Genomic DNA, 230686 nt, shown 5'->3' with positions numbered 1-230686 from the left:
CCGCGGCTGTACTTCCAGGTACCGGCCGAGGGCGCTCTCCTGCCAGGCGCGCAGCTTGTTGGCGGTGCCCCAGGGGGCGCGGCCGGGGAAGGCGGGAGAGAGGTGGTGGGAGGAGGCGGTAGTAGTCACGGTCTCCGGTTCGGACGCTCGGACGCTCGGACGTGAGGGGTTACGTACGACAACCGGGCCACCCTACCGGGGGCCCGGCGCGATCCTCGTACGAAATGGGCCACGGACGGGCGGGTGCGACAGCTCTCACATCGCGGGGTCGCGCAGTTCCCGCAGGCATTCCGAGATGGCCTTCACTTCGTCCGTCTCCCCCGTCGCGACAGCGATGACCAGCCGCTCCGCGGCGTCGATGTCGGGGCGCAGCTGGACGTCGTTCATGGCCAGGAACGTCATACAGGACAGCCACGCCGTGCGCTTGTTCCCGTCGAACAACGGATGGTTGATGGCCAGGGATTGCAGGAGTGCGGCGGCCTTGTCGAACAGGTCCGGATACGCCTCTTCGCCGAACATGGCGGCGGAGGGACGATGTACGGCCGACTCCAGGAGGCCGACATCCCGGACCACCACCCGCATGTCGCCGCAGGCGTGGTCGGCGACGATCAGACCGTCCTCCGCTGACAGATACACGCAGGTCACTTGAGCCGCTCCATGAGCTCGCTCCACTTGGCCGCCTGCTCCTTCGCGGTCTTCCTGACGATCGCCTGCTGCGCGGTCCTGGTGAGGTAATCGTCCACGGCCCGCAGCAGTATCGCGTGCATGCTGGTGCCCTCCTGCTCCGCGCGCTGCTTGAGGGCTTCGGTCTGGTCGTCACGAAGACGCACGTTCATCGCCATACCAAAACGGTACCTTCGCGTGGGGTCGGACTGGTACTAGGTACTTCGGCGGACCCGCGTCGCCACCCACACCCCCGCCAGCGCCACCAGCGCCATCGGCAGGAACACCGCCACGAAGGCTCCCGGGTGCGAGCCCGCCGAGGCCGCCGCGCCGGCCACCGCGTCCGCCGCCTCGTGGCCGCCCACCGCGCCGCCGCCCAGCAGGGCGAACGCCGCGCCGCCGACCGTCAGCAGCAGGACGTTCGAGAGGCCGTCGGCGATCTGGAGCGCGGCGGTGTTGGTGCCCGCCTCCTTCGGCGGCGACAGCTTCAGCACCAGCACGCCCGTGGACGAGTTCACGACGCCCAGGCCGAAGCAGCCGAAGCCCCACGCGACGGCGACGATCCATACCGGTACGGACGCGAAGAGGACGCTCGGCACCACCGCGATGGCCAGGACGACCAGCACCATGGCGCCCACCATCAGCCGCTCCCGGTACGGTTCCAGGCGGGGCCGGGACTGTACGTACGAGCCGAGCGCGTAGGTCGCTCCCCCGGTCGCCAGCGAGAACCCGGCCATCGTCGGCGACAGGCCGCGCTCGACGACCAGCATCAGGGGGACGAAGGTCTCGGCCGACACGAACGCCCCGGCGGCGACACCGCGCAGCAGCACCACGGACGGCAGCCCGCGCGCCGCCCGCCAGGTGCCGGGGGGCAGCAGGCCCAGTACGGCGGGGACGAGCAGCGCCAGCCCGGCGGCGGCGGGCAGCACGGAGAGCGGCCGGATGTCCTGACCCGCGTACTGGAGGAGCGCGGCTCCCGCCGAGATCCCGAGCGCGAGCCGTGTCCTGCGCCGGTCGAAGGCGGCGGGCGCCGAGGGGTCGGCGGGGCCGGACGCCATCCGCCGGATCGCGGGCAGCGCGACCAGCAGCGGTGGTGCGACGAGGACGGGGAGGCCGAGGAAGACCCAGCGCCAGCCGAACGTCTCGGTGACGGCCCCGGAGGCGAGCGGCCCGATCATGGAGGGGATCACCCAGCACGCGGCGAACGCGGCCATCATCGCGGGCCGCAGCCGTTCCGGGTAGGCGCGGCCGACGAGGACGTACAGCACGACGATGACCAGGCCGCCGCCGAGCCCCTGGACGGCTCTGCCGAGGATGAACAGCCACATCGTGCCGGCCGTGCCGGAGAGGACCAGACCGGCACCGAAGGTGACGATCCCGGCGGCGAGCGGTGCGAGGGGGCCGCTGCGGTCGGCCCACTGCCCGGCGAACACCATGCCGAAGAGGCTGGTGGTGAAGAACGCGGAGAACGCGAACGCGTACAGCGAGATGCCGTCCAGCTCCCGTGCGGCGACCGGCATCGCGGTGCCGACGGCGGTCGCCTCGAAGGCGATGAGCAGGACGACGGCGAGGATGCCGATGGTGAGAGCGCGGTGCACCGGGCCCAGCACACCGGCGCGCTCGGTGGGTTCGCCGGATACCGGCGGGGTGACGGCGGCGGCCGGCTCGGCGGGAGCGACAGCGGTGTCGCTCGGCTCCAGGACGTTCATCAGCACAGAGTAAACAGCGTAAGGGGCATAGCGGCCATTGGGCCCTGTCGGCGGACAGACCGCCCCCGCCCGCACCATGAACGCGGTGTGGCAGTCGCGTTGCGTGATGCCCGCATGTCTTGAGCGTGACGACGCGTACGGCCTACGGTCAGGAGCGAAGCACAGCACGGCCGTGTGCCCGAGTGGTTGAGGGGCTCGCCTGCAAAGCGAGTAACGCCGGTTCGATTCCGGTCACGGCCTCCGGTCCCCGTGCGACGCGGCGGCGAGCGAGGTAGGGACGGGCGGTCCTGGTGGCATCGGCCACCGGGGCCGCCCCTGCGTTCTGCCCGCGCCCCGACCGCCGGGGCCCGGCCCCCGGGGGCCGACCGCCCGGGCCCGACCGCCCGACCACCGGGGCCCGACCGTCACGGCGCGGGCATCAGCGCCCGAACGTCAGCACTCGACCGTCAGGGCCCGACCGTCAGCGCCCGACCGTCAGGGCGCGGCCACCGCCGCCTGGGGGCGGATCGGGAGGCGGCTGACGGGGCGGCCCGTGGCCGCTCGGACCGCTGAGGCCACCGCCGCCGGGGAGGTGACCACCGGGGCCGCGCTGGCGGGCTTCGCGCCGAAGGGGGCCACCACGTCACGCTCTTCGACGAGCTTGACGATGCGGATGTCCGGGGCGTCCAGGGACGTCGGAAGGGCGTAGCCCGTGAGGTCCGGGCGGCGGATCACGCCACGGGTGGTGCGGAGGTTCTCCGTCAGAGCCGTACCGATGCCCTGCGTGACGCCCGCCTCGATACGCGTGGCGAGCTGCGCCGGGTTGAGGACGCGGCCGACGTCCTGCGCCACCGCCATCTCGACGACCCGGATCGAGCCGAGTTCGATGTCGACGTCGACGACGGCGCGGATCGCGCAGAAGGCCAGGCCGACGAAGGCGTCACCCTGCCCGGACTCGTCGAGGGGCTCGGTGGGGTGGGGGCGGCACTGGGCCGTCGCCCACAGTTCCTTGCCGTCCATCGCCTCCATGACCGTCGTGGACAGCACCCCGTCGTAGGAGGTGATCTTGCCGTCCGTGATCTGGAGCAGCTCGGTGGACATCCCGAACTTGTGCGCCAGCGGCTGAAGCAGTTGCGTACGGACCATCTTCGCCGCCCGCTCGACCGCGCCGCCCGAGACCCAGGTGTGCCGGCCGTGGGCGGCCGGGCCCGCCGGGGGCTGGTCCGTGTCGACCGGGGCGACGTGGACCTCTTCGACGCCCAGCGTCTCCTGGACGATCTGGCGGGCGAGGGTGGAGAAGCCCTGGCCGGTCTCGACGGCAGCGCAGATGACCGTGGCGACGCCGTCGTGGACCTTGACGGTGGCCGTGGACACCTCGTCGGCGCCTTCGGCGCCGAGCATGTGGACCATGCCGAGGGCGTAGCCGACGCCGCGCCGGACCGCGCCCGGCTCTCCCGCGCCTTCCAGGCCGCCGGGCAGCAGCCAGGCCGCCTCCGGGGTGTCCTTGGGGAGCGGGGGCAGCGGGAAGTCGCGTACGGCGCGGAGTAGTTCGGCCACCGGCGCCGGGCAGGTCACGGTCTGGCCGGTGGGCAGGATGTCGCCCGTGGCGAGGACGTTGCGGAGCCGGATCTCGGCCTGGTCCAGGCCGAGCTTCGCGGCCAGCTTGTCCATCTGGCCTTCGTACGCCGCGCAGACCTGCATCGCGCCCTCGCCGCGCACATGGCCGGAGGGCGGGTTGTTGGTGCGTACGGCCCAGCCCTCGATGAAGGCGTGCGGAACGATGTACGGGCCGCAGGCGAACGCCACCGCCGCCGCCAGCGACTCGGACGAGGAGTCCGCGTACGCGCCCGCGTCGAGCAGGATCTGCGCTTCGACCTTGACCAGCCGGCCCTCGGCGTCGGCGTGGTGACGGTAGCGCAGCAGGGTCGGGTGGCGGTGGGCGTGTCCGAGGAAGGATTCCTCGCGGGTCGCCACGAGCTTGACCGGGCAGCCGGTGCGCAGGGCGAGCAGGCCGATGGGGATCTGGAAGCCGGGGTCCTCGCGGTCGCCGGTGGCGCCGGGGACGCCCGTGACGACGACTTTCACCCGGTCGGGGTCCAGGCCGAAGCAGGCGGCGGCCAGATCGCGGTCGGTGTGCGGGTCGGTGGAGGCGGTGTAGATCTCGACGCCGCCGTCGGGTCTGGGTACGGCGAGACCGGCCTCGGCGCCGATGGGCGCCGGGTCCTGGCGGCCGATGCGGTAGAGGCCCTCCACGATCACGTCCCCGGTGATCTCGGGGTCGCCGTAGCGCAGTGGGATGTGGCGGATCAGGTTGCCGTCGGGGTGCAGCGTTTCGGCGGCGAACGCCTTCTCCGGGTCCGTGACCGGGTCGAGGACCTCGTACTCGACGGCGATGGCGGCGGCGGCGAGCCGCGCGGTGTCCGGGTGGTCGGCGGCGACCGCGGCGATCGCCTCGCCGTGGTGGCGTACGACGTCCGAGGCGAAGACGGGCCGGTCGGCGACGGTGCGGCCGTACGCCGAGTCGCCCAGGACGTCCTCATGGGTGACGACGGCGCGTACGCCCGGCATGACGGCGGCGGCGGAGGTGTCGATCGAGAGGATCCGGGCATGCGGGTGCGGGGAGCGCAGGATCGCGGCCCACAGCAGCCCCTCGGCCCACAGGTCGGCGGCGTACGGGAACGTGCCCTCGGCCTTGGCGCGCGCGTCGGCCGGGGAGAGGGATGCGCCGAGACCGAGCGCGGGCGGCTCGGGCTGGGGGCCGTCGAGCGCCGGGGCCTCGGTGGCCGCGTCGTTGCTCACGCCATGCCTCCGTCGTGCGAGTGCGGGTGCGAGGGCTGGGTGCTCCCCGTACCGGGCGGTGCCTGGTGCGAGTTGCGGGCTTCCTCGGAAGCCGCCGCCGCGGCCTCCGCGCTCGCCGCCCGTTCGGAGACGACCTCACTCACGGCGTCGAGGACTCCACGGTAGCCCGAACAGCGGCAGAGGTTGCCGCAGAGTGCCTGACGCGTCTCCAGTTCGGTGGGGGCGTGGTTGCCCTCCAGCAGGTCGTGGACGGTCATGGCCATGCCGGGGATGCAGAAACCGCACTGCACCGCACCGCACTTCGCCAGCGCCCGCTGCACGTCGGAGGGTTCGCCGTCCGCCGCGAGACCTTCGACCGTACGGACCTCCGAGCCGGCCGCCGTGGCGGCGGGCACCAGGCAGGAGGCGACCAGGCGGCCGTCCACCTGGACGTTGCAGGCACCGCATTCGCCCTGCGAGCAGCCGTCCTTGGCCCCGGCGAGGCCGAGTCGCTCGCGCAGCACGTACAGCAGGGACTCGCCGATCCAGGCGTCGGTGACCGGGCGGTCGGCGCCGTTGACGCGCAGGACGTAGGAGCCGGAGGGGTGTTCGGCGCTGTCGGTGCTGCTGGTGAGCGGCTGGGGCTCGGGCTCGGGCTCGGATGCAGGCTCCGGCTCCGGCTCCGGCTCCGGTACGAGCTCGACCTCGGTTTCCGCGACGGCTTCGGGCCCGGCGTCGGCCTCGGCGTCGGGTCCAGCATCGGCGTCGGCGTCGGCCGCAGCCTCCGGCTCAGGGGCCGGCTCGGACCCGGCAGCGGACTCGTGCTCGGGCTCGGGCTCGGGCTCGGGCGCCAAGTCGGCTTCCGGCGCCACGGCTTCGGGCTCTTCCTCCTCCGCGACCTCAGCCACGGACTCCACGGAAACCGGCTCGGGCGGCGTCGCCCAGGGCGCCGCCGCGCCGCCCGGCAGGGTCGCCGGCGGAGTGCCACCACCCCACGGGGACGCCGGCACCGAGGTGCTGAACTCACCCGATTCATCGGGGAGATCTCCCTGGGCGACCGGAATCGACCACTCCCCGGTCGGAGCGGCCGGAGCGGCCGGCGGGGTCGCGGCGGTCTGTCCGGCCTCGGCGGTCTGCGCGGCCGGTCCGGCGGAGCCCCCGCCGTCCCCCGTCATGTCGCCGAAGGCCCACTGCCCGGTCAGTTGCGGGTCATAGCCGCCGTGGCCGTACGGAGCCCGTTCCCGCGCGCCGTACTCGGCGTACTCGCCGTACTGTCCGCCGTACTGCCCGTCGTCCTGCCGCGGTTCCGGCCAGCGCACACCACCGGCCGCTTCCTGCTGCTGCGCCACCCAACTGCCCGCCGCCGGGTCCGCCGGCGTCAACGGCACGATCATGGGCGGGACATAGCCGTGTCCCGGCGCGGCCAGCGGCGCGTCCTCGGTGTCCTCGGGGGGCAGTTGTACGAACGCCGTGGACTCGCCGTCGTACTCACCGCCCTGCGGGACCGGCTGCCAGCCGCCCTGCCCGTGCGCGGCCCCGGAGCCGTACCCGTAGCCGGCGCCGTACTCCGCACCGTATTCGGCGGCGTAGTCCGCTCCGGAATCCGGACCCGAACCGAAATCCGGTCCCTGACCGGAATGGTCCTCGGTGGTCACGACAGCGCCCTCCCCAGTGCCCGTCGGGCCAGCGCGGCGACGGTACGACGCAGATGCAGTACGGCGGGCGCCGGCGCGGGCGCCTCGCTCCCGTCGGCCGGCGGTGCCGGGTCCGGGACGCAGGCGGCGGCGACGTACTCACCGAAGGCGGCGAGCGCCTCCACGGTGAGCCCCCGCGCGCCGTCCCAGTCGATCAGTGAGGCGATCCAGCGCTCCGCCTCCAGCGGGCGCAGCGGCATCGGCGCGATGGCGCCGACCGCGCACCGCACTCCGCGCCGGGCCGGGTCGAGCACGACGGCGACGGAGGCGGTGGCCCTGCCGGGGCCGGTCCTTCCGGTCGCCTTGAGGAAGACCTGCGGGGCGTGCAGCAGGGGCACCCGGACGAAGCCGATCAGCTCGGCGGGCGCCAGCATCTCGCGGCCGGCCAGCAGGTGCGAGACGGGAATCTCGCGGCGGGCACCGTCGGGGCCCGCGATCACCAGGTCGGCTTCCAGGGCGGCCAGCACGGGCAGCGCGTCGCCGGTCGGGGCCGCGGTGGCGATATTGCCGCCGAGCGTGCCCGCGTTGCGGATCTGTGGCGGGCCGGCCGCGCGCGCGGACGCGGCGAGCGCGGGGATGAGGGCCGCGAAGTCCGGTCTTCCCATGCGCGCGTGCGTGAGCCCGGCGCCGAGCAGGGCGTGACCGTCCTGGTAGTGCCAGCCGCGCAGCTCGCTGATCCGGCCGAGGCCGACGAGTCCGGCGGGCCGCAACTGCCCCTTGTTGACGGCCGCCATCAGATCGGTGCCGCCCGCGACGGGCACGGCGGCGGGCATCGCGGTGAGCGCCGCCACGGCCTGGTCGAGCGTGGTCGGCAACGTCACGGACTGCGCCGTCTGCGGTGCGTGCGTGGTCAACCCAGCTGCCCCTTTCCGGTGTCCCGGTGTCCCGGCTGTGTGGCCGTACCGTACGTGCTCACAGCCCGGACGTGGCAACTCTGGCACATCTTCCGGGCCGTCCGACGCGAGGGTCCACGAAGGACGGTTCCGTCCGCCGACAGGGAGAAGGTCCGCCTTCCCCCTTCTCCGCCGCCACCTGCGCAATGCCGCTCCTGGGCGGTCCTGGTACGACTTGTCCACGGACCGCGCGGATCGCGCGGTTCACCACGGCCGCGCGGTTCACCACGGATCGCGCGGTTCACCACGGCCGCGCGTCACCGGTGCGGGGCAGGCGCCTTCCACCGGGCTCACACGTTCGGGGGCACTCCCTCGATGGGGCGGCCCAGGACACCCGGCCGCCGTTGCCCCGGCAACGGCCCCCCGGGTGGCCGGTATTCGACGCCGAGGGCGTCCAGGCGCCGGTAGTGCTCCTCCATGCGCCACTCGAAATCGGCGAAGTCGCGTTCGGCGGGGGCCGGCAGGACCGACCAGGCGACCTCGGCGAAGGCGGCCAACCGGGGGAAGACCTGGTAGTCGACGCGGGACCGGTCCTGCATCACCTCGGTCCAGACGTTGGCCTGGGTGCCGAGGACATGGACGGCCTCGTCCTCGGTGAGCTGCGGGGGTACGGGCTCGAACCGGTAGACGTCCTCCAGCGTGCGGACGTATCCGATGGGCATCGGTTCGTCGTCACCCGCGGCCTGGCGGTGGTCGAGATACACCTGCTGCTCGGGGCACATCACGACGTCGTGCCCGGCCCGGGCGGCGGCGATCCCGCCCCCGTACCCGCGCCACGAGGACACGGCCGCACCGGGCGCCAGGCCGAATTCCGTCGTCCCGCTTCCGGGCGCCCGTATCCCCTGCTCGGTGACCCGGCTCCCGCCTTCGAGGATCTCGTCCCAGCCGATGAGGCGGCGGCCGCGCGCGGTCAGCCAGGTGTCGAAGTGCCGGATGAACCAGGACTGGAGCCCGTCCTCGTCGGCCAGCCCCTCTTCGGCGATTCGGGCCTGGGCGGTCGGCGAGGACTTCCACTGGTCCTTGACGCATTCGTCCCCGCCGACGTGGATGAAGGGGGAGGGGAAGAGTTCGAGCACTTCCGCGAAGACGTCTTCGTAGAAACGCAGGGTGTTGTCGGTGGGGGCCAGTACGTTCGCGTTGATTCCCCAGGTGTCCCAGACGGTGAGGGAGGCCGTGTCGATGACATCGGTGTTGCCGAGTTCCGGATACGCGGCGATGGCGGCCTGCGAATGGCCGGGGATATCGATTTCGGGGACGACGGTGATATGCCGCTCGGCGGCGTACGCGACGATCTCGCGAATGTCGTCCTGGGTGTAGTAGCCGCCGTGTGGTTTCTCGTCCCACAGTTCGGAGGCGCGGTGTCCCCATTTGGTACGTGAGCGCCAGGCCCCGATGTCCGTCAGTTTCGGATGGCGTTTGATCTCGACGCGCCAGCCCTGGTCATCGGTGAGGTGGAAGTGGAAGACGTTCAGCTTGTGGGCGGCGAGCAGGTCGAGGCAGCGCAGGACATCGTCCTTGGGCAGGAAATGGCGTGCCACGTCGAGCATCATCCCCCGCCAGGCGAAGCGGGGCGCGTCCTCGATGACGGTCATCGGCACGGTCCACTCGCGCCCCGGGAGGACCGGTGCCCTGCGGAACGCGTCGGGGCCGAGCATCTGGCGGAGCGTCTGCGTACCCCAGAAGACGCCGGCCGCGCTGCCGCCTTCGATGCGGATCTCGTACCCGTCGACGGTGATCCGGTAGCCCTCGGGGCCCAGCTCACGGTCGATGTCCGGGCTGATCTCCAGGACGATCCGGTTGTCGCCGGTCCCTCCGTCGGCGCCGCCCGCACCGGGCCGGTCGCCGGCGAACGGCAGCCCTGTCGCCGCCCCGACGGTCGTACGGAACCACTGGGCGACGCCCTCCGTGCCGGGGCTCGCCTCGATCAGGGTCTCGCTGTCCAGCGGGAACCGGTCCCCGCCGCACGGCGCGGGCCAGGTCTGCCGGGGGTCCGGGATGAGATCCATGGTGCCGGTCCTCGCTTGTGAAGGTCTGCGCTGGTCAGAGCGGGAGTTTGAAGCCGACATGGGATCCGGTGAAGCCGATCCGCTCGTAGAAGCGGTGGGCGTCCTGCCGGGCCATGTCGGAGGTCAGCTGGACCAACTGGCATTCCTGGCGGCGGGATTCCTCGATGGCCCAGTCGATCAGCTGCCGGCCGATCCCCCGGCCGCGCTCCGAACCGCGCACGCGTACGGCCTCGATGACCGACCGGGTGCTGCCGCGACGGGACAGGCCGGGGATGACGGTCAGCTGGAGGGTGCCGACGACCATGTCGTCGCGTACGGCCACCATGAGGAATTGATTCGGGTCGCGCCGCAACCGCTCATGCGCGGCTGTGTACGGGCGCAAGTCGTCGGGGGACTCGCGCGCGGCCCCCAGCTCGTCGTCGGCCAGCAGGTCCACGATGGCGGGGATGTCCTCCGCTACGGCGGGCCGGATACCGATAACTGTCATGCGGCGCATCGTAACCGGATCCCTGGTCGGGGCATCAGGATGCGCGGGAGAATCCCGCCGGAAGGTATCCCGTCCGCGTCAACCGCCCCTCGCGGGACGCGGTCCGATCGCCATGCCGCTCACATCCGCTGAATTCAGCGGGAGTTCGGCACGTCCGCCCCGTGGGGCATTCAACTGCCCTTTGCCGGAAGGGGGTGAAGCGGTTTCCGGGCAGCGGCGGAGTCGTGCCCACGGCGCCGCCGGGCCCCCATGCACGACGGCTCCCCATGCACGACGGCTCCCCATGCACGACGGCTCCCCATGCACGACGGCTCCCCATGCACGACGGTTCCCCATGCACGACGGTTCCCCATGCACGACGGCCCCCGGGACACGCGTGTGCGCGCGCCCCGGGGGCCGTCGGTGACGGAGGACCGGCTACTTCTTGCCGCTCTCCTTGCCGCCCTTGCCCTTGTCCTTGTCGCCACCCGGGCCCATGGACTCGTAGATCTCCTTGCACATCGGGCAGACCGGGTACTTCTTGGGGTCGCGCCCCGGCACCCAGACCTTCCCGCACAGTGCCACCACGGGAGTGCCGTCGAGGGCACTCGCCATGATCTTGTCCTTCTGGACGTAGTGGGCGAAGCGCTCGTGGTCGCCGTCGCCGTGCGACACCTGCGGCGTCGGCTCCACGAGGGTGCCCGTACCTGCCCCGCGTTCGGGCTCAAGAGTGCTCATGACCGCCAAGGGTACCCAGGACCGGCGCCTCCCGGAGCCGCTGGGTCCGGTGGCGCCAGGCACACCACCGGCACCCGCCCAGGACACGCCGGGGAGACACCCGGGACACGCCGGACGGACGCCGGGCCCACGCCGAGCGCACGCCGGACGCACGCCGGGGACACGCCGGGGACACGCCCGGGGCGCGGCGCGGGTTTCGCTCCGGCGGGTCAGTTGAGCGACGGATCGTCCGCATACGTCGCGATCATGGCCAGCTCGCTGCGCTGCCGGCGCAGCACCGCGCGCCACAGGTTCTCCGGCCGGGGTGACGACACATCGCCCGGTTCCGACTCGACGACGTACCAGGCCCCTTCGCCGAGCTCGTCCTCCAGCTGGCCGGGGCCCCAGCCCGCGTATCCGGCGAAGATCCGCAGCGAGCCGAGCGCCCGCGCGAGGAGTTCCGGCGGGGTCTCCAGGTCGACAAGGCCGATCGCGCCGTGCACCCTGCGCCACCCGAGTGGTCCGTCGTCGCCCGGGATGACGGCCAGGCCGAGCGCCGAGTCGAGGGAGACCGGGCCGCCCTGGAAGACCACGCCGGGCTCGCCCGCCAGGTCACCCCAGGACTCCAGGATGTCGCCGACGCCCACCGGGGTGGGCCTGTTGAGGACCACGCCGAGTGTGCCCTCCTCGTCGTGGTCGAGCAGGAGGACCACCGCGCGGTCGAAATTCGGGTCGGCGAGGGCAGGACTCGCGACGAGCAGCCGCCCTGTGAGCGAGGACACCTCGGTCATGCGAGACATGATCCCGCATATTCGCCTTCGGCGGGGCCCACGCGGCAGAGTGTGCGGGAACGCAGCTCAGGCGCACGGCGTCAGCGGGAGCGCACGCCCCGGAAAATACGGAGCGGTAACCCTGCGCGAGCGGCACTCCACCGTACGTGTCACGCCGGGTTCTTTTACCCTCCCGGCGCCCCCTGGGCCTTACGGGACATGGGTCCCCGCCCCTTACGCTTATCCCTTGGCCACCTGCCCGCCCACTCGGGAACGCGAGATCCATGACCGGCACAGACGATGTAATGCTTGTCCACGGCGGCACCCCGCTGGAGGGCGAGATCCGCGTCAGAGGCGCGAAGAACCTGGTGCCGAAGGCCATGGTCGCCGCGCTTCTCGGCAGCGGCCCGAGCCGGCTGCGCAATGTGCCCGACATCCGCGACGTGCGCGTCGTACGGGGACTGCTGCAGCTGCACGGGGTGACCGTACGTCCTGGTGACGAGCCGGGCGAGCTGATCCTCGACCCGACGCACGTCGAGAGTGCCAACGTCGCCGACATCGATGCCCACGCGGGCTCGTCGCGCATCCCGATCCTCTTCTGCGGCCCGCTGCTGCACCGGCTCGGCCACGCGTTCATCCCGGGTCTGGGCGGCTGCGACATCGGCGGCCGGCCGATCGACTTCCACTTCGACGTGCTGCGCCAGTTCGGCGCGACGATCGAGAAGCGGGCGGACGGCCAGTATCTGGAGGCCCCGCAGCGGCTGCGCGGCACCAAGATCCGGCTGCCGTACCCCTCGGTCGGCTCGACGGAGCAGGTACTGCTGACGGCCGTGCTGGCCGAGGGCGTCACCGAGCTGTCGAACGCGGCGGTGGAGCCGGAGATCGAAGACCTGATCAGCGTCCTGCAGAAGATGGGCGCCATCATCTCGATGGACACCGACCGGACGATCCGGATCACGGGTGTCGACCGGCTCGACGGCTACACGCACCGGGCGATCCCGGACCGTCTCGAAGCCGCCTCCTGGGCGTCCGCGGCGCTGGCCACCGAGGGCAACATCTACGTGCGCGGCGCGCAGCAGCGGTCGATGATGACCTTCCTCAACACCTACCGCAAGGTCGGCGGCGCCTTCGAGATCGACGACGACGGCATCCGCTTCTGGCACCCGGGCGGCTCGCTCAACGCGATCGCGCTGGAGACGGACGTACACCCCGGTTTCCAGACGGACTGGCAGCAGCCGCTGGTGGTGGCCCTGACGCAGGCGTCGGGTCTGTCCATCGTCCACGAGACGGTGTACGAGTCGCGGCTCGGCTTCACCTCCGCGCTCAACCAGATGGGTGCGCACATTCAGCTCTACCGGGAGTGCCTGGGCGGGTCCGACTGCCGTTTCGGCCAGCGCAACTTCCTGCACTCGGCGGTCGTGTCGGGCCCGACGAAGCTCCAGGGCGCGGATCTGGTCATCCCCGACCTGCGCGGCGGCTTCTCGTACCTGATCGCGGCGCTGGCGGCGCAGGGTACGTCCCGGGTGCACGGCATCGAGCTGATCAACCGCGGCTACGAGAACTTCATGGCCAAGCTCATCGAGCTGGGCGCCAAGGTCGAGCTGCCGGGTGGCGCGCTCGTCTGACCTTGTCGGCACGGACACCGGCGGCCCCGCTCCGAGGAGGAGCGGGGCCGTCGTCGCGTCCAGGGCCCCCGGAGGGCCCCGCCGGCTTCCCGGGGCTCCCAGGAAGCCCCGGGAAACACCAGGGGCGGCCTCCCGGACCCGGGTGGCCGCCCCTGTGTGTCGCCTGGGGGTGTTACTTGCCCTTGGCGGCTTCCTTGAGCTTGGAGCCCGCGGAGACCTTCACGCTGTAGCCGGCCGGGATCTGGATCGGGTCGCCGGTCTGCGGGTTACGAGCGGTGCGAGCGGCACGGTGGGTGCGCTCGAAGGTCAGGAAGCCGGGGATGGTGACCTTCTCGTCGCCCTTGGCGACGATTTCGCCGACCGTCTCGGCGAGAGCGGCCAGCACGGCGTCGGCGTCCTTGCGGGTCACCTCGGCGCGGTCGGCCAGGGCGGCCACCAGCTCACTGCGGTTCATGTTGTTACTCCCGTGTTCTTCTTGCCTGTAAGGCGTGAGATCGAAGCCGATGCTGCCAGGGCCCTCGGACAGTCCCCGGACCCGGGTCTGCTGCCAGACCCTCGCGCCCGAATACGCATCCTGCCCCCACCAGCGGCGGGAAAGCCAATCCGGCACTCTCCGGAGTCACACGAAAAGCGCCACTGCCTCGTCGCCGTGTACGTTCCGTTGACCCGGTGAGACTCCCCGGAGCCTCTGTGGAGCGGCGGGGCTCATGGTCCGTCACCCTAGAGGGGGCCGTGACGCCCGGCGAATCGCGACGCGCCGGGCGTGGGAGGTGGCCCCGGCCCGCCCGTCGAGCTGTCAGACGGAGGTTTCGGTCGCCGCGGACGCGCCGGCCGCCTTGGCGGCGGTGCGCACCGCGCCCGCCACGGCGCCCGCGACCTTGTCGTTGAAGACCGAGGGAACGATGTAGTTCGGGTTCAGCTCGTCCTCGCCGACGACGTCCGCGAGCGCGGTCGCGGCGGCCAGCATCATCTCGGTGTTGACCGTGCGGGACTGCGCGTCCAGCAGGCCGCGGAAGACGCCGGGGAAGACCAGCACGTTGTTGATCTGGTTGGGGAAGTCGGAACGGCCGGTGGCCACGACCGCCGCCGTCTCGCGGGCGATCGCGGGCTCGACCTCGGGGTCGGGGTTCGCGAGCGCGAAGACGATCGCGTCCTTGGCCATGGCGGCGACGTCGCCGCCGTCCAGCACGTTCGGGGCCGACACGCCGATGAAGACGTCCGCGTCGACCACGGCCTCCTTCAGGGTGCCGGTGACGCCCTCGGGGTTGGTGTTGTCGGCGATCCAGCGCAGCGGCGACTCGGGCGCGGCCTGGACCAGGTCCTCGCGGCCGGCGTGCACCACACCGTGGATGTCGGCGACGACGGCGTGCTTCACGCCCGCCGCGATGAGCAGCTTGAGGATGGCCGTACCGGCCGCGCCGGCGCCGGACATGACGACGCGTACGTCTCCGATGCCCTTGCCCACCACGCGCAGCGCGTTGGTCAGGGCGGCGAGCACCACGATGGCGGTGCCGTGCTGGTCGTCGTGGAAGACCGGGATGTCCAGGGCCTCGCGCAGCCGGGCCTCGATCTCGAAGCAGCGGGGTGCGGAGATGTCTTCCAGGTTGATGCCCGCGAAGCCGGGGGCGATCGCCTTGACGATCTCGACGATGGCGTCGGTGTCCTGGGTGTCCAGGCAGATGGGCCAGGCGTCGATGCCGGCGAAGCGCTTGAAGAGGGCCGCCTTGCCCTCCATCACGGGGAGCGCGGCCATGGGGCCGATGTTGCCGAGGCCGAGGACGGCGGAGCCGTCCGTCACGACCGCGACGGAGTTGCGCTTGATGGTGAGGCGGCGGGCGTCCTCGGGGTTCTGGGCGATCGCCATGCAGACGCGCGCCACACCCGGGGTGTAGATCATCGAGAGGTCGTCACGGTTGCGGATGGGGTGCTTGGACTGCATCTCGATCTTGCCGCCGAGGTGCATGAGGAACGTACGGTCGGAGACCTTGCCGAGGGTCACACCCTCGATCCCCCGCAGCTCCTCGACGATCTCGTCCGCGTGTCCCGTGGAGGACGCCGCGATCGTGACGTCGATCCGCAGCTTCTCGTGGCCGGAGGCGGTCACGTCGAGACCGGTCACCGACCCGCCGGAGGATTCCACGGCCGTTGTCAGCTGGGAGACCGCGGTACCGCTCGCGGGGACCTCCAGTCGGACCGTCATCGAGTACGAGACGCTCGGCGCCGTTGCCATGACCGTGTTCCTCTGCTTTCCCTAGCCTCATTGCCACACGGCCGGAACGCGTCCGGCAGTGCCTGTAGATGGTCGCACCTACCAGCGGGTAGCAGGTAAAGCCCGCTGCTCACGGAAAGTGATTTCCATCATATGAGAGGGCTGGGCCCGGGAACGCCCCGTGAACGGCCCCCAAGGCGGCCCCGAAGCCTTCGGAACGCCTCATGAAAACGGGCCCTCACCCATCTCTGGGTGAGGGCCCGCTGTCGTTCAGGTGGCACCGGCCCGCCATGCTCGCCTCGCGGCAAGTGGTCGCTCGTAGCGACTAAGGTTGGGCCCGGGGGCTTGGATCGAACCGGTGCCACCCCCAGGCTAACAAACCACCCCGGGAAGTGATTCCTCCCCCGCGTGTTGACACGCGAGTTGACAGGGGATCAATCCCGAGGGGATCAATCCCGCAGGAGGTCCGGCACCCCCGCCGCGTCCGGCTCGTCACGCGCCGCCGAGACGACCGTGAGCTGCTGCGTCGCCCGCGTCAGCGCCACGTACAGCACCCGCAGTCCGGCCGGCGACTCGTCCGCGATCTCCGCCGGGGAGACCACCACCGTCGCGTCGTACTCCAGGCCCTTGGCCTCCAGGCTGCCCAGCGCCACCACCCGTTCGCCGAGTCCGGCCAGCCAGCCCGCCGCCTGCTCGCGCCGGTGCATCGCCACGACGACGCCGACCGTGCCGTCCACCCGGTCCAGCAGGCGCTGCGCCTCCGCCCGTACGGTCGCGGGCAGATCCCCGTCCCGCACGACGCTGAAGCGCGGCTCCACCCCGGTCGAGCGGACCGCCCTCGGGGACTCCATCCCGGGCATGGCCAGCGCGAGGACCTTCGCGGCCAGCTCGGCGATCTCCGCCGGGTTGCGATAGTTCACGGTCAGGGTGAAGCGGCGGCGCGGGCGGGTGCCCAGCGCCTCGTCACGGGCCTCCCCGGCCTCGTCCGGGTCCGACCAGGACGACTGCGCCGCGTCACCGACGACCGTCCAGGTGGCCTGCCGGCCACGGCGGCCGACCATCCGCCACTGCATGGGCGTCAGGTCCTGCGCCTCGTCGACGATGACGTGCGCGTACTCGGTGCGCTCGGCCGCGAGCCGTTCGGCCCGCTCCCGCTGCGACTCCTCGCGCTGCGGCATCAGCTCCTCCAGACCGGTGAGCTGGTCCAGCGGGTCGTACTCGCGCCGCTTCCTGGGGCGCGGCGGCGAGCCGAGCAGGGTCTCCAGCTCGTCGAGGAGTGCCACGTCGTGCACGGACAGCGGGCCCTTGCCGTCGGGGCCGAGGCGCTTGAGCGACCGGGCCAGGCGCCGGGTCTCGCCCTGGTTGAGGATGCGGCGGGACCAGCGGCCGAGGCGCCGCTCGTCGGCCATCGCGGCGAGCACCCCGCGCGGGGTCAGCTCGGGCCACCAGGCGTCCAGGAAGTGGATGAAGCTGTCTTCGGTGGTGATGTCGTCGTCGAAGCCGCCGCGCAGCTCGGCGGCGAGCTCGGCGTCGCCCTTGGCGGCGTACTCACCGGCGCGGGCGGCTGCGCCGGACTTCGACCAGAGGGCGTCCAGCAGGAGTCTTCGGGCCCGGGGCCGCAGCAGATTGACGGGGGCGGTACCGCTGAGGACGGACTGCCGGATGCGGTTCAGCTCGTCGGCCTCCAGCTCCAGCCTGCGGCCGAAGGCGACGACGCGGAGCCGGTTGGTGGGTACGGCCCTGCCGGGCGCCCCCTCGTGACCGCCGGGGTTCTCCTCGTGACCGCCGGGGTTCTCCTCGTGACTGCCGGGGAGCTCCTCGTGACTGCCGGGGAGCTCCTCGTGGCCGCCGGTGTTCTCGGCGTGGCCGCCGGTGTTCTCGGCGTCGTCGAGAGGCAGCTGAGCGGCGGCCTGGGCGCCGGCCCTCTCCCCCTGCCGGCGCCGGGAGCGCGTCCTGCCGGGCCCCGTGTCCCCTTCCAGCGCCCCCCTGGCGGCCTTGCGCAGCACGGCGAGCATCCGCGCCGAGCCCTTGACGCGCGCGACGGCCGGTTCGTCGTACGCCGTGGCCTCCGCACCGTCCACCAGCGACCCGACCGCGCGGATCGCGACCTGCCCCTCCTCGCCCAGCGAGGGCAGCACGCCCTCGGTGTACGCGACGAGCAGCGGGGTCGGCGAGACGACCAGGATGCCGCCCGCGTACCGCCGCCGGTCCTGGTAGAGCAGGTAGGCGGCGCGGTGCAGCGCGACGGCGGTCTTGCCGGTGCCGGGGCCGCCCGCCACCTCGGTGACGGAGGCGGCCGGAGCCCGGATGACCAGGTCCTGTTCCGCCTGGATGGAGGAAACGATGTCCCTCATGGTGTGACTGCGGGCCTGGCCGAGCGCGGCCATCAGCGCGCCGTCCCCGATGACGGGCAGCGCCTCGCCGTCCAGCGACGCGGTCAGCTCCGGGCGCATCAGGTCGTCCTCGACGCCGAGGACCTTGCGGCCCTTGGAGCGGATGACCCGGCGGCGTACCACCCGGCCCGGGTCGACCGGGGTGGCGCGGTAGAAGGGCGCGGCGGCGGGCGCGCGCCAGTCGATGACCAGCGGCGAGTAGTCGGAGTCCAGGACCCCGATCCGGCCGATGTGCAGCGTCTCGGCGATGTCGGCGGTGTGGTCGCTCCTGATGGCGTCGGCGGCCGGTTCGACCGACGTGAACGCGCCGTCCGGGCCCTTTTTGCCGTCCTCGCCCGGCAGCAGATCGATCCGTCCGAAGAGGAAGTCCTCGAATTCGTTGTTGAGACGGTTGAGGTGGATCCCCGCCCGGAAGACCTGGGCATCCCGCTCGGCGAGGGCGCCGGGCGTGCCGACCTGTCCCCGTTTGGCGGCGTCGTTCATCAGGAACTCCGCCTCGTCGATCTTCTCCTCAAGGCGGCGGTACACCTGGTCCAGATGGTGCTGCTCGACGCCGATCTCGCGGTCGCGAACGGAGTCGTGCCCCGTGTCGCGTACCGGATCGACAGCGGGTCCAGCGGTTTCAACAGCGGCATCCTGCGCGGCCACCGAGGCCCCCTTCATGACGTGCGTTGGGCAGCCGTCAACCGTACGCGAAGGGGACGGTTATGTCAGGCTCCGACCTCCACCAATCGCTTTCCGTCGAACGTGCGTACCTCAAAGTGATCGATGTCGCCGCTGTCCAGGGCCGTGCCGCCGTGGATGTAGAGCGGGCTCGTGGCGGCCTCGTACGGGCTGCCGGGAATGCCGTATCCCCAGGCCGGTACGGCCCAGGAGGTGACGACGTCCTCCTCGCCGGTCCGGGAGACGGCGATCAGGCGGCACTTGAGCGGGCCCCTGACGTTCGTGAGCCGCAGGACGGTGTCCGTCCCCCAGCCCTTGGGGTCCAGGCCGATGGTCGCCGAGACCTGAGTGGTGGCGTCGGTGGCGTGCACCTTCTCCTTCATCCGGCTGAGGAAGGCTTCGTCACTCACCCTGCCGCCGCCGGTGTCTTCCGAGGAGGCGACGATGGCGATCAGAGGCCCGCCGACGATCAGCGCCACGGCGGCCGCGATCGCGTACACGCGGCGCCGCTTGCGCCGGCCGCGCTGGACAGCGACCTCGCCGACCAGCCGGTCGAGCAGCGCGGCGCCGGGCGGGGCGGGCGGCGCGGGGGGGCCGGGGGTGCGGGGGGCGCCGGGGTGGTCCGCGCCGTCCGGGCCGTCCGGGCCGTCCGCGAGCAGGGCGAGCATCGGCTCCATCCCGGTGAATTCGTCCAGATGCGCGGCGCAGACCGCGCACCCGGCCAGGTGCTCTTCGAAGGCGGTGGCTTCGGGGTCGTCCAGGATGCCGAGCGCGTACGCGCCGACGGCGTCGTGCGCGTCGCTCCGGCGGTTCCCGACACCGAGGTCACCACGATCACCGCCAGCACCGCCAGCACCGCGAGCACCGCCAGCACTACGGGCGCCGCGATCACTGAGGTCACTGCGGTCACTGCGGTCGCCGTCGTCGCTTGCGTCGCCCGTTCCGTACCGCTCGTGCGTAGTCATGCCGAGACCCCCCTCTCCTCCAGCGCGAGCTTCATGGCGCGCAGGGCGTAGAAGACCCGCGACCGCACGGTCCCGCTGGGCACTCCGAGCGTCCTGGCCGCCTCATTGACCGTGCGCCCCTTGAAATACGTTTCCACCAGCACATCCCGGTGGGCCGGGGTCAGGTCGTCGAGCGCGTCGGAGAGCGTCATCAGCCACAGCGCCTTGTCGATCTCGTCCGCCGCGGGCATGACCTCCAGCGGCGCGGGGTCGACCTCCTGCGGCCGGGCCTGCCGACTGCGGTGGCCGTCGATGACGATACGGCGGGCGACGGTCACCAGCCAGGGCCGGACGGATCCGCTCGCCCGGTGGAGCTGACCGGCGTTCTTCCAGGCGCGGATGAGCGTCTCCTGTACGACGTCCTCGGCCCGCTGCCGGTCGCCCGCGACGAGCCGCAGTACGTATCCGAGCAGCGGTTTGGCGTGTTCCCGGTAGAGGGCGCGCATCAGCTCCTCCTCGGGTACGGAGAGGTTGGCGTCGGCCACGGCCGCATCCTCGCGCACCTGAACCTCCCGGTCGAGCCTCGGCTGCTGCTTCTCACCCCTCTACTACGGAGGAACGCGGGAAGGGACTCAACGACCGCGAAAACATTCACGATCCATGACGCACGCCACGGGCACCACGGCCACCACAGCCTCTACGCCTCTACGGCGCGGCGTTCGGCGGTCCGTCGTGCAGGATGCGCTGGAACAGCCGGTGGTCGCGCCACTCGCCGTCGATGTGGAGATAGCGCGGCGCGGTGCCGATCAGCTCGAAGCGGCATGCGCGCAGCACTCCCTGCGAGGCGGTGTTCGCGAGCACCGTACCGGCCTCGACCCGGTGCAGTCCCAGCTCCTCGCGGGCCGCCCGGCAGACCTCCTCGACCGCGCGCGTGGCAAGGCCGCGCCGCGTGTACTCGGCATCGACCCAGTAGCCGAGGTTCGCGCTGCGGAAGGGGCCGAGGGCGATATTGGACAGGGTCGCCGCACCGACGACGCGCGGGCCGTCGGCGGGTGTCGGGTCGACGAGGAGCCAGCGCCGGGCGGATGGATCGGCGAGCAGGTTGGCCTGGGCGCGCGCCGTGAAGAAGTCGGCGGGCCGGTGCGGCGACCAGGGGCGCAGGTGGGCACGGTTACGGACGAGTGCCTCGGCGACGCGCTCGGCGTCGTCCGGAGTGGCGGGCCTGAGACGGATCGAGGAGTCGTTGATCATTTTCGTACGGTACCCAGCGGATCCGGAACGATCCGGTCACGCCCGTGGCTTCGTTCAGCACGCCATGGTCCGTGGGTCCGTGCTCATCCGCGAACCCGCGAACCCGCGACCAGGCGGGGCTTCACCCACGGTGCCCAGGGGGTACGGAAGGCGACGGCTCGGCCCGCCGGTGTTCTGTCCGGCCCGGCAGGCGGCCCACCGGGCCGGTACCGGTCACCGGTACTGGAGGAAATCGAAGGCGATCATCTCGGCGTTGGACCGGGTCGCCACCTCGAATCCGTACGTGCCGCCGTAGGTGGGGCGGAGTCGTGCGGTGGCGGCCTCGCCGACCGCGGCGAGGTAATCCGCGAGCCACGCGGTGTGTGAGCCCCGCTCCGGCCGCGCGAAGTCGGCGCGGGGAATCTTGGCGATCTCCTCCACGCAGGCTTGCTTCAGTTCGGCGATGAACGCGAGCTGGAATTCGATGTCGGCACGGGAGCCGACGTTTCCGTGGCCACCGCAGAAGAAGTCCCAGTCGAATTGGGTCACTTCCCGGAGATTGTCCTCGGTGAACAGGAAGCGTTCGTTCGCCGCGAAGCGCCAGAAGGGCGGCTCGTCCGGATTCACCAGGTCGGGCGAGTGAAGGATGCGCTCCTCCGGCAGCAGCCACGCGGCGTGATCCTCTGTGTGAGCCGCCCATTCGAAGCCGTACAGCTCGACGTGGAGCCCCTCGTAGGTGAAGGAGCCACGCGGCCAGTCGACGACCTGATTCGGGCGGGGAAGGACACTGCGGGCAGCGTCGAGCTTGGCCGCCGTCTTCGCGCTCGCGATGATCCGGATGTCGGCGTCGTGCTCGACGAACCGCGCGGCGTCTCCGATGTGGTCCACGTGGAAGTGGCTGTAGAGAATGGCTTTGATCGGTTTGTCGGTGATCGTCTCCACGGCCGCGACGATCCTGTCGTAGCAGTTGTCGAGCGGATCGAGGACGAAGACCGAGTCCGGCCCCACGTAGATCAACGTGGTGTAGTTCCGGGCGGAGAACCACCACACGCGTTCGGTCAGGCGCTGGAGGACGTAGGGCTGCTCGATGTTTCTGCGGAAGATGTGATCCACCTTCGCTCCGACGCGAAGCGGGTGAGTGGACGATGGCTCGACGTACTCGGCCGTTGTCCCGGTGGGCGCGATCTCGGGGATCCCGTTCATAAACCCTCCGCCGTTCTCTCGGAGCAAGTCGGCAGAAATATCCTCGCACGCTTTAAATCGATGCGCCGGTCGGGCGGATGGAGGCGTACGAGGGGTGCCACCAGTTCTCTGCCCTGAGCTTCACTCCGCGACATGACCGCAGGTCGCACCGGATGCCGGAAAACCGGTCACCGGTGGTCCCGCACCAGGTGCCGGAAAACCGGACGCCGGTGGGCGCGCACGCCCCATAAACAACGAGGGAAAGAACTCCCCCTCCCCCGTCTCTGACCCAACTGGTCACCCCATCGGGTGACTTGGGTGCATATGCCGTCGGACAGGGGTTACGCTCAGCGACAACAACCACAAACGTGAATGGCCCCCGCCGGTGCAGCAACACCGTCGAGGGCCTGACCAACCAGGAAGAAGCACCTTCCCTATGGCTGAGACCAACTTTAACGCGCCCCCGTCCGGCGTCCTCCACGTCCGGACGCGTCACACCGAGAACTTCACGGTGCTTTCGAACCGTCTCGTACAGCGCCCGGGCCGCGCGGCCACCATCGGCATCGCCGCGTACATCCTGTCGCTGCCGGACGGCGCCCCGGTCCGCGTCAGCGTCCTGACCAAGCGCTTCGACGAGGGGCGTGACCGTATCGCCGCCGCGCTCAACGAGCTGGAGGCGGAAGGCTGGTTGGACCGCCGCGTCGAACGCGGCCCCAGCGGCCGGATCATCACCCGCACCCTGGTGTACGACCTCCCGGGCGCCACCCCCGACGCCCGCCCCGAACCGGCGCCGGAACCCCGTCCCGCCCCGGAGCCGAGCCTCGAACCGAGCCCGCAGCCGCACCCCGGATCGAGCCCCGCCCCGGAACAGCCTCTGACAGCGACAGCGACCGCGACGGAGCCCCCGGCATCCACCGCCCCGACGCCCGAATCGGCGCCGGAGCAGACGGCCGCCGCCATCGGCGTACTGGCCTCCCTCCGCGCACACGACGCCCGCCTGGCCCTCACCCGGCGCGACCAGACACGTCTCGCGCCGCTGGTCAGCGGGTGGCTGTCAGAGGGCTCGTCCCCCCAGGACGTGGCCAGGACGCTCGCCGAGGATCTCCCCGCCGGCCGCCTCCGCAGCGTCGCCGGCCTGCTGACCTACCGCCTCACCCATCTCGCCCCACCCACCGCCAACCGGGCCGCCGTCCCGTTCCAGGAATGCCCGAAGTGCGACCGCCCCTTCCGCGCGAAACACCCAGGTGAATGCCGCGAGTGCCGCGAAGCCCCCACACCCGCGCCGGGCGGCTGGTGGGCGCAACGGCTCGGCGAGCGGCGAAGCGCGAAAACGGTGGGATCGTTCGCCGACCAGGTCGGCATCCGCCCCGGCCAGGTCACCAGCCGTAGCTGAGGCGGGAAACCCGTTCGGGAGCAAGCTACGACGGAGTCGGTCTCCCTCGGTCTGCGCCCTCGGCGTCCTACGGTCTCCGTCCTCGGCCCCGCCATGCGTTCGGTTCGTGGGATCTCCACCGGACGGGCCGCTGAGGTGTCCGCACGGCGAGGACGGCGGCCGGTCTCCGGCACCGCCGGATCAGCCCGACTTCGGGGGGTTCTGCGTGTCGAAGGCGAAGAGAGTGTTCTTGTCCGCGGCCACGATCACCGCACGCCCCGCGACGGTCACGCGCGGGCTCGCGCCCTGCTCGCCCGTCAAACCGTCGGCCTGCGGATCTGTCGTCCACAGGGGCTTGCCGTCGGACGGCGACAGCGCGACCACCCGGCCGGTGGCCGAGCTGAAATACAGCGCGCCGGCCCCCGTCACGGGTCCCGACGCGCCCTCCACGCCCGTCTGCCGCGACCACTTCCTCCGGCCGGTCGCGGGGTCGAGCGCCGTGACGAGACCGGCCTGCCCGCTCACGTAGACGATGCCGTCCGCCATGCCGGGCGTCCCCGCGTACGTCCGTGACAGCCGGGAGTACGTGACCTTCCCCGAAGCCGGGTCGAACCGCGCCACCCCGTCGTAGCCGACCAGCGCCGTTCCCTCCATGTGCACCTGAAGGAGTACGAGCCTGCCATCGGCCACGCCCATGGGCACGGCGGGCCCCTTGACCGTGACGGGGCTGCCCAGCGTCCCCGAGTCGCGGCCGAGCGTGTGCAGGGCGGGGTGGCGCACCTCCAAGGCGTTCATCTCCTCGTCCGTCGCGCACATCGCGTAGAGCCGTGCGCCCACCGGAACGGGGGCACACCGCGTGCCCGCCGGGAACGGCGTCTTCCAGGCCACCTTGCCGCTGTGCGCGTCCCGGGCCTCGAAGCGGGAGTTGGAGGCGTCGACCGTCACGACGGTGGAGCCGACCACCACGGCGTCCTGGGTCCGACCCGTGACGGCATGCGACTGCGCGCCGGACGCCACGGACCACAGCTCCCGGCCCTTGTCCGCGTCGATCGCCACCACCTCGGCGGCGGGGCCCTGCGGGGCGTCCTGATCGGCGAAGCGGTAGCCGAGCACCGTGTCGTCGGTCGCGCCCACCAGGTGCATGCCCTGGACGGGGACGCCCGGACTCTTCTCCGTCCACACCCGCGAGCCGTCCGAGGCCCTGATCCGGGTCGCCACGACTCCGCCGCCCCCGCAGAACACCGCGTCGCCGCGCGCGATGCAACGCACTTCGTCGGGGATGTCCTCGCGGCCACCGGGCACGGTCTCGTGCCACGGCGTGAAACCGGCCGGAAGTACGGCACCCGGCGCCGCGACGCTGTTGCCCTTGTCGCCGCCGCTGTTCCCCTCGGAGCCGTCGGCCATCATCACGGCGGCTCCCCCGCCGATCGCCGCCACCGCGACCGCGACCGTGAGCACCGGACGCCATCGGCGACGCCGACGGCGCCCGACGACGGTGTCGGTGTTCCCCGTGGCGGGACCGGCCGGGGCGATGGTCGGGGCAGTGGTCGGGCCAGTGGTCGGGGTGGTCGGCGCCGGGGTGGCCCGCGTCGCGTGGGCGCGCCGGGTGATCACGTCGCGGGTGCGGCCCGCACCGGCCCCGTTCGCCTCGGCCCCGTTCGCCTCGGCCCCGCCGAGGTCGGCCGGCAGATCCCGTAGCCGTACGAGGAGTTCGTCCGCCGAGGGGCGTCCCTCGGCCTCCTTGTCCAGGCACGACTCGACGACCGCGCGCAAAGCCCCCGGCACGGCATCCAGCGACGGCTCCTCGTGCACCACCTGATAAGCCGTCATATAGGGGCTGTCCGCGTCGAAGGGCCCGTGGCCCGTCGCCGCGAACACCAGCAGCGTCCCCAGCGAGAAGACATCGGACCGCGGCCCCACACCGCGCGGCTCCTGAAACTGCTCCGGCGACATGAAGGGCGGCGTACCGATGACCCGCCCGGTCATCGTCAGCGTCTGCTGGTCCACGGCGCGCGAAATGCCGAAGTCGATGACGCGCGGGCCCTCGGGCGAGAGCACGACGTTCGAGGGCTTCAGGTCACGGTGGACGACGCCCACCCGGTGGATGTCACGCAGCGCCTCCGCCAGACCGATGGCGAGCCTCCTCAACTCCGCCCCGTCCAGAGGGCCTTTCGTCGCGATGCGCTGGGCGAGCGTGTCCCCCTCGATATAGGTCGTCGCCATCCACGGCTGCTCGGCCTCAGGGGCGGCGTCGACCACGGCGGCGGTGAACGCGCCGCTCACGCGCCTCGCCGCAGCCACCTCCTGCCGGAAACGGATGCGGAACTCGTCGTCCCCCGCGAACTGCTGGTGGATCAGTTTGATCGCGACAGGCCGCCCCGAACTCGTACGGGCCAGAAAGACCGTGCCCATGCCACCCGAGCCGAGCCGCGCCTCAAGCGGATAACCGCCGATCTCGGCTGGATCACCTCCGCGCAGCGACACTCTTCCCGACCTCCCGTCCCCCGTGCACCTCTGGCACCACGGGCCCACGTACCTGTCCCGCACACAAACTAGTCGCAGGGCATTACGGCAGAGCGAAGCGGGTGACGAACAGGGGGCCCGGTTTCGCGTGAATGGCCATCGTGAATGGGCATATTGACGAGCGCCATCACTCCGCGATTCGGTCGGCGGGGTGAAGGTCACACCGTGTCGCACCAGGGCGAGCAGCAGCATCCCCCCGGCGAGGAGGGCGACTCGGACACAGGCGACGCCGACGTTCGCCACCCTCACATAAGTCGCGGCGAACGGGGCGTACGGAGGCGGGCGCGATCACCGGACCCCGCGAGCCGCCGTCGCCCACGGTCCGTCATCCAGGGTCCCGGACATCGGGTCCAGCGGGTGAGGGTGTCGGGGTGGGCGCGGCAGCGCAAGGCGAGGTCGGCAGGAGGGGAAGCAGGGATTCCCTGGCCACCCGGAAGACGAAGAAGGGGCGTACGGTCCACTCGATCCACCGGCCCCGGTAGCTGAGGGAGAACCCACAGGGCTCGCCTCGGTGCAGCGTGGCGATGGCCCCGACGCACCCAGCGCCGTCGACCCAACTCAGCGCGCGGTGGCGCTCCATGGGTGCGAGGGTGGAGTCGAGCGCACGAACAGCGGTGCGGATGCCGCGAACGGCATCGGCCGGGCTGGCCACGGGGCGCCGCGACACGTTCACGATCCCGTCGGCGTCCATCGAGCGGTACGTGACCTGCTCGCACCAGTAAGCACGCGAGACGTGGGGCATGGGCGTGATTGCCGGGCTGGGCATGGGTGGACCTCCTGGCACGGGGCAAGTTGGCCCCCACCTGCGCCGGCATGAGGAGCGACAGGCGGGGGCCAACCCTTCAGTTCTCACCCAACCGCATCAAAAGTAGGGAGAGTTGCCGCGGCTCAGGACGGATCCCTGCCGAGGAATCCCTCAGGAGCGGCGACGTACAGCGACGGTAGCGTTGCAGTGAGTCGCCTGGCAAGTGTGCACCGGAGCATGAATGCCCGAGAAAGCGAGAGAGCCCCTCGCCCGAGTGGACGAGGGGCTCTTTATCGCAGTTGCGGAGGCCGACTAGCCGACGAAGTGGTCGAATTCGCCCGCCTTCACGCCCGCAATGAAGGCCGCAAACTTAATTCGGGTCGTAGTAGTAACTACGTTCGGGTCATCACTCTCGCGCATCAGGACCGCGCCGTCATGCTCGGCGATCTCGACGCACTGGGGGCCTTCGCCAGAAAACGACGACTTCTGCCAGGTGATTTCCGTGCTCATGCCTGTATCTCTCACAGTTCTCGCGCGATGTGATGGATGAAGCTGCGCGACTCAGCAGGCTCCAGAGAAGCCTGCTCGGCAAAGTCGAGCAACGTTCGATTCCTCTCCAGTTCGGCGGCGGCATCCAAGAAGAGGCCACTGGAGCGGTTGTCAATGTAGACGGTATCGAGCTGCGGGACGACGCCGGCCGCGTACGTCACCGTTTGAGTGAGGTCAATGAAATCCTCGTTGCTGAATGGAATGATCCGAAGCATGATCTCCGGATGTTCCGACATCTCGATGAGGTGTTCAAGTTGACCGCACGCGATCTTACGCCCGCCGATACGCATGCGGAGCGCAGCCTCATGGACAATTACCTCCAACTCCGGAGGCTTCTCACGGTCGAAAATCCCCCGCCGCCTCATGCGATGTTCGACCCGCGCTTCGACCTCATTGGCAGGCAGTTTCGGAAGAACGCTGTCAAACAACGCCCGGGCACTGTCCTCCGTCTGCAAAACGCCAGGAAGGGTGACCGGTTGTAGATATCGCAGGTAAATCGCATGGTGCTCAAGCTCAGCTATGTCCAGGAAGCCGGGATCGAGCACGCCCCGGTACTCGTCCCACCAGTACTGACCGCGATGCTCACGCGCAATCGCACACAGAGATTCGATCAGTTTGGCGTCATCACAAGAATAGAAGACCGCCAGCTTGCGAATCCGCTCCTCACTGATGCCGATGCGACCCGCCTCGATGTGGCTGATCCTGGCTTGATCTGTCGAGATCAGACCAGCGGCTTCACGGGCCATCCGGCCCGCTCGTTCGCGCAGCTTCCGCAGCTCTACGCCAAGGCGTACCTGGCGTGCGGTCGGGTTGTCCCGTGGCGGCATGTCACCTTCCCCTGTCTGCACACAGTGTCGCGCGCGACGGTGTCACGGGTCCACTTGCTATCACTCGATCGTGTTCCACTATTGAACCGGTACATCTATTACCGCTACGTTCCTGGCAGCACCGCGCCGCACGTACTAGACCGAAGTGCAGCCGCTCGGGGGCGCCTTGAGGCGTGCCTGCCAGGGGCGGCCATTGCCACGCATGGCGGGCAGCGCGTACCAGACCACGATGGAAGAGGGACGGCATGACCTCTGTAAGCGCCTTGGCCACCCCCGTACCGCCCGCCGAACCGTCCTCGTCGATACGCGAGAACTACCGGCTCGTCGTGCCCAACTCCCCCTCCGCACACCGGATCGCGCGGGACTTCGTCACCTCGCTCCTGCTGGTCACCGACCACCCCGCCCTCGCCGACGACGCCCGCCTCTGCGTCACCGAGACCGTCACCAACTCCCACCGCCACACACGCAGTCGACTGATCCGGCTCGACGTGACCGTGGCACCCCGGCTCGTGACGGTCCACGTACGCGACGACCAACCCTTCGCCCTCCCCCTCCCCGGCGCCCTCGCGGGCGAACTCACCAGCGGCCGGGGCCTGCTCATGATCGACAGCCTCGCCGCGCACTGGGGCTGGACCATCTACGGCGGGCTCTCCCCCACCTCCAAAGCCGTCTGGTTCACCCTCACGGAGAACGAGGAGACCGGGTGATGGACCCCGTAACCGACCGTGGCCTCTGGGGCTTCGTCGTCATCGCCCTCACCCTCATCGTCCTGGCCGTGGGACTCCTCTACGCGCACATGACCGCCACGGAAGCCGCCGCCGAGGGCTCCGACGACGAACCCCGTATCCCGCCGGACGCCGAGGCGGGCTACTCGTACACCTGCTACTGCTACCGCGACCCGATCCGCGTCACCATCGCCGCCCCGGGCACCCGACGCAGACACGCCCGCGCGGGCCGACACCGCATCCACTGAACGGTGGCTCTGCTCCACCAACCGCGAGCCCCGCCGGGCGGCGAAAGACGTTTGACGCCCGTTGGCGACCGATGGTCGGATGCCGCCCATGAGCACAGGGCAGATGCATCCCGGTATGCATCCCATTGACGAATGCCTTGTACGGCGTTTGATTGCCGGGCAGTTCCCTCGATGGGCGGGGCTGGCGGTGGAGCGGTGGCCGTCCGGTGGCACGGTCAATGCCATGTACCGGCTGGGCGATGACATGGTCGTGAGGCTGCCGCTGGTGCAGGGCGGGACTACGGACCTGTCGATCGAACAGGAGTGGCTGCCCCGTCTCGCGCCTCACCTGCCCACGCGCATTCCCGAGGTGCTCGGGGCCGGAGAGCCGGCTCAGGGGTATCCGTGGCCGTGGTCGGTCTACCGGTGGCTGACCGGGGAACATCCCGAAGCGGGGGCACTGCGGGAGCCTGTGCCGCTGGCCCAGGATCTGGCCGCATTCGTGGCGGCGATGCGCAGCGTCACGCTACCGGCTGCGCCGAAGGCGCACCGGGGCGGACCCGTCGCCTCGCTCGACGCGGAGACCCAGGCCGCGATCAAGGAACTGCGGGGAATTCCGCAGGAGGACGTCGACTGCGATGCCGTGGCCGCCGTGTGGGAGGAGGCGCTGCGGGCCCCGGGCTGGGACGGGCCGCCGGTGTGGCTGCACGCCGATCTGATGCCGGGCAACTTGCTGGTCGACGGCGGCAGACTGGCCTCGGTGATCGACTTCGGGTGCGCGGGGACGGGCGATCCGGCCTGCGATCTGTTCCCGGCGTGGAATCTGCTGCCGGCCGACGCACGAGAGGTCTTCCGTGAGGCGCTGGCCGTGGACGACTCGACCTGGATCCGTGGTCGGGGCCGAACGCTCTCGCAGGCGCTGATCGCGCTGCCGTACTACCGGAGGACGAACCCCGCGATGGCACACAACGCCCGGCATGTGATTCAGGCGGTGCTGGACGAAGGCTGACGGGTGCCACCGCGTGTCGGGGGTCGTACTGGTCACGCACTGGTCACTTTTACACGTTGAGCACCGGTGGGCAGGGACGGCTGGAGCAGTCCGGCCTCGGCTACGTGGCTTTGCCGCACCCGCGCCCCGGACCGCCGTGTCCGCGCCCCGGACCGCCGCGCCCGCGCCCCGGACCGCCTTGGCTCAGCCCAGCGCGTCCATGAGGGCGGTCACGTAGGCATCCAGCCGCTCCTCCACGGCTCGCGTCGTCAGCTCTGTCCTCCCTGCCTCCCGCCATGGCCGCGCCACCAACCGCACTTCCTCTGAAAACGCCAGCCCGTCCCGCACCTGCCAGTACAGCCGCTCGCTCGCCGCCGCTGCCAGCACCCCGCCGGCCTCCTCGTACGCCTCAGCGAACCGCAGACCCCACACCGGGCCGTGCAGCAGCGCGAGATTGGTGGAGCAGTGCGCGACATCGAGGTCCGCCGGGCCCCAGGAGGTCGCTGCCCAGTCGACGACGCCGGTGATCCGGGGACCTGCCGGCCTAGAAGTCAGCACGTCGAACAGCACGTTGCCGGGGTGGAAGTCCCGGTGCAGGAATCGCCCTTCATAGGGCGGCGCGGGCCGGCGGATCACGTCGATCGCCGCGGCCCATGCCGCCGGGTCGGCGCCCTTCGGAGTCACGACGGTGTCGGCGGTCGTCCACGCCACATACTCCCGGGGCCGCTCGGCGGGTCGGAACGCGTGGATCGCCACGAGTTGACGGGCCAGCAGAGGGACGCGCGTCTCCAATCCCTCATCGTCGAGGACCGTCCGGCCCGCCAGATGTGTCATCAGGAGCGATGGATACTCGCAATGCGCGGCGGTCGGATCAACCGCGACCAGTCCAGGAGCCGGCACGGCGGTCCCCGTGAGCAGGGTCAGGGCGCCGGCCTCCCTGTTCAGCCCGTCCTCGGCGTGCACCATGTCGACGAAGGTCCGCAGCACCAGGTCGCGGGTGCCTCCGTCCCGCCTGCCGATGGTCAGCCGCCGCATTTCGGCGGTGGTGCCGCCGTGCAGCGCCTCGGTTCTGACGATCCGTTCGCCGGGCTCCAGGTGCCGGCTCACCCAGGCCAGTGTCAACGGTCGGACAGCCACCGCATCATCGTGGTTGGTCACCGCGCCACCCCATCATCCGGACGACGGCACGCGCAAAAGCTTTCCGCTGGAACAGTTCATGGCTTCGGGCACCGTGGGCCCCTGCCAGGTCGGCAGGGGCCCACGGTGTGGAGAGCGGAGGAGAGCCGGGACCTGTCCTCGACAAGCAGCGTCCCTGGCCGGCACCGCTTACCGTCCGGAGGCGGCCTGACGGCCCGGCCTCACCTCAGGTTCCGGTCGTAGAACCGGCCCCCGTCCTCCAACTCGAACCACGGGGTGCCGACGTGCCCGCCCAGATTGGCGTGCAGCGTCTTCTCCTTGGTGCCGAAGGCGTCGAAGAGGTCCAGGGCCCGCTGCCGGGGGTTCCCTTCGTCGTCCCACTGCAGCAGGAACAGCAGCGGAATGGTGACCTGCCGGGCCTCCTCGCGCTGGGCGCGGGGCACGTAACCCCCGGCGAAGAAACCGGCGGCCGCGATGCGCGGCTCGACCACCGCCAGCCGGATGCCGACAGCGGTCCACCCCGAGTACCCGACCGGGCCGCCGATCTCGGGCAGCGAAAGGAGGGCGTCGAGGGTGGTCCGCCATTCCGGGACCGCCTTGTCGACCAGGGGGCCGATGAAGGACTCGAAGATCTCATCAACCGGCTCGCCTGCCCGCATCGCCCGGCGGAGGTCGGTGCGGGCCTGCTCGTCGGCGGCGGAACGGGGCCGGTCACCGCACCCGGGGGCGTCGATGGCGGCCACCGCGTAGCCGTACGCCGCGTAGTGCCGGGCCCGGGCCACCAGCCGGGCTTCCCCCTTGGGCAGGCCGTTGTTGTGGGCCATCAGGATCAGCGGAGCCGGTGCGGATCCAGGCGTCCACAGGGTGCCGGGGATCTCGCCGAGGGTGAATTCGCGTTCGAGGACGCCGTCGTCGAGGCGCTGTTCGGAAGTGAATCGCATGGTCGTGCCTTTCGGGAGTGCTCTGGAACGGCGCTCCCGGACGACCTATCGCCCGACCATGACCCCGGAGGGGAGCACCCATGTCGATACTGCGTTCACGGGTACCACCTCCTCGTTCTCTCCCACGGCCTCCGGAAACGTAGCAGTGGTCGCCGGGGTCCGCCAAGCGGAATTCTTGCGCGGGCTTCCGCAGCCGAATGCCACGGAGTCGGAACACTTACGGAGAGCTACTTCGGGCCTCCGGCTTCCCGGTTTCAGCTTCAAGTCCCCGGGCTACGGGGTGGGACAGGAACCGGACCTGCTGCTGCCCGCCCTCACAGCGGCCAAGCTGGTCGGACCTCTCGCGGAACACGGTGGAGAGGACTTCGAGGAGCGGATCGTGCGGGCGATCACCGGCTTCCTCTCCCTCCCAGAACTCGAACTGCCATGAGCGGCGGGCCTGTCCGGCGGATCATGGCGGAGACGGCGAGTAAGGGCTGCCCCGCAGGAAGCGGGCCTGTTCCCATTCCAGAGCCATGCGGGCAGCGTAGTGTCGGCCCCGCCCGTGGGTGCCTCGTACGGTCGCAATCAGGTCAAGACCAGCCTTTGAGCCGATCACCGATCACCAGGGAGACGTCACCGCTGCTGTCGGCTTCCGTGTGGGCGGCGGCGACCGTGGGGGCGGCGACCGGCTCTCCCGTACCGGTCCACCGGCCCCGGCCGCCGCCCGCCGCGCACCCCACCCACCGCGCGCCCCCACCGGCGCGGAGCCCCGCGGAGCCGCACGCCGACAGGGGACACGAGCACCGCTGAGGTGCTTCGGGTGCGTCAGGAGACCGCGAGGGCTACGCAGAGCGCGACGAGAGCGACGGTCTGGAGGCCGACGCGGAGGTTGATGACACCGTCCCAAGTGGACTGCAGAGAGCGTGCGTCGGGCGCGGTGCGGCCCTCCTGCGCGGCGGACGTGAGCTGTTTGTTCACCGGCACGCTCACCTTGTTGTACACAGCCAGCCAGGCGATCAGAGCGAGCACGGCGACGGCTGCGGCGACCGCGCCCGCCGTGCGGCCGTCGATGGCGGCGAACACCACGGTGAGCACCGAGGCGACCAGACCGATGATGCCGGGAGTGGACATCCGTCTGTCCCCGAAGCGGTGAACTTGGCCCATCGCGCTGGTGAGTACGGCGTCGTCCACCTGGGCGAGGGCGGACCGCAGAACGACGGCACAGAACACGTCCGTGCCGTAGATGACGGCGTTGGCGAGGATCGCTACCACTGCCAGGGTTTGTATGAGCGCGTGCATCAGAACCTACCCTTCGTCAATTCTCTCGCTCCGCGCGTCCGTGCTGGTGAATCGCGACAGCCGGCGGGCTTCGAGACCTCTGGAGCCTTCTGGAAATGGGCAGTTGGCGACGCTAGCACTCTCGCCTCGGCCGATTCCAGCTTCTTCGGACAGTGCCCTGTGTGATCGTCCGGAGGGCCGGAGGGTGGGACGTCCGGGTGGTCCCGGTTCCTGGCGCGCGGGGCTACGGAAGGACATACGGCCCGATCCGTCGGCCGTGCTCGACACCGTGGGCGTGCGCGCCGACGGCTGGGCCCGCACACGGCGTCGAGCCGCTGTCGTACCGCTGTCGAGCCGCTACCGGCCGATCGAGTCCAACTCGGCGATCGCGTCGACCGGCAGGGTCAGACTCGCGGCGGCGAGGTTCTCGCGGAGGTGGGCGACGGACGAGGTGCCGGGGATGAGGACGGTCGTGGTCGAGCGCTGCAGCAGCCAGGCCAGCGCGACCTGCTGCGCCGAGGCGCCCAGGCGGGCGGCCACGGCGCTCAGCGTCCCGGACTGGAGCGGGCTGAACCCGCCGAGTGGGAAGAACGCGGCGAAGGCGATGTTCTCGGCCTCGCAGCGTTCGACGAGCGCGTCGTCCTGCCGGTTGGCGAGATTGTAGAGATTCTGCACGGTGACGACCGGCGCGATGCCCTGGGCCTCGGTGAGCTGCGTCAACGAGGCCGCACTGAGGCCGAGATGGCGGATCAGGCCCTCCTTCCGCAGCTCGGCCAGGGCGCCGAACTGATCGGCGAGGGACTCGTCGTTGGTGCCGTCCGGTGTGCCGACGCGCAGATTGACGACGTCGAGAGCGTCCAGACCGAGGCGCTGGAGGTTCTCGTGGACCTGGGCCTTGAGGTCGTCAGGATCCAGGGCCGGGCCCCAGCTGCCGTCCGCGCCACGGCGCGCGCCGACCTTGGTGACGATATGCAGATCGGCGGGGTAGGGGTGCAGGGCTTCCCTGATCAGCTCGTTGACGACGGCGGGGCCGTAGAAGTCGGCGGTGTCGATGTGGGTGACGCCCAGCTCGACGGCCTCGCGCAGGACCGCGAGGGCCTGGTCGCGGTCCTTGGGGGGCCCGAGGACGCCGGGCCCGGCCAGCTGCATGGCGCCGTAGCCCATGCGGCTGATGGTGAGGTCGCCCGCGAGCGTGAGGGAGCCGCCGGGAAGAGCGTGAGACATTTCGCGCCTTTCGTTGCCTTCATCCATCGACAGGTCATTTTCTACCTTCGCGGACAAGCTGACACGACTGCGACGCTGCGGCATGTCCGCCGCCCCCGCCACCCCGCTGACGGCACGTATGGTCCCGTCTCCTGTGCTCCGGTGTGCTCCGGTGTGCTCCGGTGTGCTCCGGGTCATCAGGACGTGGGAGCGGCTCGGCGGGCTGGGACCACCGGCGGACCCGCCGTTGTGGCCGGGCCATGACGCCGTTAAGACTGTGCCGAACGCATGATCCTTTCGTCAGCCGTCGCAGGAGGCAGCACATGTCACGTCCGGTCACCGTCGTCACGGGCGGCAGTCGGGGAATCGGCGCGGCGACATGCGTCCGCCTGGCACGGGACGGGCATGACCTCGCCCTGGGGTACGTCAGCAACAGTGCGGCCGCCGAGGAGACCGCGACGGCCGTACGCGCGGCGGGGGCGCGCTGCGTCGTCGTGCGGGTGGACACCACCGACGAGGCCGACGTGGAGCGGCTGTTCGACACCGCCACGGCCGAACTCGGTCCGGTGACCGGGCTGGTCAACAACGCGGGGGTGACCGGGCCGCTCGGCAGGCTCGCCGATGCCCGTACCGAGGATCTGCGACGGGTGCTGGAGGTGAACCTCCTGGGCTACCTGCTGTGCTGCCGCCGCGCCGCCCGGGACATGACGGCTCTCGGCTCGGGTGCCATCGTCAACATCTCCTCCGCCGCCGCGACCCTCGGCAGCCCCGGCGAATACGTCCACTACGCCGCGACCAAGGCCGCCACCGATGCCCTGACCGTCGGCCTGTCCAAGGAACTCGGCCCGGACGGTATCAGGGTCAACGCGGTCGCGCCCGGCATCATCAACACCGACATCCACGCGGCGATGGGCGAGCCCGACCGCCCGGCCACGACGGCTGCGGGGACCCCCCTCGGTCGGCCCGGCGAGCCCTCCGAGATCGCCGGCGCCATCTCCTGGCTCCTCTCCGCCGACGCCTCGTTCACCACCGGCACGGTCGTGAGGATCTCCGGCGGCCGCTGACGTATCCCTTTCTCGGACTGACGCACCTCTGTCTCGCGCGGCGGCTGTCTCGCGCGGCGACCCGCGCCGCCGTCCCGGCCCGGCCGGGGTGCGACCAGCCCCGGCCCGTGCTGCGACCGGACCCGGGCCGGTTGCCCGGCACCGGTCCTGGCCTGTGAGGATGGCTGGGGCGAGAGACGGCCGCCGGCCGGAGAGCCCCCGTACATCGAGGAGCGGTAAGGGTGTCGCAGCAGGGACCGCAGGGCCTGGTCGAGCGCATGGAACATCACCAGGTCGCCGTCTACCTCGCCGCACTGGCCGCCGGCGCGCTGCTCGGCTGGGCCGCCCCCGGGGCGGGGCCTGGCCTGGAACACGCCATCAATCCCGTGCTCGGCGCGCTGCTGTTCGTCACGTTCCTCCAGGTGCCCGCCGCCGAGCTGGTCCGCTCGCTGCGCGGCGGGCGGTTCCTGGCAGCCTCGCTGGTGGTGAACTTCCTGGTGGTGCCGCTGGTGGTCGCCGCGATGTTCACGCTCCTCCCCGCCGACCAGGCCGTGCGCCTCGGGGTGCTGCTGGTGCTGCTGTGCCCATGCGTGGACTATGTGATCGTCTTCAGCGGACTGGCCGGTGGCGACAGCCGCCGCCTGCTCGCCGCCACGCCCGTCCTGCTGGTCATGCAGATGCTCCTGCTTCCGCTGTTCCTCTACCTGTTCATGGGGCCCGAGCTGGCCGACATCGTCCAGGTCGGCCCGTTCCTCAAGGCCTTCGCCTTCCTGATCGTCATCCCGCTCGCGCTGGCCTGGACCGTTCAGGCGTGGGCGGGGCGCCGCCCGGCCGGGCGGAAGGTGTCCGACGGCGCGACGACCACGATGGTGCCGCTGATGGCCGCCACCCTGCTCGTGGTCGTCGCCTCCCAGGTCCCCAAGCTCGGCGACAGCCTCGGCGACGTCGGCGCCGTCATCCCCTTCTACGTCGTCTTCCTGCTCGTGATGGCGTTCGCGGGCCGCGCGGTGGCCCGGCTGTTCCGCCTGGACGTGCCCGCGGGCCGGGCGGTCGTCTTCACCGGCGCGACCCGCAACTCCCTCGTCGTCCTGCCCCTGGCCCTGGCGCTGCCCGACGACCTGGCGGTGGCCGCGGTCGTCGTGGTCACCCAGACCCTGGTCGAGGTCCTCGGCATGGTCACCTACGTACGCCTGGTCCCCCGCCTGCTGCCCGACCGCCCGGCCGCCACCGGCTGACTCCGGGCGGGCACGGCCAGGCCCGGACGTGGCCGGTCTCAGCCCTCCCCGGCGACCTCCACGGGTGTCCGGTCGTCCGTCTCCGGATCGTCAAAGGCCGTCGGATCGTCGGGAAGAACGGGCAGCCCGGGCGGGCGCCGGGGGTCGTAGTGCGCACGGGCGAAACCGTCCCCGGCCCTGTGGACGACGTCCGGTTCCGCAGGGGCGGCCCACACGCTCAGGAAGTGTTCCTCCACGACGGCGTCCTCCGTCCCGGCCTCACCGTGGTCCCGGCCGCGAGCCCGCACCCGGACCCGGTACCAGCCCGGGCCGGCCATCGCGAAGTTCCCCGCCTCGTCCATCACGTCACCGCCCCACGCCGTCAGCCACAGCGCACCGCTGCTGCTGTAGAGGCTCACGTCCACAGCCGTCTCCCACTCCTCGTCCGGCGGAGGGGGCACGTCCGGGAGCTGTTCCGTGGTCAGCCGTATCGCCCCGGTGTGGGTACCCGCGTAGACGGTGAGGTGCTCCGGCCCGCCCGCCGCGAGGCTGTTCCCCTCGAAAATCCTGGAGACGGTGTCGGTGTCGTCGTAGACGTCGAGGAACTCGTCTCCCTGGAGGTAGTACTGGCGGTACGAGACCGGCATGTCGTCCGAGCTCCATCGTGTGTAGCGCATACGGCGATCATCCCCCGGGCGCCACACCACCGACCCACGGGGGAAGGGGAGTTGAGCGCTCCGTCCGTCGGCGCGGGCTGTCCGGCCCGGCCGACCGGGCGGCGGGGTACGGAGCCGGCGGCACCGGCGTTCACAGGGCCGTAACTCCCCCGTCGGACAGCGGCCACCGGGCGGGCGGGAAGGGGTGAATGGATATGCGCGATCCCCTCGCGCCGCACGTCGGGCGCGGGTCGGTCGGCTCGACACCGGGCGGGCCGACACCGGGCGGCCCCACACCCGCCGGCTCACCTCTCACCGGCCCAACACCTGGAGACCCGTATGACCGGCTCAGTCCGCCCGCAGCCTCAGTCGCACACGGAAGACGTCCGGGCCGACAGGGGCCTGGGCGGCGCGGTGCGCGGCCTGGCGGCCGGTCTGGCCGTAGGCGCTCTCACGCTGGGCAGTGTCCTCGCGGGCGGTGGTACCGCCACCGCCACCACGCCGAACTGCTCGGGGACCACCGGCGCGGCGCTCTGCGCGAAGGCCGACGACCTCCTCGATGTGACGCTGGACCAGCTGCGGCCGACCCAGCCCTCCGTCGGCTTCGACCAGATCTACTACAAGCTCGGCCGGTACGGCAGCGACAAGGACGAGCTGGCCGGCGACGTCAACAAGCGCTTCGACGACTGGTGCGAGACGAACGGCCAGAAGGAGGCCGACAAGGTCGAGTCCGGCGCGAAGCTGACCGACCCGTCGAGCTTCACCTGCACGGTCAAGGTCGGCGAGGAGACCGACAAGACGCGCTCCGCCATGAAGACGGTCGTCATCGGCCCCGGTGGGCAGCTGTACCTCACCGACGGGCACCACAGCCTGACGTCCTTCCTGGAGACGCCCGACGGCGGCCCGAAGACGCACATCCGGCTGCGCGTCACCGCCAACCTGAGCAACCTGTCGACGGCCGACTTCTGGAAGACCATGCAGGACCGCAAGTGGGTCTGGCTGCGCGACGAGAACAACAAGCCGATCACCACCGACCAGCTGCCCCAGCGCCTCGGTCTGGCCGGCTTCCACGACGACCGCTACCGCAGCCTCGTCTACTTCACGCGCGACATCGGCTACACCGCCCCGGCCGACGCGGCGGAGTACCTGGAGTTCCTGTGGGGCACCTGGCTGCGCGAGCGCGTGGACCTGGACGCGTACGACCTGAACGACTCCGCGTCGTACCTGTCCGCCGTCCGCGCCGCCTCCGAGGCCATGACCGCCGTGTCCGGCACGACCGTCATCGCCGACGGCCGCACCGCCGACGAGCTGGGCCGGATGGCCGAGTGGAACGGCGGAAAGAAGGCGACCGGCGGCGAGTTCGGCAAGCTGAGCGCTCCGATCACCGACAAGAAGCCCGGCAAGCTCGCCTTCGCGCTGGACTTCCGCGCCAAGGTCGCGGTCGCGCCCGCCTGCACGAAGACCATGACCGGCAAGCACGTCGGCCCGCTGGTCGTCTCCTCCGGCATCACCTGCCTGGACGGCACCCAGGTGACCGGCCCCATCGTGGTCAACGCGGGCGCGAGCCTGGTGGCGAAGAGCGCCGACATCACCGGCCCCGTGCAGGCCGTCGGCGCGCACACCGTGCAGCTGTGCGGCACCACGCTCACGGGTCCGCTCTCGGTGGTGAACACGAAGCAGCGGCTGACCCTGTCGGGCCCCGGCTGCACCCCGAACACCATCAACGGCCCGGTCCAGCTCGTCGGCAACCCGGCGGCCTGAGCGAACCGGCAGAGCAAACGGGCGGAGCGAACCGGCGGCTGCGACCGGCCGCCTGAGCCCGTCGCCTGAACCGGTCACCTGAGCCGGTCGGCTGAGCCCGTCGGCTGAGCCCGTCGTGTGTCCCGCCCGAGCTTCGGGCGGGACACACGTCTCGCCCCGCGCCGCCCGGCCGCCCCGCTCGCCCCGGCCCTGCCCCGCGTAGCTCCGGCCAACAGCCACAGCCCCCGGCGTCAGAGCTTGACCTGGAAGATCCCGGCCGGGCGCTCCCGCCGGTAGCCGAGTCCTTCGTTCACGGCCAGCATCGACGCGTTGTCGTGGGCGACGGTCGTGCTGATCTCCCTCACCCCCGGGTGCGACGCGTGCAGTGCGCCGAGCAGATGGCGCTTGACGGCGTGTCCCAGGCCACGCCCCCGGTAGGCCCTGACGACCAGCGTGTCGTTCTGGAGCGCGCGCGTGTCCGAGGGGTCGCGCAGGACGACCTCCGTATAGGCGGCGACGGAGTCGCCGTCCGTGGTGTCGAGCACCGCCGAGGTGAGGAGGACCCCGCCCCGGTCCTCGATGAGCCGGGCCACGGCACGGACTCTCTCCGCGTCCCAGCGCGGTGCCCGCTCGTCCAGATCGCCCCTCGGCGCTTCGTCCATCGCGTCGTGGGCACGGGCCAGCGTGTCGGCCAGCTCGTCGGGTACGACACCCGACCAGCCGGCGTAACGGAGGCCCTCGGGCAGCGAGGGCAGGGGGATCTCGTCGAGCGCCTGCGGGACCCGCTGGACGTACCAGCCGAGCGGGAGCACCTGGGTGAAGCCGAGGCCGTCGGCGAAGGCCTCGCCCGCGCCGCCTGTTTCGAGCACGGTGGAGACCGACGTACGTCCGTCGGCGATGAGCTCCGCGCGTATCGCGGCCCACAATTCCGCGCCCACCCCGTGCCGCCGGGCGCGCGGATGCACCACCAGGGCGTCGAGGAAGGCCGTGTGCCGGTTGCTCTCGCCGCTGAACAGGAGCACCGAGGCGACGCCCGCGTACGAGCCGTCGGGCGCCGCCACCGCCAGATGAACGTTTCGCCCGGCCACCGAGGGCACCCGCAGCCTGCCCGCCGTCGCCGCCGCGCCGGGCTCGGGCACCGAGGCCGGCAGATCGAGGACATGCGCCGCCGTGACCACCGCGTGCCAGGCGTCTGTCTCGGTGTCCGAGGGCGGGCTTCCCAACGTGATCAGCATGAACCGAACCTACGCGTAAGGAGACGGTACCGCCCCCGAGTTACCGGACTCCTGACGGCCCGACAGGTCAGGCCACGGGCCGCTTGGGCACCCCAGGCGCCACAAGGGCTTCCTGAGGGCACAAGCACCCCGTGGCCGGGCGGATACGCCTCAGGCGGCCGCGTTCTCGGTGACCGTGACCCGCCCCTTGCGGATCGTGGCGACCCGCGGGGCGCGGCGGGCGATCGAGCTGTCGTGGGTCACCATGACGAAGGTCAGGCCGTGCTCCTTCCAGAGCCCCTCCAGCAGTTCCATGATCTCGTCGCGCATCGACTCGTCGAGGTTCCCCGTCGGCTCATCGGCGAGCAGCACCTTCGGCTGCTTGACGAGCGCGCGGGCGATGGCCACGCGCTGCTGCTGACCGCCGGACAGCTCGCCCGGCACATGGCCGAGCCGCTCGCCGAGCCCGACCGAGTCCAGCGCCTGAGCCGCCCGTTCCCGCCGGGCCGCACCACCGAGACCGAGGGGGACGAGCGCCGTCTCGACGTTCTCCTGCGCGGTCAGCGTGGGGATGAGGTTGAAGCTCTGGAAGACGAAGCCGATGGACTCCGCCCGTACCTTGGTGAGCCGGGCCTCGGGCAGCGAGGCGAGGTCGACGCCGTCCAGTTCGATACGGCCCTGGGTCGGCCGGTCGAGGCCGCCGAGCATCTGGAGAAGGGTGGACTTGCCGCCGCCGGTGGGCCCCTGGATGACGAGCCGGCCGCCGTCCTCGATGGTCAGATCGACCCCGTCCAGGGCGTTCACGGTCTTCTTGCCGCGCTGGTAGCGCTTGGTGACGCCGGTGAGCTGATACATGGTGCGACTCCTGCTGTACGGATGAGGGGTTCGGGTTACTCGACACGGCGCAGGGCGTCGGCGGGGCGCAGCCGGGAGGCGCGCCAGCCACCGAAGCCGCCCGCGATCAGTCCGCCCGCCACGGCGAGCCCGACCGCGACACCGATGATGGTGAGGGAGACCGGTGCGGTGAGGGCGATGTCGACCGACTTCGACGCGGCCAGCCGAGCGGGTCCGCCGTTGCCCGCCATGCCGCCGGGGCCGAAGCGGCTCATACCGCCGCCGCCCCCGCCACTGGGGCCGCCCCCGCCGAGCTGCGCCGTGAGGGAGGGGCTGATGGCGGTGACCAGATAGGCGCCTCCGAGTCCGAGGGCGATGCCGAGCGCTCCGCCGAGCAGCCCGTTGACCAGGGCCTCGCCGACGACCTGGCCGGTGACCCGGCGGCTCTTCCAGCCGAGGGCCTTGAGCGTGCCGAATTCGCGCACCCGGCGGCTGACCGCCGAGGAGGTGAGCAGACCGGCCACCAGGAAGGCGGCGATCAGTACGGCGATGGACAGCCACTTGCCGACGTTGGCGGCGAGGCCGGAGGCGGTGGACAGGGAGCCGGAGACGGTGTCCGCGAGGTCGGCGGAGGTGGTGACCGTCGTGCCCGCGATGTTCTTCTGGATGGCGGACTTGACGCTGTCGATCCGCTGCGAGTCGGCGGCCTTGACGTAGACCGTGGTGACCTTGTCCTTGGCGTCGGCCAGGGTCTGAGCCCGCGTCAGCGGGATGTAGAGGTTGGCCGCGGCGTCACCGCTGTCGGCGGTGGCGACGCCGACGATGGTGAACGTGGTACCGGAGATGGTGACGGTCTTGCCGACCGCGAGGCTCTTCTCCTTGGCGTACGCGCTGTCGACGACCGCGACGGCGGCGTTCGTCTCGGTGGTCTTGAACGTACGACCGGCGGTGATCTTCGAGGAGGTCAGCGGGCCGAGCGCGGGTTCGGTGACGTCGGTGCCGTACAGGGAGTAGGTGTCGACGTCGAACGCCGCCCCGCCGCCCCGCACCTGGCCGCCGCCGTCGCCCCCCGTGCCGCCGGGGCCGCCGCGTCCGCCGCCCTGCCCGGGGGTGAACTCGCCCGGCTTGAAGTCGCCGTTCACCTTGAGGACGCTCAGGTTCAGTCCGCCGACGGCGCCGGCGACGCCGTCCTGGCCGCCGACCTTGTCGACGGTGGAGGAGGCGAGGGTCTGGAAGCCCTGGACGAGGACCCGGTCGCTGCTCTGCGCGCCGTCGCCCTTCGCGTCGAACTCGAAGCGCGGGCGCCGGGTGGTGTCGTCGCCGGGCGGCGGGGCGGCCTTGGTGACCGTCATGTCGGTGCCGAGGCCGTAGAGCGATTGCAGGACCTGGTCCTGGGCGCGGCTCATACCGGTGGAGACCGAATTGACGACGATCACCAGGGCGATGCCCAGGGCGAGCCCCGAGGCGACGACGAGCGCCGCCTTTCTGCGGCGGCGCAACTCGCGCCGGAGGTAGGTGAAGAACATGAGCGTGAAGCTAGGCCCGGGTTCTGATGAGGAGTTGAGGCCCGGGTGAGAGCCGCATGAGAACGCGAACGGCCGCGGCACCGGGAGGGTGCCGCCGCCGTGGGGCGTACGCGTACGAAGCTGAATCGGCTCAGCTCCGGGCCGGACGGGTGCCGGATCGGAACCCGGCTCCGGGAATCGGAACCGGGCCGGACCCGGAACCGGCTCCGAATCGGAACCGGTCAGGGGTCAGAACCGGTCCGGGGTCAGAGCCGGGCCGGGGTCAGAACCGGGCCGGGGTCAGAACCGGGGTCAGACGGGTCCGTGCCGTCAGGCCGCGGAACCGGCCTGCCAGTCGGCCCAGCTCAGGTTCCAGCCGTTGAGACCGTTGTCCGGCTTGATGGTCTTGTCGGGGGAGTTCTTGACGATGACCACGTCACCGACGAGCGAGTGGTCGTAGAACCACGCGGCCGGCTGGTTCGCGTCGCCCGCGCCCTTCACGTCCTGCAGACCCACACAGCCGTGGCTGGTGTTGACGGAGCCGAAGACGGACTTGGCGCCCCAGTAGTTGCCGTGGATGAAGGTGCCCGACGTGGACAGCCGCATGGCGTGCGGAACGTCCTTGATGTCGTACTCGCCCTTGCCGTCGTCGTCCGTGAAGCCGACCGTCGCACCGTTCATCCGGGTCTCCTTGAACTTCTCGGAGATCACCATCTGGCCGTTGTACGTCGGGTTGTCGGGCGAACCGGAGGAGATCGGGATCGTCTTGATCGTCTGGCCGTCCCGCGTGACGGTCATGGTGTGCGCCTTCGCGTCCACCGTGCTGACCTGGTTGCGGCCGATGGTGAAGGTGACCGTCTTCTGCTGGACGCCGGTGATGCCGTTCGCGCCCTCGACACCGTCCAGGTTCAGCTTGACGATGACGGTCGAGCCGCCCGTCCAGTACTGCTCGGGACGGAAGTCGAGACGCTGCGAGGAGAACCAGTGGCCGACGACCTGCTGGTTGCTGCTCGACGTCACGCTGATCCCTGCCTGCACGGCCGCCTTGTTGGTGATCGACTTGTCGAAGTTGATCGAGACGGGCATCCCGACACCGACGGTCGAGCCGTCCTCGGGGGTGAAGTTCCCGATGAAGCTGTTGGCGGGCGAGACGGTGGTGAAGGAGGAGTTCTCGTGGGCCACGAGGCCCTTGGCGTCCTTCGCCGTCGCGGCGATCTTGTACACGGTGGACCGCGAGAGCTGTCCGTCCGGCTTCCAGCTCAGGGAGTCGGCGGACAGGGTGCCCTTGACGGGGGTGCCGTCCACGGTGGTCATCGTGACGTCCGTGAGGGTGCCCTTGCTGACCGTGACCTTGGCGTCGTTGTGGATGCTCGCGTTGGTCGCGCCGTTCTTGGGCGAGATGGCTATCTGAGCCTCGGACGTCTCCTTGGCGGCCGCCGCGTCCACCTGGGCCTGCGACGACGACTTGGTCGGGGCGGCCGAGCCGGACCCACCGTTGCCTCCGTCAGTGCTGCAGGCCGTAAGCACCAGAACGCCGCCAAGCAGTGCGGACGCGGCCACGAGACCCTTACGCCGCTTGCTGTCCGTCATCACACGCTTCTCCATCGTCGCCGATTACCCTGCCGATAAGTTTTAAGAACGCTCGTGCCGGTTCGTCCGGTTCCACATCAGCCGCAGATGTGGCGCACACCACTCGCCATCCCGCGACAACGCGCGATAAGTCGGACCCCGGCCCGCCGGGGCGCGGCGGGCCGGGCCGGGACCCACCAGGGTGTCACGATCGGGGAGCGGACCCGGCCTCATTGACGTCGTTGCCCGCACGGGCGCGGTCGTTCAGCCCGTCGTTCAGCCCGTCCTTCAGTTCGGCCGCGCCGTCCAGCTCACCCTCGTCGTCCTCGTCGAGGTCCCATTCCACCGCGTCCGGGTCGTAGTCGATCAGTTCACTGGTCCACGACGCCTGCGCCAGTTCGATCCCGGGGACCTCGCTGACCAGGTCGAACGGCTCGACGAGATACGCGAGAGCCTCCGCCTCGTCTTCCCGCACCGCGGACTCGGCGTGGGCGCGCTCGTCCTCCGGCATGGACTCGTCCGCGACGATGCGGGCGAGGGCGGCGCCACTGAGCTGCCCGGGGTCGTCGACCTCCAGCACCAGCTCCACCCGCAACCGTACATAACGCGATGACTCAGAAGTGCTCATACGACGGAGCTTAGGGCTCCCGACCCGAAGGCCCGGCCGTCTCCGCCCCGGGGCCCGGCCGCTCCCGACCCGAAGGCCCGGCCGGCCCCGGGCCGACGACGGCGCCACGGAACGGCTCGTCTAGCATCAGCGCATCCCAGCCAATTCGACGTTGTCACAAGGGAGATCGATCACTTGTCCGTCGCAAGCCGGCCGCTGCTCACCGCTGCCGCCGCCGGAATCCTTCTCTGCGCACTCTGGTTCGTTCCCTCCGCGCACGCCACCGAAGAACTGGACGCTCCGGAACAGGGGGCTGCGGCGGCAGCGCGGAGCCTCGCCGCCGGAGACCTCGCCGCCGGGGACCTCACCGCCGGGGACCTCACCGCCGGGGACCTCACCGCCGGAGGACCGGGCAGCTCGCGGGAGCCGGCTCTCCTCGCCGAAACAGGCAGCGTGCGGACCACGCCGTACCTGATCGGCGGGAGCGTGCTCCTCGGGGTGGGCGCGGTGTTCGTCGTGTACTCGGCACGCGAGGGCGCACGCGTCTTCTGAGCAGCCGCACGGGAACAGCGGTACGGCGACCACAGCCGTACGTGCGCAGCCGTACGTGTACTCCGTGTACGGGGAGGGGCCGACCGGCAGCACCGGGCGGCCCCTCCTGTCATCGCCGGACCTTCACCACGGCGGGAACGCTCAGGCCAGCGGGCCCGTCACCGGCTCCACCGCCGCGACCAGCCTGCCCTCGCGTACGAAGGCGTCCGCCGCCGCGAGGTCCGGGGCGAGGAAACGGTCCGGCCCCGGGCCCTCGACCCCCGCCGCGCGCAGCGCGTCGATGGCGGCCCGGGAGGCGGGCGCGGGGGTGAGGCCGTGGCGCAGCTCGATCGCGCGGGTCGCCGCGTACAGCTCGACCGCGATGATCCGGCTCAGGTTGTCGACGGCGGTACGGAGCTTGCGCGCGGCCGACCAGCCCATGGAGACGTGGTCCTCCTGCATCGCGGAGGACGGGATGGAGTCCACCGAGGCGGGAACCGCAAGCCGCTTCATCTCGCTGACCAGGGCGGCCTGCGTGTACTGCGCGATCATCAGGCCCGAGTCGACCCCGGCGTCGTCGGCGAGGAAGGCCGGCAGCCCGTGCGAGCGGTTCTTGTCGAGGAGCCGGTCCGTACGGCGTTCCGCGATCGAGCCCAGGTCGGCGGCGGCGATGGCCAGGAAGTCCAGGACGTACGCGACGGGGGCACCGTGGAAGTTGCCGTTCGACTCGACGCGGCCGTCGGGCAGGACCACCGGATTGTCGACCGCCGCCGCCAGCTCGCGGTCCGCGACGATCCGGGCGTACGCGAGCGTGTCCCGGCCCGCGCCCGCGACCTGCGGGGCGCAGCGCACGGAGTACGCGTCCTGCACGCGGGGGGCCGCGTCGGCCTGGAAATGGCCGGTCAGGCCCGACCCGTCGAGGACCCGCAGCATGTTGTCCGCGCTGGCCCCCTGGCCGGGGTGGGGCCGGATGGCGTGCAGCTCGGGCGCGAGGACCTTGGCGGTGCCGAGCAGGGCTTCCAGGGTCAGCGCGGCGGTGATGTCGGCGGAGGTGTAGAGGCGGTGCAGGTCGGCGAGGGCCATGACCAGCATGCCGAGCATGCCGTCGGTGCCGTTGAGCAGCGCCAGCCCCTCCTTCTCGCGCAGCTCGACGGGGGTGATGCCGTGTGCGGCGAGCAGCTCGCCCGCGGGCTTCACGACACCGTCGGGGCCCTCGGCGTCGCCCTCGCCCATGAGGGTCAGCGCGCAGTGGGAGAGCGGCGCGAGGTCGCCGGAGCAGCCGAGCGAGCCGAATTCGTGGACGACGGGGGTGATCCCGGCGTTCAGCACGTCGGCCATGGTCTGCGCGACCTCGGGGCGTACGCCGGTACGGCCGGAGGCGACGGTCTTGAGCCGCAGGAACATCAGCGCCCTGACGACGTCCCGCTCGACGCGCGGGCCCATGCCGGCGGCGTGGCTGCGGACGATGTTGCGCTGCAGCTGGGCGCGGAGGTCCTGGCTGATGTGCCGGGTGGCGAGCGCGCCGAATCCGGTCGAGACCCCGTACACGGGCTCGGGCTTGGCTGCCAGCGCCTCCACGATCCGGCGCGCGTCGGCGAGCGCGGTGACGGCCTCGGCGGAGAGCTCGATCCGGGCGTGCCCGCGGGCCACGGCGATGACGTCCTCGGCGGTGGTCCCGGACGTCCCCACCACGACAGTGTGCATATCCATATTCAGGAGCGTACGGACTGAATCTCAAGGTGTCACTAGCGGTGGGCCACCTGCGGGTTGGCGGAATCGGTCACCCCCCGGAGGGCGGCTCGGACGTCGGCCCGGTCGGCGGCCGTGGCATTGGCCGTGGCGTCGGCCCAGTCGGCGGCTGCGGCGTCGGCCCAGTCGGCGGCCGTGGCGTCGGCCGTGGCGTCGGACCGGTCGGCGCGTCCCGGAAGCTCCGGCGGTCGTGGGCGTTGCCCGGCGGCGCGTCCGCCAGGCGCAGCACCGCCCCGTCCCGCCCCGCCACCACCGGCTCCCCCGAGCGCGCCGCCTTCGCCCGGTACTGCGCAGCGTCGGCCAGGCGGAACAGCCGCCGCGCCGACCGCACCTGCCCGATCGGGTCGCCCGTGGAGGCGATCCCGCACGCGACTCCCTCGCCGAGGTCCAACTCGGCTGCCCGCGCGCACAGTTCCCTCGCCACGGCGATCACCGCGTCGGCCGGGGGGCCGGCCGTGAGCAGGCAGAACTCGTCCCCGCCCAGCCGGGCGGCCAGCGCCCCCGGAAGTCTCGCGCCGCACAGCGACAGGACCGAGCCGAATCGTTCCAGCAGCCGGTCACCGACCGCGTGCCCCTGGGTGTCGTTGACCCTCTTCAGGCCGTTGAGGTCGCAGACGACGAGGCTGACGACGGTGCCGTCCTCCCGGTGCAGCCCGATCGCCTCGTCGAGCCGCATATCGACCGCGCGCCGGTTCGCCAGCCCGGTCAGCGGGTCCGTGAAGGCCAGCCGGCGGACCTCTTCGAGCCGCTCGGTCTGGGCGATCCCCGAGGCCACCACGGACGCGATGACGGTGGCGAAGTCCGCGTCGTCCCCGCCGAAGAGCGGCGCACCGAGCGGCCGGGCCACGTACAGCTCCCCCCACGCCCGCCCGTGCAGCAGGATCGGCGCGACGACACAGCTGCTCCGCCCGCGCCGCCGCAGCGCCGCGACGCGCTCATGGCAGTAACCGGGGTCACGGGCGCCCGGGCCGGAACCGGGCGGGCCGGAAGCGCCCGGTCCGGAAGCACGCGGGCCCGCCGCCGTCTCGACCCAGGCGTTCGGGCCGCCGCCGCCCGCCCACCGTTCGTGCAGGAACTCCGCGATCTCAGGGAACTGGTGCACGGGGTACGACTCGTCCTCGGGGAAGTCCTCCTCCCCGGCGGCCAGATCCCCCACGTTCACGAGCACCTTCAGCCGTCCGAGGTCCCGCTCCCACAGCGACAGCGCCGCGAAGCTCCCGCCGAGCGCCTCGCACGCGCCCTGGGCGGCGGCCCGCCAGGACTCGCGCGGCGTCTGGGCCGACGCCATCGCCTGTGCCAGCGACACCACGGCTCGTAGTCGCCCATCCACTCCCATCACCCCACCCTAGGGCGTTTTGTGATGCTTTGATCACTTGGAGCGATGGGCCGACCACTCCGCGTTCACTCGCCGGGCCACTCCGGGGGCCGCTTCTCGTTGAAGGCCGCTACGCCCTCCGCCCGGTCACCCGAGAAGGCCACGGACCGCCAGGCGGCGTCCTCGACCTCCAGGCCGGCCCGCAGGTCGAGCCCGTGCCCGAGCCGCAGCGCGCGCTTGGCGGCCCGCAGCCCGACGGGCGAGTTCGCGGCGATCCGGGCCGCCAGCGCCAGGGCCTCGTCCCGGTCGGCCCCCTCGTCCACCAGCTGGTCCACGAGGCCCAGCTCCCGCGCCTCCGGCGCCTCCACCCGCCGGGCCGTGAAGATCAGTTCCGCGGCCCGGGCGGCTCCGACCCGGCGCGGCAGCAGCTGCGTACCGCCGCCGCCGGGGATCACACCGACCGACACCTCGGGCAGCCCGACCACCGCCGTACGGTCGGCGACGATCAGATCGCAGGCGAGGGCCAGCTCGAAGCCACCGCCGAGCGCGAAGCCGTGCACGGCGGCGATCGTCGGCATCGGCAGCTCCAGCACCCCCGTGTACGCGACGCGCGCGGTGGGCCGCTGGCGCACCAGCTCGGCGTCGCTGAGGGAGTTCCGCTCCTTGAGGTCCGCGCCGACACAGAAGGCGCGCGGATGGGTGGAGGTCAGCACGGCGACGCGTACGCCCTGGCCCACGCCCTGATCCCCGCCCAGCGCCGCGCACGCGGCACCGATGGACCTGGCCATCTCCGTGGACACGGCGTTCATGGCCTTGGGCCGGTCCAGGACCAGCTCCGCGACGTGACCGTGCCGCCGTACGACGACGAATTCCCCGAACCGCTGCTCAACCACGCCCGCTACCGTCACGTCCGTCATGCGCCGCGCCCTCCCGGTTAACGATGGTTCACCGGGGTCCGATCCTAGGCCCTGTCGGCCGATCTTCGCCGGGCCGGGAACGCCGGGCTGATCCGACAAGACCGCCCGGAGCGGGACCTACGGGGTGCGGCGTGCCAGCAGCCATGGTTCGACCACGCCCAGACCGCGCACCGGCCGCTGCCACATCGGCTGCAGCCCGAAGCGGTACGAGGGCGCCGCCTCACCGGCCGCCTCGGCCCGCGCCGCCGCCTCCGCCGCCTGGGCCTCCGAGGCCGGGGCCTCGCCCGACCGGATCAGCCCCTCCGCGAACGCGCCGTCGACCAGGACCGTGTCCTTGGGGGCTATGGAGGTGAGCCGGCTCGCGAGGTTCACCGTCGTACCGAAGACATCGCCCATCCGCGTGGTGACCGTGCCGAACGCCATCCCGACGCGCAGCGCGGGCATCGTCTCGTCGTGGGTCATCGTCTCGATGAGGCGCAGCGCGATCTCCGCCGCCGTGCCCGCGTCGTCCGCCGCGTACAGGACCTCGTCCCCGAGGGTCTTGATGAGCCGCCCGCCGTGCGCCGCGACGAGGTCGGCGCAGGTCGTCTCGAACGCCTCGACCAGCTCGCCCAGTTCCTCCTCCTCCAGCCGGCGGGTCAGCCGGGTGAAGCCGACGAGGTCGGCGAAGCCCACGGCGAGCCGTCGGTCGACCATCTCCTCGTCGTCGGCGGCCTGGACGACGCGCCCGGTGGCGGCGGCGAGCTGGCGCCGCCACACGTACACAAGGAACTCCTCCAGCTCGGGCAGGAGCAGCTCCACCAGGGGATACGTGACTTCGGTACGGGTCATTCCCGGCTCGGGCGGCTCGGTGAGCCCCTCCAGGAACGAGTCGATCTGCCACTCCGCCAAACGGGCGGTCGTCTGCCCGGTCGAGCGGGCGACCTGGACGGCCATCGGCTCACTGAGCAGCCCCGCCTCCACCAGACCGGCCAGCCGCCGCAGCGCGAGGACGTCCGCCTCCGTGAGGGCCTTGGCCTGGCCGATGTCGGCGAATCCCATGGCCCGCCAGAAGCGGGAGGCGAGGTCCATCGAGACACCGGCCGTACGGGCCGCCTGGAAGGGCGTGTAGCGGCGCTCCGCACCGAGGATCAGCTGTTCGAGGCGGATGGCGAGCGGGTCGTCGGTCGGCTCGACCGTGTGGTCGACGACATGGTGGGGTGTCGGGTAACCCGAGTTGTCCGACGGGGGCTTCACGTCCTCGCCGGAAGTCGAATCGTCGACGGTCACCAGCCGCCTCCTGCCCGTTCCCTGCGCACTGCCCTGCCGATCTGTCGTGGATCGCCTCAACGATACGGCAGGTGTGCCCTGGCTCACGTCTCGCCCATCAGCCTATGCGCGGGTCGGCCCGGGCCGCTCGGTACGGGCGGCGGCGACCCGCCCTTGGCGAGCCCCCCGGCCAGCACCGAGCCCCCCGCCCGTTCGCCTACCCCGCCGCCCGTACGTGCACGATGTCGCCCGCCCCCACCGCATGGCGCTCCCCGCCCGCCGTCGCCAGGACCAGCCGCCCGTCCCCGTCGACGGCCACCGCCTCCCCCGCCAGCTCCCGGTCCCCCGGCAGCTCCGCCCGCACCGCGCGCCCGAGCGTCGCGCAGCCCGCCGTGTACGCCTCCTGGAGCCCTGAGGCGCCCGGGTCGCCGTCTGCCGCCCGCCACTCCCCGTACCAGCGCTCCAGGGACCGCAGCACCCCCCGCAGCAGCGTGTCGCGGTCCAGGGACACCGCGTCCGCCAGTGCCAGCGAGCCGGCGGTGGGGACCGGCAGCTCCGCGGCCCGCAGGGACACGTTGACGCCGATGCCGACGACGACCGCCCCGTCCCCGGCGCGCTCCGCGAGGATCCCGCCCGCCTTGCGTTCCTCGCCGTCCACGTTCACCAGCAGGTCGTTGGGCCATTTGAGGGACGTGTCGACTCCGGCGGCCCGTGCCAGGCCCGTCGCGACGGCCACACCCGTGAGCAGCGGCAGCCAGCCGTAGCGCTCCACCGGCACATCGGGGCCGGGCCGCAGGACCACCGAGAAGAAGAGCCCCGACCGCGCGGGCGCCGACCAGCGCCGGTCCAGCCGCCCCCGCCCCGCCGTCTGCTCCTCGGCGACCAGCACAGCCCCCTCGGTCAGTCCGGCCGCGGCCCGAGCCGCCAGATCGGAATTGGTGGATCCGGTGGAGGGGACCACGTCGAGCGAACTCCACAGACCGCCCGGCCGGATCAGCCCGCGCCGCAGGGCGCGCACGTCCAGCGGGGGGCGTTCGAGGTCGGACCAGCGGCTTGCGGGTGCATCGGGCTCCGTCATACCAGCCACCCTAAGAGCCGTCCCGTGTGGCAAACACCGCACTGCCGAACGGTATCCACGCCGATACGCTACGGATCAGTAGCACGTGGGCAGCAGACACGTGAGCAGCACCTGAGCAGCACCGTGAGTACCTCAGCAGCACCGTGAGTACCTGAGCAGCACCTGAGCCCGTGACCCGCACCCGTGACCCTCCAGGGAGCCGCATCCCGATGTCAGAGCCGGAAATCGCACTCGGAACCGCCCTCGGAACCGCCGATGACCCCGCCGACGCCCGTGCCACCGGAGCCGCGCCCGGTACCGCTCCGGGGACGGCGCACGGCACCGGAGCCGGCCACACCACCGCGGGCAGAATCGCGGACCTCCGGCGCCGTATCGAGGAAGCCACCCACGCCGGCTCCGCGCGCGCCGTGGAGAAGCAGCACGCCAAGGGCAAGCTGACGGCTCGCGAGCGCATCGGCCTGCTGCTGGACGAGGGGTCCTTCGTCGAGCTGGACGAATTCGCCCGGCACCGCTCCACCAATTTCGGCATCGAGAAGAACCGCCCGTACGGGGACGGGGTGGTCACCGGTTACGGCACGGTGGACGGCCGCCCGGTCTGCGTCTACTCGCAGGACTTCACGATCTTCGGCGGCTCCCTCGGCGAGGTCTACGGCGAGAAGATCATCAAGGTCATGGACTTCGCGATGAAGACCGGCTGCCCGGTGATCGGCATCAACGACGGCGGCGGCGCCCGCATCCAGGAAGGCGTGGCGGCCCTCGGCCTCTTCGCCGAGATCTTCCGCCGCAACGTCCACGCGTCGGGCGTCGTGCCGCAGATCAGCCTGATCGTCGGACCGTGCGCGGGCGGGGCCGTCTACTCCCCCGCGATCACCGACTTCACCGTGATGGTCGACCAGACCTCGCACATGTTCATCACGGGCCCGGACGTCATCAAGACGGTGACCGGTGAGGACGTGGGCTTCGAGGAACTGGGCGGCGCCCGTACGCACAACACGACCTCCGGCGTAGCCCACCACATGGCGGGCGACGAGAAGGACGCCATCGAGTACGTCAAGTCCCTGTTGTCGTACCTCCCGTCGAACAACCTCTCCGAGCCGCCCGCCTTCCCCGAGGAGGCCGTACTGGAGACCACGGACGAGGACCGGGCCCTGGACACCCTGATCCCGGACTCCGCGAACCAGCCGTACGACATGCACTCCGTCGTCGAGCATGTGCTGGACGACAGCGAATTCCTGGAGACGCAGGCGCTGTTCGCGCCGAACATCATCACCGGCTTCGGCCGGGTCGAGGGCTTCCCGGTCGGCATCGTGGCGAACCAGCCGATGCAGTTCGCGGGCTGTCTCGACATCAACGCGAGTGAGAAGGCCGCCCGGTTCGTCCGCACCTGCGACGCCTTCAACATCCCGGTGCTGACCTTCGTGGACGTGCCGGGCTTCCTGCCCGGCGTCGACCAGGAGTACGGCGGCATCATCCGGCGCGGCGCCAAACTGATCTACGCGTACGCGGAGGCCACCGTCCCGCTGATCACGGTGATCACCCGCAAGGCGTTCGGCGGCGCGTACGACGTCATGGGCTCCAAGCACCTGGGCGCGGACCTGAATCTGGCCTGGCCGACGGCGCAGATCGCGGTGATGGGCGCGCGGGGCGCGGTGAACATCCTGCACCGCCGCGCGATCGCCGCGGCCGGCGACGAGGCGGCGCAGGACGCGCGGCGCGCGGAGCTGATCGAGGAGTACGAGGACACCCTGCTCAACCCGTACATCGCGGCCGAACGCGGCTACGTGGACGCCGTCATCATGCCGTCGGACACCCGGGCCCACCTGGTGAAGGGCCTGCGCCAGCTGCGGACGAAGCGGGAGAGCCTGCCCCCCAAGAAGCACGGCAACATCCCCCTCTAGTGCCGGGCTCGGCGCTCCAGGGCCGGCGGCACCATCTCCAGCTCCAGCTCCAGCTCCAGCTCCAGCTCCAGCTCCAGCTCCAGGAAAGGGAGTTCACGATGATCAAGGTCATACGAGGCAACCCGACCCGGGAGGAACTGGCCGCCGCCCTGGCGGTCGTCCAGGCCCGCGCCGCCGCGGCGGGGAACCCCCCGGCGGGCACCCCCGAACCCGCCGCCGAGTGGTCGGCCCCGTCCCGCATAGCCCGCGACCGAACCCCCCGCCCCGGCCCGCGCGCCTGGGCGCACACGTACTGGCCCGGCTAGGGCCGCGTCCTCCCGCCTGCCGGTCCTCCCGTCCGGATCACGCCGGGCTCGCGCGCCCTGCTGCCGCGCCCCGCGCCGCCGTCGGTCGCCGACGCTCCGCCTGAGTACCCGTACTCAGGCGGAGCGGGCGCGGCGGTCGCAGGATCGAGTACATGCTGTGGTCCGACCCGGAGAACGAGCCCCCCGAGGATCTGCGCGAAACGCAGTCCATGATGCGCCGCGCTGGAGTGCTGCTGGCCCTGGCGATGGTGGTGGTCGTGATCATCCTCGGCATCCGCTGACGTCAGGGCGGAGACCGATCGCGCCACGCTCCACACCTCCCCCTTCCCCGTGATCCACCTCAGAAGGGTTGATGCCGCGGATTGGTTCGACAACTACGCTCAGAGCTCCGAAGCGGTCTGGGCCGGCGCGCGGCCCTGGACACCGGGCCAGGAGGGGACCACCGCACATGGGTAGGACCGAGTACTACAACGACCCCGACGCCCCCAAGGCGAACACCCTCATCCCCGCCAACAACCTGCTCGTCGTCGACGACAGCGGCGCCGTCCTGCTCCAGCGCCGCCGCGACACGGGCCAGTGGGCACTGCCCGGCGGAGCCCAGGACATCGGCGAGACAGCGGCGCAGTGCGCGGTGCGCGAATGCCTGGAAGAGACCGGCATCATCGCCGAGATCACCGGCTTCCTGGGCGTCTACACCAACCCGAACCACATCGTCGCCTACACCGACGGCGAGATCCGCCAGCAGTACGAGAACACGTACATCGGGCGCCCGGTCGGAGGCGAGCCCACCATCAACGACGAGGCCGACGGCGTCCGCTTCATCCGGCCCACGGACCTCGATCAGTACGACATCCACCCCAGCATGCGCCAGCAGATCGGCGACTATCTCGCCGGCACCTACCCCTACCTGGGCTGAGCCGCCAACGCCGCTTCCACCCGCTCCACGGCGGCGAGGATCTCCGGCGCCGCACGGCGAATGAACCGCCCCACCACGCTGTCAGCGCGGTAACGGCCGACGATCTCGGTCACCCGCGCCTCGGCAACAGCGCCTCCCGCGATCCGCGCTCCTCCGCCTCCAGCAGCGCGAACGTGTGATGCGCGACGAGCCGTGCCGGCCGCGTATCGACACCGTCCGCATCCCGGAGGAACCGAGCACCGTCCAGCGGGTGGAAACCGGTCACCGCCGGCCGAGGCGCGTAGCCCACGTCATGAAGCGCTGCGGGGCGGTCCGGCCGCCTACGCCGTACGAGCGGACCGCGTCGACCGCACGTGGCCGTGACGGCGACAGCTCTCGCGTGCCGAATGGGACGCCGACGCGCGCGTGGAGTCCCACCGGTCAGTGCCGAGTGGCCCAGTAGTCCGCCAGCATCTCGCCGGGCCAGGCCGGCTGACGGACCGTACCGCGCGGCCCCATCTCGGTGAAGAAGGGAGCCAGGTCGTAGACGGCGGTCCCGTCCACCGCGTCCAGGTCGCTGACGTGAAGATCCAGACCCTCGACCTTCCGAAGCCGGGGGAAACTCGTCGCCAGTTGGTTGGGCCTGCGGTGGTTGCGATGTACGAACGTGCCGGTGGTCGGCCAGGCAGGATTGTTCCTGGGGCTCCGCGCGTGCAGCGCCACATCGCCGGGCGACGCCTGATCGAAGTGCCACACCACGACGAGGTGGGAGAACTCCTCCAGACCCTGTACGACCTCGACAGGGAAGTCGGGGTCGAGCCGGATCACCGAGTCGACACCGCCCCAGTAGTCGTCGGCCACCTCGGTCCGGCCTCCCGTGACGGTTCCGATCGGCTTGATCTCAAGTGACCGCGACATGATCGCTTCCCCTCACTCCGCTTCCTGCCGGCCGGTCAATCCATCTTCGCCAACCAAGCCTTAGCGCGTTCGTCCACGACGGTGACGACCGCGAAGGTGCGCCGTCTCTGTACCGGGAGAGCGGTCGGCGCGGAAGGGCCGGACAGGTCCTGCTTGATGTCGGCGCCGGGCCCGCCGCCTACCATGGGCCGCATGACCGATCAGCGCCGCCGGCTCGTTCTCGCCTCCGCCTCGCCCGCCCGTCTCGGACTGCTCCGGCAGGCCGGGCTCGAACCCGAGGTGATCGTCAGCGGGGTCGACGAGGACGCTCTGTCCGCCGCGAACCCCGCCGCGCTGGCGCTCGTCCTCGCCGAGGCCAAGGCCGCCGCCGTGGCCGCCAGGCCCGCGGTCGCCGGGGCCCTGGTGATCGGTTGCGATTCCGTCCTGGAACTGGACGGCGAGGCACTGGGCAAGCCCGCCGACGCCGAGGAGGCGACCGCGCGCTGGAAGTCCATGCGCGGGCGCGCCGGAGTGTTGCAGACGGGTCATTGCGTGATCGACACCACGACCGGGCGCAGCGTCTCGCGGACCGCCTCGACCACCGTCCATTTCGGGAGCCCGACGGACGCCGAGATCGCCGCGTACGTCGCGTCCGGCGAGCCGCTGTACGTCGCCGGGGCCTTCACGCTGGACGGCCGGTCGGCGCCCTTCGTCGACTCGATCGAGGGCGACCACGGCAATGTCATCGGCCTGTCGCTGCCCCTGCTGCGCCGGCTGCTCGCCGAGCACGAGGTCGCGATCACCGATCTCTGGGTCTGAATCGGCCCTGCCGGACGGGTCGTTGGGATCAGGCGGTGGCCGTGTGCTCACGGCCGTACGCCAGCAGGACCAGCACCAGCAGCCCCAGCACCACCATCATGAACGCGAAGGCCGCCCAGCCCACCAGTCCCACCGTCACCGCGCCCAGCACCCCGTGCACCACCGCACAGGAGATCAGCACGATCCCGCCGAAGCGTCCCGGGGCGCGGTCCTGGACGGCCGTACGTATCAGTATCGCCACGCACGTCAGGAGATACAGGCCGAAGAGACCGCCCATCACCCACGCGCCGGTGGACAGCGCGGCCACATCGAGGCCGGCCAGGGACATGTGCTGCTGGTCGACGACCGTGGCCAGCACGCCGTTGACCAGCACGGCACCCACCGCCTCCGCCAGCAGCACGATCGCGGTCACCCAGGCCACCGGTACGCGCGCCACGACCCCCACCCTCTTCCCCAGTTGTCGGCGTACGGACGATATCGCGCACGTTACCAACCGGTAAACCACCGGACGCGGATTCCTCGGGAGCAAAGAATGTTTCAGCCATTCGTAGGGACTCCACAAAGAAACGTGATGCGTCGCGGGGCACTCGGACAGCGATCGGGACCACGTCCGACCGCTACTGTGCGACAAGGGGACCCGGCGTACCGTGGTGCCACTAGGGATTTCGCTACTTGAGCCAGCCTAGAATCACGCTCCGTGTGGGCAAGCTCGCCAATGGGGACGGGTCGAGGTGGCGTGTCGGCAGTCCCTAAACTCAGCTTGTTTCAAGGAGGGAGCCATCGTGCGCAAGGTGCTCATCGCCAACCGTGGCGAAATCGCTGTCCGCGTTGCCCGCGCGTGCCGGGATGCCGGGATCGCGAGCGTAGCCGTCTACGCCGACCCGGACCGGGACGCCCTGCATGTCCGCGCGGCAGACGAGGCGTTCGCCCTGGGCGGTGACACCCCGGCCGCCAGCTATCTGGACATGGCCAAGGTGCTTCAGGCCGCGAAGGATTCGGACGCGGACGCCATCCACCCCGGCTACGGCTTCCTGTCCGAGAACGCGGACTTCGCCCAGGCCGTGCTCGACGCGGGTCTGACCTGGATCGGCCCGCCGCCGCAGGCCATCCGTGACCTCGGCGACAAGGTCGCCGCCCGCCATATCGCGCAGCGCGCCGGGGCCCCGCTGGTCGCCGGCACCCCCGACCCGGTCTCCGGGCCCGACGAGGTCGTGGCGTTCGCGGAGCAGCACGGTCTGCCGATCGCGATCAAGGCGGCCTTCGGCGGTGGCGGGCGCGGCCTCAAGGTCGCCCGCACCCTGGAGGAGATCCCGGAGCTGTACGACTCCGCCGTACGCGAGGCCGTCGCCGCCTTCGGTCGCGGCGAGTGCTTCGTCGAGCGCTACCTGGACAAGCCCCGGCACGTGGAGACGCAGTGCCTGGCGGACTCGCACGGCAACGTCGTCGTCGTATCGACGCGTGACTGCTCGCTCCAGCGCCGGCACCAGAAGCTGGTCGAGGAGGCGCCCGCGCCGTTCCTGAGCGAGGCGCAGAACGCCGAGCTGTACGCGGCGTCCAAGGCCATCCTCAGGGAGGCCGGCTACGTCGGCGCCGGCACCGTCGAGTTCCTCGTCGGCACCGACGGCACGATCTCCTTCCTGGAGGTCAACACCCGTCTGCAGGTGGAGCACCCGGTCACCGAAGAGGTCACCGGCCTCGACCTGGTCCGCGAGATGTTCCGGATCGCCGACGGCGAGGAGCTCGGTTACGGCGACCCGGCCGTGCGCGGGCACTCCTTCGAATTCCGTATCAACGGCGAGGACCCGGGCCGGGGCTTCCTCCCCGCCCCCGGCACGGTCACCGCGTTCGCCCCGCCGAGCGGCCCCGGTGTCCGCCTGGACGCCGGCGTCGAGTCCGGTTCGGTCATCGGCCCGGCGTGGGACTCCCTGCTCGCCAAGCTGATCGTCACGGGCGCCACGCGCGAGCAGGCACTGCAGCGCGCGGCCCGCGCGCTCGACGAGTTCACCGTGGAGGGCATGGCCACCGCGCTGACCTTCCACCGCAAGGTCGTGACCGACCCGGCGTTCACCAGCGACCCGTTCCAGGTGCACACCCGCTGGATCGAGACCGAGTTCGTCAACGACATCCCGGCCTTCAGCAGCACGGGTGACGCGGACGCGGACAACGAGCCGGGCCGCGAGACCGTCGTGGTCGAGGTCGGTGGCAAGCGCCTGGAAGTCTCGCTCCCGATCAGCCTGGGCATGTCCCTGGCCCGTACGGGTCTGGCCGCCGGCGCCAAGCCGAAGCGCCGCGCCGCGAAGAAGTCCGGCCCGGCCGCCTCCGGTGACACCCTCGCTTCCCCGATGCAGGGCACGATCGTCAAGGTCGCGGTCGAGGAGGGCCAGGAGGTCAAGGAAGGCGACCTGGTCGTCGTCCTGGAGGCCATGAAGATGGAACAGCCCCTGAACGCGCACCGTTCGGGCACGGTCAAGGGCCTGTCGGCCACGGTCGGTTCGTCCATCACCTCGGGCGCGATGATCTGCGAGATCAAGGACTGACGTCCTCGTTCGTCCCGCGAGCCGTATGACCGAGGGGCCCGCCTCCATCCAGTGGGAGGCGGGCCCCTCGGTCGTACGCGATGGCATCCTTGCCTCGCAGGAGGGGCCGGCCTCGCAGGACCCGGCCGCACGGGACAGGACAGCCGCACGGGACAAGGGAGGAGTGGCCGATGACGAGCGGTACGGAACCGCAGCCGCCCCGGCCCATGCGTGCCGACGCGCGCCGCAACTACGTGCGGCTGCTCGCGGAGGCGCGCGCCGGCTTCGCCGAGCACGGCACGGACGCCTCGCTGGAGGATGTGGCGCGGCGCGCGGGCGTGGGGATCGGCACGCTCTACCGGCACTTCCCGAACCGGCACGCGCTGATGAACGCGGTCTTCCAGGAAGCGCTCGCGTCCCTGCTGGAACAGTCACGCGAACTCGCCTCTGCGGAGCAGCCCTGCGCCGCGCTGGTGGAGTGGCTGCGCGCGATCATCACTCATGCGGGTGAGTATCGGGGGCTCGCACAGGCGCTCATGTCGGCATCACACGATACGAGTTCGGCGCTGTCGCGGTGCAGCGTGCCGATGCGCGAGGCGGGCGGGAAGCTGCTCGTACGGGCCCGGGAGGCCGGTCACGTACGGCCCGGGGTCTCCATCGACGACCTGCTGCAGCTGACGAACGCGATCGCCCTGGCCGCCGAGCAGACGCCGGACGACCCGGATTTGGCCGACCGGCTCCTGACGCTGACCCTGACGGGCCTGAAGCCCCGCTAGGGCCCCTTGCGAAAGTCCCGCCCGGCTCGCGACGCCTGGCACGCACACGCGTCGCGTTGTCGGAGTCGTCCACGTACATCCGGTACGAGAACGATCCTCCGCCTGGCGATGGCACGCACCGGACGCCGTGAGCATCGCCCTTCGGGCGGACGGCGCTCCTTTCGCGACACCCCCAGGCCCTGCCCGGACCTGGGCCCCGCCCGGGCCGCGGGGCCCCGGGGGCCCCGCGGCCTCGGCCGCCTCAGCGGCGTCGCAGGTCCGACACTCTCGCCCGGTCGACCGGTTCCTGGGCCGCCATCGAGGCGGCCGGGCCGCGCAGTTGCGGCCCCGGGCCACCGGCGCCCGGCCCTGAGGAGTGCGTACGGCGCTGGCCCGGGAGCGGCATGTCGCGGCGGGGCTGGCGCCCCTGCGGGACTCCGTCACCGCCGGACCCGCTCGCGCCACCGGCCACCGCGCCGCCACCGCCCGCCACCGCGATCTGCACGCCCTGGTCGGCGAGGGCCTGGAGCTGGGTCGCGGCGCGGTCGTCATGGGCGGGGGGCTCGTCCGTGACCAGTCGGCTGATCAGCTCGGTCGGCACCGTCTGGAACATGGTGTCCGTACCGAGCTTGGTGTGATCGGCCAGCACCACGACCTCCGCCGCGGCCTGCACCAGCGCCCGGTCCACGCTCGCCGAGAGCATGTTGGACGTGGACAGCCCGCGCTCGGCCGTCAGTCCGCTCCCGGAGAGGAACGCGCGGCTGACCCGCAGCCCCTGGAGGGACTGCTCGGCCCCACTGCCGACCAGCGCGTAGTTCGAGCCACGCAGCGTGCCGCCCGTCATGACGACTTCGACGCGATTGGCGTGGGCCAGGGCCTGCGCGACCAGGAGGGAGTTGGTGACGACGGTCAGCCCGGGGATCCGCGCGAGCCGGCGGGCCAGCTCCTGCGTGGTCGTACCGGCGCCGACGACCACGGCTTCGCCCTCTTCGACGAAGCTCGCGGCGAGATCGGCGATGGCCGTCTTCTCCGCCGTCGCGAGATGGGATTTCTGCGGGAAACCGGACTCCCGGGTGAGGCCACCCGGCAGTACGGCACCGCCGTGCCGGCGGTCGAGGAGTCCTTCTGCCTCCAAGGCCCGCACGTCCCGCCGTACGGTGACTTCGGAGGTCTGGACGACGCGGGCGAGCTCACGGAGCGACACGGCCCCGTTGGCGCGCACCATTTCGAGGATCAATTGGCGACGTTCTGCAGCGAACACGAAACTGACAGTAACCCCAACGACCATCTGCTTTCAGCAGTTTGCGCCGAATAACAGAAGTTGTACACAGACGGGCAACCTCAGTGGTATAAGGCGATCACATCCGTCAGGAGGCGGGCCCGGGCGGTGCACCCGGGCCCCCGGGCTCAGCTCTCCTCGGCCGTCTTCCGCGTGTGCAACTGGCGTGCCACCTCGGCGATCGAGCCCGACAGCGACGGGTACACCGTGAAGGTGTTCGCGATCTGCTCGACCGTCAGGTTGTTGTCCACCGCGAGCGCGATCGGATGGATCAGCTCACTGGCGCGCGGCGCGACGACCACACCACCGACGACGATGCCCGTGCCGGGGCGGGCGAATATCTTGACGAAACCGTCCCTGATGCCCTGCATCTTGGCGCGCGGGTTGCGCAGCAGCGGCAGCTTGACGCCGACGGCGTCGATCCGGCCGGCGTCGACATCCGCCTGCGTGTAACCGACCGTGGCGATCTCCGGGTCGGTGAAGACGTTCGACGAGACCGTCTTGAGGTTGAGCGGGGCCACCGCGTCGCCCAGGAAGTGGTACATCGCGATCCGGCCCTGCATGGCGGCCACCGAGGCGAGCGCGAAGACGCCGGTGACATCGCCGGCGGCGTAGACGCCGGGCGCGGAGGTACGGGACACCCGGTCGGTCTTGATGTGGCCCGAGTCCTTGACCAGGACCCCGGCCTCCTCCAGGCCCATGCCCTCGGTGTTCGCGATCGCGCCGACCGCCATCAGGCAGTGCGTACCGGAGATGACCCGGCCGTCGGAAAGGGTCACCTCGACCCTGTCGCCGACCCGCTTGGCGGCCTCGGCGCGCGAGCGGGACATCACGTTCATACCGCGCCGCCGGAAGACGTCTTCCAGTACGGCGGCGGCGTCCGGGTCCTCACCGGGCAGCACGCGGTCACGCGAGGAGACGAGCGTCACCTGCGAGCCCAGTGCCTGGTAGGCACCGGCGAACTCGGCGCCGGTGACGCCGGAACCGACCACGATCAGCTCCTCGGGGAGCTCGTCGAGGTCGTAGACCTGGGTCCAGTTGAAGATGCGCTCACCGTCCGGCAGCGCGTCCGGGATCTCGCGCGGGTGGGCGCCGGTGGCGATCAGCACGGCGTCGGCGGTGAGGGTCTCCTCGGTGCCGTCCGCCGCGGTGACGACCACCTGGCGCGAGCCGTCCATCGCCTGCCGGCCGTCGAGCCGGCCCCGGCCGCGGACGACACGGGCGCCGGCCCGGGTGACGGAGGCGGTGATGTCGTGGGACTGGGCGAGGGCGAGCCGCTTCACCCGTCGGTTGACCTTGCCGAGGTCGACCCCGACGACGCGCGCCTTCTGTTCGAGCGGCGGGGTGTCGTCGGCGACGATGATGCCCAGCTCCTCGTAAGAGGAGTCGAAGGTGGTCATCACCTCGGCTGTCGCGATGAGGGTCTTCGACGGTACGCAGTCGGTCAGCACCGAAGCACCACCGAGGCCGTCGGTGTCGACGACAGTCACGTCCGCGCCGAGCTGGGCGCCCACGAGGGCTGCCTCGTAGCCGCCGGGGCCGCCACCGATGATCACGATCCGGGTCACGAAAAAAGTCCGCCTCGCGTGTCGACCCGGCCCGTCTGCCACCCCGGCCGGGGTTCCGGGGACGCCCCCCGGGGGATGCAGTACGTACTCCAGTGTCCCGCACGCGCCGCGTTGCTTCGCCCCGGGTCCTCCATCCGTGAACGAATCGTGAACGCCGGGCTCCAACTGGGACGTCCGAGCCGTGCACCGGCGGTCCCGGCCGTACCTCCCGTACCCTCGACGTCATGTCGCTCTACGCCGCGTACGCCGGCAACCTCGACGCGCGGCTCATGACCCGCCGCGCCCCCCACTCCCCGCTGCGCGGCACCGGCTGGCTGAACGGCTGGCGGCTCACCTTCGGCGGGGAGCAGATGGGCTGGGAGGGCGCGCTGGCCACGATCGTGGAGGCCCCGCGCTCTCAGATCTTCGTCGCGCTGTACGACATCGCGCCGATGGACGAGGACTCGATGGACCGCTGGGAGGGTGTCGGCCTCGACATCTACCGCCGGATGCGGGTCAGGGTGGACACCCTGGACGGCGAGGAGCCGACCTGGGTGTACGTACTGAACGGATACGAGGGCGGCCTGCCCTCCGCCCGTTACCTGGGCGAACTGGCCGACGCGGCGGAATCGGCGGGCGCACCGCACGACTACGTGATGGAACTGCGCAAGCGTCCCTGCTGAACGGGAGCCGACCTGGCCCCGAGGCCGAGCCGAGCCCGAGCCGAGCCGAGCGTTGAATCCGGTGCACGTCGTGGCGGTACGCGCCGTGGCGGTACGCGCCGTGCTGGTAGGCGTCGTCTCCCCGCGCGCCCGGACAGATCCCGGGCCTTTCGTCGGAAACGACAACACAACGATCCGAAAACCGTGCCACGCATCATCTACGCGCGTAGGGATCGACCGGCTACCCTCGTCCGCGTGAACGCATCTGTTATCCCCGCCATCGCCGACGAACCCGCCGTCGGATCCGCCGATCCCCTCGCCACCGCCGACGCCGCCGCCGCGCGGCTGCGCGAGCTCACCGGCGTCGAGACCCATGACGTCGCCCTGGTGATGGGCTCCGGCTGGGCCCCGGCCGTCGACGCTCTGGGCGCGCCCGAGGCGGACTTCCCGGTGACCGAGCTGCCCGGCTTCCCGCCGCCGGCCGTGGCGGGGCACGGCGGCCGCGTCCGCTCGTACAAGATCGGCGAGAAGCGCGTGCTGGTCTTCCTGGGCCGTACGCACTACTACGAGGGCCGCGGCGTCGCCGCCGTCGCGCACGGCGTCCGTACGGCCGTCGCCGCCGGCGTCGGGACCGTCGTCCTCACCAACGGCTGCGGCGGACTGCGCGAGGGCATGCGTCCCGGCCAGCCCGTGCTGATCAGCGACCACATCAACCTGACGGCCGTCTCCCCGATCGCCGGCGCGAACTTCGTGGACCTGACGGACCTGTACTCGCCGCGGCTGCGCGCGCTGTGCAAGGAGATCGACCCGGCCCTGGAAGAGGGCGTGTACGTCCAGTTCCCCGGCCCGCACTACGAGACCCCGGCCGAGATCAACATGGTCCGGGTGCTCGGCGGCGACCTGGTCGGCATGTCCACCGTCCTGGAGGCCATCGCGGCCCGCGAGGCCGGCGCCGAGGTGCTCGGCATCTCGCTGGTCACCAACCTGGCGGCGGGCATGTCGGGTGAGCCCCTCAACCACGCGGAGGTCCTCCAGGCGGGGCGCGATTCGGCCACGCAGATGGGTGCCCTGCTCGCCCGGGTGCTTGAGCGCATCTGAGCCGGGAAGTACTTCCCTCTCCGGGCTCCGCCGGAGACCACCCGGCAACACCCCCAGCACCGCCCAGCAGCGGTCCAGCACCACCTGGCCACATCGAGCAATCCCAGCGGAGAGCCAGCGATCTCCGCGAGAACGGCGCCGGCTAAGGCGCATGGAGGTGCCCCCACCGTGCAGCAGCAGGACATCGTCGCGCGGGCCAACGCCTGGCTGGCCGAGGACCCGGACAGCGAGACCCGCGAGGAACTCGCCGCGATCATCGAAGCCGGGGATCTCGACGCCCTCGCCGAGCGGTTCGCCGGCACCCTGCAGTTCGGCACCGCCGGTCTGCGCGGGGAGTTGGGCGCCGGGCCCATGCGGATGAACCGCGCCGTGGTCATCCGGGCCGCGGCCGGCCTCGCCGCGTACCTGAAGGCCGAGGGTCAGGGCGACGGCCTCGTCGTCATCGGGTACGACGCCCGCTACAAGTCGGCGGACTTCGCCCGGGACACGGCCGCCGTGATGACCGGCGCGGGACTGCGCGCGGCGGTGCTCCCGCGTCCGCTCCCCACGCCCGTACTGGCCTTCGCCATACGGCACCTCGGCGCGGTCGCCGGTGTGGAGGTCACCGCCAGCCACAACCCGCCCCGGGACAACGGCTACAAGGTCTACCTCGGGGACGGCTCGCAGATCGTGCCGCCCGCCGACGCCGGGATCGCCGCCGAGATCGACGCCATCGGCGCGCTGGACACGGTCCCCCGCCCCGACAGCGGCTGGGAAACCCTCGGGGACGAGGTCCTGGCGGCCTATCTGGAGCGTACGGACGCCGTCCTGACCGGCGGGTCCCCCCGGACCGCGCGCATCGTCCACACGGCGCTGCACGGCGTCGGTACGGAGACGCTCGTCGCGGCCTTCGCCCGGGCCGGTTTCCCCGCGCCCGTCCTGGTGGCGGAACAGGCCGAACCCGACCCGGCCTTCCCGACGGTCGCGTTCCCCAACCCGGAGGAGCCGGGCGCCATGGACCTGGCCTTCGCGACGGCCCGGCGCGAACAGCCCGATGTGATCATCGCGAACGACCCGGACGCGGACCGCTGCGCGGTGGCCGTCCCCGACGACACGGCCGACGGCGGCTGGCGGATGCTGCGCGGCGACGAGGTCGGCGCGCTGCTCGCCACCCACATCGTCCACAAGGGCGCGACGGGCACCTTCGCCGAGTCGATCGTGTCGTCGTCACTGCTCGGCCGGATCGCCGAGGCGGCGGAGCTGGGTTACGAGGAGACGCTGACCGGCTTCAAGTGGATCGCCCGCGTCGAGGGACTGCGGTACGGGTACGAGGAGGCCCTCGGCTACTGCGTCGACCCGGACGGCGTCCGCGACAAGGACGGCATCACCGCCGCGCTGCTCGTCGCCGAGCTGGCCTCGGAGCTCAAGGGGCGGGGCCGTACGCTCTCCGACCTCCTCGACGACCTCGCCGTCACGCACGGTCTGCACGCGACGGACCAGCTCTCGGTCCGCGTCAAGGACCTCTCGCTGATCGCCGACGCGATGCTCCGGCTGCGTGAGCGGCCGCCCACCGGGCTGGCGGGTCTGCGTGTCACCTCCGCCGAGGACCTGAACCGCGGGACGGCCGCGCTGCCGCCGACGGACGGTCTGCGCTACCACCTGGAGGGTGACTACCGGGCGCGCGTCATCGTCCGGCCCAGCGGCACCGAGCCGAAGCTCAAGTGCTACCTGGAGGTCGTGGTCCCGGTCGCCGACGCGACGGCCCTGACGGCGGCCCGCGCCACGGCCACGGACCTGCTCGCGGCCATCAAGCGGGACCTGTCGGCGGCCGCCGGAATCTGAGACGGAATCCTCGGCGGATCCCCGGCGGAATCCTTGGCGGAATCCCCGGCGGAATCCTTGGCTGACGCCGAGGCACTGCCACCAGCACCCACCGCGTCGGGCCCCCGGCGACTGCTCGCCGGGGGCCCGACGCTTCGGTGTGCGGGGCCTGTCTCAGCCGATGGCGAGCAGCACCACGAGGACGACCAGCCCCGCAGCGGCCGGGGCCAGGATCTCGTAGGCCCAGCGGACCACCGGCACGCCCTGCGCGCCGGGGCGGGAGGCGGAGCGCTCGGCCAGTTCGCGCAGATCGGCGACCGTCTGGTCCGCCGCGGCCAGCCGGGCCTTGGAGTCGGTGACGTCCGCCGTCATCGACGTCCTGCCGTGCGGGTCGTCGTGCGCGAGGTGCACCTGGCGGCGGGCGGCCCGCTTGCGCTGGCGCAGGGAGACGGGCACCGCCCACAGCTGGAACTTACCGCCGCCCTCGGTGAGCACCTCGCACGAGTACCCGGCGCGCACCGCCGTGACGGCTCCCCAGGGGAGGGTGATGGTGCGGAACGGATTCCTGATCCGCAGCCGGTCGTGGCCGGCGAAGACGGCCGGGCGCAGGGTGTACGCGACGACGAGCGGCACCAGGAGGATCAGTCCGGCCAGCGCCAGCCACGGGGTGTGGCCGGTGCCCCGGAAGAGCGCGTCCCCGCCGACCCAGCCGGCGAGCAGGAGCAGCAGCGCACCGCCCACCAGCCCGCCGCTCGACCGGAAGACGCGGTCGGGGAAGGTCTGCTCGGAAGTCTGTTCGGCGCTCGTCATACTCCCGATTCTGCCGTACGTGTCCGGAAAGCCGCCACGCCCATGATCCCCGTCACGCACCGGTACACCTGCCTCCGGTCACATCTCGGGAACAGCACACCTCCGTAACCTCTCAGCCCTGTACACCTTGCTACGCGCGTAGATATGCTCATCTGGTGACCATGCCCACCATTACCCCCGCATTCGCTGACGTGGCCGCGTCCGACAGCACACTGCGCCGCTTCCTCCACGGGCTGCCCGGCGTCGACGCCGTCGGCCTGGAGGCGCGCGCCGCGTCGCTCGGCACACGCTCGATCAAGACCACGGCCAAGGCCTACGCCATCGACCTGGCCATTTCCATGATCGACCTGACGACGCTCGAAGGCGCGGACACCCCGGGCAAGGTCCGGGCGCTCGCCGCCAAGGCCCTTCGTCCCGATCCGACCGACCGCACCACGCCCGCCACCGCCGCCGTCTGCGTCTATCCGGACATGGCGGAGACGGCGGCGCTCGTGCTCGCCGGCTCGGGCGTGAAGGTCGCCTCCGTCGCCACCGCGTTCCCGGCCGGCCGCGCCGCGCTGGGCGTGAAGCTCGCGGACACCCGTGACGCCGTGGCCGCGGGCGCCGACGAGATCGACATGGTCATCGATCGCGGCGCCTTCCTCGCGGGGCACTACCTGAAGGTGTACGAGGAGATCCGCGCCGTGAAGGAGGCGGCGGGGGCCGCCCGCCTCAAGGTCATCTTCGAGACCGGCGAGCTCTCCACGTACGACAACATCCGCCGCGCGTCCTGGCTCGGCATGATCGCCGGCGCCGACTTCATCAAGACGTCGACCGGCAAGGTCGGGGTCAACGCCACCCCGGCCAACACCCTCCTGATGCTGGAGGCCGTGCGCGACTTCCGCGCGCAGACCGGCACGCAGATCGGCGTGAAGCCGGCCGGCGGTATCCGCACCACCAAGGACGCGATCAAGTTCCTGGTGCTGGTCAATGAGACCGTCGGCGAGGACTGGCTGGACAACCACTGGTTCCGCTTCGGCGCTTCCAGCCTGCTGAACGACCTGCTGATGCAGCGTCAGAAGCTCAGCACCGGCCGGTACTCCGGCCCCGATTACGTCACGGTGGACTGAGGCAGAGATGGCATTCGAATACGCACCCGCTCCGGAGTCCCGCTCCGTCGTCGACATCGCGCCGAGCTACGGCCTCTTCATCGACGGTGAGTTCACCGAGGCGGCCGACGGCAAGGTCTTCAAGACCGTCAGCCCGTCCACCGAAGAGGTCCTGTCCGAGGTCGCCCAGGGCGGCACCGCCGACGTGGACCGGGCCGTCAGGGCCGCCCGCAAGGCGTTCGAGAAGTGGTCGGCGCTGCCCGGCGCCGAGCGCGCCAAGTACCTCTTCCGCATCGCCCGGATCATCCAGGAGCGCTCGCGCGAGCTGGCCGTCCTGGAGACCCTGGACAACGGCAAGCCGATCAGGGAGACCCGCGACGCGGACCTCCCGCTGGTCGCCGCGCACTTCTTCTACTACGCGGGCTGGGCCGACAAGCTCGACCACGCCGGCTACGGGAGCGACCCGCGTCCGCTGGGCGTGGCCGGCCAGATCATCCCGTGGAACTTCCCGCTGCTGATGCTCGCGTGGAAGATCGCCCCGGCCCTCGCCGCCGGCAACACCGTGGTGCTGAAGCCCGCCGAGACGACCCCGCTCTCCGCGCTCTTCTTCGCGGACATCTGCCGCCAGGCGGGACTGCCGAACGGCGTCGTGAACATCGTCACCGGCGACGGCACCACCGGCGCCGCGCTCGTCGAGCACCCCGACGTCAACAAGGTCGCCTTCACCGGCTCCACCGCCGTCGGCAAGGCCATCGCCCGCCAGGTCGCCGGCACGGACAAGAAGGTCACGCTGGAGCTGGGCGGCAAGGGCGCCAACATCGTCTTCGACGACGCGCCCATCGACCAGGCCGTCGAGGGCATCGTCACCGGCATCTTCTTCAACCAGGGCCAGGTCTGCTGCGCCGGATCGCGCCTCCTCGTCCAGGAGTCGATCCAGGACGAGCTGCTGGACGCGCTCAAGCGCCGGCTCTCCACGCTGCGCGTCGGCGACCCGCTGGACAAGAACACCGATCTCGGCGCGATCAACTCCGCCGAGCAGCTGGCCCGGATCACGGCCCTGGCCGACGCGGGCGAGGCGGAGGGCGCCGAGCGCTGGTCGCCCGCGTGCGAACTCCCCTCCTCCGGCTACTGGTTCGCCCCGACGCTCTTCACGAACGTCACCCAGGCGCACACCATCGCGCGCGACGAGATCTTCGGCCCGGTGCTGTCCGTGCTGAACTTCCGTACGCCCGACGAGGCCGTCGCCAAGGCCAACAACACGCAGTACGGACTCTCCGCCGGGATCTGGACGGAGAAGGGATCCCGCATCCTCGCGGTCGCGGGCAAGCTCCGGGCGGGTGTCGTCTGGGCCAACACGTTCAACAAGTTCGACCCGACCTCGCCGTTCGGCGGCTACAAGGAATCGGGCTACGGCCGCGAAGGCGGCCGCCACGGCCTGGAGGCGTACCTCGATGTCTAAGGAATCCACCGGCGGCTCGCCCGCGGGCCGGCTGAGCGTCTTCAAGACCTACAAGCTGTACGTCGGGGGCAAGTTCCCCCGCAGCGAGAGCGGCCGGGTGTACGAGGTGACCGACTCCAAGGGCGGCTGGCTGGCCAACGCCCCGCTGTCCTCCCGCAAGGACGCGCGTGACGCGGTCGTCGCGGCCCGCAAGGCGTTCGGCGGCTGGTCGGGCGCCACCGCGTACAACCGGGGCCAGATCCTCTACCGCATCGCCGAGATGCTGGAGGGCCGCCGCGACCAGTTCGTACGCGAAGTCGCCGATGCCGAGGGGCTGTCCAAGGCGAAGGCCGCGGCGGTCGTCGACGCCGCGATCGACCGCTGGGTCTGGTACGCGGGCTGGACCGACAAGATCGGCCAGATCGCCGGCGGGGCGAACCCGGTCGCGGGCCCGTTCTTCAACCTCTCCACCCCGGAGCCGACCGGTGTCGTCACGGTCCTGGCCCCGCAGGAGTCGTCCTTCCTGGGCCTGGTCTCGGTCGTCGCGCCGGTGATCGCCACCGGTAATACGGCGATCGTCGTCGCGAGCGAGAAGGCCCCGCTCCCCGCGCTCTCCCTGGGCGAGGTGCTGGCCACCTCCGACCTGCCCGGCGGCGTGGTCAACGTGCTCTCCGGCAGGACGGCCGAGATCGCGGCGCCGCTCGCCGCGCACCAGGACGTCAACGCCATCGACCTGACCGGTGCCGACGAGGTGCTGGCCAAGGAGCTGGAGGTCGCGGCGGCCGACAACCTGAAGCGCGTGCTGCGCCCGGCGGCCGCGGACTGGTCGGCCGATCCCGGCACGCACCGGCTGACGGCCTTCCTGGAGACGAAGACGGTCTGGCACCCCACGGGCAGCCTGGGCGCTTCCGGCTCGTCCTACTGAGACACCGCCCGCTGCGGGACGTCCCCTCCGGGGCCCGTCCCGCCGGGAGTGGTCATAAGGAAGCCCCCACCGTTCCCCGAACGGTGGGGGCTTCCTCGTCCACGGGCCCGGGCCGGGGCCTTGGCACCCCTCCAGGGGCCTCCAGGAGCCCGTACGGCGGCGATCAGTGCGGCAGCATTCCGACGACCGTACCGACCACCGGCAGGTCCTTGAGCGCGCCGCCCCGCGTCACCGGGTCGGTCACCGTCGCGGTGGACAGCGGCTTGAAGTCGGCGACCTGCGTGCCCACCGCGTTGTCCAGCGGATCCACGCCCGTGCCCGCCAGCGGGTTGAGCTTCAGGTGGGTGACCGGCGCGAGACCGCCGGCCGTCGCGTGCTGGAGCGCGCTCGTGAGGGACTGACCGGCCACCGTGCCCGCCTCGGTGATCTGGTTGCCGGTGTCCGTCGCGGCCGCCGGCGCGGCCGGTCCCGCCGCCTGGGCCGCCGCACCGCCCAGGCCGAGGGCCGCGCCCGCCGCCGTGAGGGTCAGACCGGCGCGCAGCAGTGTGCGGCGCGGGGAGGTGGGAGCTGCGTATCGTGCCATGGGATTTCCTGCCTGGCCGGGTGGTATGGGTAATCGGGTCGACACGCAGCGTAGTTGAGGTGAGGTACCCGATACCAATAAAACCCGGCCGACCGGTCCCCGGAGGTCCCCTGGGCGGGTGCATGCGCCAGACTGGTGTCCCGTGAGTCCCCAATCCAACCCGACCCGGGTCGTGCTCCTCGCGGGCCCCTCCGGCTCCGGAAAATCGTCCCTCGCCGCCCTCACGGGCCTGCCGGTGCTGCGCCTCGACGACTTCTACAAAGAGGGCGACGACCCGACGCTGCCTCTGGTCCCCGGCAGCACGGACATCGACTGGGACTCCGCGCGGTCCTGGGACGAGGACGCCGCGATCGCCTCGATCGTGGAGCTGTGCCGTACGGGCCGTACGACCGTCCCCGTCTACTCCATCGCCACCAGCTCGCGCGTGGACACGGAGGCGTTCGACATCGGGCGCACGCCGCTGTTCCTCGCGGAGGGCATCTTCGCCGCCGACATCGTGGCGCGCTGCCAGGAGCTGGGTGTGCTGGCCGACGCGCTCTGTCTGCGTGGTCGCCCCTCGACGACGTTCCGGCGGCGGCTGCTGCGCGATCTGCGGGAGGGGCGGAAATCGGTGCCGTTCCTGCTGCGGCGCGGCTGGCGGCTGATGCGCGCCGAGCGCGCCATCGTCAGCCGGCAGACGGCGCTGGGCGCGTATCCGTGCGGCAAGGCGGAGGCACTGGGCCGGATCTCGGCGGCGGACACGGCGGTGCCCGCGGTGACAGCGGAACCGCCGGTGTCGGCTGACGCGTCGACCACAAGCCGTCACTGAGCGGCGGCTGTCGAGACGGAGAAGCGGGACCAGGACAGGTCCCCCCGGCCTGTCCCGGTCCCGCTTCCGTTCCCCCGGACTCCCCCGAATCCCGAGTCCCCCGCACTCCCCCGTGGTCCTGCCGTGTCCCCCCGGAAACGGCAGAGCCCTTTTCCCTGTTTCCCCCGTTTCCCCCTGCTTCCCCCTGCTGCCCTCAAGCGACCAGTTCGCCGAAGGACTCTTCCTCGTCACGGCCGAAGCTGAGGACATCGTCCTCGCGCAGCCGGCGGAGCGACCGCCAGATGCTCGACTTCACCGTGCCGACACTGATGTCGAGGATGTCCGCGATCTCGGGATCGGTGCGGCCCTCGTAGTAGCGCAGTACGAGCATCGTGCGCTGGAGTTCGGGCAGGCGGGAGAGCGCCTGCCAGAGCACCGCGCGCAGTTCGGTGCCGCGCATCGCGTCGGTGTCGCCCGCCGTCTCCGGCAGCTCCTCCGTCGGGTACTCGTTGAGCTTGCGCTTGCGCCAGGCGCTGATGTGCAGGTTGGTCATGGTGCGGCGGAGATAGCCGCCGACAGCCGCCTTGTCGCTGATCCTGTCCCACGCCCGGTAGGTCGAGAACAGGGCGCTCTGGAGCAGGTCTTCCGCCTCGAAACGGTCACCGGTCAGGTGGTAGGCGGTCGCGTACAGAGAGGCGCGGCGCTCCTGGACGTAAGCGGTGAACGCCGCTTCGGCGTCCGGCACGTCGGGCGCGTCGGGCGCGTCGGGCGTCCGGTCCGGGTCCGCCGTCCGCGCGGAGACGGGCCCCGGAGCGGCGTCGAGCACCGTCATGTACGGCGGCTTGTGCGGGCGCCCGGTGGCGCGCACGCACACCCGCCCGGTCACGGCGGCGGACTTCTCGCTGCTCCGTGCGACGTCGTGCAGACGCGTGCTCACCGCCGTCGGGATCGATCCGTACGCCGCGGTGCCGTGCGGTGCGTTCATGCCGCGCCCCCCGTCTGTTCGAGTCTGTTTCGGTCCGTGTGCCACCGAGCTTGCCGGGGCGACTTCATGGCGCTGTCCGCCGACTGTCACAGACCTGTCACAGGGGTGGGAGCGCTCCAACTGTCGATCGCCGGTCCCCTCATGGGACAGAATGGCTCTGTGCCTTTCCTGCTGCTGATCGAGGACGACGACGCCATCCGCACGGCCCTGGAACTCTCGTTGTCACGCCAGGGCCACCGAGTGGCCACCGCGGCGACGGGCGAGGACGGCCTGCAGCTCCTGCGCGAGCAGCGGCCGGATCTGATCGTGCTGGATGTGATGCTGCCCGGAATTGACGGTTTCGAGGTGTGCCGGCGCATCAGGCGTACCGACCAGCTGCCGATCATCCTGCTGACCGCGCGCAGTGACGACATCGACGTGGTGGTCGGTCTGGAGTCGGGCGCCGACGACTACGTGGTCAAGCCCGTGCAGGGGCGGGTGCTGGACGCCCGGATCCGCGCGGTGCTGCGGCGCGGCGAGCGCGAGTCCACGGACTCGGCGACGTTCGGCAGCCTGGTGATCGACCGTTCCGCGATGACCGTCACCAAGAACGGCGAGGACCTCCAGCTCACGCCGACCGAGCTGCGGCTGCTGCTGGAGCTCAGCCGCCGTCCCGGGCAGGCGCTGTCGCGGCAGCAGTTGCTGCGGCTGGTGTGGGAGCACGACTACCTGGGCGACTCGCGTCTGGTGGACGCGTGTGTGCAGCGCCTGCGGGCGAAGGTGGAGGACGTACCGTCCTCGCCGACCCTGATCCGTACGGTACGGGGCGTGGGCTACCGGCTGGACGCGCCTTCGTGACCGGCGGACCCACCCGGCACGGGCCGGACGACGGCCCCGGAGACGACGGCTTCGCGACGGGCCGCCCGGTCGGCGGCGGTGCCGGCCAGGACGGCGGCCGGGGCGACCGTCGGCGCCAGGAAGGCGAGGGGCCCGAGGACCACGGGCAGGAAGACCACGCGCAGGACAGCCACACCCAGGACAGCCACGGGCAGGACAGCGACGGGCAGGACGGCGCCGCGAGGAGGACGATCCTCTCCGGGCTCCGCTGGACCAGTCTGCGGTTCCGCCTCGTCGTCGTCTTCGGCGTCGTCGCCCTGACCGCCGCCGTCTCCGCCTCGGGGATCGCGTACTGGCTCAACCGTGAGGCCGTGCTGACCCGGACACAGGACTCGACCCTGTCCGACTTCCGGCAGGAGATGCAGAACCGCGCGGCCGAGCTGCCCCTGCGGCCCCAGCAGGGCGAGCTGCAGAGCACCGCCGAGCTGATGGCCGCCGACGGCCCCGGCTACAGCGTGCTGCTGATCGGCGAGCGGGCCCAGGGCAAGCCGATCGTCGGCGCCTCCGACCCGGACACCTTCACCCTGGACGACGTACCGGCGTCACTCCGGAAGGCCGTGAACGAGGAGCAGAAGGTCACCTCGGGGAACAAGTACCCGTACCACCTGTTCTGGCAGCGCACCGAGCGCGGCGGGACGCCCTACCTGGTCGGCGGGACACGGATCATCAACGGCGGGCCCACCGGGTACCTCTACAAGTCCCTCGAACCGGAGCGCGCGGACCTCAACTCGCTCGCCTGGTCGCTGGGGATCGCCACCGCGCTCGCACTCGTCGGATCCGCGCTGCTCGCCCAGGCCGCCGCCACCACCGTCCTCAAGCCCGTGCAACGGCTGGGCGAGGCGGCACGCCGGCTCGGTGAGGGCAAGCTCGACACCCGGCTGCGCGTGTCGGGGACGGACGAACTGGCCGATCTTTCCCGGACGTTCAACAAGGCCGCGGAATCGCTCCAGAAGAAGGTCGCGGACATGAGCGCGCGGGAGGAGTCCAGCCGCCGCTTCGTCGCCGACATGTCGCACGAACTGCGCACCCCGCTGACCGCGCTCACCGCCGTGACGGAGGTCCTGGAGGAAGAGGCGGACAACCTCGACCCGATGATCGCGCCCGCCGTGACCCTGGTGGTCAGCGAGACCCGCCGGCTCAACGTGCTGGTGGAGAACCTGATGGAGGTCACCCGCTTCGACGCCGGTACGGCACGGCTCGTCCTCGACGACGTCGATGTCGCCGACCAGGTCACGGCGTGCATCGACGCGCGCGCCTGGCTGGACGCGGTGGAACTGGACGCGGAGCGCGGGATCATGGCGCGGCTCGATCCGCGCCGCCTCGACGTGATCCTGGCGAATCTGATCGGCAACGCGCTCAAGCACGGCGGTTCGCCGGTGCGGGTGGTGGTAGGGCTGGAGAGCGACGCTCTCGTCATCGAGGTACGGGACCACGGCCCCGGCATCCCCGAGGATGTCCTGCCGCATGTCTTCGACCGCTTCTACAAGGCGAGCGCGTCCCGGCCACGCTCCGAGGGCAGCGGGCTCGGTCTGTCGATCGCCATGGAGAACGCCCACATCCACGGCGGTGACATCACCGCGGCCAATGTGCCGGAGGGCGGCGCGATGTTCGTGCTGCGGCTGCCTCGGGACGGCTCGGAGCCGGCGGAACAGGACCGTGATCAGGAATCGGGAGAGGAAGGCGACGCACCGTGACCGCTCCCAGGAACCGGACGGACGGGTCCTGGACGGACCGGTCCCGGACAGGCAGGCACGGGGCGGGCAGGTCCCGCACGCGCGGGTCCCGCCCGGGCCGGCCCGGACCCGCCCGCCTGACCGGCATCGCGCGGCTCGGGGGCGTGCTGACCCTCGCCGTCCTCGCCGCCGGGTGCGGGATCAGGACCACCTCGGTGCCGGTGGACGCCGGGCCCGCGCCGTCCCGGATGCCGTGCGAGGTCTCCGAGAAGAACCTCATGTCGCAGCCGCGCCCGGGTTTCCCGGTCCGGATCTATCTGGTCTGCGCCTCCGGTCTCGTGCCGGTGGAGCGCGCGGCGATGATCCCGGAGAAGAAGGCGCTCGACGGCCGGGTGGCGATCGCGCAGGCGCTGCTCGACGAGCTGGAGTCGCAGCCGTCGGTGAGCGAGCGGGACGCCGGTTTCACCACGTACGTCCGGGGGCCGCTGACGCTCTCGCGGCTGCGTGAGGAGGATCCGGAGGGCACGCTGCGGCTCAGCCGTCAGCCGGAGGATCTGCCGGCGACCGCACTCGCGCAGATCGTCTGCACGTTCACGGAGAGCGAGGCCACGGAGGGGGTGGTCGTGCTGGGCGGGCCCGGCGACCATCCGCCGCGCGGCTACCGGTGCGACCAGCAGGCGAAGAGCCGGCCCGACGCCCCGGTGGCGACCGAGGGGCCGCTCCCGTCGGCGTCCGCGTCGGGACCGGGATCAGGATCGGGATCGGGATCAGGATCGGCGTCGGGATCGGGATCGGCGTCGGGATCGGGATCGGGATCCTGACGTCCGGCTAGCCCGTTCGGGTGACGCCGGTCTCATGAGGCCGCTCATCCGGGGCCCGGCGGAACCGATCCCGCCGGCGGCCGCGTCTTGGGCTTCGTGCGTCAAGGTCCGGGCGGCAGTGCCGTCATCCACTTCCGTACGGCGGGGCTCGTACTCCTTCTCCTGCATCTGGTGGTGGTGGGGTGGCTGACGCTTCGCCCACTGGACGTCACCTGGGTGAACGCGGCCAACCTGAAGCCGTTCGCGGGCATCAGAGCGGATCTGGCGCTGGGCCTCCCGCACGCCGCGCGCCGTATCGGCGAGGGGTTGCTGCTGCTCGCCCCCCTCGGTCCGCTGCTGCCGCTGGCGGGTGGCCGTCTCGCCGTCTCCGCCTGGGCCTCCCTGGCCCGTACCGTCGCGGCCGGCGCGCTGATCTCACTGACGATCGAGCTGCTGCAGACCGTCGTACCGGGGCGGGTGATCGACGTGGACTCGCTGCTGCTCAATACGGCCGGTGTGACGCTCGCGCACCTGCTGGTCGTGCCCGCCGGGCGTGCCAGGATGCGCCGCGCGCGCCGCTCCCGTCCGCTCCGCGCACGGCCCCGCGCCCCTGAGAGAACACCGCCCACGGCCGTGCTCCTGTGGGAGGAGCCACCTCAGGGGACGACCCCGACGATTCCCAGGGTCGGCGTCGCCCCGTAGAGCGACGCGTTGTCCGTGCCTCCTGGGGCACCCTTGAGGTGTGGGAACACACGGAGAGGTTCCCCCTCGGTCTCGCGAAGGAGCCCACCATGGCCGCATTGGTACGCCCCCGGGAAGGACGCATGATCGGCGGAGTGTGCGCGGCGCTGGCACGGCGTTTCGGCACCTCCGCGACCACGATGCGCGTGATCTTCGTGGTCTCGTGCCTGCTGCCGGGACCGCAGTTCCTGCTCTACCTGGCGCTGTGGATCCTGCTGCCGGGTGAGAAGGCCTCCACGACCACGACCGCCTGGTAGCCGGCCGCCCCGGTCCCGTACACGCGGCAGGGGGCGCGCACCCGGTATCCGGGTGCGCGCCCCCTGCCGCGTGGAACGGCGGCCCGGTGTGGGGAGCCGGCGGGCGGGCCGGTGTGGGGAGCCGGCGCCGCCGTGGGGAAGCCGGCGGGCTCAGCCGCCGAGCGGGATCCCGTTGAGCGGGAGGCCGCCGTTCGCCAGGCCGTTGACCGGCAGTCCGCCGAGCAGCGACTTCAGGGGGTTCGCGGTCGTGAGGCCCTGGAGCCCCAGGGGCGCGGTCTGCTGGACGGTGCCGAGCGCGGTCGCGGCATCACCGAGGGGCGCGGGCAGCTGCCCGGCCACCTCGTTCATCGGCAGCGTCTTGGTGACGAGGTCCAGTCCGGCGGGGGCCGGCGGGACGACGGGGGCGGGCGCGGCGGCGGAGGCACTGCCGGCGGCGGTGGCGGCGAGGGCGGCACCGACAGCGGCGACACCCAGAGTCTTGACGACGGACTTCTTCATCGGGGATTTCGTCCTTGGGGAATGGGGGTGGTGAGCGGCTCTGCAAGTTAGCCAGCCGCGCGCATGCCCGCAAACACCAGGGAGCGGTCGGAAAGACGTGTTCCCGACCGCTCCACCATCTGTCCGGGAGACCTGCCCGTACCGGGTACTAGCTGGTCACGGCGGTCTGCCTGAACAGCCATTCGGATTTCAGCTCGGCATATCCGGGCTTGATGACGTCATTGATCATGGCCAGGCGTTCGTCGAAAGGAATGAATGCTGATTTCATCGCATTGACTGTGAACCACTGCATGTCATCGAGCGTGTAGTCGAATGCCTCGACCAGCAGCTCGAATTCGTGGGTCATGCTGGTGCCGCTCATCAGGCGGTTGTCGGTATTGACCGTCGCGCGGAAATGCAGCTTGCGCAGCAGACCGATGGGGTGCTCGGCGATGGAGTCGGCCGCGCCGGTCTGGAGGTTGGAGCTGGGCGCCAGCTCCAGGGGGATGCGCATGTCCCGTACGTACGCGGCGAGCCGGCCCAGCTTCACCGAACCGTCCTCGGCCACCTCTATGTCGTCGATGATGCGCACACCGTGGCCGAGCCGGTCGGCGCCGCACCACTGGAGCGCCTGCCAGATCGAGGGAAGCCCGAAGGCCTCGCCGGCGTGGATGGTGAAGTGGTTGTTCTCCCGCTTGAGGTACTCGAACGCGTCGAGGTGACGGGTGGGCGGGAAGCCGGCCTCGGCGCCCGCGATGTCGAAGCCGACGACTCCGGCGTCGCGGTAGCGGTTGGCGAGTTCGGCGATCTCCAGGGCCCGGGCCGCGTGCCGCATGGCGGTGAGCAGGGCGCCGACGCGGATGCGGTGGCCGTTCTCGCGGGCACGCCGCTCCCCCTCCCGGAAGCCTTCGGTGACGGCCTCGACGACCTCTTCGAGGGTGAGTCCGCCCTCCAGGTGCTGCTCGGGGGCGTACCGCACCTCGGCGTAGACGACGCCGTCCTCGGCGAGGTCCTCGGCGCACTCGGCGGCGACACGGAGGAGCGCGTCGCGGGTCTGCATGACGGCGCAGGTGTGCGCGAACGTCTCCAGATAGCGCTCCAGCGAGCCGGAGTCGGCGGCCTCGCGGAACCAGATGCCGAGCTTGTCGGCGTCCCGCTCCGGGAGATCCTCGTACCCGGCCTCGCGGGCGAGGTCGATGATCGTGCCGGGGCGCAGCCCGCCGTCCAGATGGTCGTGGAGCAGGACCTTGGGGGCGCGGCGGATCTGTTCGGCTGTCGGGGGACGGTTTGTCTGGCTCGTCATTTCCGAACTCTAACTCCTACGCGCGTAGATCAGCCGAGTCGATATGTAACAGTGACCGTGCGGAAGGGTGGCGTACATCTGCCCTTCTGAGACTGTTCTGTTATGGGACAGCAGGCGGTTCCCGGGCCGGGGGGACGTACGGCAGGCCGGGCCGGAACAGAACGGGTGCGCCGCGCGGAGCCACGGGCACGGCTGGGGCGGATGATCACCGCACCCGCACCCGGATCGGCGGTGGACGGCGTGGTCCTGGTCCTCCCCGAGGGCGAGCCGGACTCCGTCCGCCGCCCCTCGCCCCTCGCGTACGCCGGCGTGCTGCCGCTCGCCAGGTCGCTGGCCAGGGCCGGGGCGCCCGAAGGGCTGGCCGTCCATGTGGTGCGCTACCGCGGGCGCGGCTGGAACGGCGCGGACGCGCGGCTCGCGGCGGACGCCGCGTGGGCGGCGGACGAGGTGGGCCGCCGCTACGGCGACGTGCCCATATGCCTGGCCGGACTCGGGATGGGCGGCCGTGCCGCACTCCACGCGGCCGGGCATGCCGCGGTCGGCTCCGTTCTGGCGATGGCACCATGGCTGCCGGAGGACGACCGGGCCGTCGAACCGGAGCCGGTGCGCCAGCTGGTGGGCCGTCAGGTGATGATCGTGCACGGCACGAATGACGCGCGGACCGATCCGGAGCTCTCCTTCCGGCTGGCCGAACGCGCCAAGAAGACCAACCGGGACACCTGCCGCTTCGAGGTGCACTCCGACGGCCACGCGCTGCGCCAGCACCACAGTGAAGTCCTGGCACTGGCCGGGGACTTCGTCCTGGGCGCGCTGCTCTCACGCGCGTACTCCCGGCCGGTCACGGACGCGCTGGCGGCGCCGCCGCCGCTGGGCCTGCGCATGCCGCTGGCGGCAGGGTTCGGGCGGTCGCTGCGGCGGTAGCGGCCCGGAAGGGGTTCAGTCCGGGAGGAGTTGGCCCCGCCGGGAGAGCAGGAAGCGCTTGAAGGCCGCCACCGGCGGGGTGTCCGGGTGGCCGTCGAGCCAGGCGACACCGATCTCCCGTACGGCGCGCGGCGCGGTGACCGTCAGCTCGACCACGCCCGGGCGGGCCACGGCGGGCGGCGGCAGCAGCGCGACGCCCAGGCCCGCCGCGACCAGGCCGCGCAGCGTCTCCGCCTCCTCGCCCTCGAAGGCGACGCGCGGCTTGAAGCCCGCCTGGGCGCAGAGGTCGTCGGTGATCCGGCGCAGCCCGTACCCGGGTTCGAGCGTGACGAACGTTTCGTCGGCGGCCTCCGCGAGGCGCACCCGGCGGCGCCCGGCGAGCCGGTGGTCGTCGGGGACGACGAGCCGCAGCCGCTGCTCGTCCAGCCGGCGGGCCACCAGATCGGGGGCGTCCGGGATGGGTGAGGTCAGGCAGAGGTCCAGGTCGCCCGCCCGGAGGCGTTCGATCATCGCCTCGCCGTAGTTCTGGACGAGTTGGAAGCGGACCCGCGGGTGGTCGGCGCGGAAGGCCCGGATCAGTCCGGGGACGGTCTCGGAGCCCATGGTGTGGAGGAAGCCGAAGGCGACCTTGCCGGAGGCCGGGTCGGCGTCGGCCCGTACGGACTCGGCGGCGCGCTCCACCTCGGCGAGGGCCCGTTCGACCGACGCCAGGAACGTCCGGCCCGCGGGGGTGAGGGAGACCGTACGGCCCTTGCGGGCGAACAGGGCGATGCCCAGGTCCTGTTCGAGCCGGACCATCGCCCGGGAGAGCGTGGACTGCGGGACGCCCATGTCCTGCGCGGCACGGGTGACGTGTTCGTGGCGGGCCACGCCGGCGAAGTACGCGAGGCGGGGCGCGAGGACGGCGGACCAGGACTCGGGGTCCAGTTCCGCTGTCACCGGCATGTCGTCTTCGTAACTGTTCCATGACACGCGCGGCCCTGAGCTGGGTTCATGCACCATGGGAACGATTATCGCCATTCCATGCATTGGACGCATGAAAAGAGCGTGCCTACGGTCGTCGTATGCCTTCAGTCAGTACCGGGGCACCCGCCATCCCGGGTGCCTCCGCCGCGCCGTCCCCTCAGCCGTCCGCTCAGCCGTCCGACCGGACGTCCGCCCAGCTGTCCGACCGGACGGCTGAGCGGTCTTCGTCCCTGCTCTCCCCCGGCCGTCCCGGCTACCGCCGCATGAGCCTCGCGCTCTTCGCCGCCGGGATCGCGACCTTCGCACTCCTCTACTCCACGCAGGCCCTGCTCCCGTCCGTCTCCGCCGACTTCGGCGTCACGGCCGGCCAGGCCAGCTGGACGGTCTCCGCCGCGACGGGTGCGCTGGCCCTGTTCGTCCTGCCGCTGAGCGCCCTGTCCGAACGGTTCGGCCGGCGCACCCTGATGACCGCGTCGCTCGTGGTCGCGGTCGTGCTCGGGCTGCTGGTGCCGTTCGCGCCGAATCTGGAGTGGCTGGTGGTGCTGCGCGCCGTCCAGGGCGCGGCACTCGCCGGTGTGCCGGCGTCGGCCATGGCGTTCCTCGCGGAGGAGGTACGGCCGAAGGCGCTGGTCGCCGCCATCGGACTGTTCGTCGCGGGCAACAGCGTCGGCGGCATGAGCGGCCGTATCCTCACCGGCTGGGTCGCCCAGCTGTGGGGCTGGCGCGCGGCGCTCGGCGCCGTCGGACTGCTGGCCGTGGTGTGCGCGCTGGTCTTCCGCGCCCTGCTGCCGAAGGCGCGGAACTTCACGCCCCGCTCGCTGAGCCCGCGCGCGCTGGCGACGACCGTCGGCGGGCACCTGGCCGACCCGCTGCTGCGGCGGCTGTACGCGATCGGCGCGCTCTTCATGACCGTGTTCGGCGCGGTCTACACGGTGATCGGTTACCGGCTGGTGGAAGCGCCGTTCGATCTGCCGCAGGGCATCGTCGGCTCGGTCTTCCTCGTCTACCTGGTCGGTACGGTCTCCTCGGCGGCCGCCGGACGACTGGTCGCGCGCCTCGGCCGGCGCGGCGCGCTGTATCTGGCGGTCGGCACGACGACGGCCGGTCTGCTGCTGTCCCTGTCGGACGCGCTCGCCGCCGTGCTCCTCGGCCTGGTCCTGATCACGGCGGGCTTCTTCGCGGGCCACGCGGTCGCCTCGTCGTCGGTGAGCCGTACGGCGAAGACGGGCCGCGCCCAGGCATCGGCGCTCTACCAGTCGGCGTACTACCTGGGCAGCAGCGTGGGCGGCACGCTCGGCGCGGTCGCCTTCCACGCCGGCGGCTGGGAGGGAACGGTCCTGCTCGGCCTGCTGGCGGTGACCGGCGTCGTCTCGATCACGCTGTACGGGACGCGGTGCGCCCGGGTGGAGCGGCGACAGGCGCTCGCCGCCCGCTGAGCGCCGCACCGCACCGGGCCGCTCCCCGCAGCACCGGGCCGCGCCGCACCGCACCGCACCGCACCGCACCGCGCCAGGTAAATCACATCCCTCGGTGCAACTCCGCACGCCCTTCGCCCGTCTACCAACCAGAACGCGTCATACGCGTGACGCGCAGGGGAGAGGGACGGGGCGGGATGGGACAGATGCGACGCAGAGGAACCGTGGCGGCCGGGATAGCCGCACTGGTGGTGCCGCTGACCGCGGCGCTCGGCGGGGCCACGCCCGCGCAGGCGGCCACCTCCTGCACGGCCGGGGTGGGCCCGTACCAGAAGCAGGCCGAGAAGTTCCTGGGCCGGCCGGTGGACGGGAAGCAGTCCTCCACCGACTGCACCAGCATCCGCGCCTTCCAGTCGAAGCACGGCATCACCCCCGCCGCCGGCTACGCCGGATCGGTCACCTGGGGCGTGATGAATCTGATGAACCAGCAGAAGGCGGCCGGCAAGACCCCCAACAAGGCCGGCACCTGCCCGGTCAACAAGGGCCGCATCGCCTGCGTCGACCTGACCCGCCAGCTGAGCTGGATCCAGGACGGCAAGAAGCTGGTGTACGGCCCGGTCCCGGTGCGCACCGGACGTGACAAGTACGAGACGCGGACCGGACTGAAGAAGATCTACTGGCGGCACAAGGACCACGTCTCCTCGCTCTACGACGTGCCGATGCCGTACAGCCAGTTCTTCGACGGCGGCCAGGCCTTCCACTCGGTGGGCGTGAGCATGTGGAACCCGCCGGGTTCGCACGGCTGCGTGAACATGACCAAGACCGACGCCTCGAAGTACTGGTCCCTGCTGAAGACCGGCGACGACGTCTTCGTATATGGGCGCAAGCCGGGAACCTGACCCCGCTCGTCCACGCGCTGCGGTAGCTTCCGAAGGAGCGGTTCCGAGGGTTCCGACGGGGGTAACGGGAGTGACCGATGAGTGATCTCGCAGCGACGCAGGACCTGGACGCACGGCTGGAGAAGTACCGGACGGAGCTGACCGGCTACTGCTACCGCATGCTCGGCTCCGCCTTCGAGGCCGAGGACGCCGTGCAGGACACCCTGGTGCGCGCGTGGCGGAGCTTCGAGAAGTTCGAAGGCCGGTCCTCCCTGCGGTCCTGGCTGTACCGCATCGCGACGAACGTGTGCCTGGACATGCTCACCGCGGGGAACCGCCGGGCCCGCCCGATGGATCTCTCCGCCCCGACGCCGGTGGCGCGGGCCCAGCTCACCGCGCGTCCCGAGGTCACCTGGCTGGAGCCCGTGCCGGACGGCCGGGTGCTGCCGTCGGTCGCCGACCCGGCCGAGAAGGCGGTGGAGCGGGAGACGATCCGGCTCGCGTTCGTCGCGGCGCTCCAGCATCTGCCGCCGAAGCAGCGGGTGGTACTGATCCTGCGCGAGGTGCTGGCCTGGAAGGCGAGCGAGGTCGCCGAGCTGCTCGACACGACGGTCGCCTCGGTCAACAGCGCGCTCCAGCGGGCCCGCGCGACGATCGCGGAGAGCGCCCCCGCCGCCACCGACGCGGCGGACGCGCTCGACGAGGAGCAGAAGGACCTGCTGGAGCGGTACGTCGCGGCCTTCGAGGGCTACGACATGAAGGCGCTGACCGTCCTGCTCCATGAGGACGCGACGTTCTCCATGCCGCCGTACGACCTCTGGCTCCAGGGCCACGACGACATCGTGGGCTGGATGCTCGGCGTCGGCTCGGTCTGCCGCGGCTCGCGGCTCATCCCGACCGTGGCCAACGGCACCCCGGCCTTCGCCCACTACCACCCGAGCGAGTCCGGCGACGGGTACACCCCGTGGGCGCTCATGGTCATCGAGATCGTGGACGGCCGGATCAGCGGGATCAATTCGTTCCTGGACACGGACCGGTGGTTCCCGCTGTTCGATCTCCCGGCGCGGCTCGACAAGGAGTGAGCGCGCGGGTGGCGGCGCGCGGGTCAGGGACCGCCCGTCCCTGACCCGCGTGCCTCCTCCGGGATCGTCTCAGCCAGTCCCACCCCGTCCAGCAGCAGCCGCAACTCCCGCCCGGTGCCTCTCAGCCGGAGCCGGCAGCCCCGGCGCCGGGCGGCCAGGGTCAGCCTGGCCAGGGCGTCGACGGCCGTCAGGTCCGGGTGCGTGAGGCCGCCGACATCGACGACCACCCCGGCCCCCTCGGTCAACTCCGCGCACAGCGGGGGCACATCGGCCGGTGTGAGCTGACCGGTGACGACCAGAACGATCGGCTTCGTGAGATCCACAGCGAAGAGACCGGCCGAACGGGCGGAACTCATCGCGGCGGCACACAGCGGAACGGGACCGGCGCGCTCCGCCGATCCCGTTCGCCTCAATCGTTCACGTCCCGCACTTCCCGCGCTTCCCGCATGTGCCGCACTTTCCGCGCGAGCGTGGGTCAGGCGATGCGCTCCAGCACCACCGGGGTCGCCTGGTAGGCCGCGCCCGGCGCCGCGATGTCGAACGTGCCGTCCAGCGCGCCCACCGCGTAGTCGAACTTCTCCGGCGTGTCCGTGTGCAGCGTCATCAGCGGCTGCCCGGCCGTGACGGTGTCGCCCGGCTTGGCGTGCAGCTCCACACCGGCGCCCGCCTGGACCGGGTCCTCCTTGCGGGCGCGGCCAGCGCCGAGACGCCAGGCGGCGACGCCGACACCGTACGCGTCGAGACGGGTGAGGACGCCCGACGACGGAGCGGTGATCACCTGCTGCTCGCGGGCGACCGGCAGCGCCGCGTCCGGGTCGCCGCCCTGCGCCGCGATCATGCGCCGCCAGACGTCCATCGCCGAGCCGTCGGCGAGGGCCTTCGCCGGGTCGGCGTCCTTCAGGCCCGCCGCGTCGAGCATCTCGCGCGCCAGGGCCAGGGTCAGCTCGACGACGTCGGCCGGGCCGCCGCCCGCGAGGACCTCGACGGACTCGCGGATCTCCAGCGCGTTGCCGGCGGTGAGGCCGAGCGGCGTGGACATGTCGGTGAGCAGCGCGACCGTCCGTACGCCGTGGTCGGTGCCGAGGCCCACCATGGTGGAGGCGAGTTCGCGGGCGTCCTCGATGGTCTTCATGAAGGCGCCGGTGCCGACCTTGACGTCCAGGACCAGCGAACCCGTACCCTCGGCGATCTTCTTCGACATGATCGAGGAGGCGATCAGCGGGATCGCCTCGACGGTGCCGGTGACATCGCGGAGCGCGTACAGCTTCTTGTCGGCGGGGGCCAGTCCGTCGCCTGCGGCGCAGATGACCGCGCCGGCGGTGTTCAGGACGTCCAGCATCTCGGTGTTGGAGAGCAGGGCCCGCCAGCCGGGGATGGACTCCAGCTTGTCGAGCGTGCCACCGGTGTGGCCGAGGCCGCGGCCGCTGAGCTGCGGTACGGCGGCGCCGCAGGCGGCGACCAGCGGAGCCAGCGGCAGGGTGATCTTGTCACCGACGCCACCGGTGGAGTGCTTGTCGGCGGTGGGGCGCGAGAGCGCGGAGAAGTCCATGCGCTCGCCGGAGGCGATCATGGCGGCGGTCCAGCGGGCGATCTCCGTACGGTTCATGCCGTTGAGGAGGATCGCCATGGCCAGGGCCGACATCTGCTCGTCGGCGACCTCGCCGCGCGTGTAGGCGTCGATCACCCAGTCGATCTGCTCGGGGCTCAGCTCGCCCCGGTCCCGCTTGGTGCGGATGACGGAGATGACGTCCATGACGGTCCTTTCGACGACTGTCGTACGTACGCGAGAGTAGCCGGGACGGTTCTCTACGCGCATAGAGCGAAGGGGTTCGAGCGGCCCCTCCGCCGCCGGATCGCGGCGACGGAGAGGCCCGTTGGGGGGCTCAGCCGGGGTGCGGCTCAGCCGAGATGCCCGGGCCCGAAGGCCTGCGGGAGCATCTCGTCCAGCGTGCGGATACCGTCCGGGGTCTCCAGGACCAGGGCCGGGCCGCCGAATTCGTACAGCAGCTGCCGGCAGCGGCCGCACGGCACCAGCACCTCGCCCGCGCCGTCGACGCAGGTGAAGTGGGTGAGCCGGCCGCCGCCGCTCAGCTGCAGGGCGGAGACCAGACCGCACTCGGCGCACAGTCCGATCCCGTACGAGGCGTTCTCGACGTTGCAGCCGGTGACGGTACGACCGTCGTCGACCAGCGCCGCCGCGCCCACCGGGTAACGGGAGTACGGGGCGTACGCCCGGGACATCGCGTCCCGCGCCGCCGCCCGCAGTCCCTCCCAGTCGACGCCTTCCGTGCCGGTGCCGCCCTGGGGAGCCGGGGTCGGGCCGGTCACTTGCCTTGTCCTCTGCGATAGCGCATACCGTCAGCCTTGGGCATCCGCAGCCGCTGTGCCGAGAGCGACAGCACCAGAAGGGTGACGACGTACGGCGTGGCACCGACGAAGTCCTCGGGGACGGTGTCCGTGACCAGGTACCAGACCAGGATGAGCGCGGCCACGACCGCACTGCCGATCGCCTGGACCGTAGCCCTGCGGTACGCCTTCCACAGGGCGAGCAGGCCGAGCAGCACGACCAGCAGGAGCAGCAGCGCGTGGACGGTGTCGCCGCCGTTGCGCAACTGGAGCGCGTCGGAGAAGCCGAACAGGCCCGCGCCCATGGCGAGGCCGCCGGGACGCCAGTTACCGAAGATCATCGCGGCGAGACCGATGTAACCGCGCCCGCCGGTCTGCCCCTCCAGGTACACGTGCGAGGGGACGGTGGCGAGGAAGGCGCCGCCGAGGCCGGCCAGACCGCCGGAGATCGCGACGGCCGCGTACTTGTACGAGTAGACGTTGACGCCCAGCGACTCGGCCGCGATCGGGTTCTCACCGACGGAGCGCAGCCGCAGACCGAACGGCGTGCGCCACAGCAGCCACCAGGTGGCGAAGAAGAGCAGCGCCGCGAAGACCGTCAGCACCGAGACCTTGGTGACCAGGCCGCCGACGATGCCCGCGAGGTCCGAGATCAGGAACCAGTGGTGACCGGAGAGGGTCGCGAGACCGTCCGAGAGCCCCGGAACGGTGATGTCGGGGATCGAGTCGACCGGTGGCGACTGCTTCGGGTTGCCGCCCATGGTCTGCGCTTCGCCGGAGTTGAAGAAGATCTTGGCGAGGTACTGGGTGACACCGAGGGCGAGCAGGTTGATCGCCACACCGGAGACGATGTGGTCGACACCGAAGGTGACGGTCACGACCGCGTGCAGCAGGCCGCCCAGCACACCGAAGGCGACACCGGCGATGAGGCCGAGCCAGGGGCTGGTCTGCCAGCCGATCCAGCCGGCGCCGAAGGTGCCGAGGATCATCATGCCTTCGAGGCCGATGTTGACCACGCCGGCCCGCTCGGACCACAGACCGGCCAGACCGGCCAGGCCGATCGGGACGGCGAGGCCGAGGGACGCGCCGACCTGGCCCACGGAGGTGAGCTGGTCCGCGCCGGTGATGACGCGTACGACGGAGAGCAGGATCAGCGCTCCCGCGATGATCAGCAGGATCCGCGCGAAGCTCAGCCGGAAGCGGGCGGGCTTGGCCCCCGGCGACTTCGGCGCCGCCGAGGGCGGAGTGTCGGTCATCGTGGCGGTCATCACGCCACCTCCAGCTTCTCGGTCTTGGCGGCCTGGGCGGCGAGTTCGGCGCCGACCCGCTGCTGCTGGCGCTTGAGGCCGTAGCGGCGTACGAGTTCGTAGGCGATCACGACGCTCAGGACGATGACGCCCTGGATCACGCCGAGGATCTCCTTGTCGTAACCGATCACTTCAAGGTGGTTGGTGGTGCGCTCCAGCCAGCCCCACAGCAGGGCCGCGAGGGCGATGCCGATGGGATTGTTCCGGCCGAGGAGCGCGATGGCGATACCGGTGAAGCCGATGCCCAGCGGGAAGTCGTTGCTGTACATGTGGCTCTCGTTGAGCAGCGTCGGCATGCCGATCAGGCCGGCCATGGCGCCCGAGAGGACCATGCTGGTGACGACCATCTTCTTGACGCTGACACCGCTCGCGGCGGCCGCGGACTCGGACTGGCCGACGGCGCGCAGGTCGAAGCCGAAGCGGGTGCGGCCGAGGACGAACCAGTAGCCGAGGCCCGCGACGATCGCGATGACGATGAAGCCCCACAGCTGGCCGGCCGGGCCCAGGTCCAGGGTGAAGAAGAACGAGGAGTCGGAGAGCGGCTTGGTGGAGACCAGGGTGCCGGCCTGGTCGAGCTGGCCCAGCCGTTCCGGTTGGATCAGATAGCCGATGATCGCGGTCGCGATCGAGTTCAGCATGATCGTCGAGATGACCTCGCTGACCCCTCGCGAGGTCTTGAGGACACCCGCGATGCCGGCCCACATGGCACCGACGAGCATGGCGACGATGATGATCACGGGGATCTGGATGATGCCCGGCAGATTCAGCATGCCGCCGACGACCGCGGCGAAGAACGCCGCGATGCGGTACTGACCGTCGACGCCGATGTTGAACAGGTTCATCCGGAAGCCGATGGCCACCGCGACGCCCGCGAGGTAGTACGTGGTCGCCTTGTTGAGGATGTAGACCTGGCTGTCGCTGGCGGAGCCGTACGACAGCATGTCGTTGAACGCTTCGAAGGGGTTCTTGCCGGTGATGGCGATGACCAGCGCGGTGACGACCAGCGCGGCGATCACGGCCAGTACGGGCGCCGCTGCCGCGAGGAGCAGCCGCTCCTTGTCGAACCTGGAGGTGAGCTTCTTCATCGGTCCTCTCCCCCAGCCGCGACCTGGTGGTCCAGGCTGCCGGTGGCGGCCCCCGTCATGGCGGAGCCCAGCTCCTCGGGGGTGATCGTGGCGGGGTCGGCGTCGGCGACCAGGCGGCCCCGGTACATCACCCGCAGGGTGTCGGACAGGCCGATCAGCTCGTCCAGGTCGGCGGAGATCAGCAGGACGGCCAGGCCCTCCCGGCGTGCCTCCCTGATCTGGTCCCAGATCTGCGCCTGCGCGCCGACGTCCACACCGCGGGTCGGGTGCGCGGCGATGAGCAGCTTGGGATGGTGGCTCATCTCGCGTCCGACGATCAGCTTCTGCTGGTTGCCGCCGGACAGGGAGCCCGCGGTGACGTCGATACCGGGGGTGCGTACGTCGTACTCGCGCACGATCCGCTCGGTGTCGAGACGGGCGGCCTTGGCGTCGATCAGGCCGTTCCTGGAGTTGGGGCGCTCGGAGACGTGGCCGAGGATGCGGTTCTCCCAGAGGGGGGCCTCCAGGAGCAGGCCGTGCCGGTGGCGGTCCTCGGGGATGTAACCGATGCCGCCCTCGCGCCGCTTGCGGGTGGGCGCGTGGGATATGTCGGCGGTGTCGAGCGTGATGACGCCGCCGTCGGGGTCGCGCATACCCATGATCGCTTCGACGAGCTCGGCCTGGCCGTTGCCCTCGACGCCCGCGATGCCGAGGACTTCGCCCCGGTGGATCGTGAAGTTGATGTTGGCGAGCACGTCCCGCACGACACCGTCGGTGTCGGTGGCGGTCAGCTTCAGGTCCTGGATCGTCAGCGTGGGTATGTCGGTGACGGTCGACTCGCGCGTCTCCGGGGAAGGCAGCTCGCTGCCGACCATCAGCTCGGCGAGCTGGCGGGAGGTGGTGGTGCGCGGGTCGGCGGTGCCGACGGTGGTGCCGCGGCGGATGACGGTGATCTCGTCGGCGACCGACAGCACTTCGCCCAGCTTGTGGGAGATGAAGATGACGGTCAGGCCCTCGGACTTCAGTTCGCGCAGGTTGTCGAAGAGCGCTTCGACCTCCTGCGGAACGAGGACCGCGGTGGGCTCGTCGAGGATCAGCGTGCGGGCACCGCGGTAGAGGACTTTGAGGATCTCCACGCGCTGCCGGTCGGCGACACCGAGTTCCTCGACGAGGGCGTCGGGGCGCACGTTGAGGCCGTACGCGTCCGAGATCTCCTGGATCTTGGCGCGGGCCTTGTTGCCGATGCCGTAGAGCTTCTCGCCGCCGAGGGCGACGTTCTCCAGGACGGTGAGGTTGTCGGCGAGCATGAAGTGCTGGTGCACCATGCCGATGCCGCGCTCGATGGCATCCGCGGGGCTGCCGAAGGTGACCTGCTCACCGTCGACGGTGATGGTTCCCTCGTCGGGCTTCTGCATGCCGTAGAGGATCTTCATCAGGGTCGACTTGCCGGCACCGTTCTCGCCGCAGAGGGCATGCACGGTGCCTCGGCGGACGGTGATGTCGATATCGCTGTTCGCGACGACGCCGGGAAAGCGTTTGGTGATGCCGCGCAGTTCGACGGCGGGAGGGCTGGACGCGTTGATGGTGCACTCTCCTCGAGGGAAGGAGCGTTGGGGCGGGGGGCGTTCGGTGACGCTAGCGCGTCAACTCGGGTTTACGCGCGTAGAGTTGACACATTGTTATGGGCCCGGCGGGAGAGGGATACCCCCCTCGCCGGGCCCGTAACTCAGCCGGCACGCGGGGCGGACCCGCGTGCCGCGACAGGTCACGGAGTGGTGGCGACCTTGACGGAACCGTCGACGATCTTCTGCTTGGCAGCGTCGATCTTCGGCTGGATGTCCTTGATGAAGTCACCGCTCGTGGCGAGCGAGACGCCGTTCTCGGCCAGCGAGTAGGTGTTGGTGCCCACCAGCGGCTTCTTGTCGTGGATCGACTTGACCAGGTCGTACACGCCGATGTCGACGTTCTTGACGACCGAGGTCAGGATCGAGTTCTTGTACTTGGCCAGGGAGGCCTGGTTGTACTGGTCGGAGTCGACACCGATCGCCCAGGCACCCTTGGTGCCGCTGACAGCCTCGATGGCGCCGGAGCCGGAGCCGCCCGCCGCCGTGTAGATGACGTCGGCACCCTTGTCGATCATGCCCTGCGCGGCGGCCTTGCCCTTGTCGGGGCTGGCGAAGCCGGAGGTGTCGGAACCGTGCGACAGGTACTGGACGTCGACCTTCATCGACTTGTCCGTGTCCTTGACGCCCTGGACGAAGCCCGCCTCGAACTTCTTGATCAGCGGGACGTCGACGCCGCCTATGAAGCCGACGTGCTTCTTCTCCGTCTTCAGCGCCGCGGCGACACCCGCGAGGTAGGAGCCCTGCTCCTCGGTGAAGACGATGTTGTCGACGTTCTTCGCGTCGACGACGGAGTCGACGATGCCGAAGGTCGTGTTCGGGAACTTCTCCGCGGCCTGCTTCATCGAGTTCGCGTAGGCGTAGCCGATGCCGACGACCGGGTTGTACCCGGCCTGGGCGAGCTGGCTGAGGCGCTCCAGGCGGTCGGCCTCGGTGTCGGTGGTCTTGGCGGTCAGTTCCTTGACCTCGCCACCGAACTCCCCCTTGGCCTTGTCGACACCGCGCGCGGCGGAGTCGTTGAAGGAGTGGTCGCCACGGCCGCCCACGTCGTACGCGATACCGACCTTGACGCCGCCCGCGGCCGAGGCCGGCGCGTCATTGGACTGGGCCTTGTCGGCCGACGTGCTGCCACAAGCGGTGGCGGCGAGAGCGAGAGCGGCGGAGGTGAGCCCCGCGGCAGCGATCTTGGTTACCCGGCGCAAGAGGGTGGTCCTTCCAACCTGACCGAAGCGCCTCTTTTGGCGCTGGTTTCGCCGCGATCGTAACGCGCGTAGATGTCAGATAAACGCCTCTACGGAAGCTGTTATCGGATCGTCGCGAACGGAAGGTGTCCGGAGATGTCCTGGCCGATTACAAACGGTTGCCATCGATCAACGCGGCGGCGGTGAAAAGCTCCACCCCGACCGTGATCGCCTGCTCGTCGACGTCGAAATCGCCACGATGCAGGTCGTACGGTGCCTGGTTTCCGGGCGCCCGGACGCCGAGGCGCGCCATCGCGCCCGGCACCTGCTCCAGGTACCAGGAGAAGTCCTCGCCACCGAGGCTCTGCTCGGTGTCCTCGATTGCGTACGATCCGCGCCGTGCGGTCTGGGCGGACCGCAGCAGATCCGTGATGTCCCCGTCGTTGACGACCGGCGGCACCCCCCGCACGTAGTTGATCTGCGATTTAGCACGGTGGAGCGTGGCAACCTCGTCGATCGCGGCGTGCACCAGATCCGGTGCGTCGCGCCAGGCGGCCAGGTCGAGGCAGCGGATGGTCCCGGACAGCTCGGCGTGCTGCGGGATGACGTTGGAGGCGTGACCCGACTCGATACGGCCCCACGTGAGAGCGAGCCCGGAGCGGGTGTCGACCCGGCGGGCGAGCAGCGCGGGAACGTCGACCGCCACCCGCGCCACGGCGGTGACGAGGTCGGTGGTGAGGTGCGGGCGGGCGGTGTGACCGCCGGGGCCGTCGAGGGCGACTTCCAGCCGGTCGCACGCGGAGGTGATGGGGCCCTGCCGGATCCCGATCAGGCCGGCGTCCACCTTGGGGTCGCAGTGCACCGCGATGATCTTGCCGACGCCGTCCAGCGCCCCCGACTCGATGGCCTGCGCCGCCCCGCCGGGCAGCACCTCCTCGGCCGGCTGGAAGATCATCCGCACCGCGTTGGGCAGCAGCCCCTGCCGGTCGAGCCCGGCGAGCACCAGGGCGGCGCCGAGGGCGATGGCGGTATGGACGTCATGTCCACAGGCGTGCGCGCGGTCGGCCACGGTGGAGCGGTACGGCACGCCCGCCTTGGTGTCCGGGATCGGCAGCGCGTCGATGTCGGCGCGGATCGCGAGCATGGGGCGCACCCCGTCCCAGGTCCCGACGTCGCAGATCAGCCCGGTCCCGCTGTTGAGCACCCGAGGCGTCAGCCCGGCCTGCTCCAGCCGGCGCTTGAGCGCGGCGGTGGCCCGGAACTCCTGATTGCCGAGCTCCGGGTGCATGTGCATGTCCCGGCGGAAGGCGATCAGCTCGGCACGCAGCGATTCGGGCAGCGCACCGGGGAGCGCGGCTTCCCCGGACAGGACGGTTTCGGACTCCTGGGACATCAACTGGCTCACCTGTTGAAGGGTAGGCCCCTTCTGTGATCAACGAACCATGGATCCACAAAATTTCAGCCACACAGGGGAAGAAAGCCGGAGGAGCGACGATTGACGTTCGGACGAAGCGGGTATACCGACCGGTTTCCCTGGTCACCCTCCCCCACCCGCCGCCCGCCGCCCGGCGGCCACCCGGCGGCCGATCCCGCGCGGACGGCGCGGATGCCCCGGGTCGGAGCGGTGCGCCGGAAGCCCCCAGGACATCCCGGGCGGCTTCCGGCGCATCGGTCGGGGCGGTGCGGGAGATCGCGGGCGATGACAGGGATCCGCCAAAGTAACGCCGGGTCCGTGTTGGAGCGGGCACTCTCGTGCGGGCGCGATCCGCCCCGAATCCTGAAGTATCCGTTCACTCCGGAGACGTGTACGAGATGGATTCAGCCACCTTCTCGGATATCTGGATTCGAATCAGGCTCTCTTCGCCTCTCCGGAGTATGAGTCTGCGATGGCGGAAACATCCCTGATCTCCGGAATGCGGTATCTGCTGGCGGTCACGGACGCCAAGCATGGGTTTATGAAATCGGTTCTGCTGAACGAGTCCTCGATTCGTCGGTCGTACGGCTGCGTCGGATCAGCGGCTGGTGGTGGCCCGGCGCGGGGTCGGCGAAGGGCCGACCGTAGAGGCGTCGCTCCTCCGCGCCGCTTCCGGGCGGACGGCGTCTGGCAGGCCCGCTCGGGCATCCGGGCGCGGCCAGGCCGTCGGCGCGGAGGCCGCACGCTCCGGTGAGCACTTCGGTCGAGCCGGCGACGGCGGATGGTCGACGCCACCGCTGTCTGGTGCGCCCAGATTTGGCAACATTCACGGTCGGCAAGAAACGACAAGGACGCCCGCACGTGGTGCGCCGCGCATTCGTGCCCGACATCCGGCACAACTGGAGGCCGGCGAATCCGGCCTCGCCCTCGCCAAACTTCTCGCCGTCATCAAGGGCGGTCATGTGCGTAAAGGGCTTGGCAAGATCGTAAAGGAACTGTATTGTCACTCCCCGCAACCACACATATGTAATCGCTTTTTTTGGGGGCCCACATGGCATGGAAGAAGAGAATCGCCAGCACTGCTTCGGTGATGCTTCTCGCGGCAGGAGGCATGATGGCGACGGCGTCACCGGCCGCCGCGGACGGCCCCTGCCCGGCGAGCCGGATCTGTGTCTATGACAAGGACGGCTTCACCGGTAACCGGATTGCGAGCGCGAGCACGAACTCGTGCTTCTTCCCGCAGGACTTCACCTTCGGCACCATCGTGTCCTACGACAACAACCTGTCGGTCGACGCGAAGGTCTGGCACTACTACGCCAACATCGGCGCCTACCAGCTGGCACGCACGCTGGTGGCAGGCGGTTTCAGCAGCAACATCGGCGTCCCCGACCTGGGTGCCGCCTACGGCGACCTGGTGTGCATGGGCAACGCACGCCCGTAACTCATGAGCGCTCGCGTCCACCACGCGCTCTGAGACCGGACCTCTGCACTTTCCTGTGACTGTGCCCTCCACTTTCGTGGGGGGCACAGCCGGTGGGTGGAGGAGATCACACAGGTCGCAGCGCTTCGGCGGACCGGTATCCCCGCTGTGACCGGCGATGTTCACCGCGCCGGGCGGAGCTCGCCGGGAGCGGCACTACGCTCACTCCGGAGCATTGCGGAAGCGAGCGGGTGGGAGCGCGACAGTGGCGGACGGGCGGCAGGAACAGGGGCAGGCGCTGTACCGGAAGCTGGCCTCGGATCTGCGGCTGGCCATTTCGGAGGGGGCCTACGGTTCCGGGGGCCGGCTGCCCCCCGAGAGTGAGCTGGCCCGGGTGTACGGGGTCTCCCGGGGCACCGTCCGGCAGGCCCTGGCGGTTCTGCGGGCCGACGGGCTGGTGACCTCCCGGCGTGGGACCCGCCGGGTCGTGCTCGGTACCGCGCGGGTGCAGAGCTTCACCGAGCTGCTGAGCTTCACCCGCTGGGCGCGGTCGATCGGTGAGGAGCCGGGCGGCCGGCTGATCGCCGTGGAGCGCGGCACCGCCGACGAGGTGGAGTGCGGTCAGTTGCGGCTGGCGGAGGACGCGGCAGTCTGCCGGGTGCTGCGGGTCCGCACCCTGTCCGGCGTGCCGGTGATGGTGGAACGCACGGTCTATCCGGCGCGCATCGGCGAGATCGTGGCCGGTCTCGACCCGGACGCCGTCTCGCACACCGTGCCCCTGGAGGAGCGCGGTGTGCTGTTCTCCGACGCCCACCACACCATCGACCTGGCCTTCGCCGACGCCGACGACGCCCGGCTGCTGGGGTGCCGGGCCGGTGATCCGCTGCTGCGGGAGCGGCGGCGTACCACCGACCCGTCCGGCACCCCGGTGGAGTGGTCCGAGGACCGTTATCTGCCGGGCACGGTGGCCTTCACCGCGCACAACTCGGCGAGCGTCTCCTCACTGTCCCGGCGAGCCGTCGGCTGACCCCTCGGCCCGGCTTACCCCTCGGCCCGGCTTACCCCTCGGCCCGGCTTACCCCTCGGCCCGGCTTACCCCTCGGCCCGGCTTACCCCTCGGCCCCTCGGCCCCCCGGCCCCTCGGCCCCCCGGCCCCCCGGCCCCTCGGCCCCCCGGCCCCTCGGCCCCCCGGCCCGGCGGCCCCCCGGCCCGGCGGCCCGGCGGCCCGGGGACTCTCAGGCGACGTCCGTCCTGAGCAGGCCCGCCAGCATCGCGCGCCAGTGCTCGAAGCCGGGCGCCACCGTGGCCGCGTCCTTGGCCCGGTCGTCCCAGCGGCGCAGCGCCACCGCGTCCCGCGCGTACGGGTTCGCCGCGAAGGCGTCGGCCTCCGCGCCCGTCATCGGGCCGCCCTGCACCTCCAGGGTGTGCACCGAGGCGGCGGAGAGCCTGCCGAAGTACTCCGGCTCCACGGCGCACAGGTAGCGCTTGGCCGCGACGTGCAGCCGCACCGGCTCGGTCACCTCGGGGCCGAACCAGCGGGCGAGCAGGTCGGCGCCGGTGTGGCTGTGCCGGTTGTCCGTGCCCGCCATCAGGTCCTCGCCGCTCACCGTGGAGTGGAAGTGGCCGATGTCGTGCAGCAGGCCGGCCGCGATCAGCGCGGGGGACGCGCCGTCCGCCTCGGCGAGCGCCGCCGCCTGGAGCATGTGCTGGGCCTGGGTGACCTCCTCGCCCAGGTACTGCTCGGCGCCCTGGCCCGCGAAGAGCGCGGCGAGGTCGTCCAGCGGACGCTGCCTGCGCAGGACGGAGAGCGTGCTGAACAGGCCGTCCAGGTCGGCGTACGTGCCCTGGAGGTGGCGGGCGCCGCTCTCGGCGAAGGCCGTACGGGCGTGCAGCAGCCGGGTGTTGTCGAAGATCAGGCAGTCCCCGGGGGTGAGCCGGAAGTCCAGCTGAAGCCCGGGGCGCTGGAGCAGTTCGCCGAAGGCCCGGTAGGCGGCGTAGAAGGCGGTCAGTTCCCCGGCGGGCAGCCGCAGGGTGCCGATCGAGCGGTTGTTGAAGCGGATCTCGCGGATCCGGCCACGGGCGTCGACGTCGATCAGCGGCCGGTCGGCGCGCAGCGCGGTGTGGGCGTCGGCGAAGCGGAACGGCACCGGGGTGCGGGTCAGTACCTCGAAGGCCTCCGGATTCTCGGCGCGCAGCAGCGCCGCCGCCCGGAAGCCGTCCACCAGTCCGGAGTCGCCGCCCGCCGCCGCGTTGGTCAGGCAGTGCAGCAGTTGCAGGGTGGGTACGGGGTCCCGGTAGGGGTTGTCGGTGTGGGGGGTGATGCGGGCGCCGGTGAAGGCGAGGTTGTTGGGGTCCGGCTCGACCCGTACGTCGAACAGCTCGCCGTAGTTGGTCTCCCGTACGAAGCCGAACGACGCGGCGACATCGAGGACCTGTCCCGGCCGGCGGGGTACGTCACGCAGCAGCGCGAAGCCGAGCCGCGCCACGTCCGCCAGGACCCTTTCGCGCTCGGCCCGGTCGGCCAGGTACTCCGCCCAGGTCGCTTCGGGGACGCGGCCGGCCAGATCGGCCGCGACCCAGGTCTCCTTGTCGGCCTCGGTCCGCCCGTCGCCGGTGGCGGCGGTGTCCTGCCCGGGCCGGCCGGGAGCGTATACGGACCGGTGCCCGTCGGGCGCCCAGATCACTTCGGTGCCCGATCCGCCGGGCAGCTCGCGCGTCGAGGCGATCACGGGCTCGGCGGGCAGATCGGTGATCTGGAACAGCTTCTGCCCGTTGCGCGGGTCGCGGCACAGCGCACACGGGCAGTTGTCGCGCAGCCAGACGGCGGGAGCGTCGGTCAGCTCCATGGATCCTCCAAGTTGTACAGCCAACTTTTCCCCCGAGGCGAGAAACTGCCATCCGCGCATGAGAGCCGGGCGAGGGCGGGATGGCCGGAAAGTGAACGATTGCCCTTCTCCCCGCCCCCTCTCCCGGAGCCGCGCCGCCGCGCCGCCGCGCCCCTGCGCCCCTGCACCCTCGCGCCCCCGCGCCCCCGCGCCCCCGCGCCCCCGCGGAACGTACGCGGATACGACACATGCCCCCCGGTTCCGAAGAACCGGGGGGCATGTGCGCGAGCGCGTCGGCCGGTCAGGCCGGTCAGGCCGGTCAGGCCGGCAACGGCGCCCGGGGCAGCCGGTGCACGTCCCGGGCCGTGGCCGTGACACCGGACAGGAAGTCCTGGGCGCGCGAGGACGCCGTCGCCCTGAGCCATTCCGGGGCGATGTCGCAGACCGCGACCCGTACGCCGGTCCCCGCGAGGGCGAGCGGCAGGGTGTGGACCACGGTGGAGGGGAAACTCAGCACCGTACTGCCGATGGGGCCCCGGCGGGCGATCAGCTCCAGCGGCAGGTCCGGGCGGACGATCTCCAGACCGGTCTCGGCGTGCAGCCGGCGCAGTTTGTCCGTGTGCTCCCGGCGGTGCGCGAAGTACCGGGTGGCGCCGTGGGCGCGGGCGAGGGCCATGACCGCCGCGGTGTACCGCTCCGCGTCGACCACCCCGGTCTCGACCAGTGAGGTGCCGACCATGTCCGCGCCCTGGGTGATCCGGGGCGGGCCGAAGGTGGAGCGCGTCCACGCGAAGGTGTTGGCCGTGACGGTGAGGCCGTCCGGCACCTCCTCGACGGGCATCGCGGTGAAGACCTCGACCGTGCGGACGGTCGACGGGGTCAGCCGGCGCCGCGCGAGCGCGGTGACGGGCGCGAGGACGAGTTCGCGGGGGCCGAGGCTGCCGCGCCGGTGCCAGCGCACCAGGCGCTCGCCCCGGGCGAGCTGCCCGATGAACTCCATCGTCGCGGTCCCGTCGTCCACGACCGTCAGCTCCTTGTTGCCCACCAGGGTCAACAGCAGCTGCACGTAGCGGGAGAAGGGGTCTCCGATGACGATCCGGTCGGCCTTGCGCAGCAGCGGTATCAGCTGCCGCACGGTCCGCAGGGGCGCCCCCGCTCCGCCGCGCGCCTCTTGCCAGCGCACGGTGAAGCCCTCGTCCCTGGCCAGCTCCGCCATCCGGCGGAGCTGGCCCCGTGACATGGGATCGGTGGGCGACAGCACGACGACGGTGAGCGCGTCACCGGTCATGCGGGCCCGGGCCCACTCCAGCGTGTTCAGCAGCTGGACCGGGCTCTCCACGAAAGCGATCGCACGAGCGTACGGGGGGCGGCCCCCGGCGGGACCGGTCATGGCAGTCAGACCGCCACGGACTCGGCGGCCTCGGCGATGACGCCCGCGACGCGGCGGAGCTTCTTCATCGGGCCGAGCTCCGACTCGTAGACCTTCTTGACGCCGTCACCGAGGGACGCCTCGATGGTGCGGATGTCACGGACGAGGCGCTGCAGACCCTGCGGCTCGACCGAGGCGGCCTGGTCCGAGCCCCACATGGCGCGGTCGAGGGTGATGTGACGCTCGACGAAGGTGGCGCCAAGGGCGACGGCGGCGAGGGTGGTCTGGAGACCGGTCTCGTGGCCGCTGTAGCCGATCGGCACGTTCGGGTACTCGGCCTGCAGGGTGTTGATCACGCGCAGGTTGAGCTCCTCGGCCTTGGCCGGGTAGGTCGACGTGGCGTGGCAGAGCAGGATGTTCTCGCTGCCGAGGACCTCGACCGCGTGGCGGATCTGCTTCGGCGTCGACATGCCGGTGGAGAGGATGACCGTACGGCCGGTGGCGCGCAGCGAACGCAGCAGTTCGTCGTCGGTCAGGGAGGCGGAGGCGACCTTGTGGGCCGGGACGTCGAACTTCTCCAGGAACGCGACGGCCTCGGTGTCCCACGGGGAGGCGAACCAGTCGATACCGCGCGTGCGGCAGTGCTCGTCGATGGTGCGGTACTCGTCCTCGCCGAACTCGACGCGGTGGCGGTAGTCGATGTACGTCATCCGGCCCCAGGGGGTGTCGCGCTCGATGTCCCACTGGTCGCGCGGGGTGCAGATCTCCGGGGTGCGCTTCTGGAACTTGACCGCGTCGCAGCCCGCGTCGGCGGCCACGTCGATCAGGGCGAGGGCGTTGTCCAGCTCGCCGTTGTGGTTGATGCCGATCTCACCCGTGACATAGACGGGACGGCCGGGGCCCGCGGTCCGCGTGCCGAACGTGCGCAGGCGGGAGGTGGCGTTGGTGCTCATGGAGGGTCAGGTCCTTACTGGTCGAGGGTGTGGTGGTGGGGGGACGAGGTGATGTCGAGGCCCGGTCCGAGAAGCCAGGCGGCGATCTCGCGGATCGCGCCTTCGCCGCCGGGGGTCGTGGTGACGGCCCGTGCGGCGGAGCGCACGGCGTCGTGGGCGCTCGCGACGGCCACCGGCCAGCCGACGAGCCCGAAGCACGGAAGGTCGTTGACGTCGTTGCCGACGTAGAGCACGCGGTCGGGCGTGACGCCCTGCTCGTCGCACCACTGCTTGAGCGCCAGGTCCTTGCGGTCGATGCCGTGGAGGACCGGCACCTGGAGCTTGCGGGCGCGGGCGGCGACGACCGGGTTCCGCTCGGTGGAGAGGATGAGCAGCTTCAGTCCGGAGCGGCGCAGCGCGGCCGTCCCGAGGCCGTCGCCCCGGTGCACGGCGACCATTTCGCGGCCGTCCGAGTCGACGAAGACCTTGTCGTCGGTCTGGGTCCCGTCGAAGTCGAGGACGACGGCGTCGATGTCGGCGGCGGTCGGCAGGAGGGCCGGGTCGAGCAGCGGCGCGAGGGCGCGGGCGCGGGCCAGGTCGTGCGGGTCGTCGATCTCCAGGACCCGCGCGGGGTCGGTCGGGACGAGCGCGGTGCGGCCGAAGAAGCGGTGGTTCGCCTCGCGGAAGCCCTGGGCGCGCATCGCGTACGCGGCGCCGGTCTCCAGGTACTCCTGGGGGCGGTCCTGGCGGCGCGGCCGGTTGGCCTTGTCGTGGTTGACGCCGTGACCGTCCGACCCGGACCCGGCGCCCGGGGAGTCCTGGCGCCAGATGAAGCCGTGGCTCGGCGCGACGGTCAGGGCCGTGTCGGCGCCGTCCTCGGTGACGGCGCTCGTGACGCCGTCGATGTCCCCGGCCGTGATGAAGGGGCTGGTGCACTGCACCAGCAGGACGACATCCGCATCCTTGCCGCGCATCGCGCCGAAGGTGTCCATCGCGTGGATCACCGCCGCCTCGCTGGTCGCGGTGTCCCCGGCTATCGCGGAGGGCCGCAGGACGACCTCGGCGCCGGCCGAGCGGGCCGCGTCGGCGATCGCCGCGTCGTCCGTGGAGACGACGACATCGGTCACGTGCCGGGCGGCGAGGCAGGCGCGGACCGCGCGGACGACCAGCGGGACACCGCCCACCGGGGCGAGGTTCTTGGCGGGGACGCCCTTGGATCCACCGCGTGCGGGGATCACGGCCAGGACGGTCATCTGTACTCCTTGATCGGCGACAGGCACGTTCACGGCTCGCGGGCCTCCGGCTGCCGGGCCCCCGGCCACCGGGTCCGCGGCGTGCCGGCTCACAGCTCGCCCATACGGCGGATGACGGGGGCCACGCGCTGCACGCCGTGGCGGTACGCGCCGCGCGCCGCTCCCCGTACCGCCTCGCGCACCGCCCGCCGGACCGCGCTGCCGCCGTCCGAAGGGGGCCGGGACGACAGCGGTGTGCCGTCGATGGCGAGGTGGTGGCGGGCGAGGAGTCCCGGCAGGTATCCGGGCGCGGTGGTGGCCGTGTAGTACGGGCTGATGGCGGGCAGTTCGGGCTGGTCGAGCAAGGTCGTGACCCGCGCGCGGGCCGTGTCGAAGGCCGACGCGTACGAGCCGTCGGCGACGACGCCCTGCCGGTCCGCCCAGACGGCGTCGGGGCGCGGGCGGTAGCCGCTGTCCAGCTGGTCCCAGGAGGCCAGGCAGCCCGAACCGATGAAGTGGTGGTTGCCGAGCGGCTCGCGTACCCCGAAGTCGGTGAGGATCGCGGTGGGGATGCGCCGGTGCAGCGACTCCAGGGCGGCCGTCGAGGAGACGGTGACCAGCAGGTCGGTGCGGTCCAGGACCTCGCCCATGTTCCCGTACACCAGCCGGAAGTTGGGCGGCAGTCCGCCGGGCAGCTTCTCGGCGAGCCGCTGGTAGGGGAATTCCTCCACGTGCGTGGTGTGCTCGCCGACCTTGCTGCGCAGCTTCAGCAGGACTTCGCGGCGGGGGTGCAGCCGGGCGTGCCCGACGAGGCGGCGCAGCAGGTACGTACGATCGGCGCGGCTCGTCGGGACGGACGGCTGCACGGCGAAGACGACGGTGTCGCGGCCTTCCTCCGGGGCGTACCTGGCCCCGCCGAGGAACGGCAGCGCGGCCTCGGTGACCGAGGAGGCGTCGGCGCCGACTCCCTCGTACACGTCGCGGAAACGCCTCGCGTCGTGGCGGGAGTTGGCGAGGACGACGTCCGCGCCGTGCCGCAGCAGCAGTCCGTCCGAGAGCTTCTCGTAGACGACTCCGACATAGCCGGTGACGACAACGGGCCGGCGCTCCGCTCCGAGGGCGGCCATCCCGTGCAGCATCGCCTGGGCGGCGCCGCCGACGAGGGCCAGCACGACGACGTCGTACGACTCCTCGCGCAGCGCCCGCAGGAACGCGGTCCCGGTCACCTCGCGCAGGGCGTCGGCGTCCGCGCCGACCTCGGCGAGCTGTCGGGCTGTGGGCGTGGCTCGGCCGCGCAGCAGAAACCCGCTGAGCTCGACGGAGCGGTCTTCGGGGGCGATGCGGCGCGCGGTCAGCGCACCCCATTTCCACCGGGTGTCGGAGTCGGCGAGCACGGCGACCCGGACCGCTTGACTGATACGTGATGGCACGACGAAGACGCTAGAAAGGAAACGATCGCAACGGCCCAACTTGACGGCAATAAAGGGTTAACAGCGCCCCTACGGATTGCGAAGGCCACCGGGAAATGCCGCTTCACTATTTCGCCACGCTTCGTTCATCCGGAATCCGCTGGGGCGCCCGCTCGAATGACCGACGCGGGCCTTAGCGTCATGGGCGTGGTCAAGCTCTCTGTCATCGTGCCGTTCTACAACGTGCGGACATACGCCCCAGAAACGCTCAAAAGTCTCCACGCGAACACGCGTGACGACTTCGAGTTCCTGTTTGTCGACGACTGTTCATCCGACGGAACCCTTCATATCCTCGAACAGGCGGAGCGCGAGCTGCCGGGTGCGGTTCTGCTGAGACACGAGAAGAATGGTGGACTGGCCACGGCACGCAATACCGGTCTCGACGCGGCTCGCGGGAAATACATCACTTTCCTCGACGGCGACGACTGGGTGGCGCCCGGCTATTTCAGCCGGCTTCTCGCGTCCATGGAGGCCCTGGGCTGCGATTTCGTCCGCACGGACCATGTCCAGTTCACGGACAAGGCGCGCACGATCCACCGCGTCCCGGTGGGCAAGCGGGGCCGGGTGCTGCGGCCCCGGGACTCGATCCTCCCGGCGGACCGCTCGACCTCCGTCGACTACGCGTACGCCTGGGCCGGCATGTACCACCGCCGCCTCGTCGACCAGGGGCTCCTGCACTTCACGGACGGCCTGCGGACCGCCGAGGACCGGCCGTGGATCTGGAAGCTGCACCGTGAGGCCGAGTCCTTCGCGGTGCTCGGCCTGCTCGGCGTGTTCTACCGCCGTGGAGTGGCCTCCTCGCTCACCCAGATCGGCGACGTACGGCAGCTCGACTTCATCCGGGCCTTCGACCAGGTGCTGGCGGAGACGGCTGAGGACGCGGACGCGGACCAGCTGCTTCCCAAAGCCGTACGGACCTACTGCGCGGTCATGGCCCATCACCTTGATTCCATCGAGAGGTTCGAACCAGCGGTGGCACGGAAACTGCGTTCCTTGAGCGGGGCGGCCCTCAAGCGCATGCCTTCGGACATCCTCGCGGAGACACTCGACGCGCTGGGCGTCCACCGGGCCGGCCTGCTGCGCCGGGTGCGCCGCCGGGCCATCTCCCGCACGACGGAGGTGGCGGCCTGATGCCCGGTACGTCCTCCACCCAGCTGTTCTTCGCGTGCACGCAGTACGCGGCCGCCACCATCACCGCGGCGATCAAGGCGGGCCTGTTCGGACCGCGCGCCGACCACCGGCGCGTCCTCGTGGTCAGCGACACCTCGGCCTCTCCGGAACTGGGCACACCGCTCGACGCGATGCCCGGCTTCGCGCGCCTGCGGCCCGAGTACGACGAGGTCAGGTCCTGGAACGAGTTCATCCGGCCGTTCCACCCCGCGGGCTGGGCCCCGCGCGAGCAGGACGCCTCACTGTGGCAGCGGGCCGTCCGCGATGCCTGGGACCTGGGTGACGGGCCGGTCGAGATCGCCTGCGAGTCCATCCAGGCCAACCCGTCGCAGGCCGTCGCCACGATCTTCGGCGACAGCCCGGTCCACGTCTACGCGGACGGCCTGATGAGTTACGGCCCGACCCGCACCAAGCTCGACCCGCTGATCGGCTCGCGTGTCGAGCGGCTGCTCCACCTGGACCTGGTGCCCGGCCTGAAGCCCCTGCTGCTCACCGAGTTCGGGGTCGAGGCCGAGATCATCCCGAGCGACGTCTTCGTCGAGGTCCTCGCGGAGATCGGCGACGCGGCGGCGGACACCGGGACCTTCGCGGAACGGCCCGCCCTGCTGCTCGGCCAGTACCTCTCCGTGCTCGGCATCCTCACCGTGCGCGAGGAGGAGGAGCTGCACGTACGGATGCTCAGGGGCGCGGTCGAACGCGGCCACCGGCACATCGTGTTCAAGCCGCACCCATCGGCTCCGGCCCAGTGGTCGCTACTGCTGGAGCAGGAGGCCGAGCGGCTCGGCGCCGAACTGACCGTACGCTCCGAGCCGGTCCTCGCCGAGGTGCTGTACCAGCGGCTGAAGCCGGCGCTCGTCGTCGCCTGCTTCTCCACCGCCCTGTTCACCGCGGCCACCTTCTACGGCCTGCCCGTCGCCCGGGCCGGTACGGACCTGCTGCTGGACCGGCTCACCCCGTACCAGAACAGCAACCGGGTACCGGTGACGATCGTGGACGCGCTGCTGCCTCCGCTGGAGGAGAACCGCCCGCATCAGCCGGACGAGCGGCTCGCCGACCTGATCGGCGCCGTCGGCTTCGCCATGCAGCCGCAGATCTACCCGGGCCTGCGGCCCGTCGCGGAGCGCTACCTCGCCCGGCATCTGACGCCCCGCACGCTGAAATACTTCAAGCGCCGGCGCCTCACGACGCTCGCGCTGCCCGGTGGCGTACCGGCACAACTCGCCTTCATTCCGCGCAACGCGACGGTGCGCAGGATGGCGCGGCGCGCGCGCTCGCTGAAGAAGGCCACGCTGGGCTGACTCCGGTCACCCCTGGGTCCGGTGTTCCGGCGGGCTGGGTCCGGTGTTCCGGCGGGGCGCGACGGCGCGTCGCCGGCCACCGGGCCACCCGGGCACGGGGACTCCGGGCCCCGGCCGCCCGAATCCCCCGGCCCCCGGACGGATTCAGAACGCGTCCACCGCCACGTACGTCCCCCACACCTCCCGCAGCGCGTCGCACACCTCCCCCACCGTCGCCCGCGCCCTGAGCGCCGCCTTCATCGGATACAGCACGTTGTCCGTGCCCGCCGCCGCCTCCTTCAGCGCGGTGAGCGCCGCTTCCACCGCCCCCTGCTCGCGCTCCGCCCGCAGCCGGCCCAGCCGCGCCGCCTGCCGCGCCTCGATCTCCGGGTCGACGCGCAGGGGCTCGTACGGCTCCTCCTCGTCCAGCGTGTACCGGTTGACGCCGACGACCACCCGCTCGCCGCTGTCCGTCTCCCGCGCGACGGTGTAAGCGCTGCGCTCGATCTCGCCCTTCTGGAAGCCGCGTTCGATGGCCTCGACCGCACCGCCCAGGTCCTCGATCCGGGTCATCAGCGCGACCGCCGCGTCCTCCACCGCGTCCGTCATCCGCTCGACGGCGTACGAGCCGGCGAACGGGTCGACCGTCGCCGTCACGTCCGTCTCGTACGCCAGGACCTGCTGGGTACGCAGGGCGAGCCGGGCCGCCTTGTCGGTGGGGAGGCCGATGGCCTCGTCGAAGGAATTGGTGTGCAGCGACTGCGTACCGCCGAGGACCGCCGCGAGGCCCTGCACCGCCACCCGTACGAGATTGACCTCGGGCTGCTGGGCGGTCAGCTGCACGCCCGCCGTCTGGGTGTGGAAGCGCAGCATCAGTGACCTGGGGTCCTTCGCGCCGAACTCCTCGCGCATCACCCGCGCCCACATCCTGCGCGCCGCCCGGAACTTGGCGATCTCTTCGAGGATCGTCGTGCGCGCGACGAAGAAGAAGGAGAGCCGGGGCGCGAAGTCGTCGACGTCCATGCCCGCCGCGACAGCCGTCCGTACGTACTCGATGCCGTCCGCGAGCGTGAAGGCGATCTCCTGCGCGGGCGAGGCCCCTGCCTCCGCCATGTGGTACCCGGAGATCGAGATGGTGTTCCACCGGGGGATCTCGGCCCGGCAGTAGCGGAAGATGTCGGCGGTCAGCCGCAGCGAGGGCCGAGGCGGGAAGATGTACGTCCCGCGCGCGATGTACTCCTTCAGCACGTCGTTCTGGATCGTGCCGGTGAGCCGGGACGCGTCGATGCCCCGCTCCTCCGCGACCAGTTGGTAGAGGAGGAGCAGGAGGGCGGCCGGCGCGTTGATCGTCATCGAGGTGGAGACCTGGTCCAGCGCGATCCCGTCGAAGAGGACGCGCATGTCGTCGATCGAGTCGATGGCGACGCCGACCTTGCCGACCTCACCGCTCGCGATCGGCGCGTCGCTGTCGTATCCCATCTGGGTCGGCAGGTCGAAGGCGACGGACAGGCCGGTCGTGCCGTGCGCGATCAGCCGGCGGTAGCGCGCGTTGGACTCGGCGGCCGTGCCGAACCCGGCGTACTGGCGCATCGTCCACGGCCGGCCGGTGTACATCGTCGGGTAGACCCCCCGGGTGTACGGGTACGAGCCCGGCTCGCCGAGCTTCTCCGCCGGGTCCCACCCGGCCGCCGCTCCGGGGCCGTAGACGGGCTCGATGGGCAGTCCGCTCTCGGTGAGTCGTACGCCCTCGGTGGATCGGGCACCGCCGGTGGATCGGGCACCGCCGCTGACACCGCCGGACTCGCGCACCATGTGCCGTGCCTCCCACTGAGCCGACTGCCGCCTGACCGGCGCTGCGACGGACTGTAGTCGAACGGACCCGCCGCGTCACCCTTCCGGATCCGGCCCGGCCTGAACGCCGCATACCGGAGTGGAGCAACCTCCAGGTGCGGGAAGGTGGTTGACATGTCCGACGGTGCGGACGCCAGGGGACCCGGCAGAAACAGAGGGACGAAGATGCTCAGGAAAGCTGTCTTACGCAGAGGACTCGCGGCGGCCGCCGTCGTGGCGGTCGGCGCCGTCGGCGCCGGCTGTACGGTGCGGCCGGTCACCGGGCCGCCGGCCGCCGACGCCAAGCCGGGCGGCGGCCTCGCGGGGGAGGCCGCCACACCCCGCACCGAACCGGCGAGGCCCGTCGCGGACGCCACGAAGGCCGCGCCACCGACCCGTACACCCACCCCACCGCCCGCACCCGCACTCACACGCACGCCGCCCCCGAGCCCGAGCCCCGAGGCCACCCGCCCCGAGGCCACCCGCCCGCCGACGCTGATGGCGAGCGGCGCGCGGAGCGATCAGGTACGGGAACTCCAGTCCAGGCTCCGCCAGATCGGGTATTTCACCCGCACCCCCACCGGCTACTACGGCTCCGTCACGGCCGACGCCGTCTCCTCCTTCCAGGGCAGACGCGGACTGCCCCGCACCGGCGCGACGGACACGGTGACCTGGCAGAAGCTGCTCGGGATGACCAGGAAGCCGACCCGCGACGAGCTGCGCCCGCCCACCACCGAGCCGGTCGCCGCGCCCGATCCGCGGTGCTTGAAGGGCCGGGTGATGTGCATCAGCAAGAACAGCCGCACGCTCTCCTGGATGATCGACGGCACGGTGAAGTCGTCGATGGATGTCCGCTTCGGCTCGGAGTACACGCCGACCCGCGAGGGCACGTTCGAGGTGTTCTGGAAGTCCCGGCACCACGTCTCGACGCTGTACGACTCCCCCATGCCGTACGCGATGTTCTTCAGCGGCGGCCAGGCGGTGCACTACTCGGCGGACTTCGCGGCACGCGGTTACGCGGGCGCCTCGCACGGCTGCGTCAATGTCCGGGACGAGGGAAAGATCGCCTCGCTCTTCGAGCAGGTGCGCACGGGCGACAAGGTCGTCATCTACTGGTAGCCGCGCCGCCGGTGCGGAGGCGGGGGAAAGCGGCGCGGGGAAAGCGGCGCGGGGAAAGCGGCGCGGGGAAAGAGGTGCGGGGAAAGAGGCGCGAGCGGGACCGGGGGAACGTGTCCCGCCCGCGCCGGTTGCGCTGAGCCGAAGGTACGGGGGGAACCCCGGCTCGATGCGCGGCCGATGACCAGTCGGCTCACTCTTTACTGCGCCATAGCACGGAAAAACGTCACACCTCATGGTGCGAGAGGGAAACTCGCAGGTCAGAAAGGTGACGGCCCGGAGACATCGGAGTCCGGGTCCGGGAGCGGGGTCGGCGGGCCGGAGGGGCCGGGAGCCCAGGTCGGCATCGGCTCCGCCGGCTCGTAGGGGTACGGCGTCCAGCTGACGGGCGGCAGGGCGGTGTGCGGTGGCGGCGATCCGCCGCCACCTCCCTTACCGCCCGCGCCCCTGCTGTCACCCACGCCCCAGCTGTCGCCCGCGCCCCCGCCCCGTCCGGCGGCGTCGAGCATGCGCTCGCAGAAGCGTTCGGCGCCCCGGGCGCCTTCGGCCGCCGACTCCAGGGCGTCCTTGCGCTCCGGGTCGATCTCGCCGCTGCGGTAGTCGCGGCAGGCCCTGAGGGTGTCGCGGTACCACGCGTCGGCCTCGGCGCCCTGGGCCACGCCCGACCAGTCGCCGTACTCGCCGACCGGTCCTATCGGTGGGTCCGGCTCGTCCCCGGTGTCCCCGCCGCCCGGTTCCACCGAGGACGAGGGCGCGGGCGAGCCCTGACCGGCGGGGTGCCTGCCCAGGGCGCCCGCCGTGCTCGACGTGCCGGACGTACCGGGGGTGTCGGGGCCGGCTGGCCGGGCCGGGGCACGGCCGCGGTCGGACGGCCCGGAGGCCACCGGCCCCGGAGAAGCGACCGCCGAGACGGAGTTCGCGGGCATCGGGCCCCGTTCGCCGCGGAACAGCGAGGGCAGTGCGCCGGCGCCGGTGGCGACCGCCATCCCGCTCAGGGCGCAGCCGACCACCACAGCGGCGAGTCCCGCCCGTACCAGCCGGCCTGGCCGTACCAGCCGGCTCGGCCGCGTCAGCCTCGGCCGCGTCAGCTGCCTCGCCTGGCGGAAGGCGGCCAGGGCCGCGGCTTCACCCGGCAGTTCGGCATCGTTTGCGTACGTGACGGCGGCCGCGTCCCGCAGGGCGCCGACGAGCCGTTCCGCCTGGGCCGGGACGGGTTCACCGGCAGCCGTGACGGGCTCGCCGCGCAGTAATCTCTCCGCCGCGTCCCGGTCGAGCCACGCGTCACGCTCGTTGGCCATCACATGTTCTTCTGCGTCCGCAGCCGCGAATGCGTCACACCGGTGCGGGCCGCGCTCCCGGGCCGGGAGCGCGGCGACGGCGTTACGACACCGAGTCCCGCGCCGTGACCTGCGGCGCTCGGCTGAACCGTTTCCCTGACCATCGCGGGAAGGGATCCGTCTGCCGCGACGCACGCGTCGGGAGGGCCGTCCGCGTCGAGGAGTTCGGCGAGCCGCTTGAGACCCCGGTGCGCGGCCGTCCGTACCGCGCCGGGACGTTTGCCGAGTGTCATGGCCGCGCTCTTGGCGTCGAGCCCGACCACGACACGCAGCACGACGGCCTCGGCCTGGTCCTGCGGGAGCTGCGCTATCAGGGACATCGTGCGGCCGGTCGCGAGCGCCTCCATGGCCTCGTCCGCCGTGTCGGACTCGGCCGGTTTCCCGGTCAGTTCCGTCTCGTCGGCACCGATCGCGGGGCGCCTGCCCCGCATCCGTATGTGGTCGAGGGCGCGGTTACGGGCTATGCGGGCGGCCCAGCCACGGAAACGGTCGGCGTCCCCGCTGAAGCGGTCGAGGTCGCGGGCGATCTGGAGCCACGCCTCGGAGGCCACGTCCTCGGCGTCCGGTTCGCCGACCAGCGTCCGTAGGTAGCCCAACAGTCGCGGTTGCACGGCGCGGTACACAGTCCGGAAGGCGTACTCGTCCCCGTCCTGCGCCGCGAGCACCGCGGCGGTCAGCTCCGCGTCGTCCCCCAGCACTCCCTCAACCTGTCCTGAAATCGCGGCTGGTCACTGCCGCCCCGCCCCACACGCTTCCGCACGCTACGGCGTTCCTGGGGGCCGCGTCCATAACTTGTACAACCTGCAACAACTTACTGACGTTATGGCATGTGACAGAAAACGCATCCATGGCGCTGTTAGGAGTACGGGGCCGTATCGCGGCTCCGGCGGACGGCGACCGGGGCCTCTCCTGTGGGGGGTGGCGGCCCCGGTCGTCCTCCCCGCTCTCCCCCGGGCCCCGCGCGCCGGCCCGGGTACGAGGCGTCAGCTCCGCGCCCGCGCACGGCGCGAGACCACCGCTCGCAGCACCCGCTGTCCCTCGGTCGACAGGTCCATGACCCGGCGCAGCCCGGGAGCCCCCGGAGTCGCGGCCAGCACCTCCAGGATCCGTATCTGGCGGCGCAGTTCACCGGCGACGAGAGGGCCGACACCGTCGGCACCGTCCGTCCCGACCACCGCGTCCGCCACACCCTCCGCGTCCTCGCGGTACCGGGCCAGCCGCTCCGAGGCGGTGACGCTTCCCCTCGCGCCCTCGCCGACCGCGTCGAGCTGCTGGTGGATCTCCAGGGCGACGGCGGAGCAGGTGTCGGACCAGGCACGCAGCGGCTCGGCGGCCCACTCCGACGGCGCGGCGTCGAGCATGACCCGGACGAGCGCGGCGGCGACGTCCCTGGCTGCTTCGGCGCCGGCGGCGCTGTCGAGCGTGTCTCTGGCCGCCGTCAGCCGTTCCGGCCAGTCCGTGCCCGCGCGCACGATGCCCGCCCACAGGGGACGCAGGGCATCGGTCTCCTCCGCGAGCAGCGGCAGGCACCGGTCGAGGCAGGCGAGCCCACTCGCGGCCAGACCACGCTCATCCGCTTGTGCGATCAGCTTCACCAGGCTCATTCACGTCTCCCGTCGGCGGACGCAGTACTGACCACTACTGCGCCAAACGGCTGGATTTCGTCACTCGTAGATCATCGGGAACGAAACGGACCCGGCGAGGGAAACCGGCCGCGCGCGCCGTCGGAGCCTCGGGCCGCCGGACCGTCACACCCTCAGACGGACCCGTCCGACGCGCCCGGCCGAACCGGCCGAACCGGCGGAACCGGCGGAACCGGCGGAACCGGCATGGCGGGCATGGCGGGCATGGCGGGCATGGCGGGCGGGACGAACGGACCTGGGCCGCGCCCGAACGGTCCCTCCATCGCCATCCGGTGCTGCCTGCGCGTCAGCTCACGCACGAAGAGGATCGCGAGCACCGCGGCCAGCACATCGATCAGGTCCGCGACGAGCAGCACGCCTACGGCCTCCCGGATCTCGTCGGCCTCCTCGGCGCTCTCGTAGAGCCGGGAACCGAACTGCCCGAGCAGCAGAGTGCCGAGCCATGCCGCCCACCAGCCGTTGACGAGGCCGTACGACACCGGTCCGCGCGTCCCGTCCAGCGGGGACCGCGAGCTCGCCTCCCAGATGTCTCCGGCGATCCGGCGGGGCAGCCAGAGACACCCGACGGGCACGAACCACGATCCGATGGCCCACCCCTGGCCCATCCGGTGCGCGTCGGGGCCGAAGACGCTCGCGTTGGCCCGGACCCGATAGAACCAGATGAGGAAGACGACGATGGTCGCCAGCATCGTCAGCACCTGCACGACCCCGGCGCCGGCGTAGAGCACGTCGGCCAGGTCCAGGTCCTGGTCGGTGAAGGCGTCGTCGTTGCCGTCCAGCACGTCGGTCATCAGTCCGTACGAATTGGCCCCGGCCCCCAGCGCGAAGAGGTCGGCCGCGATAACGGTGCAGAGCAGTACGACCACCGCCTTCGACAGCCCGATCGGCGAGGCGAGCACCGGCCCGGAGTGGGCGGGCGGCCCGGGGTGAGCCGGCAGCCCGGGGTGAGCCGACAGCCCGGGGTGAGCCGACAGCCCGGGGTGAGCCGACAGCCCGGGAACGGGCGGGACGAGCGGGCCCGCTGTCCCGTCGGTGTTTCCCGGTGCGACGGCGCACTGGGCGCAGCGGCCTTCCTGGGTGACCGCCGCGCGTATCCGGCAGTTCGTGCAGAGCATGATGTGGAACCCCCCAAGGTCCTGGAACGCGCCCTCCCCCGGGCGCCGCCCTCCCCGGGCGCTCGCGGAACATACGCGCCCGGCGCGCACCCTGTCCACAGAGATCTGCCAGGTCAGGGCGCGGGCGCGTCAGGCCGTGCCGTCGAGCTTCCGCGCGAGCGCCATGAACCCACTCCAGCTCAGCGTCGGCTTCGCCGGGTTCCACAGCTTCTGGGACACCGCCCGCAGCGGCATCCTGATCCCCTGGGCCACCTGGTCCTGGGTCTGCGCGTTCGGGAAGTCGCCCCAGACGGCGAGCCGGCCGCCGAGGATCTGCTTCGAGTAGCGCGCGGGCACCGCCTTCGTGCCGCGCAGGACCAGCGGCGTCCACTGCTGGTAGATGCGCTGCCCGGTCGGGTAGATGAAGTTGTTCGGCTGGCCGAGTACGTAATAGAGGTACTCGTCGTTGAGGTTCACCACCGGGCGCCCCTCGCTCAGGTAGTCCACCGGAGGCCGGGCCCCGGCCTCCCGGCCCGTCCAGTACTCGACCTCCAGATTCTTGGCCGCCTGGACGACTCCGCCTCTGAAGATGCCGTCGTTCCACACCTTGGGCGTCTTCTTCAGCGGGCGCAGCACCGCCGCGCGGTCGTTCGTCCAGCCGGTCGTCAGGTCCTGGACCCGGCCCTTGCTGCCGTACTTCTTGACCGCGAGCTGGGCCAGTTGCGGATACGAGGCCTCCGGGTCCGGTACGACCAGCGCCTGGTACTCGTCCCCGCCGAGATGCCAGTACTTGCCCGGGAACAGCGCGGCGAATTCGCGGATCAGGTCGTCGATGAGCCGCGCGGACGCCGGGTTGGAGATGTCGATCGCGCCCTTCGTGGGCACTCCGCTGACGTTGCGGAGCTGGAGCTGCGGATAGGCCGCCAGCACCGCCCCGAGGTGTCCCGGGGAGTCGATCTCCGGCACGACGGTGATGTGCAGCTTGGCGGCGAGCGCCAGGATCTGCCGTACCTGGGCCTGGGAGAGATGCTGCTTGGAGACGATCCGGGGGTGGGTCCTGGACTCGATGCGGAAGCCCTGGTCGTCGGAGAAGTGCAGCCCCAGCTGGTTGAGCTTGAGGTCGGCCATCTCGCGCAGCCGGTCCTCGATCCACCCCGGCGTGTAGTACTTACGTGCGATGTCCAGGTTCAGCCCCCGCTGCGGGCGGCCCGGACGGTCCTTCACCACGCCTTCCGGCATCACCCCGTCGGCGCGCACCGACTGCTTGAGCGTGCGGGTGCCGTAGAAGACGCCGGCCTGGTCGGGCCCGGTGATCCGCACCTGCCCGCCGCTCACGGTGAGGGTGTACGACTCCGGGGTGCCGCTGCCGCTCTTGAGGGCCAGCACCACATCGCCGGAACGGGCCGCCGCCGTACCCCGGTAGGCGATCTTCAGCTCCTGGGCGAGCAGCTTGCCCTCGTCGGCGAGGCCTCCGCTGCCGCTCGCGATGACGACGCCGCTCTTGGCTCCCGGCCGCCAGCCGGGACCACGGGCCGCCTGGTGGGTCCGTACGGAGGGGATGCCGCGCGGAGCGGCGGAGAGGGGGAACGTCCGCGAGGGGGACGGCGAGGTCGAGGGGCTCGCGGAGGAGCGGGCCGTGGAGGAAGGAGCGGAGGCGGGCGCGGAAGCGGCCGGGGCGGAGGCGGATGCCGACCGCCCGCCGCTCGACGAACCGGAGCCATTTCCTCCGGAACCGCATGCCGCCACCGAGGTGGCTATGGCCGCCGCGAAGACCGCGCCGATGACCTGGGTACCCCGAGATGACCACATCACTCAGAAACCTCCCATGTGCGACAGAAGCACGGCGGACGTGCGGCGCGACGACGAGCGGAGCCGCGCGATGACGCGGGGCGATGGCGTCGTGACGACAGCGCAATGACGGCGCAACTAGGGCGAAGTTCTCATGACGACGTCTATCACGCGCGTCGAAACTCTCCCTTCCGGGTGAAAATCGGGCATCAATCGGGGTGTTCCGGCCGGACGCCGATAACGTAGCGTCACATTCTCAGCTTCACGCTCAACCGCACCGCCCGCTCCCGACGTCTGTCCCGACGCCTGCCCCGCGCCTGTTCCGACGCCGGCGCCGTACGCCTGCCCCACAGCCCGTCCCGCTTCCTGCCCTCTGCTTGTCCCCTTGCCCCCTGCCTTTGCCCGTCCTGTCACCTGCCTGCCCCCACGCCTGTCCCCCCACGCCTGCCGCCGCGCCGCGTTCGAGGAGCCCACGCTGTACAGCGCACCCCCCGCCGGTCCCCCGAACGGCCTCCGCTGCTTCAACGCCGCCCCGCTGAGTACCGCCGAAGCCGCGCTGCTCGCGTGCTGCGGCAGCCGGCGCTGGTCCCAGCGGCTGGCCGATCACCGCCCCTACCCCGATGTCGACGCCCTGCTCGCGGCCGCCGACGAGGCCAGCTACGACCTCTCGTTCCCGGACCTCGCCGAGGCGCTCGCCGCCGAGATCCCCCTCGGCCCGCCCCACGGCGCCCCGTCCGCGGCTCAGATCGCGCTGCGCGCCGCGTACGCCGAGTACGAGAGCCGCTTCGGCCACGCCTTCGTCATCAGCCTGGACCGGCACCACCCGGACGAGTACCTCGGCGAGGTGCTGGCCCGGATCCGTGCCCGGCTCACCCACGAGCCCGACCACGAGCGGGCCCTGGCCGCCGACGAGCTGCGCCGACTCGCCCGGAGCCGTCTCGCACATCTGATCGTCCAAGGTCCCGGATCGGGTGATCCGGACCATCCGCACCCTCCGAATCAGCGGAGATCGAGAATTTCCGACAGCCCTGATAGCCCGTCCGTGGCTGTTTGAATGCCTGTTTGATCACACATCCGGACCCGGCGCGAGCGAACCGACAACTCGTCGCTACGATGGCCGGGGCCGGTGGACCGTACCCGGCCGGGCGCGACCGACACCACTGTGCTTGATTGAGTAGAAGATGGCGGCCGGCCCCGATCACCGCTCCCGGAGGGTTTTCCGTGCCGGCTGGAACGCTGTACCGCGGCCGGGAAGGAATGTGGTCCTGGGTGGCTCATCGAGTCACCGGCGTCCTCATCTTCTTCTTCCTGTTCGTACACGTGCTGGACACCGCTCTTGTCCGTGTCTCTCCCCAGGCGTACGACGACGTCGTATCGACCTACAAGAACCCGGTCACCGCGCTGCTCGAGTACGGCCTTGTGGCCGCCATTCTCTTCCACGCGCTCAATGGCCTGCGTGTGATCGCCGTGGACTTCTGGTCCAAGGGCCCTCGCTACCAGAAGCAGATGCTGTGGACCGCCGTGGGCATCTGGCTCGTCCTGATGCTCGGCGCCCTCTACCCCGTGCTCGGCCACGCCGCGCGCGAAGTCTTCGGGAGCTGAGAGTCCACCCATGTCTTCCAACAACTCGGTAGCCGAGAGCTCCGCGATCGGTCCCGTCGAGGGCGCGAGCCTGTACGACGCGGACTTCCCGGCCCCGCTCATCGAGGCCCCGCGCCAGCGCACCGCCAAGACCCCGAAGACGACCCGTGGCAACTTCGAGATGGCCGCGTGGCTCTTCATGCGGCTGTCCGGCGTCGTCCTCGTCGTCCTGGTCATCGGCCACCTGATCATCCAGCTGGTGCTGGACGGCGGCGTCTCCAAGATCGGCTTCGCCTTCGTGGCCGGCCGCTGGGCGTCCCCGTTCTGGCAGGTCTGGGATCTGCTGATGCTGTGGCTCGCGATGCTGCACGGCGGCAACGGCCTCCGTACGGTCATCAACGACTACGCGGAACGCACGACCACGCGCCTGTGGCTCAAGGGCCTGCTGTACACCGCCACGGTGTTCACCATCCTTCTCGGATCGCTGGTGATCTTCACCTTCGACCCGAACATTTCGTAAAGCCGGGGCTGACGAGACCAATGAAGATCCATAAGTACGACACCGTCATCGTCGGCGCCGGTGGCGCCGGTATGCGCGCGGCCATCGAGTCGACCAAGCGCAGCCGTACCGCCGTGCTGACGAAGCTCTACCCGACCCGCTCCCACACGGGCGCCGCGCAGGGCGGCATGGCCGCCGCGCTCGCCAACGTGGAGGAGGACAACTGGGAGTGGCACACCTTCGACACGATCAAGGGTGGTGACTACCTGGTCGACCAGGACGCCGCCGAGATCCTGGCGAAGGAGGCCATCGACGCGGTCCTCGACCTGGAGAAGATGGGCCTGCCGTTCAACCGCACCCCGGACGGCACCATCGACCAGCGCCGCTTCGGCGGTCACTCCCGCAACCACGGTGAGGCGCCGGTCCGCCGGTCCTGCTACGCCGCGGACCGCACGGGCCACATGATCCTCCAGACGCTCTACCAGAACTGCGTCAAGGAGGGTGTGGAGTTCTTCAACGAGTTCTACGTCCTGGACCAGCTGATCACCGAGGTCGACGGCGTCAAGAAGTCCGCCGGTGTGGTCGCCTACGAGCTGGCCACCGGCGAGATCCACATCTTCCAGGCGAAGTCGGTCATCTACGCGTCCGGCGGCACCGGCAAGTTCTTCAAGGTGACGTCCAACGCGCACACCCTGACCGGTGACGGCCAGGCCGCCGTGTACCGGCGCGGGCTGCCCCTGGAGGACATGGAGTTCTTCCAGTTCCACCCGACGGGCATCTGGCGCATGGGCATCCTGCTCACGGAGGGCGCCCGCGGTGAGGGCGGCATCCTGCGCAACAAGGACGGCGAGCGCTTCATGGAGAAGTACGCGCCCGTCATGAAGGACCTCGCCTCGCGCGACGTCGTCTCGCGCTCCATCTACACGGAGATCCGCGAAGGCCGCGGCTGCGGTCCCGAGGGCGACCACGTCTACCTGGACCTCACGCACCTGCCGCCGGAGCAGCTGGACGCCAAGCTGCCCGACATCACGGAGTTCGCGCGGACGTACCTGGGCATCGAGCCGTACACGGACCCGATCCCGATCCAGCCCACCGCGCACTACGCCATGGGCGGCATCCCGACCAACGTCCAGGGTGAGGTCCTCGCGGACAACACCACGGTCGTCCCGGGCCTGTACGCGGCCGGCGAGGTGGCCTGTGTCTCGGTGCACGGCGCCAACCGCCTCGGCACCAACTCGCTGCTCGACATCAACGTGTTCGGCCGCCGCTCCGGCATCGCCGCCGCGGAGTACGCCGTGAAGAGCGAGTTCGTCGAGCTGCCGGAGAACCCGGCCGAGCTGGTCGAGAACCAGGTCGAGCGGCTGCGCAACTCCACGGGCAGCGAGCGGGTCGCGACGCTGCGCCTGGAGCTGCAGGAGACCATGGACGCCAACGTCATGGTGTTCCGTACCGAGCAGACGATCAAGACGGCGGTCGAGAAGATCGCCGAGCTGCGCGAGCGCTACCTGAACGTGTCCATCCAGGACAAGGGCCGGCGCTTCAACACGGATCTGCTGGAGGCCATCGAGCTGGGCAACCTGCTCGACCTGGCCGAGGTGATGGCGGTATCCGCGCTCGCCCGCAAGGAGTCCCGCGGCGGTCACTACCGCGAGGACTTCCCCACCCGGGACGACGTGAACTTCATGCGCCACACCATGGCGTACCGCGAGGTCGGCGACGACGGCAGCGAGTCGATCCGTCTCGATTACAAGCCGGTCGTCCAGACCCGCTACCAGCCGATGGAGCGTAAGTACTGATGGCTACCCCCACCATGGACCGGGTGGAGGAGGCGTCCGCCGCCTCCCACCTCATCACGGTCACTTTCCGGATCCGCCGCTTCAACCCCGAGGTCTCCGACGAGGCCCAGTGGCAGGATTTCCAGATCGACATCGACCCGAAGGAGCGCGTGCTCGACGGTCTCCACAAGATCAAGTGGGACCTGGACGGCTCGCTCACCTTCCGGCGCTCGTGCGCGCACGGCATCTGCGGCTCCGACGCGATGCGGATCAACGGCCGCAACCGGCTGGCGTGCAAGACGCTGATCAAGGACCTCAACCCCGCCAAGCCGATCACGGTCGAGCCCATCAAGGGCCTCACGGTCCTGAAGGACCTGATCGTGGACATGGACCCGTTCTTCCAGGCGTTCCGCGACGTGATGCCCTTCCTGGTCACCAGCGGCAACGAGCCGACGCGCGAGCGCCTGCAGTCCGCCGAGGACCGCGAGCGCTTCGACGACACCACCAAGTGCATCCTGTGCGCCGCGTGCACGTCGTCCTGCCCGGTCTTCTGGAACGACGGCCAGTACTTCGGTCCGGCCGCGATCGTGAACGCCCACCGCTTCATCTTCGACTCGCGTGACGAGGCCGGGGAGCAGCGCCTGGAGATCCTCAACGACAAGGACGGCGTGTGGCGTTGCCGCACCACGTTCAACTGCACGGATGCCTGCCCGCGCGGCATCGAGGTCACGAAGGCGATCCAGGAAGTCAAGCGCGCGCTGATCACGCGCCGCTTCTGACACCTCCGGCCGTCCGGCCGGTCTGACCGCAGGGGCCCGTCTCCGTACGCACACCGTACGGAAACGGGCCCTTCTTTGTGCTTGGATCGACGGAGTCGACCAAGGCCAGGGAAAGCGGGGAGAGATGACCGAGCCCAATCCGTCCGCGGACGGCGAGTACACGTGGGGACCGGCGCATCCGCAGGGCACGCCGGACGCCTCGGACGCGGCGGGCCACCCGAACACGCCGGGCGCCTCGGGCATGGGGGGCGCGACGGGCGCTCCGGAGTACGACTTCCCCGGGTCGATGTTCGCCGAGGGCAGGTGGGGGCCCCAGCCGACTCCCGCGTACGGCTATCCGCACCCGACGGCCGGGTACGGCTACCCGGGTCCCAGCACCGCCTTCCCCGCCCCGGTGGGCGGCCCCGGTGCGCCGTTGCTGTCGATCGGTGACATCACCGTCGTGAACGACGCGATCATCACGCCCGCCGGCACCCTGCCGCTCAGGGGCGCGGTGTGGAACGCGACGGACATGTCCCGTACGGAGGAGAAGATCCCGACGTACGCGGTCGTGCTGGCGATCGTCTTCGCCCTTCTCTGCCTGGTCGGTCTCTTCTTCCTGCTGATGAAGGAGAAGACAACGACCGGCTTCGTCCAGATCACGGTGACCAGCGGCGGCAAGCACCACGCGACGATGGTCCCGGCCCACCACCCGGGCACCTTCCAGATGGTGATGGGTCAGATCGGCTACGCCCGTTCGCTCAGCAGCATGTGACGTTCCACCAGGGCCCCGGCCGGCGCCCGCGCCCTCGGCCGGGGCTTCTTTCGCACTCTCCTTGAACATGTTCAAAATCAGGTCTACTGTTCAGGACATCAGCTTTTGAACACGTTCAAAGGAGGGTGGGGGATGGACCTCACTGTTGTCGCCTATGTGGTCTACCTGGTCATCAGCGTGGCACTCACGGTCTGGGTCGCCCGCACGCTGAGCCGGAACGGGCGGATCTTTCTCGCCGACGTGCTCCAGGGCGACGAGAAGCTCGCCGAAGCCGTCAACCACCTGCTGGTGGTCGGCTTCTACCTGGTCAACCTCGGCTTCGTCACGCTGTACCTCAAGAACGCCGACGCCATCAGGGACACCGCCGGGCTCTTCGACGCGCTCTCGGTGAAGGTCGGCGTCGTCCTGCTCGTCCTCGGGGCCATGCACCTCGGCAACGTGTACGTCCTCAACAAGATCCGGCGGCGCGGAATCATGGAGCGCGAGCAGCAGCCGCCCGTACCGCCGCAGGGGTGGACCGGCACCGCCCACAAGGGCCCCGGCCCGTGGACCGGTGCTCCGGCCGCCGGGGTGTGAGGGCCGGTGCCCACGCCCGTACGGGCGCTGACCGTGCTGTACGACGCGCGGTGCCCGCTCTGCGTCCATGTGCGGCACTGGCTGCTGCGCCAGCCGCAGCTCGTACCGATCGACCTGGTGCCCGCCGCCTCGCAGGAGGCGCGGCGGCGGTTCCCGGAGCTCGATCACCGCTCCACCCTCAAGGAGATCACCGCCATCGGTGACGGCGGCCAGGTCTACCGGGGTACGGCCGCCTGGATCGTCTGCCTGTGGGCCCTGGCCGAACACCGGCCCAAGGCCCATTGGCTGGCCACACCGGCCGGGGCCCCCTTCGCCCGGGTGAGCGTGCTCGCCGCCTCGAAGTACCGGGAGCTGACGGCCGCGCCCTGCGAGGACGGGTGTGAGGTACCGGTTCCGGCCGATTAGGCTCGGACACCGTGAGGGACATGAAGGACGAGATCGCCCCGCAGGACACGAAGGACGTCAAGGCCGCAGTGAAGGACGCGAAGCCCCCCGGGCCCACCCAGGCTCCCAAGCCCAAGAGCGAGCAGACCCGCACGCTCATCCTCGAAACCGCGCTGTGGCTCTTCCAGCAGCGCGGCTACGACAAGACGACCATGCGGGCCATCGCCCAGGAGGCCGGGGTCTCCGTCGGGAACGCGTACTACTACTTCTCGTCCAAGGAACATCTCGTCCAGGGCTTCTACGACCGGATCGCCGCCGAACACCGGGTGGCCGTGGGGCCCGTTCTGGAGCGGGAGAGCGATCTGGAGGCCCGCCTCGCCGGGGTACTGAAGGCCTGGCTCGACATCGCGGCGCCGTACCACGAGTTCGCCGCCCAGTTCTTCAAGAACGCGGCGGACCCCGAGAGCCCGCTGAGCCCGTTCTCCGCCGAATCGGAACATGCCCGCGAGGCGGCCATCGCCATCCACCGAGAGGTGCTGGCGGGCTCCAAGGCCAAGGTCGCGGAAGAACTGGCGGGCGTACTGCCGGAATTGATGTGGCTGTCCCAGATGGGACTCGTCCTGTACTGGGTGTTCGACCGCTCCGAGGACAGCGAGCGCAGCCGCCGGCTGGCCGAGCGCGGCGCCCGGCTCACCGCCCGGGGCGTCGCCCTCGCCCGGTTCCGGGTGCTCAGGCCGCTCGTACGGGAGGTGCACGAGCTGTTCGTGGACTTCCTGCCGGGCATGGCGGAAGTGGCCGTCTCCCGCAAAAAGAACTGACCCGCCGACGCGTCGGCGGGTCAGTTCGGACGGTCCGGGACTCACATCCGGTCCGGGGCCCGGATCCGGGCGCGGGGCTCGGGGCGCGGGGCGCGGGGCTCGGGGCGCGGGGCTCACATCCGGGCCCGGCTCCCGGATGCGGCCCGGCTCCCGGTCAGATCCGGCCCAGCTCCCAGAAGCGCCACAGTCCCGCGCCGTCCGAGAGGTACTGCGAGCCCGCGATGCTCTCCGCGCTGAGCACGTAGACCTTCTTCTGCCACAGCGGGAGGATCGGCACGTCCTGCGCCACCGCCACCTGCAGCGCCTTGAAGTCGTCGGTCGCGCGGCCACGGTCGCTGAACTGCTGGCTGGCCTCGATCAACTGGTTGACCTGGGAGCTGTCGTAGCCGTTGTGGAAGGCGTTGTCCCGGCCCACGACGGGCGCCACGAAGCTGTCGGGGTCGGGGAAGTCCGGCACCCAGCCCACGGTGTAGGCGTCGTACTTCCCGGTGGAGTAGTCCTTCTGGAAGTCGGTCCACTCCTTCTCGACGATCTTCACCTTGAACAGCCCGGTGGCCTCCAGCTGCCTGCGCAGCTCCTCGCCCTCGGGGCCGGCCGATCCGTTCCGGGCGTGCCCGAGCGTGAACTCCACGGGCGTCGCGATCCCGGCGTCCGCCAGCAGCTCCTCGGCCCGCGCGGCGTCCGGCTTCGGGTAGACGTCGAAGAACGGGGTGCTGTGGGAGGTGATACCCACGGGGATCAGCGAGTAGAGCGGGTCCACCGTCGAGTCGTAGATGTCGGTCACGATCTTGGGGCGGTCCAGGAGGGCGGCGACCGCCTGGCGCACGGCCTTGTCCTCCATGGCCGAGCCCTTTTTCAGGTTGAAGACCATGTGGCGGATCTCGGCGCCCTCGGACTCGTTGACCCGGATGTCGCCCCGGGTCGCGTCGAGCCCGGCGATCAGCGACGGCGGCAGCTGCTCCAGGGTCACCTCGAGCGTGCGGCTCGTCCACGCGGCGGCCATCTCTTCGGACGACTCGTAGAAGTGAAGGTCCACCGGCCCGCCGGAACGGCTCGCGGCCCCCCGGTACTTGGGGTTCGGCGTCAGGCTGAGGTCCGCGCCCTCGGTGTATTGCGTGAGGAGGTACGGACCCGAACCGTCGACCGTGCTGCCCTTGCGCAGCTGCTCACCCGGGTACGTGGTGTGGTCGACGATCGCGCCGGCGCCCGTGGCGATCGTGTACGGGAAGGTCGCGTCCCGGGCGGAGAGATGGAAGGTGACCTTCTGGCCCTCCGCGTCGACCGACTTCAGACTCGGGAAGAGGGACGCCGGTCCCAGGTCCGAATTGATCTTCAGCATCCGGTCGAAGGAGTACTTGACGTCCTCGCCGGTCATCTTGTGGCCGTTGGAGAAGCTGACGTCGTCCCGCACCTCACAGACGTAGGTGCGCAGATCCGCGTCGGTGAACCCGCACTTGCGCGCCGCGTCCGGCTCGGGCGTGACCGAGCTGGGCTTGAAGGTCAGCAAGGACTGGTAGATGTTCCCGAACAACGCCCAGGAACCGGCGTCGTAGGCCCCTGCGGGGTCGAGTGAGGAGACCACGTCGGTGGTACCGACCGAGATCGCCTTCTGCTCGGTTTTGCTGGACGGGAGCAGCTGCCAGCCGCCCACACCCGCGATCACGAGTACCAGACAAGTGATGAGTATCCGAAAACGGATCGAACGCATGTCGCTGTGCCCCTTTGCCACGCCCACCCCGGGCCGTGATGTAAAGCAGCCAATCACAAAATGCGCAATAGGTGGAAGCGGAGCGGGGCTCACAGAGGCAACAATCTTGTCACTACCACGACATAGTGCGACCATGCCGAACCCCCGCACCCTGGGCTGCCGTCCGGCCGGGCGGGAACGCGGCAGGGGCGGGGCGGCTCTCGCGAGCCGCCCCGCCCCTGAGCCTCAGGACTACAAGCCGGCGGGGGTCCGCTGGAGGAACGCGGCGTTCCAACCGGACAGCTCGGCGGGGCGGTTGGTGATGATGCCGTCCACCCCGGCGGCCTCCAGCGCCTTCCAGCGGTCAGCCGTGTCCACGGTCCACACGGTCACGGCGACCCCGGCCGCGTGCAGGGCGCCGATGACGCCCGGCTTCGCGCTGAAGCCCGCGTCGGACGGGTTGTAGGAGGCCAGGTGCAGCTCCTTGGAGATCGCCACCGGGTCGCTGTCCATCTTGTCCCGCAGCAGGGCGAGGGGCAGTTCGGGCGCGAGCTCGTAGGTGTAGCGCAGGGCGTCGACCTCGAAGCTCTGCACGAAGACCCGGCCGGTCATACCGTTCGCGCGGATGGTGTCGACGATGGTCGCCACCTCCGCCTTGGTGTGCGCGCCCTTGATCTCCAGCAGCAGATCGCCGCCACGGGTCTTCAGGTCCCGCAACTGGGCCGCCAGCGTCGGGATCCGCTCGCCGGCGTAGGCCGGGGCGAACCAGGAACCGGCGTCGAGCGCGTTCAGCTGGGCGGACGTCAGGCTCCTCACCGCGCCGGTGCCGTTGGTCGTGCGGTCCACGGTCGAGTCGTGGATGACGTACGGCACGCCGTCCTTGCTCGGCTGGACGTCGTTCTCGATGAACTCGGCGCCACCCCTGCGGGCCACCTCGTCGGAGACCAGCGTGTTCTCGGGCGCGGCGGCGGCAGCGCCCCGGTGTCCGTTCACGGTGAGCGGCGCACCGGCGGGCCGGATGTAGCTCCGCGCGGCCAGCTCGGTCACCTTGAGGTCGTCGAACGACACCGTGGCGCCGTTGACGAGCAGCCCCTGCACCCCGGCGGCGGACCGGACGACCTTGCTGGTCCGCAGCGCCTCCTTGCCGTCGAAGAACCAGACGGCCTGGGCGCCGTGCACCTCGACGGCGATCTTCACGTCCTTGCCGGTACCGGCGGCGGTCGGCGCCGGACCGGTGTCGGTGACGTTCCAGGTCTCGGAGGTGGTGCGCTGGGCGAACTCCAGACCGTTGCTCGCGGTGGTGCCGGTCCGCATGGTCGCGATCGACCACGGCACGGCCCCGCCCGCCGGGACGTCGATCCCCAGGGCAGCCCACCGGCCGCTGTCCAGGGCCGACTCGAAGCGCGCGGTCGCCTCGACACGGAAGTCGTTGAGGTGCTCGCCGAAGGTGATGCGGCTCTGCTGACCGGAACTGGCGGACGTGCCGTACAGACGCCCGTCCTTGACCTGCCAGGTGCCGTCGACGGCCTTGAATCCACTCGGCAGCGCGGTGCCGGAGAAGTCGGAGGAAACGACCACCCGGCCGGCCCCTGAGGCCGTGGGGGTGGCGGTCGCGCCGGCCGCGATGGCGACCGACGGAACGGAGACGGCGATGAGCGCGGACGTGAGCAGCGCGCTCTGTGCACGGATCGGAAGGCGTGACATGGCCACGACCGTAGACATCCCTGGCGAATATCAGCGCGCGACTCACCAAACACGGGAGGACAACCGGGCAACCGAAGATCGTCAAGCGCGCCGCCCGATGGCTGAGCCCGCTCGGCGTGTCCGCACCGGGGGCGGCGACATGGCGTCGCGGTCGTGTCGTTGCTCCGCGCCGAGTGGGAGGCACTGGACCGCCCCCGGTCCTGGGAGCTTTGATCAGGCCTGGCGGGAGGCCAGTTCGACAATCGTGATGTCGGAGGGGGCGCCGACCCGGACCGGCGGGCCCCAGGCGCCCGCGCCGCGCGACACGTAGAGCTGGGTGTCGCCGTACCGCTCCAGGCCGGCCACGGTCGGGTTGGCGAGGCCCGCGATGAGGTTGCCGGGCCAGAGCTGGCCGCCGTGGGTGTGACCGGAGAGCTGGAGGTCGACGCCCTGGCGTACCGCGTCGTCGATGACGATCGGCTGGTGGGCGAGGAGTACGGACGTGCGGGACCGGTCACGGTCGCCGAGCGCCTTCGCGAAGTCGGGGCCCGAGCCCTCACTCTCGCCCGCGACGTCGTTGACCCCGGCGAGGTCGAAGCCCGCGATCTCCACGCGCTCGTTCTCCAGGGGGTGCAGCCCCAGCTCCCGGACGTGGTCCACCCAGGCGGCCGCGCCGGAGAAGTACTCGTGGTTGCCGGTGACGAAGAAGGAGCCGTGCGGGGCGCGCAGCCCGGACAGCGGTTCCGCGGCGGGGCCGAGGTTCTCGACGCTGCCGTCCACCAGGTCACCGACGACGGCGATCAGATCGGGCTGGGTGGAGTTGATCGTGTCGACGATGCGCTGCGTGTGCGCGCGGCCCAGGATCGGGCCGAGGTGGATGTCGCTGACGACCGCGATACGGAAGCCGTGGGCGGCGCGCGGCAACTTCGCGAGCGGGATGGTGAGGCGCTTGACCTGGGGGCCGCGCAGGACGCCGTAGGTGCCGTACCCGACCGTGGCGAGGGCGGCCGTCGCCGCCGCGCCGCCGACCACGCGCGAGACGAAGAGCCGACGGGAGGGAGAGGTCGCGGCGGGGACCGACGGGGTCTCGGCGGTGGTCGCGGACGCCGGCTTCACTGACGTACCGGCGGGTATGACCGCGTCGGCCGGAGTCCGGGTCTGCGTCCCGGCCTGGGGCTGCGTCTGCGTCTGCGTCTGCGATTGACTCTGTGTTTCGGCCGGCTGCCGGTTCTTGAGCGGCCGCAGCAGCAGGGGCCGTACGGCCTCCCCCACCAGCAGCGCCAGCAGCAGGTAGATCAGCACCGCCAGCCACAGGAACCCCGGCCAGGCCATGACCTGTTGCGACCAGAAGGGCGCTCCGGAGCGGCCCGAGCTCACGGCGCCGATCGCCAGCAGCGGCAGCAGTACGGCCGCGGCCGTACCCAGCCTGCGGGCCAGGCCGCGCGGCTTCGTCGTGTCGCGTACCAGGCGGCGCCACACATACCAGTGCGCGGCCACCACCAGCGCGACGGCCACGAGCACCATCAGAACCACCACGACGACCACGAGTGGTCTCCCCCATCCCCTGTTGTTCGGGCTGTCCGCGCGTTGTTTGGGTTGTCTCGCGTTGTTTCGCGTTGTTTCGCGTTACACGCGCTGTTCGCGCCGCAGCGCGCGGGCGCCGCGGAACCCGATCACGCCGACGGCCGTCCCCAGGAGGAAGGACGCGATGGCGAGCAGCAGGTGCACCCAGAAATACCCGGTCGGATCACCGGCGTCGTCGAAGGCGAGACCGCTGCCGTCCTGCCAGAGATTCTTCGCGAACGTGATCCAGATGAACCAACTCCAGACGCCGAACGCGAGCAGGAACCAGGACACGGGACGGCTGAGCTTCATGGCTTCAGTATCGCCGCCGCCCCGCCGGCGCCGTCGGCGGGGCGGCGGTCAGGCCCGCCGACGGGCAGCGGAATGACTTCTTCCGTTTCAACCCCCGGCGGAAACGGGAAAGCATGCGCCGCCGCGCGTGCCGTCGCGCGGCACGGATCAGCGGACGCACAGACCAGCGGACCAGCGGACCAGCGGACCAGCACCGGGAGGCAGGACATGGACTACGAAATGCGTGCCGAGTACGCGGAGGGCTCCTCACCCGGGGAGCAGGATCCTCAGCTGGAGGTGTGGCACATCACACGGGTGGGCGAGGCCATGGGCCTGTGCGGGCGTGACCTGCTGCCTTCCGCCGTCACGCAGTCCTCGGACGCGTGGGGCACCCCCGCCGGACAGCCTCTCTGCCACAGCTGCGGCGCTCTCTACCTCCACCAGGTCCGCTGAAGCAGTCACCGGTTCACCCCGCCGGTGTGGGCAGAGGTGACACCGCCCTGTACGTTTTCGATCGTGTCCGCTTCGAAAAAGACCGCGCTGACGATCGTCGCCGCCGCGCTGCTGCCCCTGCTGACCGCCGTGCCCTCCTGGGCGGACGGCAGGACGACTCCGCCCGCGACGAAGCAGCCTCAGCCCCCCGCCAGAATGTCCACGGTGGGCGGGGTCCAGCTCGGCCAGGCGGGTACGCAGGTGCATTTGGCACCCGGCGTGCCGGTCCTGCCCAAGAAGCTGAGCGGCCGGTCCTGGATCGTCGCGAACGCCGAGACCGGCGAGGTGCTGGCCTCGCACAACGCCCACTGGCGGCTGGCGCCCGCCTCCACCCTCAAGATGCTCTTCGCGGACACGGTGCTGCCCAAGCTGTCCAAGAACGAGGAGCACAAGGTGACGCCCGCCGATCTCCAGGGCATGGGCGACGGCAGCAGTCTGGTCGGGGTGAAGGAGAACCTCACCTATTCGGTCCACGATCTGTGGCTCGGGGTCTTCCTGAAGTCCGGCAACGACGCCGTGCACGTCCTCTCGCACATGAACGGCGGGATCGACAAGACGGTCCAGGACATGCAGCGGCACGCCGTCGAACTGCAGGCGCTCGACACGACGGTCGTCACGCCCGACGGTTACGACGACAAGAAGCAGCTCTCCAGCGCGTACGACCTGACCCTGTTCGCCCGCTCCGGTCTCCAGAAGAAGGACTTCCGGGAGTACTGCGCGACGGCGACGGCCAGCTTCCCCGGCGAGCTGAAGAAGGGGAAGACGAAGCGCGAGTCGTTCGAGATCCAGAACACCAACCGGCTGCTGACCGGTGCCAGCGGGGTCACGACGTACCAGGGCATCGCGGGCGTCAAGAACGGCTACACCACCCACGCCGGCTCCACCTTCACCGGCGTCGCCGAGCGCGACAACAAGGTGCTGCTGGTCACCGTCATGAACCCGTCCTCCAAGGAGAGCCAGGCGGTCTACCAGGAGACCGCACGCCTCCTGGACTGGGGTTTCGCGGCGGACGGCAAGGTCAAACCGGTCGGCGAGCTGGTGCCGCCCAAGTCCGCCGCGACGAACGTCTCGCCGAGTCCGACCCCGGTCGAGGCCGGTGCCACCGGCTCCGCGAAGCCGCTCGCGGCCGCGGGCGGCGGGGCGGGCGGCATCGCGACAGCGCTCGGTGTGACGGGTGGGGCGGTGGTCCTGGTGGCGGGCGCGGTGTATCTGGTCAACCGGCGCTGGCCCCTGACCCGCCGTCCGCGCGCCTAGCGCCGTTCCCGCTGTTCCCGCCGTTCCCGCCGTTCCCGCTGTTCCCGGCGTTCCCGCTGTTCCCAGCTCTGGCTGAAGACTCCGGAGGCCCGGCCGCACCCCGGCCGGACTTCGGGCTCACCCGGGTGAGGTGGCTGGGGCCTTCGCCGCCGTCGCCGGAGCCGCCACCGCCGTCGTCCGAGCCGTCACCGGTGGCCTCCGTCCCCGCCTTGCTCGGGGTCGCGGTCCAGGCGGAGCAGAACAGCAGCAGCTTCGCCTGGAAGTTGATCCACAGGAGCAGCGCCACCGGCACGCCGAAGGCGCCGTACATGCTCTTCCCCGCCACGCCGCTGATGTAGCCGCCGAGCAGCAGCTTGAGCGCTTCGAAGCCGATCGCGCCGAGGAGGGCCGCGACGACGAGCCGGCGGCGGGGCGGGTGCACGCGGGGCAGCAGGGTCAGGACGTAGAGCAGCAGCAGGAAGTCCGCGAGGATCGCGATCGCGAGGGCGGCGGCCTGGAGCAGCACACCGGCCGCGCCGTCCTCGGGGATACCGAGCCGGTCGGCGGTCCAGCCGACCGCCGTGGAGCCGAAGGTGGAGGCACCCAGCGAGGCGAGGCCCACCGCACCGAGGCCGAGGAGCACCACCCCGTCCTTGGCCTTGAGCACGATCGGGTTGTCCTGTCCCGGGTCCTCGCACTCCCACACGGCCCGCAGGCACTCCCGCATCGAGCCGACCCAGCTGATGCCGGTCAGGAGCAGCAGCGCGCCGGCCACCGCCCCGACCGTGCCGGCGTTGGCCACCAGACCGTGCAGGTCCAGCTGGTCGGAGATGCCGGGCACCTGCTTCGCGATGCTGTTCTGCAACCGGTCGAGCTGGCCCTTGCTGAGCAGCGCGGCGCCGATCGCGGCGCCCACGGTGATCAGCGGGAAGACCGCGATGAAGCTGATGAAGGTGATGGCGGCGGCCAGGCGGGTCCAGTGGACCCGGTCGAGCGTCTCGTACGAGCGCCAGGCGTGTGTCCGCATCAGCCGGGCCACGAACGGTCCGATGACGGGGAGTTTTCTCAGCCAGTCCATGCAGGAGACCTGCCCCCGAATCGGACGGACAGCCGAGGCGCGACCGCCGTACCGTCCGGGGTCCGCCACGCCATCTGCCGCCCCTTTCGCCGGATCAGAGGCTGACTTTTCTGTGCATGTGGATGATTTTCACGTCATCCTTCTCCGACACTCCCTCAACCACCCATTCATACGAGTACCGCCATATAGGAGACAAAGAATGCCGTACGGAACGATACGGTCACCTCCATGTCTGCCGACACCTCCATCGCCAACGGCGCCGCGCCGGGCACCTTCACCGGTCCCGCGACCGGCATCGCACCCGGCACCCTCACGGGGTCCCTCACGAGCTCCCCCCACGGCGCCGTCACGGGCGCCGGAACCGGCACCCCTCCGGACCCGGTCCCCGACGCGGACTACGTGCCCGGGACGGACTACCTGCCCGGCTCGGACTACGTGCCCGGCTCGGACTTCGACACCTTCCTCTCCATGACCGGCTGGGACCGCACCGCTCCGACGACCGCCCGGCTGGTCCGCCCGCGTTCGTACGAGGAAGCCGCCACGGCCGGACGGGGCGCCGGCATCCGGGGCTCCATCGCCCGGGGCATGAGCCGGGCGTACGACGACGCGGCGCAGAACGCGGACGGCTCGATCCTCGACCTGACCGCCATGAACCGCATCCGGAGGATCGACGCGGACGCGGGCGTCGTCGTGTGCGACGCGGGCGTGAGCCTGCACCGGCTGATGGAGGTGCTGCTGCCGCTCGGCTGGTTCGTGCCGGTGGCCCCCGGGAGCCGTTACGTGACGGTCGGCGGCGCGATCGGCTCCGACATCCACGGCAAGAACCACCACATGTCCGGATCCTTCGCCCGCCACGTGCGCTCCCTGGAACTGCTGACCGCCGATGGCCAGGTCCGTACGGTCCTCCCCGGCACCCCGCTCTTCGACGCGACCACGGGCGGGATGGGCCTGACGGGCGTGATCCTCTCGGCGACCGTACGGCTGCACCGCGTCGCGACGACCATGATGTCCGTCGACACCGAGCGGGCCAGGGACCTCGACGACCTGCTCGCGCGCCTCGCCACCACCGACCACCGCTACCGCTACTCGGTCGCCTGGATCGATCCGCTGGCACGGGGCGCGGCCCTGGGGCGCTCGGTACTCACGCGCGGGGAGCACGCGCCGCCCGACGCCCTGAAGGCGCACGCCCGGCGCATGCCACTCGCCTTCCGGCCGGGACAGCTCCCACCGCCGCTCTCCTTCGTGCCGTCGGGGGCGCTGGGGCGGGCCGCGGTCGGCCTCTTCAACGAGTTCTGGTACCGCAAGACGCCCCGCCGGCGCACGCGTGAGCTGCGGCGGCTCCCGGCGTTCTTCCACCCGCTGGACGGTGTCCCGCACTGGAACCGGATCTACGGGCGCGACGGCTTCGTCCAGTACCAGTTCGTCGTCGGGTACGGCCAGGAGGACGCCCTGCGGCGGATCGTGCAGCGCATCGCGCGGCACGGCTGCCCTTCCCTCCTCGCCGTACTGAAACGCTTCGGCGCGGGCGGCCCGGGGTGGCTGTCGTTCCCGATGGCCGGCTGGTCGCTCGCCCTGGACATCCCGGCCGGGCTGCCGGGGATCGCCTCGTTCCTCGACGAGCTGGACGCGGAGGTCGCGGCGGCCGGGGGCCGGGTCCGCCTCGCGAAGGATGTCCGGATGCGGCCGGAACTGCTGGCCGCGATGTACCCGCGTCTGAACGAGTTCCGCGCGCTGCGGGCCACGTTGGACCCGCACGCGGTCTTCGCCTCGGACCTCTCCCGCCGCCTGGGCCTCTAGGTCCTGTTGCGCACCCCCACCGCCGTACAGCCCTACAGCCCTACAGCCCCAAGGAGTACTGAGAACGATGAAGGACGCCTCCGGCACCCCACGGTCCCTGCTCATCCTCGGTGGTACGTCGGAGATCGGGCTGGCCACCGCGCGCCGGCTGATCATCCGCCGTACCCGTACGGTCTGGCTGGCCGGCCGCCCCTCCGCCGCCCTGGACTCCGCCGCTCACGGGCTGCGCGCTCTGGGCGCGGACGTCCGTACCGTCGCCTTCGACGCCCTCGAACCCGCCTCGCACGAGGAGACGCTGGGGAAGGCCTTCGCGGAGGGCGACATCGACATGGTGCTGCTCGCCTTCGGCGTACTCGGCGACCAGGCGCGCGACGAGTCCGAGCCGCTGGCGGCGGTGCGCGTGGCGCAGACCAACTACATCGGTGCGATCTCGGCGGGGCTGGTGTGCGCGGCCGCGCTCCAGACGCAAGGGCACGGCTCGCTGGTGGTGCTGTCGTCGGCGGCCGGCGAACGGGCCCGCCGCGCCGACTTCATCTACGGGTCGAGCAAAGCCGGGCTCGACGCGTTCGCGCAGGGGCTGGGGGACGCCATGCACGGCACCGGGGTGCAGGTCATGATCGTGCGGCCGGGCTTCGTACGGTCCCGGATGACGGCGGGCCGGGAGGAGACACCCATGGCCACCACGCCGGAGGCGGTGGCGGTCGCCATCGAGCTGGGGCTGCGGCGGCGCTCGGAGGCGGTGTGGGTGCCGGGGGCGCTGCGCGTGGTGATGACGGCGGTGCGCCACCTGCCGAGGCCGGTGTTCCGCAGGCTGCCGATGTGAGCCCGGCGCGGCGGGCGCCGGCGCCGCGACCGGCAACGCCTGCGCGACGGGGCTGAGCTCGCCGGGAACGGCACTGGGCCCTGTCCGGCGACAGGACCTAGGGACGCAGCGAGGCGGACTGGTCGGTGGAGCTGGACTGCGTGGGCACGGCCGAGGTGTCCCCGCCGCCGCCGAACGCGTACTCGTGCAGCTTGCGGAACACCCCGTCCTCGCCCTGCTCGTACAGCGCGAAGGAGGTGCAGCTCCACTCCGCGGCGTACTCCGACAGCTCCTCGTAGGCCCGGTCCATCGCCTCCTCGGCGATGCCGTGCGCGACGGTCACATGCGGGTGGTACGGGAACTGCAAGGCGCGGACGAGCGGTCCCGACTCGTCCCTGACCCGTTTCTGGAGCCAGGAGCAGGCCGCCGCGCCCTCGACGACCTGGATGTAGACGACCGGGGAGAGCGGACGGAACGTCCCCGTGCCGGAGAGCCGCATCGGGAAGGGCCGGCTCGCCGACGCGACCGAGGCGAGATGCGCCTCGATCGCGGGCAGCGCCGACGAGTCGACCTCCGTGGGCGGCAGGAGCGTGACGTGGGTGGGGATGCCGTGCGCGGCGGAATCGCCGAAGCCCGTACGCCGTTCCTGGATCAGGCTGCCGTACGGCTCCGGGACCGCGATCGAAACGCCGAGCGTTACGGTCCCCACATCGTTCTCCTCAGTCTGTTTTATGAGCGTTGCGACTGTTGTGAGCGTTATCGGCACTATCAGCGGTTGTGGTGGTGCCGGCCGCCAGTGTGACGGTCACACCGCCCGGGTGGCCAGTGACGGCCGCCACCGCCTGGTGCGCCGCCGCCTCGGCATCTCAGCGCCCCGACCTCAGTCCCCCGACCTCAGTACGTCGGCACCTCGGCGCCGTCGTCAGTGCTTGGCGCCGTCGTCAGTGCTTGGCGCCGTCGTCAGTGCTTGGCGGGCAGGAAGCCGACCCGGTCGTAGGTCTGCGCCAGTGTCTCGGCGGCGACCGCGCGGGCCTTCTCGGCGCCCTCCGCCAGGATCGAGTCCAGCGTCTCCGGGTCGTCCAGATATTCCTGGGTGCGCGTCCGGAACGGTGTGACGAAATCGACCATGACGTCCGCCAGATCCGTCTTCAGCGCACCGTAACCCTTACCGGCGTACTTCTGTTCCAGCTCCGCGATGGCGGTGCCCGTGAGGGTGGAGTAGATGGTGAGCAGATTGCTCACGCCCGGCTTGGCGGCCGCGTCGAAGAGGATCTCGCTGCCCGTGTCGGTGACCGCGCTCTTGATCTTCTTCGCGGTCGTCTTCGGCTCGTCGAGCAGATTGATCAGGCCCTTGGGCGTGGACGCCGACTTGCTCATCTTGATCGCCGGGTCCTGGAGGTCGTAGATCTTCGCGACCTCCTTGACGATGTGCGGGGCCGGCACCGTGAACGTCGGACCGAAGCGGGAGTTGAAGCGCTCGGCGAGGTCGCGGGTCAGCTCCACGTGCTGGCGCTGGTCCTCACCGACGGGGACCGCGTTCGCCTGGTACAGGAGGATGTCCGCGACCTGGAGGATCGGGTACGTGAACAGTCCGACCGTGGCGCGGTCCGCGCCCTGCTTGGCGGACTTGTCCTTGAACTGCGTCATCCGGGAGGCCTCACCGAAGCCGGTGATGCAGTTCATGACCCAGGCGAGCTGCGCGTGCTCGGGGACATGACTCTGGACGAAGAGGGTGCAGCGCCGGGGGTCGAGCCCGGCGGCGAGGAGCTGCGCGGCCGCGAGGCGGGTGTTGGAGCGCAACGCCTCGGGGTCCTGCGGAACGGTGATCGCATGCAGGTCCACGACCATGTAGAACGCGTCGTGGGTCTCTTGCAGCGCCACGTACTGACGGACCGCACCGAGATAGTTCCCAAGGTGGAAAGAACCTGCGGTGGGCTGGATACCGGAGAGCGCGCGGGGACGATCAGAGGCCATGTCCACCATTCTCTCAGGTACGGCCGACAGCTCGGGAACGGATCTCCGAAGGACGGAACGGAAGTCCCGCGAGCGGTGTATCAAGGGCGTGAGCACTCGGGAGGGGACCCTGGAGGGGGGCCGCACCCTGACGGTTGCGGATGAGACGGCGGTGATCGCGCGCGTGCGTTCCGGTGAGCCGGAGGCGTACGCGGAGCTGGTGCGCGCGTATACGGGCGTCGCACTGCGGGCCGCCGTGGCCTGTGGCGCGGGTTCGGAAGCGGAGGATGTGGTGCAGGCCGCGTTCTTCAAGGCGTACCGCTCGCTGGGAGAATTCAGGAACGGCGCTCCGTTCCGTCCCTGGCTGCTGCGGATCGTCGTCAACGAGACAAGCAACACAGTGCGCTCGGCTGTCCGGCTGCGGGCCCTCGCGGGCCGTGAGGCCGTCCTGCTGGGTGCCGAGCCGCTGATACCGGAATCGGCGGACCCGGCTGCGGCGGCTGTCGCGGAGGAGCAGCGTGCGGTGCTGATCGCCGCGCTGGAGAAGCTGAGCGAGACGCAGCGGCTGGTCGTGACGTACCGCTATCTGCTGGAGCTGGACGAGGCGGAGACGGCCGAGGCGCTGGGCTGGCCGCCGGGCACGGTCAAATCCAGGCTGCATCGCGCCCTGCGGAAGCTGAGACGGATCATGCCGGTGCGCGGGTCGGGGCTGGAGCACGGGCCGGGGCTGGAGCACGGGCCGGGGTCAGGGCAGGGGTCGTCAGGGCCAGGGGGCGGCACGGGACGGGCGGTGAGCGGGTGAGCGGCATGGGCGACGAGGAGAGCACGGTCTCCGGCGGGCTGCCGGAGGAGTTGCGGACGCTGGGCCGGGGCATGCGGCTTCCTGACGTCGACGGGGCGACGATGGCCGAGCGGGTCCTGGCCCAGCTCCTCACCGAAGCGGTGCCGGTGCCGGTACCGGCACCGCCGGGGTGGTGGGCGCGGATCCGCCGACGGCTGCGCGCGCGATGGCGCGCGCTGGCCGCCACCTTCTCCGGGGTGCTGCTGGTGCTCGTGCTGACGCCTCCGGTGCGGGCGGCGGTCGCGGACTGGTTCGACTTCGGCGGGGTCGAGGTGCGGTACGACCCGTCGGCGAGCCCGCTCCCGGCGGCGCCCGAGCCGGTCCCGGGGTGCGACCCCCCGGTCCCGACGGCGGAGGTGATCCGACAGGCCGGTTTCGTTCCCCGGCTGCCGACCGAGCTCGGCGCTCCGGACGTGATCTCGGTGGCCGAGGCTGCGCCGGGCAGGTCCGTCGTCAGTCTCTGCTGGACGGCGAAGGGACAGACCGTGCGTCTCGACGAGTTCACGGCGTCGCTGGACATCGGCCTCATGAAGCAGGTGCGGATCATGCCGCAGTGGATACCGGTCGGCGGTGGCACGGGACTCTGGTTCGAGGAGCCGCACGAGCTGCGTCTCCGGCTGATCGACGAGCACGGCGCCGACTGGACGCGATCCGTTCGGACGGCGGGTCCCACGCTGCTCTGGGATGACGGTGGCCCGCTCCCGGAGGACGGTGGCGCGGGCCTGGCGAACCGGACGCCTGCGGGCGGGCAGCGGCTCACGCTGCGGCTGGAAGGGGTTCCGTCGGCGGCGCGTGCGCGGGTCATCGCGGAGTCGATCCACTGAAACGCCGCAGGGAAAGGGGGGAACCGGCCGGGGCCGAGCGGTGTAAAGGAGGTGACACGGACACGGTGCGGAGGGTCCGTACAGCACGTCGGCAGGGGGAGACATGCGACAGGGGAAGAAGCGGACGTTCGGCAGGACGGCCGTAGCGGTGGTGGTTCTGGCGCTCGCCTGGGGGTTCGCGCCGAGTGCGGTGGCCGGGGGGCCGACCAGTGTGCTGATCACCTCACCGGAGAGCGGGGAGGCGGCGGCTCTCTACAGCAGCGCCGAGGAGTACGCGGAGCTGGCGGAGCAGCTGGGCACCCCGGAGACACTGCCGGCGCGGGGATCGGGGCAGCGGGAGCGACCGCCGTCGCTGGACTCGGCGATCGGCTCGCGACAGATCACCGTGACGTGGATGTTGCACGACGTGCAGCCATGGCGGCTGGACCGGGTCTATCCGAGCGCGGACACCTCCGTCCTATGGATATTCACGACCCAGCGCTCCTCGCCTCAGGACGACACCTGGCACAAGGCGGAGCAACCGGCTGTGCTGCGGGCGTTGTTGGGGAGGCTCGGCCTGATGGGCGAGAAGACCGGATCTGGGGTCGGCGGCGCCTGGTTGCCGTCCTCCTGGAAGACGGGCGCGAATGCCCCGGCCGCCGCGCCCGAGAGCCGGCCCGAGAGCCGGGCAGTGCCCCGGGCCGAGGCGGAGGCCGGGCCTGGGACGCCCGGCGACGGGGTGACGGGCTGGTGGTGGGTGGCGGCAGCGGGGCTCGCCGCCGGCACCGCGCTCGGTCTGGTGCTGCGACCGATGGCGGGACGCCTGAGGGGCCGGCCGGTCCGGTGGGGCCGCGATCAGGAGGAGACCGGAGGACCGCGTCAGCAGTTGCTGGATGCCCCGCCGGACCGTCTTTCCTCCGACTGAGGGGGCGCGACGGGATCCTGGCCGGCCGCCCACCCGTTATCCAGGCGTACAGCTCAGCCTAGGCGCCGTTCAGACAGGGCATCCCGAAAGCAAGGTTTCCCCGTCCACACTGCGAGCGACGATAGGAAGTGGGGCCCCGCCCCGCTCACGCCGGACAGCTTTTCCTGACCGATCGGAGACCCCGTGTCGACAACGGAGCGCGCCATCGCCTCGGCTGAGGCGCACAGTGCGCACAACTATCACCCGCTGCCCGTCGTCGTCGCCTCGGCGGACGGTTCGTGGATGACCGATGTCGAGGGGCGGCGCTACCTCGACATGCTCGCCGGGTACTCGGCGCTCAACTTCGGCCATGGCAACAGGCGGCTCATCGAGGCTGCCAAGGCGCAGCTGGAGCGGGTGACACTCACGTCCCGGGCCTTCCACCACGACCGGTTCGCCGACTTCTGTACGGGGCTCGCCGAGCTGTGCGGCATGGAGATGGTGCTGCCGATGAACACCGGCGCGGAGGCGGTGGAGACCGCCGTGAAGACCGCCAGGAAGTGGGGGTACCGCGTCAAGGGCGTACCGGACAACATGGCGAAGATCATCGTCGCGGCCGACAACTTCCACGGGCGTACGACCACGATCGTCAGCTTCTCCACGGACCCGGAGGCGCGGGCCGACTACGGGCCGTACACCCCGGGCTTCGAAATCGTTCCGTACGGCGATCTCACCGCACTGGACGCCGCGATGACCGAGAACACCGTGGCCGTGCTGCTGGAGCCGATCCAGGGCGAGGCCGGGGTGCTGGTTCCGCCGGCCGGCTATCTCGCGGGGGTGCGTGAGCTGACCCGGGCGCGGAACGTGCTCTTCATCGCGGACGAGATCCAGTCGGGCCTCGGCCGGACCGGGAAGACCTTCGCCTGCGAACACGAGGGCGTGGTGCCCGACATGTACATCCTCGGCAAGGCGCTGGGCGGCGGGGTCGTGCCGGTGTCCGCCGTGGTGTCCTCGGCCGAGGTGCTCGGTGTGTTCAAGGCCGGGGAGCACGGTTCGACGTTCGGCGGCAACCCGCTGGCCTGCGCGGTGGCCCTGGAGGTCATCGCGATGCTCAGGACCGGTGAGTTCCAGCAGTACGCGGCCGAGTTGGGCGACCACCTCCACCACGAGCTGGGGCTGCTGGTGGGTGGCGGGGCCGTCGAGGCGGTGCGCGGCCGGGGGCTGTGGGCCGGGGTGGACATCACGCCCTCGCGGGGCACCGGCCGGGAGATCTCGGAGCGGCTGATGGACCGGGGCGTGCTGGTGAAGGACACACACGGGTCGACGATCCGGATCGCCCCGCCGCTGGTGATCAGCAAGGAGGACCTGGACTGGGGCCTGGACCAGCTGCGGGCGGTACTCGCCGACTAGTTCGGCTGATGCGGCGGATGCGGCCCGGTACGTGAGATTGGCGGTGTCGCGGCGCCCTGGGGACATGATCCACGGGGCGTCCGTGCAGGCGAGCACGGGACCGGGTCGTTTCCGCGCTCATACCGTCGTCCTGATCTCACCGGAGTTGCCGGAGACGTCGAAGCACGTCATCGCCACGACCGGCGTCAAAGGATCACGTGGGGCAGGAAGCGGGCGTACTCGTCCGTGATCGGACCCGCCGACTCCCGGATGCCCAGCCCGGCCGCCTCGTCCTCGACCACCCACGCGCCGAGCACCACGCGGTTGCCGTCGAAGTCGGGCAGCGGCGCGAGCCCCTGGTAGCAGCACGCCTCGTCCCGGACGACCGGAACGGCGCCGGGCTCATGGATGGTCACGCCGGCGCCCTCGCGGCCGAGGAGCGGCTTGGCGACGTAACCACCTTGGCGGACGAGCTCGCGGGGGCCGTCGAGATAGGCGGGCAGCAGGTTGGGGTGGCCCGGGTGCAGCTCCCAGAGGATCGCGAGGAGTGCCTTGTTGGAGAGGAGCATCTTCCAGGCGGGTTCGATCCAGCACGTGGTGCCGGTGGAGCCGCCGTTGTCGAGGGTGTCCAGGACGTACGGGCCGAACCGGTCGCTGGTCAGCCACTCCCACGGATAGAGCTTGAAGCAGCTGCGGATGAAGCGCAGCCGGTCGTCGACGAAGCGGCCGGACAGCCGGTCCCAGCCGATCTGTTCCACGGACAGCGCCTCGGTGGCGAGCCCGGCCTGCTCGGCGGTCTCGCGCAGATACGCGACCGTCATCAGGTCCTCGCCCAGCTCGTCCGTGTCGGAGTGGGCGAAGTGGACGGGGCCGGGCGGCAGGAGGGCGGACTGGTGCCTCCAGGCGGCGACGAGGCGTTCGTGGAGGGAGTTCCACTGGTCAGCGCCGGGGAACCTCTCCTCCATCCAGAACCACTGCGCGCTCGCGGCCTCCACGAGTGAGGTGGGGGTGTCGGCGTTGTACTCCAGCATCTTGGCCGGCCCCGTGCCGTCGTACCGCAGGTCGAAGCGGCCGTAGACGGAAGGCAGCTCGGCGCGGCGCCGCCAGGACTCGGCGACCAGGGCGGCCAGCCGGGGATCGGTGATGCCGAGGTCGGCGAACCGCTCGTGCTTCACGATGTACGCGGCAGCTTCCAGGCACATGGCGTGCAGCTCTTCGACGACCTCTTCGAGCGCTTCGACCTCGGGCAGGGTGAACGCGTAGTACGCGCTCTCGTCCCAGTACGGCCGCAGCGAGCCGTCCGGGTGGCGGGTGAGCGGGTAGACGACGCCCTGCCCCTCGACGGTCCGCTGCCAGCCGGGGCGCGGCTCGATGGTGTGACGTTGCATCAGTGATTCGCCGATCGCGGTGGGATTCAGCCGCCGTGAGAGCTGGAATGCGAGCCGCCGAAGCCGCCCTTCTCGACCGCCGACTTGTGGGTGCTGCCGCCCGAGACCCTGCCGTGGCGCACGGAGCCGCCGTAGTAGTGCGTGCCGTGGCCGCCGGTGTCGCACTCGTAACTGGGCAGTATCTCGTGCGTCACCGGATCCACACACCGCTTGTCCGGCTCCGAGGCGCACGAGCTGAGCGCGAGCGCGAGCATCCCCATACCGCCGAGCACCACCGCGCCCGACCTGAAATTCCGCTGCCGCGTTGTCATCCGCCGTCTCCCCCGTGTCGTCTTCGCCCCGCCCTGCGGGGCGCCTCCACACTAGATGCCCGAACGGCCCTTCTGTAAGGGTGGTCGCCTCCTGGGTTGCCCACCACGGAGAGCGAAGTCTCGACCTGGGCGTCCGGGCCTCAACTGGGCTTCACCGTAAGGAGCTACGAACACCCCGGCGACCGAAAACACGGCGGGTAGGGTGCTGGAGAGGACGTTCGGCACGGTGCTTTTCGCGGCTGAACGCGTCGAGGGACTCCGGCCGGATTCGCTGGAGGGCATGGCACGGGTGGTGAGCGGTGCCCTCCAGGATCCGCACCGGATTGGTGATGAGCCGGTAAGGAAACGAGGGAGAAGTCCGCTCCATGGGGGATCACTTCAAGACAGATGTGGATCAGTTGGGGACTTTCCTCAGGACGCTTGAGGGCTGCATCCGGGATCTGAACGAAGCGCGTGCCGCTCTGGCTCATGTCCGAGCGGACCAGATCGGGACAAAGCGGCTGGATGAGGCGTGCGACGGCTTCCAGGAGCGCTGGAAGTACGGCTCCGAGGAGACCAGGAAGCTGATCGAGACCATCAGCCAAGGCGTGAAGTCCAACAAGAAGAATTACGAAGAGGTCGAGGACGCACTCGAAAAGGCGTTCCAGCATCTGGCGAAGAGCACGACCGAGGGGCAAGGGGGCGCGCACTGATGGCGGCGAACCCCTACCCCCACCTCGGCTGGAATCCGACACCGGGTATCCCCGGTGAAGTGACCGTCCTGGAGGGGAAGGTGACGTCGGCGGCGGCCGCGCTGCGTACGTGTCACAACCAGTTGCAGAAGCTCCTCGGTGAGAGCAGCTACTGGGAAGGCGAAGCGGCCCAGAAGTTCCGCGAGGCGATCGACGGCGAGCTGCCGACCTACGTCAAGAACGCGGCACGGTCCCTGGAGAAGGCGTCCGCGCAGCTGCGGAACTGGGACGGCCATCTGACCTCCAACCGCGACCTCGCGCGGAAGTACGACGATGACGCCGCCGAGAAGAAGGCGGCGGCCCGGACCGCCAGGGACCAGCACGCACGCGCCGAACAGCACCCGGATCTCAAGCTCGCGGGTCAGCAGTTCGCCAGCCAGGAAGAGGCCGATGCGGCGACGGAGCGGCTGCGGGCGGCCGAGCGCAGTCTCGGCGAGGCGACGACCCAGCTGAACAAGGCCAATGACGCGTATGACGCCGTCATCACCAAAGCGCAGACGCTGGAGACCACGCACTCCGATCAGGCGGACGTGGTCGCCAAGTCCCTCGACGACGCCACCGACAAGCTGGCGCCGAAGGAGCCGGGCTGGCTGAGTGACCTCGGGAACGTCATCAAGGAGTCCCTCAATGCTCTCAAGGAACACGCGGGAACCATCGGCGCCATCGCCGGCCTGCTGGCCCTCTTCCCCACGCCGCTCGCTCCGATCTTCGCCGGGATCGCGATCGTGGCAAGCGCGACGTCCATGGCCAAGAATTTTTCCGACCCGGAGTTCAGGGACGCCTTTCTCCCGACGGGCGACAAGTTCGGGTGGAACATGGACACACTTTCCGCATGGGCATCCGTAGGCGGCGACGCCGTCGGCATGGTTCCAGGAGGAAGAGCATTGGGAACAGCGGGAAGAGAAATGGTCGACGGCCTGAGGGCTGCCGAAGAAATGGGCGTGGCAGTCAAGAACACGGAAAAGGCAGCTGAATTCGTCAGGGAATTTGGCTCCGTGGTGAAAAATACCGCAAAGAACGATGTCGACGAGGCATGGGATGCAGCCCGAGAGAGTACGGGAGGAGCCGCCAAGTTGATGTCCAGCATCAGTGTCAACAGCCTCAATGTCGCCGCCAACTCCGTTTCTTCCCTGGAGAGTCTGGGGACCGTTCCGAAGGAAGGCGTCAGCCACAATGCCTCAGAATTTGTCAAGGCCGGCGCCGGAGTATTTTCTTTTGCAGAGCTGATGAAATGGATATGATCAACACCTCCTCGAATCCCAACAGGAACATCAGCCAGTGAACGAATTTTCCCCGGCAATCACCGAAAAGTCAGATATTTCCTTCTGGTACGGCATTCCACACGGATATCTTCAGATCGACCTCGCCCCTTCATTGGAACAGATCGAGAACCTGGTGGAACAGGTGCTTGACTTGCCGAATGAATTGCGCGAGCAGGCCGAGGAACTTCTGCGCTTCTACAGCGGCGTCATTACTGCACTGAACGCGAACAATGTGCGCGGGTGCGCAATCGGTCTGCACAGGGACGACGTCGGCGGATTCGCCTCCTCCACGCTCACCATCTCGACGGTTCCAACGCCCGGAGTCAACGCAAAGCTGATCCTCTCCAGTATGGCCGGAACGGCTTACGGTGCCCAGGAGGGGGGCGTGCGCCCCATGCGACTGCCCTGCGGCATCGGATTCCTCGCCGAGGAGAAGAGGCATACGGTCGCTCCGGGGAGACCGCCGGAAGGGGGTGTGGCTCCCCTGGAGGGCACGATCTGGCAGGGCGCGGTCGCGGTGACCGGGTCCGGCACACCCGACATCATCGTGATTCAGCTGGTGACCTCCGCCGTCCATCTGGCTGATGACTACCGAAATGTTCTGCTGGGCGTCGCGCACACCCTGACTTTCACTGATCCGTCACTCCCGAGAGCGAGGGACGACACGAAGGACCTCGATCCGACATCAGCGATCGCGACGATCAGAAACGACTTCGGATAAGCCACCGCAATGGCTGAGCGTGAAGGAAACAGGCGTGCTGACCGAGAGCTCTCCAAGAAACCCGCCCAATACCCTTGATGTCGATCAGGTTCTCAAGCAGAACTACATCATCCTGGCCAAGTTCATCGCAGTACGCGTCGCCATCATCGCAGCCTTGTTTGCACTGCCAATAGTGCTGCAAAAATTGGGAGTCCCGGAATCATTCTTCCTGGCCCTGCTCATGGTCCCGCCGATGTACGTCTTCATTTTTACGCTTTACCGAGTCCGGTACGGGGTTCGCATCACACAATGCGCAAGGGTGATGCGCCTCTATCCTCTTGAATTCCACACGCGAGTGGTCTACAAGAGAACCGAATGGACTGAATACGGGAACGTGTTCACTATTCGGGCATCGATTCGCGGTCAGCACGGGGCACCTTCGATGCTGGCCCTCAACGCAGCCGGACGCCGCCGCTGGCCGGAAGGAATTGAGAATGGCGCGTGGATTGCGGGCGATCTCCCGTTCGGAGGCGTACTGGTTGTACCCGGCAGCAATGCGATGATGTTTCTGAATCCCGCAGACTGGGAGAAAATGGCTCCGAGACGTGAGCAGGCCGGCGCCGAACGTATCGCGAGGGCGGAACAGGCAAAGCTTGCGAAAAGGAATTGGAAGAAGCCTGTGTTCGCCCGGGTTGGGTAGCAGCCCCACCACCACGGCGTCGGGCGACCCGGTGAAGGGCCGCCCGACGGAATTCCGGGGTCGGTCCGTCAGCTCTCGCCGTCAGTTCTCGCCGTCAGCGAAGCCGCCGTACGGACGGGTGATGGCTTCCAGGCCGTGTCCGGCCGGGTCCATGAAGTAGACGCCCCGGCCGCCGTCGTGGTGGTTGATCTCGCCGGGCTGCTTGAGGTGCGGGTCGGCGTAGTACGTGATCCCCGCGTCCTGGATGCGCCGGAAGATTCCGTCGAACTCTTCCTCGGTGACCAGGAAGGCGTAGTGCTGCGTGACGACGGACTCGGCCGGGATGGTCGCGAAGTCCAGGGTGACGCCGTTGCTCAAGGCGACCGGGATGAACGGACCCCACTCGGGGCCGACTTCGAGATCCAGGATGTGCGCCAGGAACTCGGCGGATTCCCGGTTGTTCCGGGAGTGGACGATGGTGTGATTCAACTGGACCGACATGGTGGAATGCCTCCGTCAGGCAAACTCACGGACACCTCCATGCCTCACCCGGACGGTGACCGACACGCGATGCCGTACCGGCGATCCTATGACGGAAGAGCCGTGGCGTAAGCGACAGTCACCACAACTGCCAGGCAGACGTGGACCGCCACGGCATCGGAAGCGGCTGACCTTGCTCGTCGCTCAGCTGGGCGGCGCCCCGGATCATCCTCAGGGCGCGTCCGCTCGACGGGCCGTCCGGTCCGCCGGAACGGTGGCGGCGTTGACCGCGCCCCAGAAGTCCTCGACCAGGGCCGTCGGCACGGGGGAGGTGACGTGGCGCTGGGTGAGCAGGATGCCCGTGACGCCACTGCGGGGATGGGACCGCCAGGTGGTGCCGATCCCGCCGTCCCAGCCGAAGCCGGAGGGCAGTGGTGCGGTGCTTCCCATCGCCGGTGCCGCCATCCCGAGGCCCCAGCCGCAGTGTTCGCCGAGGAAGAGCCGCGACGCCTCGCGCTGGGCGGTGGAGAGCCGGTCCGTCGTCATCAGCGTCACCGATTCCGGCGAGAGGATCCGCCGGCCCCGCAGGGTTCCTCCCGCCAGCAGCGTGGACACGAACGACCAGTAGTCGTCGATGGTCGAGACCAGCCAGCCGCTGCTGTCGGGGAAGGACGGCGGGGTGCTCCACCAGCTGTCCGCCGGATCATCGAGGACGGAGAGCTCGCCGTCCTCCGCGTCGGGCATATAGGCGGTGGTCAGCCGGTCGAGCTGATCCGCCGGCACGGTGAAGCCGGTGTCGGGCATGGCGAGCGGCTCGAATACGCGTTCGCGCAGTACGGTCCCGATGTCCTTGCCCGCCGCTCGGGCCAGCAGGATGCCGAGGACCTGGGCCGACGAGTTGTAGAGCCACCGGTCGCCCGGCTGGTACATGAGCGGCAGAGAGCCGAGAGCGGCCAGCCAGCTGTCGCTGTCGTGCGTCACCGGCGGCCACGGCGGGCCCCCGATACTTTGCAGTCCCAGCTCGGCCTCGGCCCGCTGGATGGGATACGTGCCCGGGGGCGCCACGACCGATCCGAACCCGGTACGGAAGCTGAGCAGGTCCTCCAGGGTGATGGGCCGGTCGGCGGGCACGGTGTCGTCGAGTTCGGCGTCGATGGCGCGCAGCACCCGGCGGTGGGCAAGCTCCGGCAGCAGGCCGTCGACGGGCTGGTCCAGGCGCAGCACCCCTTCCTCGACCAGTGACATCGCCGCCACCGCGGTGATCGGCTTGCTGAGGGACGCGATGCGGAAGATGTCCGTCCGGCGCAGCGGCGCTCGGTCGGCGAAGGACCGGGATCCGATGGTGTCGACATGGACGTCGTCGCCCTGGGCGACCAGGGTGACGAGGCCCGGCAGCCGACCCGACGCGACATGGGCGGCCATGACGTCGTGCAGGTGGGAGAGGCCGTCCGTCGACAGCGCGGTGGTGGACATGAGTGGCTCCTTGCTCTCCGCGTACGGTGCGCTCGGCATACGGTGTGGACGCCGCAACCGACCCAAACTCATCGCCCCGGCTCATCACGGCACGACACACCCACCTTCAGACAGCGGACCGGTGAGGGCGCACCTACCCGATGGCGGCGGCGGCCAGAGGCCCGCGTCGCCGACCAGCGGAAAGCCGCCTGGACAGGGACGCTCCAAGCAATTGAAGGATCCTTTGGCCTCGCCCATGAGTGTTCAGTCCGCATCGCCGTAGGGGACCAGGCGGCGCTGTTCGCGACACGGTGCGCACGCGAACCAGGTGATGCCGGGCCCGCTGCCCTGCTCGATCACGTCGATGAGGACAGCGGTCTCGGACGGGCCGACGTGCCAGTCGCACCAGCCGGTCGCCTTGCCGGAAGTGGAGGTCGAACTCTGCGGTGTCACGGTGTCAGCTCCAGGTGGGGTTGGAGTCCGCCGACTTGGCGAGGCCGGCGACGTGCCGGCGGGCGTCCTGCTCCACGCGCTGAAACAGGCGCATGAACTCGGCGCAGAGGGGCGGGCCGACAGAGCAGGCCGCGCAGTTCTTTCCGTGGTTCATCAGCGCTGCGGTGCTTTCGGCCCGGGCCCGGTGTGCCTCACCGATCCGCAGAAGCCTGTCCACGTCGGCGGGCGCGCAGAGCTGCCCCACCGTCCGAGGTGGCACCGACCAATGAATCCCACTCAGTTCGTTGCGGTCTGTACGCGGAACCGTCAGCCAGCAGCCGGTACTGCGGACGACCGCGAGCGGAGACCGCCACGTCTGAGCCGTCGCCCGGGGCACGAGCGCGTAATAGCAGGCGCCCGGGTCACAGATCACCGGACCCAGGAGAGCCAACGTCAAGGCGTCGGCCACCTCGCGCGGTTGGCCACCACCAACAGCGGCATGGACCAGGCCCTCGGGCATCCGGACGGCATCGAAGGCCGTACCGGTCCGGAGGAGCGCGTGTCGGCCGAGGTCCCAGTCCCGGAGCGCCACGGATGGAGCTTCCTGAGCCGAGACCAGCCAGCGCGCCAGCGTCACCGTCTCCGTTGTCGTTGTCGTTGTCGTCGTCGTTGTCATACAGCGAGCCTCGTACTACGCGGCGTTGCCATTCGATACCCAGCCGGTAATCTCACCGTGAGATGAATTCTGATCCCGTTCACGGATACCGGGGACGCCCATGCCGATGACTCCGCCGATCGAACTGCCCGTTTGGGCGTGGGAACGAGCCGAGATCCGCCAGGCGCTCCGCGCCCGTGACATCGGGGCCGCCTTCCGACACGTCCAGCGATACGGCGGCGTCAGCCAGGCACGTATCGCGGCGGCCGTCGATATGACGCAGTCCCGTGTCAGCGAGATCATCAGCGGCCGCCGGGAGGTGTCCCGGTTGGACGTGTACGAGCGCATCGCCGACGGCCTCGGCATGCCCGACGATGCGCGACACCTGCTCGGGCTGGCGGCCGGCAGGGAGAAGCGGACCGGCGGCGCGGCGTTCGATCTCGCCGCGTTCCCGGAGGTGGTCCGGGTTTACTCCGCACAGGCAGCCGCGCGGGAGGAGATCCGGTACCAGGCCCGGTCAGCGGCCCAGCTGGACGTCCTCGCCGTCAGGGGTCTCGGTCTCATCGGTCTCAACGACTCACTGCTACGGGCCTGCCTGCCGCGCGAGCAAGGCGGAAAAGGCCTACGGGTCCGGGTGTTGCTGTTGGACCCGGACTCGGCGGCGCTCGCCCGGCGGGCGGCGGAGATCGGCGAGTCCGCCGAGTCGCTGGCCAGCGGCGTCCGACTCACCGAGGCACGACTGCGTGAACTCGCTGATACAGCCGATGTGCGCGTGTACCGGTACGGGCTGCTGCCGACGTGGCGCGTCATCCGCATGGACAGCACGATGTTCGTCGGGGCGTTCGACGCGGGTTGGGAGGGGCACGAGTCCGCGACGTACAAGGTGACGGAGACGGCCGGTGGCCCTCTGTTCCGGGGCTTCTGCCGCATGTTCGAGGCGATCATTGAGACGGCGGAACGCACTGTCTGAGGAGAGAGGACAACATGATCGAGGCGGAGCTCAAGGCGCGGGTACGGGAACCGGAGGCCGTTATGCGGGCCTTGGAGTCCTTGGCCGGTGCGCGGGTGGAGGTCTACCAGGACACCTACTACGACCGCCCCCATGGTGACTTGCACGCGCGTGATCAGGAACTGCGGGTGCGGACCGTCAACGGGCAGGACGATACGCGGACGGTCCTTACGTTCAAGGACGCGAAAGTTGACGAGGAGTCGGGCTCGAAGCCGGAGTACGAGACCGGCGTCGAGGACGCGGAGACCATGCACGCCATCGCACGCGGCCTGGGGTACGTTTCCGTGATCGTTTTCGAGAAGCGGTGCCGCAACTACAGCTTCACGGCCCATGGACGTCAGATGCTCGCGACGCTCGTACGGGTCCCGGAAATCGACGGAACGTTCATCGAGCTGGAAACGCTGGTGGACGAGACCGACGTCCCTGCGGCGCTGGCGACCGTGCGGGCTGTGCTCGTCGATCTCGGCATCGACGAAAGTGACCTGACGCGGGAGAAGTACACGGATGCCGTCCAGTCCGCGCGACGGACTGATCAACTCAGCCGGTGATGACGAGCGCGCCCCTCCCCGCCCGGGTGAGGGCGCGTTCACCAGGATCATCGGCGGTCATGCGGCGGAGGCTCCGCCGGGCGGCGCGGCAGGCGTGCCGAGTTCGCACCAGACCGTTTTGCCTACCGTACGGGGCTCAATACCCCAGCGGTCCGCGAGCTGATCGATGATCAGCAACCCCCGGCCGAAACACTCGTCCTCGGTGGCGACCCGGGGATTCGGCAGCCGCTCACCTCGTGGGTCGGTGACCTCCACGCGGAGTACGGCGCCGATGAGAGCGACCCGTACCCGGAAGAGGCGGTCCCGCAGACAGCCGTGCAGCAGGGCGTTCGTCGCCAACTCGCTCACCACCAGGGCGACGTCACCGGCCCGCTCCGGATACCCCCACTCCCTGACGAGCCGCGCGGCCCGCCGCCGGGCGAAGCTGACGTTGGCGGCGGTGGGCGTGTAGGTGTGGCAGTCCTCCCGGAGAACCGGCTCGGGCTTGGGCTCGGGAGCGGAGACCTCGTTGGCTGCGGTCATGGAAACGCACCTCCATGTGGGGTCGGAGTGGCGGTGGCGATGCCGCGACCCGCGCCTGTTTCGTCGCAGGGCAGGGCGGTGCACTTCCGCCAGGTGAAGCCGCTGAGTGAGCGACTGAGCACTTAAGGTAGCGGTAAATTTCTTTAGGCAGCAAGGATTGAGGGCAGAGAATTTTCTTCGAACAGAGTTGTGCCCGCCTGACGTGGCGGCGCAGACTGTGACAACTCGTCGTAAGGGGAAGCCAGATGGCCGGCAACAGTCCGGATCGTGGTGTGTCAGTTTCGACCGTGCTCGGCCGAAGGCTGGGCGGGGAACTGCTGCGTATGCGTGAGGAGCGCGGATTGCGGCAAGCCTCAGCGGCAAGCGCCTTGACCGCCTCGGTGGCCAAGGTCGCGAAGATGGAACGCGGCCTGGTCCCGATGCGCGACCCGGACGTGCGAGCGCTCTGCCACCTTTACGAGGAGCGCGACGTCAAGGCCATAGATCGCCTACTGGAGTTGGCGAAAGCCGACCGGGACCGCCGCAAGGCGAAGGGCTGGTGGAACCAGTACCCACAGCTCAAGTCCCAAGCTGAATACTTCGCTCTGGAAGACATCGCTACAGGGGTGCGGACTTGGCAGCTCACCTTCGTACCAGGCCTTCTACAAACATCCGACTACGCCCGCGCGCTGGCAGTCGGCAACGGCGCCTGGGAAGACCTTGATGAGATCGAGCCCTTCGTCGAAGCCAGAATGGCACGTCAGGCACGCTTGACCGGTGACCGGCCGCTACAACTGTGGGCGACGCTGCATGAGGGAGCCGTACGCCAACTGGTCGGCGGTCGAGAAGTCATGCGCGGTCAGCTCGAAAGGTTGCTGGAAGCAGCCGAACTGCCGAACGTGCGCCTGCAGGTTGTCCCGTTCATCGCGGGCGCCCACCCTGGCATGACCAGCGCCTTTAGCGTTGTCTCCTTCGCGGAGCCGGGAGCCTTGGACGTAGTTCAGTCAGATACCGTCTCGACTAAGGTCTGGTTGGAGAGCGAGACTGATGCTGCCCGCCACCTTGCGATTTTTGACCGCATCGCGCGTCAGGGCCTGGCTCAACGCGATTCCACCAGACTGATCGACGACATCCGCAAGGAGTTGTAGGGAGACGTGGCCAAGTTCGACTTCAGGAAGTCCAGCTACAGCAGCGGTGACCAGCACGGGGAGTGCGTCGAAGTCGCTCTCAACGTCCTCGGCGCCATCGCCGTGCGGGACTCCAAGAACCCGACCGGCCACGTCCTCCGACTCACTCCTGCCGCCTGGGACGCCTTCCAGTACCTGATCGCGCAGGACTGACGCCTTTCGTTCGGATACCCCTCGCGTCCCAACCTGACCGGTTGTTCCTACGCCGGGGCTGTGGACACGTGCGAGCGCGCGAGGGGTTGACGACTGGGACACGCAGGCGTGGCGTGGAAGCTCTGTCTGACGTATGAGTCAGCGGCAGACTGACGCCGCACTCATGAACGAAACCAGAGAAGGCGGGGGTGCACGTGCCAGGCCGGGGAGAGCCTCACCGAATTCCGTGCATGCGAAGTACCAAGTGAACACCTAGCCCGCCCCGGTCCCAACGGCCTCCAGCCGCCGGGACGGATTCTCACAAGGCCCGCAGTCCTGTTCGCCTACGGGGCCCGAGATCGACCGGCTCTGGTCTGACGTGTCGCCCGTAGCCCGGGGCGGCCGAGCATCCGGCGCACCCCGCCTCTTCACCCACTTCACCCGCGTTCGCACCCCGGGCCGTGCGGGTCGGGGCTGCCCGCGACCCGCCCCACCCCCGCCGTGCGAGACTCGAAGCGTTCCATCCCGGCACCATCCCCGCCCCACCGCATGCCCCCACCGCATGCCCCCGCCGCATGGGTCGCCTTCCGGGGCGTCCTCGCCCTCACCACCGGAAGATCCGCATGACCATGCACCACCCCGGCCTCCCCGAGGACCTGCCGTCGCCCGAGTTGCTGTGGGCGCGGTGGGCGGCGATCGCCGTCGTCACCGCCAACGAGGAGCGCGACAACGAGCGCGACCCCGACGGGTACTGGCTCGACGACGAGGGGCTGCACTTCAACGACTCCGGCGCCAGCTGGTGGACCCTGATGCGGACCGACGACGGGCGGGCGCTGCTCTTCGGGGAGGACGAGTCGGGCGGGGTGAAGTGGCACGAGCCGCCGATCGACCTGTTCGACGGCGCCCCCGAGTGGCTGCCGCACGACCGGCTGGAGTACCTGCTCGAAGGGTACGAACTCGGCTGCGTCTACTGGTACGAGGACGGTGCCTGGGCCCGCGCCCCCTACCCGCACGGGCTCCGCGACGACGGGCTCGACGGTGGGATCGGGCGGTTCACCAGCCTGGAACGCGCTGCCGAGGAGCTGGACGCCCTCGTCGACTCGGAGATCGAATTCGACCAGCTCACGGACGTGATCAGCCACGCCGAGCAGGGCACGCTGACCGGGGGGCTGCTGGAGACCCTGGTCGCCGAGTCCGACTGGGCCGACTCCGACCCGCACGCCATGGCCGAGGCGCTGCGCCGCTCCCGGCTGGACGAGGGCGGCGGCGGTCAGGACTTCTGACCGGCCGGACGAGGGCGGGGGCGGGGGCGGGGGCGGGGGCGGCCAGAGCGCAGCGCACGGCAGCCGCCCCCGTCACATCGGGCGCCGGTCAGGACCTACGCCCCCCGCAGCCACTTCCGCCACGTCGGCTCGTTCGCCTTGACCCACTTCTCGGCCGCCGCCTCCGGGGAGAGTCCCTGGTCGGCGATCATCAGGGCGACGTCGTTCTGCTGCTCGGTCGTCCAGGAGAAGTTCTTCACCAGCGTCGCCGCGCTGCCGCCCTTCCGCTCGAAGTCCGCGTTGAGGAACTTCTGGAGCGGCGTGTTCGGGTAGGCGCACGCGACCTTCTTCGGGTCGGCGTCGCAGCCCTCCTGGTACGCCGGGAGCTCGACCTCCGTCATCGGCACCTTCTCGAACAGCCACTGGGGCTTGTACCAGTAGCTGAGGAAAGGCTTCTTCTCCTTGGCGAACTGCTTGATCTGGGTGATCTGCGCCGCCTCCGAGCCCGCGAAGACCACCTGGTAGTCCAGGTCCAGGCTGTCCACCAGGGCCGTGTCGTTCGTGACGTACGACGGCGAGCCGTCCATCAGCTGGCCCTTGCCGCCGCTCTCCGACGTACGGAGCTGGTCCGCGTACTTGTTGAGGTTGTGCCAGTCGGTGACGTCCGGATGCTGCTCCGCGAAGTACGTCGGGACGAACCAGCCGATGTGACCCGTCACCCCGAGATCCCCGCCCGGTGTGATCGTCTTCTTGTCGGCGACGTAGCGCCGCTCCTGGTCCGGGTGGCCCCAGTCCTCCAGGATCGCGTCCACGCGGCCCTGGCTGAGGGCGTCCCAGGCCGGGATCTCGTCGACCTGGACGGTGTCGACCCGGTAGTCCAGCTCATGTTCGAGGAGGTACGTCACGACGGCCACGTTGGCCTGCGCGCCGACCCAGGACTGGACGGAGAGGGTGACGGTCTTCGAGCCCCGCGCGTTGGCGTACGGGGACGCCTGCTGGGTCATGTCGGCCGCGCCGCAGCCGGTGAGCGTGAGCAGGGCGAACGCCGCCGCCCCCGCGAGACACGTGCGCGTACGGACCCGGGGACCGGTACGGGTGCGGGGACGGACGGAGGCACGGGTACGGGTACGGGCCATGTCAGGCCACCTTCCTGGTGCTGACGCGGCGTTCCGTGGGCTGGGTGACCCGGTCGAGCATCAGGCCGAGGCAGACGATCGCCGCGCCCGCGACGAGCCCGGTCGCCAGGTCGCCCTGGGCGAGGCCGTAGACCACGTCGTACCCCAGCGCTCCCCCGCCGACCAGACCGCCGATGATGACGACGGCGAGCACCAGGACCACGCCCTGGTTCAGCGCGAGGAGCAGCGCGGCTCCGGCCAGGGGCAGTTGGACGTGGCGCAGTTGCTGGCCGCTGGTCGCGCCGAGCGAGCGGGCCGACTCCAGCGCCGCCGGGTCGACCTGACGCAGTCCCTGGGTGGTGATGCGGATGACGGCGGGCAGCGCGTACACGACGGCGGCGGCCACCGCCGGGGCGCGGCCCACGCCGAAGAGCGCGACCACCGGAATCAGATAGACGAATTGCGGCAGCGTCTGGAAGACGTCCAGGACGGGCCGGAGCAGTGCCTCGACCCGCGCGCCGCGGGCGGCGGCGATCCCGGCGGCGAAGCCGATGACCAGGGTGACCGCGACGGCGGCGAGCACCTGGGAGAGCGTGTCGAGCGACGGCTTCCACACGCCGAGGACCCCGATGGCGGCCATGGCGAGGACGGCGGTCAGGGCCGTCCGCCAGGTGCCGATCAGCAGGGCCAGCGCGGCGACGGTCAGCAGGACACCCCACCAGGGCAGCGTCTGGAGACCGCCGCGCAGCGGGTCGAGGATCCAGGTGGTGAAGTGGCCGGCCCAGTCGGCGGTGCCACCGATGACGGGGACGCCGGAGTACAGGTGGTCGGTCATCCAGCCGACAGATCGGTCGACCGGGCCGGCGATCTCCACGGTCCAGGTGTCCGGCCAGTTCAGCCGATTCGTGAGGCGTCCGGCGGCGATGACCAGGACGGTCGCGGCGGCCGCCACCGCCCAGCCGAGCCGTCCGGTGAGGGAGGGCCCGGAGCCGCTCCCGCCCGGCCCGGAGGCGCCCCGGCCCGTGCGCGGGCCGCTCCGGCCCGTTCCCGAGCCGGCCGCCGCCGTCGTACGGTCCAGCACCACCGCGAGCAGCACGATCGGCAGCCCGGCCGCCAGCGCCGCGCCCACGTCGACCGAGGCCAGCGCCTGGTAGACGCGGTCGCCCAGGCCACCGGCGCCGATCACGGACGCGATGACGGCCATGGACAGCGCCATCATGATCGTCTGGTTGAGGCCGAGGAGCAGCTGCGCGCGGGCGAGCGGCAGCCGTGCGGTCAGCAGCCGTTGCCGGCCCGTCGCGCCGAGCGAGGCGACGGCCTCCATCACGCCGCCATCCGCCTCGCGCAGACCGAGCGCGGTGAGCCGGGCCATCGGCGGAGCCGCGTAGACGACCGTCGCGAGCACCGCCGCCGGGACGCCGATGCCGAAGATCAGCACCACGGGCAGCAGGTAGGCGAAGGCGGGCAGTACCTGCATGGTGTCGAGCAGCGGCCGCAGCGCCCGGTGCAGTCGGTCGGAGAGCCCGGCGGCGAGGCCGAGCAGCGTGCCCAGCACCACGGAGACGGTGACCGCGACGATCATCAGGGCGAGCGTCTGCATGGTCGGCACCCACATGCCGAGCAGCCCGCAGGCGCCGAACGAGACGGCGGCGGTGAGCGCGAGCCGCAGCCCCGCCGCCCGCCAGGCGATCAGCCCGGCCACCGCCGTGACACCGGCCCAGCCGATGGCGAGCAGCGCCAGGTACACGGCGCGCACGGACAGTACGACGGCGTTGCTGACGTGCCCGAAGAAGTACAGGAAGAGCGGGTGGCTGTCGCGGTTGTCGATGATCCAGTCGCTGGCGCCGCCGAGCGGTCCCGACAGGTCGACGGTGAGCGCTTCCGGCCAGGCGGTACCCGGCCAGCGGGTGACGGCGAGCGGGACGAGGACGGCGGCGAGGACGGCGAGCGGCAGCAGCTTGCCGAGCGCCCGGTTCCGCAGCGCGCCGGACAGCCCGCCGATGGCCGGAGAGGCGGTCGCGGTGGTCGCGGCGGCCATCAGATGACCGCCTTCCCGGCCCCCGCCGCCACGGCGGGCGGCTCGTCCGGACCGGCCGTCCCGGCCACCACGCCCAGCAGACACGCCCGGTCGACGACACCGACCAGCCGGCCGTGGTCGACCACCCGCGCCGCCGCGTCACCGGTGCGCGCGACGGCCTCGATGGCCTCGGAGACGGTCGCGGTCGGGGGGAGAGCGGGACCGGAGTCGGCCTCACCCGGCGCCGCGACCCGCATGGTCGCACCGAGGGTGATGACCTGCTCGCGCGGCACGTCACGGACGAAGTCCCGTACGTACGCGTCGGCCGGGCGGCCCACGATCTCCTCCGGCGTGCCCAGCTGCACGATCGCGCCGTCGCGCATCAGCGCGATCCGGTCGCCGAGGCGCAGCGCCTCGGTCAGGTCGTGCGTGATGAAGACCATCGTGCGGCCTTCCTCGCGGTGCAGCCGGATGACCTCCTCCTGCATGTCGCGGCGGATCAGTGGGTCGAGCGCGCTGAACGGCTCGTCGAACAGCAGCACATGCGGGTCGACCGCGAGTGCGCGCGCCAGCCCGACGCGCTGCTGCTGACCGCCGGAGAGCTGCCCCGGTTTGCGGTCCTCCAGTCCGTCGAGGCCGACCTTGTCGACGACCTCGGCGGCCCGGTCGCGGCGCTCGGAGCGGCTCACCCCCTGGATCTCCAGGCCGTACGCGACGTTGTCGAGGACCGAGCGGTGCGGCAGCAGGCCGAAGTGCTGGAAGACCATGGAGGCGCGGTGGCGGCGCAGTTCGCGCAGCCGGGCCTTGTCCATGGACAGGACGTCCTCGCCGTCGATGGCGATCGCGCCGGCCGTGGGCTCGATGAGCCGGGTCAGACAGCGGACGAGCGTGGACTTGCCGGAGCCGGACAGGCCCATGACGACGAAGACCTCGCCCTTGCGGACGTCGAAGGAGACGTCCCGTACGGCGGCGGTGCAGCCGGTACGTTCGCGCAGCTCGGCGGGGGTGAGGGCGGCGAGTTCGGGGTCGGCGGGGACGCGGTGCGCCTTGGGGCCGAAGACCTTCCAGAGGTGGCGTACCGAGAAGACGGGCGGCCGTTCGGCGACGTCGGTCGCGGCGGTCCCGCCGGCTCCGTGCGCCTCTGCTGTTCCTGCGCTCATCGGGTCAGGCCCTTCTCGTCGGTGTGGGTGCCTGCGGCGGGTACGGGGCGTGCGGCGGGTACGGGGCGTGCGGCGGGTACGGTGCGTCCGGGGCGTCCGGGGCGTCCGGGGCGTGCGGTATCCGGGGTGCGTGCGGCGGCTGCCTCGGTGAGCAGCAGTTCGGCGCATTTCTCCCCGACCATCAGGACCCCGATCATCGGATTGACGGCGGGCATCGTCGGGAACACGGACGCGTCGGCGATACGGATGCCGTCGAGTCCCCGGATCCTCAGGTCCGGTGCGACCACGGCCCCTTCGTCGGACGCGGCGCCCATGCGGCAGGTACCGGCCGGGTGGTACACCGTGTGCGCGCAGCTCCGCGCGTACGCGCTCAGCTCCTCGTCCGAGGTGACCTCGGGCCCCGGGCAGACCTCTCGCCTGAGCCAGTTCGCGAGCGGCTCGGCGGCGGCGATCCGCCGGGCGATCCTGATGCCGTCGACCAGGGTGCGCCCGTCGTAGTCGTCCTCGTCCGTGAAGTAACGGAAGTCCAGGGCGGGCTTGACCTCGGGGTCCGCGCTCGTCAGGTAGAGCCGGCCACGGCTGCGCGGCTTCGGGATGTTCGGGGTCATCGACACGCCGTGCTCGGGGCGCTCGTACCCCAGCCGCTCCGGATTGTCGGTGAACGGGATCTGGTAGAAGTGGAACATCAGGTCCGGGCCCTCGACGGCCGGATCGCGCCGGACGAACAGGCCCGCGTCGGAGTCCATCGCCGAGTTCTCCGGGATCGGTCCGTCCGTCTCCCAGACGATCACCGACTCGGGGTGGTCCAGGAGGTTCTCCCCGACGCCCGGCAGATCGTGGACGACAGGGATGCCGAGCTTCTCCAGGTCGGCGCGCGGCCCGATCCCGGAGTGGAGCAGCAGCCGGGGGGTGTCCACCGCGCCCGCGCAGACGAGGACTTCGCGCCGGGCCCCGACGCGCAGTTCCCCGCCGTCCTTGGTCCGTACGTGGACGCCCGTGGCCCGCGTGCCGTCCAGCTCCAGCCGGAACGCCCAGGTCTCCAGCAGCAGGTGGAGATTGGGCCGGTCCAGGAAGGGATGCAGATACGCGACCGACGCCGAGGAGCGCTTGTTGTTCTCCGGGTGGTACGCGAGGTCGAAGAAACCGGCGCCCTCGTGGAAAGGCTTCTTGTTGAAGCTGTCGACGCGCGGGACACCCAGCGCCGACCGCGCCGCGTCGACGAAGTCGCGGGCGATGGCGTTACGGTCCAGCTCGTCCACCGGCACGATGTTGTTGCGCAGCCTGCCGAAGTACGGGTCCATCGCGTCGGCGTCCCAGCCCTCGGCGCCGGCCGCCGCCCACTCGTCCCAGTCCGACGGCAGCGGCTTGAACGCGATGAGGGTGTTGTGGGAGGAGCAGCCGCCGAGCACCCGGGCCCTGCTGTGCCGGATGTGCGAGTTGCCGCGCGGCTGCTCGGTCGTCGGGTAGTCGTAGTCCAGCTCGCCGCCCAGCAGACCCATCCAGCGCCGCAGCGTCAGCACGTCCGGGCGGTCGACGTCGGAGGGGCCGCCCTCGATGACGGCGACGGTGACGCCGGGGTCCTCGGTGAGCCGGGACGCGATCACCGATCCGGCGGTGCCGCCCCCGACGACGACATAGTCGTACTCGGCGTGGTCGTGCCCGGCGTGGTCCTGCTCGGCAGGGTCATGCTCGGCAGGGTCATGCCCCGCGTGATCCTGCCCGGCGTGATCCTGCCCGGCGTGGTCGTGCTCGGCGTGGTCGTGCTCGGCCATGGGTGCTCTGCTCCTCTTCCGGAGGTCGTGCAAGGTTCTGGCGCGTGGAGTCGCCCCGGGGTGCGCGTCGCGCGGCGACTCCGTGGCGGTGCGGTGCGTGGCGTGGCGGTCGCTTCGGGGATGGCCGGGGTCAGCCCGCGAACCAGCGCACCGGGCGCGGCGCGAGGTTCTGGTAGATGTGCTTCGCCTCGCGGTATTCGGCGAGCCCCGCCGGTCCCAGCTCCCGTCCGATACCGGACTTGCCGAAGCCGCCCCACTCCGCCTGCGGGAGGTAGGGGTGGAAGTCGTTGATCCATACGGTGCCGTGCCGCAGCCGCCCGGCCACGCGCCGCGCGCGCCCCGGGTCCGCGCTCCACACGCCGCCGGCCAGCCCGTACTCGGTGTCGTTGGCGAGGGCGACGGCCTCGTCCTCCGTACGGAAGGTCTCCACGGTCAGGACGGGCCCGAAGACCTCCTCCCGTACGACGCGCATCTCGCGGTGGCACTGGTCGAGGACGGTCGGCTCGTAGAAGTAGCCGTCGGCGGGCCGGACTTCGGACGGCTCGGGGCGCTTGCCACCGGAGCGCAGGACAGCGCCCTCGGCGAGCGCGGAGGCGACGTACTCCTCGGTCTTCGCCAACTGCTGGGCGGAGACGAGCGGGCCGCACTCCACGCCGTCCTCGGTGCCACGGCCGAGCCGGATCCGCAGCGCGCGGCGGGCCAGTTCGCCGACGAAGCGCTCGCGTATGGACTCCTCGATGATCAGGCGCGAACCGGCGGAGCAGACCTGGCCGCTGTGGATGAACGCGGCGTTCAGCGCCTGGTCGACAGCGGTGTCGAAGCCCTCTTCGGTGGCGCAGGCGTCGGCGAAGACGACGTTCGGGTTCTTGCCGCCGAGTTCGAGGGCGACCTTCTTCACGCCGGGGGCGGCCGCCTGCATCACCTTCGTACCGCTGCTGAGTCCGCCGGTGAACGAGACGAGGTCAACGTCCGGATGCTCGGCCATGCGGGCGCCCACGGTGGCGCCCGCGCCGGTCACCAGGTTGGCGACACCGGCCGGCAGGCCCGCCTCCGCGAGCAGGTCGACGAGGTCGATCGTGGTGAGCGGGGTGATCTCGCTCGGCTTGATCACGAAGGTGTTGCCGGCGGCGAGCGCCGGGGCGATCTTCCAACTGGCCTGGAGGAGAGGGTAGTTCCAGGGGGTGATCAGCGCGCAGACACCGACCGGCTCATGCACGACCACGCTGTGCACGGTGTCGGAACCGGCGTCGACGACCCGGCCGCCGCTCTCGTTCATCACCAGATCCGCGAAGTAGCGGAAGGCGTCGGCGACACAGTCGACGTCGACGCGCCCTTCCTCCAGGGTCTTCCCGGAGTCCCTGCTCTCCAGCAGCGCGATCTTCTCGCGGTTACGGATCAGCAGGTCGGCGGTCCGGCGCAGCAGCCCGGCCCGCTCGGCGACCGGGGTACGGGGCCAGGGTCCCTCGTCGAAGGCGGTACGCGCGGCGGCGACCGCCGCGTCCACCTCCTCGGTCCCGCCTTCGGAGACGACGGCGAGGAGCGTCGCGTCGGCCGGATCGAGGATGTCGCGGGTGGCACCGGAGACGGCTTTTCGCCACTCGCCGCCCACGTGGATGGTCTGTTGTGCCGACACGTCGCGTATCGCCTTCCCTGTCCGGAACATGCTTCACCAGCAAGAACTGGCGGTTCCGGCGCCTGCCCCGGAGGGCGGAAAACATGCGCGTTCCGTGACCGGAAGTGGGTCGGGTCACGGAGCACGCGCGGTGTGGCACCGCGTCGGTACGGGAGGCGGCGTACGGGCACGGACAGCCGAAAGGCCCCGACCCACCGGAACTTCGGGGGTCGGGGCCTTTCGGTACTGACTGGCTACTGCGCTGACTGCTTACTGCTCACTTGCTTACTGTCCAACGCCTGCCGCTGCCGCTGCCGGCAGGGGGCGTTCAGATCAGGCCGAGCTCACGCACCGCGTCGCGCTCCTCCTGGAGCTCCTTCACCGAGGCGTCGATCCGGGCGCGCGAGAACTCGTTGATGTCGAGACCCTGGACGATCTCGTACGCGCCGTCCTTGGTGGTGACGGGGAAGGAGGAGATCAGGCCCTCCGCCACACCGTACGAGCCGTCCGACGGGATACCCATCGAGGTCCAGTCGCCCTCGGCGGTGCCGTTGACCCACGTGTACACGTGGTCGATGGCCGCGTTGGCGGCGGAGGCGGCCGAGGACGCGCCACGGGCCTCGATGATCGCCGCGCCGCGCTTGGCGACGGTCGGGATGAAGGTGTCGGCCAGCCACGCCTCGTCGTTCACGGCCTCGGCGGCGTTCTTGCCGGCGATCTCCGCGTGGAAGATGTCCGGGTACTGGGTGGCCGAGTGGTTGCCCCAGATGGTCAGGCGCTTGATGTCGGAGACGGCGGCGCCGGTCTTCCGCGCGAGCTGCGAGATCGCGCGGTTGTGGTCCAGGCGGGTCATCGCGGTGAAGCGCTCGGCCGGCACGTCCGGGGCGGCGGCCTGGGCGATCAGCGCGTTGGTGTTGGCCGGGTTGCCGACGACGAGGACCTTGATGTCGTCCGCGGCGTGGTCGTTGATGGCCTTGCCCTGCGGCTTGAAGATGCCACCGTTGGCGGCGAGCAGGTCACCGCGCTCCATCCCCTTCGTACGGGGGCGGGCGCCGACCAGCAGCGCCACGTTCGCGCCGTCGAAGGCGACGTTCGGGTCGTCCGTGATCTCGATGCCGCTGAGCAGCGGGAAGGCGGAGTCGTCGAGCTCCATCGCGGTGCCCTCGGCGGCCTTGAGGCCCTGCGGGATCTCAAGAAGACGCAGCTTGACCGGCACGTCGGCGCCGAGCAGGTGGCCGGAGGCGATGCGGAAGAGCAGCGCGTAACCGATCTGGCCGGCCGCGCCGGTGACGGTGACATTCACGGGAGTGCGGGTCATGGCGATCTCCGTAAGACAGCTGGCGGTGGGGGTCCCTGCCCCTGGTGCGGGGGACATCTCCACCCATCGCCGACCCGGATTCCGGTTCTGCCGGGAATCCGGCTCTGGATCCGCTCTGAATCTTGACGTGAAGAGATATCCAGCGATCAGGCTATCCGACCCGGGGCTCCCCCAATCGCCGCCCCCTTGTGGCGCGGCTCACGGCAGCGCCACTGATACCCGTACGCGGGACGGCTGATGCCCGTACGCGGGACGGCGCCCGCCCTCCCACGAGGGAGGAAGGGCGCCGATTCGTACCCAGATCTCACAGCGGTGCTCCACGGCCTGCGGTTTACGGCAGTGCTTCACGCTTTGCGCCAGTGCTTCACGCTCTACGGCACCGTCGAGTGAACGATGTCCTCCAGGAACGGGATCTCCAGCCACGGCCTGGGCTGCGTCATCAGGGCCAGCAGCACGATGACGGTGCCCAGCAACGTGTACGTGACCATGTCGGTGAAGCGCGAGCGCACGGCCAACATGCCCACGGAGGGCACCGCGCGCCGCAGGCAGGCGCCACCGATCAGGGCCACCCCGATCAGGATCGTGCCGATCCGGAACGCTTCGGCGAAGGGGTGCAGCCCGACGATCAGCAGGCCGAGCCCGATCGTCCCGAGCACGCTGATCAGCGGCCACTGGCGCACCGGGGCCGGGGCGTCGGACGGCGCGGCCCGGCCGCCGCCCTCGGGCCGCGCGGTGTCCAGGGTGACCGCCGCGAAACGCCCGGCACGCTCCTCCGGCTGCTCGTCGGCTCCTTCGGGATCGGCGGCGGCATCCGACGGGCGGTCGGCGACCGGACCATCGGCGACCAGGCCGTCGGCGACCAGGGTGGCCGCTCCCGGGGCATCCGCCGTCGAGGTGCCGGTCGTCGGGGTGCCGGTCGCCGGGGCGTCCGTCGCCGGGGCGTCCGGGCCCACCGGCGCCGCCGGGTCCGGGGAGACCGGGTCCGGGGAGACCAGGTCCGGGGAGACCGGCTCGGGGACGTCCCGTACCGGCGTGGCCTTCGCGGCCGCCGCCGGTGTGCCGCGCCCCGTCCTGCGGGGCGATCGGGCCGCGTCGCCCGCGCTCGTACCAGCACCCATGGGTGCCCCTTTCCGGATTCCGGTTCGGAGATTCAGCCGTCGATCGGCCTGATCGGCCAGGTCAGTGCGCGTCGGCGACGGTGCGTTCGGCCGCCTCGACGACGTTGACCAGCAGCTGCGCGCGGGTCATCGGGCCGACACCGCCCGGGTTCGGGGAGATCCAGCCGGCCACCTCGGCGACGCCCGGGTGGACATCGCCGACGATCTTGCCGTTCTCGTCGCGACTGACGCCGACGTCGAGGACCGCCGCACCCGGCTTCACGTCCTCGGGCTTGATGATGTGCGGCACTCCCGCGGCGGCCACGATGATGTCGGCCTGCCTGAGCTGCGCCGACAGATCGCGGGTGCCGGTGTGGCACTGCGTCACGGTGGCGTTCTCGGACTTACGGGTCAGCAGCAGCGGGATCGAACGGCCGACGGTGATGCCACGGCCCACGACCACGACATGCGCGCCGTTGATCTCGACGCCGTGGTGGCGCAGCAGCTGGATGATGCCGTACGGGGTGCAGGGCAGCGGCCCCGGCTCGTTCAGCACCAGTCGGCCGAGGCTCATCGGGTGCAGCCCGTCGGCGTCCTTGGCCGGGTTCATCAGTTCCAGCACGCGGTTGGTGTCGATGCCCTTGGGCAGCGGAAGTTGGACGATGTAGCCGGTGCACTCGGGGTTCGCGTTGAGCTCCCCGATGACCGACTCGATCTCTTCCTGGGTGGCGGTGTCGGGCAGTTCACGCTGGATCGAGGCGATGCCGACCTCGGCACAGTCGCGGTGCTTGCCGTTCACGTACCAGCGGCTGCCGGGGTCGTCCCCGACGAGCAGGGTCCCCAGGCCGGGCGTGACGCCCTGCTCCTTGAGGGCCGCCACACGGACGGTCAGGTCGGATTTGATCGCGGCTGCGGTGGCCTTGCCATCGAGAATCTGGGCGGTCATACCCCCATCCTCGCGGATGACCCCTCCCCTGTTCCAATTCGGGCCGCTCGCCCCACGGCACAGGAGATTGCGCTTGCACAACGCTACGGATAGTGACTGGACAAAAAGGAGACACTTATACCACGCTTACGGCGCAGCGCGCGGTAAGCATCGGGGGGGCGCACCGCTCAGTTCTGAGAGTTCCTCCATGCGGACCACGCCGTTCCCCGCACGACCAACGGAGGAAACCCGCCATGAGCTTCGGCGACCCCAACAACCCGTACGGCCAGCAGCCGGGCCAGCCCCCGCAGGGCCAGCAGCCCGGCTACGGCTACCCCCAGGGCCAGCCCCAGCAGGGTCAGCAGCCCGGCTACGGCTACCCGCAGGCCCCGCCGGTCCAGCAGGCCGGTTACGGGTACCCCGGTGGCTACCCGGCCGCTCCGACGGAGATGCCGGGCGGGATCAAGGCCGCGCGCGTCATGCTGTGGGTCATGTCGGCCTTCCAGGTGATCGCGGGGATCTTCCTCTTCGCCGCGATGGGGGCCGTCGACGACGCGGTCAACAACGCCGATACCACGGCCGACACCGCCGCCTTGGCGGACTTCGGCAAGGGCATCGTCGCCTTCCTGGCCGTCCTGATGCTGATCTTCGCGGCGCTCTCGATCACCCTGGCGCTGAAGATGAAGTCCGGTGGCAACGCCACGCGCATCTGCGCGATCGTGTACGGGGCGTTCGCCGCGCTCGGCGGTCTGGTCTCCCTGCCGCTGGGCATCGTCACCTTGGCGCTCGGCATCCTGATCATCGTTTTCGTGGCGAAGTCGGACGGCGCGGCCTGGTTCCAGCGCCCGCGCTACTGACACCACGTCATCGGCCCCTCGCACAGGGCGTACGCGGCGCACGGCGCGCACGCGGTACGCGTGGGGCGCACGGGGCGCACGGGGCGCGAGAACGACCGAAGGCCGTGAACCAGTCCCACGGGGGAGGTTCACGGCCTTCGGCCTCTGCGCCTGACGATCCCGGGAGCGGATGCCCGACCGCCCGACGATCCGGAGATCAGTGGAAGAAGTGCCGCGTCCCGGTGAAGTACATCGTCGCGCCGGCCTTCCGCGCCGCCTCGATCGTCAGCTCGTCACGGACCGAGCCGCCCGGCTGGACCACGGCCTTGACCCCCGCGTCCAGCAGGATCTGCAGACCGTCGGGGAACGGGAAGAAGGCGTCCGACGCGGCGTACGAGCCACGCGCACGCTCCTCGCCCGCCCGCTCCACCGCGAGCTTCGCGGAGTCCACCCGGTTGACCTGGCCCATGCCGACGCCCACCGACGCGCCGCCCTTGGCGAGCAGGATCGCGTTGGACTTGACCGCGCGGCTCGCGCGCCAGGCGAAGGCCAGCTCGGCCAGCTCGGTCGCGGTCAGTGCCTCGCCGCTCGCCAGCGTCCAGTTCGCCGGGTCGTCGCCCTCGGCCTGGAAACGGTCGGTGACCTGGAGCAGCGCACCGCCGTCGATCGGCTTGACCTCGACCGGCGCGGCCGGGGCCTCGGTGCAGCGCAGCACCCGGATGTTCTTCTTGCGGGCCAGCACCTCGACCGCGCCGTCCTCGTAGCCGGGGGCGACGATGACCTCGGTGAAGATCTCGGCGACCTGCTCGGCCATCGCGACGGAGACCGGGCGGTTGACGGCGATCACGCCGCCGAACGCGGAGAGCGGGTCGCACGCGTGGGCCTTGCGGTGCGCCTCGGCGACGTCGTCACCGATCGCGATCCCACAGGGGTTGGCGTGCTTGATGATCGCGACGCACGGCTCGGCGTGGTCGTACGCGGCACGGCGCGCGGCGTCCGTGTCCGTGTAGTTGTTGTACGACATCTCCTTGCCGTGCAGCTGCTCGGCCTCGGCGAGACCGCCCTCGGCGCTGGTGTAGAGCGCGGCGGGCTGGTGCGGGTTCTCGCCGTAGCGGAGCACGTTCTTGCGCGCGTACGTGGCGCCCAGGAAGTCCGGGAAACCGGAGTCGTCGGCGGCCGCGTAGTCGTCGGCAAACCAGGAGGCCACGGCCACGTCGTACGCGGCGGTGTGCTGGAAGGCCTCCGCCGCGAGGCGCTTGCGGGTCGTCAGGTCGAAGCCGCCGTCCCGTACGGCTCCGAGGACGTCCGCGTACCGCTCGGGGCTGGTGACGACCGCGACCGAGGGGTGGTTCTTGGCGGCGGCGCGGACCATCGAGGGGCCGCCGATGTCGATCTGCTCGACGCACTCGTCGGGGGTGGCACCGGAGGCGACCGTCTCGCGGAACGGGTAGAGGTTCACCACGACGAGATCGAACGGCTCGATGTCCAGCTCCGCCAGCTGCTCGCGGTGCGAGTCGAGCCGGAGGTCGGCGAGGATGCCGGCGTGGACGCGCGGGTGCAGCGTCTTGACCCGGCCGTCCAGGCACTCGGGGAAACCGGTCAGTTCCTCGACCTTGGTGACCGGCACACCGGCGGCGGCGATCTTCGAGGCGGTGGAACCGGTCGAGACCAGGGTGACGCCCGCCTCGTGCAGTCCACGGGCCAGCTCTTCCAGGCCCGCCTTGTCGTAGACGCTGACCAGCGCGCGGCGGATCGGCCGCTTCGTACCTTCGGCGGTCACTGACCCCTGATTATTCACCGACATATACCTTTCGTCCCTCAATGCGGTAGCCGCGACGGGCCATCGTCCCGACGACATCGACGAGCAGCCGTCGCTCGACTTTCTTGATGCGCTCATGGAGAGCGTCTTCATCGTCCTCGTCCCGCACCTCGACCACGCCCTGCGCGATGATCGGGCCGGTGTCGACACCGTCGTCGACCAGGTGGACGGTGCAGCCGGTGACCTTCGCGCCGTACGCGAGTGCCTCGCGCACGCCGTGGGCACCGGGAAAGCTGGGGAGCAGGGCCGGGTGCGTGTTGACGACCCGCCCGCCGAAGCGCGCGAGGAACTCCCTGCCCACGATCTTCATGAAACCGGCCGAGATCACCAGGTCCGGCTCGTACGCGGCGGTGGCCTCGGTCAGTGCCGCGTCCCACGCGTCGCGCGTCCCGTAGTCCTTCACCCGGCACACGAAGGTGGGCACCCCGGCGCTCTCGGCGCGCTCCAGCCCGGCGATCGCGTCGCGGTCCGCGCCCACGGCGACGATGCGGGCCCCGAACGCCGCCGGGTCGTCACCGATGGCGTCGAGCAGCGCCTGCAAGTTCGTACCCGATCCGGAGACCAGGACCACGAGCCGGGCGGACACGGAGGGGCCGAAGGAAGTGACGGCGGCGTCAGAAGCGGCGGGAACAGCGGAGGGAGACGAGGGAGACGGCGGGGAGGAGGGGGGCGGGGAGGCCACAGCGGGCGCCTTTCTGGGAGCGAGCGGAGCCTCGCGGGATGGTGCGGTTGGTCCGTCAGCGGCTTTGTGTGATCGCACGAACGAATCGTGTTTCCCGATACGGGGAACTCTACGAAGGAGCCGACCGTCAGCAACGATACCGGCACACCGAGCCGCCCCCACGGGACGGGGGCGTGGCTGGGAGGTAGCGTCTGGGGACAGAGTTCCGTCTCCGGGACGGGCCACACGAGACGACACCCCCGCGCGCTGGGTCTCGCGCCGGGTCTGAGGGGAAGACGTTCACCTGATGCCGGACCGACGCCGCCGCACGGCACTCCACCTCCCGCAGCCCGCTGGGCCGGTGCTGCTGCCGCGGGAGCGCCAGTCTCCTTCCACCGGCCCTCCGGGGTCTTCCGGGTCCTCCGGACCCTCGGGATCTTCAGGGTCCACCGAATCTTCTGGACCTCCTGGGTCTTCAGAATCTCCTGGATCCTCGGGGCCCTCCGACGACAATCCGTTCGCCCCGCCCCCCGAGGGCGCCCCCGATCAGCCGTGGCGGCCCCGCCACCAGGGGAACGGCGGCTCGCCGGACGGGCGGTCCTCCGGCTCCGACCAGGACCGCGACGGCGACCGGGGCGCCTGGGGAGGCCAGTGGAGCAGCCGCCAGCCCGGCCGCTCGACGGACGGCTTCGGCAGCCGCCTCGGCGGCCGGAACGGGCCGAACGGGCCGAGCGGCCAGAACGGCCGTAACGGGCAGGGCGGCGATCAGGAAGGCCCCGAGGGAAGCCGCGGCACCGGGCTGCGCTGGGACCCGACGGACCCGGCCCAGCGCCGCGCCCGCTACGCCCTGCTCTCCGGCATGTGGGCGTTCTTCTTCGCGCTCTTCACCTACCCGGAGGTCGCGCTGCTGCTCGGCTCCCTGGCGGTGTACTGGGGTGTCAGCTCTCTGCGCAACAAGCCCCGGAAGTCGCCGTCCGGTCAGGACAAGGCGGCCTCCGGGGGCCCGCAGACGCTCGCGGCCCAGATGGCGCGGACAGCGCAGAGCGCGCAGCGGGACCCGGCTCCCGTCCCGGCCCCCGTCCAGGCCCAGATGTCCGGCCGGCAGAGGACGACGGCGGCGGTGAGCGGCCTGGTGACAGCCGGTCTCGCGCTGACCATGGTGGCGGGGATGTTCACGATGCGGTTGGCCTACCGCGACTACTACACCTGCCTGGACGACGCCCTGACGAAGTCGGGCCAGCTCTCCTGCAACGAGCTGCTGCCGCATTCGCTGGAGCCGTACTTCGGCGTCAAGGAGTAACACCCGGTCCCTCCTCGGAGCCGGTCTCGTGGGTGGAGGCCGGCTCCGACGGCTGTTCGGGGACCGGAGGGGCAGCCTGGGCGGTCGGCACCGCCGACAAGGCCGGCTGGGCCGGGACCGGAGCGGGAGCGGGCTCCAGTGGGGTCGACTCCAGGGGGGCCGGCGGAGTGGGCGTGAAGTCGGCCATCAGGCCGCCGGACGCCTCCTTGATCGCCGCCCACCGCGCTTCCCGGGCCCCGCGCTCGTGCCATGCCTCGACCGGCGGGAACGCGTACGGGCCGGAGTCCTGACCGCCGTCCGGACGGGCCTTCTGACCGCCGTCCCGGCCGGAATCCTGACCGGAACCGTGGCCGGAATCCTGACCGCCGTCCGGACCGGCGTCCTGGCCGGAATCCTGACCGGAACCGTGGCCGGAGCCCTGGCCGGAATCCCGGGTGGCGTCCTGTCCCGCGAGCCGGCCGCTCGCTTCCGACGCGTCCGGATCGCCCTCGGAGGATGCCGCGCCCACCCCCCAGCCCAGCGTCTCCAGGATGTCCAGACCCAGCGCGTCGTCCCCCGTGTCCAACGCCGGCGTGGGCGCGGGCGCCGCCTTCACCCGCCACTTGCGCCGCTCCCGTCGCTCCCGCAGCCGCCAGGCCCGCAGCCCGAGAGCCGCCGGTACGCCGAGGCCCACCGCCCACACCAGCGCCGCCGCCCCCGTCAGCCACCACACCGGCCCGAGGGCCGCCAGGTCCGCATTGCCCACCGGCCCGCCCGCCATCGCCGCCAGGAACGCTGTCAGCAGCGCGCACACCGCGCCCCCGAAGGCCGCCGTCAGCGCGGTCGCGCGGGCGCCCCAGGCCTCTTCCCGTACGGCGTACGGCGGCGCCGCGACTCCTACCGTGAACCACCCGATCGCCAGCCCCGCGACCCCGGGTACGGCCAGCACCGCCCAGTTCAGCGCCGTCCCCGGCCCCTCGGGCACGCCCGCGAGCAGGGGGAAGGGCGGCAGATCGGGGCTGCCGACGACCCCGAGCGGGGTAGCCGTGGCCACCGTACCGAGCGCGAAGCCGGGGCCCAGGCCGTACGCGGCGCCCCAGACGGCGGCGTTCGGCACCAGTGCCAGTGCCAGCAGCGCCACGGCGAAGCGCCCTGACCAGTCTCCCGCGAGCCGCAGGAACGATGCCTGCACTTCCTGGCCGTGCCCCGCCAGCGAGACCCCGACCAGCAGTGCGCCACCGCCCACCAGCAGCAGAGTGGCCGCGGCCCCGGTCCGCAGGGCGACCCCCGTCCTGCGGCGCGCGGTGGTCGACCACACCGTGCCGGCGAGGAAGCTCCCTACGCCCTTCCGCAGCGGGAGCGGCAGCGCGGCGAGCCGGTGCCCGCCGGCCGTCCAGGCCCCGGCGGCCGTGGACAGGAGCGCCACGACGCCCAGCGTGATCGCCGCGCGTTCGGGCCGCGCGGAGAGCTGTCCGCCCGCCGCATAGGCCGCGACGCCCCCGCCGACCAGCACATATCCGCCGGTCACGGTGAAAACGGCGCCGAGCGCGGTGAGCTGCGGCCGCCCCTCGTCGGGTTCCAGGGCGTCCCGGGCTGCCCGGTACGCCAGGTACACCGGAAGGGCCATCAGCAGCAGAGGTACGACTCCGAGTGGCGCGGGATTCCCGGAGAGGGTGTCGAGGCGGACGAGTTCGATGCCATGGGCGAGCAGCCACAGCGCCGCCGCGACCCGTAGCGCCCCACCGGCGCCGCTGTCGGGGTACGGGGAGCTGATCCACAGCGCCATGACGAGCACGGACAGGGCACCGAGCCCGAGGCCCGCAGCGATGACTCCCCGCAGAAAAGACGCGGTCAGCGCGGCGGCCCGGCCTCGTTCCACGGCCGAGGCCGAGGACAACGGCGTGCTGCGATCGGTCAATTGGGTCACGTCGCCATGCTGCCAACGACACGCGCTTTATCCGCGTAACAGGCGAATAGCCGTTGTGTCGCCCAATATACGCTTATGTGCTTTTTCGCCCAGTCCAGTGCTGCGAGGGCTCCCTCATGACGCAGAACGCCACGCGGAACACCCCGCAGGACGCCACAGCCGGCGCATCCGCCGCGCCGCTCCCCGCCCCCAAGGAGCGGCGCAGACTGCGTGAGGCGAAGGCGATGACCGAGAGGCAGGCCGCGGTGACGGTGGGCGTCACCCGGTCGACGATCCGGTCCTGGGAGACCGGCCGTACGGCGCCGAGAGGGCGCAAGGGCGCGGCGTACGCGAAGCTGCTGGCCGGCTTGGCGGCGGAGCTGCTGGAGAGCGAGAAGAAGGCGGCGGCGGAGGTACTGAAGGCCGCGGCGGAACGATCCGCCGCGCGACAGCGGCACAACGCGACCGGCGCCCAGGACCGTACGGGATCCCCCGAGCCGCCGCCCCCGGCCACCGTCACCCGGACCGCCGAACACCCCGCCGCCGAACCCCCCGGAACCGAAGCCGGAACCGCCACCCGGACGGCCGAGCGCGAGACCCGGACGGCCGATGCCGGAGCCGCGTCGTCCACGGAGTTCCGGGAGATCAGGGAGAGCGGGGAGAGCAGCGAGTTCGGCGGGTCTCCGGATCCCGCGGAGGCGCCCACCGCGTCAACCACTCCCGAAGACGGGCCCCCCGCGTCCACGCCCGAGCAGGCCTTCGACGCGCTCTACGCTCACGCCGCCCCCGCCCTCGTACGCCAGGCGTACCTGCTCACCGGCCGCCGCGCCCGCTCCCGGGAATCCGTCGAGCGCGCCTTCCACCTCGCCTGGGAGCGCTGGCCGGAGGTCGCGGTGGACCGGGATCCGGCGGGCTGGGTCCGGGCGGCGGCGTACGAGTACGCGATGTCGCCCTGGCACCGGCTGCGCCGGGCACCCCTGCGGCCCGACCCGGTCACCGGCGAGCCGGACGGACCCGGCGGCGCGGAGCTGCGCGCGGCGCTGCTCGACCTTCCGCCGTCGTACCGCCGCACGCTGCTGCTCTACGACGGACTCGGACTCGACCTGCCCGAGACGGCGGCCGAGACCGAGGCCAGCACCCCGGCCACGGCGAACCGGCTGACGTACGCCCGTGGGAAGGTCGCTGAACGGCTGCCGGAGCTGACCGACCCGGCGTTGCTGCACGAACGCCTCGGCTCCCTCACCCACCCGGTGACGAAGCCGTCGATCGCCCCGGCGCGCGTCGTACGGACCGGATGCGAGCGCCGGGCCAGATTCTGGACGCGGACGGCCATCGCCTTCACCGCGCTGATCGTGGGGGCGACGGGCTTCACCGTGGTCACCGCCCCGACGCGGTACGAGCCGCCGCAGGCGCCGGGCAAGCAGATCGGCAGCGTGCCCGTGCCCAGCGGCCCCGAGCGGCTGAGTGCGGCGGACCAGCGGCTGCGCGACCGGCTCCGGGCCGAGCCGATGAACGGCCCGCCCCGCCTCGTACCGCTGTCGTACTGAACCCCCGGAGCTGAACCCACGGAGCTGAACCCCGGAGCTGGGTCCCCGGAGCTGGATCCCCAGCTGGGTCCCGCCGGGCGACGTCGGCCGGGAGACGCGCGTGGGCCCGCACCCCCGGACAAGGGGCGCGGGCCCACGCGCGTGGTGCCGTAAGGAGAGCGTCAGCCCGCGAGGATCGCGCGCGCCAGCTGGGCCGTCTCGGTCGGCGTCTTGCCGACCTTCACGCCCGCGGCCTCCAGGGCCTCCTTCTTCGCCTGGGCCGTACCGGAGGAGCCGGAGACGATGGCGCCGGCGTGGCCCATGGTCTTGCCCTCGGGCGCGGTGAAGCCCGCGACGTAGCCGACGACCGGCTTGGTGACGTTCTTCGCGATGAAGTCGGCCGCACGCTCCTCGGCGTCGCCGCCGATCTCGCCGATCATCACGATCAGGTCGGTGTCGGGGTCGGCCTCGAACGCGGCGAGCGCGTCGATGTGCGTCGTACCGATGACCGGGTCGCCACCGATGCCGACGGCCGAGGAGAAGCCGAGGTCACGCAGCTCGTACATCATCTGGTAGGTCAGCGTGCCGGACTTCGACACGAGACCGATGCGGCCGGGCTTGGTGATGTCGCCCGGGATGATGCCGGCGTTGGACTGGCCCGGGGTGATCAGGCCGGGGCAGTTCGGACCGATGATCCGGGTCTTGTTGCCCTTGCTGCCCGCGTACGCCCAGAAGGCGGCGGAGTCGTGCACCGCGATGCCCTCGGTGATCACGACGGCCAGGCCGATCTCGGCGTCGATCGCCTCGACCACGGCGGCCTTGGCGAAGGCCGGCGGCACGAAGACGACGGACACGTCGGCACCGGTCTTCTCCATCGCCTCGGCGACGGAACCGAAGACGGGCACGGAGGTGCCGTCGAAGTCGACGGACGTACCGGCCTTGCGCGGGTTCACGCCGCCGACGATGTTGGTGCCGTCCGCGAGCATGAGCTTGGTGTGCTTCATGCCGGTGGCGCCGGTCATCCCCTGGACGATGACCTTGCTTTCCTTGGTCAGGAAAATAGCCATGGTGTGCTGAACCTGTCCCTTACTTCGCTGCGGCGAGCTCGGCGGCCTTGTCGGCCGCGCCGTCCATGGTGTCCACGCGCTGCACGAGCGGGTGGTTGGCGTCGGACAGGATCTTGCGACCCAGCTCCGCGTTGTTGCCGTCGAGGCGCACGACCAGGGGCTTCGTGACGTTCTCGCCCTTGGACTCGAGCAGCTCCAGCGCCTGGACGATGCCGTTGGCGACCTCGTCACACGCGGTGATGCCACCGAAGACGTTGACGAACACGGACTTGACGTCCGGGTCGCCCAGGATGATCTCCAGGCCGTTCGCCATGACCTCGGCGGACGCGCCGCCACCGATGTCGAGGAAGTTGGCGGGCTTCACGCCGCCGTGCGCCTCACCGGCGTACGCGACGACGTCGAGGGTCGACATGACCAGACCCGCGCCGTTGCCGATGATGCCGACCTCGCCGTCGAGCTTCACGTAGTTGAGGTTCTTGGCCTTGGCGGCGGCTTCGAGGGGGTTGGCCGCGGCCTTGTCCTCAAGCGCCTCGTGCCCGGGCTGGCGGAATTCGGCGTTCTCGTCGAGCGAGACCTTGCCGTCCAGCGCGATGATCTTGCCGTCGCCGGACTTGATCAGCGGGTTGACCTCGACGAGGAGCGCGTCCTCCTTGATGAAGACGGTCCACAGCTTCTGCAGGACGTCGGCGACCTGGTCCGCGATCTCGGCCGGGAACTTCGCGGCGGCGACGATCTCGGCGGCCTTCTCGGGGGTGCAGCCCTCGTTGGCGTCGACCGGGATCTTGGCCAGCGCGTCGGGGTTCTCCTCCGCGACGATCTCGATCTCCACGCCGCCCTCGACGGACGCCATGGCGAGGAAGGTGCGGTTGGTGCGGTCCAGCAGGAAGGAGACGTAGTACTCCTCCGCGATGTCCGCGGTCTCGGCAAGCATCACCCGGTGGACCGTGTGGCCCTTGATGTCCATGCCCAGAATCTGGCCGGCCTTCTCGACGGCGTCCGCCGGGTCGGAGGCCAGCTTGACGCCGCCCGCCTTGCCGCGTCCGCCGACCTTGACCTGCGCCTTGACGACGGCCTTGCCGCCGAGACGCTCGGTGACCTCACGGGCCGCCTCGGGCGTTTCGATGACTTCACCGGCCAGCACCGGTACGCCGTGCTTGGCGAAGAGGTCCCTCGCCTGGTACTCGAACAGGTCCACGCGTGTCCGTCCCTAGTCTTTTAAAAAACCGCAGCCTGGTGATCGCGGGTTCGTTGTCTGCGTGGGCGTGCCGCGACGGGCAACGTGACTGCGCTGTCACTGAGGGAGGCATACACGGCTGTCCGGTACGCGGCATGTCCGTCTTGCAGGTTATCCCCGTGGACGGTGGGTCCCGAAATCACAGATCACGCCTGCGCGGTGATGCCCGTCACAGGGCGGTGATATCAGTCACACGCCTATCAGTCACACGTCGTACGAGCGGTCAGCCTGTCCGGCCGGTATGGGGAGGGGGCGCTTCTCGATCGCCGCCGCCATCACCTCGGGGAACAGGTCGGGTGTGCAGGCGAAGGCCGGTGCGCCGAGCGCCGCCAGCGCCGCCGCGTGCTCCCGGTCGTAGACGGGCGTCCCCTCGTCGGAGAGCGCGAGCAGCACGACGAACTGGACGCCCGACGCCTTCATCGCCGCGACCCGCTTCAGCATCCCGTCACGGATACCGCCCTCGTAGAGATCACTGATCAGGACGACCACGGTGTCGGCGGGCCGGGTGATCCGCGACTGGCAGTAGGCGAGCGCGCGGTTGATGTCCGTACCTCCGCCGAGCCGTGTGCCGAAGAGGACGTCCACCGGGTCGTCGAGCTGGTCGGTGAGGTCGACGACCGAGGTGTCGAAGACGACGAGGCGGGTGGCGACGGAGCGCAGGGAGGCCAGCACCGCGCCGAAGACGGAGGCGTAGACGACGGAGGCGGCCATCGAACCGGACTGGTCGACGCAGAGGACGACGTCCTTCTTCACGGACCGCGCGGCCCGGCCGTGTCCGATGAGCCGCTCGGGGACCACCGTGCCGTGCTCGGGGAGGTAGTTCTTGAGGTTGGCCCGGATGGTGCGGTCCCAGTCGATGTCCCGGTGGCGGGGCCGGCTGATCCGCGCGGAGCGGTCGAGCGCGCCGGTCAGGGTGGCCCGGGTACGGGTGGCCAGCCGCTTCTCGATGTCCTCGACCACCTTCCGTACGACGGCGCGGGCCGTCTCCCTGGTCGTCTCCGGCATCACCGTGCTGAGCGACAGCAGCGTGCCGACGAGATGGACGTCGGCCTCCACCGCCTCCAGCATCTCCGGCTCCAGCAGCAGCGCGGAGAGCCCGAGGCGGTCGATGGCGTCGCGCTGCATGACCTGGACGACGGAGCTGGGGAAGTACGTACGGATGTCGCCGAGCCAGCGCGCGACGGACGGTGCCGAGGATCCCAGCCCGGCGGAACGGCCCGTGCCGCCGCTTTTCCCGGCCGCGCCGTAGAGGGCGGCCAGCGCACCGTCCATGGCCGCGTCCCGGCCGGAGAGCGCTCGGCCCGTGCCGTCGGCGTCCTGTCCGCCGAGCACCAAGCGCCAGCGCCGCAGCCTCTCGTCCACGCGACCGCTGCCGGAGCCACCGCCGGAAGAGCCGCTGCCGGAGCCAGTGCCGGAGCCGCTGCCGCTGCCGCTGCCGCCGTGATCCGTACCGTCCGTACTCGTCCTCATCCGGTCGCCTCCGTAGGTGCGTCGTCATCAGTGGCCGATACCGCCGACACCGGGGCGGGGACGGTGGCGGTGGCGGGGGCCGTGCCGCCCAACAGCAGCCGGAGTACGGGGAGTACGGCGTCGGCCCGTGCCTCGTCGAGCCCGGCGCCGAACCCGGGAGTGGCGGCCTCGGTCCGCGCGGGCTCCCCGGATCCGGCCGGGCCGCGCCGGACCAGCTCGCCCAGCGTGCGGCGTACGCCCGGCTCGTACGCGGAGAAGGTGCGGCGCAGCAGCGGCAGCACGAGCGTGAAGGAGTCGGCGGGCACGCCGGTCAGCCAGGCGTCGACCAGGGCCAGCAGGCGCTCGTCGTGGACCAGGAGCACGCCCCCGCCGGACGCGCCGCCGACGAAGCCCTCGATCCAGGCGGCGGCGTCGGCCGGCGGGGTGCCGGGTGAGAGCGCGAGCGCCATGAACCGCGCGGCCTCGTCCTCCGCGAGCCGCCCCTCGTCGAGCAGCAGCCGGGCGGCCCGGCCCCGGATCGTCCCGGGGACGCTGTCCCGTTCGGCGAGCTTGCGCAGCACGGCCGCCCAGCGCCCGCGCGGATCACGGCCGTGGCCCTCCCGCTTCGTGAGGAGGCCGATCGCGGTGTGGACGCTGTCGAGATGGCCGCGCATGTCGGCGGCGCCGTCCGCGTCGAGCCCGGCGCACGCGGGCGGCAGACCCACGCATATCCGCTCGGCGAGCCCGGCCGCCACCTCACCGAGCGCCCCGGTGTCCGTGGACCGGACGTCTCCGTACCGCAGCGAGCGGGCCAGCGCGGGCAGCGCCCGGGCGAGGTGACCGACATCGGTGTCGAGCGCGGCGCGGTCGGCGAGGGCGCGCATCACCGCGGGCAGCGCGTCGGGCAGCCCGGCCAGCAGACAGTGCTCGGCCAGCGCCGTGACCTCGGCGAGCGCGGTCGCGGACGCGGCCTCCGACGCGGCCCTGGCGGTGGCGGCGGAGAGCACGGTGGTGCCCCAGATACCGGCCTCCGCGACCCGGACGGACAACTCGGGCTCCCAGCGCAGCCGCCAGCTCTCCCGGAAGGTGCCGGTGCCGCCCCGCCCCACGACGGGCTCCCCCCAGCCGATGGCGAGCAGCCGCAGCCGGTGCAGGAGCCTGCTGCGCTCCGCATCGGTGTCCTTGCGCAGGTCGAGGTCCAGCTCGCGCGCCGAAGCCTCCGGCTTGAGACGCAGCGAGCGGTGCAGCCGGGTCAGGTCGCGCTGGAGCGGCACGGCGGGCGCCGCGTCCGGCACCTCGCCGAGCACGTCGCCGACGATGAGCCGGTCCTGGATGAGCGCGAGCGGCCCGTCCGCGCCTTCGCACAGGACGGCCCTGATCGCGTCGGTGGTCTCGGTGAGACCGGCGAGCGGGCGGCCGCGCATCACGGCGAGGGACTCGGCGAGCCGTACCGCCTCGATGACATGGGCGGAGGAGACGATCCGGTCCTCCTCGCGCAGCAGGCCGGCGACCTTGGTCAGCCAGCGCTCCACGGGGCGGTCCGGCACGCGGAAGAGGTGCCCGTACCAGCCGGGCGAGTCGATGCCCGCGCCGTAACCGCTGTGCCGGGCGAGCCTGCGGTGGGTCCAGGGCACCCAGGTCATCTCGGCCCTGACCCTGGGCAGTCCCCTGAGCAGCGCGCGGTCGGCGGCGACGGTGGTCCTCGCCGCCAGCGCGGGCACGTGCCAGGCCCCGCAGACCACGGCGACGCCGTCGTCCCCGAACTCCTTGCGCGCGGATCGCAGTTGGAGCCGCATGTGGGCCTCGCGGACGAGGTCCCGTGGCTGTCCGCCGTCGCCGTACTCGGTACGCAGGGCGCTCATGGCCTCGGCGACCGCCTCGAACGGCGCGAAGGGATCCCCCGCGCGGCCGGGCCCCCGGTGCTCGACGACGTCCTCCCACCAGCGCTCGGGGTCGTCGTACCCGGCGGCCCCGGCGAGGACGGCGAGCGGATCGACACGCAACGCGGCGGGCCCGGTCCCCCGCCGGCCGCCCGGTCCCGGCTCCGGCGTCGGTCCCGGGGCCGGTTCCGGTTCGTCGTCCGTGGCGAGCGCCAGCGAGTGCGCGGCCGGCAGATCGATGAACCGTACGGGGACGTCGCGCGCGAGCGCCCACCGGATCGCGACCCACTCCGGGGAGAACTCCGCCAGCGGCCAGAACGCGGCGCGCGCCGGATCGTCCACGACATGCGCGAGCAGGGCCACCGGCGGCCGCATCGCCTCGTCGCCCGCGAGCGCCAGCAACGCGTCCGCCTCGGCCGGCCCCTCGACGAGTACGACCCGTGGCGCGGCCGCGTCGAGCGCCCCCCGCACCCCCCGCGCCGACCCGGGCCCGTGATGCCGTACGCCCAGCAGCAGCGGGCCCCGGCCGGTCGCGGTGTCCCGCGCCCGGCCGGCCGTGGTCACGCGCTCACCTCGCGGCAGGCGCGGTAGAAGTCCTTCCAGCCGTCACGCTCGCGGACCACCGTCTCGACGTACTCCTGCCAGATCAGTCGGTCCGCCGCGGGATCGCGGACGACCGCGCCGAGGATGCCGGCCGCGACGTCGCCCGGTCGCAGCACCCCGTCCCCGAAGTGGGCGGCGAGGGCGAGCCCGTTGGTGACGACCGAGATCGCCTCGGCCGTGGAGAGCGTCCCGGAGGGGGACTTGAGCTTCGTACGGCCGTCGGTCGTGACACCGTCGCGCAGTTCGCGGAAGACCGTCACGACCCGGCGGATCTCGTCGATGCCCTCCGGCCCGGCCGGCAGGTCGAGCGAGCGGCCCATCTGATCCACCCGTCGGGAGACGATGTCGACCTCCGCCTCCGCGGTGGCCGGGAGGGGCAGGACGACGGTGTTGAAGCGACGGCGCAGCGCGCTCGACAGGTCGTTGACCCCCCGGTCGCGGTCGTTGGCCGTGGCGATCAGATTGAAGCCGCGCACGGCCTGCACCTCCTGTCCCAACTCGGGGACGGGCAGTGTCTTCTCGGACAGGATCGTGATGAGCGAGTCCTGCACATCGGCGGGGATACGGGTGAGTTCCTCGACCCGCGCGGTCATGCCCTCGGACATGGCCCGCATCACCGGGCTGGGCACCAGCGCGTCGCGGCTGGGGCCGTGGGCCAGCAGCCGCGCGTAGTTCCAGCCGTAACGGATCGCTTCCTCGGGGGTGCCGGCCGTGCCCTGCACAAGCAGGGTGGAGTCGCCGCTGACGGCCGCCGCGAGATGCTCGGAGACCCAGGTCTTGGCGGTGCCGGGCACGCCGAGCAGCAGCAGCGCCCGGTCGGTGGCGAGGGTGGTGACCGCGACCTCGACGATCCGCCTCGGGCCCACGTACTTGGGCGTGATCACCGTCCCGTCGGGCAGCGTGCCGCCGAGCAGGTAGGTGGCCACGGCCCAGGGCGACAGCCGCCACCTGACCGGCCGCTGCCGGTCGTCCGCCGCGGCCAGAGCCTTCAGCTCGTCGGCGAACGCGTCCTCGGCGTGCGGGCGCAGGACCTCGGCTCCGGTGGCGCGGGCGGCTTCGGTGGCGGCTGCGGGAACGGCGGTGGCGGTGGTGGACACGGTCATGGATCCCCCTCCAGATCGATCGACCGGATGTGAGTTCCACGGTGCCCTACGCCACTGACAATCGGCCGGGGTGTTACTCGAAGATCGGCGCGACCGCGACGCAACCACCCAGGGTGACCAGGGATTTCGCCGACTGTTCGCTAATGACCTTGCCCTTGTAGGTGATCTTGCAGGCCACCTCGGAGCCGGCGTCGAGGGCTATCGGGGTGACGCTGGGCGGCATGGTCCCGCGCAGCGTGACGGTCTTCGTCCAGGGCAGCGCCGGCTTGTTCACCGTCTCGGTCGTGGACTCCGTGGCGTCACCCTCGGCGACGTCATATTCGATCGTGTCGACGCTCTTGCCGGTGACTTCGTACGTCACCTCGTACGCCTTGTCCGTGCCGGTGACCGCGTCGGCGATCTGGGTGCAGGCACCCAGGCCCAGCGCGAGGCCGGTGACGGCGACGGTGGCCATGGCGGCGCGTACGGCGCGGTTGGTGCGGCTGGTGCGGTTCATCAGGGATCCCCCCGGATCTTGGTACAGGAAGGGCGTAGCCAATCGTGAAGGGGAAGCGAAGTCAAGCGGCCGCCACAGACCCCTGAACCCCAGGTCAGACACATTGTCAGTGGCACGCCCTAACGTCGTACGCATGAATCGACCGGGGGCGGGCTGGACGACGGAGCAGGTGCCGGCTCCGGTTCCTGACGACACGTCACGCAATACGGGAAGCAGACTCGGCGGGGCCGATCCGGCGGCCGCCCGGCGCAGGGCGGAGCGCCGGGCCGCGCGGATCACGGCGGGCGCGACGGAGCTGGAGCGGCGGCTGACGGATCTGCTGCGCGGTGGACTCGCCGCGGCCGAACAGCCGGGGTACGGCCTGTGGGAGGAGACAGCGGCCCGCATGGTCGACGCGCAGGCGCCCGGCCTCGCCGCCCGCGTGCGGGAGTTGGGGGCCATCCCGGGCTCGGGCCCCGGGTGGCCGGTGCGACTGCTGGAGGAGTCCGCGCTGCTGCGTCTGCTGACGGCGGCATGGCTGGGCCTGGACCGGCTGCCGGAGCCGCTGGCGGCGACGGTCCGCACCCGGGTCGGCCTCCCCTCGTCAGCGGTCGGCCCGCCGGTCCGCGACCACTGGCGGGTCCTGGCGCAGTACGACACGTCCGACGGCAGGCTCGTCACGCGCCGGATCTGGCTGCACGGAAGGGGCTCCGCGCGTACGGCGCTGATCCTCTCCTTCGGGCCGCCGGGCCGGACTCCTCGGCTGGGACTTCCGGTCGGCGTGATGATCGAGGCCGAGGTCACGCCACACGCGGACGCGGGCGCGGCGCCGGCTGCGGGCGGGGGGTGGCTACGGGCCGACTGGGGCGAGGAGTTCGGGGCCCCGAGGCCCGTCCTGACACCGCCGCCGGGCGGGTCCACGACCGCCGCGCTGGCCGCCTACGGTTCCGCGCTGCGGAACGACCCCTGGCTGGACTCCTGGCCGGTGACCCTGAGCGGTGTCATCCCCGTGCCGGTGCCGGACGGCGGTTGGCAACTGGCCGACGCGGAGGGCGGATGCGCGCTTCCCGTCGTGACCGGCACCCCGGGGCGCTCCGGCCCCTGGAGGCTCGTCGCGCTGTCCGGTGGGCACCCGGTCACGGTCTTCGGTGAATGCGGCCACCGGGGCTTCCGGCCGCTCGCCGCCTGGTCCGAGGACATACCGGGGACGGTTCCGCTCACCTGACCCCGTCCGCGCGGTCACGTCCGCGCGCGCGACCGGCGCGACCCCGTCCGCACACCTTCGGAGGACCGGATGACCAGCACCACCAGCCCGAGCGACAGCCGCCGCGCGGCGACGCCCTGGGAGGACCTCGTCGCCTCGGCGCTGCTCGGCACGGACCGCCGCACCCCACCCGCGCCGATCCTGACGCCCGGCGGCGAGCCGGCCGTCGCGCTGCTGGACGCCGCCGCGCTGCACACCGTACGGCGGCGGGCCGGCCTGCTCCCCGCGCGCGCCGCCCAACGGCCCGAGCCGGCGCCCCATGACGGCCGCCGGCCGTTGCCGGAAGCAGCCCGAAGGCGGCTCGCACAGCTGCTCGCGGACCGGTCGGCACCGCCCGGCGGCGGCCGCCGGGGTACGGCACCCGACCTCACCGAACTGCTCCCGCAGTGGCTCGCCGCCGCCAACCGGCGCGGCTACCGCGCGCCCGCGTCCGTCCTTCCCGCGCTGCTCGACGCGGCCCGGGCGCGCACGGACCTGCGGCCGCAGGCACTGGCGTTCGCCGGACCGCGTGGACTCTGGCTCGCCCGGCTCAACCCGGAGTGGAAGTTCGCCCTGCGGGGTACCTCCGGCGGCTCGGCGCTGCCCGACGCCCGGGATGCGGAGGGCGTCCGGCTGCTCTGGGAGGAGGGCCTGTTCGCCGAGCGGGTCACCCTGCTCTCCGCCGTACGGGCCATGGACGGACAGGCGGCCCTGGAGCTGCTGGCCTCGACCTGGCCCACCGAACGGGCCGAGGAACGGCTGATGTTCCTCGACTCCCTGCGCACCGGGCTGACCGGGACGGACGAGCCCTTCCTGGAGCAGGCCCTGTCCGACCGGAGCCGTAACGTCCGCTCCACGGCGGCCGAACTGCTCTCGGCGCTGCCGCGCTCCGCGTTCGCGGGCCGGATGGCCGCACGGGCCGCCACCTGCGTGAGCCTGGACCGCACCGGCGGTGTCCCGGCCGTCGTGGTCGAAGCACCGCACGAGTGCGACGCGGACATGCGGCGCGACGGCGTGATCCCGGTCCCGCCCGCAGGCCGGGGCGAACGGTCCTGGTGGCTGGGCCAGTTGGTGGAATCCACCCCCCTGGCCACCTGGCCGGTCCGGCTCGGCGGGCGCACCCCGGAGGAGATCGTGGCGCTGCCCGTCCTGGACGACTGGGCGGACGAACTGCACGCCGCGTGGTGCCGGGCCGCCGTCCGCCAAAGGGATCCGGGCTGGTCCCGCGCCCTGCTGGGCCCCCCGGCCACGACCCCGGCCGGTGGCCCCGGCACCCCGTCCCTCGCCGAACGGGCGAAGCTCCTCGCCACTCTCCCGCCCGCCGAACGGGCCGACCGGGTCGCCGGGTTCATCGCCGCCCACGGCCTGTCGGAGGCGTTCCAGCTGCTCGGCGGCTGCGCCGTGCCCTGGGCGGACCCGCTCGGCCGGGCGGTCGTGGACGCGCTCGACATCGCCAGGGACGCGGGCAGCTACCCGTGGAGCTTCAGCGGCGTCATGGGCCTCGCCGAACGCTGCCTGCATCCGGCCGAAGCCGCCCGGCTGGAACTTCTCACGGCGCCCCCGGACGAACCGGAGGACGCCTCACCGGGCGCGGGCGGCTACTGGTCGGAGGCGTTCCAGCGGCTGGTGTCGACGCTGCGCCTGCGCGCGTCCATGCTCACGGAACTGGCGGAACCACCGGAATCACCTGACCAGGCAGAAGCGGCGGAACGGGCAGAAGTGGCGGAAGCGCCGGAACGGAGCGGACGGTGCTGACGGGTCCGCCGGCGCGGCCCGTCAGGCACCCGCCGGCTGGCGGACATGGGCGTGGACCCAGTCGACGATCGACGTCGTCGTCGCACCCGGGGTGAAGATCTCCGCCACGCCCTTCTCCTTCAGCGGGGCGATGTCCGCCTCCGGGATGATCCCACCGCCGAACACCTTGATGTCCGCCGCGTCCCGCTCCTTCAGCAGCTCTATCACCTTCGCGAAGAGCGTGTTGTGGGCGCCGGAAAGGATGGACAGGCCGATCGCGTCGGCGTCCTCCTGGATCGCGGTGTCCACGATCTGCTCGGGCGTCTGGTGGAGCCCCGTGTAGATGACCTCCATACCCGCGTCGCGCAGCGCACGCGCGATCACCTTGGCCCCTCGATCGTGGCCGTCGAGACCCGGCTTGGCCACCACCACGCGGATCGGACCGGTCACACCCATCACTGCCTCCACATACCGACTGCGCCGTCATTGGCACGGGTCCCCGCGCCCGTAAGGCCCGGAGAGGTGAACGAACGTTATCTACAGCATCCCGTACCCCGTCGTTTCGCGGCGGTCGGGGAGGGGGAAATCACATGTGGGACATGTTCACTTTGCGTCGTTCCCGTCCTCCCCGGCCCGCCCGGCCGGGGAGGACGGACGCAAGGGGAGCCGCAGAGGGAGCCGCCTCACGGGCGCCGTTCCACCGTGCCGCCAGCCGCGCGGCACGGTGGAACGCCCCCTGAGCCGGCTCCGGCACGTCGGTAGCGACCCGACTCCGCCACGCGCGGCGCCCCATGAGGGCATACGGGGGACAGAGCAGTCCCCCGGGCGCCGTTCGGAGGTCGGTCGTGAAGGTCTTCTCCGTCTTTCCGCCGTTTCTGGTCGATGCCACCCGCCTGCGCCGCGCAGGCTTGCCCCTCGACCTGATCCGCGCCACCGCGCTCGATCTGGCGATCCTCGCCGCGCACCTGGTGCTCTACCCGACCGGGATCGCCCAGGAGCGCCGCGCCGACCCGTTGCCTCCGGAGACCACCGTCCTCCCGGCCGACGGCCGCTCCCGGCCTCCTGTGGTGCTGCTCCACGGCCTCGTCGACAACCGGTCGGTCTTCGTCCTGCTGCGGCGCTCCCTCGCCCGGCACGGCTGGCACCATCTCGTCTCGCTCAACTACTCGCCGCTGACCTGCGACATCCGCGCCGCCGCCGAGCTGCTCGGCCGGCAGATCGAGGAGATCTGCGCCCGCACCGGCCATAGCCAGGTCGATGTCGTCGGGCACAGCCTGGGTGGCCTGATCGGCCGCTATTACGCGCAGCGGCTGGGCGGTGACGTACGGGTGCGCACGCTGGTCACCCTCGGTACGCCCCATGAGGGCACCAGCGCCTTCCCGCTCGCCGGCGCCCATCCGGTCGTGCGGCAGATGCGGCCGGGCTCGTCCCTGATCCAGGAGCTGCGAATGCCCTCACCCGGCTGTCGCACGCACTTCGTGGGCTTCTGGAGCGATCTCGACCAGCTGATGACGCCGGCCGGGGCGGCCCGTGTCACGCATCCGGACCTGTTCGCGGAGAACGTCCGGGTGAGCGGCGTCGGTCATCTCGCCCTGCCGGTCCACCCGGCGGTGGCCGCCCGTATCCGCCACGTTCTCGAAGCCGACATACGGTCCGGGGAGAGTGGGACCGGCGCCGGCGGATCGGTGTCCGTCGCCTGACCCCGTAACGTCCGTCGCCTGACCCCGTAACCAGCTGCTTAGTTCGAACTACCTTCGAACATAGGGCCAAGGCTGCGCCCACTGTCCGCCGAAACAGGGCCGAATGCCCGTTTACCCCGAGCCCAAAACCTGCCGAAGATTGTGGCCGCCGTATACCGCCGGGTACAGTCGCGGCCACTGCTTTCCCACTGGGTTCCTCCACGAAAGGGCCGGACCCAGACCCTGGTTCTGCTGCCGAGGCGAGAGAGAAGTTGGTGAACGACCAGCACCCCCACGCCGGGTACGCCGCATATGACGGTTACCAGAACGGCAGCTTCGAGACAGATCCTCTCTTCGCCGGAACCGCGGTCGGTTACGAAGGAACGCCCGTTCACGGCGGCCAGTACGACAGCACGCAGTGGGACCCCAGCGCCGCTCAGCCGGCCGGATACGACCTGTACGCCACACCGCGGTACGACACGAGCGGCGCGTACGACACCACCAGCGGCCCGTACGACAACGGTGGCCATCAGTACGACACCAGCGGCCAGTGGGACGCCGACGCCTGGAACCAGGCACCGCAACCGAACGGCGTTGGCCCGACGGCCCAGTTCGAGAACACCCAGTTCGACAACGCCCAGTTCGACAACGCCCAGTTCGGCTACGACGGGGCGGGCCACGCTCCCACCGCGCAGTTCGACGCCGGGCAGCTCCAGACCGCGCCGTTCGCCTACGAGCCGACCGCCCAGTGGGTGGCGCCCACCTTCGACACCGGCGCGTACGACGCCACCGCCTGGAATTCGGGCGGGACGGCGGCGGATCAGCTGCACACGCAGGACACGATGGTGGCGCCGGTCGTCGTACCGGAGCACTACCAGCCCGAAGCCTCCTACGAGACCTACGAAGCGGACGCGCTCCACGCCCCGGACGCTCAGTACGGCGCGCAGGAGCACTACGACCCGCAGGGGCCGTACACCGCGCAGGCCCCGGACGCTCAGGACGGCCGGTACGGCACGCAGGACGGGCCGTACGACGCCGGATACGGTGACGGCGACGCCGGCGAGCCGGAATCCGCGAACTCCGAAGCGGCGGACGCCCGCACGGACCAGGACGCGTACGGCGTCGACGCGGCCCGCGTCTCCGACCCGGTGCACATGGCCCCGACCATGACCACGCCCGCCGTCAACGTCACGCCGCACCCCGTACGCCGCCCCGGTGGCGGCGGGAACGGCAGCCGTGGCCGCCGCCGTACGCCCGCCAAGCGCTCCGCGCTGCTGACCGTGGCCGTTCCCTCCGCCTGTGTCATGGGGGTCGCCGGCATCGCCGCCGCCTCCGTCGGCGGACTCACCGGTGGCGAGGAGTCGCAGGACGACACCGCCACGACGGCGTCCGCCCCCGACCCGGCTTCGGTGAAGCCGATCCCCGCCAACGAGAAGCTGAACACGCAGATCACCGCCATGAGCGCCGGTGCCCGCGACTTCGGCGACCGGGCCAGCCGTACACAGGAACGCATCGACCTCAAGGCCCGGCAGGAAGCGGAGAAGCAGAAGCGCGAGGAGGAGGCGGCGCGCAAGGAGGCCCTGCGCCCCAAGTTCGCCCTTCCCGTGTCGCAGCACGGGCTGAGCGCCTTCTACGGTCAGGCCGGCGTCAACTGGATGTCCGTGCACACCGGGATCGACTTCCCCGTCCAGTACGGCACCCCGGTGATGGCCGCGACCGACGGCACCGTGCGCACCCAGTGGAACAGCGCCTACGGCAACATGGCCATCGTGACCTCCCCCGAGGGCACCGAGACGTGGTACTGCCACCTCAGCAGCACCAAGATCCGCTCCGGCTCCGTGAAGGCCGGTGAGGTGATCGCCTACTCGGGGAATTCGGGCAACTCCACGGGACCGCACCTGCACTTCGAGGTACGGCCCGGCGGCGGCTCGGCGATCGACCCGCTGCCGTGGCTGCGCAGCCACGGGATCAACCCGACGTAACGCCGGTACGCAAGCGCCGAGTACCCAGCGGAAGAGTGAAGCGTGGGCCCCCTCCTCGGAGGGGGCCCACGGCTCTTACAGCTTCTCGACCAACTCTTACAGCTTCTCGACCGGCGCGTACCGCAACAGCAGCCGCTTCGGCTTCTCGTCCCCGAAGTCGACCGTCGCCTGCGCGTCCGCGCCCGTCCCCGTCACCACCATCACCGTGCCGAGACCGAACTGGTCGTGCGTGACCCGGTCCCCCACCGCCAGCGAGATCACCGGCTTGTCGCTCGTGCGCCGCGTGGCGAAGCCCGAAGGGCCGCCCCCGGAGCGCGACCGCGAGGCGGTCGAGGACAGCGAGGACGCGATCCCGGCCGTCGGACCCGCCGGAATCTGCGCCCCGGTCCGCTTCCACTCCAGATGGGCTCCGGGGATCTCCTCCAGGAACCGCGACGGCGGGTTGTACGCGGGCTGCCCCCAGGCACTCCGCATCGCCGACCGCGTCAGATAGAGCCGTTCGCGGGCGCGCGTGATGCCGACGTAGGCCAGCCGCCGCTCCTCCTCCAGCTCCTTCGTCTGGCCGAGGGCGCGCATGTGCGGGAAGACGCCGTCCTCCAGGCCCGTCAGGAACACCACCGGGAACTCAAGTCCCTTCGCGGTGTGCAGCGTCATCAGGGTGATGACACCGGAGCCGTCCTCGTCCTCGTCGGGGATCTGGTCGGAGTCGGCGACGAGTGCCACCTTCTCCAGGAACTCGGCGAGCGTCGGGGTCGTGGTGGCCGCGCCGTCAGCCCCGCCCGTACCGTCAGCCCCGCCCGTACCGTCCAGCGCACCCGTACCGTCCGGCGCGGCGCCGGCCGCCTGACCGCGCTCCTGCTCGAACTCCAGCGCCACCGAAGCCAGTTCCTGGAGGTTCTCGATACGCGTCTCGTCCTGCGGGTCGGTCGACGCCTGGAGCTCGGCGAGATAACCGGTGCGCTCCAGTACGGCCTCCAGGACCGTCGCGGGCCCGGCGCCCGACTCGACGACCGTACGGAGCTCCTCCATCAGCGTGTTGAAGCGCTTGACGGCGTTGGACGAGCGCGCCGCCATGCCGTACGCCTCGTCCACGCGCCGCAGCGCCTGCGGGAACGTGATCCTCTCCCGCTGCGCGAGGGCGTCGATCATCGCCTCGGAGCGGTCCCCGATACCGCGCTTGGGGACATTCAGGATCCGGCGCAGCGGAACACTGTCCTCCGGATTGGCGAGGACACGCAGGTAGGCCAGCACATCGCGGACCTCCTTGCGCTCGTAGAAGCGCACTCCGCCGACGACCTTGTACGGCAGGCCGACCCGGATGAAGATCTCTTCGAAGACACGGGACTGCGCGTTCGTCCGGTAGAAGATGGCGACGTCGCCCGCCTTGGCATCGCCCGCGTCCGTCAGCCGGTCGATCTCGTCGGCGGCGAACTGCGCCTCGTCATGCTCGGTGTCCGCGACGTAGCCGGTGATCTGGGCACCCGCCCCGGCCTTCGTCCACAGGTTCTTCGGCCGGCGGCTCTCGTTCCGCTCGATGACCGCGTTGGCCGCGCTGAGGATCGTCTGCGTGGAGCGGTAGTTCTGCTCCAGCAGGATGGTCGTCGCGCTCGGATAGTCCTCTTCGAACTGGAGGATGTTACGGATCGTGGCGCCCCGGAAGGCGTAGATCGACTGGTCGGCGTCACCGACGACACACAGCTCGGCCGGGTCGTCCCCCTCGCCGCCGGAGGGGCCCACCAGCTCGCGTACGAGCGTGTACTGGGCGTGGTTGGTGTCCTGGTACTCGTCGACCAGGACGTGCCGGAAGCGCCGCCGGTAGTGCTCGGCGACATCGGGGAACGCCTGGAGCAGGTGGACGGTCGTCATGATGATGTCGTCGAAGTCCAGCGCGTTGGCCTCGCGCAGCCGCGACTGGTACATCCGGTAGGCCTCGGCGAGCGTCTTCTCGAAGCCGTCCGTGGCCTGGTCGGCGAAGGTCTCCTCGTCGATCAGCTCGTTCTTCAGATTCGAGATCTTGGCGCTGAAGGACTTGGGCGGGTACCGCTTGGGGTCGAGGTCCAGGTCGCGGCAGACCAGCGCCATCAGACGCTTGGAGTCGGCGGCGTCGTAGATCGAGAACGACGACGTGAAGCCGAGCCTCTTCGATTCGCGCCGCAGGATCCGTACGCAGGCGCTGTGGAACGTCAGCACCCACATGGCGGCGGCGCGCGGGCCGATGAGCTGCTCGACCCGCTCCTTCATCTCGCCCGCGGCCTTGTTCGTGAACGTGATCGCCAGTATCTGGCCGGGGTGCACATGGCGGGTCCCCAGCAGGTGGGCGATCCGGTGCGTCAGGACCCGGGTCTTGCCGGATCCGGCCCCGGCCACGATGAGCAGGGGCGATCCGGTGTGCACGACGGCCGCGCGCTGCTCTTCGTTCAGCCCTTCGAGCAGCGCGGCCGGGTCCACGACCGTGCGGGGGGCGCCGTCACGGTGATACGGGTCCCGGACCGGCGGTGCGTCGAACGCGCCCTGGAACAGGTCGTGCGGGACCGGCTCCGGGGCGTGGTCGGCGTGGTCCTCGGGAGGCGGGGGGTGCTCGTCGCCGGAGGGCTGGAGGTCCGCCAGGAAACTGTCGTCAAAGAGGCTGCTCATCGCTTTCCGAGTCTAGGGGGCCGGAGTGACAGCCGGCGGCCGCGTCCGGGATCCCGGACGCACGGCAGATCCATGACAGGCCCGGACCGGCGCGGCACAGCCACGAGACGGTCACGCGGGGTGACTTCCAGCCCTCCGGAACACGTCATTCCGCATCGCCCGCGCAATGTCACGAAAATGTATCGGGCATATCGGCCATCGGCCTTCCCGCCGCCCCCGCGCGTTGGCTAGCGTGCCCGGTCAGGCAGCCCGTATCCCTGTCGGCGACTCACGCCGAGCGAGCGGCCGGGGATCCGGTAGGGGTCCACGGAAGGAGATGCCTGCCATGGCATCGCATCGCAAGCCTCGCAGCCGCGGCGGCATACTTTCCCACTCCCCGGCCGTCGGCATCACGACAGCCGCCCTCGCCTCCGTCACACTGCTCTCCACGCAGAGCGCGAACGCCGCGCCCGCCGCGCCGAAGCCGTCCATCGAAGAGGTGCGGGAGAAGGTCGACGACCTGTACCGCGAGGCCGGGAGCGCGACGCAGCGGTACAACCAGGCGAAAGAGGCCACGGACCGGCAGCGCCGCACGGTGGACCGGGCGCTCGACGACATCGCCGCACGCGCGGACAAGCTCAATGAAGCCCGCAGGACGCTCGGCACCTACGCGGCGGCGCAGTACCGGGAGGGCGCCGTCTCCCGGACCGCGGCGCTGATGTTCGCGGACAGCCCGCAGTCGTACTTCGACCAGACCCAGCTGATGAACCGCCTGTCGGACCGGCAGGAGGTGGCGGTCGCCGACTTCCAGATCCAGCAGGCCGGGGCCGCGAAGAAGCGCGCGGAGGCGACGAAGAGCCTGGAGTCGCTGACCGCCTCGCAGGCGGAGCTGCGGACCAGCAAGCAGAACGTCCAGGCGAAGCTGGGCGAGGCGCGCACGCTGCTGTCGCGGCTGACCGCCGAGGAGAAGGCGCGGCTGGCGGAGCTGGAGCGCGAGAAGGAAGAGGAAGCGCGCCGCGCGGCGGCGGAGAAGGCCAGGGCGGAGGCGGCCGAGGCCGAGCGCGCCGCGCGGCAGAGCCCGCCCCCGTCGACCGGGACCGGCTCCGGCACGGGCACGGAGGCGGGTTCGGGGAGCTCCGGCGGCGCGTACGCCACCCGGGCCGGGAAGGCCCTGGCCTTCGCCCGCGCCCAGATCGGCAAGCCCTACGTCTGGGGCGCCACAGGGCCCGGTTCGTACGACTGCTCGGGACTGACCCAGGCCGCCTGGAAGGCCGCGGGCGTGGACCTGCCGCGCACCACCTGGGACCAGGTGGAGACCGGCACCCGCGTCGCGACGGCGGACCTGCTCCCCGGCGACCTGGTCTTCTTCTACGACGACATCAGCCACGTCGGCCTCTACATCGGCGACGGCATGATGATCCACGCCCCCAAGCCGGGCGCGTACGTCCGCGAGGAGTCGATCTACTACATGCCCATCTACGGCAGCGTCCGCCCGGCCTGACCGGCGCCCCCGCGGCGCCCGTGCGGCGCCGCCACGGAGGAGGGCGGGCCGAGAAGGACGCGGGGCAGGTGAACGCCCCGCGCCGGCAGGGCGGTTCCCACACGGGGCGGTTCGGGGCAGCGTCCCCGGCGCCCCCGGCGCCCCCGGCGCCCTCCCGGTGCCCCCGGCGCCCTCCCGGTGCCCCCGGCGCCCTCCCGGTGCTCCCCCGGTGCCTGAGCACTCCCATGGATCGGTCGGGTACGGACGCTGATCGGGTGTCGGCGGAGATCATTCGGTCACAAAGCGCTGCGAAAGCTTCAGCTAGCGCCAATACCCGTTGTGCCGACACCACGTTGTGACCTTGAGCCTTAGCGTCCTTCTCCAGGTGGGCCTCTCCCACCGCCAGATTCCTGACCAACCTGAGGAAGAGGACCGCTCCCCGTGGCAGCGCACCGAAAACGTAAGCAGCGATCGTTCACCGGCAACGCCGGACGTACCGCCGCCACTCTCGTGCTCGCCGGGGCCGCGACCGCCACCGTCTTCGACGGGCCCGTACACGCCGAGCCGCGCCTCACCCCCGCGCAGGTGAAGACCAAGGTCGACAAGTTGTACGAGCAGGCGGAGGCCGCCACCGACCGGTACAACGGCGCGAAGGAGAAGGCGAAGGACGCCCGCACCTCGCTGTCGGAACTGCGCGACGAGGCCACCCGCAGGACGGACCGGCTGAACACCTCGCGCAACGCCCTCGGATCGGTCGCCGCCGCGCAGTACCGGTCGGGCGGCCTCGACCCCGCCGTGCAGCTCGCCCTCAGCTCGAAGCCCGACCAGTTCCTCGAAGGGGCCGCGCTCGTCGAGCGGGCCGGTGCGCGGCAGGCCGAGGCGCTCGACGGCATCCGCAGGGAACTCGCCGAGATCGCCCAGCTGCGCTCCCAGGCCGATGACCAGCTCGCGACGCTCAAGGCCCGCGAGGCCGAACTGGCCAAGGACAAGACCGTCATCCAGGGGAAGCTCGACGCGGCGCAGCGGCTCCTGACCCAGCTCACCGCCGCGCAGCGCGCCCGGTACACGCGGGCGGGACAGTACGGAGGCGGTTCGATGACCGGGGTGACCGGCACCACGGCCGGGGCGGTACGGGCCGACCGCTCGATGGTCCGCGGCCCGGTAGAGGCGCCGAATCCCCGCGCCGCGGCGGCCGTCGCGTTCGCCTACGGGGCGCTCGGCAGGCCGTACGTCTGGGGCGCGACCGGGCCGGGTTCCTTCGACTGCTCGGGGCTGACCCAGGCCGCCTGGCGCTCCGCCGGGGTCTCGCTCCCCCGCACCACGTACACCCAGATCAACAGCGGCCGGCGGGTCTCGCGCTCCGAGCTCGCCCCCGGTGACCTGGTGTTCTTCTTCTCGGGGATCAGCCACGTCGGGATCTACGTCGGCGGCGGGCAGATCATCCACGCCCCCCGGCCCGGCTCGGTGGTCAGCATCGCGCCGGTCGACCAGATGCCCTTCGCGGGCGCCACCCGCCCCGCGTAGGTCTGCCCCGCACCGCGCACACCGCGTATGTCCCGTGCGCCTGTGGGCCCGTCGCCGGACTGGCCCACGCCGGGGTGCCGCTTCCGCTCCCCCGGGTCACGATGAGCAGCAGTACGCCGTCGGCCCGCGAAGGGGAAGCCGTGAGACGAGCCACCGCCGTCCGAGCGACGGTTCTCACCCTCGGCGCGGTCTTCATGCTGGCACCCATCGGTGTGACCCCGAAGGGCTGCGGTGATCTGTCCGGCGGCCGGCTCTGCATCGAGGGGCCGGTCGGCGGTGCGGGCAGCTTCACCACCCGGTACGTCCTGCACCCGGACCGGCCCGAGATGGCCGTGCGCCTCGGCTACCAGCGCAAGGACGACCGGATCACGGCCTTCCCCGGCTGGTTCGGCACCCGGCGCACGCAGCGGGGCGTCGCCGAGCTGACGGGGACGCTCGACACCGAGCCGGGCGAGTGCGTCCGCGGCGTGCTGGTCCTGCCGGACGACCCGCGCGAGCGGACGTTCGTCACCCAGTGGCAGTGCTCGTAGCCGCTCGACGGCTCCCCGCGACCGGCGACACGGGAGCGGCGGCACGGGAGCGGCGACACGGGAGCGGATCCACGGGAGCGGATCCGCCGTACGAAGTCAGGCAGTACGCCCTCGTCCTCCGCGTCGCCCAGACCGTCCGGGCATCCCCGCCCTCCCGGGCCCCGCGCCGGCGGTCACACCAGCCGCCGGGCCGTCGCCCAGCGCGTCAGCTCGTGGCGGTTGGAGAGCTGAAGCTTCCGCAGGACCGCCGAGACGTGCGATTCCACCGTCTTCACCGAGATGAAGAGCTGCTTCGCGATCTCCTTGTACGCGTAACCGCGCGCGATCAGCCGCAGCACCTCGCGCTCCCGCTGGGTCAGCCGGTCCAGGTCCTCGTCCACCGGCGGCGCGTCCGTCGACGCGAAGGCGTCCAGGACGAACCCGGCCAGGCGCGGCGAGAACACCGCGTCACCCTCCTGCACCCGGAAGATCGAGTTGACCAGGTCCGAGCCGGTGATCGTCTTGGTGACATAGCCACGGGCACCGCCCCGGATGACCCCTATGACGTCCTCCGCCGCGTCCGAGACCGAGAGCGCCAGAAACCGCACCGGGTTCTCGGGGGCCGTCATCATGGGCGCGCAGCGGCGCAGCACCTCGACACCGCCGCCGCCCGGCAGATGGACGTCGAGCAGGACGACCTCGGGACGGGTCGCCGTGATCACGGCGACCGCCTGGTCCACGTCGGCCGCCTCGCCGACGACCTCGACGCCCGTCCGCTCGGTGACGCCGATCTCGGCCTGTACCCCGGTACGGAACATCCGGTGGTCGTCGACGAGCACGACCCGCGCGTGCCGGCCGTCCCCCACCGGGCCGCCGGTCGCCGCCGGAACGCCGCCCGTCTCCGCCGGAACGCCGCCGGCCTGTACGCCCTCGTTCATGCTCACTGCCCCTCGCCCTTGTCGCCGCGCTGCCCGCGCGGCCTTCGTACCGTACGGTCAGGGATCCTCATTCGGCGGCCCGTTCCATCTCCAGCTCGACCTCGGTGCCGCCGTCCGGCACCCGGCGCAGCCGCGCCGTCCCGCCGTTGCGGCGCATCCGGCCGATGATCGACTCCCGGACGCCCATCCGGTCGGCGGGCACCGCGTCCAGGTCGAATCCCGGCCCCCGGTCCCGCACGGAGACGAAGACCGTACGGTCCTCCACCTCCGCGTAGACCTGCACCGCACCGCCGTCGCCACCGTACTTGGCGGCATTGACCATGGCTTCGCGCGCGGCCTGCGTCTGCGCGGTCAGCCTGTCGTCGAGCGGGCAGTCGCCGACGACCACGACCTCGATGGGCACCCCGTGATAGTCCTCGACCTCCGCCGCCGTCCGCTTCACCGCCTCGGCGAGGGTGGCGGGCTCGTCCTCCTCGTCCTTGCCCGTCCCCTCCGGTCTGTAGATCCAGGCCCGCAACTCCCGCTCCTGGGCGCGGGCGAGGCGGCGCACCTCGCCGCCGTCGTCGGCGGCGCGCTGGATGAGCGTGAGGGTGTGCAGGACGGAGTCGTGGACATGCGCGGCGACCTCGGCGCGCTCCTGCGCGCGGATGCGCATCCGGCGTTCCTCCGAGAGGTCCTGCGTCATCCGTACGAGCCAGGGTCCGGCGAGCAGCGCGACTCCGGCCACGACGGCGATCGCACCGGTCAGGACGTTCCCGAGCTGGGCCGCCGCGCCCCGGACCACCATGAAGACGGCCAGGCCGAGGCAGACCAGCGCGACCCCGGCGAAGGCGCGGGCCAGTCGCAACACCCCCCGGCGCCCGCCGACGTCGGTCCAGCGGGCGCGGCGCGCGTTGTCCGCCTGCCGCCAGACCAGGACGACGCCCGCGCCGATCAGCAGCATCGGCCAGATGTAGCGGTCGGCGTGGCTGCGCCCCAGGTTGACATTGCCGATGAAGACGCCCGCGCCGATCAGCAACGCGATCAGCGCGAAGACCTGGCCCTTGTCCGGCTTGCGGAGCCGGCGCCGGCCATCCGGGCTGGTCTCGAAGACGGAGCGCGGTTCGGCCGCCGTACCGCCGACGCCGAGCGGGACGACGAACCAGAAGACCGCGTAGAGCAGCGCGCCGAGGCCCTGGGCGAAGAACAGCCCGAGGAAGACCAGCCGTACCCAGACGACCGGCAGCCCCAGATGCCCGGCCAGTCCGCGCGCCACACCGCCGAGCATCCTGCCGTCCGCGCTGCGGTACAGCTTGCGCGGCGGCAGCTCCTCCGGCGCGGTGGCACGGGAGGAGGGCGCGGCGGTACGGGACGGGGCTGCGGGCATGCCATCGATGGTCACACGGCGGGACGGGCCGGGACATCAGGGTCGGGCCCCTGATCCGACCCTGACCGGACCCTGAGAACTCCGGACCGGACCCGGGGGTCACTCAGGGTGAATATCAGGGTGCGGCCAGGGTCGGCGAGGCTGGAGCGGAGGCGGCCACGCCGTCACCATGGAGGGATGACCCCGCCGTCGACTCCGCCGCCCACCGCGTCGGCCTCCGCCCGGCCCGGCACCGCGCCGGGCCCGTCCGCGACCTCGCATGTCTCGTCGGCCGCGCAGCTGCGGCGCGGCCCGCGCCAGAAGGTCTTCGCCGGTGTGTGCGGCGGGCTGGGGCGGTACTGCGACGTCGATCCGGTGATATTCCGGATCGTCATCGGTGTGCTCAGTGTGACCGGCGGTATCGGCCTGATCTTCTACGGCTTCGCCTGGCTGCTGATCCCCGTCGAGGGCGAGGAGGAGAACGAGGCGCGCCGGCTGCTGTCGGGCCGGGTCGAGGGCACGTCACTCATCGCCGTGCTGCTCGCGCTCATCGGCTGCGGGCTGTTCCTGTCCATGCTGGGCAACGACGGGACGCTCGGCTTCGCCGCGATGCTCTCGATCGCGGTCGCGGGCGCGGCCGTCTGGTCCCAGCGGCGCCGACTGGCGGCGCTGGGACCGGACGGCCCGTTCGACCCGGCGACAGCGCAGGCCGTCGCGGAGGCGCCCCCGGAGACCACGGCGCCCCCGACGCCCGGGGGCCCTTCCTGGTGGCGGGACCCGATCGTCAAGGACGGCACGACGGGCCTGGTCGCCGGGGTCTACCTGTGGGGTCCCCCGGCCGCCGTCGCCGACGCGCGGCCGCCGTCACCGCAGGACGCGGTGGCCGTTCCGGCGCGGACCGCCCCCTGCTCGGGGGGGCCACGCGGCATCGGCGGCACGGTCTTCATGCTCGCCCTGCTGGCCGCCGGTCTCGGCTCGGGCCTGAGCTGGCACAGCCAGCCCTTCGGCACGAGCCTGCAGATCGGCCTGGCCTGCGCGCTCGCGGTCTTCGGGCTCGGCCTCGCGGCGAGCGCGTTCCTGGGCCGTACCGGCGTCGGCACGATCTTCCTGACGGTGATCACGGCGGGGCTGCTCGCGGCGGCCTCCGCCGTTCCGAAGAACATCACCACGGAGTGGGGCCGCCGGCACTGGATACCGGCGTCGGCCTCCGCCGTGCGGTCCCACTACGAACTGGGATCCGGCGTCGGCACCCTCGATCTGCGGGGCGTCACCGTCCCGCAGGGGCAGAGCGTGCGTACCTCCGCCGAGGTCGGCGCCGGCAAGCTCAGGGTCCTCGTCCCGGACGGGGTGACGGTCAGGGTGCGCGCCACAGCCGGGCTCGGGGACATCCGGCTCCCCGGGGAGCCACCGAACGACGTGGACATATCCCCGGACACGTCGCGGCAGCGCACGCTGTCTCCGCGCGCGGGCGCCGCACCGGCGGGCACGCTGGAGCTGCGGCTCGAAGTCGGCCTCGGCCAGGTGGAGGTCAGCCGTGCTGCGTCATGACATCCGGCCCGGCCGGCTGGTCGCGGGCCTGGCGGTGCTGGGCGCGGCCGTCGCGTACACCGGTGACGCGGCGGGCACCTGGCGCACGCCCTGGTTCACGGTCTTCCCGGTCGTCCTCGGTGGTCTCTGTCTGGCCGCCGTCGTCACCTTCACGCACTACCGCGTACGCCGTCGCCGGGAGGCCCGCATGGCGTCCAGGGAGAACATCGGGGCGCCGGCGAGCACGAGCGGCAGCCAGGCCATCAAGTAGGCGAGGTCGTTGCCGTAGTAGTACGGATTGCTCTGCCAGCTCACCGTCAGCCACAGGCTCAGCGAGATGAGGGCGCCGCCGAACGCGGCGAGCCGGGCGAGCATTCCGACCAGCGTGGCCAGACCCACGGCCAGCTCGCCGAAGGCGATGGCGTAGCCGAACCCGGCCGGGTTCTTGAGCGCCAGGTCGACGAGTGCGGGGATGGCCGAACTGTCCCGGACCGCGCGCATCATCTCGCCGATCGACCCGCTGCCGGCCGCCGCGAAGAAGCCGCTGTCCGTCAGCTTGTCGAGCCCCGCGTAGACGAAGGTGACACCGAGGAAGATCCTGAGCGGGATCAGCGCGTAGCGTGCGGCGTTCTCCCGCAGTCCGCTCACCGCGAGACCGGGCGCGCCCGGCTGCTCGTAGGTGTCTGTCCGGTATTCCTGTGTCATCGCCGGTACGCCCTTCCCTGTCCACGCCGCCGCCACGGGGAGGGCCCCCGCGTGCCTCACGCATGCATACGTACACGACGCGTCCGGCGCTCAGGCACACGGGGGATCCGGCATTCAGGGGATCCGGGGGTCAGGGGGTCGATTCGGGGAGTCAGGGGGTCAGGGCACTCAAGGCACTCAGTCCATGACCTCGACCGTCACGCGGTTGGTCTCCACCCCGGCCGCCGTCACGACCTGCACCTCGACCGTTCCCGGCTCCACATCCACCGGCACCGGCACGGTGAGGGCGGTGTCGGAGGGGTTGGCGAACCCGCCCGGGACGGGCACCAGCGGGACATGGACGTGGACAGGACCGATCCGGACGACCATCCGGGCCAGCCGGTCAGGCGTGCCCGCACCCGGCGGTACGAAACCGGCACCCCGGATCTCGATGTCGTCACCGGTACGGATGGGGGCGTCCAGGTCCCCCGCCTCCCGGGCCCGCACCACCGACAGGACGACGGGCCGGCCGCCCTCCGCGTACTTCCCGGCGAAGTAGGTGGCGGCGGAGACGGCGACCAGCAGCGCGAGCGCCCAGGGCAGATCGGGCAGTTGCTCGGGCCGCCGGGCGAGCCGCACGACGGAGAAGACGAGCGCGACGGAGTTCACCACGGCGTACTGCACATCGGTGAAGCTGCCGCGCCCGCCGTCGTCGCAGAGCAGATCGGCCAGCCGGGGGCGCTCGGCCCGTACCTTCTGCAGCCGCTGGGACAGCACCCGTACGGACACCACACTCCGTACGACCACGGCGATCGCGCACACCACGGCGAGCACCGTCACCATGCCCGCGCCCCGGGCCAGATCGAGCCCCGCGATCAAGGTGTCGCGCCGGCCGTGCCCGGAAGCTCCCGCGAGCTGCAGGGCGAGGACGAGCACGGAGAAGACGACGAGCAGCACCCACGCGGAGGCGACGGTCCGTGAGGTCGACAGCCGGTTGTCCTCACCGATCAGCGGCGCGAGGAGCCCGCCGCGCGCCCGGTGCAGCCGCGCGGCGGCGGTCAGCACCCCGGCGACGACGAACGCGGCGACCAGCCCGGCCGTACGCGCGCCCGTCCAGCCGGCCCCGATCGCGGTCGCGGTCTCCGCCAGCGCGAGCAGTACGACGCCGCCCCACACCACGAACAGCGTGTGCCGCCAGACGGCGTGCAGCCACGCCTCGCCCGCCTCGCGGCTGCGATCGGCGACGGTGCGGGCGGACTGGGTGAGTTCGTCGGACACCCACTGCCGGGAAGCCCCCGCCGAATGCGCGACGGCGGCGGGCAGCCCCTGCCCCGCGGCCAGTTCGTCCCGCTTCACCAGGAACGCGGCCACCGCCCGCCGGTGCCCCTCGCGCGCTCCGTGCGGGCAGTCACCGCACGTGCAGCCCCCGCCGTGCAGTCCCTGTCGTGCCTCTTGCACCGCCACGCCGAACGCCGCCTTCCCCGCCCCGAACCCCGAACCCAGTGAACTTCCCTACACAGAAGGGGAATTCTGCCGTACGAAGCGGGGGCTGAGGGCTGTCTGACGGGCCGGAGCGGGTGACGACATCGTCACGGTGTTGACGCGCGGGCCCCAGCGCCGTCGACGCGCGGGCCCCAGCGCTGTTTGACGCGCGGATCCCAGCGCCGCCCCAGCCGGTGCCCGGGACGATTCTCTCCGGCCGAGCACGCCGGGGAATGACGCGCGAGTTACGCGACGACCGGGTCGAGCAGGATCAGGGGGAACCTGCGGTCCGTCTTGGTTTCGTAGGACGACAGGGGCGGCCAGTAGGCCCCCCACACGTCGTGGAGCCGCTTCCAGTCCTCCTCGGGGGCCGACACCACCGTGGGCGTGGCCCGGAGGGTGCGCTCGCCGATCTCGATCGTCACTTCCGACATGGCGTCGACGTTGGAGACCCACTGCGGGTCCTTCTCCGCGCCGCCGTTGGAGCCGCAGACGACGAGGCTGCCGCTGTCGGTCGCGTACACCAGCGGATTGATCCGCTCGGCGCCGGTACGCCGCCCGACCGTGTGCAACAGAAGCAGATGCTTGCCCTCGAAGGGGCCGCCGACGACCCCGCCGTGGGTGCGGAACTCATCAATGATCTGGTCGTTGTCGCTCATCTGTTCATGGTCGCGCCAGGAACGAACAGTCCGCAAACGGACAGCGTTCCCTCCGCCCGTTCCGGGGCGCTCCGGGGCGCTCCCGTCAGTCACGCCGCTCGGGCCGCCGCCGGTTGATCGCCGTCAGATCGATGTCGACGGGGAACGGTTCCTTCAGCTCCAACCGCTCGCGGTGGATGCCGGTCGAGCCGTACGCGCCCGTGGCGGGGTCGAGCTCGAAGCTGTGGACGACGGGAAGATCGTGTTCCTTCTCGACCCTCCAGTAATGGCGCACACCCGCGGCCGCGTACTTACGGGGCTTGACCTCGCGGTCGCGTTCGACGGAGTCGTCCGAGACCACTTCGATGGCCAGAACGATGTCCTCCGGCTTGTGCCAGGTCTGCCGGGGGCCGGTGTCCCCCTCCGCTCGGAATACCAGAATGTCGGGTTCGGGGCGATTCCTGCGGTCGATCTTGACCGTCATCTCGCGATCGACATCCAGCTCGTCCGGGGCCTGATCGAGCAAGGTGTGCTCCAACAGACGCATGGTTCGCATATGGAATCGAGTCTGCGGACTCATGAAAACGAGACTCCCGTCAATCAACTCCGTGTGAGGCGGGAGGCCCGGGATCCGGTCGAGGTCGTCCGCGGTCCAGCCCCCGGCGGGCGGGATCGGCCACTGGTACCGCGGTTCCAGCCCGTGCTCAGGTGCGGCGCTCATGATTGCTCCCATACGACGGAGTCTCGCGTCCACCAGCAGCGTACCCAGGGGATACGGCGACGCCGCCACCCAAACGAATGAGCGACGGCGTCGGCATTGACCTGAAGGGCCCACTGGGGCGGATCCGGGGAGGGTTACTCCCACTCGATCGTGCCCGGGGGCTTGCTCGTCACGTCGAGGACCACGCGGTTCACGTCCGCCACCTCGTTCGTGATGCGGGTGGAGATCTTCGCGAGGACCTCGTACGGCATCCGCGTCCAGTCCGCCGTCATCGCGTCCTCGGACGAGACGGGCCGCAGCACGATCGGGTGGCCGTAGGTGCGGCCGTCGCCCTGCACGCCCACGGACCGTACGTCGGCGAGGAGGACCACCGGGCACTGCCAGATCTCGCGGTCGAGACCGGCCGCCGTCAGCTCCTCGCGGGCGATCGCGTCGGCCTCGCGGAGGAGGTCGAGGCGCTCCTTGGTGACGTCGCCGACGATACGGATGCCGAGGCCGGGGCCGGGGAACGGCTGGCGCTGGACGATCTCGTCCGGCAGGCCGAGCTCCTGGCCCACCATCCGGACCTCGTCCTTGAACAGCTTGCGCAGCGGCTCGATGAGCTGGAACTCGATGTCGTCCGGGAGCCCGCCGACGTTGTGGTGCGACTTGATGTTGGCGGTGCCGGTGCCGCCGCCGGACTCGACGACGTCCGGGTAGAGCGTGCCCTGGACCAGGAACGCGACGTCCTCGCCCTCCGCGCCCGCCTCGGCGACGATCTCCGCCTGGGCCTGCTCGAAGACCCGGATGAACTCGCGGCCGATGATCTTCCGCTTCTGCTCGGGGTCGGAGACCCCGGCCAGCGCGGTCAGGAAGCGCTCCTCGGCCTCGACGACCTTGAGCTGGACGCCCGTGGCGGCGACGAAGTCCTTCTCGACCTGCTCGGTCTCGCCCTTGCGCATCAGGCCGTGGTCGACGTACACGCAGGTCAGCTGCGATCCGATGGCCTTCTGCACGAGGGCCGCCGCGACCGCCGAGTCCACCCCGCCGGACAGGCCGCAGATGGCGCGCTTGGTGCCGACCTGCTCGCGGATGAGGGCGACCTGCTCGTCCACCACGTTGGTGGTGGTCCAGGTCGGCTCGATGCCCGCGCCCCGGTAGAGGAAGTGCTCCAGGACCTGCTGGCCGTACGTCGAGTGCATCACCTCGGGGTGGTGCTGGACGCCGTACAGCTTCTTCTCGTCGTTCTCGAACGCGGCGACCGGCACGACGTCCGTGGACGCGGTGACGGTGAAGCCGGCCGGAGCGGCGGAGCAGGCGTCGCCGTGCGACATCCAGACGGACTGCTCGGCCGGGGTGCCCTCGAAGAGGGTGGAGCCGGTCTTGGAGACGTGCAGGGGCGTACGGCCGTACTCACGTGCCCCCGTGTTGTCGACGGTGCCACCGAGGGTCTTCGCCATCAGCTGGAAGCCGTAGCACATGCCGAAGACGGGGACACCGGCCTCGAAGAGCGCGCGGTCGACGGTCGGGGCGTTCTCCGCGTACACGGAGGACGGCCCGCCGGAGAGGACGATCGCCTTGGGATTCCTGGCCAGCATCTCGGCCACGGGCATCGTGGACGGAACGATCTCGCTGTAGACCCGGGCCTCGCGGACACGGCGGGCGATGAGCTGGGCGTACTGCGCGCCGAAGTCGACGACGAGAACGACGTCGGGGGCGGCGGCGGGGGGTGCTGCTGGCACTGGGGCGGCCTTCCGGCGGTGAAATGGTGGGGCTGGTTGAGTCGATTCTACGGGGGGCGGCGGACCGCTTTTCGTCTCACCATCCGAACCCGCTCTGGTCCCGGTCAGCGCGGCAGGTCCATACTGAGCCCATGCGCACGCAGCTGACCTAAGTCTTTACCTATGGCACCGGCCCGTCCGGCTGCCATGGTCGTGCTGCTTGAACTGACAAGCGACTTCCCCAGGCGCCCCGGACCGACCAGGCCCGGGGCGTCTGTCGCGTTCGGGGCCGTACGGGTCCGGGGTTCCGCTCCCCGAGAAGGAATCCCACCATGCCCGTCACGACTGTCACCACGGACTCGACCACCACGGCCGCCACGACCGCCACGACCGGCCCGGAGAACACCAACCCGGAGAAGACCGGCGCCCGTACCGAGGATGCCGCCTCCCTCATCGGCGGCGCCCGTGAACGTATCGACTCGCTCGACGACCGCATCATCGCTCTCGTCCAGGAACGGATGGCCGTCTCGGCCGCCATCCAGGAAGCCCGGGTCGCCTCCGGGGGCCGCCGCGTCAATCTCTCGCGCGAGATGGAGATCCTCGGCCACTACCGCGACGCGCTCGGCAAGCCCGGCACGGCACTCGCGATGACGCTGCTGGAGCTGTGCCGGGGCCGTGTCTGAGACCCGCCGGAGCTGAGCCGGGGCCGTGTCTGAGACCCGCCGGAGCTCTGCCGGGGCCCTCTCCGGGACCCGCGCACACGAGGGCGGGGCCGTATCTGAGTTCGGCACCCGCTCTCCCCCGTCCGGCGCGTGACCGCCCCCAGGGCCCTTCGTTGGGCCGTACGGGCGCGCAGAGGGACCAGCACATCACCCGTGCGGCTCCGCCGGGGCGTGCGACGTACCGCAGGTGGTACGCCGTGGGACCTCGCCCCGGCGCCGGTGACCGGTCGGCAGGGGACAGCAGCCCGGTCACACAGGGGGCGGCCGGTACCGGGGACGCCCGGTACCGGCCGGCCTTTCCGCGCTCCACCCCGCAGTGCGCTTCACCGGACATGACGACGGGGCGGACCGGGGCTGAGGAAGCCCCGGTCCGCCCCGGTTCACTCTCCGCCGGCGCGTGCAGGCCGGGCCGGATGTGTCATCCCGAATATGTCATTCGGGATGTGCGCGGCATCAGCGCAGACCGAACGCGCGGTTGATGGTCTGGACGACGCTGTTGCCCTGTGTGTCACGGGCGGTGACCCGCAGTGTCACGTAGCTGACCTTGGCCGGAGCCTTCAGACGGGTCTTCCAGGAGCTTCCCGTGTGCTTGGTCGACGCCTTGCTCCACGTCTTGCCGTCGTTGTACGAGACCTCCACGGTGGCCGTACGGATGGTGTCCGAACGCGGTCCGCCCGACGGGTAGACGGCGGAGACCGTCAGGTCGGCGTTGCGAGCCGCCTTGCCCGCCAGGTCGGTGCTGATGCCGTAGTCGAGCTGGATGAGCGGCAGGAGCTGCTCGGCCTTGGTCGTCGACGAGGTGAATCCCCACTCGGTGCGGGTCTTCGACGAGTACGGGGAGACGGCCGCCGGGCGGGCTGCCTCCATCACGAGGCGGTAGGGCAGCTTGCCCTGCGGCAGCGGCGCGTACAGGTTTCCGTCGGTCGACGAAGCGAGCAGGGTCTTCCCCTGGTACACCGAGGCGAGCTGAGTGGCCCCCTGGTCGAAGGAGAGGCCCCAGTGCTTTCCGGAGTCACCCCAGGCCGGGAGGTTGAAGGTGAACAGCTCGTCCATGGTGCGCACCGGGGGCGAGGTGAAGTCGGTCTTGAACATGCGGGGGCGCTGGACAGGTGCGAACCAGTTCACCTTGGTGGTGGTGCGGGCCGCGTACGTCACCGGTGTACTGGCCTCGGTGATACCGATGGTGAAGCCCATTTCGATCCACCGGACGTCCTTGCCCGCGGTGACCCATTCGGTCATCCGGCCCTGGGCCGGGACCTCGACCGGACGTGCGTCCATCGCCCAGGTACGGCCGGGGGCGATGTCGTAACGCCCCTGCATGGCTTGGCCCTTGCGGTGGTGACGGAAGGACGTGTCGACCTTCGCCAGGTCCTTGACGCCGGGCTTGTAGACCAGGTTCGTCGGAACGGCACCCTGGAAGTGACGCACCAGGTCGTACAGGTAGTCCGGGGTGCGGTGGGACGTGATGTCCAGCCGGGTCGAGCCGCCACGGATCCGGGAGATCAGGAGATTGCCGTGGTCCGCGGGCAGGGAGGCCACCGGAAGCGGCGGAGTCGCGCCCTCGGCGGTCGCCCAGGCGTCCATACGCCCGTAGCCGTTGTTCACGATGAGCAGCAGCTTCGCGCCCGCCTTGACGGCGGCGTCGGCCTGCTTCAGCGGGGTGATCGCCTTGTTCGCCCGTACGACGGCGACCTTGCCGCGCACCTTGGCCTTCGTGAGGTCGGCCGGCTTGCCCTCACCGGCGAAGACGCCGGTCAGCTTCTGCGTGCCGGTGGGCAGCGACTTCGACGCGGTCTGGACGAGCAGGTCGTTCAGGGGGAGGGCCCCGGCGCGGACCGTCAGCGGAGGCTGCACCCGGCGCCAGCGGACCGACATGGTGAAGGAGCCCTTGGTGACCTTCTTGGTGGGCTGTGTCCAGATGCTGTCGTACCGCGAGTCGACGAGCTGGCTCTCGTCGTACGGGTAGCGGTCCGCGTAGGACCGGAAGTAGTCGACCCGGCTGCCGGCGACGCTGGTCGCCTGCGGGGTGACGGCTTCGACCTGACGCAGCTTGGTGCCGTCCAGGGTCAGCGAGGAGCCGGTTCCCACGACGGTCTCGGGGGCCGCGAACACGGCCATGCCGAGCGTGTGCGCACCGTGCGCACCGCGCACCTCGGCGTACAGCCGGATGTCGTACGTGCTGGGCTTGATGCTCAGCTTGAGGCTGCCGGACGAGGTGACCTCGTACGCCTGTGGCGGGCTGTCGCGCAGGATGTCCTTGACGACCAGGGTGCCGGCCAGCGGCTTGCCCGCCCTGTCCTTGGTGCGGACGGAGAAGCTGGCGCGCTCCCCCTCCTTGTTGACGCCGACCAGGGTGTGGGCGCGCAGCCCACCGTCGGGGCCGGTCGCGTTGACGTGACCGGCGAAGGCCCCCTCGTCGGGCACGGCGGCCAGGTCGGTGGTGACCCGCACGGTCGCGGTCGAGCGGGCGGGAACGGTGATCTGCTTCGTGGAAAGCGTGAACACCCCTTCCGGCACGCCGGGCGCGTTGACCGCCAGGTCGAGCGTGACCGGGGTGTCACCGGTGTTGGTGTACGTGACCGGCTTCTCGGCCAGCTGGCCCTTGCTGTAAGGCCACTTGGCGGAGGAGAAGGCCGTGCCGGTCGCGAAGAGGGTGTCCTCGACGGCGGCCAGGGCGTTCACCCGGCCGCTGCCGGCCCAGTAGGGGCTGTACTGCGGGGTGGGCTTGCTGCTGCTGAGCAGGGCGTCCTTCAGCTGCTGCCCCGTCCAGTCCGGGTGCGTGGCGGAGAGCAGCGCGGCCACACCGGCGACGTGCGGGGTGGCCATGGAGGTACCGCTCATCGTCAGGTACGGGCCCGAACCCTCGGCCGAGTACTGCGAGCGGGCCGCCTTGACGTCGACGCCGGGGGCGGTGATCTCCGGCTTGAGGCCGTGGTCGCCCACGCGCGGTCCACGGCTGGAGAACACCGCGATGCGGTCGGAGGTGTCCACGGCGCCGACCGTGAGCGCGGCGTCCGCGGAGCCGGGGGCGCCCACGGACATCATGTCGGGGCCCGCGTTGCCGGCCGCGATCGCGAAGAGCGCGCCGGTCTCGGCGCTGAGGGCGTTGACACCGAGGCTCAGCGGGTCCGTGCCGTCGCTGGGAGCGCCGCCGAGGCTCATGCTGATGACCTTGGCGTGCTGGTCGCGGGCCGCCCACTCCATGCCGGCCAGGATCCAGGAGTCCTGGCCCTCGCCCTCGTCGGAGAGGACCTTGCCGATCCGCAGGGAGGCGCCGGGGGCGACGCCCCGCTCCGCACCGTCGGAGGCGGCGCCGGTACCGGCGATGGTGGAGGCGACGTGCGTGCCGTGGCCATGACGGTCCGTCACGGGCTCGCCGGGCACGAAGCTGGTGGCGGAGGAGATCTGGCCTGCCAGGTCCGGGTGCGCGGCGTCGACGCCGGTGTCCAGGACGGCCACGGCGACGCCGACGCCGGTGTTCCCCTTCTTCCATACGGCCGGGGCGCCGATCTGCGCGGTGGTGTCGGCCATGGCGGCCTTGACCTTGCCGTCCAGCCACACCTTGGCGATACCGCCGCCGAGGGCCGATCCCGCTCCGGCGGTGCGCGACGCTCCTCCGGCGGCGACCGTGCCGTTGCCCGCGATGACGGCGCCCTTGGTGAGTGACGACCAGAAGTCCGCCGCGCGGCCGTGGTCGGCGGTCAGCGCCGCACCCTGGATGCTCGACAGCGCGCGGACCTTGGCGGCGCCGGCCGGGGCGGCCGGCTTCCGCGCGCTGGTCGCGGCGTCGGTGTACGTGACGATCAGCGGCAGCCGGTCGCTGTGCGCGTCGTCATATCCGTACGCCAGCAGCCGGGTGACGTTGAAGAGGTTGTCGTCGAGCAGACCCGCGGCGATGTACGGCATGGCCGCGTCCGGGTAGACGTAGGTGTCCGAGCCAACGGTGGCGATTCGCGCTCCGACGTTCCCCCCGTTGGATCCCCGCACCGAGAACGTGCCCGCGACGACGGTGACCTTGTCGCCGGTGATGAGGGTGACGGTGCGCGGGGTGGACCTGTCGGCACCACGGGTGGCGGCGGGAGTTGAGGCCGGGCCGGCCGGCGCCGGGCCCGCTACGGCCGGAACTGACGGGGTGGCGGTCAGTACGGCCACGGCGGTACCGAGGGCTATCAGCCCCGGTCTGCGCATGGAGAAGAGCGGCAAGGAATGTCCTCAGGAGTTGTTTCGGGGGGTGGTGGAAGATTGCTCAGCAATCACGGCTATTTCAAGCCATGTCCGGTGGCGCGTTTGCGACATGTCCCAGATGCGCCGCGACGAGACCGGCACGATCACGTCACGATGTGACCCAGGTCACGTAAATGTTTTGTGAAATTAAGCGCAACTATTCCCACGGGCCACGGGTCTTGCATGCGAAATCAAAGGCCTCACCCGTGACTCCACTCCGGAGGGCCCCAGAAAACTCCGCGCCGGCGCCCGCCGCCGGTACGCCGTACATCTTTGAGGTCTTCATGAAGCTCCGCCGCGCTATGGCCGTCGCCGCCGCGACCGCCGTCATAGCCCCTGCCGCCTTCTTCGCGGCTCCGGCCGCCTTCGCGACCGGCACCGAGCCGAGTCCCACGACCACGACCGAAGCCCCCGCCCCCGAGGGCTCGACGCCGGCCGCCGAGCCCTCGGACACCGCGTCGCCCACCGACGGGGCCAGCAGCCCTTCGGCCCCGGCCGACCCGTCCTCCCCGGCCGACCCTTCGACCCCGGCCGACCCGTCCACGCCGGCCGAGCCCTCGAATCCGGGTCAGCCGAGCACGAGCCCGAGCCCGAGCACCAGCCCGAGCCCGAGCCCGAGCAACGGTCCCGCGGACTGCCTCGACGAGGACGTGAAGTTCGACGAGAACCTCCGCACCAGCCTCAGCGGCCTGCCGGACCGGATCGTCGCGGGCAGCGGCTTCCACTCGTTCAAGCTCAACGTCTCGAACAAGGGCAAGACGAACTACCAGCGCGTCGACCTCGCGGTCTTCGCCGCCCAGATCGACACGGACACCTGGAACGAGAACACCAAGCACCTGACGCTCCAGTACAAGGACCCCGCGTCCGGCACGTGGACCAACATCTCTCTCGACGAGAGCGACGAGGGCGCCGGTTACATCGGCTACACCGATGTCAGGGCGAAGGAGTCGTTCTCCGTCAACATGCGCCTGAGCATCGCGAAGTCCGCTCCGGCCGGCCTCGGTTACGCCGTCAGCTTCGGCCTCTACGCCGATGACAAGGGCGCCTGCGTCTTCGCCGGCGAACCCCAGTCGTACGAGTTCAAGATCCTCGCCGCCGGCCAGAACCCGGGCAAGCCCAACGAGGCCAAGCCGCAGGAGGGTGGCAAGCCGATCCCGGCCAAGCCCGTCGGCAACACGGAGATCAAGCCGGAGGGCCACCTCGCCGAGACCGGCTCCTCCTCGATGCTGCCCGTCATCGGCTCGGTCGGCGGCATCGCCATCGTCGCCGGTGCCGGCGTGATGTTCGCGATGAAGCGCCGCCGGAGTGACGCCGCCGCGTAACCCGCTTACCGCACACCGCTCTTGCCGGGAACGGCACTGAAGACCGGAAGAGGCGCTGCACTCGGAGGGGGGCGCAGCGCCTCTTTTGCGTTCTCTCGCGTGTCTTCCTGTGCGCGCTCTCGCGTCCTCCGAGAGGCACGGCTGAGAGGGCAGGGCCTGACGCGTACCGAAAGCGGCGCTAGGACCGCTTCGGCGGCACCTTCGGTATGTCCAGCAGCGGCAGCTTGAGCGCCCCGAACGCCCCGGCGGGGACCGCCGGGGACCTCGGCCCGACCGGGGCGAGACGTACGTACTCCGTGGCCGCTTCCCTTTCCGTGGGCTGCTGGGGGCGGGGGTCGGGGTCGCCCTTGTTCGGCCAGAAGGACATCGCCCGCTCGGCCTGGGCCGTGATCGTCAGGGAGGGGTTCACGCCCGGGTTCGCGGAGACCGCCGACCCGTCGACGACCGATATGCCCGGGTAGCCGTACAGCCGGTGGTACGGGTCGATCACCCCCTCCTCCGCCGACGCGCCGATCGGACAGCCGCCCAGGAAGTGCGCGGTCAGGGGGGTGCCCAACAGTTCGCCGACATTGCTGCCCGCGAAGCCGTTGATCTCCTCGGCGATCAGGGTCGCGGCCCGCGTCGCCTCGGGGATCTGCTTCGGGTTGGGGGCGCCATGTCCCTGGCGGGCGGTGAGCAGGCCCTTTCCGACCCCGCCCGGCTTGCGGTAGGTCGTCAGGGAGTTGTCGCGGGACTGCATGACCAGGCCGATGATGGTCCGCTCCGACCAGCGGCGGTTGGAGAGCGAACGGAACAGGAGCGCCGGATGCCTGACGGCGTTCCCGAGCCAGGCCCGTATCCGCCGCTCACTCCGCGGCACTTGGAGGATCGACAGCACGCCCATCGCGTTGGATCCCCTGCCGTAGCGCACCGGCTCGACATGGGTGGTGCTGTCGGGGTGGATCGAGGACGTGATGGCGACGCCCCGGGTGAAGTCGGCCTTCGCGGCGCCGTGCCGCGCGCGGTAGCGGCGGTCGTCGGTCTGCGCGCCCACCAGCGCCTCGGAGTTGGTACGGGTCAGCTCGCCCAGCCGCGCGGAGAGACGCGGCAGCAGCCCCTGGTCCTTCATCGTGTGCAGCAGCGTCTGCGTACCGTACGTCCCCGCCGCGATGACCACATGCCGGGCGCGCATCACCTGGCGCCGGGCCCGCGCGCCCTTGCGGCGTGCGCCGGTCGGCACGGTGGTGACGCGGTAGCCATCCCCGTTGCCCGTGCCGTTGCCGGTGCCGGTGCCGGTGCCGGTGCTCTCGGTTATCGCGATCACCGAGGTCATCGGGTGGATGACGGCGCCCGCCCGCTCGGCGAGGTGGAGGTAGTTCTCGTTCAGGGTGTTCTTCGCGCCGTGCCGACAGCCGGTCATGCACTCGCCGCATTCCGTGCAGGCGTTGCGCGACGGTCCCGCCCCGCCGAAGTACGGGTCGGCCACTTCCGTCCCCGGCCCGCCCTTCGCCCGGCCGTCGGCGTCCTCGCCGTCCCCGAAGAAGACCCCGACGGGCGCGAGATGGAAGCTGTCACCGACACCCATCGCCTCGGCCGCCGCCTTGAGGTGGACGTCCGAGGGGGTCATCGTCGGGTTGAGCCGTACGCCGAGCATGCGCCGCGCCTGGTCGTAGTACGGCTTCAGCTCCTGCTCCCAGTCGGTGATCGACGCCCACTGGGGATCGTCGAAGAACGCGGCGGGCGGTACGTACAGCGTGTTCGCGTAGTTGAGCGAGCCGCCGCCGACCCCGGCACCGGCCAGCACCATGACATGGCCGAGCAGGTGGACACGCTGGATGCCGTAGAGGCCGAGGGCGGGGGCCCAGAGGTAGTTCCTGAGGTCCCAGGAATTCCTGGGGAGGGTCTCGCGGGTGAAACGGCGGCCCGCTTCCAGGACACCGACGCGATACCCCTTCTCGGCCAGCCGCAGAGCGGAGACCGCGCCGCCGAAGCCGGAGCCGACCACGATCACGTCGTAGTCGCGGTCGTGGTCGTGGTCGTGGTCGCGGTGGTAGTCGTCTTCGTGGTCGTCAGCGCTGTCCTCCGACACCGGCCCTCCTCGTCGTGTGCCGCGGCCGTCCGGTGATCTACCGCAGCCGCAGAGCCTTCATGACCCGCAGGCCACGGCTCATGACGGCCGCGTACGTCTCCTCGTCCATCCCGAACACCGGCGCCAGCGGCAGAATCCGCTGCTCCGCCACCGTCTGGGCCTCGGTGTATCTGAGAATGCCCTCGGAGCCGTGCCGCCGGCCGAGACCGGACTGCTTCATGCCGCCCATCGGCGACCGCGCGCTGCCGTACGCCGCCGCGTAGCCCTCGTTGATGTTGACCGTGCCGGTCCGCAGCCGGTCCGCCACCGCGCGGCCGCGCCGGGCGTCCTTCGTCCAGACGCTCGCGTTGAGGCCGTACGGTGTGCCGTTGGCACGGTCGATCACCTCGTCCTCGTCGCTGAACCGGTAGAGCGAGACGACCGGGCCGAAGGTCTCCTCCGTACAGACGGCCATCGGCGCCTCGACGCCGTCGAGGATGGTCGGTTCGTAGAAGTACGGGCCGATGTCGGGGCGCGCGACACCGCCCGCGACGACCGTGGCGCCCTTGGCGACGGCTTCCTCGACATGGCTGACGACGGTCCTCAGCTGCCGCTCGCCGACGAGCGAGCCCATGTCGGCGCCGTACGTGAGGGAGTTGCCGAGCCGCATGGCCTTCGTACGGGCCGTGAACCGCTCGACGAAGGCGTCGGCGACCGACTCGTGGACGTACAGCCGCTCGATGGAGACGCAGAGCTGGCCCGCCGAGGAGAAACAGGCGCGCACGGCGCCCGCCGCGGCCTTCTCCACATCCGCGTCCCGCAGGACGAGCATGGCGTTCTTGCCGCCCAGTTCGAGGGAGACCCCGACGAGCCGGTCCGCCGCGCCCCGGGCCACCTCGCGGCCGGTGCGGGTCGAGCCGGTGAAGGAGACGTAATCGGCGTGTTTGACCAGCTCGGGCCCGACGACCGGACCCTCGCCCAGCACCACCTGGAAGACCTCGGGCGGCAGTCCGGCCTCGATCAGCAGGTCGCGGGCCCAGAGCGCGGTGAGCGCGGTCCCGGTGTCGGGCTTCATCACGACGGCGTTGCCGGAGACGAACGCGGGCAGGGCGTCGCCCGCGGACAGCTCGAAGGGGTAGTTCCAGGGGGCGATCTGGCCGACGACCCCGCGCGGCCGGCGCAGCTCGGTGACCCTGGTGAGGACCGGAAGGGCGCCGGTGTGGCGTTTCGGCTTGAGGTACGACGGTGCCGTGCGCCCGTAGTGACGCGCGGCGACGGCCACGGCCTGGACCTCTTCGTGCGCGTGCAGCCTGGCCTTGCCGGTCTCCAGCTGGATCAGGTCGAGCACCTCGGCCTGGCGTTCGAGTACGAGATCGTGGAAGCGGAGCAGCACGGCGGCCCGCCGCCGCACGGGGACGGCGGCCCAGCCGGGCTGGGCCGCGCGGGCCCGGTCGAAGGCGGTCGCGACCTCCTCGGGCGTGGCCTCGGGCAGGTCCGCCAGCCTCTCCCCGGTGAGGGGCGTGTGGTTCGCGGTCCGGCCGGAGCCGATCACACCACGGGTGAGCTGGGCGATCACCTCGGGGGTGACCACATCGGCCGCGGTGCGGGCGCCGGGCGGCGCGGCGGCCACGGGGTTCGTGCCGGGGATGCCCGGCACGGCTGCCGGTCCCTGCGAGTCCGTCATGAAACCGAGCGTAGGACGCGTCCCGAGCTTTGGGTACCCGTCGGTAACACCTTTTCGCGGGGTGGCGGGCAGGGGTCACGGGCGCGGGGGTCACGGGCGGAGCCGGGGGCAGGACCGGTGGGCGGGGCCGGCAACGGGATCGGCGACGGGATCGGCGGCGGGGGATCAGCGCACGGACGGACGCGCGGGGGTCGGCAGCGGTACGAAGGAGTCGAGCGCGGTGTCGAACTGTCCCCGCGACTCGTCCAGCCGGTCCACCGGGGACGAGACCCAGACGTCGTACATCCGCCCGTTCTCGTCCCAGCAGAGGTCGAAGGTGTGGCGCGCGCCCTCGGCGCGGGTGAAACCGTTCCAGGTGAACTCCCAGAGTGCGGCGGAGAATCCGTTGTGCGTGGTCGGTGTGACGCTGCCGTCGCGGTAACCGGGGTTCGTGTCGGCACCCTCGGCGTCCGAGAGGCGCATGGCGGCGGTCGGGCCGCCGGGGATCGGTTCCTGGATGCGGATCCCGACCCTGAACGCCCGGTCGGCCGACACGTAGTAGACCCGCTCGTCGTCGTGGGAGCGGGTGAAACCCTCGGGGACCGCGAGGGTGAAGCCCATCGGGTCGTTGACGGCGCGGTAGCCCGCGGGGGCCGGCCCGGGAGCTTCCCCGGCGGGCAGGGCCGACACCGGTGTTCCGACCGTCGTCGGCCCTGACGACTGCCCTGGACCGGCCGGAACAGGTGGCGCGGAACTGCCGCCGTGGCCGCCACGGCCCTCACCGCCGTCCGGGAACAGGCTGAGGGAGACGGCTCCGGCCCCGGCCACCACCGCCACCAGCGCGCCCGCGACGAGAGCGGTGCGGCGGCGGGCGGGAACGGGCCCCACTCCACCGCCACCGCCGCTGCCTGCGCCGACGCCGGAGCCGGAGGTGCCCACGCCCACGCCAGTGCCGGAACCACTGACGCGGATACCCGAGCCGATGCGGATGCGCGGCCCGACGCGGATACGCGGCCCGGCGCCGGAGCCCCGGCCTGTCCGCCGCCCGCCCGGGGTCGCCGCCGGGTGCTGTGAGGTGGCGCCCTCGGAGCCGTACGCGCGGAGCAGCCGTTCCGCCTGCCCCGCGTCGAGCCTGCGCGCCGGGTCCCGCTCCAGCAGGCCCCGGACGACCGGAAGCAGTGATTCCGCGATAGCCGGCGGCCTGATCTCGGCCTCCACCACCGCGTGCAGCACCCCGGCCAACGACTCGCGGTGGAAGGGCGATTCACCGGTCAGCATCGCGCAGAGCAGCGCGCCGAGCGACCAGAGGTCCGACGCGGGACCGGCCCGCTCGCTGTCCAGGACCCGCTCGGGCGCCGTGTATTCGGGCGAACCGACGAACGCCCCGGGGTCCGTGATCGTCGTGCTGCCGACGAGGCGCGCGATCCCGAAGTCCGTCAGGACGACCCGTCCGGTGCCCTCCTCCAGGAGGACATTGGCGGGCTTGAGATCGCGGTGCAGGACCCCGAGCCCATGCGCGGCGCGCAGCGCGCCGAGCAGCGCGAGGGCGATCCGTACCGCCTCGGCCGGTTCGAGGGGGCCCCGGGCCGCGATCCGGTCGGCGAGCGAACCCCCCTCGACCAGTTCCATGACGATGTACGGGCGGCCGTCCTCCTCGACCACGTCATGGACGACCACCACGTGCGGGTGCTTCACACGGGCGACCGCCTGGGCCTCCCGCAGTGTCGCGGCGCCGTGGCGCGCGCCGGAATCACCGGTGCCGGTGCGCCCGCCCGCTCCCTCACCGCCCGGCGCGGCGTGCAGTTCCTTGACGGCGACCCGGCGGCCGAGGAGTTCGTCGTGGGCCACCCATACGGTGCCCATGCCGCCGCGCCCCAGCCTGGCTCCCAGGCGGTAGCGTCCGGCGATCAGCCGACTGTCGGAGGAGTGCCTGTCCGGGGAGTGCCTGTCCGGGGAGTGCCTGTCTGCGGGCTGAGGGTCGTCGGGCTGTCGGTCGTCGGGCAATACCGTCCCCTTCCGTTCACCGCCCGGCTTCGCCCGGCGGCGGCTGCCAGCTGCGCAGTACGGCGTCGAACTGCCGACGCGTCGTCGCCCAGTCCTCCTCGGGGCCGGACATGTAGATCGCGTACTCCATACTCTCGTCGTCCGAGTAGTAGATTTGGTCGATGGCGTGCCGGTTTCCGGTGTGGCCCTTCTCCTCCGTCCAAGTGAACTCCCAGAGCGCCGACTGTGTCTGATCGCGGAAGGTGTTCGGCCTCAGCTTCACCCGTTCGTATCGGGGGAGCCGCCGCAGTCCCTCCTCCATGTCCAGCATGTGCGTGTAGGGATTCTCGAAGTCGGGCACGTCGAGGCTGATCCGTATGAGATGACGGCCGTTGTCCGGCGTGTAGTCGATCTGGTCGCCGTCCATCTGGCGAGTCCAGCCGTCAGGCACGTCGAGACGGAAACCCTCCGGCGCCTGAACGTGTTGCCACCCCTCCGATGCGGACGGGTCACCCTGACCGGAGTGACCGGCCTGGCCCGCCTGACCGGCCCCGTCGGACCGGTCCACCGCCGAGTCCCCGTCGCCGGTACCGCCATCCGCGAACTTCAGGGCGGCGAAGCCCGCGCCGCCGCCGAGAACCGCCGCGATGACGACGGCCAGGACCGCCGTACGCCAACGCGCCCGCCGGACGGGCCGTGTCGGGGAACCGTGATCGACGGCCGAGGGATCCGGCGCGGCGACACCGGGGAACGGCGCGGAGGCGGGAAGCGGCGCGGAGGCGGTAGGCGGCACGGAGGCGGGAAGCGGCACGGCGGCGGTGAGCGGCACGGCCACGGGGAGCGGCACGGCCACGGGGAGCGGTGCCGGTATCACCGTCCGGGTAGCCCCGTACCCGTCCACCACCTCACGCAGCATCCGCTCCGTCTCCACCATGCCCGGCCGGCGGTCCGGATCCTTGCGCAGCAGCGCGGCGATCACGGGCGCCAGCGGCCCGGCCCGGTCGGGGTACGGCGGCTCCTCCGTGACCACGGCCTGCATGGTGGACAGCGCCGACGTCCGGCTGAACGGCGAGGTCCCCTGCACCGCCGTGTGGAGCGTCGTCCCCAGCGACCAGAGGTCGGACGCGGGGCCGGGATCGGCCCCGCGTACGCGCTCGGGCGCCAGATAGTCGATGGAACCGACGAGTTCACCCGTCCTGGTGATGGTCGAGTCGCCCTCGATCGCCGCGATGCCGAAATCGGTGAGCAGTACGCCACCGTCGCGCGCGAGGAGGACATTGCCGGGCTTCACGTCACGGTGCAGCACTCCGGCCGCGTGCGCGGCGCGCAGCGCGCCGAGGACCTGAAGGCCGATCCTGGCGGCCTCGCTGAAGTCGATCCGGCCGGACTCCTTGACCGCGTCGGCGAGCGAGCGGCCGTCGACGTACTGCATGACGATCCACGGGCGGCCGTCGTGGTCCAGGACGTCATGGACCGTGACGACTCCCGGGTGGGTGATCCGCGCGGCGGCGCGGGCCTCCTTCTGGGTCCGCTGGTGCAGTACGGCCCGGTCCGCCTCGGAGACGTAACGCCCTGCGGTCAACTCCTTCACGGCGACGGTCCGGTTGAGCACTCCGTCGTGCGCGCGCCATACCTTGCCCATGCCGCCGCTGCCGATGGCCTCGCCCAGCCGGTACCGCCCGGCGAGCGTCAGTCCCGTGCCCGCGTCCCTGCCCGTACGCGTCCCCGTGCCCGTACGCGTCCCCGCGCCTGTCTCCGTGCCCGTGCTGGTTCCCGGTGAATGGTCCACGTCTCCCCCGCCCCGTTCCTTGAAATGCCAGGTTACGGAGGGGCCCCGCGGACACGGAACCTCAACGGGCGGACGGAAACCGCACTGTGACGCTTGTCGGCACGGCCCGTGACAGGCGTCGTCGCACCTCCGTGACGGCCGCGACGGCGCGCGCCCCGTCCGGGTCCGCCGTGCCGCGCCCGTCCGGGTCCGCCGTGCCGCGTGCCTCAGCCGGTGACGCGGTAGGCCTGGGTCGCCTGCTGGTATATCTCGCTGACCTTGTCCCGCTGACTGTCAGGACCGATCACCTGGATGACGTGGTAACGACCATCGATGATCATGGCGAGGTTGCGTACGAAGACCTCCCGCCCGCTGCTGTCCTGCCAGGTGAACTGGCCCTCCGCCATGGCCTGTCGGCCCACGTCGATCCGGCGTACCCCGGAGGCGCTGGACCAGGAGGAATCCCGGAAGGGCTGGAGCTCCCGTTCCTTGTCACGCTGATAGGCGACGGGGTCGTCGCCGTTCTGCGCCACGGCGTCCCGGCCGGGGACGACGATCAGCGTGAAGTCGCCTCCGACATAGCGGACCTGTCCGCTGTCGTTGATGGGCCGCCGCTGCCAGCCCTTGTCGACACCGATCTGGAAGCCCTCGGGGTCCTTGCGCAACGCGTAGCCCGGGGCGAGATCCACGGCGGGACCGGAGGTCCCGGGCGTCGAGGTCCCGGGCACGGACGTCTGGGGCGCGGACGTACCGGACTTCTGCGGGGCGGGCGACTGTGGCGCGGCGGACGTGCTGGGACCCGCCTCGCCGACACTCTGTCCCCGCTCGTCCGTACCGGACTTGGGCATGAACATCACGGCGTACACGACGCCCGCCACGAGCAGCAGCAGAATCAGGATCAGCAGGGTACGACCGAGGGAGCGGCCACGGCGCCCACCACCCTGTCCGGGGCGCTCGTACCGCTCGTACCCCGGCTCCTCGGCCTCGCGCTGGTACGGGTGTTGCGACGGGTACTGGTGCTGCTGGGGCTGCTCGTACTGCCGCTGACCGTACTGCTGCTGGTCGAACCGCTGCTGCTCGTACTGCTGCTCGATGAAGCCGACCCGGCCGTCGTCCCTCTCCGCGCGCTCCTTGCCCTTCTTGTGACGGTGCCGCCCCAGGTCCCGGTTACGGCCGCGGCGCCGGCGTACCAGCTCGCCGCGGCGGCGCTTGATCGGCAGCCGCGTCGCGTCGACGGCCGGCAGCGGTACGACGTCCGTCCCCGCCTCCGGCTCGGGCGCCGACCGTACGAGCGAACGCAGCCAGCCGCGCAGCTCCTCGAAGTCGGGCCGTTCGGTGGGGTCCTGACGCAGCAGCGACTCGACGACGGGACGCAGCGGCCCGCACTCCTCGGCGAAGGCGGGCGGCTCCGCGCAGACGAGCTGCACCAGCTCGGCGGCGCTCTCCTCCGGATACGGGGCATGACCCTGCACCGCGCGGTACAGCAGCGCGCCGAGCGCCCAGAGGTCGGTGGAGGGGCCGATGGGCGGTGCCAGCTGCCAGTTGTCGTGTACGGGGCCGGCCTGCTCGGGTGCCCACCGCTCGGTGACCGCCCCGACGACCGCGATACGCGCCTGCCGGGCGCGCTCGGCGGCGAGAGGGGTGGCGGGACCTCGGTACGCGGGTACGGAACCACTCGCCACGACCTCGTCCCACCGCCCGGCGCCCTGCGCCACCACGGCGGGCAGTCGCGCGGCGTGCCGCTGGGCGTCGGCGCGCAGCGCGTCCCGGCCTCCGGAAGCCTGCCAGCTGCCCGAACCACCACCGCTGCCACTGCCGGGGCCCGCATACGGGGCGTCCCCGCCGCGCGCCATGGCCGCACCGGTCCCGGAGCCGCCGGACGGGCCGGACCCACCGGCTCCGGCGGGCGGCAGCGCCGGCCTGTCGCCACGGGCCGGGCCGGCGCCGAACGGGCCGTCCGAGTCGGGGCCGTACGGACTGCCGCCGCTGCCACCGTCACCGCCGCTGCCACCGCTACCGCCACCCGCCGGGACCGAGCCCGACGCGTCGTTCCAGGGCGCCGGGCCGTCACGCCAGGTGCCGGCCAGCTGGGCGCGGTAGGGCGCGGGCGGGTCGTCGTCCTCGTCCGAGTCCGGGTCGGCCCCCTCGAAGGTGTGCGGCGGCTGGGCCCACCAGTCCGGGTCGGAGCCGCCGCCCTGCGCGGGACCGGCCGCGCCGGGCGCGGTCGGCTGCCCGGTCCCGGCCGCTGTCTCCGGCGGGGCCTCGCCGGTGCCGGGCTCGGGCAGCGGGGGCAGCGCGCTCCCACCGGAGCGCTCGTCCTCGCTGGCGCGCGCTGCGGCGCGCGCTCCCGCGCGGTACGCGGCGATGGCGCCCGCGCGCGCGGCGCGAATGTCACCGGAGGCGCTGGCGCCGGGCAGCCCGGGCCGGCCGCCGTACGGCGCGGGGATCCCGGGCGGACCCTGGTTCGTCCGGGGCATCGCACCGGACGTACCGGACGAGGAGGTGTCGTACGGGCCGAGCGCGGCGCGGCCCGGCGCACCGGGCACCCCGGCAGTCGGCCCCGGGTCGTACGGCAGAGCGGGCCCCGCCTCGGGCGGCGGCAGCTGCTCCGACTGCTGAGGGCGCTCCGGCGGGCCGAGGTACTCCTGCCGCTCCTGTCCTTCCCGCTGTCCGGGACCCCCCACCGGCACACCCGGTGCCGCCGGCAGCTCCGGCGCGTACGGCTCCGGCACCGGCGCGTACCCGCACAGCGCTTCCTCCGCCGCGCCCGCCGCGAGCCCGGTGAGCACGACCCGCCCGTCGTCGCAGACGAGCACCGTGCGGACGGTGATGTTCCGGTGGGTCCAGCCGTGCCCGTGCAGCACCCGCACCGCGGTGAGCACGTCGGAGGCGATCTCGGCGGCCCGGAACGGGTTGAGCGGCTTCTCGGCGAGCAGTGCGGCGAGCGGTCTCGCCGCGACCAGTTCGCTGACTATCCACAGCGAGCCGGCCTCCGCGAACACGTCGAAGACCTGGTCGAGGCGCGGATGGTCGGGGATACGAGCGGCGCTCTGCGCGGCCTCGATGGCCCGTCGCACCGCCGGATCCGTCGCCCTGCGCTGCGTCCGCCCGGGCGCCCGGCGCGGCGCGGCGGTGCCCTCCGCGTCGACGACCTCCGCGTCGACGACCTCCGGCAACGGCACCTGGCGGACGAGAACTTCCTGTCCGCTGTAGGTGTCGAACGCTCTGGTCTCGGCGAGTTCGTACTCATCGGAGGGTGGCAGAGGAAGGCGATAGCGGTCGGCCAGCACCCGTCCCGCGTAGTCGTCCACAACGCCTCCCCACCAACGTGCCATCTCCCGGTACCGGAGACTCGCCAAACCGCCAATTCCGGTCGTTTACCGGCTCATTGTGGCTGCGTACGGTTCGCGACTTCTCACGATACGTGGCCGCGGGCAAACATGCCGCAGGGTCTGGGGAACCCGGCGGGGAACGTTCGCCTCCGGCGCACCGAACCGTCACGCGCGGAACGCGCCGCTCCGCTCAGGCCGTCGGCTTGAACGTCGCGAACGCGGTCTCACGCAGCGTCTTGCACTCCGTCCCGTCCCACTCGCTCGCCTTGCAGCTGATCATGATCGAGTAACCGCGCTTGCTGTCGATCTTGAAGCCCCGGTCCAGGACCCTGTTCCGCCCGCCGCCCTCGTTGCGCTCGAACGTCCAGTCCGCGACCGTCGGATAACCGTTGAACTCGGTCTCCTCGATGCTGATGCGCCGATAGCCGCTGCTGCTGCCCCGGACCGCCGGCTCCAGCGACCGCCACGCGGCGGCGGCGTCGTCGGTCGGGTGGCTGTTGAAGTCCACCTGGATGCGCGGATATCCGCCGGAGAGGCTGAATTTGCCGCCCGAGCTGCTGCCCGCTATGCCGGTCTTGTGGAATCCCTTGGGCATCGCCATCGTGAAGTGGAACTGATCGTCGCTGACCGTGGCGAACCCGGCGGGCAGCGCGTCGCCGCCCTGGCCCACGGAGTCGTCCGAGGTGTCGGACGCGTCGGAACCGCCGGAACCGGAATCGCCGGACGACTGCCCTCCCGTGGCGGCGCCGCCCTCCTCGCCCTGGTCGCCCGTGCTCTTGGCCGGATCCGGGCTCTTCCCCCCGGTGCTCCCCTTCCCACCGCTCGTGGGAGCGGCGCCGGCCGAGGCGGCCGTGCCGCCCTTGCCCGCGCCGTCCTTGGCCGACCCGCCGGACTTCCCGTCCCCGGTCAGGGCGACGACCAGGACCGTGGAGATCAGGGCCAGCGCCGCGATCACCGCGATGATCACCAGCGTGCGCCGGGGCACCACGTCGGTGAGCGAGGCCCGGGGCGGGACCGGCCGGGACGGTTCCACGGAGCCCGGCTCGGTGCCCGTCCCGGATCCGGCGACGGATGCGTTCCGCACGGAGCGCAGCGCGCCCCGCACCCGGTCGGCCTTCGGGTCGCCGGCGGCCTTCGCCGCCGTCTTCGCGGAGATGTCCTCGGGCAGTGGCGGCAGCGGGACGACCCGGGTGGCGTCGGGTGCCGGTTCCGGTTCGGGCTCCGGCTTGCCGGGGGCCTCGATGATCGCTTCGAGCAGCACCCGCGCGCCCGCGTCGTCGAGCCGCTGCGCGGGGTCCTTCACGAGCAGCCCGTAGATGACCTCTTCCAGCGGACCGGCGTTCTTGGGCGGATCGACCGGCTCGGTCATGACGGCGGTCAGCGTGGCGATGGCGGAGCCCTTGTCGTAGGGCGGGCTGCCTTCCACCGAGGCGTACAGCAGGCCGCCGAGCGACCAGAGGTCGGCGGCGGGTCCCGGCTTGTGGCCCCGGGCGCGCTCGGGCGAGATGTACGAGGGGGCGCCGACGAGCATGCCGGTGGAGGTGACCGACGGGTCGCCCTCGACCTGGGCGATGCCGAAGTCGGTGAGGACGACGCGGCCGTCCTCGGCGATCAGGACGTTGGACGGCTTCACATCGCGGTGCAGGATGCCCTCGCGGTGCGCGGAGCGCAGCACATCGAGGATCACCAGTCCGACCTCGGCGGCGCGCTTGGGGGTGAGGGTGCCGTCCTCGCGGATGGCCTCGGCGAGCGACTTCCCCTCGACCAGCTCCATGACGATCCATGGCCGGTCGTCCTCGTCCACGACGTCGAAGACCGTCACCGCGCCGTTGTTACGGATCCGGGCGATCGCCTTGGCCTCCCGCAGGGTGCGCGTGATGAGCCGGCGCTTCTCGTCCTCGTCGATGCTGGAGGGGAAGCGGAGCTCCTTCACCGCGACGGTGCGGCCGAGCGTCTCGTCGAGCGCCCGCCAGACCGTGCCCATGCCGCCGCGCCCGAGCACCCCGCCGAGCCGGTACCTGCCCGCGAGCAAACGCCCTTCGGGGGTGCCGTCGGCGCCCTTCTCCGTCTTCTCCGTGTCCTGCTGGGGCTTCTGCGCCGTGTCCCGCGACTGCTCCGACTCCGACATGCGTCCCCTCTGCGATCCCTGATCCTGGCCCGCGACTGCCGCCCGCGCGGTGCCGTAACGCGCCCTGGCAGAGCCTTCATTGTTCCTCACTCCGGGACCACCGCTGCTCCCGGGTCCGGCGTCCGCCAGGATGGGTCCGGAGGAAGGGACCCCCACCATGCCACTACCCCGGGCGCGGTCGCGCACCCCGCTGGCCATGGCCCTGTTCGGACTTGGGACAAGCGTATTAGCGACAGGTGTTCTGACAGCGGGTCTCCTGACGGCCGGTACGACGCGCCCGGACACGCCGGGGCACCCGCCGCCGGACGTACCGACGAAAGCGGCACCGGCCACCGCGTCGCACACGGCGCCGGACACGGCGCCGAGCGGGTCGCCGGTCGGGGCGCCCGCCGACACCGCGCCGGGCACACCCCCGTGGGCGGCCACCTCCCGCGTCCTCGGCCGGCTGGTCTCCGAGGGCCACGCGCCGGGCGCGGCCCTGCTCTCCCGTACCTCCTCCGCCGCGTCCCGGTTCGAGACCGCCGGCTCCGGAATCCGCCGGGACGACCGCTTCCGTGCGGGCAGCATCACGAAGACCCTGGTGGCGACGGTCGTCCTCCAGCTCGCCGCCGAGGGCGAGTTGACGCTGTCCGACACCGTGGACCGTCATCTGCCCGGGCTGGTACGCGGTCACGGGAACGACGGCCGCCGCCTCACCCTGCGCTCTCTGCTCACCCACACCAGCGGCCTCCACGACTACATGGCCGACGACTCCGTCCCCTCCCCGGCCACCGCCCGGGCCGCCGTCCGCCGGGCGCTGACCCACGCCCCCGGCCCCACCGGCACCTACGCGTACTCCAACACCGACTACATCCTGCTCGGCCTGGTCGTCGAGGCGGTCACCGGAGAGTCGTACGCCTCCGAGGCCCAGCGCCGCATCATCGTCCCCCTCGGTCTCGGCGGCACGTCCTTCCCCGGTGCGCGCACCACGCTGCCCACCCCGCACGGCCACGCCTACAGCCGCACGTCGGTCACCGGCGGCCCCGACGGGAGCGGCCCGCGCCCCGGCGCTCTGTACGACGTCACCGAACTCGACCCGCGCGAGGCGGGCGCGGCCGGCGAGCTGATCACCACTCTCGACGATCTCGACCGCTTCTGCACGGCCCTGCTGCGCGGCGAGCTCCTCCCCCCGGCCCAACTGCGCGAGCTGCTGGACACCACGGCCTCCCACGGTGTCTACGGCATGGGCGTCTACCCCCGGCGGCTCTCCTGCGGCACCACCGTCTGGGGGCACAACGGCCGGATCCCGGGCAGTTACGTCCGGACCGCCGCGACCGCCGACGGCCGCCACACCCTCACCTTCCGCGTCAACACGGACACCCTCGCGGGCGACTCCCTGGACACGCTCGAACCAGCCCTCCTGGATGCCGAGTTCTGCCCTTCGTGACAGATGCCGTCGCCGTGACAGATGCCGCCGCCTTACAGATGCCGCCGCCCCGGGCGAAGCGACGTGCGCGCCCGGGGCGGAGACGGACGGCCCCCGGAGCCGCCCGCCCGCACCGCACCACTCAGAAGGCCACGATGTCCGGCGCGCCCAGCCGCGCCGCGTCCGCCGTCCGGTCGTCCGGCTGCCGCTGCGACTCCCGCTCCGCCTCCACCCGCTTCTCGTAGTGCTCGACCTCGCGGTTGATCTGGTCCAGGTCCCAGCCGAGCACCGGCGCCATCAGCTCCGCGCACTCCCGGGCGCTACGCGTCCCCCGGTCGAAGGTCTCGATCGAGATCCGGGTCCGCCGTGTCAGCACGTCCTCAAGGTGGCGGGCCCCTTCGTGCGAGGCCGCGTAGACGACCTCGGCGCGCAGATAATCCTCCGCGCCGCCCAGTGGCTCGCCCAGTGAGGGATCGGCTTCGATCAGCTCCAGCAGCTCCTCGACGAGCGTGCCGTAGCGGTTGAGCAGATGCTCCACCCGGACCACGTGTATGCCGGTGCGCGCCGCCATCCTGGCCCGCGCGTTCCACAGGGCGTGGTAACCCTCGGCCCCCAGCAGCGGCACATCCTCCGTGACGCAGGCCGCCACCCGCTGGTCGAGACCGTGCACGGCCTCGTCCACCGCGTCCTTGGCCATCACCCGGTACGTCGTGTACTTGCCTCCGGCGACGACCACCATGCCGGGCACCGGGTGGGCGACCGTGTGTTCGCGCGACAGCTTGCTCGTCGCGTCCGACTCCCCGGCGAGCAGCGGGCGCAGCCCCGCGTACACCCCTTGCACGTCGTCCCGCGTCAGCGGCACGGACAGGACGGAATTCACGTGCTGCAGCACGTAGTCGATGTCGGCGCTGGACGCGGCCGGATGGGCCTTGTCGAGGTTCCAGTCCGTGTCGGTGGTGCCGACGATCCAGTGCCGCCCCCAGGGGATCACGAAGAGCACCGACTTCTCGGTGCGCAGGATCAGCCCGGTCGTGGAGTGGATCCGGTCCTTGGGTACGACCAGATGGACGCCCTTGGAGGCCCGGACGTGGAACTGGCCGCGCTCGGCGATCAGGCCCTGCGTGTCGTCCGTCCACACCCCGGTGGCGTTGACGATCTGCTTGGCCCGGATCTCGTACTCCCCGCCGGCCTCCACGTCCTGCACGCGCGCGCCGACGACCCGCTCCCCCTCCCGCAGGAAGCCGATGACCCGCGCGCCACCCGCGACGTGCGCGCCGTAGGTCGCGGCCGTCCGGACGAGGGTCGCGACATAGCGCGCGTCGTCCATCTGCGCGTCGTAGTACTGCAACGCCCCGACCAGCGCGTCCTTCTTCAGGCAGGGCGCCACCCGCAGGGCGTGCCGCCGCGAGAGATGGCGGTGGAGGGGCAGTCCGCGTCCGTGTCCGGACGACACGGACATCGCGTCGTACATCGCCACGCCCGAGCCGGCGTAGAGCCGCTCCCAGCCCTTGTGCTGCAACGGATACAGGAACGCCACCGGCTTCACCAGATGGGGCGCCAGCTTCTCCAGCAGCAGTCCTCGCTCCTTGAGCGCTTCCCGTACGAGCGCGAAGTCGAGCATCTCCAGATAGCGCAGGCCGCCGTGGATCAGCTTGCTCGACCGGCTGGAGGTGCCGGCCGCCCAGTCGCGCGCCTCCACCAGTCCGGTGGACAGACCTCGGGTCACGGCGTCGAGTGCGGTCCCCGCCCCGACCACGCCCGCGCCCACGACCAGCACGTCCAGTTCACGCTCGGCCATCGCCGCCAGCGCCTGTGCGCGCTCCGCGGGTCCCAGTGTCGCTGTCTTCACTGCTGCCTCCCGTCGTCCCCCGTGTGGTCGGGCTACAGATCGATTCTGTCCGCACTCCACGACTTCAGCCACCGCCTGTGGATAACGCTGCGCGACGATCGGCCCGCTCCCCCGATAAACAGGCTCCTCCCGGCCGCGCAATACCGCATAACGGTCATATTTACGCCTAGTCTGACATTGCGCTTCCCCATTCTGTCCACCCGGGTTGCGCTCACTGTCCACTCCGGTTAAGGGAAGGGCGGCCACCGCCACCATGCCCGCAGATCTCGCCGTCATCGGACTCGGCCACCTCGGCCTGCCCCTCGCCCAGGCCGCCGTGGCCGCCGGGATCGACACCATCGGCTTCGACACCGACCCACGGCCCGTCGCCGCGCTGGCGGCGGGCCACACCCCGGTCGACGGCCCGCTCACCGCCTCCGACGTCCGCCGGATGCTCTCCGGGGGTTTCCGGCCCACCACCAACCCGACCGAGCTGGGCCGGGTCCGCACGGCGGTCATCTGCGTGCCCACCCCGCTCGGCGCCGACCGCACCCCGGATCTGACCGCGATCGGCGACGCGGCCCGCGCGCTGGCCGCGCGGCTGCGCCCGCACACCACCGTGCTGCTGGAATCCCCGGTGGCGCCCGGCACCACGGAGGGGTACCTCCGCACCATCCTGGAGGAGGGATCGGGCCTCCAGGCCGGCCGCGACTTCCACCTCGCGTACTCCCCCGGCCGGCACGACCCCGGCAACCGCACGCACGGCATCGCCAACACCCCCAAGGTGATCGGCGGCCTGACCCCGGCCTGCACCGAATCGGCCGCCGCCTTCTACGGCCGCCTCACCGACAAGGTCGTCCGCGCGCGCGGACCGCGCGAGGCGGAGACGGTCAAGCTCCTCGAAACCAACTTCCGGCACGTGAACATCGCCCTGGTCAACGAGATGGCCGTGCTCTGCCACGACCTCGGCGTCGATCTCTGGGACGTGATCCGCTGCGCCGAGACCAAGCCCTTCGGCTTCCAGGCCTTCCGGCCGGGGCCGGGCGTCGGCGGCCACGGCGTGCCGATGGACCCCAGCTACCTCCCGCACGCGGGCCGCACCCCGGGCCATCCGCTGCGGATGGTGGGACTCGCCCAGGAGATCAACACCCGGATGCCGCAGTACGTCATCCAGCGCAGCGCCACCCTCCTCAACGAGCACGGCAAGTCCGCGCGGGGCGCCCGGGTGCTGCTGCTCGGCGTCACCTACAAGCCGGACCTCGCCGACCAGGAGAGTTCACCGGCCACCGAGATCGCCTGCCGGCTGATGGACCTGGGCGCGACCGTCAGCTACCACGACCCGTACGTCCCCGACTGGCGCGTTCGCGACCTGCCCGTACCGCGCGCGGACTCGCTCTACGAGGCGGCCGCCAACGCCGATCTGACGGTTCTGCTCCAGCACCACCGCACCTACGACCTGCAAGGGCTCGCGGTCAAGGCGCAGTTGCTGCTGGACACGAGGGGGGCGAGCCCGGCGGGCACGGCGTACCGGCTGTGAATTGACACATCGGCTGTCGGAGCGGACTGCTAATGTCCAGCATCGTCGTGCACAAGTCATGCGCACGCCACTTTCCCTGGGGGGGATTCCGTATGAGTCAGCCCGTTCCGCCGCCCGGCAACCCGTTCGCCGAGGGCACCGCACCGTCTTCCGGCAACCCGTTCGCCGAAGGCGCCGTTCCGCCCGCCCCGTTCGCCCCGCCCCCGGCGCCCGCAACCGCGAACCTCGGGCTCGGACTGGTCGCGGCCCTGGTCGCCGCCGTGGTCGCCGCGGCGGTCTACGGCGGGATCATCGGCGCCAGCGAGCGCCAGATCGGCTGGGCGGCCGTCGGTGTCGGCTTCCTCACCGGTTTCGCGGCCGGCAAGGTCGGCGGGTCCAACCCGGTCCTGCCCGTGGTCAGCGCGGTCCTCTCGCTGGGCGCCGTCTACGCGGGGCAGCTGTTCGGCATCGCGCTCCTCATCGCGAAGGAGCTGGACGTGTCGACGACCGAGGTCGTCTTCGACCACTTCGACGTGCTCACCGCGGGCTGGAGCGAAGGCGCGAACGCCATGAGCTTCCTCTTCTTCGCGCTCGCCGCCTTCGCGGCCTACTCCGGCGCCAAGAAGGCCGCCCAGTAAGGACGGCCGCACACCGACGCCGCACACACGAAGGTGCCCGGACCGGGAGTCGGTCCGGGCACCTCGCCGTGACGTCACATCCCCGGTCGCGGGGTCAGCGGCGGTGCTGCGAGTCCGCCACCGTCACCTCGACGCGCTGGAACTCCTTGAGTTCGCTGTAGCCCGTCGTCGCCATGGCCCGCTTCAGCGCGCCGAAGAAGTTCATCGATCCGTCCGGGCTGTGCGAGGGGCCGGTGAGGACCTCCTCCGTCGTCCCGACGATGCCGAGGTCCACCAGCTTGCCGCGCGGCACGTCCTCGTGGACCGCCTCCATGCCCCAGTGGTGGCCCTTGCCCGGCGCGTCCGTCGCCCGCGCCAGCGGGGAACCGATCATCACCGAGTCCGCGCCGCACGCGATCGCCTTGGGCAGGTCGCCGGACCAGCCGACCCCGCCGTCCGCGATGACGTGCACGTACCGGCCACCGGACTCGTCCATGTAGTCGCGGCGCGCGGCGGCCACGTCCGCGACGGCGGTCGCCATCGGGACCTGGATGCCCAGCACGTTGCGGGTGGTGTGCGCGGCGCCGCCGCCGAAGCCGACGAGCACGCCCGCCGCACCCGTACGCATCAGGTGCAGGGCGGCGGTGTACGTGGCGCAGCCGCCGACGATGACCGGCACATCCAGCTCGTAGATGAACTGCTTCAGGTTCAGCGGCTCGGCCGCGCCGGAGACGTGCTCGGCGGAGACCGTCGTACCGCGGATGACGAAGATGTCGACCCCGGCGTCCACCACGGCCTTGGAGAACTGCGCCGTGCGCTGCGGCGAGAGCGCGGCCGCCGTGACGACGCCCGAGTCCCGCACCTCCTTGATGCGCCGGCCGATCAGCTCCTCCTTGATCGGCTCGGCGTAGATCTCCTGGAGCCTGCGGTTGGCGGTCGCCTCGTCCAGGCCGGCGATCTCGTCGAGCAGCGGCTGCGGGTCCTCGTACCGGGTCCACAGCCCTTCCAGGTTGAGCACCCCCAGGCCGCCCATCTCACCGATGCGGATCGCGGTCTGCGGGGAGACGATGGAGTCCATGGGAGCGGCCAGGAAGGGCAGCTCGAACCGGTAGGCGTCGATCTGCCAGGCGATCGAGACCTCCTTCGGGTCCCGGGTGCGCCGGCTCGGCACGACGGCGATGTCGTCGAACGCGTACGCCCTGCGGCCGCGCTTGCCGCGCCCGATCTCGATCTCAGTCACGATGTGTGGCCTTTCCCTCTACGTCTGCCGTCCCAGTATCCCCGAGACGTGTACCCGCCGGTGCCCCCCGCGCATCGGTAAGGGGCGGCCGGGTGTCCCGGCCGCCCCTTACCGATGCTTACGCTCAGTGCTTGTTGTAGTTCGGTGCCTCGACGGTCATCTGGATGTCGTGCGGGTGGCTCTCCTTGAGGCCCGCCGCGGTGATCCGGACGAAGCGGCCCTTGGTCTCCATCTCGTCGATGGAGGCCGCGCCCACGTATCCCATGGTCTGGCGCAGTCCGCCGACCAGCTGGTGCAGCACGGCGGCCAGCGGGCCGCGGTAGGGCACCTGGCCCTCGATGCCCTCGGGGACCAGCTTGTCGTCCGCGGACACCTCGCCCTGGAAGTAGCGGTCCTTCGAGTACGAGCGTCCCTGGCCCCGGGACTGCATGGCGCCCAGCGACCCCATGCCTCGGTACGACTTGAACTGCTTGCCGTTGATGAACTGCAGCTCGCCCGGGGACTCCTCGCAGCCCGCGAGCAGGCTGCCGAGCATCACCGTGCTGGCGCCGGCCGCGAGGGCCTTGCCGATGTCGCCCGAGTACTGCAGGCCACCGTCGCCGATGACCGGGATGCCCGCGGCCATGCAGACCACCGCGGCCTCGTAGATCGCCGTGACCTGCGGGACGCCGATACCGGCGACCACGCGGGTGGTACAGATCGAGCCGGGTCCGACGCCGACCTTCACGCCGTCCACGCCCGCGTCGATCAGCGCCTTGGCACCGTCGCGAGTGGCGACGTTACCGCCGATGATGTCGATGCCGACGCTCGACTTGATCTTCGACATCCAGCTGAGCGCGTTGCTGTTGTGGCCGTGCGAGGTGTCCACGACCAGGAAGTCGACACCGGCGGCGACCAGCGCCTGGGCGCGCTCCAGCGCCTCCGGGCTGGCACCCACCGCGGCGCCGACGAGCAGTCGGCCCTCCGCGTCCTTGGCCGCGTTCGGGTACTTCTCGGCCTTGACGAAGTCCTTGACCGTGATGAGGCCCTTGAGGATGCCCCCGTCGTCGACCAGCGGCAGCTTCTCGATCTTGTGGCGGCGCAGCAGCTCCATGGCGTCCACGCCGGAGATGCCGACCTTGCCGGTGACGAGCGGCATCGGGGTCATGACCTCGCGCACCTGGCGCGTACGGTCCGCCTCGAAGGCCATGTCGCGGTTGGTGACGATGCCGAGCAGCTTGCCCGCGCGGTCGGTGACCGGGACGCCGCTGATCCGGAACTTGGCGCAGAGCTGGTCGGCCTCGGCGAGCGTCGCGTCCGGGAGGACCGTGATCGGGTCGGTGACCATGCCGGACTCGGAGCGCTTCACCAGGTCGACCTGGTTGGCCTGGTCGGCGATGGAGAGGTTGCGGTGCAGGACACCGACACCGCCCTGCCGTGCCATGGCGATCGCCATCCGCGACTCGGTGACCTTGTCCATCGCGGCGGAGAGCAGCGGGATGTTCACCTTGACGTTCCGCGAGACCAGGGATGCGGTGTCCACCTGGTTCGGCAGGACTTCCGAGGCGCCCGGCAGCAGCAGCACGTCGTCGTATGTCAGCCCGAGTGTCGCGAACTTCTCAGGCACTCCGTCGACGTTTGCAGTCATGACACCTTCCCCAAATGGCCTTGATCGGTGCGGATGTCCATGCTAACGGGCTCCACGGGCCGCTCATTCCACGCCGGCGGCCCCGCTCGGCGTCGGCAGGATCACACCGGGCGCGATCACCGCCGGCACGATCACTGTTCGGCGAGCGCGCGCAGTCTGCTGAGGGCCCGGTGCTGGGCGACCCGTACCGCGCCCGGGGACATGCCCAGCATCTGGCCCGTCTCCTCCGCGGTCAGCCCGACCGCGACCCGCAGGACCAGCAGCTCGCGCTGGTTCTCCGGGAGATTGGCGAGCAGCTTCTTGGCCCACGCGGCGTCGCTGCTCAGCAGCGCCCGCTCCTCGGGGCCCAGCGAGTCGTCCGGCCGCTCGGGCATCTCGTCGGACGGCACGGCTGTCGATCCCGGGTGCCGCATGGCGGCCCGCTGGAGATCGGCGACCTTGTGGCCGGCGATGGCGAAGACGAACGCCTCGAAGGGACGGCCCGTGTCGCGGTAGCGCGGCAGGGCCATCAGGACAGCGACGCAGACCTCCTGAGCGAGGTCCTCCACGAAGTGTCGCGCATCACCCGGCAGGCGGTTCAGCCGCGTACGGCAGTAGCGCAGCGCGAGCGGGTGAACATGGGCCAGGAGATCGTGCGTGGCCTGTTCGTCACCATCGACGGCACGGTGAACGAGTGCACTGATCGCCGTGCTCTCGTCATCCCGCATCGGTCCATGGTGCCTTGGCGGCTGCTGATTGGCGGCACCGCGTCCGTAGTTGTGCACCGAAGCGTTATGAGCGGGTGCGGCAGAACTCATCCCCTGCGCTCTCCCCTCGCGCTCGTCCGACTCGTCCCCGAGGAACTCCACATGTCAAGGATGCGGCATAGCGCGGGAAACGGTTGCGTACGGGCGTACGTTGGCCCGTGCCCCCCGCGGCCCGAGGGGCGGACGGGGGGCACGGGCCACTGGTGTCAGCGGACCAGGCCCCAGCGGAAACCGAGCGCGACGGCGTGCGCGCGGTCCGAGGCGCCGAGCTTCTTGAAGAGGCGGCGGGCGTGCGTCTTGACCGTGTCCTCGGAGAGGAAGAGCTCCCGGCCGATCTCGGCGTTGGAGCGGCCGTGGCTCATCCCTTCGAGCACCTGGATCTCCCGGGCGGTGAGCGTCGGCGCGGCGCCCATCTCGGCCGAACGGAGCCGGCGCGGGGCGAGCCGCCAGGTCGGATCGGCGAGCGCCTGGGTGACGGTCGCGCGCAGCTCGGCGCGCGAGGCGTCCTTGTGCAGATAGCCGCGGGCTCCGGCGGCGACCGCGAGCGCGACCCCGTCCAGGTCCTCGGCGACCGTGAGCATGATGATCCGGGCGCCGGGGTCGGCGGAGAGCAGCCTGCGCACCGTCTCGACACCGCCCAGGCCCGGCATGCGCACGTCCATCAGAATCAGGTCGGACCGATCGGCTCCCCAGCGGCGGAGGACTTCCTCGCCGTTGGCCGCGGTCGTGACGCGCTCGACACCTGGCACGGTCGCGACCGCGCGGCGGAGCGCCTCTCGGGCAAGCGGGGAGTCGTCGCAGACGAGGACGGATGTCATGACCGTCCTCCGCAGCTGATGCGCGTCACCTTGGGCCTCCAGGCTGGGTACATATCGTCACCTGTGCGATTGACGCTCGCCGGACATCTGCCCGATCGCTCGTTCTCTCAACCGCCTCGCACATTCAACGACGGTCACTCGAAAGAGTTACGGGTCGGACGGTCGGGTTCGACACTCCCTGTGAGGGTCCGCATACAGAGAAGTGCGTCGGGGACCGTGCGGCCTTCACTCAGAGCTATGCCCCATTTAGCGGCTTTTCTTCACTATTGCTGGTGTCTGTGACTAGATTTGCAATGAGTCATATTTACATCTACTTACATAGTAGATGTACCGTCGTGAGCACCGGCGCGGGCAGCGCGTCGGGCTCCCACCCGGCGTCCAAGCGGCCCGTATCCGCCTCAGCACGGTTACAAGGGGACATGAGCAATGGCAGATTTCTCCCGCCTTCCCGGACCGAACGCAGACCTGTGGGACTGGCAGCTCCTCGCGGCTTGCCGTGGTGTCGACAGTTCGCTCTTCTTCCATCCGGAGGGGGAAAGGGGCGCGGCACGGAGCGCGCGTGAGAACTCGGCGAAAGAGGTGTGCATGCGGTGCCCGGTACGCGCGGAGTGCGCCGCGCACGCGCTGGCGGTACGGGAGCCGTACGGCGTATGGGGCGGGCTGACCGAGGATGAACGCGAGGAGCTGATGGGGCGCGCGCGCACCCGCCTGATCACGGCATCGGCGCCGGGCCCGGGTGCCGGCCCGGAAGACAACACGAGCGACTGACGACCGAAGAAACGTTCCTGCACCCTCGCCGCGAGGTCGGAGCGGCATGCCCGCGTGCCCGGCGGTGAGCGTGCGGGCCCTGACGGCGGCTGACGGCCGGCTCGTGACGGCGGGCTCCGGCGCCCCGCTCGGCCGGTTCCGACGGCAGCAGTCACGGGTGGGCCGTGGACGGACCGCACGGAGACCGTGGGCACGTCGTGCGAGGGACCCGCGTCGAGACGCGGCGCCGGACGCGGGGTCAGCGGGCCGCGGCCAGGACCAGTTGGTCGAGCGTCGCCGCCACGGCCGGCACCTGCGCCAGATCCGGCAGGGTCAGCGCGACGATCTCCCGGTGCACCGACGGCTCGACCATGAGCGTCCGCACCCCCTTGGGACGTACCGACTCCAGAGCCAGCTCCGGCAGCACCGCCACCCCGAGCCCCGCCGCCACCAGGCCCATGACGGCCGGATAGTCGTCCGTCGCGAAGTCGATGCGGGGCGTGAAGCCCGACTCCTCACAGACCTCGACCAGTTGCCCGCGGCAGCGCGGACAGCCCGCGATCCACGGCTCGTCGGCCAGATCGCCGATCGCGGCCTTCCCCGCGTCCGCGAGCCGGTGCCCCTCCGGCACCAGGCCGACGAGCCGGTCCACCAGCAGGGGGCGCACGACCAGGTCGTCCCACTCCGAGGCGGAACCGCCGTACCGGAATGCCAGCGCCACATCGCAGTCGCCGTCCCGCAGCATCGCGGCGGAGTGGGGCGGCTCGGCCTCGACGAGCGAGACACGGGTGCCCGGATGGGCGGCGCGCAGGGCGGCCAGCGCGGTGGGGACCAGGGTGGAGCTGCCGCTCGGGAACGACACCAGCCTGACCCGACCGGCCCGGAGCCCCGCGATGGCGGCGATCTCCTCCTCCGCCGCGGTGAGCCCGGCGAGGATGCCCGCCGCGTGCCGCACGAGCACCTCACCGGCCTGGGTCAGCCGCATCTCCCGGCCGGTACGGACGATCAGCGGGGTCCCGGCGGACGCTTCGAGCGCCTTCATCTGCTGGCTGACGGCCGGTTGGGTGCAACCCAGCTCGCGGGCAGCGGCGGAGAAGGAACCGGTGGCGGCCACAGCGCGCAGGACTCGGAGATGACGGGCTTCGATCACCCCGCAACCATAAGTGACTCTTGGGGATGCCGAGGAGTAATGGATAGATGGTTTGAGGACCGTACGGATACGGATAGCGTGCCGTCATGAGACTTCTGACCGTGAATGTGGGGCGGCCGAAGGCCGTGGACTACACCGACGCCCCGGGTGGCGTCACGGCGATCGACAAGCGGCCGGCCGACGGTCCCGTACGGGTGGCGGATCCCGGGGCCAAGGGCGAGGGCGCGAGCGGGGTCGGCGGCGACACGGTCTGCGATCTGCGCCATCACGGCGGGACGGACCAGGCGGTGTACGCGTTCGCCCGCGAGGACCTGGACTTCTGGGAGCGGGAGCTCGGCCGGCCGCTGGCCAACGGCGCCTTCGGCGAGAACCTCACCACGTCCGGCCTGGACATCACCCACGCGAAGATCGGCGAGCGCTGGCGGATCGGCCCCGACGTGGTGCTGGAGACGACGAGCGGGCGGATTCCGTGCCGGACGTTCCAGAGCTGGCTCGGCGAGAACGGCTGGGTCAAGCGCTTCACGCGGCAGGCCGTCACCGGCGCGTATCTGCGGGTCATCACCCCCGGCGAGATCCGTGCGGGCGACGCGATCGAGATCGTCCACCGCCCCGATCACGAGGTGACGGTGGCCATGGCCTTCCGGGCCGTCACCCTGGAACGGGAGCTGCTGCCCCGGATCCTCGCCGCGGGCGAGGCGCTCCATCCCGAGGAGCGGAGAACGGCACGGGAGTACGTCGCCCGGCACGACGAGCACACCGGATCCCCGGCGGTGAAGTAGCCCCGACCTGGGGCTCGTTGGTGGCGGAATACTTCACGCCGGGGACCTCTCGTCCGGATCATGCCGGGCTCGCGTGCCCTGGTACCGCACCTCGCCGCGTTGTCGTCAGTCGCCGACGCTCCGCGTGGACTCCTTCCTCCGCCTCGCGATGCACAGCACCAGACCCCGCTCACCGTTCCGGCCTGATCCAGACGAAAGGTCCTAGGGGACATCCCCGAGAGTGACGGGTGTGGAGTCGGGGGCACCTGAGGGTGGCCCCCGATGACTCAGGGTGCGGCACACCGCCACGCTGAGTACATGTCTGGCTTCAAGCGCGTCCTCATCATTCTCGCGTCTGTCGCGACCGTCCTCGCCCTGGCAGTCGGCGGCGGCGCTCTCTGGCTCTATTCCGGCGCCAAGGTGTCCACGGT

Annotated in this window: 203 protein-coding genes, 1 tRNA gene and 1 pseudogene (2 of these 205 cut by a window edge); 85 read left to right on the top strand and 120 right to left on the bottom strand. The window is 71.2% G+C overall.

Annotation, left to right across the window (positions count from 1 at the left end):
• The 4 genes from ACIBAE_RS04265 to ACIBAE_RS04250 form a co-directional block, all read right to left on the bottom strand.
• On the bottom strand, positions 1–129 hold the 5' portion of the coding sequence (locus ACIBAE_RS04265; protein ID WP_399282261.1) for a DEAD/DEAH box helicase. Its footprint begins 1659 nt before the window's first position; the window shows 129 of its 1788 coding nt (coding positions 1–129); it begins with the start codon at positions 127–129; its stop codon lies off the left edge, out of view.
• Between the two features lie 126 nt (positions 130–255).
• The gene (locus tag ACIBAE_RS04260) at positions 256–645 is read right to left on the bottom strand and encodes a type II toxin-antitoxin system death-on-curing family toxin (protein ID WP_399282260.1); all 390 of its coding nucleotides are present in this window, start codon (positions 643–645) and stop codon (positions 256–258) included.
• A complete protein-coding gene (locus tag ACIBAE_RS04255) occupies positions 642–842 on the bottom strand; it encodes a ribbon-helix-helix protein, CopG family (protein ID WP_399282259.1) in 201 nt (66 codons plus the stop codon). Before ACIBAE_RS04255 ends, ACIBAE_RS04260 begins: the two co-directional genes overlap by 4 nt.
• 36 nt (positions 843–878) lie before the next feature.
• Entirely contained in the window at positions 879–2372 is a 1494-nt protein-coding gene (locus ACIBAE_RS04250) for an MFS transporter (RefSeq protein ID WP_399282258.1), read from the bottom strand.
• 168 nt (positions 2373–2540) lie between these two features.
• On the opposite strand from ACIBAE_RS04250, the gene ACIBAE_RS04245 reads away from it, so the two are divergent.
• Positions 2541–2612 (top strand) — tRNA-Cys (locus tag ACIBAE_RS04245).
• A 234-nt stretch (positions 2613–2846) separates the two neighbouring features.
• Here the strand turns inward: ACIBAE_RS04245 and ACIBAE_RS04240 are convergent.
• The 7 genes from ACIBAE_RS04240 to ACIBAE_RS04210 form a co-directional block, all read right to left on the bottom strand.
• The gene (locus ACIBAE_RS04240) at positions 2847–5150 is read right to left on the bottom strand and encodes a xanthine dehydrogenase family protein molybdopterin-binding subunit (protein WP_399282257.1); all 2304 of its coding nucleotides are present in this window, start codon (positions 5148–5150) and stop codon (positions 2847–2849) included.
• A complete protein-coding gene (locus tag ACIBAE_RS04235) occupies positions 5147–6784 on the bottom strand; it encodes a (2Fe-2S)-binding protein (protein WP_399282256.1) in 1638 nt (545 codons plus the stop codon). The genes ACIBAE_RS04240 and ACIBAE_RS04235 overlap by 4 nt, the downstream gene beginning before the upstream one ends.
• Positions 6781–7677: an FAD binding domain-containing protein gene (locus ACIBAE_RS04230; protein WP_399282255.1), complete on the bottom strand. Its 897-nt coding sequence runs from the start codon at positions 7675–7677 to the stop codon at positions 6781–6783. The genes ACIBAE_RS04235 and ACIBAE_RS04230 overlap by 4 nt, the downstream gene beginning before the upstream one ends.
• A 329-nt stretch (positions 7678–8006) precedes the next feature.
• Positions 8007–9782: a beta-N-acetylhexosaminidase gene (locus ACIBAE_RS04225; protein ID WP_399282254.1), complete on the bottom strand. Its 1776-nt coding sequence runs from the start codon at positions 9780–9782 to the stop codon at positions 8007–8009.
• Positions 9757–10209 (bottom strand): GNAT family N-acetyltransferase, encoded by a 453-nt coding sequence (locus tag ACIBAE_RS04220; RefSeq protein ID WP_399282253.1) that lies wholly within the window; start codon positions 10207–10209, stop codon positions 9757–9759. The genes ACIBAE_RS04225 and ACIBAE_RS04220 overlap by 26 nt, the downstream gene beginning before the upstream one ends.
• Before the next feature lie 417 nt (positions 10210–10626).
• Positions 10627–10926: a DUF3039 domain-containing protein gene (locus ACIBAE_RS04215; RefSeq protein ID WP_399282252.1), complete on the bottom strand. Its 300-nt coding sequence runs from the start codon at positions 10924–10926 to the stop codon at positions 10627–10629.
• Positions 10927–11135: 209 nt separating this feature from the next.
• Entirely contained in the window at positions 11136–11696 is a 561-nt protein-coding gene (locus ACIBAE_RS04210; RefSeq protein WP_399282251.1) for a YqgE/AlgH family protein, read from the bottom strand.
• Positions 11697–11959: 263 nt separating this feature from the next.
• Here ACIBAE_RS04210 and murA point away from each other — a divergent pair, with 263 nt between their 5' ends.
• Positions 11960–13300 carry a UDP-N-acetylglucosamine 1-carboxyvinyltransferase gene (gene murA / locus ACIBAE_RS04205; protein WP_399282250.1) on the top strand — a complete coding sequence of 447 codons (1341 nt, stop codon included), beginning with the start codon at positions 11960–11962 and terminating at the stop codon, positions 13298–13300.
• Between the two features lie 172 nt (positions 13301–13472).
• Here murA and ACIBAE_RS04200 read toward each other — a convergent pair whose 3' ends face one another.
• From ACIBAE_RS04200 to ACIBAE_RS04170, 7 genes are all read right to left on the bottom strand, one after another.
• Positions 13473–13754, bottom strand: coding sequence for an HU family DNA-binding protein (locus ACIBAE_RS04200; RefSeq protein WP_003954777.1), 282 nt, complete (start codon positions 13752–13754; stop codon positions 13473–13475).
• A 342-nt stretch (positions 13755–14096) separates the two neighbouring features.
• Positions 14097–15530 carry an NAD-dependent malic enzyme gene (locus ACIBAE_RS04195; RefSeq protein ID WP_399282249.1) on the bottom strand — a complete coding sequence of 478 codons (1434 nt, stop codon included), beginning with the start codon at positions 15528–15530 and terminating at the stop codon, positions 14097–14099.
• Positions 15531–15958: 428 nt separating this feature from the next.
• On the bottom strand, positions 15959–18550 hold the full coding sequence (locus tag ACIBAE_RS04190; RefSeq protein WP_399282248.1) for a HelD family protein: 2592 nt from the start codon (positions 18548–18550) through the stop codon (positions 15959–15961).
• 62 nt (positions 18551–18612) lie between these two features.
• A complete protein-coding gene (locus ACIBAE_RS04185) occupies positions 18613–19530 on the bottom strand; it encodes a zf-HC2 domain-containing protein (protein ID WP_399282247.1) in 918 nt (305 codons plus the stop codon).
• Positions 19527–20072 carry a sigma-70 family RNA polymerase sigma factor gene (locus tag ACIBAE_RS04180; RefSeq protein WP_399282246.1) on the bottom strand — a complete coding sequence of 182 codons (546 nt, stop codon included), beginning with the start codon at positions 20070–20072 and terminating at the stop codon, positions 19527–19529. Before ACIBAE_RS04180 ends, ACIBAE_RS04185 begins: the two co-directional genes overlap by 4 nt.
• A 142-nt stretch (positions 20073–20214) precedes the next feature.
• A complete protein-coding gene (locus ACIBAE_RS04175; RefSeq protein WP_399282245.1) occupies positions 20215–20760 on the bottom strand; it encodes a GNAT family N-acetyltransferase in 546 nt (181 codons plus the stop codon).
• A 213-nt stretch (positions 20761–20973) separates the two neighbouring features.
• Positions 20974–21852 carry an MBL fold metallo-hydrolase gene (locus tag ACIBAE_RS04170; RefSeq protein ID WP_399282244.1) on the bottom strand — a complete coding sequence of 293 codons (879 nt, stop codon included), beginning with the start codon at positions 21850–21852 and terminating at the stop codon, positions 20974–20976.
• A 505-nt stretch (positions 21853–22357) separates the two neighbouring features.
• On the opposite strand from ACIBAE_RS04170, the gene ACIBAE_RS04165 reads away from it, so the two are divergent.
• Positions 22358–23314 (top strand): hypothetical protein, encoded by a 957-nt coding sequence (locus ACIBAE_RS04165; RefSeq protein WP_399282243.1) that lies wholly within the window; start codon positions 22358–22360, stop codon positions 23312–23314.
• A 180-nt stretch (positions 23315–23494) separates the two neighbouring features.
• Here the strand turns inward: ACIBAE_RS04165 and ACIBAE_RS04160 are convergent, their stop codons facing one another.
• The 4 genes from ACIBAE_RS04160 to ACIBAE_RS04145 form a co-directional block, all read right to left on the bottom strand.
• Positions 23495–25777, bottom strand: a complete 2283-nt coding sequence (locus tag ACIBAE_RS04160) for a serine/threonine-protein kinase (protein WP_399282242.1) — start codon at positions 25775–25777, stop codon at positions 23495–23497.
• Between the two features lie 364 nt (positions 25778–26141).
• On the bottom strand, positions 26142–26582 hold the full coding sequence (locus tag ACIBAE_RS04155; RefSeq protein ID WP_399282241.1) for a hypothetical protein: 441 nt from the start codon (positions 26580–26582) through the stop codon (positions 26142–26144).
• Between the two features lie 291 nt (positions 26583–26873).
• Positions 26874–27071: a DUF397 domain-containing protein gene (locus ACIBAE_RS04150; RefSeq protein WP_399282240.1), complete on the bottom strand. Its 198-nt coding sequence runs from the start codon at positions 27069–27071 to the stop codon at positions 26874–26876.
• Between the two features lie 11 nt (positions 27072–27082).
• Complete coding sequence (locus ACIBAE_RS04145; RefSeq protein WP_399282239.1) at positions 27083–27937, bottom strand: helix-turn-helix domain-containing protein; 855 nt, start codon at positions 27935–27937, stop codon at positions 27083–27085.
• 245 nt (positions 27938–28182) lie between these two features.
• On the opposite strand from ACIBAE_RS04145, the gene ACIBAE_RS04140 reads away from it, so the two are divergent.
• From ACIBAE_RS04140 to ACIBAE_RS04130, 3 genes are all read left to right on the top strand, one after another.
• On the top strand, positions 28183–28644 hold the full coding sequence (locus ACIBAE_RS04140) for an ATP-binding protein (RefSeq protein WP_399282237.1): 462 nt from the start codon (positions 28183–28185) through the stop codon (positions 28642–28644).
• Positions 28644–28910 carry a hypothetical protein gene (locus ACIBAE_RS04135; RefSeq protein WP_399282236.1) on the top strand — a complete coding sequence of 89 codons (267 nt, stop codon included), beginning with the start codon at positions 28644–28646 and terminating at the stop codon, positions 28908–28910. Before ACIBAE_RS04140 ends, ACIBAE_RS04135 begins: the two co-directional genes overlap by 1 nt.
• Before the next feature lie 88 nt (positions 28911–28998).
• Positions 28999–29898 carry an aminoglycoside phosphotransferase family protein gene (locus ACIBAE_RS04130; protein ID WP_399282235.1) on the top strand — a complete coding sequence of 300 codons (900 nt, stop codon included), beginning with the start codon at positions 28999–29001 and terminating at the stop codon, positions 29896–29898.
• Between the two features lie 183 nt (positions 29899–30081).
• Here the strand turns inward: ACIBAE_RS04130 and ACIBAE_RS04125 are convergent, their stop codons facing one another.
• Positions 30082–30984: a phosphotransferase family protein gene (locus ACIBAE_RS04125; RefSeq protein ID WP_399282566.1), complete on the bottom strand. Its 903-nt coding sequence runs from the start codon at positions 30982–30984 to the stop codon at positions 30082–30084.
• Between the two features lie 251 nt (positions 30985–31235).
• The gene (locus ACIBAE_RS04120; protein WP_399282234.1) at positions 31236–31955 is read right to left on the bottom strand and encodes an alpha/beta hydrolase; all 720 of its coding nucleotides are present in this window, start codon (positions 31953–31955) and stop codon (positions 31236–31238) included.
• 280 nt (positions 31956–32235) lie between these two features.
• Between ACIBAE_RS04120 and ACIBAE_RS04115 the strand changes: the two genes are divergently transcribed.
• Positions 32236–32385: a hypothetical protein gene (locus ACIBAE_RS04115; protein ID WP_399282233.1), complete on the top strand. Its 150-nt coding sequence runs from the start codon at positions 32236–32238 to the stop codon at positions 32383–32385.
• Between the two features lie 377 nt (positions 32386–32762).
• On the opposite strand, the gene ACIBAE_RS04110 is transcribed toward ACIBAE_RS04115, so the two are convergent.
• Together ACIBAE_RS04110 and ACIBAE_RS04105 are read right to left on the bottom strand one after the other, a co-directional pair.
• The gene (locus ACIBAE_RS04110) at positions 32763–33236 is read right to left on the bottom strand and encodes a DUF1772 domain-containing protein (protein ID WP_399282232.1); all 474 of its coding nucleotides are present in this window, start codon (positions 33234–33236) and stop codon (positions 32763–32765) included.
• 336 nt (positions 33237–33572) lie between these two features.
• Entirely contained in the window at positions 33573–34439 is an 867-nt protein-coding gene (locus ACIBAE_RS04105) for an oxidoreductase (protein WP_399282231.1), read from the bottom strand.
• 302 nt (positions 34440–34741) lie between these two features.
• Here ACIBAE_RS04105 and ACIBAE_RS04100 point away from each other — a divergent pair, with 302 nt between their 5' ends.
• Both ACIBAE_RS04100 and ACIBAE_RS04095 read left to right on the top strand, forming a co-directional pair.
• Positions 34742–35482, top strand: coding sequence for an SDR family oxidoreductase (locus ACIBAE_RS04100; RefSeq protein WP_399282230.1), 741 nt, complete (start codon positions 34742–34744; stop codon positions 35480–35482).
• 257 nt (positions 35483–35739) lie between these two features.
• Complete coding sequence (locus ACIBAE_RS04095; protein WP_399282565.1) at positions 35740–36696, top strand: bile acid:sodium symporter; 957 nt, start codon at positions 35740–35742, stop codon at positions 36694–36696.
• 38 nt (positions 36697–36734) lie between these two features.
• On the opposite strand, the gene ACIBAE_RS04090 is transcribed toward ACIBAE_RS04095, so the two are convergent.
• Positions 36735–37352 (bottom strand): hypothetical protein, encoded by a 618-nt coding sequence (locus tag ACIBAE_RS04090; RefSeq protein ID WP_399282229.1) that lies wholly within the window; start codon positions 37350–37352, stop codon positions 36735–36737.
• A gap of 318 nt (positions 37353–37670) precedes the next feature.
• Between ACIBAE_RS04090 and ACIBAE_RS04085 the strand changes: the two genes are divergently transcribed.
• Positions 37671–39092 (top strand): ParB/Srx family N-terminal domain-containing protein, encoded by a 1422-nt coding sequence (locus tag ACIBAE_RS04085; protein WP_399282228.1) that lies wholly within the window; start codon positions 37671–37673, stop codon positions 39090–39092.
• A 230-nt stretch (positions 39093–39322) separates the two neighbouring features.
• On the opposite strand, the gene ACIBAE_RS04080 is transcribed toward ACIBAE_RS04085, so the two are convergent.
• From ACIBAE_RS04080 to ACIBAE_RS04060, 5 genes are all read right to left on the bottom strand, one after another.
• On the bottom strand, positions 39323–40306 hold the full coding sequence (locus ACIBAE_RS04080) for a GNAT family N-acetyltransferase (RefSeq protein ID WP_399282227.1): 984 nt from the start codon (positions 40304–40306) through the stop codon (positions 39323–39325).
• Between the two features lie 150 nt (positions 40307–40456).
• Positions 40457–41140 carry an ABC transporter ATP-binding protein gene (locus ACIBAE_RS04075; RefSeq protein WP_399282226.1) on the bottom strand — a complete coding sequence of 228 codons (684 nt, stop codon included), beginning with the start codon at positions 41138–41140 and terminating at the stop codon, positions 40457–40459.
• Between the two features lie 35 nt (positions 41141–41175).
• Positions 41176–42645 carry an ABC transporter permease gene (locus ACIBAE_RS04070; protein ID WP_399282225.1) on the bottom strand — a complete coding sequence of 490 codons (1470 nt, stop codon included), beginning with the start codon at positions 42643–42645 and terminating at the stop codon, positions 41176–41178.
• 309 nt (positions 42646–42954) lie between these two features.
• Positions 42955–44229 carry an Ig-like domain-containing protein gene (locus ACIBAE_RS04065; RefSeq protein WP_399282224.1) on the bottom strand — a complete coding sequence of 425 codons (1275 nt, stop codon included), beginning with the start codon at positions 44227–44229 and terminating at the stop codon, positions 42955–42957.
• Between the two features lie 169 nt (positions 44230–44398).
• Positions 44399–44821 carry a hypothetical protein gene (locus ACIBAE_RS04060; protein WP_399282223.1) on the bottom strand — a complete coding sequence of 141 codons (423 nt, stop codon included), beginning with the start codon at positions 44819–44821 and terminating at the stop codon, positions 44399–44401.
• Positions 44822–44995: 174 nt separating this feature from the next.
• On the opposite strand from ACIBAE_RS04060, the gene ACIBAE_RS04055 reads away from it, so the two are divergent.
• Positions 44996–45352, top strand: coding sequence for a hypothetical protein (locus ACIBAE_RS04055; protein ID WP_399282222.1), 357 nt, complete (start codon positions 44996–44998; stop codon positions 45350–45352).
• A 141-nt stretch (positions 45353–45493) separates the two neighbouring features.
• On the opposite strand, the gene hutH is transcribed toward ACIBAE_RS04055, so the two are convergent.
• The 5 genes from hutH to ACIBAE_RS04030 all read right to left on the bottom strand — a co-directional run bounded on the left by hutH (position 45494) and on the right by ACIBAE_RS04030 (position 51638).
• Positions 45494–47035 carry a histidine ammonia-lyase gene (gene hutH / locus ACIBAE_RS04050; protein WP_399282564.1) on the bottom strand — a complete coding sequence of 514 codons (1542 nt, stop codon included), beginning with the start codon at positions 47033–47035 and terminating at the stop codon, positions 45494–45496.
• A 76-nt stretch (positions 47036–47111) separates the two neighbouring features.
• Positions 47112–48419 carry a diguanylate cyclase domain-containing protein gene (locus ACIBAE_RS04045; protein WP_399282221.1) on the bottom strand — a complete coding sequence of 436 codons (1308 nt, stop codon included), beginning with the start codon at positions 48417–48419 and terminating at the stop codon, positions 47112–47114.
• Between the two features lie 62 nt (positions 48420–48481).
• Positions 48482–49288, bottom strand: a complete 807-nt coding sequence (locus tag ACIBAE_RS04040) for an enoyl-CoA hydratase/isomerase family protein (RefSeq protein WP_399282563.1) — start codon at positions 49286–49288, stop codon at positions 48482–48484.
• 141 nt (positions 49289–49429) lie between these two features.
• A complete protein-coding gene (locus ACIBAE_RS04035) occupies positions 49430–50581 on the bottom strand; it encodes an adenylate/guanylate cyclase domain-containing protein (protein WP_399282220.1) in 1152 nt (383 codons plus the stop codon).
• 196 nt (positions 50582–50777) lie between these two features.
• Complete coding sequence (locus tag ACIBAE_RS04030; protein ID WP_399282219.1) at positions 50778–51638, bottom strand: biotin--[acetyl-CoA-carboxylase] ligase; 861 nt, start codon at positions 51636–51638, stop codon at positions 50778–50780.
• 209 nt (positions 51639–51847) lie between these two features.
• On the opposite strand from ACIBAE_RS04030, the gene ACIBAE_RS04025 reads away from it, so the two are divergent.
• The 4 genes from ACIBAE_RS04025 to ACIBAE_RS04010 all read left to right on the top strand — a co-directional run bounded on the left by ACIBAE_RS04025 (position 51848) and on the right by ACIBAE_RS04010 (position 54757).
• Positions 51848–53536 (top strand): acyl-CoA carboxylase subunit beta, encoded by a 1689-nt coding sequence (locus ACIBAE_RS04025; protein ID WP_399282218.1) that lies wholly within the window; start codon positions 51848–51850, stop codon positions 53534–53536.
• Between the two features lie 98 nt (positions 53537–53634).
• On the top strand, positions 53635–53841 hold the full coding sequence (locus ACIBAE_RS04020) for an acyl-CoA carboxylase epsilon subunit (protein WP_399282562.1): 207 nt from the start codon (positions 53635–53637) through the stop codon (positions 53839–53841).
• Between the two features lie 152 nt (positions 53842–53993).
• On the top strand, positions 53994–54122 hold the full coding sequence (gene mmpB / locus ACIBAE_RS04015) for a morphogenic membrane protein MmpB (RefSeq protein ID WP_399282217.1): 129 nt from the start codon (positions 53994–53996) through the stop codon (positions 54120–54122).
• A 167-nt stretch (positions 54123–54289) separates the two neighbouring features.
• Positions 54290–54757: an NUDIX hydrolase gene (locus tag ACIBAE_RS04010; RefSeq protein ID WP_399282216.1), complete on the top strand. Its 468-nt coding sequence runs from the start codon at positions 54290–54292 to the stop codon at positions 54755–54757.
• Here ACIBAE_RS04010 and ACIBAE_RS04005 read toward each other — a convergent pair.
• Together ACIBAE_RS04005 and ACIBAE_RS04000 are read right to left on the bottom strand one after the other, a co-directional pair.
• Positions 54745–55181: pseudogene (locus ACIBAE_RS04005) on the bottom strand (metal-dependent phosphohydrolase). The gene ACIBAE_RS04010 and the pseudogene ACIBAE_RS04005 sit on opposite strands and share 13 nt — an antisense overlap.
• The gene (locus ACIBAE_RS04000; protein WP_399282215.1) at positions 55178–55654 is read right to left on the bottom strand and encodes an SAM-dependent methyltransferase; all 477 of its coding nucleotides are present in this window, start codon (positions 55652–55654) and stop codon (positions 55178–55180) included. Before ACIBAE_RS04000 ends, ACIBAE_RS04005 begins: the two are co-directional and overlap by 4 nt.
• A gap of 183 nt (positions 55655–55837) precedes the next feature.
• Between ACIBAE_RS04000 and ACIBAE_RS03995 the strand changes: the two genes are divergently transcribed.
• Positions 55838–56452 carry a Maf family protein gene (locus tag ACIBAE_RS03995; protein WP_399282214.1) on the top strand — a complete coding sequence of 205 codons (615 nt, stop codon included), beginning with the start codon at positions 55838–55840 and terminating at the stop codon, positions 56450–56452.
• Positions 56453–56480: 28 nt separating this feature from the next.
• Here ACIBAE_RS03995 and ACIBAE_RS03990 read toward each other — a convergent pair whose 3' ends face one another.
• The gene (locus tag ACIBAE_RS03990) at positions 56481–56888 is read right to left on the bottom strand and encodes a hypothetical protein (RefSeq protein WP_399282213.1); all 408 of its coding nucleotides are present in this window, start codon (positions 56886–56888) and stop codon (positions 56481–56483) included.
• A gap of 346 nt (positions 56889–57234) precedes the next feature.
• On the opposite strand from ACIBAE_RS03990, the gene ACIBAE_RS03985 reads away from it, so the two are divergent.
• The gene (locus ACIBAE_RS03985) at positions 57235–58989 is read left to right on the top strand and encodes an acetyl/propionyl/methylcrotonyl-CoA carboxylase subunit alpha (RefSeq protein WP_399282212.1); all 1755 of its coding nucleotides are present in this window, start codon (positions 57235–57237) and stop codon (positions 58987–58989) included.
• Positions 58990–59159: 170 nt separating this feature from the next.
• The gene (locus tag ACIBAE_RS03980; RefSeq protein ID WP_399282211.1) at positions 59160–59744 is read left to right on the top strand and encodes a TetR/AcrR family transcriptional regulator; all 585 of its coding nucleotides are present in this window, start codon (positions 59160–59162) and stop codon (positions 59742–59744) included.
• 241 nt (positions 59745–59985) lie between these two features.
• Here the strand turns inward: ACIBAE_RS03980 and ACIBAE_RS03975 are convergent, their stop codons facing one another.
• Positions 59986–60984 carry a DeoR/GlpR family DNA-binding transcription regulator gene (locus ACIBAE_RS03975; RefSeq protein ID WP_399282210.1) on the bottom strand — a complete coding sequence of 333 codons (999 nt, stop codon included), beginning with the start codon at positions 60982–60984 and terminating at the stop codon, positions 59986–59988.
• A gap of 146 nt (positions 60985–61130) precedes the next feature.
• Positions 61131–62570, bottom strand: a complete 1440-nt coding sequence (locus ACIBAE_RS03970) for an NAD(P)H-quinone dehydrogenase (RefSeq protein ID WP_399282209.1) — start codon at positions 62568–62570, stop codon at positions 61131–61133.
• A gap of 224 nt (positions 62571–62794) precedes the next feature.
• Here ACIBAE_RS03970 and ACIBAE_RS03965 point away from each other — a divergent pair, with 224 nt between their 5' ends.
• The 3 genes from ACIBAE_RS03965 (at position 62795) to ACIBAE_RS03955 (ending at position 66130) form a co-directional block, all read left to right on the top strand.
• Positions 62795–63232, top strand: a complete 438-nt coding sequence (locus ACIBAE_RS03965; RefSeq protein WP_399282208.1) for a gamma-glutamylcyclotransferase — start codon at positions 62795–62797, stop codon at positions 63230–63232.
• Positions 63233–63466: 234 nt separating this feature from the next.
• The gene (locus ACIBAE_RS03960) at positions 63467–64309 is read left to right on the top strand and encodes a purine-nucleoside phosphorylase (RefSeq protein WP_399282207.1); all 843 of its coding nucleotides are present in this window, start codon (positions 63467–63469) and stop codon (positions 64307–64309) included.
• 168 nt (positions 64310–64477) lie between these two features.
• Positions 64478–66130 carry a phospho-sugar mutase gene (locus ACIBAE_RS03955; RefSeq protein ID WP_399282206.1) on the top strand — a complete coding sequence of 551 codons (1653 nt, stop codon included), beginning with the start codon at positions 64478–64480 and terminating at the stop codon, positions 66128–66130.
• 153 nt (positions 66131–66283) lie between these two features.
• On the opposite strand, the gene ACIBAE_RS03950 is transcribed toward ACIBAE_RS03955, so the two are convergent.
• On the bottom strand, positions 66284–66919 hold the full coding sequence (locus tag ACIBAE_RS03950; RefSeq protein ID WP_399282205.1) for a PH domain-containing protein: 636 nt from the start codon (positions 66917–66919) through the stop codon (positions 66284–66286).
• 161 nt (positions 66920–67080) lie between these two features.
• Between ACIBAE_RS03950 and deoC the strand changes: the two genes are divergently transcribed.
• The 3 genes from deoC to ACIBAE_RS03935 are packed head-to-tail and all read left to right on the top strand — an operon-like array spanning position 67081 to position 70370.
• Positions 67081–68028, top strand: a complete 948-nt coding sequence (gene deoC / locus ACIBAE_RS03945; protein ID WP_399282561.1) for a deoxyribose-phosphate aldolase — start codon at positions 67081–67083, stop codon at positions 68026–68028.
• 7 nt (positions 68029–68035) lie between these two features.
• Positions 68036–69466 carry an aldehyde dehydrogenase family protein gene (locus ACIBAE_RS03940; protein WP_399282204.1) on the top strand — a complete coding sequence of 477 codons (1431 nt, stop codon included), beginning with the start codon at positions 68036–68038 and terminating at the stop codon, positions 69464–69466.
• Positions 69459–70370: an aldehyde dehydrogenase family protein gene (locus ACIBAE_RS03935; protein WP_399282203.1), complete on the top strand. Its 912-nt coding sequence runs from the start codon at positions 69459–69461 to the stop codon at positions 70368–70370. Before ACIBAE_RS03940 ends, ACIBAE_RS03935 begins: the two co-directional genes overlap by 8 nt.
• Before the next feature lie 163 nt (positions 70371–70533).
• Here the strand turns inward: ACIBAE_RS03935 and ACIBAE_RS03930 are convergent, their stop codons facing one another.
• Positions 70534–70953, bottom strand: coding sequence for a hypothetical protein (locus ACIBAE_RS03930; protein ID WP_399282202.1), 420 nt, complete (start codon positions 70951–70953; stop codon positions 70534–70536).
• A gap of 118 nt (positions 70954–71071) precedes the next feature.
• Between ACIBAE_RS03930 and ACIBAE_RS03925 the strand changes: the two genes are divergently transcribed.
• On the top strand, positions 71072–71761 hold the full coding sequence (locus ACIBAE_RS03925; RefSeq protein WP_399282201.1) for a hypothetical protein: 690 nt from the start codon (positions 71072–71074) through the stop codon (positions 71759–71761).
• 193 nt (positions 71762–71954) lie between these two features.
• Here ACIBAE_RS03925 and ACIBAE_RS03920 read toward each other — a convergent pair whose 3' ends face one another.
• Positions 71955–72725 carry a SigE family RNA polymerase sigma factor gene (locus tag ACIBAE_RS03920; protein WP_399282200.1) on the bottom strand — a complete coding sequence of 257 codons (771 nt, stop codon included), beginning with the start codon at positions 72723–72725 and terminating at the stop codon, positions 71955–71957.
• Between the two features lie 159 nt (positions 72726–72884).
• Between ACIBAE_RS03920 and afsQ1 the strand changes: the two genes are divergently transcribed.
• The 5 genes from afsQ1 (at position 72885) to ACIBAE_RS03895 (ending at position 77072) form a co-directional block, all read left to right on the top strand.
• On the top strand, positions 72885–73562 hold the full coding sequence (afsQ1, locus tag ACIBAE_RS03915; RefSeq protein WP_399282199.1) for a two-component system response regulator AfsQ1: 678 nt from the start codon (positions 72885–72887) through the stop codon (positions 73560–73562).
• The gene (locus ACIBAE_RS03910; protein ID WP_399282197.1) at positions 73559–75295 is read left to right on the top strand and encodes an ATP-binding protein; all 1737 of its coding nucleotides are present in this window, start codon (positions 73559–73561) and stop codon (positions 75293–75295) included. Before afsQ1 ends, ACIBAE_RS03910 begins: the two co-directional genes overlap by 4 nt.
• Positions 75292–76095 (top strand): hypothetical protein, encoded by an 804-nt coding sequence (locus ACIBAE_RS03905; RefSeq protein ID WP_399282196.1) that lies wholly within the window; start codon positions 75292–75294, stop codon positions 76093–76095. The genes ACIBAE_RS03910 and ACIBAE_RS03905 overlap by 4 nt, the downstream gene beginning before the upstream one ends.
• 96 nt (positions 76096–76191) lie before the next feature.
• Positions 76192–76776 carry a VanZ family protein gene (locus tag ACIBAE_RS03900; RefSeq protein WP_399282195.1) on the top strand — a complete coding sequence of 195 codons (585 nt, stop codon included), beginning with the start codon at positions 76192–76194 and terminating at the stop codon, positions 76774–76776.
• A gap of 89 nt (positions 76777–76865) precedes the next feature.
• Positions 76866–77072, top strand: a complete 207-nt coding sequence (locus tag ACIBAE_RS03895; RefSeq protein WP_399282194.1) for a PspC domain-containing protein — start codon at positions 76866–76868, stop codon at positions 77070–77072.
• A 150-nt stretch (positions 77073–77222) separates the two neighbouring features.
• On the opposite strand, the gene ACIBAE_RS03890 is transcribed toward ACIBAE_RS03895, so the two are convergent.
• Both ACIBAE_RS03890 and ACIBAE_RS03885 read right to left on the bottom strand, forming a co-directional pair.
• A complete protein-coding gene (locus ACIBAE_RS03890; protein ID WP_399282192.1) occupies positions 77223–77570 on the bottom strand; it encodes an ATP-binding protein in 348 nt (115 codons plus the stop codon).
• Positions 77571–77718: 148 nt separating this feature from the next.
• On the bottom strand, positions 77719–78852 hold the full coding sequence (locus ACIBAE_RS03885) for an adenosine deaminase (protein WP_399282191.1): 1134 nt from the start codon (positions 78850–78852) through the stop codon (positions 77719–77721).
• Positions 78853–79053: 201 nt separating this feature from the next.
• Between ACIBAE_RS03885 and ACIBAE_RS03880 the strand changes: the two genes are divergently transcribed.
• Positions 79054–79773 carry an alpha/beta hydrolase gene (locus ACIBAE_RS03880; RefSeq protein ID WP_399282190.1) on the top strand — a complete coding sequence of 240 codons (720 nt, stop codon included), beginning with the start codon at positions 79054–79056 and terminating at the stop codon, positions 79771–79773.
• A gap of 15 nt (positions 79774–79788) precedes the next feature.
• Here the strand turns inward: ACIBAE_RS03880 and ACIBAE_RS03875 are convergent, their stop codons facing one another.
• Positions 79789–80775, bottom strand: coding sequence for a LysR family transcriptional regulator (locus ACIBAE_RS03875; protein WP_399282188.1), 987 nt, complete (start codon positions 80773–80775; stop codon positions 79789–79791).
• A 62-nt stretch (positions 80776–80837) separates the two neighbouring features.
• On the opposite strand from ACIBAE_RS03875, the gene ACIBAE_RS03870 reads away from it, so the two are divergent.
• The 3 genes from ACIBAE_RS03870 (at position 80838) to ACIBAE_RS03860 (ending at position 84114) form a co-directional block, all read left to right on the top strand.
• Positions 80838–82175, top strand: a complete 1338-nt coding sequence (locus tag ACIBAE_RS03870) for an MFS transporter (RefSeq protein WP_399282187.1) — start codon at positions 80838–80840, stop codon at positions 82173–82175.
• A gap of 176 nt (positions 82176–82351) precedes the next feature.
• Complete coding sequence (locus ACIBAE_RS03865; protein WP_399282186.1) at positions 82352–83053, top strand: L,D-transpeptidase; 702 nt, start codon at positions 82352–82354, stop codon at positions 83051–83053.
• Between the two features lie 77 nt (positions 83054–83130).
• Complete coding sequence (locus tag ACIBAE_RS03860; RefSeq protein ID WP_399282185.1) at positions 83131–84114, top strand: sigma-70 family RNA polymerase sigma factor; 984 nt, start codon at positions 83131–83133, stop codon at positions 84112–84114.
• Positions 84115–84137: 23 nt separating this feature from the next.
• Here the strand turns inward: ACIBAE_RS03860 and ACIBAE_RS03855 are convergent, their stop codons facing one another.
• The 8 genes from ACIBAE_RS03855 to ACIBAE_RS03820 form a co-directional block, all read right to left on the bottom strand.
• Positions 84138–84470 (bottom strand): STAS domain-containing protein, encoded by a 333-nt coding sequence (locus ACIBAE_RS03855; RefSeq protein WP_399282184.1) that lies wholly within the window; start codon positions 84468–84470, stop codon positions 84138–84140.
• A gap of 119 nt (positions 84471–84589) precedes the next feature.
• The gene (locus ACIBAE_RS03850; protein WP_399282183.1) at positions 84590–85867 is read right to left on the bottom strand and encodes a thymidine phosphorylase; all 1278 of its coding nucleotides are present in this window, start codon (positions 85865–85867) and stop codon (positions 84590–84592) included.
• Positions 85868–86013: 146 nt separating this feature from the next.
• On the bottom strand, positions 86014–86442 hold the full coding sequence (locus ACIBAE_RS03845; protein ID WP_399282182.1) for a cytidine deaminase: 429 nt from the start codon (positions 86440–86442) through the stop codon (positions 86014–86016).
• Complete coding sequence (locus tag ACIBAE_RS03840) at positions 86439–87728, bottom strand: ABC transporter permease (protein WP_399282181.1); 1290 nt, start codon at positions 87726–87728, stop codon at positions 86439–86441. Before ACIBAE_RS03840 ends, ACIBAE_RS03845 begins: the two co-directional genes overlap by 4 nt.
• Positions 87728–88852, bottom strand: a complete 1125-nt coding sequence (locus ACIBAE_RS03835) for an ABC transporter permease (protein WP_399282180.1) — start codon at positions 88850–88852, stop codon at positions 87728–87730. Before ACIBAE_RS03835 ends, ACIBAE_RS03840 begins: the two co-directional genes overlap by 1 nt.
• Positions 88849–90384, bottom strand: a complete 1536-nt coding sequence (locus tag ACIBAE_RS03830) for an ABC transporter ATP-binding protein (RefSeq protein WP_399282560.1) — start codon at positions 90382–90384, stop codon at positions 88849–88851. Before ACIBAE_RS03830 ends, ACIBAE_RS03835 begins: the two co-directional genes overlap by 4 nt.
• A gap of 212 nt (positions 90385–90596) precedes the next feature.
• Positions 90597–91655: a BMP family protein gene (locus ACIBAE_RS03825; protein ID WP_399282179.1), complete on the bottom strand. Its 1059-nt coding sequence runs from the start codon at positions 91653–91655 to the stop codon at positions 90597–90599.
• A gap of 148 nt (positions 91656–91803) precedes the next feature.
• Positions 91804–93027 carry an amidohydrolase gene (locus ACIBAE_RS03820; RefSeq protein WP_399282559.1) on the bottom strand — a complete coding sequence of 408 codons (1224 nt, stop codon included), beginning with the start codon at positions 93025–93027 and terminating at the stop codon, positions 91804–91806.
• Positions 93028–94099: 1072 nt separating this feature from the next.
• On the opposite strand from ACIBAE_RS03820, the gene ACIBAE_RS03815 reads away from it, so the two are divergent.
• Both ACIBAE_RS03815 and ACIBAE_RS03810 read left to right on the top strand, forming a co-directional pair.
• Positions 94100–94489, top strand: a complete 390-nt coding sequence (locus ACIBAE_RS03815) for a peptidase inhibitor family I36 protein (RefSeq protein WP_399282178.1) — start codon at positions 94100–94102, stop codon at positions 94487–94489.
• A gap of 244 nt (positions 94490–94733) precedes the next feature.
• Positions 94734–95495: a GntR family transcriptional regulator gene (locus ACIBAE_RS03810; protein ID WP_399282177.1), complete on the top strand. Its 762-nt coding sequence runs from the start codon at positions 94734–94736 to the stop codon at positions 95493–95495.
• A gap of 208 nt (positions 95496–95703) precedes the next feature.
• Here the strand turns inward: ACIBAE_RS03810 and ACIBAE_RS03805 are convergent, their stop codons facing one another.
• From ACIBAE_RS03805 to ACIBAE_RS03785, 5 genes are all read right to left on the bottom strand, one after another.
• Positions 95704–97314, bottom strand: coding sequence for a phosphonate degradation HD-domain oxygenase (locus ACIBAE_RS03805; RefSeq protein ID WP_399282175.1), 1611 nt, complete (start codon positions 97312–97314; stop codon positions 95704–95706).
• Positions 97315–97612: 298 nt separating this feature from the next.
• On the bottom strand, positions 97613–98683 hold the full coding sequence (locus ACIBAE_RS03800; protein WP_399282173.1) for a hypothetical protein: 1071 nt from the start codon (positions 98681–98683) through the stop codon (positions 97613–97615).
• Between the two features lie 5 nt (positions 98684–98688).
• Positions 98689–99615, bottom strand: a complete 927-nt coding sequence (locus tag ACIBAE_RS03795; protein ID WP_399282171.1) for an N-acetylneuraminate synthase family protein — start codon at positions 99613–99615, stop codon at positions 98689–98691.
• Between the two features lie 14 nt (positions 99616–99629).
• Complete coding sequence (locus tag ACIBAE_RS03790; protein WP_399282170.1) at positions 99630–100847, bottom strand: cytidylyltransferase domain-containing protein; 1218 nt, start codon at positions 100845–100847, stop codon at positions 99630–99632.
• 89 nt (positions 100848–100936) lie between these two features.
• A complete protein-coding gene (locus ACIBAE_RS03785) occupies positions 100937–102256 on the bottom strand; it encodes a DUF6716 putative glycosyltransferase (protein ID WP_399282169.1) in 1320 nt (439 codons plus the stop codon).
• 186 nt (positions 102257–102442) lie between these two features.
• On the opposite strand from ACIBAE_RS03785, the gene ACIBAE_RS03780 reads away from it, so the two are divergent.
• Together ACIBAE_RS03780 and ACIBAE_RS03775 are read left to right on the top strand one after the other, a co-directional pair.
• Positions 102443–103426 (top strand): glycosyltransferase family 2 protein, encoded by a 984-nt coding sequence (locus ACIBAE_RS03780; RefSeq protein WP_399282168.1) that lies wholly within the window; start codon positions 102443–102445, stop codon positions 103424–103426.
• Positions 103426–104763 carry a polysialyltransferase family glycosyltransferase gene (locus tag ACIBAE_RS03775; RefSeq protein WP_399282167.1) on the top strand — a complete coding sequence of 446 codons (1338 nt, stop codon included), beginning with the start codon at positions 103426–103428 and terminating at the stop codon, positions 104761–104763. Before ACIBAE_RS03780 ends, ACIBAE_RS03775 begins: the two co-directional genes overlap by 1 nt.
• Before the next feature lie 144 nt (positions 104764–104907).
• On the opposite strand, the gene ACIBAE_RS03770 is transcribed toward ACIBAE_RS03775, so the two are convergent.
• Complete coding sequence (locus ACIBAE_RS03770; RefSeq protein WP_399282166.1) at positions 104908–106554, bottom strand: methylmalonyl-CoA mutase; 1647 nt, start codon at positions 106552–106554, stop codon at positions 104908–104910.
• Between the two features lie 204 nt (positions 106555–106758).
• On the opposite strand from ACIBAE_RS03770, the gene ACIBAE_RS03765 reads away from it, so the two are divergent.
• The gene (locus ACIBAE_RS03765) at positions 106759–107691 is read left to right on the top strand and encodes a peptidoglycan-binding protein (RefSeq protein WP_399282165.1); all 933 of its coding nucleotides are present in this window, start codon (positions 106759–106761) and stop codon (positions 107689–107691) included.
• A 257-nt stretch (positions 107692–107948) separates the two neighbouring features.
• On the opposite strand, the gene ACIBAE_RS03760 is transcribed toward ACIBAE_RS03765, so the two are convergent.
• The 5 genes from ACIBAE_RS03760 to ACIBAE_RS03740 form a co-directional block, all read right to left on the bottom strand.
• Positions 107949–108986, bottom strand: a complete 1038-nt coding sequence (locus ACIBAE_RS03760; RefSeq protein ID WP_399282164.1) for a hypothetical protein — start codon at positions 108984–108986, stop codon at positions 107949–107951.
• Positions 108986–109723, bottom strand: coding sequence for an RNA polymerase sigma factor (locus ACIBAE_RS03755; RefSeq protein ID WP_399282163.1), 738 nt, complete (start codon positions 109721–109723; stop codon positions 108986–108988). The genes ACIBAE_RS03760 and ACIBAE_RS03755 overlap by 1 nt, the downstream gene beginning before the upstream one ends.
• Before the next feature lie 285 nt (positions 109724–110008).
• On the bottom strand, positions 110009–110629 hold the full coding sequence (locus ACIBAE_RS03750) for a hypothetical protein (RefSeq protein ID WP_399282162.1): 621 nt from the start codon (positions 110627–110629) through the stop codon (positions 110009–110011).
• Between the two features lie 152 nt (positions 110630–110781).
• Positions 110782–111783, bottom strand: a complete 1002-nt coding sequence (locus ACIBAE_RS03745) for a DUF4328 domain-containing protein (RefSeq protein WP_399282161.1) — start codon at positions 111781–111783, stop codon at positions 110782–110784.
• A 129-nt stretch (positions 111784–111912) separates the two neighbouring features.
• A complete protein-coding gene (locus tag ACIBAE_RS03740) occupies positions 111913–113571 on the bottom strand; it encodes a glycoside hydrolase family 20 protein (RefSeq protein ID WP_399282160.1) in 1659 nt (552 codons plus the stop codon).
• Between the two features lie 364 nt (positions 113572–113935).
• On the opposite strand from ACIBAE_RS03740, the gene ACIBAE_RS03735 reads away from it, so the two are divergent.
• The 9 genes from ACIBAE_RS03735 to ACIBAE_RS03695 all read left to right on the top strand — a co-directional run bounded on the left by ACIBAE_RS03735 (position 113936) and on the right by ACIBAE_RS03695 (position 120716).
• The gene (locus ACIBAE_RS03735; RefSeq protein WP_399282159.1) at positions 113936–114604 is read left to right on the top strand and encodes a 2-oxo-4-hydroxy-4-carboxy-5-ureidoimidazoline decarboxylase; all 669 of its coding nucleotides are present in this window, start codon (positions 113936–113938) and stop codon (positions 114602–114604) included.
• 167 nt (positions 114605–114771) lie between these two features.
• Complete coding sequence (gene sdhC, locus ACIBAE_RS03730) at positions 114772–115152, top strand: succinate dehydrogenase, cytochrome b556 subunit (protein WP_399282158.1); 381 nt, start codon at positions 114772–114774, stop codon at positions 115150–115152.
• 10 nt (positions 115153–115162) lie between these two features.
• Complete coding sequence (locus ACIBAE_RS03725) at positions 115163–115651, top strand: succinate dehydrogenase hydrophobic membrane anchor subunit (RefSeq protein WP_399282157.1); 489 nt, start codon at positions 115163–115165, stop codon at positions 115649–115651.
• A gap of 20 nt (positions 115652–115671) precedes the next feature.
• Positions 115672–117426, top strand: a complete 1755-nt coding sequence (gene sdhA, locus ACIBAE_RS03720; RefSeq protein ID WP_399282156.1) for a succinate dehydrogenase flavoprotein subunit — start codon at positions 115672–115674, stop codon at positions 117424–117426.
• Complete coding sequence (locus ACIBAE_RS03715) at positions 117426–118184, top strand: succinate dehydrogenase iron-sulfur subunit (protein WP_399282155.1); 759 nt, start codon at positions 117426–117428, stop codon at positions 118182–118184. The genes sdhA and ACIBAE_RS03715 overlap by 1 nt, the downstream gene beginning before the upstream one ends.
• 124 nt (positions 118185–118308) lie before the next feature.
• Positions 118309–118938 carry a hypothetical protein gene (locus ACIBAE_RS03710; RefSeq protein ID WP_399282154.1) on the top strand — a complete coding sequence of 210 codons (630 nt, stop codon included), beginning with the start codon at positions 118309–118311 and terminating at the stop codon, positions 118936–118938.
• A gap of 132 nt (positions 118939–119070) precedes the next feature.
• Positions 119071–119514: a hypothetical protein gene (locus ACIBAE_RS03705; protein WP_399282153.1), complete on the top strand. Its 444-nt coding sequence runs from the start codon at positions 119071–119073 to the stop codon at positions 119512–119514.
• Between the two features lie 6 nt (positions 119515–119520).
• Positions 119521–119919: a thiol-disulfide oxidoreductase DCC family protein gene (locus ACIBAE_RS03700; protein ID WP_399282152.1), complete on the top strand. Its 399-nt coding sequence runs from the start codon at positions 119521–119523 to the stop codon at positions 119917–119919.
• A gap of 20 nt (positions 119920–119939) precedes the next feature.
• The gene (locus tag ACIBAE_RS03695) at positions 119940–120716 is read left to right on the top strand and encodes a TetR family transcriptional regulator (RefSeq protein WP_399282151.1); all 777 of its coding nucleotides are present in this window, start codon (positions 119940–119942) and stop codon (positions 120714–120716) included.
• 154 nt (positions 120717–120870) lie between these two features.
• On the opposite strand, the gene ACIBAE_RS03690 is transcribed toward ACIBAE_RS03695, so the two are convergent.
• The 4 genes from ACIBAE_RS03690 to ACIBAE_RS03675 all read right to left on the bottom strand — a co-directional run bounded on the left by ACIBAE_RS03690 (position 120871) and on the right by ACIBAE_RS03675 (position 125961).
• The gene (locus ACIBAE_RS03690; protein ID WP_399282150.1) at positions 120871–122424 is read right to left on the bottom strand and encodes an ABC transporter substrate-binding protein; all 1554 of its coding nucleotides are present in this window, start codon (positions 122422–122424) and stop codon (positions 120871–120873) included.
• A gap of 231 nt (positions 122425–122655) precedes the next feature.
• Positions 122656–124107 carry a glycerophosphodiester phosphodiesterase gene (locus ACIBAE_RS03685; protein ID WP_399282149.1) on the bottom strand — a complete coding sequence of 484 codons (1452 nt, stop codon included), beginning with the start codon at positions 124105–124107 and terminating at the stop codon, positions 122656–122658.
• A gap of 213 nt (positions 124108–124320) precedes the next feature.
• On the bottom strand, positions 124321–125610 hold the full coding sequence (locus ACIBAE_RS03680; protein ID WP_399282558.1) for a metallophosphoesterase: 1290 nt from the start codon (positions 125608–125610) through the stop codon (positions 124321–124323).
• Between the two features lie 102 nt (positions 125611–125712).
• Positions 125713–125961: an SCO4848 family membrane protein gene (locus ACIBAE_RS03675; protein ID WP_399282148.1), complete on the bottom strand. Its 249-nt coding sequence runs from the start codon at positions 125959–125961 to the stop codon at positions 125713–125715.
• Between the two features lie 207 nt (positions 125962–126168).
• Here ACIBAE_RS03675 and ACIBAE_RS03670 point away from each other — a divergent pair, with 207 nt between their 5' ends.
• Together ACIBAE_RS03670 and ACIBAE_RS03665 are read left to right on the top strand one after the other, a co-directional pair.
• A complete protein-coding gene (locus ACIBAE_RS03670) occupies positions 126169–126393 on the top strand; it encodes a hypothetical protein (RefSeq protein WP_399282147.1) in 225 nt (74 codons plus the stop codon).
• 63 nt (positions 126394–126456) lie between these two features.
• Positions 126457–127686 carry a D-alanyl-D-alanine carboxypeptidase family protein gene (locus tag ACIBAE_RS03665; RefSeq protein WP_399282146.1) on the top strand — a complete coding sequence of 410 codons (1230 nt, stop codon included), beginning with the start codon at positions 126457–126459 and terminating at the stop codon, positions 127684–127686.
• Here ACIBAE_RS03665 and ACIBAE_RS03660 read toward each other — a convergent pair.
• Complete coding sequence (locus tag ACIBAE_RS03660; protein ID WP_399282145.1) at positions 127646–128743, bottom strand: YihY/virulence factor BrkB family protein; 1098 nt, start codon at positions 128741–128743, stop codon at positions 127646–127648. The two genes, ACIBAE_RS03665 and ACIBAE_RS03660, sit on opposite strands and share 41 nt — an antisense overlap.
• A 468-nt stretch (positions 128744–129211) precedes the next feature.
• Between ACIBAE_RS03660 and ACIBAE_RS03655 the strand changes: the two genes are divergently transcribed.
• Together ACIBAE_RS03655 and ACIBAE_RS03650 are read left to right on the top strand one after the other, a co-directional pair.
• On the top strand, positions 129212–130540 hold the full coding sequence (locus tag ACIBAE_RS03655) for an FAD-binding protein (protein WP_399282557.1): 1329 nt from the start codon (positions 129212–129214) through the stop codon (positions 130538–130540).
• Between the two features lie 67 nt (positions 130541–130607).
• The gene (locus ACIBAE_RS03650) at positions 130608–131363 is read left to right on the top strand and encodes a decaprenylphospho-beta-D-erythro-pentofuranosid-2-ulose 2-reductase (protein ID WP_399282144.1); all 756 of its coding nucleotides are present in this window, start codon (positions 130608–130610) and stop codon (positions 131361–131363) included.
• 97 nt (positions 131364–131460) lie between these two features.
• On the opposite strand, the gene ACIBAE_RS03645 is transcribed toward ACIBAE_RS03650, so the two are convergent.
• Positions 131461–132051 (bottom strand): 2'-5' RNA ligase family protein, encoded by a 591-nt coding sequence (locus tag ACIBAE_RS03645; protein ID WP_399282143.1) that lies wholly within the window; start codon positions 132049–132051, stop codon positions 131461–131463.
• A gap of 251 nt (positions 132052–132302) precedes the next feature.
• Positions 132303–133316, bottom strand: coding sequence for a tryptophan--tRNA ligase (trpS, locus tag ACIBAE_RS03640; RefSeq protein ID WP_399282142.1), 1014 nt, complete (start codon positions 133314–133316; stop codon positions 132303–132305).
• Between the two features lie 151 nt (positions 133317–133467).
• Here trpS and ACIBAE_RS03635 point away from each other — a divergent pair, with 151 nt between their 5' ends.
• From ACIBAE_RS03635 to rocD, 4 genes are all read left to right on the top strand, one after another.
• Positions 133468–134097, top strand: a complete 630-nt coding sequence (locus ACIBAE_RS03635) for an RNA polymerase sigma factor (RefSeq protein ID WP_399282141.1) — start codon at positions 133468–133470, stop codon at positions 134095–134097.
• A gap of 5 nt (positions 134098–134102) precedes the next feature.
• Positions 134103–134960: a hypothetical protein gene (locus tag ACIBAE_RS03630; RefSeq protein WP_399282139.1), complete on the top strand. Its 858-nt coding sequence runs from the start codon at positions 134103–134105 to the stop codon at positions 134958–134960.
• Between the two features lie 103 nt (positions 134961–135063).
• A complete protein-coding gene (locus ACIBAE_RS03625) occupies positions 135064–135864 on the top strand; it encodes a hypothetical protein (protein WP_399282138.1) in 801 nt (266 codons plus the stop codon).
• A gap of 183 nt (positions 135865–136047) precedes the next feature.
• The gene (gene rocD, locus ACIBAE_RS03620) at positions 136048–137253 is read left to right on the top strand and encodes an ornithine--oxo-acid transaminase (protein WP_399282137.1); all 1206 of its coding nucleotides are present in this window, start codon (positions 136048–136050) and stop codon (positions 137251–137253) included.
• A 185-nt stretch (positions 137254–137438) separates the two neighbouring features.
• Here rocD and ACIBAE_RS03615 read toward each other — a convergent pair whose 3' ends face one another.
• Positions 137439–138620 carry a glutathionylspermidine synthase family protein gene (locus ACIBAE_RS03615; protein ID WP_399282136.1) on the bottom strand — a complete coding sequence of 394 codons (1182 nt, stop codon included), beginning with the start codon at positions 138618–138620 and terminating at the stop codon, positions 137439–137441.
• Between the two features lie 26 nt (positions 138621–138646).
• Positions 138647–138931: a hypothetical protein gene (locus tag ACIBAE_RS03610; protein ID WP_399282135.1), complete on the bottom strand. Its 285-nt coding sequence runs from the start codon at positions 138929–138931 to the stop codon at positions 138647–138649.
• Positions 138932–139296: 365 nt separating this feature from the next.
• On the opposite strand from ACIBAE_RS03610, the gene ACIBAE_RS03605 reads away from it, so the two are divergent.
• From ACIBAE_RS03605 to ACIBAE_RS03590, 4 genes are read left to right on the top strand one after another with little or no spacing between them, the layout of a single operon-like run.
• A complete protein-coding gene (locus tag ACIBAE_RS03605) occupies positions 139297–139623 on the top strand; it encodes a hypothetical protein (protein ID WP_399282134.1) in 327 nt (108 codons plus the stop codon).
• Positions 139623–140903: a putative T7SS-secreted protein gene (locus tag ACIBAE_RS03600; protein ID WP_399282133.1), complete on the top strand. Its 1281-nt coding sequence runs from the start codon at positions 139623–139625 to the stop codon at positions 140901–140903. The genes ACIBAE_RS03605 and ACIBAE_RS03600 overlap by 1 nt, the downstream gene beginning before the upstream one ends.
• Positions 140904–140940: 37 nt before the next feature.
• Entirely contained in the window at positions 140941–141645 is a 705-nt protein-coding gene (locus ACIBAE_RS03595) for a hypothetical protein (RefSeq protein ID WP_399282132.1), read from the top strand.
• A gap of 34 nt (positions 141646–141679) precedes the next feature.
• Complete coding sequence (locus tag ACIBAE_RS03590; protein ID WP_399282131.1) at positions 141680–142324, top strand: hypothetical protein; 645 nt, start codon at positions 141680–141682, stop codon at positions 142322–142324.
• 81 nt (positions 142325–142405) lie between these two features.
• Here ACIBAE_RS03590 and ACIBAE_RS03585 read toward each other — a convergent pair whose 3' ends face one another.
• The 4 genes from ACIBAE_RS03585 to ACIBAE_RS03570 all read right to left on the bottom strand — a co-directional run bounded on the left by ACIBAE_RS03585 (position 142406) and on the right by ACIBAE_RS03570 (position 145304).
• Complete coding sequence (locus ACIBAE_RS03585; RefSeq protein WP_399282130.1) at positions 142406–142804, bottom strand: VOC family protein; 399 nt, start codon at positions 142802–142804, stop codon at positions 142406–142408.
• A 210-nt stretch (positions 142805–143014) separates the two neighbouring features.
• Entirely contained in the window at positions 143015–144256 is a 1242-nt protein-coding gene (locus tag ACIBAE_RS03580; protein WP_399282129.1) for a serine hydrolase domain-containing protein, read from the bottom strand.
• A gap of 243 nt (positions 144257–144499) precedes the next feature.
• Positions 144500–144688, bottom strand: coding sequence for a hypothetical protein (locus tag ACIBAE_RS03575; RefSeq protein WP_399282128.1), 189 nt, complete (start codon positions 144686–144688; stop codon positions 144500–144502).
• 4 nt (positions 144689–144692) lie between these two features.
• Entirely contained in the window at positions 144693–145304 is a 612-nt protein-coding gene (locus ACIBAE_RS03570; RefSeq protein ID WP_399282127.1) for a hypothetical protein, read from the bottom strand.
• A gap of 145 nt (positions 145305–145449) precedes the next feature.
• Between ACIBAE_RS03570 and ACIBAE_RS03565 the strand changes: the two genes are divergently transcribed.
• Both ACIBAE_RS03565 and cyaB read left to right on the top strand, forming a co-directional pair.
• The gene (locus tag ACIBAE_RS03565) at positions 145450–146292 is read left to right on the top strand and encodes a helix-turn-helix domain-containing protein (RefSeq protein ID WP_399282126.1); all 843 of its coding nucleotides are present in this window, start codon (positions 145450–145452) and stop codon (positions 146290–146292) included.
• Between the two features lie 14 nt (positions 146293–146306).
• The gene (gene cyaB / locus ACIBAE_RS03560; protein WP_399282125.1) at positions 146307–146879 is read left to right on the top strand and encodes a class IV adenylate cyclase; all 573 of its coding nucleotides are present in this window, start codon (positions 146307–146309) and stop codon (positions 146877–146879) included.
• Positions 146880–146936: 57 nt separating this feature from the next.
• On the opposite strand, the gene ACIBAE_RS03555 is transcribed toward cyaB, so the two are convergent.
• Positions 146937–147401 carry an ATP-binding protein gene (locus ACIBAE_RS03555; RefSeq protein ID WP_399282124.1) on the bottom strand — a complete coding sequence of 155 codons (465 nt, stop codon included), beginning with the start codon at positions 147399–147401 and terminating at the stop codon, positions 146937–146939.
• 245 nt (positions 147402–147646) lie between these two features.
• On the opposite strand from ACIBAE_RS03555, the gene ACIBAE_RS03550 reads away from it, so the two are divergent.
• From ACIBAE_RS03550 to ACIBAE_RS03540, 3 genes are all read left to right on the top strand, one after another.
• Positions 147647–148528 carry a DUF5753 domain-containing protein gene (locus ACIBAE_RS03550; RefSeq protein ID WP_399282123.1) on the top strand — a complete coding sequence of 294 codons (882 nt, stop codon included), beginning with the start codon at positions 147647–147649 and terminating at the stop codon, positions 148526–148528.
• A gap of 6 nt (positions 148529–148534) precedes the next feature.
• Positions 148535–148720 (top strand): DUF397 domain-containing protein, encoded by a 186-nt coding sequence (locus ACIBAE_RS03545; protein ID WP_399282121.1) that lies wholly within the window; start codon positions 148535–148537, stop codon positions 148718–148720.
• Between the two features lie 602 nt (positions 148721–149322).
• Positions 149323–149982 (top strand): hypothetical protein, encoded by a 660-nt coding sequence (locus ACIBAE_RS03540; RefSeq protein ID WP_399282120.1) that lies wholly within the window; start codon positions 149323–149325, stop codon positions 149980–149982.
• A gap of 95 nt (positions 149983–150077) precedes the next feature.
• On the opposite strand, the gene ACIBAE_RS03535 is transcribed toward ACIBAE_RS03540, so the two are convergent.
• The 8 genes from ACIBAE_RS03535 to ACIBAE_RS03500 all read right to left on the bottom strand — a co-directional run bounded on the left by ACIBAE_RS03535 (position 150078) and on the right by ACIBAE_RS03500 (position 160998).
• A complete protein-coding gene (locus ACIBAE_RS03535; RefSeq protein WP_399282119.1) occupies positions 150078–151097 on the bottom strand; it encodes an ABC transporter substrate-binding protein in 1020 nt (339 codons plus the stop codon).
• A 1-nt stretch (position 151098) separates the two neighbouring features.
• Positions 151099–153114: an ABC transporter permease subunit gene (locus ACIBAE_RS03530; RefSeq protein WP_399282117.1), complete on the bottom strand. Its 2016-nt coding sequence runs from the start codon at positions 153112–153114 to the stop codon at positions 151099–151101.
• Positions 153114–154253 (bottom strand): glycine betaine/L-proline ABC transporter ATP-binding protein, encoded by a 1140-nt coding sequence (locus ACIBAE_RS03525; RefSeq protein WP_399282116.1) that lies wholly within the window; start codon positions 154251–154253, stop codon positions 153114–153116. Before ACIBAE_RS03525 ends, ACIBAE_RS03530 begins: the two co-directional genes overlap by 1 nt.
• Positions 154250–156025 carry a GMC family oxidoreductase gene (locus ACIBAE_RS03520; RefSeq protein WP_399282115.1) on the bottom strand — a complete coding sequence of 592 codons (1776 nt, stop codon included), beginning with the start codon at positions 156023–156025 and terminating at the stop codon, positions 154250–154252. The genes ACIBAE_RS03525 and ACIBAE_RS03520 overlap by 4 nt, the downstream gene beginning before the upstream one ends.
• A 130-nt stretch (positions 156026–156155) precedes the next feature.
• Positions 156156–157688: an aldehyde dehydrogenase family protein gene (locus ACIBAE_RS03515; RefSeq protein ID WP_399282114.1), complete on the bottom strand. Its 1533-nt coding sequence runs from the start codon at positions 157686–157688 to the stop codon at positions 156156–156158.
• Between the two features lie 277 nt (positions 157689–157965).
• Positions 157966–158955: a malate dehydrogenase gene (locus ACIBAE_RS03510; protein WP_399282113.1), complete on the bottom strand. Its 990-nt coding sequence runs from the start codon at positions 158953–158955 to the stop codon at positions 157966–157968.
• Between the two features lie 371 nt (positions 158956–159326).
• The gene (locus ACIBAE_RS03505) at positions 159327–160073 is read right to left on the bottom strand and encodes a DUF3017 domain-containing protein (protein WP_399282112.1); all 747 of its coding nucleotides are present in this window, start codon (positions 160071–160073) and stop codon (positions 159327–159329) included.
• 61 nt (positions 160074–160134) lie between these two features.
• Positions 160135–160998, bottom strand: a complete 864-nt coding sequence (locus tag ACIBAE_RS03500) for a bifunctional methylenetetrahydrofolate dehydrogenase/methenyltetrahydrofolate cyclohydrolase (RefSeq protein ID WP_399282111.1) — start codon at positions 160996–160998, stop codon at positions 160135–160137.
• Between the two features lie 233 nt (positions 160999–161231).
• Here ACIBAE_RS03500 and ACIBAE_RS03495 point away from each other — a divergent pair, with 233 nt between their 5' ends.
• On the top strand, positions 161232–161834 hold the full coding sequence (locus tag ACIBAE_RS03495; RefSeq protein WP_399282110.1) for a hypothetical protein: 603 nt from the start codon (positions 161232–161234) through the stop codon (positions 161832–161834).
• A 196-nt stretch (positions 161835–162030) separates the two neighbouring features.
• Here ACIBAE_RS03495 and purH read toward each other — a convergent pair whose 3' ends face one another.
• Complete coding sequence (gene purH / locus ACIBAE_RS03490; RefSeq protein ID WP_399282109.1) at positions 162031–163617, bottom strand: bifunctional phosphoribosylaminoimidazolecarboxamide formyltransferase/IMP cyclohydrolase; 1587 nt, start codon at positions 163615–163617, stop codon at positions 162031–162033.
• Positions 163604–164218, bottom strand: coding sequence for a phosphoribosylglycinamide formyltransferase (gene purN, locus ACIBAE_RS03485; protein ID WP_399282108.1), 615 nt, complete (start codon positions 164216–164218; stop codon positions 163604–163606). Before purN ends, purH begins: the two co-directional genes overlap by 14 nt.
• A 382-nt stretch (positions 164219–164600) precedes the next feature.
• Here purN and ACIBAE_RS03480 point away from each other — a divergent pair, with 382 nt between their 5' ends.
• On the top strand, positions 164601–165593 hold the full coding sequence (locus tag ACIBAE_RS03480) for a hypothetical protein (protein WP_399282107.1): 993 nt from the start codon (positions 164601–164603) through the stop codon (positions 165591–165593).
• Here the strand turns inward: ACIBAE_RS03480 and ACIBAE_RS03475 are convergent.
• Positions 165583–167499, bottom strand: coding sequence for a DUF6350 family protein (locus ACIBAE_RS03475; protein ID WP_399282105.1), 1917 nt, complete (start codon positions 167497–167499; stop codon positions 165583–165585). The genes ACIBAE_RS03480 and ACIBAE_RS03475 overlap by 11 nt on opposite strands.
• A 116-nt stretch (positions 167500–167615) precedes the next feature.
• On the opposite strand from ACIBAE_RS03475, the gene ACIBAE_RS03470 reads away from it, so the two are divergent.
• Positions 167616–169025, top strand: a complete 1410-nt coding sequence (locus ACIBAE_RS03470) for a helix-turn-helix domain-containing protein (protein ID WP_399282104.1) — start codon at positions 167616–167618, stop codon at positions 169023–169025.
• Positions 169026–169186: 161 nt separating this feature from the next.
• Here the strand turns inward: ACIBAE_RS03470 and sucD are convergent, their stop codons facing one another.
• The 6 genes from sucD to ACIBAE_RS03440 all read right to left on the bottom strand — a co-directional run bounded on the left by sucD (position 169187) and on the right by ACIBAE_RS03440 (position 176836).
• Positions 169187–170071 (bottom strand): succinate--CoA ligase subunit alpha, encoded by an 885-nt coding sequence (gene sucD, locus ACIBAE_RS03465; RefSeq protein ID WP_399282103.1) that lies wholly within the window; start codon positions 170069–170071, stop codon positions 169187–169189.
• 19 nt (positions 170072–170090) lie between these two features.
• Positions 170091–171266, bottom strand: coding sequence for an ADP-forming succinate--CoA ligase subunit beta (gene sucC / locus ACIBAE_RS03460; protein WP_399282102.1), 1176 nt, complete (start codon positions 171264–171266; stop codon positions 170091–170093).
• A gap of 243 nt (positions 171267–171509) precedes the next feature.
• The gene (locus tag ACIBAE_RS03455; protein WP_399282101.1) at positions 171510–172775 is read right to left on the bottom strand and encodes a VWA domain-containing protein; all 1266 of its coding nucleotides are present in this window, start codon (positions 172773–172775) and stop codon (positions 171510–171512) included.
• A complete protein-coding gene (locus tag ACIBAE_RS03450; protein WP_399282100.1) occupies positions 172772–175198 on the bottom strand; it encodes a DUF5682 family protein in 2427 nt (808 codons plus the stop codon). Before ACIBAE_RS03450 ends, ACIBAE_RS03455 begins: the two co-directional genes overlap by 4 nt.
• Entirely contained in the window at positions 175195–176340 is a 1146-nt protein-coding gene (locus tag ACIBAE_RS03445; RefSeq protein WP_399282099.1) for an AAA family ATPase, read from the bottom strand. Before ACIBAE_RS03445 ends, ACIBAE_RS03450 begins: the two co-directional genes overlap by 4 nt.
• Positions 176341–176413: 73 nt before the next feature.
• Positions 176414–176836: an MmpS family transport accessory protein gene (locus ACIBAE_RS03440; protein WP_399282098.1), complete on the bottom strand. Its 423-nt coding sequence runs from the start codon at positions 176834–176836 to the stop codon at positions 176414–176416.
• A 133-nt stretch (positions 176837–176969) separates the two neighbouring features.
• Here ACIBAE_RS03440 and ACIBAE_RS03435 point away from each other — a divergent pair, with 133 nt between their 5' ends.
• Together ACIBAE_RS03435 and ACIBAE_RS03430 are read left to right on the top strand one after the other, a co-directional pair.
• Entirely contained in the window at positions 176970–178040 is a 1071-nt protein-coding gene (locus ACIBAE_RS03435; RefSeq protein WP_399282097.1) for an SWIM zinc finger family protein, read from the top strand.
• A gap of 69 nt (positions 178041–178109) precedes the next feature.
• Positions 178110–179813 carry a DUF5691 domain-containing protein gene (locus ACIBAE_RS03430; RefSeq protein WP_399282096.1) on the top strand — a complete coding sequence of 568 codons (1704 nt, stop codon included), beginning with the start codon at positions 178110–178112 and terminating at the stop codon, positions 179811–179813.
• A gap of 21 nt (positions 179814–179834) precedes the next feature.
• Here the strand turns inward: ACIBAE_RS03430 and ACIBAE_RS03425 are convergent, their stop codons facing one another.
• The gene (locus ACIBAE_RS03425; protein ID WP_399282095.1) at positions 179835–180248 is read right to left on the bottom strand and encodes a cobalamin B12-binding domain-containing protein; all 414 of its coding nucleotides are present in this window, start codon (positions 180246–180248) and stop codon (positions 179835–179837) included.
• Positions 180249–180637: 389 nt separating this feature from the next.
• Between ACIBAE_RS03425 and ACIBAE_RS03420 the strand changes: the two genes are divergently transcribed.
• A complete protein-coding gene (locus ACIBAE_RS03420; protein WP_399282094.1) occupies positions 180638–181492 on the top strand; it encodes an esterase/lipase family protein in 855 nt (284 codons plus the stop codon).
• Between the two features lie 254 nt (positions 181493–181746).
• Complete coding sequence (locus ACIBAE_RS03415; protein WP_399282092.1) at positions 181747–183453, top strand: M23 family metallopeptidase; 1707 nt, start codon at positions 181747–181749, stop codon at positions 183451–183453.
• Between the two features lie 96 nt (positions 183454–183549).
• Here the strand turns inward: ACIBAE_RS03415 and ACIBAE_RS03410 are convergent, their stop codons facing one another.
• Complete coding sequence (locus ACIBAE_RS03410; RefSeq protein WP_399282091.1) at positions 183550–186087, bottom strand: ATP-dependent DNA helicase; 2538 nt, start codon at positions 186085–186087, stop codon at positions 183550–183552.
• Positions 186088–186412: 325 nt separating this feature from the next.
• Between ACIBAE_RS03410 and ACIBAE_RS03405 the strand changes: the two genes are divergently transcribed.
• From ACIBAE_RS03405 to ACIBAE_RS03395, 3 genes are all read left to right on the top strand, one after another.
• Complete coding sequence (locus ACIBAE_RS03405) at positions 186413–187567, top strand: NlpC/P60 family protein (RefSeq protein ID WP_399282090.1); 1155 nt, start codon at positions 186413–186415, stop codon at positions 187565–187567.
• A 420-nt stretch (positions 187568–187987) separates the two neighbouring features.
• A complete protein-coding gene (locus ACIBAE_RS03400; protein WP_399282089.1) occupies positions 187988–189070 on the top strand; it encodes an NlpC/P60 family protein in 1083 nt (360 codons plus the stop codon).
• Positions 189071–189210: 140 nt separating this feature from the next.
• Complete coding sequence (locus ACIBAE_RS03395; protein ID WP_399282088.1) at positions 189211–189600, top strand: hypothetical protein; 390 nt, start codon at positions 189211–189213, stop codon at positions 189598–189600.
• Positions 189601–189773: 173 nt separating this feature from the next.
• Here the strand turns inward: ACIBAE_RS03395 and ACIBAE_RS03390 are convergent, their stop codons facing one another.
• Together ACIBAE_RS03390 and ACIBAE_RS03385 are read right to left on the bottom strand one after the other, a co-directional pair.
• The gene (locus tag ACIBAE_RS03390) at positions 189774–190517 is read right to left on the bottom strand and encodes a LuxR C-terminal-related transcriptional regulator (protein WP_399282087.1); all 744 of its coding nucleotides are present in this window, start codon (positions 190515–190517) and stop codon (positions 189774–189776) included.
• A gap of 67 nt (positions 190518–190584) precedes the next feature.
• Positions 190585–191883: a PspC domain-containing protein gene (locus tag ACIBAE_RS03385; protein WP_399282086.1), complete on the bottom strand. Its 1299-nt coding sequence runs from the start codon at positions 191881–191883 to the stop codon at positions 190585–190587.
• Positions 191884–192060: 177 nt separating this feature from the next.
• Here ACIBAE_RS03385 and ACIBAE_RS03380 point away from each other — a divergent pair, with 177 nt between their 5' ends.
• Positions 192061–193410, top strand: coding sequence for a PspC domain-containing protein (locus tag ACIBAE_RS03380; protein ID WP_399282085.1), 1350 nt, complete (start codon positions 192061–192063; stop codon positions 193408–193410).
• A complete protein-coding gene (locus tag ACIBAE_RS03375; RefSeq protein ID WP_399282084.1) occupies positions 193397–193660 on the top strand; it encodes a hypothetical protein in 264 nt (87 codons plus the stop codon). Before ACIBAE_RS03380 ends, ACIBAE_RS03375 begins: the two co-directional genes overlap by 14 nt.
• Here the strand turns inward: ACIBAE_RS03375 and ACIBAE_RS03370 are convergent.
• From ACIBAE_RS03370 to guaA, 5 genes are all read right to left on the bottom strand, one after another.
• Complete coding sequence (locus ACIBAE_RS03370; RefSeq protein ID WP_399282083.1) at positions 193567–194094, bottom strand: DoxX family protein; 528 nt, start codon at positions 194092–194094, stop codon at positions 193567–193569. The genes ACIBAE_RS03375 and ACIBAE_RS03370 overlap by 94 nt on opposite strands.
• A gap of 177 nt (positions 194095–194271) precedes the next feature.
• Positions 194272–195537: a hypothetical protein gene (locus ACIBAE_RS03365; RefSeq protein WP_399282082.1), complete on the bottom strand. Its 1266-nt coding sequence runs from the start codon at positions 195535–195537 to the stop codon at positions 194272–194274.
• A 263-nt stretch (positions 195538–195800) separates the two neighbouring features.
• On the bottom strand, positions 195801–196214 hold the full coding sequence (locus ACIBAE_RS03360; RefSeq protein ID WP_399282081.1) for a nitroreductase/quinone reductase family protein: 414 nt from the start codon (positions 196212–196214) through the stop codon (positions 195801–195803).
• Positions 196215–196299: 85 nt separating this feature from the next.
• Entirely contained in the window at positions 196300–196914 is a 615-nt protein-coding gene (locus tag ACIBAE_RS03355) for a Uma2 family endonuclease (protein ID WP_399282080.1), read from the bottom strand.
• 134 nt (positions 196915–197048) lie between these two features.
• Complete coding sequence (gene guaA / locus ACIBAE_RS03350) at positions 197049–198635, bottom strand: glutamine-hydrolyzing GMP synthase (protein WP_399282079.1); 1587 nt, start codon at positions 198633–198635, stop codon at positions 197049–197051.
• A gap of 311 nt (positions 198636–198946) precedes the next feature.
• Between guaA and ACIBAE_RS03345 the strand changes: the two genes are divergently transcribed.
• Entirely contained in the window at positions 198947–199297 is a 351-nt protein-coding gene (locus ACIBAE_RS03345; protein WP_399282078.1) for a chorismate mutase, read from the top strand.
• Positions 199298–199789: 492 nt separating this feature from the next.
• Here the strand turns inward: ACIBAE_RS03345 and ACIBAE_RS03340 are convergent, their stop codons facing one another.
• Positions 199790–203539, bottom strand: a complete 3750-nt coding sequence (locus ACIBAE_RS03340) for a S8 family serine peptidase (RefSeq protein WP_399282077.1) — start codon at positions 203537–203539, stop codon at positions 199790–199792.
• Positions 203540–203844: 305 nt separating this feature from the next.
• On the opposite strand from ACIBAE_RS03340, the gene ACIBAE_RS03335 reads away from it, so the two are divergent.
• Positions 203845–204882 carry an LAETG motif-containing sortase-dependent surface protein gene (locus ACIBAE_RS03335; protein WP_399282076.1) on the top strand — a complete coding sequence of 346 codons (1038 nt, stop codon included), beginning with the start codon at positions 203845–203847 and terminating at the stop codon, positions 204880–204882.
• A 178-nt stretch (positions 204883–205060) separates the two neighbouring features.
• On the opposite strand, the gene ACIBAE_RS03330 is transcribed toward ACIBAE_RS03335, so the two are convergent.
• The 6 genes from ACIBAE_RS03330 to ACIBAE_RS03305 form a co-directional block, all read right to left on the bottom strand.
• The gene (locus ACIBAE_RS03330; RefSeq protein ID WP_399282556.1) at positions 205061–206869 is read right to left on the bottom strand and encodes a GMC oxidoreductase; all 1809 of its coding nucleotides are present in this window, start codon (positions 206867–206869) and stop codon (positions 205061–205063) included.
• 118 nt (positions 206870–206987) lie between these two features.
• Positions 206988–208613: a succinic semialdehyde dehydrogenase gene (locus ACIBAE_RS03325; protein ID WP_399282075.1), complete on the bottom strand. Its 1626-nt coding sequence runs from the start codon at positions 208611–208613 to the stop codon at positions 206988–206990.
• A 165-nt stretch (positions 208614–208778) separates the two neighbouring features.
• On the bottom strand, positions 208779–210596 hold the full coding sequence (locus ACIBAE_RS03320; protein ID WP_399282074.1) for a serine/threonine-protein kinase: 1818 nt from the start codon (positions 210594–210596) through the stop codon (positions 208779–208781).
• Between the two features lie 16 nt (positions 210597–210612).
• A complete protein-coding gene (locus tag ACIBAE_RS03315; protein ID WP_399282555.1) occupies positions 210613–212217 on the bottom strand; it encodes a protein kinase in 1605 nt (534 codons plus the stop codon).
• A gap of 353 nt (positions 212218–212570) precedes the next feature.
• Complete coding sequence (locus ACIBAE_RS03310) at positions 212571–215654, bottom strand: protein kinase (protein WP_399282073.1); 3084 nt, start codon at positions 215652–215654, stop codon at positions 212571–212573.
• Between the two features lie 211 nt (positions 215655–215865).
• Positions 215866–217803, bottom strand: a complete 1938-nt coding sequence (locus tag ACIBAE_RS03305; protein WP_399282072.1) for a serine/threonine-protein kinase — start codon at positions 217801–217803, stop codon at positions 215866–215868.
• Between the two features lie 157 nt (positions 217804–217960).
• On the opposite strand from ACIBAE_RS03305, the gene ACIBAE_RS03300 reads away from it, so the two are divergent.
• Complete coding sequence (locus ACIBAE_RS03300) at positions 217961–219229, top strand: serine hydrolase (RefSeq protein WP_399282071.1); 1269 nt, start codon at positions 217961–217963, stop codon at positions 219227–219229.
• 121 nt (positions 219230–219350) lie between these two features.
• On the opposite strand, the gene ACIBAE_RS03295 is transcribed toward ACIBAE_RS03300, so the two are convergent.
• A complete protein-coding gene (locus tag ACIBAE_RS03295) occupies positions 219351–221057 on the bottom strand; it encodes a glycerol-3-phosphate dehydrogenase/oxidase (protein ID WP_399282070.1) in 1707 nt (568 codons plus the stop codon).
• Positions 221058–221310: 253 nt separating this feature from the next.
• Between ACIBAE_RS03295 and ACIBAE_RS03290 the strand changes: the two genes are divergently transcribed.
• Both ACIBAE_RS03290 and ACIBAE_RS03285 read left to right on the top strand, forming a co-directional pair.
• Positions 221311–222573, top strand: coding sequence for a nucleotide sugar dehydrogenase (locus ACIBAE_RS03290; RefSeq protein WP_399282069.1), 1263 nt, complete (start codon positions 221311–221313; stop codon positions 222571–222573).
• 92 nt (positions 222574–222665) lie between these two features.
• Positions 222666–223190: a hypothetical protein gene (locus ACIBAE_RS03285; RefSeq protein WP_399282068.1), complete on the top strand. Its 525-nt coding sequence runs from the start codon at positions 222666–222668 to the stop codon at positions 223188–223190.
• A gap of 94 nt (positions 223191–223284) precedes the next feature.
• On the opposite strand, the gene ACIBAE_RS03280 is transcribed toward ACIBAE_RS03285, so the two are convergent.
• The 4 genes from ACIBAE_RS03280 to ACIBAE_RS03265 form a co-directional block, all read right to left on the bottom strand.
• Positions 223285–224409: a GuaB3 family IMP dehydrogenase-related protein gene (locus ACIBAE_RS03280; RefSeq protein ID WP_399282067.1), complete on the bottom strand. Its 1125-nt coding sequence runs from the start codon at positions 224407–224409 to the stop codon at positions 223285–223287.
• 124 nt (positions 224410–224533) lie between these two features.
• Positions 224534–226036, bottom strand: coding sequence for an IMP dehydrogenase (gene guaB, locus ACIBAE_RS03275; RefSeq protein ID WP_399282066.1), 1503 nt, complete (start codon positions 226034–226036; stop codon positions 224534–224536).
• Positions 226037–226167: 131 nt separating this feature from the next.
• On the bottom strand, positions 226168–226743 hold the full coding sequence (locus ACIBAE_RS03270; protein ID WP_399282065.1) for a sigma-70 family RNA polymerase sigma factor: 576 nt from the start codon (positions 226741–226743) through the stop codon (positions 226168–226170).
• Between the two features lie 245 nt (positions 226744–226988).
• Positions 226989–227600, bottom strand: coding sequence for a response regulator transcription factor (locus ACIBAE_RS03265; RefSeq protein ID WP_003948568.1), 612 nt, complete (start codon positions 227598–227600; stop codon positions 226989–226991).
• Positions 227601–228026: 426 nt separating this feature from the next.
• Between ACIBAE_RS03265 and ACIBAE_RS03260 the strand changes: the two genes are divergently transcribed.
• Complete coding sequence (locus tag ACIBAE_RS03260) at positions 228027–228368, top strand: WhiB family transcriptional regulator (RefSeq protein ID WP_399282064.1); 342 nt, start codon at positions 228027–228029, stop codon at positions 228366–228368.
• Positions 228369–228606: 238 nt separating this feature from the next.
• Here ACIBAE_RS03260 and ACIBAE_RS03255 read toward each other — a convergent pair whose 3' ends face one another.
• Positions 228607–229497 (bottom strand): LysR family transcriptional regulator, encoded by an 891-nt coding sequence (locus ACIBAE_RS03255; RefSeq protein ID WP_399282063.1) that lies wholly within the window; start codon positions 229495–229497, stop codon positions 228607–228609.
• A gap of 86 nt (positions 229498–229583) precedes the next feature.
• Between ACIBAE_RS03255 and ACIBAE_RS03250 the strand changes: the two genes are divergently transcribed.
• Both ACIBAE_RS03250 and ACIBAE_RS03245 read left to right on the top strand, forming a co-directional pair.
• A complete protein-coding gene (locus ACIBAE_RS03250; RefSeq protein WP_399282062.1) occupies positions 229584–230276 on the top strand; it encodes an MOSC domain-containing protein in 693 nt (230 codons plus the stop codon).
• Between the two features lie 297 nt (positions 230277–230573).
• Positions 230574–230686 carry the 5' end (the start) of a multicopper oxidase family protein gene (locus tag ACIBAE_RS03245; RefSeq protein ID WP_399282060.1) on the top strand. It continues 1402 nt past the right edge of the window, so 113 of the gene's 1515 nt are visible here — the first part of the coding sequence; the start codon lies at positions 230574–230576; the stop codon falls past the right edge of the window.

The organism is Streptomyces sp. NPDC051569, assembly GCF_044454085.1.
In the GTDB taxonomy this organism is placed as follows: Bacteria; Actinomycetota; Actinomycetes; order Streptomycetales; family Streptomycetaceae; genus Streptomyces.
This window is presented reverse-complemented; position numbering and strand designations above follow the sequence as displayed.

Coding starts and splice junctions, on each gene's coding strand:
- ACIBAE_RS04255 (WP_399282259.1), bottom strand. CDS start 842: ATGGCGATGAACGTGCGTCTTCGTGACGACCAGACCGAAGCCCTCAAG.
- ACIBAE_RS04250 (WP_399282258.1), bottom strand. CDS start 2,372: ATGAACGTCCTGGAGCCGAGCGACACCGCTGTCGCTCCCGCCGAGCCG.
- ACIBAE_RS04225 (WP_399282254.1), bottom strand. CDS start 9,782: ATGTCGGCTTCAAACTCCCGCTCTGACCAGCGCAGACCTTCACAAGCG.
- ACIBAE_RS04220 (WP_399282253.1), bottom strand. CDS start 10,209: ATGACAGTTATCGGTATCCGGCCCGCCGTAGCGGAGGACATCCCCGCC.
- ACIBAE_RS04215 (WP_399282252.1), bottom strand. CDS start 10,926: ATGAGCACTCTTGAGCCCGAACGCGGGGCAGGTACGGGCACCCTCGTG.
- ACIBAE_RS04210 (WP_399282251.1), bottom strand. CDS start 11,696: ATGACCGAGGTGTCCTCGCTCACAGGGCGGCTGCTCGTCGCGAGTCCT.
- murA (WP_399282250.1), top strand. CDS start 11,960: ATGACCGGCACAGACGATGTAATGCTTGTCCACGGCGGCACCCCGCTG.
- ACIBAE_RS04200 (WP_003954777.1), bottom strand. CDS start 13,754: ATGAACCGCAGTGAGCTGGTGGCCGCCCTGGCCGACCGCGCCGAGGTG.
- ACIBAE_RS04195 (WP_399282249.1), bottom strand. CDS start 15,530: ATGGCAACGGCGCCGAGCGTCTCGTACTCGATGACGGTCCGACTGGAG.
- ACIBAE_RS04185 (WP_399282247.1), bottom strand. CDS start 19,530: ATGACTACGCACGAGCGGTACGGAACGGGCGACGCAAGCGACGACGGC.
- ACIBAE_RS04175 (WP_399282245.1), bottom strand. CDS start 20,760: ATGATCAACGACTCCTCGATCCGTCTCAGGCCCGCCACTCCGGACGAC.
- ACIBAE_RS04165 (WP_399282243.1), top strand. CDS start 22,358: ATGGCTGAGACCAACTTTAACGCGCCCCCGTCCGGCGTCCTCCACGTC.
- ACIBAE_RS04155 (WP_399282241.1), bottom strand. CDS start 26,582: ATGCCCAGCCCGGCAATCACGCCCATGCCCCACGTCTCGCGTGCTTAC.
- ACIBAE_RS04150 (WP_399282240.1), bottom strand. CDS start 27,071: ATGAGCACGGAAATCACCTGGCAGAAGTCGTCGTTTTCTGGCGAAGGC.
- ACIBAE_RS04145 (WP_399282239.1), bottom strand. CDS start 27,937: ATGCCGCCACGGGACAACCCGACCGCACGCCAGGTACGCCTTGGCGTA.
- ACIBAE_RS04140 (WP_399282237.1), top strand. CDS start 28,183: ATGACCTCTGTAAGCGCCTTGGCCACCCCCGTACCGCCCGCCGAACCG.
- ACIBAE_RS04135 (WP_399282236.1), top strand. CDS start 28,644: ATGGACCCCGTAACCGACCGTGGCCTCTGGGGCTTCGTCGTCATCGCC.
- ACIBAE_RS04130 (WP_399282235.1), top strand. CDS start 28,999: ATGAGCACAGGGCAGATGCATCCCGGTATGCATCCCATTGACGAATGC.
- ACIBAE_RS04120 (WP_399282234.1), bottom strand. CDS start 31,955: ATGCGATTCACTTCCGAACAGCGCCTCGACGACGGCGTCCTCGAACGC.
- ACIBAE_RS04110 (WP_399282232.1), bottom strand. CDS start 33,236: ATGCACGCGCTCATACAAACCCTGGCAGTGGTAGCGATCCTCGCCAAC.
- ACIBAE_RS04105 (WP_399282231.1), bottom strand. CDS start 34,439: ATGTCTCACGCTCTTCCCGGCGGCTCCCTCACGCTCGCGGGCGACCTC.
- ACIBAE_RS04100 (WP_399282230.1), top strand. CDS start 34,742: ATGTCACGTCCGGTCACCGTCGTCACGGGCGGCAGTCGGGGAATCGGC.
- ACIBAE_RS04095 (WP_399282565.1), top strand. CDS start 35,740: ATGGAACATCACCAGGTCGCCGTCTACCTCGCCGCACTGGCCGCCGGC.
- ACIBAE_RS04090 (WP_399282229.1), bottom strand. CDS start 37,352: ATGCGCTACACACGATGGAGCTCGGACGACATGCCGGTCTCGTACCGC.
- ACIBAE_RS04085 (WP_399282228.1), top strand. CDS start 37,671: ATGACCGGCTCAGTCCGCCCGCAGCCTCAGTCGCACACGGAAGACGTC.
- ACIBAE_RS04080 (WP_399282227.1), bottom strand. CDS start 40,306: ATGCTGATCACGTTGGGAAGCCCGCCCTCGGACACCGAGACAGACGCC.
- ACIBAE_RS04075 (WP_399282226.1), bottom strand. CDS start 41,140: ATGTATCAGCTCACCGGCGTCACCAAGCGCTACCAGCGCGGCAAGAAG.
- ACIBAE_RS04070 (WP_399282225.1), bottom strand. CDS start 42,645: ATGTTCTTCACCTACCTCCGGCGCGAGTTGCGCCGCCGCAGAAAGGCG.
- ACIBAE_RS04065 (WP_399282224.1), bottom strand. CDS start 44,229: ATGGAGAAGCGTGTGATGACGGACAGCAAGCGGCGTAAGGGTCTCGTG.
- ACIBAE_RS04060 (WP_399282223.1), bottom strand. CDS start 44,821: ATGAGCACTTCTGAGTCATCGCGTTATGTACGGTTGCGGGTGGAGCTG.
- hutH (WP_399282564.1), bottom strand. CDS start 47,035: ATGCACACTGTCGTGGTGGGGACGTCCGGGACCACCGCCGAGGACGTC.
- ACIBAE_RS04030 (WP_399282219.1), bottom strand. CDS start 51,638: ATGACGGAGCCCGATGCACCCGCAAGCCGCTGGTCCGACCTCGAACGC.
- ACIBAE_RS04025 (WP_399282218.1), top strand. CDS start 51,848: ATGTCAGAGCCGGAAATCGCACTCGGAACCGCCCTCGGAACCGCCGAT.
- ACIBAE_RS04020 (WP_399282562.1), top strand. CDS start 53,635: ATGATCAAGGTCATACGAGGCAACCCGACCCGGGAGGAACTGGCCGCC.
- mmpB (WP_399282217.1), top strand. CDS start 53,994: ATGCTGTGGTCCGACCCGGAGAACGAGCCCCCCGAGGATCTGCGCGAA.
- ACIBAE_RS04010 (WP_399282216.1), top strand. CDS start 54,290: ATGGGTAGGACCGAGTACTACAACGACCCCGACGCCCCCAAGGCGAAC.
- ACIBAE_RS04000 (WP_399282215.1), bottom strand. CDS start 55,654: ATGTCGCGGTCACTTGAGATCAAGCCGATCGGAACCGTCACGGGAGGC.
- ACIBAE_RS03995 (WP_399282214.1), top strand. CDS start 55,838: ATGGGCCGCATGACCGATCAGCGCCGCCGGCTCGTTCTCGCCTCCGCC.
- ACIBAE_RS03980 (WP_399282211.1), top strand. CDS start 59,160: ATGACGAGCGGTACGGAACCGCAGCCGCCCCGGCCCATGCGTGCCGAC.
- ACIBAE_RS03965 (WP_399282208.1), top strand. CDS start 62,795: ATGTCGCTCTACGCCGCGTACGCCGGCAACCTCGACGCGCGGCTCATG.
- ACIBAE_RS03950 (WP_399282205.1), bottom strand. CDS start 66,919: ATGACGAGCGCCGAACAGACTTCCGAGCAGACCTTCCCCGACCGCGTC.
- deoC (WP_399282561.1), top strand. CDS start 67,081: ATGCCCACCATTACCCCCGCATTCGCTGACGTGGCCGCGTCCGACAGC.
- ACIBAE_RS03940 (WP_399282204.1), top strand. CDS start 68,036: ATGGCATTCGAATACGCACCCGCTCCGGAGTCCCGCTCCGTCGTCGAC.
- ACIBAE_RS03935 (WP_399282203.1), top strand. CDS start 69,459: ATGTCTAAGGAATCCACCGGCGGCTCGCCCGCGGGCCGGCTGAGCGTC.
- ACIBAE_RS03930 (WP_399282202.1), bottom strand. CDS start 70,953: ATGGCACGATACGCAGCTCCCACCTCCCCGCGCCGCACACTGCTGCGC.
- ACIBAE_RS03920 (WP_399282200.1), bottom strand. CDS start 72,725: ATGAACGCACCGCACGGCACCGCGGCGTACGGATCGATCCCGACGGCG.
- ACIBAE_RS03895 (WP_399282194.1), top strand. CDS start 76,866: ATGGCCGCATTGGTACGCCCCCGGGAAGGACGCATGATCGGCGGAGTG.
- ACIBAE_RS03890 (WP_399282192.1), bottom strand. CDS start 77,570: ATGAAGAAGTCCGTCGTCAAGACTCTGGGTGTCGCCGCTGTCGGTGCC.
- ACIBAE_RS03885 (WP_399282191.1), bottom strand. CDS start 78,852: ATGACGAGCCAGACAAACCGTCCCCCGACAGCCGAACAGATCCGCCGC.
- ACIBAE_RS03880 (WP_399282190.1), top strand. CDS start 79,054: ATGATCACCGCACCCGCACCCGGATCGGCGGTGGACGGCGTGGTCCTG.
- ACIBAE_RS03875 (WP_399282188.1), bottom strand. CDS start 80,775: ATGGTGCATGAACCCAGCTCAGGGCCGCGCGTGTCATGGAACAGTTAC.
- ACIBAE_RS03870 (WP_399282187.1), top strand. CDS start 80,838: ATGCCTTCAGTCAGTACCGGGGCACCCGCCATCCCGGGTGCCTCCGCC.
- ACIBAE_RS03865 (WP_399282186.1), top strand. CDS start 82,352: ATGGGACAGATGCGACGCAGAGGAACCGTGGCGGCCGGGATAGCCGCA.
- ACIBAE_RS03860 (WP_399282185.1), top strand. CDS start 83,131: ATGAGTGATCTCGCAGCGACGCAGGACCTGGACGCACGGCTGGAGAAG.
- ACIBAE_RS03855 (WP_399282184.1), bottom strand. CDS start 84,470: ATGAGTTCCGCCCGTTCGGCCGGTCTCTTCGCTGTGGATCTCACGAAG.
- ACIBAE_RS03850 (WP_399282183.1), bottom strand. CDS start 85,867: ATGGACGTCATCTCCGTCATCCGCACCAAGCGGGACCGGGGCGAGCTG.
- ACIBAE_RS03840 (WP_399282181.1), bottom strand. CDS start 87,728: ATGACCGCCACGATGACCGACACTCCGCCCTCGGCGGCGCCGAAGTCG.
- ACIBAE_RS03835 (WP_399282180.1), bottom strand. CDS start 88,852: ATGAAGAAGCTCACCTCCAGGTTCGACAAGGAGCGGCTGCTCCTCGCG.
- ACIBAE_RS03820 (WP_399282559.1), bottom strand. CDS start 93,027: ATGTCCCAGGAGTCCGAAACCGTCCTGTCCGGGGAAGCCGCGCTCCCC.
- ACIBAE_RS03815 (WP_399282178.1), top strand. CDS start 94,100: ATGGCATGGAAGAAGAGAATCGCCAGCACTGCTTCGGTGATGCTTCTC.
- ACIBAE_RS03805 (WP_399282175.1), bottom strand. CDS start 97,314: ATGGAGCTGACCGACGCTCCCGCCGTCTGGCTGCGCGACAACTGCCCG.
- ACIBAE_RS03800 (WP_399282173.1), bottom strand. CDS start 98,683: ATGACCGGTCCCGCCGGGGGCCGCCCCCCGTACGCTCGTGCGATCGCT.
- ACIBAE_RS03795 (WP_399282171.1), bottom strand. CDS start 99,615: ATGAGCACCAACGCCACCTCCCGCCTGCGCACGTTCGGCACGCGGACC.
- ACIBAE_RS03790 (WP_399282170.1), bottom strand. CDS start 100,847: ATGACCGTCCTGGCCGTGATCCCCGCACGCGGTGGATCCAAGGGCGTC.
- ACIBAE_RS03775 (WP_399282167.1), top strand. CDS start 103,426: ATGCCCGGTACGTCCTCCACCCAGCTGTTCTTCGCGTGCACGCAGTAC.
- ACIBAE_RS03770 (WP_399282166.1), bottom strand. CDS start 106,554: ATGGTGCGCGAGTCCGGCGGTGTCAGCGGCGGTGCCCGATCCACCGGC.
- ACIBAE_RS03765 (WP_399282165.1), top strand. CDS start 106,759: ATGCTCAGGAAAGCTGTCTTACGCAGAGGACTCGCGGCGGCCGCCGTC.
- ACIBAE_RS03760 (WP_399282164.1), bottom strand. CDS start 108,986: ATGGCCAACGAGCGTGACGCGTGGCTCGACCGGGACGCGGCGGAGAGA.
- ACIBAE_RS03750 (WP_399282162.1), bottom strand. CDS start 110,629: ATGAGCCTGGTGAAGCTGATCGCACAAGCGGATGAGCGTGGTCTGGCC.
- ACIBAE_RS03745 (WP_399282161.1), bottom strand. CDS start 111,783: ATGCTCTGCACGAACTGCCGGATACGCGCGGCGGTCACCCAGGAAGGC.
- ACIBAE_RS03740 (WP_399282160.1), bottom strand. CDS start 113,571: ATGTGGTCATCTCGGGGTACCCAGGTCATCGGCGCGGTCTTCGCGGCG.
- ACIBAE_RS03725 (WP_399282157.1), top strand. CDS start 115,163: ATGTCTTCCAACAACTCGGTAGCCGAGAGCTCCGCGATCGGTCCCGTC.
- sdhA (WP_399282156.1), top strand. CDS start 115,672: ATGAAGATCCATAAGTACGACACCGTCATCGTCGGCGCCGGTGGCGCC.
- ACIBAE_RS03715 (WP_399282155.1), top strand. CDS start 117,426: ATGGCTACCCCCACCATGGACCGGGTGGAGGAGGCGTCCGCCGCCTCC.
- ACIBAE_RS03710 (WP_399282154.1), top strand. CDS start 118,309: ATGACCGAGCCCAATCCGTCCGCGGACGGCGAGTACACGTGGGGACCG.
- ACIBAE_RS03705 (WP_399282153.1), top strand. CDS start 119,071: ATGGACCTCACTGTTGTCGCCTATGTGGTCTACCTGGTCATCAGCGTG.
- ACIBAE_RS03695 (WP_399282151.1), top strand. CDS start 119,940: ATGAAGGACGAGATCGCCCCGCAGGACACGAAGGACGTCAAGGCCGCA.
- ACIBAE_RS03690 (WP_399282150.1), bottom strand. CDS start 122,424: ATGCGTTCGATCCGTTTTCGGATACTCATCACTTGTCTGGTACTCGTG.
- ACIBAE_RS03685 (WP_399282149.1), bottom strand. CDS start 124,107: ATGTCACGCCTTCCGATCCGTGCACAGAGCGCGCTGCTCACGTCCGCG.
- ACIBAE_RS03680 (WP_399282558.1), bottom strand. CDS start 125,610: ATGGTGCTCGTGGCCGTCGCGCTGGTGGTGGCCGCGCACTGGTATGTG.
- ACIBAE_RS03675 (WP_399282148.1), bottom strand. CDS start 125,961: ATGAAGCTCAGCCGTCCCGTGTCCTGGTTCCTGCTCGCGTTCGGCGTC.
- ACIBAE_RS03670 (WP_399282147.1), top strand. CDS start 126,169: ATGGACTACGAAATGCGTGCCGAGTACGCGGAGGGCTCCTCACCCGGG.
- ACIBAE_RS03660 (WP_399282145.1), bottom strand. CDS start 128,743: ATGGACTGGCTGAGAAAACTCCCCGTCATCGGACCGTTCGTGGCCCGG.
- ACIBAE_RS03655 (WP_399282557.1), top strand. CDS start 129,212: ATGACCGGCTGGGACCGCACCGCTCCGACGACCGCCCGGCTGGTCCGC.
- ACIBAE_RS03650 (WP_399282144.1), top strand. CDS start 130,608: ATGAAGGACGCCTCCGGCACCCCACGGTCCCTGCTCATCCTCGGTGGT.
- trpS (WP_399282142.1), bottom strand. CDS start 133,316: ATGGCCTCTGATCGTCCCCGCGCGCTCTCCGGTATCCAGCCCACCGCA.
- ACIBAE_RS03630 (WP_399282139.1), top strand. CDS start 134,103: ATGGGCGACGAGGAGAGCACGGTCTCCGGCGGGCTGCCGGAGGAGTTG.
- ACIBAE_RS03625 (WP_399282138.1), top strand. CDS start 135,064: ATGCGACAGGGGAAGAAGCGGACGTTCGGCAGGACGGCCGTAGCGGTG.
- ACIBAE_RS03615 (WP_399282136.1), bottom strand. CDS start 138,620: ATGCAACGTCACACCATCGAGCCGCGCCCCGGCTGGCAGCGGACCGTC.
- ACIBAE_RS03610 (WP_399282135.1), bottom strand. CDS start 138,931: ATGACAACGCGGCAGCGGAATTTCAGGTCGGGCGCGGTGGTGCTCGGC.
- ACIBAE_RS03605 (WP_399282134.1), top strand. CDS start 139,297: ATGGGGGATCACTTCAAGACAGATGTGGATCAGTTGGGGACTTTCCTC.
- ACIBAE_RS03600 (WP_399282133.1), top strand. CDS start 139,623: ATGGCGGCGAACCCCTACCCCCACCTCGGCTGGAATCCGACACCGGGT.
- ACIBAE_RS03585 (WP_399282130.1), bottom strand. CDS start 142,804: ATGTCGGTCCAGTTGAATCACACCATCGTCCACTCCCGGAACAACCGG.
- ACIBAE_RS03580 (WP_399282129.1), bottom strand. CDS start 144,256: ATGTCCACCACCGCGCTGTCGACGGACGGCCTCTCCCACCTGCACGAC.
- ACIBAE_RS03565 (WP_399282126.1), top strand. CDS start 145,450: ATGACTCCGCCGATCGAACTGCCCGTTTGGGCGTGGGAACGAGCCGAG.
- cyaB (WP_399282125.1), top strand. CDS start 146,307: ATGATCGAGGCGGAGCTCAAGGCGCGGGTACGGGAACCGGAGGCCGTT.
- ACIBAE_RS03555 (WP_399282124.1), bottom strand. CDS start 147,401: ATGACCGCAGCCAACGAGGTCTCCGCTCCCGAGCCCAAGCCCGAGCCG.
- ACIBAE_RS03550 (WP_399282123.1), top strand. CDS start 147,647: ATGGCCGGCAACAGTCCGGATCGTGGTGTGTCAGTTTCGACCGTGCTC.
- ACIBAE_RS03540 (WP_399282120.1), top strand. CDS start 149,323: ATGACCATGCACCACCCCGGCCTCCCCGAGGACCTGCCGTCGCCCGAG.
- ACIBAE_RS03535 (WP_399282119.1), bottom strand. CDS start 151,097: ATGGCCCGTACCCGTACCCGTGCCTCCGTCCGTCCCCGCACCCGTACC.
- ACIBAE_RS03530 (WP_399282117.1), bottom strand. CDS start 153,114: ATGGCCGCCGCGACCACCGCGACCGCCTCTCCGGCCATCGGCGGGCTG.
- ACIBAE_RS03525 (WP_399282116.1), bottom strand. CDS start 154,253: ATGAGCGCAGGAACAGCAGAGGCGCACGGAGCCGGCGGGACCGCCGCG.
- ACIBAE_RS03520 (WP_399282115.1), bottom strand. CDS start 156,025: ATGGCCGAGCACGACCACGCCGAGCACGACCACGCCGGGCAGGATCAC.
- ACIBAE_RS03515 (WP_399282114.1), bottom strand. CDS start 157,688: ATGTTCCGGACAGGGAAGGCGATACGCGACGTGTCGGCACAACAGACC.
- ACIBAE_RS03510 (WP_399282113.1), bottom strand. CDS start 158,955: ATGACCCGCACTCCCGTGAATGTCACCGTCACCGGCGCGGCCGGCCAG.
- ACIBAE_RS03505 (WP_399282112.1), bottom strand. CDS start 160,073: ATGGGTGCTGGTACGAGCGCGGGCGACGCGGCCCGATCGCCCCGCAGG.
- ACIBAE_RS03500 (WP_399282111.1), bottom strand. CDS start 160,998: ATGACCGCCCAGATTCTCGATGGCAAGGCCACCGCAGCCGCGATCAAA.
- ACIBAE_RS03495 (WP_399282110.1), top strand. CDS start 161,232: ATGAGCTTCGGCGACCCCAACAACCCGTACGGCCAGCAGCCGGGCCAG.
- purH (WP_399282109.1), bottom strand. CDS start 163,617: ATGTCGGTGAATAATCAGGGGTCAGTGACCGCCGAAGGTACGAAGCGG.
- ACIBAE_RS03480 (WP_399282107.1), top strand. CDS start 164,601: ATGCCGGACCGACGCCGCCGCACGGCACTCCACCTCCCGCAGCCCGCT.
- ACIBAE_RS03470 (WP_399282104.1), top strand. CDS start 167,616: ATGACGCAGAACGCCACGCGGAACACCCCGCAGGACGCCACAGCCGGC.
- sucD (WP_399282103.1), bottom strand. CDS start 170,071: ATGGCTATTTTCCTGACCAAGGAAAGCAAGGTCATCGTCCAGGGGATG.
- ACIBAE_RS03455 (WP_399282101.1), bottom strand. CDS start 172,775: ATGAGGACGAGTACGGACGGTACGGATCACGGCGGCAGCGGCAGCGGC.
- ACIBAE_RS03445 (WP_399282099.1), bottom strand. CDS start 176,340: ATGACCGTGTCCACCACCGCCACCGCCGTTCCCGCAGCCGCCACCGAA.
- ACIBAE_RS03440 (WP_399282098.1), bottom strand. CDS start 176,836: ATGAACCGCACCAGCCGCACCAACCGCGCCGTACGCGCCGCCATGGCC.
- ACIBAE_RS03435 (WP_399282097.1), top strand. CDS start 176,970: ATGAATCGACCGGGGGCGGGCTGGACGACGGAGCAGGTGCCGGCTCCG.
- ACIBAE_RS03430 (WP_399282096.1), top strand. CDS start 178,110: ATGACCAGCACCACCAGCCCGAGCGACAGCCGCCGCGCGGCGACGCCC.
- ACIBAE_RS03425 (WP_399282095.1), bottom strand. CDS start 180,248: ATGGGTGTGACCGGTCCGATCCGCGTGGTGGTGGCCAAGCCGGGTCTC.
- ACIBAE_RS03410 (WP_399282091.1), bottom strand. CDS start 186,087: ATGAGCAGCCTCTTTGACGACAGTTTCCTGGCGGACCTCCAGCCCTCC.
- ACIBAE_RS03405 (WP_399282090.1), top strand. CDS start 186,413: ATGGCATCGCATCGCAAGCCTCGCAGCCGCGGCGGCATACTTTCCCAC.
- ACIBAE_RS03390 (WP_399282087.1), bottom strand. CDS start 190,517: ATGAACGAGGGCGTACAGGCCGGCGGCGTTCCGGCGGAGACGGGCGGC.
- ACIBAE_RS03385 (WP_399282086.1), bottom strand. CDS start 191,883: ATGCCCGCAGCCCCGTCCCGTACCGCCGCGCCCTCCTCCCGTGCCACC.
- ACIBAE_RS03380 (WP_399282085.1), top strand. CDS start 192,061: ATGACCCCGCCGTCGACTCCGCCGCCCACCGCGTCGGCCTCCGCCCGG.
- ACIBAE_RS03370 (WP_399282083.1), bottom strand. CDS start 194,094: ATGACACAGGAATACCGGACAGACACCTACGAGCAGCCGGGCGCGCCC.
- ACIBAE_RS03360 (WP_399282081.1), bottom strand. CDS start 196,214: ATGAGCGACAACGACCAGATCATTGATGAGTTCCGCACCCACGGCGGG.
- ACIBAE_RS03355 (WP_399282080.1), bottom strand. CDS start 196,914: ATGAGCGCCGCACCTGAGCACGGGCTGGAACCGCGGTACCAGTGGCCG.
- ACIBAE_RS03345 (WP_399282078.1), top strand. CDS start 198,947: ATGCCCGTCACGACTGTCACCACGGACTCGACCACCACGGCCGCCACG.
- ACIBAE_RS03335 (WP_399282076.1), top strand. CDS start 203,845: ATGAAGCTCCGCCGCGCTATGGCCGTCGCCGCCGCGACCGCCGTCATA.
- ACIBAE_RS03325 (WP_399282075.1), bottom strand. CDS start 208,613: ATGACGGACTCGCAGGGACCGGCAGCCGTGCCGGGCATCCCCGGCACG.
- ACIBAE_RS03315 (WP_399282555.1), bottom strand. CDS start 212,217: ATGGGCAAGGTATGGCGCGCGCACGACGGAGTGCTCAACCGGACCGTC.
- ACIBAE_RS03305 (WP_399282072.1), bottom strand. CDS start 217,803: ATGTCGGAGTCGGAGCAGTCGCGGGACACGGCGCAGAAGCCCCAGCAG.
- ACIBAE_RS03300 (WP_399282071.1), top strand. CDS start 217,961: ATGCCACTACCCCGGGCGCGGTCGCGCACCCCGCTGGCCATGGCCCTG.
- ACIBAE_RS03290 (WP_399282069.1), top strand. CDS start 221,311: ATGCCCGCAGATCTCGCCGTCATCGGACTCGGCCACCTCGGCCTGCCC.
- ACIBAE_RS03285 (WP_399282068.1), top strand. CDS start 222,666: ATGAGTCAGCCCGTTCCGCCGCCCGGCAACCCGTTCGCCGAGGGCACC.
- guaB (WP_399282066.1), bottom strand. CDS start 226,036: ATGACTGCAAACGTCGACGGAGTGCCTGAGAAGTTCGCGACACTCGGG.
- ACIBAE_RS03270 (WP_399282065.1), bottom strand. CDS start 226,743: ATGCGGGATGACGAGAGCACGGCGATCAGTGCACTCGTTCACCGTGCC.
- ACIBAE_RS03265 (WP_003948568.1), bottom strand. CDS start 227,600: ATGACATCCGTCCTCGTCTGCGACGACTCCCCGCTTGCCCGAGAGGCG.
- ACIBAE_RS03260 (WP_399282064.1), top strand. CDS start 228,027: ATGGCAGATTTCTCCCGCCTTCCCGGACCGAACGCAGACCTGTGGGAC.
- ACIBAE_RS03250 (WP_399282062.1), top strand. CDS start 229,584: ATGAGACTTCTGACCGTGAATGTGGGGCGGCCGAAGGCCGTGGACTAC.